214 protein-coding genes, 4 tRNA genes, 4 pseudogenes and 1 riboswitch (2 of these 223 cut by a window edge) are annotated in these 229,495 nt (G+C 57.3%); of the genes and pseudogenes, 96 read left to right on the top strand and 126 right to left on the bottom strand.

What is annotated here, in order from left to right; genetic code table 11:
- From aspT to ACXAET_RS19220, 4 genes are all read right to left on the bottom strand, one after another.
- On the bottom strand, positions 1-299 hold the 5' portion of the coding sequence (gene aspT / locus ACXAET_RS19205) for an aspartate-alanine antiporter (protein WP_475189003.1). Its footprint begins 1,375 nt before the window's first position; the window shows 299 of its 1,674 coding nt (coding positions 1-299); the start codon lies at positions 297-299; its stop codon lies off the left edge, out of view.
- 28 nt (positions 300-327) lie between these two features.
- Positions 328-1,959, bottom strand: a complete 1,632-nt coding sequence (locus ACXAET_RS19210; RefSeq protein ID WP_475189006.1) for a bifunctional aspartate transaminase/aspartate 4-decarboxylase — start codon at positions 1,957-1,959, stop codon at positions 328-330.
- A 118-nt stretch (positions 1,960-2,077) separates the two neighbouring features.
- Positions 2,078-2,584, bottom strand: coding sequence for a hypothetical protein (locus ACXAET_RS19215; protein WP_475189008.1), 507 nt, complete (start codon positions 2,582-2,584; stop codon positions 2,078-2,080).
- 408 nt (positions 2,585-2,992) lie between these two features.
- Entirely contained in the window at positions 2,993-3,943 is a 951-nt protein-coding gene (locus ACXAET_RS19220; RefSeq protein ID WP_475189010.1) for a GlxA family transcriptional regulator, read from the bottom strand.
- A 132-nt stretch (positions 3,944-4,075) separates the two neighbouring features.
- Between ACXAET_RS19220 and ACXAET_RS19225 the strand changes: the two genes are divergently transcribed.
- The 4 genes from ACXAET_RS19225 to ACXAET_RS19240 are packed head-to-tail and all read left to right on the top strand — an operon-like array spanning position 4,076 to position 8,548.
- Positions 4,076-4,786, top strand: a complete 711-nt coding sequence (locus ACXAET_RS19225; RefSeq protein ID WP_475189012.1) for a GntR family transcriptional regulator — start codon at positions 4,076-4,078, stop codon at positions 4,784-4,786.
- Between the two features lie 7 nt (positions 4,787-4,793).
- Positions 4,794-5,711 (top strand): dihydrodipicolinate synthase family protein, encoded by a 918-nt coding sequence (locus ACXAET_RS19230; RefSeq protein WP_475189013.1) that lies wholly within the window; start codon positions 4,794-4,796, stop codon positions 5,709-5,711.
- Between the two features lie 3 nt (positions 5,712-5,714).
- Entirely contained in the window at positions 5,715-7,211 is a 1,497-nt protein-coding gene (locus ACXAET_RS19235; RefSeq protein ID WP_475189016.1) for an aldehyde dehydrogenase, read from the top strand.
- Positions 7,208-8,548, top strand: coding sequence for an NAD(P)/FAD-dependent oxidoreductase (locus ACXAET_RS19240; protein ID WP_475189019.1), 1,341 nt, complete (start codon positions 7,208-7,210; stop codon positions 8,546-8,548). The genes ACXAET_RS19235 and ACXAET_RS19240 overlap by 4 nt, the downstream gene beginning before the upstream one ends.
- 86 nt (positions 8,549-8,634) lie before the next feature.
- On the opposite strand, the gene ACXAET_RS19245 is transcribed toward ACXAET_RS19240, so the two are convergent.
- Positions 8,635-10,182: a trimethylamine methyltransferase family protein gene (locus ACXAET_RS19245; protein ID WP_475189021.1), complete on the bottom strand. Its 1,548-nt coding sequence runs from the start codon at positions 10,180-10,182 to the stop codon at positions 8,635-8,637.
- A gap of 212 nt (positions 10,183-10,394) precedes the next feature.
- Here ACXAET_RS19245 and ACXAET_RS19250 point away from each other — a divergent pair, with 212 nt between their 5' ends.
- From ACXAET_RS19250 to ACXAET_RS19275, 6 genes are all read left to right on the top strand, one after another.
- Complete coding sequence (locus ACXAET_RS19250) at positions 10,395-11,300, top strand: LysR substrate-binding domain-containing protein (RefSeq protein ID WP_475189023.1); 906 nt, start codon at positions 10,395-10,397, stop codon at positions 11,298-11,300.
- 99 nt (positions 11,301-11,399) lie between these two features.
- A complete protein-coding gene (locus ACXAET_RS19255) occupies positions 11,400-12,575 on the top strand; it encodes an aromatic ring-hydroxylating oxygenase subunit alpha (RefSeq protein ID WP_475189026.1) in 1,176 nt (391 codons plus the stop codon).
- 8 nt (positions 12,576-12,583) lie between these two features.
- A complete protein-coding gene (locus ACXAET_RS19260; protein ID WP_475189028.1) occupies positions 12,584-12,823 on the top strand; it encodes a hypothetical protein in 240 nt (79 codons plus the stop codon).
- A 245-nt stretch (positions 12,824-13,068) separates the two neighbouring features.
- Positions 13,069-14,541, top strand: coding sequence for a flavin-containing monooxygenase (locus ACXAET_RS19265; protein WP_475189030.1), 1,473 nt, complete (start codon positions 13,069-13,071; stop codon positions 14,539-14,541).
- Between the two features lies 1 nt (position 14,542).
- Positions 14,543-15,517 (top strand): alpha/beta fold hydrolase, encoded by a 975-nt coding sequence (locus tag ACXAET_RS19270; RefSeq protein WP_475189031.1) that lies wholly within the window; start codon positions 14,543-14,545, stop codon positions 15,515-15,517.
- An 82-nt stretch (positions 15,518-15,599) separates the two neighbouring features.
- Positions 15,600-15,676, top strand: a tRNA-Met gene (locus ACXAET_RS19275).
- A gap of 200 nt (positions 15,677-15,876) precedes the next feature.
- On the opposite strand, the gene ACXAET_RS19280 is transcribed toward ACXAET_RS19275, so the two are convergent.
- Entirely contained in the window at positions 15,877-17,535 is a 1,659-nt protein-coding gene (locus tag ACXAET_RS19280; protein WP_475189034.1) for an adenylate/guanylate cyclase domain-containing protein, read from the bottom strand.
- Between the two features lie 173 nt (positions 17,536-17,708).
- Positions 17,709-19,469 (bottom strand): adenylate/guanylate cyclase domain-containing protein, encoded by a 1,761-nt coding sequence (locus ACXAET_RS19285; RefSeq protein ID WP_475189036.1) that lies wholly within the window; start codon positions 19,467-19,469, stop codon positions 17,709-17,711.
- Between the two features lie 334 nt (positions 19,470-19,803).
- Between ACXAET_RS19285 and ACXAET_RS19290 the strand changes: the two genes are divergently transcribed.
- Positions 19,804-20,508 carry an SDR family NAD(P)-dependent oxidoreductase gene (locus tag ACXAET_RS19290; protein ID WP_475189039.1) on the top strand — a complete coding sequence of 235 codons (705 nt, stop codon included), beginning with the start codon at positions 19,804-19,806 and terminating at the stop codon, positions 20,506-20,508.
- Positions 20,509-21,106: 598 nt separating this feature from the next.
- On the opposite strand, the gene ACXAET_RS19295 is transcribed toward ACXAET_RS19290, so the two are convergent.
- The gene (locus tag ACXAET_RS19295; RefSeq protein WP_475189041.1) at positions 21,107-21,979 is read right to left on the bottom strand and encodes a LysR substrate-binding domain-containing protein; all 873 of its coding nucleotides are present in this window, start codon (positions 21,977-21,979) and stop codon (positions 21,107-21,109) included.
- A 105-nt stretch (positions 21,980-22,084) separates the two neighbouring features.
- Between ACXAET_RS19295 and ACXAET_RS19300 the strand changes: the two genes are divergently transcribed.
- The 6 genes from ACXAET_RS19300 (at position 22,085) to ACXAET_RS19325 (ending at position 27,811) form a co-directional block, all read left to right on the top strand.
- A complete protein-coding gene (locus tag ACXAET_RS19300) occupies positions 22,085-23,200 on the top strand; it encodes a polyamine ABC transporter substrate-binding protein (protein WP_475189047.1) in 1,116 nt (371 codons plus the stop codon).
- A 56-nt stretch (positions 23,201-23,256) separates the two neighbouring features.
- Positions 23,257-24,144, top strand: a complete 888-nt coding sequence (locus ACXAET_RS19305) for an ABC transporter permease (RefSeq protein WP_475189052.1) — start codon at positions 23,257-23,259, stop codon at positions 24,142-24,144.
- Positions 24,145-24,147: 3 nt separating this feature from the next.
- On the top strand, positions 24,148-24,966 hold the full coding sequence (locus ACXAET_RS19310; protein WP_475189058.1) for an ABC transporter permease: 819 nt from the start codon (positions 24,148-24,150) through the stop codon (positions 24,964-24,966).
- Positions 24,966-26,084: an ABC transporter ATP-binding protein gene (locus ACXAET_RS19315; RefSeq protein ID WP_475189062.1), complete on the top strand. Its 1,119-nt coding sequence runs from the start codon at positions 24,966-24,968 to the stop codon at positions 26,082-26,084. Before ACXAET_RS19310 ends, ACXAET_RS19315 begins: the two co-directional genes overlap by 1 nt.
- Before the next feature lie 129 nt (positions 26,085-26,213).
- Positions 26,214-27,110, top strand: coding sequence for a polysaccharide deacetylase family protein (locus tag ACXAET_RS19320; RefSeq protein WP_475189068.1), 897 nt, complete (start codon positions 26,214-26,216; stop codon positions 27,108-27,110).
- On the top strand, positions 27,110-27,811 hold the full coding sequence (locus ACXAET_RS19325; RefSeq protein ID WP_475189073.1) for a DUF1989 domain-containing protein: 702 nt from the start codon (positions 27,110-27,112) through the stop codon (positions 27,809-27,811). The genes ACXAET_RS19320 and ACXAET_RS19325 overlap by 1 nt, the downstream gene beginning before the upstream one ends.
- A gap of 74 nt (positions 27,812-27,885) precedes the next feature.
- On the opposite strand, the gene ACXAET_RS19330 is transcribed toward ACXAET_RS19325, so the two are convergent.
- Positions 27,886-28,554 carry an FMN-dependent NADH-azoreductase gene (locus ACXAET_RS19330; RefSeq protein WP_475189078.1) on the bottom strand — a complete coding sequence of 223 codons (669 nt, stop codon included), beginning with the start codon at positions 28,552-28,554 and terminating at the stop codon, positions 27,886-27,888.
- Between the two features lie 133 nt (positions 28,555-28,687).
- Here ACXAET_RS19330 and ACXAET_RS19335 point away from each other — a divergent pair, with 133 nt between their 5' ends.
- From ACXAET_RS19335 to arcC, 6 genes are all read left to right on the top strand, one after another.
- Positions 28,688-29,572, top strand: coding sequence for a LysR family transcriptional regulator (locus ACXAET_RS19335; protein WP_475189080.1), 885 nt, complete (start codon positions 28,688-28,690; stop codon positions 29,570-29,572).
- Positions 29,573-30,155: 583 nt separating this feature from the next.
- Positions 30,156-31,643 (top strand): YfcC family protein, encoded by a 1,488-nt coding sequence (locus ACXAET_RS19340; protein ID WP_475189083.1) that lies wholly within the window; start codon positions 30,156-30,158, stop codon positions 31,641-31,643.
- Positions 31,644-31,652: 9 nt separating this feature from the next.
- Positions 31,653-33,032, top strand: a complete 1,380-nt coding sequence (locus ACXAET_RS19345) for an amino acid permease (protein WP_475189087.1) — start codon at positions 31,653-31,655, stop codon at positions 33,030-33,032.
- Positions 33,029-34,255: an arginine deiminase gene (locus tag ACXAET_RS19350; RefSeq protein ID WP_475189095.1), complete on the top strand. Its 1,227-nt coding sequence runs from the start codon at positions 33,029-33,031 to the stop codon at positions 34,253-34,255. The genes ACXAET_RS19345 and ACXAET_RS19350 overlap by 4 nt, the downstream gene beginning before the upstream one ends.
- Positions 34,256-34,309: 54 nt before the next feature.
- Positions 34,310-35,308, top strand: a complete 999-nt coding sequence (locus ACXAET_RS19355) for an ornithine carbamoyltransferase (RefSeq protein WP_475189102.1) — start codon at positions 34,310-34,312, stop codon at positions 35,306-35,308.
- 3 nt (positions 35,309-35,311) lie between these two features.
- Complete coding sequence (gene arcC, locus ACXAET_RS19360) at positions 35,312-36,259, top strand: carbamate kinase (RefSeq protein WP_475189107.1); 948 nt, start codon at positions 35,312-35,314, stop codon at positions 36,257-36,259.
- 291 nt (positions 36,260-36,550) lie between these two features.
- Here the strand turns inward: arcC and ACXAET_RS19365 are convergent, their stop codons facing one another.
- On the bottom strand, positions 36,551-36,832 hold the full coding sequence (locus ACXAET_RS19365) for an HlyU family transcriptional regulator (RefSeq protein ID WP_475189112.1): 282 nt from the start codon (positions 36,830-36,832) through the stop codon (positions 36,551-36,553).
- A gap of 587 nt (positions 36,833-37,419) precedes the next feature.
- Between ACXAET_RS19365 and ACXAET_RS19370 the strand changes: the two genes are divergently transcribed.
- From ACXAET_RS19370 to ACXAET_RS19380, 3 genes are all read left to right on the top strand, one after another.
- Positions 37,420-37,779, top strand: a complete 360-nt coding sequence (locus ACXAET_RS19370; RefSeq protein WP_475189116.1) for an Arm DNA-binding domain-containing protein — start codon at positions 37,420-37,422, stop codon at positions 37,777-37,779.
- Positions 37,776-38,477, top strand: a complete 702-nt coding sequence (locus ACXAET_RS19375) for a hypothetical protein (protein ID WP_475190197.1) — start codon at positions 37,776-37,778, stop codon at positions 38,475-38,477. The genes ACXAET_RS19370 and ACXAET_RS19375 overlap by 4 nt, the downstream gene beginning before the upstream one ends.
- 84 nt (positions 38,478-38,561) lie before the next feature.
- Positions 38,562-38,759, top strand: coding sequence for a hypothetical protein (locus ACXAET_RS19380; protein WP_475189119.1), 198 nt, complete (start codon positions 38,562-38,564; stop codon positions 38,757-38,759).
- Between the two features lie 629 nt (positions 38,760-39,388).
- Here the strand turns inward: ACXAET_RS19380 and ACXAET_RS19385 are convergent.
- The 9 genes and pseudogenes from ACXAET_RS19385 to ACXAET_RS19425 all read right to left on the bottom strand — a co-directional run bounded on the left by ACXAET_RS19385 (position 39,389) and on the right by ACXAET_RS19425 (position 44,279).
- The gene (locus tag ACXAET_RS19385; RefSeq protein WP_475190203.1) at positions 39,389-39,724 is read right to left on the bottom strand and encodes a hypothetical protein; all 336 of its coding nucleotides are present in this window, start codon (positions 39,722-39,724) and stop codon (positions 39,389-39,391) included.
- 60 nt (positions 39,725-39,784) lie between these two features.
- Complete coding sequence (locus ACXAET_RS19390; RefSeq protein WP_475190206.1) at positions 39,785-39,988, bottom strand: hypothetical protein; 204 nt, start codon at positions 39,986-39,988, stop codon at positions 39,785-39,787.
- 208 nt (positions 39,989-40,196) lie between these two features.
- Positions 40,197-40,541: pseudogene (locus ACXAET_RS19395) on the bottom strand (relaxase/mobilization nuclease domain-containing protein); the annotation flags it as partial.
- Between the two features lie 50 nt (positions 40,542-40,591).
- Positions 40,592-40,855: a plasmid mobilization protein gene (locus tag ACXAET_RS19400; RefSeq protein WP_475189123.1), complete on the bottom strand. Its 264-nt coding sequence runs from the start codon at positions 40,853-40,855 to the stop codon at positions 40,592-40,594.
- Between the two features lie 433 nt (positions 40,856-41,288).
- Positions 41,289-41,447 carry a hypothetical protein gene (locus tag ACXAET_RS19405; RefSeq protein WP_475189126.1) on the bottom strand — a complete coding sequence of 53 codons (159 nt, stop codon included), beginning with the start codon at positions 41,445-41,447 and terminating at the stop codon, positions 41,289-41,291.
- 27 nt (positions 41,448-41,474) lie between these two features.
- A complete protein-coding gene (locus ACXAET_RS19410; protein ID WP_475189132.1) occupies positions 41,475-42,128 on the bottom strand; it encodes an ABC transporter ATP-binding protein in 654 nt (217 codons plus the stop codon).
- Positions 42,129-42,130: 2 nt separating this feature from the next.
- Positions 42,131-42,898 carry an ABC transporter permease gene (locus tag ACXAET_RS19415; RefSeq protein WP_475189137.1) on the bottom strand — a complete coding sequence of 256 codons (768 nt, stop codon included), beginning with the start codon at positions 42,896-42,898 and terminating at the stop codon, positions 42,131-42,133.
- Between the two features lie 10 nt (positions 42,899-42,908).
- On the bottom strand, positions 42,909-43,556 hold the full coding sequence (locus ACXAET_RS19420; protein ID WP_475189143.1) for a KpsE/RkpR family capsule polysaccharide export protein: 648 nt from the start codon (positions 43,554-43,556) through the stop codon (positions 42,909-42,911).
- Positions 43,557-44,090: 534 nt separating this feature from the next.
- On the bottom strand, positions 44,091-44,279 hold the full coding sequence (locus ACXAET_RS19425) for a hypothetical protein (protein WP_475189149.1): 189 nt from the start codon (positions 44,277-44,279) through the stop codon (positions 44,091-44,093).
- Between the two features lie 111 nt (positions 44,280-44,390).
- On the opposite strand from ACXAET_RS19425, the gene ACXAET_RS19430 reads away from it, so the two are divergent.
- From ACXAET_RS19430 to ACXAET_RS19440, 3 genes and pseudogenes are all read left to right on the top strand, one after another.
- Positions 44,391-44,882, top strand: a complete 492-nt coding sequence (locus ACXAET_RS19430; RefSeq protein ID WP_475189155.1) for a hypothetical protein — start codon at positions 44,391-44,393, stop codon at positions 44,880-44,882.
- A gap of 140 nt (positions 44,883-45,022) precedes the next feature.
- Positions 45,023-45,316, top strand: coding sequence for a hypothetical protein (locus ACXAET_RS19435; RefSeq protein WP_475189161.1), 294 nt, complete (start codon positions 45,023-45,025; stop codon positions 45,314-45,316).
- Between the two features lie 261 nt (positions 45,317-45,577).
- Positions 45,578-45,844 (top strand): annotated as a pseudogene (locus ACXAET_RS19440) (transposase); the annotation flags it as partial.
- Between the two features lie 444 nt (positions 45,845-46,288).
- Here ACXAET_RS19440 and ACXAET_RS19445 read toward each other — a convergent pair.
- Entirely contained in the window at positions 46,289-49,210 is a 2,922-nt protein-coding gene (locus tag ACXAET_RS19445) for an NACHT domain-containing protein (protein ID WP_475189167.1), read from the bottom strand.
- Positions 49,211-49,877: 667 nt separating this feature from the next.
- On the opposite strand from ACXAET_RS19445, the gene ACXAET_RS19450 reads away from it, so the two are divergent.
- The 3 genes from ACXAET_RS19450 (at position 49,878) to ACXAET_RS19460 (ending at position 51,602) form a co-directional block, all read left to right on the top strand.
- Positions 49,878-50,489, top strand: coding sequence for a hypothetical protein (locus ACXAET_RS19450; RefSeq protein ID WP_475189169.1), 612 nt, complete (start codon positions 49,878-49,880; stop codon positions 50,487-50,489).
- A 79-nt stretch (positions 50,490-50,568) separates the two neighbouring features.
- Positions 50,569-51,393: a hypothetical protein gene (locus tag ACXAET_RS19455; RefSeq protein WP_475190209.1), complete on the top strand. Its 825-nt coding sequence runs from the start codon at positions 50,569-50,571 to the stop codon at positions 51,391-51,393.
- The gene (locus tag ACXAET_RS19460) at positions 51,282-51,602 is read left to right on the top strand and encodes a hypothetical protein (RefSeq protein WP_475190175.1); all 321 of its coding nucleotides are present in this window, start codon (positions 51,282-51,284) and stop codon (positions 51,600-51,602) included. The genes ACXAET_RS19455 and ACXAET_RS19460 overlap by 112 nt, the downstream gene beginning before the upstream one ends.
- Before the next feature lie 44 nt (positions 51,603-51,646).
- Here the strand turns inward: ACXAET_RS19460 and ACXAET_RS19465 are convergent, their stop codons facing one another.
- Together ACXAET_RS19465 and ACXAET_RS19470 are read right to left on the bottom strand one after the other, a co-directional pair.
- On the bottom strand, positions 51,647-51,865 hold the full coding sequence (locus ACXAET_RS19465) for a GDCCVxC domain-containing (seleno)protein (protein WP_083828990.1): 219 nt from the start codon (positions 51,863-51,865) through the stop codon (positions 51,647-51,649).
- 4 nt (positions 51,866-51,869) lie between these two features.
- Entirely contained in the window at positions 51,870-52,193 is a 324-nt protein-coding gene (locus ACXAET_RS19470) for a hypothetical protein (RefSeq protein ID WP_475189178.1), read from the bottom strand.
- A gap of 89 nt (positions 52,194-52,282) precedes the next feature.
- Between ACXAET_RS19470 and ACXAET_RS19475 the strand changes: the two genes are divergently transcribed.
- Positions 52,283-52,672: a MerR family transcriptional regulator gene (locus ACXAET_RS19475; protein ID WP_475189180.1), complete on the top strand. Its 390-nt coding sequence runs from the start codon at positions 52,283-52,285 to the stop codon at positions 52,670-52,672.
- An 18-nt stretch (positions 52,673-52,690) separates the two neighbouring features.
- On the opposite strand, the gene ACXAET_RS19480 is transcribed toward ACXAET_RS19475, so the two are convergent.
- Positions 52,691-52,879, bottom strand: a complete 189-nt coding sequence (locus ACXAET_RS19480) for a hypothetical protein (protein WP_475189183.1) — start codon at positions 52,877-52,879, stop codon at positions 52,691-52,693.
- Between the two features lie 220 nt (positions 52,880-53,099).
- On the opposite strand from ACXAET_RS19480, the gene ACXAET_RS19485 reads away from it, so the two are divergent.
- The 3 genes from ACXAET_RS19485 to ACXAET_RS19495 all read left to right on the top strand — a co-directional run bounded on the left by ACXAET_RS19485 (position 53,100) and on the right by ACXAET_RS19495 (position 55,767).
- The gene (locus tag ACXAET_RS19485) at positions 53,100-53,423 is read left to right on the top strand and encodes an H-NS histone family protein (RefSeq protein WP_475189185.1); all 324 of its coding nucleotides are present in this window, start codon (positions 53,100-53,102) and stop codon (positions 53,421-53,423) included.
- A 672-nt stretch (positions 53,424-54,095) separates the two neighbouring features.
- A complete protein-coding gene (locus tag ACXAET_RS19490) occupies positions 54,096-54,959 on the top strand; it encodes a hypothetical protein (protein WP_475189188.1) in 864 nt (287 codons plus the stop codon).
- Between the two features lie 274 nt (positions 54,960-55,233).
- Complete coding sequence (locus ACXAET_RS19495) at positions 55,234-55,767, top strand: hypothetical protein (protein ID WP_475189191.1); 534 nt, start codon at positions 55,234-55,236, stop codon at positions 55,765-55,767.
- A gap of 841 nt (positions 55,768-56,608) precedes the next feature.
- On the opposite strand, the gene ACXAET_RS19500 is transcribed toward ACXAET_RS19495, so the two are convergent.
- The 18 genes from ACXAET_RS19500 to ACXAET_RS19585 all read right to left on the bottom strand — a co-directional run bounded on the left by ACXAET_RS19500 (position 56,609) and on the right by ACXAET_RS19585 (position 68,893).
- Positions 56,609-56,977, bottom strand: coding sequence for a hypothetical protein (locus ACXAET_RS19500; protein ID WP_475189193.1), 369 nt, complete (start codon positions 56,975-56,977; stop codon positions 56,609-56,611).
- Positions 56,978-57,161: 184 nt separating this feature from the next.
- On the bottom strand, positions 57,162-57,824 hold the full coding sequence (locus ACXAET_RS19505; RefSeq protein ID WP_475189196.1) for a hypothetical protein: 663 nt from the start codon (positions 57,822-57,824) through the stop codon (positions 57,162-57,164).
- 214 nt (positions 57,825-58,038) lie between these two features.
- A complete protein-coding gene (locus tag ACXAET_RS19510) occupies positions 58,039-59,220 on the bottom strand; it encodes a tyrosine-type recombinase/integrase (RefSeq protein ID WP_475189198.1) in 1,182 nt (393 codons plus the stop codon).
- Positions 59,221-59,319: 99 nt separating this feature from the next.
- Positions 59,320-59,394: transfer RNA gene (locus ACXAET_RS19515), tRNA-Phe, on the bottom strand.
- Positions 59,395-59,472: 78 nt separating this feature from the next.
- On the bottom strand, positions 59,473-59,655 hold the full coding sequence (locus ACXAET_RS19520; protein ID WP_475189201.1) for a DNA gyrase inhibitor YacG: 183 nt from the start codon (positions 59,653-59,655) through the stop codon (positions 59,473-59,475).
- Positions 59,652-60,674, bottom strand: coding sequence for a ribonuclease E/G (locus ACXAET_RS19525; RefSeq protein WP_475189204.1), 1,023 nt, complete (start codon positions 60,672-60,674; stop codon positions 59,652-59,654). The genes ACXAET_RS19520 and ACXAET_RS19525 overlap by 4 nt, the downstream gene beginning before the upstream one ends.
- Positions 60,671-61,249, bottom strand: coding sequence for a Maf family protein (locus tag ACXAET_RS19530; protein WP_475189207.1), 579 nt, complete (start codon positions 61,247-61,249; stop codon positions 60,671-60,673). The genes ACXAET_RS19525 and ACXAET_RS19530 overlap by 4 nt, the downstream gene beginning before the upstream one ends.
- A gap of 11 nt (positions 61,250-61,260) precedes the next feature.
- The gene (infA, locus tag ACXAET_RS19535; protein ID WP_005978431.1) at positions 61,261-61,479 is read right to left on the bottom strand and encodes a translation initiation factor IF-1; all 219 of its coding nucleotides are present in this window, start codon (positions 61,477-61,479) and stop codon (positions 61,261-61,263) included.
- 91 nt (positions 61,480-61,570) lie between these two features.
- Positions 61,571-62,446: a carbon-nitrogen hydrolase family protein gene (locus ACXAET_RS19540; RefSeq protein WP_475189209.1), complete on the bottom strand. Its 876-nt coding sequence runs from the start codon at positions 62,444-62,446 to the stop codon at positions 61,571-61,573.
- Positions 62,447-62,596: 150 nt separating this feature from the next.
- Positions 62,597-63,211 (bottom strand): GNAT family N-acetyltransferase, encoded by a 615-nt coding sequence (locus tag ACXAET_RS19545; RefSeq protein ID WP_475189211.1) that lies wholly within the window; start codon positions 63,209-63,211, stop codon positions 62,597-62,599.
- Positions 63,204-63,602 carry a ketosteroid isomerase-related protein gene (locus tag ACXAET_RS19550; protein ID WP_475189213.1) on the bottom strand — a complete coding sequence of 133 codons (399 nt, stop codon included), beginning with the start codon at positions 63,600-63,602 and terminating at the stop codon, positions 63,204-63,206. The genes ACXAET_RS19545 and ACXAET_RS19550 overlap by 8 nt, the downstream gene beginning before the upstream one ends.
- Positions 63,599-64,057 (bottom strand): arsenate-mycothiol transferase ArsC, encoded by a 459-nt coding sequence (locus ACXAET_RS19555; protein ID WP_475189215.1) that lies wholly within the window; start codon positions 64,055-64,057, stop codon positions 63,599-63,601. The genes ACXAET_RS19550 and ACXAET_RS19555 overlap by 4 nt, the downstream gene beginning before the upstream one ends.
- A 3-nt stretch (positions 64,058-64,060) precedes the next feature.
- On the bottom strand, positions 64,061-64,540 hold the full coding sequence (locus tag ACXAET_RS19560; RefSeq protein WP_475189218.1) for a UPF0262 family protein: 480 nt from the start codon (positions 64,538-64,540) through the stop codon (positions 64,061-64,063).
- A 71-nt stretch (positions 64,541-64,611) separates the two neighbouring features.
- Positions 64,612-65,409, bottom strand: a complete 798-nt coding sequence (locus tag ACXAET_RS19565; RefSeq protein WP_475189221.1) for a glycosyltransferase family 32 protein — start codon at positions 65,407-65,409, stop codon at positions 64,612-64,614.
- Between the two features lie 120 nt (positions 65,410-65,529).
- Positions 65,530-66,831 (bottom strand): histidinol dehydrogenase, encoded by a 1,302-nt coding sequence (gene hisD / locus ACXAET_RS19570; RefSeq protein WP_475189224.1) that lies wholly within the window; start codon positions 66,829-66,831, stop codon positions 65,530-65,532.
- A gap of 158 nt (positions 66,832-66,989) precedes the next feature.
- Positions 66,990-67,466 carry a DUF2948 family protein gene (locus ACXAET_RS19575; protein WP_475189227.1) on the bottom strand — a complete coding sequence of 159 codons (477 nt, stop codon included), beginning with the start codon at positions 67,464-67,466 and terminating at the stop codon, positions 66,990-66,992.
- Positions 67,463-68,731, bottom strand: a complete 1,269-nt coding sequence (gene murA / locus ACXAET_RS19580; RefSeq protein ID WP_475189230.1) for a UDP-N-acetylglucosamine 1-carboxyvinyltransferase — start codon at positions 68,729-68,731, stop codon at positions 67,463-67,465. The genes ACXAET_RS19575 and murA overlap by 4 nt, the downstream gene beginning before the upstream one ends.
- Before the next feature lie 6 nt (positions 68,732-68,737).
- Positions 68,738-68,893: a hypothetical protein gene (locus ACXAET_RS19585; protein WP_475189233.1), complete on the bottom strand. Its 156-nt coding sequence runs from the start codon at positions 68,891-68,893 to the stop codon at positions 68,738-68,740.
- Positions 68,894-68,976: 83 nt separating this feature from the next.
- Between ACXAET_RS19585 and ACXAET_RS19590 the strand changes: the two genes are divergently transcribed.
- Positions 68,977-69,051: transfer RNA gene (locus ACXAET_RS19590), tRNA-Thr, on the top strand.
- Positions 69,052-69,276: 225 nt separating this feature from the next.
- Here the strand turns inward: ACXAET_RS19590 and ACXAET_RS19595 are convergent.
- From ACXAET_RS19595 to ACXAET_RS19605, 3 genes are all read right to left on the bottom strand, one after another.
- Positions 69,277-69,858 carry a hypothetical protein gene (locus ACXAET_RS19595; protein WP_475189237.1) on the bottom strand — a complete coding sequence of 194 codons (582 nt, stop codon included), beginning with the start codon at positions 69,856-69,858 and terminating at the stop codon, positions 69,277-69,279.
- Positions 69,859-69,939: 81 nt separating this feature from the next.
- On the bottom strand, positions 69,940-71,340 hold the full coding sequence (locus ACXAET_RS19600) for a selenium-binding protein SBP56-related protein (protein ID WP_475189240.1): 1,401 nt from the start codon (positions 71,338-71,340) through the stop codon (positions 69,940-69,942).
- A 199-nt stretch (positions 71,341-71,539) separates the two neighbouring features.
- On the bottom strand, positions 71,540-74,041 hold the full coding sequence (locus ACXAET_RS19605; RefSeq protein WP_475189242.1) for a cation:proton antiporter: 2,502 nt from the start codon (positions 74,039-74,041) through the stop codon (positions 71,540-71,542).
- A 388-nt stretch (positions 74,042-74,429) separates the two neighbouring features.
- Between ACXAET_RS19605 and ACXAET_RS19610 the strand changes: the two genes are divergently transcribed.
- Together ACXAET_RS19610 and ACXAET_RS19615 are read left to right on the top strand one after the other, a co-directional pair.
- Positions 74,430-75,263 carry a methyltransferase domain-containing protein gene (locus ACXAET_RS19610; RefSeq protein WP_475189246.1) on the top strand — a complete coding sequence of 278 codons (834 nt, stop codon included), beginning with the start codon at positions 74,430-74,432 and terminating at the stop codon, positions 75,261-75,263.
- Between the two features lie 25 nt (positions 75,264-75,288).
- Positions 75,289-77,340: a serine protease gene (locus tag ACXAET_RS19615; RefSeq protein WP_475189252.1), complete on the top strand. Its 2,052-nt coding sequence runs from the start codon at positions 75,289-75,291 to the stop codon at positions 77,338-77,340.
- On the opposite strand, the gene ACXAET_RS19620 is transcribed toward ACXAET_RS19615, so the two are convergent.
- From ACXAET_RS19620 to ACXAET_RS19655, 8 genes are all read right to left on the bottom strand, one after another.
- On the bottom strand, positions 77,341-78,384 hold the full coding sequence (locus tag ACXAET_RS19620) for a S8/S53 family peptidase (protein ID WP_475189256.1): 1,044 nt from the start codon (positions 78,382-78,384) through the stop codon (positions 77,341-77,343).
- Positions 78,385-78,744: 360 nt separating this feature from the next.
- Entirely contained in the window at positions 78,745-80,484 is a 1,740-nt protein-coding gene (locus tag ACXAET_RS19625) for a SulP family inorganic anion transporter (RefSeq protein WP_475189259.1), read from the bottom strand.
- Between the two features lie 86 nt (positions 80,485-80,570).
- On the bottom strand, positions 80,571-82,250 hold the full coding sequence (locus ACXAET_RS19630; protein WP_475189263.1) for a bifunctional protein tyrosine phosphatase family protein/NAD(P)/FAD-dependent oxidoreductase: 1,680 nt from the start codon (positions 82,248-82,250) through the stop codon (positions 80,571-80,573).
- A gap of 25 nt (positions 82,251-82,275) precedes the next feature.
- Complete coding sequence (locus ACXAET_RS19635; RefSeq protein WP_475189268.1) at positions 82,276-83,160, bottom strand: MBL fold metallo-hydrolase; 885 nt, start codon at positions 83,158-83,160, stop codon at positions 82,276-82,278.
- 22 nt (positions 83,161-83,182) lie between these two features.
- Positions 83,183-83,620 carry a DUF6691 family protein gene (locus ACXAET_RS19640; RefSeq protein ID WP_475189269.1) on the bottom strand — a complete coding sequence of 146 codons (438 nt, stop codon included), beginning with the start codon at positions 83,618-83,620 and terminating at the stop codon, positions 83,183-83,185.
- A gap of 3 nt (positions 83,621-83,623) precedes the next feature.
- Complete coding sequence (locus ACXAET_RS19645) at positions 83,624-84,058, bottom strand: YeeE/YedE family protein (protein ID WP_475189272.1); 435 nt, start codon at positions 84,056-84,058, stop codon at positions 83,624-83,626.
- Positions 84,058-84,267, bottom strand: a complete 210-nt coding sequence (locus ACXAET_RS19650) for a YgaP family membrane protein (RefSeq protein WP_475189276.1) — start codon at positions 84,265-84,267, stop codon at positions 84,058-84,060. The genes ACXAET_RS19645 and ACXAET_RS19650 overlap by 1 nt, the downstream gene beginning before the upstream one ends.
- Before the next feature lie 104 nt (positions 84,268-84,371).
- Entirely contained in the window at positions 84,372-85,046 is a 675-nt protein-coding gene (locus ACXAET_RS19655; protein ID WP_475189281.1) for a Crp/Fnr family transcriptional regulator, read from the bottom strand.
- A gap of 322 nt (positions 85,047-85,368) precedes the next feature.
- Here ACXAET_RS19655 and ACXAET_RS19660 point away from each other — a divergent pair, with 322 nt between their 5' ends.
- The 3 genes from ACXAET_RS19660 to ACXAET_RS19670 all read left to right on the top strand — a co-directional run bounded on the left by ACXAET_RS19660 (position 85,369) and on the right by ACXAET_RS19670 (position 88,585).
- Positions 85,369-86,910: an ankyrin repeat domain-containing protein gene (locus ACXAET_RS19660; protein ID WP_475189287.1), complete on the top strand. Its 1,542-nt coding sequence runs from the start codon at positions 85,369-85,371 to the stop codon at positions 86,908-86,910.
- A 744-nt stretch (positions 86,911-87,654) separates the two neighbouring features.
- A complete protein-coding gene (locus ACXAET_RS19665; RefSeq protein WP_475189292.1) occupies positions 87,655-88,011 on the top strand; it encodes an immunity protein Imm33 domain-containing protein in 357 nt (118 codons plus the stop codon).
- Positions 88,012-88,360: 349 nt separating this feature from the next.
- Positions 88,361-88,585 carry a hypothetical protein gene (locus ACXAET_RS19670; protein ID WP_475189296.1) on the top strand — a complete coding sequence of 75 codons (225 nt, stop codon included), beginning with the start codon at positions 88,361-88,363 and terminating at the stop codon, positions 88,583-88,585.
- A 427-nt stretch (positions 88,586-89,012) separates the two neighbouring features.
- Here the strand turns inward: ACXAET_RS19670 and ACXAET_RS19675 are convergent, their stop codons facing one another.
- The 6 genes from ACXAET_RS19675 to ACXAET_RS19700 are packed head-to-tail and all read right to left on the bottom strand — an operon-like array spanning position 89,013 to position 95,912.
- Positions 89,013-89,384, bottom strand: coding sequence for a RidA family protein (locus ACXAET_RS19675; protein ID WP_475189300.1), 372 nt, complete (start codon positions 89,382-89,384; stop codon positions 89,013-89,015).
- A gap of 18 nt (positions 89,385-89,402) precedes the next feature.
- Positions 89,403-90,131, bottom strand: a complete 729-nt coding sequence (locus ACXAET_RS19680) for a DUF3726 domain-containing protein (RefSeq protein WP_475189305.1) — start codon at positions 90,129-90,131, stop codon at positions 89,403-89,405.
- Positions 90,128-91,807: a hypothetical protein gene (locus ACXAET_RS19685; RefSeq protein WP_475189310.1), complete on the bottom strand. Its 1,680-nt coding sequence runs from the start codon at positions 91,805-91,807 to the stop codon at positions 90,128-90,130. Before ACXAET_RS19685 ends, ACXAET_RS19680 begins: the two co-directional genes overlap by 4 nt.
- A gap of 55 nt (positions 91,808-91,862) precedes the next feature.
- A complete protein-coding gene (locus ACXAET_RS19690) occupies positions 91,863-93,410 on the bottom strand; it encodes a BCCT family transporter (RefSeq protein WP_475189314.1) in 1,548 nt (515 codons plus the stop codon).
- 46 nt (positions 93,411-93,456) lie between these two features.
- Positions 93,457-94,470: a membrane dipeptidase gene (locus ACXAET_RS19695; protein WP_475189320.1), complete on the bottom strand. Its 1,014-nt coding sequence runs from the start codon at positions 94,468-94,470 to the stop codon at positions 93,457-93,459.
- The gene (locus ACXAET_RS19700; protein ID WP_475189323.1) at positions 94,467-95,912 is read right to left on the bottom strand and encodes an aldehyde dehydrogenase family protein; all 1,446 of its coding nucleotides are present in this window, start codon (positions 95,910-95,912) and stop codon (positions 94,467-94,469) included. The genes ACXAET_RS19695 and ACXAET_RS19700 overlap by 4 nt, the downstream gene beginning before the upstream one ends.
- Before the next feature lie 94 nt (positions 95,913-96,006).
- On the opposite strand from ACXAET_RS19700, the gene ACXAET_RS19705 reads away from it, so the two are divergent.
- Positions 96,007-96,867 (top strand): LysR family transcriptional regulator, encoded by an 861-nt coding sequence (locus tag ACXAET_RS19705; RefSeq protein ID WP_475189326.1) that lies wholly within the window; start codon positions 96,007-96,009, stop codon positions 96,865-96,867.
- A 548-nt stretch (positions 96,868-97,415) separates the two neighbouring features.
- Here the strand turns inward: ACXAET_RS19705 and ACXAET_RS19710 are convergent.
- The gene (locus ACXAET_RS19710) at positions 97,416-98,210 is read right to left on the bottom strand and encodes an AraC family transcriptional regulator (RefSeq protein ID WP_475189329.1); all 795 of its coding nucleotides are present in this window, start codon (positions 98,208-98,210) and stop codon (positions 97,416-97,418) included.
- 141 nt (positions 98,211-98,351) lie between these two features.
- On the opposite strand from ACXAET_RS19710, the gene ACXAET_RS19715 reads away from it, so the two are divergent.
- Both ACXAET_RS19715 and ACXAET_RS19720 read left to right on the top strand, forming a co-directional pair.
- Entirely contained in the window at positions 98,352-98,708 is a 357-nt protein-coding gene (locus ACXAET_RS19715) for a cupin domain-containing protein (RefSeq protein ID WP_475189332.1), read from the top strand.
- A gap of 526 nt (positions 98,709-99,234) precedes the next feature.
- Positions 99,235-99,534, top strand: a complete 300-nt coding sequence (locus ACXAET_RS19720) for a sll1863 family stress response protein (protein WP_475189336.1) — start codon at positions 99,235-99,237, stop codon at positions 99,532-99,534.
- Here the strand turns inward: ACXAET_RS19720 and ACXAET_RS19725 are convergent.
- Positions 99,526-99,900 (bottom strand): hypothetical protein, encoded by a 375-nt coding sequence (locus ACXAET_RS19725; protein WP_475189342.1) that lies wholly within the window; start codon positions 99,898-99,900, stop codon positions 99,526-99,528. The genes ACXAET_RS19720 and ACXAET_RS19725 overlap by 9 nt on opposite strands.
- A gap of 84 nt (positions 99,901-99,984) precedes the next feature.
- Between ACXAET_RS19725 and ACXAET_RS19730 the strand changes: the two genes are divergently transcribed.
- From ACXAET_RS19730 to ACXAET_RS19740, 3 genes are all read left to right on the top strand, one after another.
- Complete coding sequence (locus ACXAET_RS19730) at positions 99,985-101,118, top strand: efflux RND transporter periplasmic adaptor subunit (protein WP_475189344.1); 1,134 nt, start codon at positions 99,985-99,987, stop codon at positions 101,116-101,118.
- 1 nt (position 101,119) lies between these two features.
- Complete coding sequence (locus ACXAET_RS19735) at positions 101,120-104,272, top strand: efflux RND transporter permease subunit (protein ID WP_475189346.1); 3,153 nt, start codon at positions 101,120-101,122, stop codon at positions 104,270-104,272.
- A 117-nt stretch (positions 104,273-104,389) separates the two neighbouring features.
- Positions 104,390-105,199, top strand: coding sequence for a Crp/Fnr family transcriptional regulator (locus ACXAET_RS19740; protein ID WP_475189348.1), 810 nt, complete (start codon positions 104,390-104,392; stop codon positions 105,197-105,199).
- Between the two features lie 282 nt (positions 105,200-105,481).
- Here ACXAET_RS19740 and ACXAET_RS19745 read toward each other — a convergent pair whose 3' ends face one another.
- Positions 105,482-105,880 carry a hypothetical protein gene (locus ACXAET_RS19745; protein WP_475189351.1) on the bottom strand — a complete coding sequence of 133 codons (399 nt, stop codon included), beginning with the start codon at positions 105,878-105,880 and terminating at the stop codon, positions 105,482-105,484.
- Positions 105,881-106,031: 151 nt separating this feature from the next.
- On the opposite strand from ACXAET_RS19745, the gene ACXAET_RS19750 reads away from it, so the two are divergent.
- From ACXAET_RS19750 to ACXAET_RS19800, 11 genes are all read left to right on the top strand, one after another.
- On the top strand, positions 106,032-107,549 hold the full coding sequence (locus ACXAET_RS19750) for a recombinase family protein (RefSeq protein WP_475190177.1): 1,518 nt from the start codon (positions 106,032-106,034) through the stop codon (positions 107,547-107,549).
- Positions 107,546-108,460, top strand: a complete 915-nt coding sequence (locus ACXAET_RS19755) for a plasmid partitioning protein RepB C-terminal domain-containing protein (protein WP_475189354.1) — start codon at positions 107,546-107,548, stop codon at positions 108,458-108,460. Before ACXAET_RS19750 ends, ACXAET_RS19755 begins: the two co-directional genes overlap by 4 nt.
- Complete coding sequence (locus ACXAET_RS19760; RefSeq protein WP_475189356.1) at positions 108,457-109,353, top strand: plasmid partitioning protein RepB C-terminal domain-containing protein; 897 nt, start codon at positions 108,457-108,459, stop codon at positions 109,351-109,353. Before ACXAET_RS19755 ends, ACXAET_RS19760 begins: the two co-directional genes overlap by 4 nt.
- A gap of 365 nt (positions 109,354-109,718) precedes the next feature.
- Positions 109,719-110,579, top strand: coding sequence for a BrxR family helix-turn-helix transcriptional regulator (locus tag ACXAET_RS19765; protein WP_475189362.1), 861 nt, complete (start codon positions 109,719-109,721; stop codon positions 110,577-110,579).
- A complete protein-coding gene (locus ACXAET_RS19770; RefSeq protein ID WP_475189364.1) occupies positions 110,572-111,372 on the top strand; it encodes a hypothetical protein in 801 nt (266 codons plus the stop codon). The genes ACXAET_RS19765 and ACXAET_RS19770 overlap by 8 nt, the downstream gene beginning before the upstream one ends.
- Positions 111,369-111,920 carry a BREX protein BrxB domain-containing protein gene (locus ACXAET_RS19775; RefSeq protein WP_475189367.1) on the top strand — a complete coding sequence of 184 codons (552 nt, stop codon included), beginning with the start codon at positions 111,369-111,371 and terminating at the stop codon, positions 111,918-111,920. The genes ACXAET_RS19770 and ACXAET_RS19775 overlap by 4 nt, the downstream gene beginning before the upstream one ends.
- 14 nt (positions 111,921-111,934) lie before the next feature.
- Positions 111,935-115,378: a BREX system P-loop protein BrxC gene (gene brxC / locus ACXAET_RS19780; RefSeq protein ID WP_475189371.1), complete on the top strand. Its 3,444-nt coding sequence runs from the start codon at positions 111,935-111,937 to the stop codon at positions 115,376-115,378.
- 9 nt (positions 115,379-115,387) lie between these two features.
- Positions 115,388-118,777 (top strand): Eco57I restriction-modification methylase domain-containing protein, encoded by a 3,390-nt coding sequence (locus ACXAET_RS19785; protein ID WP_475189374.1) that lies wholly within the window; start codon positions 115,388-115,390, stop codon positions 118,775-118,777.
- The gene (pglZ, locus tag ACXAET_RS19790) at positions 118,774-121,119 is read left to right on the top strand and encodes a BREX-1 system phosphatase PglZ type B (RefSeq protein ID WP_475189376.1); all 2,346 of its coding nucleotides are present in this window, start codon (positions 118,774-118,776) and stop codon (positions 121,117-121,119) included. The genes ACXAET_RS19785 and pglZ overlap by 4 nt, the downstream gene beginning before the upstream one ends.
- The gene (gene brxL / locus ACXAET_RS19795; RefSeq protein WP_475189378.1) at positions 121,116-123,167 is read left to right on the top strand and encodes a protease Lon-related BREX system protein BrxL; all 2,052 of its coding nucleotides are present in this window, start codon (positions 121,116-121,118) and stop codon (positions 123,165-123,167) included. The genes pglZ and brxL overlap by 4 nt, the downstream gene beginning before the upstream one ends.
- 54 nt (positions 123,168-123,221) lie before the next feature.
- Positions 123,222-125,174 (top strand): GmrSD restriction endonuclease domain-containing protein, encoded by a 1,953-nt coding sequence (locus ACXAET_RS19800; RefSeq protein WP_475189380.1) that lies wholly within the window; start codon positions 123,222-123,224, stop codon positions 125,172-125,174.
- Positions 125,175-125,256: 82 nt separating this feature from the next.
- Here the strand turns inward: ACXAET_RS19800 and ACXAET_RS19805 are convergent, their stop codons facing one another.
- From ACXAET_RS19805 to ACXAET_RS19910, 22 genes are all read right to left on the bottom strand, one after another.
- Positions 125,257-125,514 (bottom strand): hypothetical protein, encoded by a 258-nt coding sequence (locus tag ACXAET_RS19805; RefSeq protein WP_475189386.1) that lies wholly within the window; start codon positions 125,512-125,514, stop codon positions 125,257-125,259.
- Between the two features lie 162 nt (positions 125,515-125,676).
- Complete coding sequence (locus ACXAET_RS19810) at positions 125,677-126,351, bottom strand: YcbK family protein (RefSeq protein WP_475189390.1); 675 nt, start codon at positions 126,349-126,351, stop codon at positions 125,677-125,679.
- A 72-nt stretch (positions 126,352-126,423) separates the two neighbouring features.
- Entirely contained in the window at positions 126,424-126,714 is a 291-nt protein-coding gene (locus ACXAET_RS19815) for a DUF6127 family protein (protein ID WP_475189394.1), read from the bottom strand.
- Positions 126,715-126,733: 19 nt separating this feature from the next.
- A complete protein-coding gene (locus tag ACXAET_RS19820; RefSeq protein WP_475189398.1) occupies positions 126,734-127,810 on the bottom strand; it encodes a DUF2793 domain-containing protein in 1,077 nt (358 codons plus the stop codon).
- 7 nt (positions 127,811-127,817) lie between these two features.
- A complete protein-coding gene (locus ACXAET_RS19825; RefSeq protein WP_475189410.1) occupies positions 127,818-131,786 on the bottom strand; it encodes a baseplate multidomain protein megatron in 3,969 nt (1,322 codons plus the stop codon).
- A 9-nt stretch (positions 131,787-131,795) separates the two neighbouring features.
- On the bottom strand, positions 131,796-132,227 hold the full coding sequence (locus ACXAET_RS19830; protein WP_274216414.1) for an NlpC/P60 family protein: 432 nt from the start codon (positions 132,225-132,227) through the stop codon (positions 131,796-131,798).
- Positions 132,224-133,108, bottom strand: a complete 885-nt coding sequence (locus tag ACXAET_RS19835) for a DUF2163 domain-containing protein (protein WP_475189418.1) — start codon at positions 133,106-133,108, stop codon at positions 132,224-132,226. The genes ACXAET_RS19830 and ACXAET_RS19835 overlap by 4 nt, the downstream gene beginning before the upstream one ends.
- On the bottom strand, positions 133,105-133,731 hold the full coding sequence (locus tag ACXAET_RS19840) for a phage distal tail protein, Rcc01695 family (protein ID WP_475189423.1): 627 nt from the start codon (positions 133,729-133,731) through the stop codon (positions 133,105-133,107). The genes ACXAET_RS19835 and ACXAET_RS19840 overlap by 4 nt, the downstream gene beginning before the upstream one ends.
- Positions 133,731-136,148: a phage tail tape measure C-terminal domain-containing protein gene (locus ACXAET_RS19845; RefSeq protein ID WP_475189430.1), complete on the bottom strand. Its 2,418-nt coding sequence runs from the start codon at positions 136,146-136,148 to the stop codon at positions 133,731-133,733. The genes ACXAET_RS19840 and ACXAET_RS19845 overlap by 1 nt, the downstream gene beginning before the upstream one ends.
- Entirely contained in the window at positions 136,141-136,269 is a 129-nt protein-coding gene (locus tag ACXAET_RS19850; protein ID WP_280939144.1) for a DUF7697 family protein, read from the bottom strand. Before ACXAET_RS19850 ends, ACXAET_RS19845 begins: the two co-directional genes overlap by 8 nt.
- Positions 136,270-136,367: 98 nt before the next feature.
- Entirely contained in the window at positions 136,368-136,805 is a 438-nt protein-coding gene (locus tag ACXAET_RS19855; RefSeq protein ID WP_475189435.1) for a hypothetical protein, read from the bottom strand.
- On the bottom strand, positions 136,805-137,743 hold the full coding sequence (locus ACXAET_RS19860; protein ID WP_475189438.1) for a phage tail tube protein: 939 nt from the start codon (positions 137,741-137,743) through the stop codon (positions 136,805-136,807). Before ACXAET_RS19860 ends, ACXAET_RS19855 begins: the two co-directional genes overlap by 1 nt.
- 24 nt (positions 137,744-137,767) lie before the next feature.
- A complete protein-coding gene (locus ACXAET_RS19865) occupies positions 137,768-138,187 on the bottom strand; it encodes an acyl-CoA transferase (protein WP_475189442.1) in 420 nt (139 codons plus the stop codon).
- Positions 138,188-138,248: 61 nt separating this feature from the next.
- Positions 138,249-139,043 carry a pPIWI-associating nuclease domain-containing protein gene (locus ACXAET_RS19870; protein WP_475189447.1) on the bottom strand — a complete coding sequence of 265 codons (795 nt, stop codon included), beginning with the start codon at positions 139,041-139,043 and terminating at the stop codon, positions 138,249-138,251.
- Between the two features lie 55 nt (positions 139,044-139,098).
- Positions 139,099-139,731 carry a DUF6441 family protein gene (locus ACXAET_RS19875; RefSeq protein WP_475189451.1) on the bottom strand — a complete coding sequence of 211 codons (633 nt, stop codon included), beginning with the start codon at positions 139,729-139,731 and terminating at the stop codon, positions 139,099-139,101.
- Positions 139,728-140,039 carry a head-tail joining protein gene (locus ACXAET_RS19880; RefSeq protein WP_475189455.1) on the bottom strand — a complete coding sequence of 104 codons (312 nt, stop codon included), beginning with the start codon at positions 140,037-140,039 and terminating at the stop codon, positions 139,728-139,730. The genes ACXAET_RS19875 and ACXAET_RS19880 overlap by 4 nt, the downstream gene beginning before the upstream one ends.
- Positions 140,039-140,374, bottom strand: a complete 336-nt coding sequence (locus ACXAET_RS19885; protein ID WP_475189459.1) for a DUF2190 family protein — start codon at positions 140,372-140,374, stop codon at positions 140,039-140,041. Before ACXAET_RS19885 ends, ACXAET_RS19880 begins: the two co-directional genes overlap by 1 nt.
- Positions 140,375-140,452: 78 nt before the next feature.
- Positions 140,453-142,516, bottom strand: coding sequence for a prohead protease/major capsid protein fusion protein (locus tag ACXAET_RS19890; protein WP_475189463.1), 2,064 nt, complete (start codon positions 142,514-142,516; stop codon positions 140,453-140,455).
- Between the two features lie 5 nt (positions 142,517-142,521).
- Complete coding sequence (locus tag ACXAET_RS19895) at positions 142,522-144,078, bottom strand: phage portal protein (RefSeq protein WP_475189470.1); 1,557 nt, start codon at positions 144,076-144,078, stop codon at positions 142,522-142,524.
- Positions 144,078-144,287, bottom strand: a complete 210-nt coding sequence (locus ACXAET_RS19900; RefSeq protein WP_475189472.1) for a phage head-tail joining protein — start codon at positions 144,285-144,287, stop codon at positions 144,078-144,080. Before ACXAET_RS19900 ends, ACXAET_RS19895 begins: the two co-directional genes overlap by 1 nt.
- Positions 144,287-146,275, bottom strand: a complete 1,989-nt coding sequence (locus tag ACXAET_RS19905) for a phage terminase large subunit family protein (RefSeq protein ID WP_475189474.1) — start codon at positions 146,273-146,275, stop codon at positions 144,287-144,289. The genes ACXAET_RS19900 and ACXAET_RS19905 overlap by 1 nt, the downstream gene beginning before the upstream one ends.
- Positions 146,223-146,783 carry a hypothetical protein gene (locus tag ACXAET_RS19910; RefSeq protein WP_475189476.1) on the bottom strand — a complete coding sequence of 187 codons (561 nt, stop codon included), beginning with the start codon at positions 146,781-146,783 and terminating at the stop codon, positions 146,223-146,225. Before ACXAET_RS19910 ends, ACXAET_RS19905 begins: the two co-directional genes overlap by 53 nt.
- A gap of 111 nt (positions 146,784-146,894) precedes the next feature.
- Here ACXAET_RS19910 and ACXAET_RS19915 point away from each other — a divergent pair, with 111 nt between their 5' ends.
- The 3 genes from ACXAET_RS19915 to ACXAET_RS19925 all read left to right on the top strand — a co-directional run bounded on the left by ACXAET_RS19915 (position 146,895) and on the right by ACXAET_RS19925 (position 148,056).
- Positions 146,895-147,164: a hypothetical protein gene (locus ACXAET_RS19915; RefSeq protein WP_475189479.1), complete on the top strand. Its 270-nt coding sequence runs from the start codon at positions 146,895-146,897 to the stop codon at positions 147,162-147,164.
- Between the two features lie 5 nt (positions 147,165-147,169).
- Entirely contained in the window at positions 147,170-147,388 is a 219-nt protein-coding gene (locus ACXAET_RS19920) for a hypothetical protein (protein WP_475189481.1), read from the top strand.
- A gap of 95 nt (positions 147,389-147,483) precedes the next feature.
- Complete coding sequence (locus ACXAET_RS19925; protein ID WP_475189483.1) at positions 147,484-148,056, top strand: DUF3489 domain-containing protein; 573 nt, start codon at positions 147,484-147,486, stop codon at positions 148,054-148,056.
- A gap of 53 nt (positions 148,057-148,109) precedes the next feature.
- Here ACXAET_RS19925 and ACXAET_RS19930 read toward each other — a convergent pair whose 3' ends face one another.
- From ACXAET_RS19930 to ACXAET_RS20015, 18 genes and pseudogenes are all read right to left on the bottom strand, one after another.
- A complete protein-coding gene (locus ACXAET_RS19930) occupies positions 148,110-148,334 on the bottom strand; it encodes a DUF7220 family protein (RefSeq protein ID WP_475189488.1) in 225 nt (74 codons plus the stop codon).
- Positions 148,331-148,813 carry a hypothetical protein gene (locus ACXAET_RS19935; protein ID WP_475190212.1) on the bottom strand — a complete coding sequence of 161 codons (483 nt, stop codon included), beginning with the start codon at positions 148,811-148,813 and terminating at the stop codon, positions 148,331-148,333. Before ACXAET_RS19935 ends, ACXAET_RS19930 begins: the two co-directional genes overlap by 4 nt.
- Positions 148,814-149,015: 202 nt before the next feature.
- Positions 149,016-149,627: pseudogene (locus ACXAET_RS19940) on the bottom strand (DNA cytosine methyltransferase); the annotation flags it as partial.
- Positions 149,524-150,777 carry a site-specific DNA-methyltransferase gene (locus ACXAET_RS19945; RefSeq protein WP_475189490.1) on the bottom strand — a complete coding sequence of 418 codons (1,254 nt, stop codon included), beginning with the start codon at positions 150,775-150,777 and terminating at the stop codon, positions 149,524-149,526. The gene ACXAET_RS19945 and the pseudogene ACXAET_RS19940, both read right to left, overlap by 104 nt.
- A gap of 407 nt (positions 150,778-151,184) precedes the next feature.
- Positions 151,185-151,565, bottom strand: a complete 381-nt coding sequence (locus tag ACXAET_RS19950; RefSeq protein WP_475189493.1) for a DUF6362 family protein — start codon at positions 151,563-151,565, stop codon at positions 151,185-151,187.
- Positions 151,558-151,755: a hypothetical protein gene (locus tag ACXAET_RS19955; protein ID WP_137703164.1), complete on the bottom strand. Its 198-nt coding sequence runs from the start codon at positions 151,753-151,755 to the stop codon at positions 151,558-151,560. The genes ACXAET_RS19950 and ACXAET_RS19955 overlap by 8 nt, the downstream gene beginning before the upstream one ends.
- On the bottom strand, positions 151,752-152,237 hold the full coding sequence (locus ACXAET_RS19960; protein WP_475189499.1) for a hypothetical protein: 486 nt from the start codon (positions 152,235-152,237) through the stop codon (positions 151,752-151,754). Before ACXAET_RS19960 ends, ACXAET_RS19955 begins: the two co-directional genes overlap by 4 nt.
- A 394-nt stretch (positions 152,238-152,631) precedes the next feature.
- The gene (locus ACXAET_RS19965) at positions 152,632-154,902 is read right to left on the bottom strand and encodes a PriCT-2 domain-containing protein (RefSeq protein WP_475189502.1); all 2,271 of its coding nucleotides are present in this window, start codon (positions 154,900-154,902) and stop codon (positions 152,632-152,634) included.
- Complete coding sequence (locus tag ACXAET_RS19970; RefSeq protein ID WP_475189504.1) at positions 154,902-155,126, bottom strand: DUF6511 domain-containing protein; 225 nt, start codon at positions 155,124-155,126, stop codon at positions 154,902-154,904. The genes ACXAET_RS19965 and ACXAET_RS19970 overlap by 1 nt, the downstream gene beginning before the upstream one ends.
- Entirely contained in the window at positions 155,123-156,862 is a 1,740-nt protein-coding gene (locus ACXAET_RS19975) for a DEAD/DEAH box helicase (protein ID WP_475189505.1), read from the bottom strand. The genes ACXAET_RS19970 and ACXAET_RS19975 overlap by 4 nt, the downstream gene beginning before the upstream one ends.
- On the bottom strand, positions 156,856-157,800 hold the full coding sequence (locus ACXAET_RS19980) for a PDDEXK family nuclease (RefSeq protein ID WP_475189508.1): 945 nt from the start codon (positions 157,798-157,800) through the stop codon (positions 156,856-156,858). The genes ACXAET_RS19975 and ACXAET_RS19980 overlap by 7 nt, the downstream gene beginning before the upstream one ends.
- Complete coding sequence (locus tag ACXAET_RS19985; RefSeq protein WP_475189510.1) at positions 157,800-158,162, bottom strand: hypothetical protein; 363 nt, start codon at positions 158,160-158,162, stop codon at positions 157,800-157,802. The genes ACXAET_RS19980 and ACXAET_RS19985 overlap by 1 nt, the downstream gene beginning before the upstream one ends.
- A gap of 65 nt (positions 158,163-158,227) precedes the next feature.
- The gene (locus ACXAET_RS19990; RefSeq protein ID WP_475189516.1) at positions 158,228-158,725 is read right to left on the bottom strand and encodes a DUF669 domain-containing protein; all 498 of its coding nucleotides are present in this window, start codon (positions 158,723-158,725) and stop codon (positions 158,228-158,230) included.
- An 18-nt stretch (positions 158,726-158,743) separates the two neighbouring features.
- On the bottom strand, positions 158,744-159,490 hold the full coding sequence (locus tag ACXAET_RS19995) for an ATP-binding protein (protein WP_475189522.1): 747 nt from the start codon (positions 159,488-159,490) through the stop codon (positions 158,744-158,746).
- Positions 159,490-159,975 carry a hypothetical protein gene (locus ACXAET_RS20000; RefSeq protein WP_475189527.1) on the bottom strand — a complete coding sequence of 162 codons (486 nt, stop codon included), beginning with the start codon at positions 159,973-159,975 and terminating at the stop codon, positions 159,490-159,492. Before ACXAET_RS20000 ends, ACXAET_RS19995 begins: the two co-directional genes overlap by 1 nt.
- Before the next feature lie 10 nt (positions 159,976-159,985).
- On the bottom strand, positions 159,986-160,195 hold the full coding sequence (locus ACXAET_RS20005) for a helix-turn-helix transcriptional regulator (protein ID WP_475189530.1): 210 nt from the start codon (positions 160,193-160,195) through the stop codon (positions 159,986-159,988).
- A gap of 160 nt (positions 160,196-160,355) precedes the next feature.
- Positions 160,356-161,285, bottom strand: coding sequence for a hypothetical protein (locus tag ACXAET_RS20010; protein WP_475189535.1), 930 nt, complete (start codon positions 161,283-161,285; stop codon positions 160,356-160,358).
- Positions 161,278-162,504: a hypothetical protein gene (locus tag ACXAET_RS20015; RefSeq protein ID WP_475189540.1), complete on the bottom strand. Its 1,227-nt coding sequence runs from the start codon at positions 162,502-162,504 to the stop codon at positions 161,278-161,280. Before ACXAET_RS20015 ends, ACXAET_RS20010 begins: the two co-directional genes overlap by 8 nt.
- A gap of 168 nt (positions 162,505-162,672) precedes the next feature.
- Here ACXAET_RS20015 and ACXAET_RS20020 point away from each other — a divergent pair, with 168 nt between their 5' ends.
- The 5 genes from ACXAET_RS20020 (at position 162,673) to ACXAET_RS20040 (ending at position 166,509) form a co-directional block, all read left to right on the top strand.
- Positions 162,673-162,993, top strand: coding sequence for a helix-turn-helix domain-containing protein (locus tag ACXAET_RS20020; RefSeq protein ID WP_036175300.1), 321 nt, complete (start codon positions 162,673-162,675; stop codon positions 162,991-162,993).
- On the top strand, positions 162,990-163,907 hold the full coding sequence (locus ACXAET_RS20025; protein WP_475189547.1) for an ImmA/IrrE family metallo-endopeptidase: 918 nt from the start codon (positions 162,990-162,992) through the stop codon (positions 163,905-163,907). Before ACXAET_RS20020 ends, ACXAET_RS20025 begins: the two co-directional genes overlap by 4 nt.
- Positions 163,908-164,303: 396 nt before the next feature.
- Positions 164,304-164,801 carry a DUF2924 domain-containing protein gene (locus tag ACXAET_RS20030; RefSeq protein WP_475189549.1) on the top strand — a complete coding sequence of 166 codons (498 nt, stop codon included), beginning with the start codon at positions 164,304-164,306 and terminating at the stop codon, positions 164,799-164,801.
- Positions 164,802-164,803: 2 nt separating this feature from the next.
- Positions 164,804-166,129 (top strand): recombinase family protein, encoded by a 1,326-nt coding sequence (locus tag ACXAET_RS20035; RefSeq protein WP_475189552.1) that lies wholly within the window; start codon positions 164,804-164,806, stop codon positions 166,127-166,129.
- Positions 166,126-166,509, top strand: coding sequence for a hypothetical protein (locus ACXAET_RS20040; RefSeq protein WP_475189556.1), 384 nt, complete (start codon positions 166,126-166,128; stop codon positions 166,507-166,509). The genes ACXAET_RS20035 and ACXAET_RS20040 overlap by 4 nt, the downstream gene beginning before the upstream one ends.
- 3 nt (positions 166,510-166,512) lie before the next feature.
- Here the strand turns inward: ACXAET_RS20040 and ACXAET_RS20045 are convergent, their stop codons facing one another.
- Entirely contained in the window at positions 166,513-167,349 is an 837-nt protein-coding gene (locus ACXAET_RS20045) for a protein NO VEIN domain-containing protein (protein ID WP_475189562.1), read from the bottom strand.
- A 349-nt stretch (positions 167,350-167,698) separates the two neighbouring features.
- Positions 167,699-167,788: transfer RNA gene (locus ACXAET_RS20050), tRNA-Ser, on the bottom strand.
- 803 nt (positions 167,789-168,591) lie between these two features.
- Between ACXAET_RS20050 and ACXAET_RS20055 the strand changes: the two genes are divergently transcribed.
- The gene (locus ACXAET_RS20055; protein ID WP_475189566.1) at positions 168,592-169,320 is read left to right on the top strand and encodes an SDR family NAD(P)-dependent oxidoreductase; all 729 of its coding nucleotides are present in this window, start codon (positions 168,592-168,594) and stop codon (positions 169,318-169,320) included.
- Positions 169,321-169,372: 52 nt separating this feature from the next.
- Here ACXAET_RS20055 and ACXAET_RS20060 read toward each other — a convergent pair whose 3' ends face one another.
- A complete protein-coding gene (locus tag ACXAET_RS20060; RefSeq protein ID WP_475189568.1) occupies positions 169,373-170,128 on the bottom strand; it encodes an N-acyl homoserine lactonase family protein in 756 nt (251 codons plus the stop codon).
- A 41-nt stretch (positions 170,129-170,169) separates the two neighbouring features.
- Between ACXAET_RS20060 and ACXAET_RS20065 the strand changes: the two genes are divergently transcribed.
- The 4 genes from ACXAET_RS20065 (at position 170,170) to ACXAET_RS20080 (ending at position 176,817) form a co-directional block, all read left to right on the top strand.
- On the top strand, positions 170,170-171,306 hold the full coding sequence (locus ACXAET_RS20065; RefSeq protein ID WP_475189570.1) for a pyridoxal phosphate-dependent aminotransferase: 1,137 nt from the start codon (positions 170,170-170,172) through the stop codon (positions 171,304-171,306).
- Positions 171,307-171,999: 693 nt separating this feature from the next.
- On the top strand, positions 172,000-173,082 hold the full coding sequence (rsgA, locus tag ACXAET_RS20070) for a ribosome small subunit-dependent GTPase A (protein WP_475189573.1): 1,083 nt from the start codon (positions 172,000-172,002) through the stop codon (positions 173,080-173,082).
- Between the two features lie 300 nt (positions 173,083-173,382).
- A complete protein-coding gene (locus tag ACXAET_RS20075) occupies positions 173,383-174,471 on the top strand; it encodes a FecR family protein (protein WP_475189577.1) in 1,089 nt (362 codons plus the stop codon).
- Positions 174,472-174,582: 111 nt separating this feature from the next.
- Positions 174,583-176,817, top strand: a complete 2,235-nt coding sequence (locus tag ACXAET_RS20080) for a CHASE2 domain-containing protein (protein ID WP_475189578.1) — start codon at positions 174,583-174,585, stop codon at positions 176,815-176,817.
- Positions 176,818-176,925: 108 nt separating this feature from the next.
- Here ACXAET_RS20080 and ACXAET_RS20085 read toward each other — a convergent pair whose 3' ends face one another.
- The 15 genes from ACXAET_RS20085 to ACXAET_RS20155 all read right to left on the bottom strand — a co-directional run bounded on the left by ACXAET_RS20085 (position 176,926) and on the right by ACXAET_RS20155 (position 193,179).
- Positions 176,926-177,933 carry a LacI family DNA-binding transcriptional regulator gene (locus ACXAET_RS20085; protein ID WP_475189582.1) on the bottom strand — a complete coding sequence of 336 codons (1,008 nt, stop codon included), beginning with the start codon at positions 177,931-177,933 and terminating at the stop codon, positions 176,926-176,928.
- Positions 177,934-177,938: 5 nt separating this feature from the next.
- A complete protein-coding gene (locus tag ACXAET_RS20090; protein ID WP_475189584.1) occupies positions 177,939-179,108 on the bottom strand; it encodes a dihydrodipicolinate synthase family protein in 1,170 nt (389 codons plus the stop codon).
- A 4-nt stretch (positions 179,109-179,112) separates the two neighbouring features.
- Positions 179,113-179,421 carry a Dabb family protein gene (locus ACXAET_RS20095; protein WP_475189587.1) on the bottom strand — a complete coding sequence of 103 codons (309 nt, stop codon included), beginning with the start codon at positions 179,419-179,421 and terminating at the stop codon, positions 179,113-179,115.
- Positions 179,421-181,010: a GMC family oxidoreductase gene (locus ACXAET_RS20100; protein WP_475189590.1), complete on the bottom strand. Its 1,590-nt coding sequence runs from the start codon at positions 181,008-181,010 to the stop codon at positions 179,421-179,423. The genes ACXAET_RS20095 and ACXAET_RS20100 overlap by 1 nt, the downstream gene beginning before the upstream one ends.
- Positions 181,011-181,032: 22 nt before the next feature.
- Positions 181,033-181,791: a 3-ketoacyl-ACP reductase gene (locus ACXAET_RS20105; RefSeq protein ID WP_475189592.1), complete on the bottom strand. Its 759-nt coding sequence runs from the start codon at positions 181,789-181,791 to the stop codon at positions 181,033-181,035.
- Entirely contained in the window at positions 181,788-183,278 is a 1,491-nt protein-coding gene (locus tag ACXAET_RS20110) for a GMC oxidoreductase (protein WP_475189597.1), read from the bottom strand. The genes ACXAET_RS20105 and ACXAET_RS20110 overlap by 4 nt, the downstream gene beginning before the upstream one ends.
- Positions 183,275-184,387 carry an ABC transporter ATP-binding protein gene (locus ACXAET_RS20115; RefSeq protein ID WP_475189601.1) on the bottom strand — a complete coding sequence of 371 codons (1,113 nt, stop codon included), beginning with the start codon at positions 184,385-184,387 and terminating at the stop codon, positions 183,275-183,277. The genes ACXAET_RS20110 and ACXAET_RS20115 overlap by 4 nt, the downstream gene beginning before the upstream one ends.
- A 6-nt stretch (positions 184,388-184,393) precedes the next feature.
- Entirely contained in the window at positions 184,394-185,275 is an 882-nt protein-coding gene (locus tag ACXAET_RS20120; protein ID WP_068340098.1) for a carbohydrate ABC transporter permease, read from the bottom strand.
- Positions 185,275-186,168 carry a carbohydrate ABC transporter permease gene (locus ACXAET_RS20125; protein ID WP_068340095.1) on the bottom strand — a complete coding sequence of 298 codons (894 nt, stop codon included), beginning with the start codon at positions 186,166-186,168 and terminating at the stop codon, positions 185,275-185,277. Before ACXAET_RS20125 ends, ACXAET_RS20120 begins: the two co-directional genes overlap by 1 nt.
- Positions 186,169-186,260: 92 nt before the next feature.
- Positions 186,261-187,511 carry an ABC transporter substrate-binding protein gene (locus ACXAET_RS20130; protein ID WP_068340092.1) on the bottom strand — a complete coding sequence of 417 codons (1,251 nt, stop codon included), beginning with the start codon at positions 187,509-187,511 and terminating at the stop codon, positions 186,261-186,263.
- 55 nt (positions 187,512-187,566) lie between these two features.
- Complete coding sequence (locus ACXAET_RS20135; RefSeq protein ID WP_475189607.1) at positions 187,567-189,090, bottom strand: aldehyde dehydrogenase family protein; 1,524 nt, start codon at positions 189,088-189,090, stop codon at positions 187,567-187,569.
- A 4-nt stretch (positions 189,091-189,094) separates the two neighbouring features.
- Positions 189,095-189,862 (bottom strand): enoyl-CoA hydratase/isomerase family protein, encoded by a 768-nt coding sequence (locus ACXAET_RS20140; RefSeq protein WP_475189610.1) that lies wholly within the window; start codon positions 189,860-189,862, stop codon positions 189,095-189,097.
- The gene (locus ACXAET_RS20145; protein WP_475189614.1) at positions 189,859-191,430 is read right to left on the bottom strand and encodes an acyl CoA:acetate/3-ketoacid CoA transferase; all 1,572 of its coding nucleotides are present in this window, start codon (positions 191,428-191,430) and stop codon (positions 189,859-189,861) included. The genes ACXAET_RS20140 and ACXAET_RS20145 overlap by 4 nt, the downstream gene beginning before the upstream one ends.
- On the bottom strand, positions 191,430-192,431 hold the full coding sequence (locus ACXAET_RS20150; RefSeq protein ID WP_475189618.1) for a Gfo/Idh/MocA family protein: 1,002 nt from the start codon (positions 192,429-192,431) through the stop codon (positions 191,430-191,432). Before ACXAET_RS20150 ends, ACXAET_RS20145 begins: the two co-directional genes overlap by 1 nt.
- 97 nt (positions 192,432-192,528) lie before the next feature.
- Positions 192,529-193,179 (bottom strand): pyridoxamine 5'-phosphate oxidase family protein, encoded by a 651-nt coding sequence (locus ACXAET_RS20155; RefSeq protein WP_475189623.1) that lies wholly within the window; start codon positions 193,177-193,179, stop codon positions 192,529-192,531.
- Positions 193,180-193,239: 60 nt separating this feature from the next.
- Between ACXAET_RS20155 and pdxR the strand changes: the two genes are divergently transcribed.
- The 8 genes from pdxR to nrdF all read left to right on the top strand — a co-directional run bounded on the left by pdxR (position 193,240) and on the right by nrdF (position 202,844).
- Positions 193,240-194,676, top strand: coding sequence for a MocR-like pyridoxine biosynthesis transcription factor PdxR (pdxR, locus tag ACXAET_RS20160; RefSeq protein ID WP_475189627.1), 1,437 nt, complete (start codon positions 193,240-193,242; stop codon positions 194,674-194,676).
- Between the two features lie 133 nt (positions 194,677-194,809).
- The gene (locus ACXAET_RS20165) at positions 194,810-196,732 is read left to right on the top strand and encodes a DUF3604 domain-containing protein (protein WP_475189630.1); all 1,923 of its coding nucleotides are present in this window, start codon (positions 194,810-194,812) and stop codon (positions 196,730-196,732) included.
- Between the two features lie 161 nt (positions 196,733-196,893).
- Complete coding sequence (locus ACXAET_RS20170; protein WP_475189634.1) at positions 196,894-197,715, top strand: peptidyl-prolyl cis-trans isomerase; 822 nt, start codon at positions 196,894-196,896, stop codon at positions 197,713-197,715.
- A complete protein-coding gene (locus ACXAET_RS20175; RefSeq protein WP_475189637.1) occupies positions 197,712-198,713 on the top strand; it encodes a HupE/UreJ family protein in 1,002 nt (333 codons plus the stop codon). The genes ACXAET_RS20170 and ACXAET_RS20175 overlap by 4 nt, the downstream gene beginning before the upstream one ends.
- Positions 198,714-198,829: 116 nt before the next feature.
- Positions 198,830-199,022: riboswitch (cobalamin riboswitch) on the top strand.
- Positions 199,023-199,105: 83 nt separating this feature from the next.
- On the top strand, positions 199,106-199,327 hold the full coding sequence (nrdH, locus tag ACXAET_RS20180; RefSeq protein WP_170480293.1) for a glutaredoxin-like protein NrdH: 222 nt from the start codon (positions 199,106-199,108) through the stop codon (positions 199,325-199,327).
- Positions 199,328-199,351: 24 nt separating this feature from the next.
- Entirely contained in the window at positions 199,352-199,756 is a 405-nt protein-coding gene (nrdI, locus tag ACXAET_RS20185; protein ID WP_475190179.1) for a class Ib ribonucleoside-diphosphate reductase assembly flavoprotein NrdI, read from the top strand.
- Positions 199,738-201,861, top strand: coding sequence for a class 1b ribonucleoside-diphosphate reductase subunit alpha (nrdE, locus tag ACXAET_RS20190; protein WP_475189646.1), 2,124 nt, complete (start codon positions 199,738-199,740; stop codon positions 201,859-201,861). The genes nrdI and nrdE overlap by 19 nt, the downstream gene beginning before the upstream one ends.
- Before the next feature lie 11 nt (positions 201,862-201,872).
- The gene (gene nrdF / locus ACXAET_RS20195; protein ID WP_475189650.1) at positions 201,873-202,844 is read left to right on the top strand and encodes a class 1b ribonucleoside-diphosphate reductase subunit beta; all 972 of its coding nucleotides are present in this window, start codon (positions 201,873-201,875) and stop codon (positions 202,842-202,844) included.
- 153 nt (positions 202,845-202,997) lie between these two features.
- On the opposite strand, the gene ACXAET_RS20200 is transcribed toward nrdF, so the two are convergent.
- Positions 202,998-203,369: a winged helix-turn-helix transcriptional regulator gene (locus ACXAET_RS20200; protein WP_068340061.1), complete on the bottom strand. Its 372-nt coding sequence runs from the start codon at positions 203,367-203,369 to the stop codon at positions 202,998-203,000.
- Between the two features lie 132 nt (positions 203,370-203,501).
- Here ACXAET_RS20200 and ACXAET_RS20205 point away from each other — a divergent pair, with 132 nt between their 5' ends.
- The 5 genes and pseudogenes from ACXAET_RS20205 to ACXAET_RS20225 form a co-directional block, all read left to right on the top strand.
- On the top strand, positions 203,502-204,110 hold the full coding sequence (locus ACXAET_RS20205) for an NAD(P)H-dependent oxidoreductase (protein WP_475189653.1): 609 nt from the start codon (positions 203,502-203,504) through the stop codon (positions 204,108-204,110).
- The gene (locus tag ACXAET_RS20210) at positions 204,097-204,816 is read left to right on the top strand and encodes a glutathione S-transferase family protein (protein WP_475189655.1); all 720 of its coding nucleotides are present in this window, start codon (positions 204,097-204,099) and stop codon (positions 204,814-204,816) included. Before ACXAET_RS20205 ends, ACXAET_RS20210 begins: the two co-directional genes overlap by 14 nt.
- 184 nt (positions 204,817-205,000) lie before the next feature.
- Complete coding sequence (locus tag ACXAET_RS20215; protein ID WP_475189657.1) at positions 205,001-205,969, top strand: hypothetical protein; 969 nt, start codon at positions 205,001-205,003, stop codon at positions 205,967-205,969.
- A gap of 1,274 nt (positions 205,970-207,243) precedes the next feature.
- Positions 207,244-208,869 carry a thiamine pyrophosphate-binding protein gene (locus ACXAET_RS20220; protein WP_475189658.1) on the top strand — a complete coding sequence of 542 codons (1,626 nt, stop codon included), beginning with the start codon at positions 207,244-207,246 and terminating at the stop codon, positions 208,867-208,869.
- Positions 208,870-209,343: 474 nt separating this feature from the next.
- Positions 209,344-209,448, top strand: a pseudogene (locus tag ACXAET_RS20225) (integrase); the annotation flags it as partial.
- Positions 209,449-209,563: 115 nt separating this feature from the next.
- Here the strand turns inward: ACXAET_RS20225 and ACXAET_RS20230 are convergent.
- The 3 genes from ACXAET_RS20230 to ACXAET_RS20240 all read right to left on the bottom strand — a co-directional run bounded on the left by ACXAET_RS20230 (position 209,564) and on the right by ACXAET_RS20240 (position 213,406).
- Positions 209,564-210,904, bottom strand: a complete 1,341-nt coding sequence (locus tag ACXAET_RS20230; RefSeq protein ID WP_475189661.1) for an adenylate/guanylate cyclase domain-containing protein — start codon at positions 210,902-210,904, stop codon at positions 209,564-209,566.
- 282 nt (positions 210,905-211,186) lie between these two features.
- Positions 211,187-212,023 (bottom strand): SDR family NAD(P)-dependent oxidoreductase, encoded by an 837-nt coding sequence (locus ACXAET_RS20235; RefSeq protein ID WP_475189665.1) that lies wholly within the window; start codon positions 212,021-212,023, stop codon positions 211,187-211,189.
- Between the two features lie 126 nt (positions 212,024-212,149).
- Positions 212,150-213,406, bottom strand: a complete 1,257-nt coding sequence (locus ACXAET_RS20240; protein ID WP_475189672.1) for an adenylate/guanylate cyclase domain-containing protein — start codon at positions 213,404-213,406, stop codon at positions 212,150-212,152.
- 184 nt (positions 213,407-213,590) lie between these two features.
- Here ACXAET_RS20240 and yghX point away from each other — a divergent pair, with 184 nt between their 5' ends.
- The 4 genes from yghX (at position 213,591) to ACXAET_RS20260 (ending at position 218,642) form a co-directional block, all read left to right on the top strand.
- Complete coding sequence (gene yghX / locus ACXAET_RS20245) at positions 213,591-214,505, top strand: YghX family hydrolase (protein WP_475189677.1); 915 nt, start codon at positions 213,591-213,593, stop codon at positions 214,503-214,505.
- A 1,780-nt stretch (positions 214,506-216,285) separates the two neighbouring features.
- Positions 216,286-216,624, top strand: coding sequence for a hypothetical protein (locus ACXAET_RS20250; protein WP_475189681.1), 339 nt, complete (start codon positions 216,286-216,288; stop codon positions 216,622-216,624).
- A gap of 659 nt (positions 216,625-217,283) precedes the next feature.
- A complete protein-coding gene (locus ACXAET_RS20255; protein WP_475190215.1) occupies positions 217,284-217,472 on the top strand; it encodes a hypothetical protein in 189 nt (62 codons plus the stop codon).
- A 201-nt stretch (positions 217,473-217,673) separates the two neighbouring features.
- Positions 217,674-218,642: a DUF3179 domain-containing protein gene (locus ACXAET_RS20260; RefSeq protein ID WP_475189685.1), complete on the top strand. Its 969-nt coding sequence runs from the start codon at positions 217,674-217,676 to the stop codon at positions 218,640-218,642.
- A gap of 384 nt (positions 218,643-219,026) precedes the next feature.
- Here the strand turns inward: ACXAET_RS20260 and ACXAET_RS20265 are convergent, their stop codons facing one another.
- The gene (locus ACXAET_RS20265; RefSeq protein ID WP_475189691.1) at positions 219,027-220,184 is read right to left on the bottom strand and encodes a WD40/YVTN/BNR-like repeat-containing protein; all 1,158 of its coding nucleotides are present in this window, start codon (positions 220,182-220,184) and stop codon (positions 219,027-219,029) included.
- A 39-nt stretch (positions 220,185-220,223) separates the two neighbouring features.
- Positions 220,224-220,577: a DUF1428 domain-containing protein gene (locus tag ACXAET_RS20270; protein ID WP_475189695.1), complete on the bottom strand. Its 354-nt coding sequence runs from the start codon at positions 220,575-220,577 to the stop codon at positions 220,224-220,226.
- A gap of 312 nt (positions 220,578-220,889) precedes the next feature.
- Between ACXAET_RS20270 and ACXAET_RS20275 the strand changes: the two genes are divergently transcribed.
- The 7 genes from ACXAET_RS20275 (at position 220,890) to ACXAET_RS20305 (ending at position 228,429) form a co-directional block, all read left to right on the top strand.
- Positions 220,890-221,915 (top strand): LacI family DNA-binding transcriptional regulator, encoded by a 1,026-nt coding sequence (locus ACXAET_RS20275; protein WP_475189699.1) that lies wholly within the window; start codon positions 220,890-220,892, stop codon positions 221,913-221,915.
- Between the two features lie 94 nt (positions 221,916-222,009).
- Positions 222,010-223,314: an ABC transporter substrate-binding protein gene (locus tag ACXAET_RS20280; RefSeq protein ID WP_475189703.1), complete on the top strand. Its 1,305-nt coding sequence runs from the start codon at positions 222,010-222,012 to the stop codon at positions 223,312-223,314.
- Positions 223,315-223,421: 107 nt separating this feature from the next.
- Positions 223,422-224,288 carry a carbohydrate ABC transporter permease gene (locus tag ACXAET_RS20285; RefSeq protein WP_170375757.1) on the top strand — a complete coding sequence of 289 codons (867 nt, stop codon included), beginning with the start codon at positions 223,422-223,424 and terminating at the stop codon, positions 224,286-224,288.
- A gap of 12 nt (positions 224,289-224,300) precedes the next feature.
- Complete coding sequence (locus ACXAET_RS20290; RefSeq protein ID WP_475189709.1) at positions 224,301-225,131, top strand: carbohydrate ABC transporter permease; 831 nt, start codon at positions 224,301-224,303, stop codon at positions 225,129-225,131.
- Between the two features lie 12 nt (positions 225,132-225,143).
- Positions 225,144-226,148, top strand: a complete 1,005-nt coding sequence (locus ACXAET_RS20295) for an ABC transporter ATP-binding protein (RefSeq protein ID WP_475189714.1) — start codon at positions 225,144-225,146, stop codon at positions 226,146-226,148.
- On the top strand, positions 226,145-226,918 hold the full coding sequence (locus tag ACXAET_RS20300; RefSeq protein ID WP_475189717.1) for an L-iditol 2-dehydrogenase: 774 nt from the start codon (positions 226,145-226,147) through the stop codon (positions 226,916-226,918). Before ACXAET_RS20295 ends, ACXAET_RS20300 begins: the two co-directional genes overlap by 4 nt.
- The gene (locus ACXAET_RS20305; RefSeq protein WP_475189719.1) at positions 226,918-228,429 is read left to right on the top strand and encodes a mannitol dehydrogenase family protein; all 1,512 of its coding nucleotides are present in this window, start codon (positions 226,918-226,920) and stop codon (positions 228,427-228,429) included. Before ACXAET_RS20300 ends, ACXAET_RS20305 begins: the two co-directional genes overlap by 1 nt.
- A gap of 290 nt (positions 228,430-228,719) precedes the next feature.
- Here ACXAET_RS20305 and ACXAET_RS20310 read toward each other — a convergent pair whose 3' ends face one another.
- A protein-coding gene (locus tag ACXAET_RS20310) for an ABC transporter permease (RefSeq protein WP_475189722.1) crosses the window boundary here: on the bottom strand, positions 228,720-229,495 show its 3' portion. Its footprint extends 370 nt past the window's final position; 776 of the gene's 1,146 nt are visible here — the last part of the coding sequence; the start codon falls outside the window, past its right edge; its stop codon occupies positions 228,720-228,722.

Genomic DNA, 229,495 nt, shown 5'->3' on the forward strand with positions numbered 1-229,495 from the left:
AGGCACAGCAGGACCGTAACCGCAATCTGTGGTAATGCCTGCAAGTTCAGAGATCGAAAGAATTGCGGCCCTGTCCGGTATCCGATGGAAAACAAAAACAACAGGAAGAAGGCCTGTTTCAGATCACTCGACACCACGACCCCGGTCTGTCCGACAAGAACCCCGGCCAGAAGGCAACCCGCCACCGAACCCACGGTGAACGAGCCGATTGTGATCTTGCCCAACGCATATCCAATGGCAAGACTGCAAAACAGGGCCAGCGCGGGATGGGGGTCAAAAATCGACCCGAGCAGTTCCATGGCAAGCTCCCCTTCCATACCCGCCGGCCTAGCCGTGCAGAGGCAGCCCTTTCGAGGCGCGATAAGCCTGCACATACCCCACAGCAACCGCCCGAACCGCGCGGCCGATCTGGCGATAGGCGCTGTCATCCAGATTGGCGAAAGACACCCGCGCCGACCAGTTGGGCGCATCAAAACCCGATCCGTTCAACAACACGATCCCATGGTCCTGTGCCAGCTTGAACGAGATATCCAGCGGGTGCACATTCTCTTTGATCCACGCAACCACGTCTTCGCCTACGTATTTGCGCAACCAAAACTCAAAATCGATGATACCGTAATACTTGTCGAACAACGGATTGTCGGCCACTTCGATACCCAACCCATCGACCAGTTCATCGAAACGATGCTTGAGGATGCCCCAGCAGAACTTCTGATAGTCTTTTGCGTCGTCCATCAACTCGACCAGTGAAAACAGCGTCATCATCACCTGCTGTGGCACCGACAGACCTGCGGTGTGGTTCAGCGCTACATCGCGACTATCGGCGACGATCCGGTCGATGAACTTGAACGAGGATGGGTCCGGCGTTAGCGATGTGTACCGCGCATTGACCACAGCTTTGGTTTCATCAGGTGCCTCGGAAATCAACTTGTCGAAGATATTATCCTTGGCCACCAGAATTGCGCCCAAACGCCATCCAGTGCAGCCGAAATACTTGGAGTAGGAATAGACCCCAATCGTGTTCTCAGGCAGATGCCCCATCACCGACTGAAAGTTCGGAACGAAAGTGCCGTAGACATCATCGGTCAGGATGATCAGGTCAGGACGGCGGGTTTTTACGAACTCGACCAGACGGCTCATAACCTCGGGGCTGATCGCGACCGAGGACGGGTTGCCCGGGTTGACAAGGAACAAAGCCTTGACCTTGGGGTCGGCAAGCACTTTGAAATCATCGTCGTTCAACTGGAAATTGTCCTCTTCCGCAGAAGACACATCCACTGTGTTCAGGCCATAGTCTTCGAGTACCGGCATTTCCAAGTAGGGCGTGAAAATCGGCGTACCCAAAGCGATTGTGTCACCTGCATTCAGCAACCGCTGGTTCTTGAGTGCTTTAAAGATGTAACACATCGCGGCGGTTCCGCCCTCTACCGTGTAGATGTCGAAGCTTGCATCGGGCCGGTGGCCCGCGCACATAGCCCACATCACGTATTCATGGACGATGGCTTCGGTGTGTTTCAAACAGCGGTCCGGCATCGGGTAGTGGTCACCGATAACACCGTCGGTCAGTTCAAGGACAAAATCGTCCGGCGTGAACCCGAATTTTTGTACCGCAAAATCTACCACAGCGGCCAAGCTTTCGGCTCCCGGAGGGCCGTTGTTTTCAATCGCGTTGGCGCAATACGCCTTTAACCGGTCATAGCAGCCCGGTCCTTGCGGCATTCCGGCCAAACCAACCCGAGGTTCGTTGCGATGGCGCTGCGCTTCGGTCATTGCGAACTGACCCAAAAGGAAAAACGCCTCACGCGCCTTGGTGGCGATCCAGTTGGGGTTACCGCGACCCGCATTCAGATACGGCAGCGCCATCTGGTGCGATTCTTTCTGCGCCAGCTTGATGAGTTCGTCTTTTATCTGGAAGGGGCTCAGGTGTTCGAATTTATGAAGGTCAAGTGTTTCTGACATGGTATCAAACCCTTGCTTTAAAACAATCTGAATAACTCAAACTGATCGTAAGCAAGGATTTGCATGTGTGTAAACTGTGCGGTTTGTGTCGGATGGAAACAACATCCCTTAAGCGCGATCAATTGATCCGTGTCGACGCCGCCAACGCACCGGTGAGTGCGGTCCGAAGCTCTTGCGGGAAATCCCGGCCCTTTTCGTAAAGCCCGGCAGCTACCCAGCCAACTGCGTGGCCCCGGCTTCCTATATCATTGACCCGGGCAACGGTTGGAGAGGTGCGCTCGGTACTCACCAAAGCCATCGAGCGCTCGATCTCAGTTTCAGTCAGCACCATTTTCACCGCACTGAAGATATCAACGGAAACCTGCAGTGTCTGATGTTCAAGCCGGTGTTTTGCATCCGTCAGCAAGCGGGTGCAAAAGGCGGAAAGGAAATACCAGCGGAAAATGGAGAATACGCGGTCCTGCACCTCACCCTGCACGGTTTCACTGCACTTCGCGTCCTGAGACACTTGTTGGAATGCGGCCTCAGCAGCTTTGGATGCCCGACAGATTTGCTGCTCGCGCTTGGCAATCGAAATCACGCGTGGTGCATACTGCACTGCGGCTTCGTGAGATTCCAAATTCATGTATGTCCTCCAGTGAATACTTCTGATGAGGACATGGAAACTCTTAAAACAATTCGGTTACGAGTTAATGCCATTTTTTGCTGAAATCGTTCCTTTGTTGGCTAAATAAAACTGACACAATCGACGGTTTAACGCAAACATAAGCAGCCCGAAAACCTCAAAATCCGATTGAGCGAGGCTGCGCTACACACCTCGAAATGCGGCACGCGATGCGTTTTCGACCCAAAGATTCTTATATCTGACACGTTGTTGTAATAGTTGTGCCTTTTTCGCTGACTACAAGAGATTAATCCTGCTGATCAGTTTACGAGTTTCAAATTAACGAGGGGGTACGAGCGGGACAAGGGGGTGAGCGCCTGACAGGTCAGACTTGCCTACGGACAGCGCAGCTCCCCCCGCCGCCTTTCATCAGTCTATTTTGCTTTTCTGCCCGTGCGGCGTGACGCCAAAGCTGGATCTGTAAACGCGCGAGAAATGACCGGGGCTTTCAAACCCGCAGGCCATGGCGACTTCGGTCACCGAAGCCTCGGTCTGCAAAAGCAGTTTCTGGGCACGCTCAAGGCGCAACTCCATAAGATACTTTTTAGGCGAGGTGTTTAGGTATTTGCCGAATAACCGTTCCAGTTGCCGCGTCGATATTCCGATGTCTTCGGCAATCTGCGACGGTGAAACGGGCGATTCTATACTGTCTCGCATAATGTAGATCGCCTTGGCCAAGTGGGCATTTCGCATACCGTTTCGCGACTGCAGCGACACCCGCTGCTTGGCGGTGGCATTGCGCACCGCGTTGTAAACCATCTGGTCGGCAACTGCGACGGCCAATTCTTCATCGTGATCCTGCCCGATCAGGTGTAGCATCAGGTCCGCTGTCGCGGTGCCACCCGACGCCGTGATGTGTTTTTCATCGGCCACAAAAACGCTGCGGACCAAATTTACCTCGGGGAAGGCCTCCATAAAAGCGTCATGATATTCCCAATGGATCGCGGCCTGCATCCCGTCCAGAAATCCGGCTTCTGCCAGTATCCAGGCACCGGAACACAATGCGCCAATGGGCGTTCCCCGTGCACGCTCCCGTCGCAGCGCAGCCAGCAACGGGCGCGAGACGTGACTGCGCATGTGGATACCAGACAGCACGAACATCTGGTCGGTTTTGGATAAGTTGCCCAGGCCACCATGAACGAGGGTGACTGACCCGTTCGAACACACAGCCTGTTCGCCATGTTCCGATAGGAACGTCCAGTCATACAGATCTTTGCCGCTGACGAGATTGGCGATCCGCAGCGGCTCAACCGCGCAAGAAAAGGCGAGGTGCGAGAATTCCTCGATCAGGATGAAAGTGATGTGGCGCGGCTTGCGCATGGAATGTCCCATTCAGCTTGGCGTAGTCGACAGCCTATGCTGCACGATTCTTTTTTGTATACAAATTGTATTTTTTTAGAATACAACAAACCGCGATGAGTGCGACTCGAATTTGTGGAAAAGGGATAGAGGATGAAAGATGACACAAAATCCCGCAAAGATGCGCTTCGGGATCACCTGCGAGAGTCGATCCTGACCTTACGTCTACAACCCGGCACCGATCTGGATGAGGTCTATCTTTCGGATGCATTCGGACTGTCGCGAACTCCTTTGCGCGAAGTGTTCCGCCAAATGGCGGGCGAAGGCTATCTGGACTTGCGCACCAATCGCAGCGCGCGGGTGTCGGAGATGTCCCACACTACGCTGCGCGATTTCTTTCTGGCCGCACCTATGATCTATGGCGCAATTTTGCGGCTGGCCACGCAGAACGCCACACGTGCGCAGATCGACGACCTGAAAGATGCGCAACAGGTTTTCAAGGACGCCTTACGCTCGGGGTCGGGTGAGGATCGCGCACTAGCCAACAACAGGTTCCACGATGTGACCGGAGAGATGTCGGGGAATGTCTACCTTTTGCCCTCGTTCAACCGGCTGCTGATCGATCACGCGCGGATCGGGATGACCTTTTACCGGCCCCAAACGGCGAAGATGCCCGATAACTTGTCCGAAGCCAGTCGCCAGCACGACGCCATCATCGCCGCCATCGAGGCGGGCGATGAGGCGGCTGCTGCGCAGCTGGCCGAGGATCACTGGAACCTGTCGCGCGATCAAATCGAATTGTTCGTGATGCCGGCTGCGCTGGACGTCCCGTTGGGCGCCGCACCTAATTTAAAACCTGCATGAGGATCGCATGAACCCGGTTTTCAGATTTGAGGGGATATACACCCCGGTCGTCACACCCTATCACGCAGATGGCAGCGTGAATTGGGACGCTCTGGCTCAGGTGATCGAATACCTGGTCGAAAGTGGCGTGCACGGCCTGATCTCGGGCGGCTCTACCGGCGAGAACTATGCTCAGACCGTTGGCGAACGGCTAGAACTCGCGCGGTTTACGTTCAAGCAACTGAAACGCAGGTTGCCGCTGGTCGTGGGCACCGGCGCTATGCTGACGCAGGACTCGATTACGCTGGCCTCTGGCGCGCGCGAAATTGATGCGGATGCGATTTTGCTGGCCAGCCCACCTTACTCAGTACCAACCGACCGTGAAAACGCCCTGAACGCGCTGGCGATCGACAAAGCCGCCGATCTGCCGGTGATGCTGTACAATTATCCGCACCGTACCGGCACGATGATGGGCACGGAATTTCTGGACCGCGTGGGCCGCAGCCGGAACTTCTGCGGCATCAAGGAAAGTTCGGGGGATATCAACCGGGTGCATCTGCTGGCGCGGGATTATCCACACATCCAGCTGGGCTGCGGCATGGATGACCAGGCGCTCGAGTTCTTTGCCTGGGGCGCGCCGTTCTGGGTTTGTGGCGGGTCGAACTTCCTGCCCGCCGAACACGTGGCGCTATATCAGGCTTGCGTTGTCGAAGGCAATTTCGCCAAGGGCCGGCGGATCATGAGCGCAATGATGCCGCTGATGCGGGTGCTGGAACAGGGTGGCAAGTTCATTCAGACCATCAAGCATGGCGTCACCATGAACGGGATCGACGCAGGGGCAATGCGACCTCCGCTGAAAGGCCTGAACAAGGATGACAAGCGCGCGCTGGAGCAGGTGACCCGCGTGCTGAAGAAGACAATCGCTGACATTGTGGCGGAGGAGTAAGGTATGGAATTGCTGACACGGGACGAATACAAATCCATCGCCACAGATCTGACCCTGCCTACAGGCGCATTTATAGACGGGGCGTTCCGTCCGGCGATTTCGGGTCAGACGTTTGAAACGGTAAACCCTGCGACAGGTGCCAAGCTGGCTGATATCGTGGCCTGCGACGCGACCGATGTGGATTTTGCTGTCGAAAAGGCGCGCGAAGCTTTTGAGGATGGCCGCTGGAGCAAGCTGCATCCCTCTGACCGTAAAGACGTTCTGATCCGGTTGTGCAAACTGATGACCCGCAACGCGCGCGAACTGGCGGTGATTGAGAGCATCGACAGTGGCAAGACCATCTATGACTGCGAAACCGTGGATGTGCCCGAGGCGATTCACTGCCTGAAATGGCATGCCGAGGCGATCGACAAGATCTACGATCAGGTGTCGCCTGCCAGCGACGATCACATCGCCATGGTCGTACGTGAGCCGATTGGTGTTGTTGGTCTGGTGCTGCCTTGGAACTTTCCCTTGTTGATGCTGGCGTGGAAGATCGGGCCCGCGCTGGCCGCTGGCTGTTCAGTGATAGTGAAACCCGCGGCTGAAACCACTTTGACGGCCCTGCGACTGGCCGAGCTGGCGATGGAGGCCGGGTTGCCGCGCGGAGTATTAAACATCGTTCCTGGCAGTGGTGCAGAAGTTGGGGAACCCATTGGGCGGCATATGGATATCGACATGGTGTCCTTTACCGGCTCGACCCTCACCGGCAAGCGTTTCCTGACCTATTCTGCCGAAAGCAACGCAAAGGAAGTGGTGCTTGAAATGGGGGGCAAGAACCCCGCCATTGTCATGGATGATGCCGAAAACCTGGATCGCGTGGCGGCGCATGTGGTTAACGGTGCATTCTGGAACATGGGCGAGAACTGTTCAGCCTCATCCCGTTTGATTGTGCACAAGGATGTGAAGAACGCGCTGCTGAAACGCATCGCGCATCACGCGAAACAATGGAACACCGGCGACCCCCTTGATCCAGCTACGCGTATGGGCGCGCTGGTCAGCGAGGGGCATTTCAACAAGGTCTGCGGCTATCTGGATCAAGCCGAGAACGTGGTTTTTGGCGGCAAGGCAGAGAATGGCTTTGTCGAGGCCACTGTGGTCGAAGTTTCAGACAACGATGCCACCCTGGCGCGGGAAGAGATTTTCGGACCTGTCCTGTCAGTGATCGAGGTCTCGAGCTTTGACGAAGCCATTAAGATAGCCAATGACACCGAATATGGCCTATGTGCGTCGATCTTCACCGCCAATGTCAAACGCGCCATTCGCGGCGCGCGGTCCATCCGGGCGGGCACCGTGACGGTGAACAGCTTTGGCGAAGGGGACATCACCACGCCCTTCGGCGGCTATAAACAGTCCGGCTTTGGCGGGCGGGATAACTCCGTTCACGCCCATGACCAGTACACGCAACTGAAAACAATCTGGATAGATCTGGCTGATGACGCCGATGAGGCCGTCGATTGAGACAACACAAGGCCAGACGTCTGCCTCGGCAGACTGGCCCGGCGGGATGGAATGTAATCCTGCCGCCGCAGATCGCTTTGCCTGAACTGACCGAGGATCACTCCGCTGATGTCACGATTATCGGTGGCGGGTTTGCCGGTCTGTCTGCCGCCAGACGGTTGGCGCAATTGGATGCAAGTCTAAAAATTACACTGTTAGAGGCCGGAAGGTTCGCCGAAGGATCGGCAGGGCGCAATTCGGGCTTCATGATCGACCTGCCTCATGATCTGTCATCCGCCAATTACGCGGGGGCGGGGCTGGATGCTGACCGCGCCGCGATAGCGCTGAACCGACAGGCTATTGCGTTTGCCTCAGGGGTTGCAGCCGATTGCGAGCTGCCGCAAGAGATGTTCGACCCCTGCGGCAAGTTTAATGCAGCCGCAACCAAGTCAGGCGACCAACACAACCGCGATTTCGCCAAACATCTTGAGCGGCTCGGCGAGCCTTTTTCACTTTACGACCAGCAACAGATGCATGAAATCACCGGCAGCCCGCATTATACTTCGGGGCTTTATGCGCCGGGTACTGTGATGATGCAGCCCGCTGCGTATGTCCGGGCGCTTTCGGCGCGGCTCGCAGGAGTTGCGGGCATTTATGAAAACTCACCCGTCACCGGATTTGAGAAACAGGCCGGTGGCTGGATCGTTGAGACGCCCAAAGCCAGGATAGCGACCGGACGCATCATTCTGGCCAATAACGGCCATATTGAAAGTTTTGGGTTTTACCAGCACCGGCTGATCCACATCTGCCTGTACGCTTCAATCACCGAGCCGCTGACACCAAAGCAGATCAAGACGCTGGGCGGCCAGACCCGATGGGCGGTGACGCCTGCCGATCCTATGGGCACATCGGTACGACGGATTTCTGGCAGCTATGGGGACCGCATCCTGATCCGAACATGTTCAAGCTTTCACCCCTCTATCGAGACCAGCCAAACGCGCCTGCGCAAAGCGGGTTTGGTGCATGACCGCAAGTTTCGCGAACGCTTCCCGCATCTGCCGGACGTGCAGGCCCAGCATCGATGGGCAGGTATGTTGTGCCTCAGCCGCAATGGTTCTGCCGCGTTTGGGGAATTGGACACCGGCCTTTACGCCGCTTGCTGCCAGAATGGGCTGGGCATCGCGCGCGGCACTCTGCAGGGTATAGGGATTGCCGAACTGTTGACACAGGGCGGGTCACAGATTGCCGATCACTTTTTGGCGCAACCAATGCCACCTCGGCTTCCGCCCGAGCCCTTTGCGTCACTGGGCGCAAACGCCTATCTGGCCTGGAAAGAGTGGCGCTCGGGCAAAGAATAACTCTGGATTCGAACGGCTATGTTGGCACCGTGGACAGGTTGATTTGACCAATGCGTTCTTGGCAACCTCCGCGGTGGGAAATGCGCTCAGTAGCTCTGGTTCAGCTCATCAGCGGCCGGAATTTCCTGCTCTCGTCGGGCGATATAGTCAAGCAGCGCTTCATTCTTGGCTTCGTCCAGCTTGGGCTCTTCATACTCGGCCAACAGGGTCTTGGCGCGGTTCAAGGCGCGTTCGGTAATCTCGACCTCACCCTCAGCCGTCCATTGTTCGATCGAGTTGTTGTCGAACAGCTCAGGCATGAAAAATGCTTCTTGGAAGTTATCCTGCGTATGCGGATGACCTAAGTAGTGTCCGCCTGGACCAACATCGGATACCGCCGCAATGGCTTGGTCGAAGTCATGCCATTTTGGCCCCTCAGCCATGCGGTAAGCCATGGCGCATTGCTCGGCGTCGACAATGAACTTGGCAACTGAACAGTGCATCCCGGCTTCGTTCCAACCCGCGCTGTGCCAAATATAGTTGGCCCCGGCATGGATCACTGCCTGCAACGTCGTGGCGGATTCATATCCAGCCTGCGCGTCAAAGGTCTTGGCCCCACCCAGCGTGTTCGAGGTACGCCACGGCACGTCATAATACCGTGCCATCTGGCCGATCATAAAGTTCATCAGGCTGATTTCAGGCGTCCCGGCCATCGGCGCACCTGATTTCATCGACACAGTCGAAAGATAGTGACCATAGATCGCCGGTGCGCCCTTGCGGATCACTTGCGTATAGGCCAGTGCGCTCAGCGCCTCGGCATTCAGCTGCGCCACGGTGGCTGGAACGGAGGCCGGTGTATTTGCCCCGCCGAGCACAAAGGGTGAGCACAGCACCGGTTGATTTCGGCGACAGAAGGCACGCATCGCGCCCAGCATGGTTTCATCCCAGACTAGCGGAGAGTTCCCGTTGCAGTTCCCCGTTGTAACGGGATGATCCTCAAGGAACTGCTCTCCGAACAAGATGGCGCACATATCCATCACGTCTTCGGCGTTCTTGGGGCTGGTTGTCATGCCCATGAACGTTTTGTCCGAATGTTTCATGGAAGAATAAGTAATGCGCAGGTGCCGCTGGCTGATCGGGTGATCATAGGGTTCCACGATGTGATGGGCACTGGAATGCAGTGCGGGCATCATGTGGCTGAGCTTGTGGAACATCGCCAGATCGTCCAGCGTCGGGTTCCGGCGCATGTCGTCTAGATCGCGCAGAAAGGGGGCGCCGGTCATTGGCACAAAGATCGAATGCTTGCCGCCCAGCCGGACGTTCTTGTTTGGATCGCGGGCGTGATAGGTGAAATCGGACGGGATCGTGGCGATTAACTCTCGCACAAGATCACGATCAAGATAGACAAGCTCGCCGTCAACTTTTGCACCCGCTCTCTTCCAGTCTTGCAGCGCGATGGGATCGCGGAACTGAACGCCCACGTTTTCGAGTATATGCATTGACGCAGCGTCGATGCGTTCCACTTGCGCGCCGTCCATCACCTCACACAGGGGGATGCCTCTGGTCAGGCCTGGCAGCATCTTGAAGTTCGGCGCAGTTCTCATGGCTCTGCGGGCCGAGCGTCCACCCGCGCGGCTTGGGGTTCGGATGTTCATGGGGCAATTCTCCAATCCTGGTGCCGAGAATGGCGCATTCACGTCCGTTTCACCTGACGGATTGCGATCTCTGCTTGCAGAAAGCGACACGCAGGCAGAATCAGGATGAAAAATGCACCCTTCGCGCAACCGCTTCTGGCATTTGCTCACGAAACCTCTGATAATCGGGTGAAGAGAACTCAACCGAAGTTATACAGCGAGACCAGGCCACCATGTCCAGGCGCCACTATAATCTGCCGCCATTGACGACGTTGGCCGCGTTCGAAGCCGCCGCCCGGCACCTGAGCTTCAAGAACGCCGCCGATGAGCTTTCGGTCACACCCGGCGCGGTCAGTCATCAGATCAAAGCGCTTGAGGGCGATCTGGACACCACGCTGTTTCAACGCAGGCACCGCGGTGTCGATCTGACCGAAGATGGACAGGCACTGTACGAGGCGCTGTCATCCTCATTCGGGCGTATCTCAATAGTGTTGGCCACGATCCGCAACAGGAAATCGGGGGGCAAGGTGACCGTCGGGTCGACTACGGCGGTGGCAGCGCTGTGGCTGTCCCCGGCCGTGATCCGGTTCTGGCGCGAGATGCCGGATGTAAACGTGGATCAGCTGTCACAGGACCGTCCGTTTCGCGATCGACAGGACATGGATTTCTTTATTCGATACGGGCGTGATTCCGATCCAAACCTATCGCATACGCCCCTGTTTCGCGATCACCTTATCCCGGTCGCCAGCCCAGAGGTCGCAAAGCGGCTGGCAGGCGCCAGCCTTGCCGCGCTGGCGGCGGAACGTCTGATCCATCTGGACTCGGAAGACCGCACCTGGACCACATGGCCGGACTGGTTTCGCCAACTGGGCCATGAAGGTACGATTGCGACCGGACCCCGGGTGAACAGCTATTCTGTCGCCCTGCAACTTGCCCGCAAGGGGGCCGGGCTTGCGCTGGGGTGGCAACGGCTGATTCAGCCGATGCTGCACTCCGGCAAGCTGGTGTCGATCGCGCCGCATCAGTTAACCGCGCCGAACCAATTCTACCTGGTTGGCCGCCCGGATGAAGACCTGTCAGACAACGCCCGCGCGTTGAAAAACTGGATCCTTCAAGAGGTCCACGATGGCTCGGTTTAGTTCAACTCATCCGTCGATGAGGATTTCTGATATTGATCGAACACCATCCGATCCGTCAGTAGGAAAAGACTGCATCCAGCAACCGATCAGGAGAGCCCGATGAACAAGCACAGCGCGCTGTCATCCGTTCTGGCCGATGTGACCGTCGCGAACGGTCTCCCGAATGAGCATTACACTGACCCGGCAATCTTCGCCGAAGAAAGGCAATCCGTCCTTTTTGCCAACTGGTCCGGGATCGGCTTTGGCAAGGATGTGCCCGAGGAAGGCGACGCCAAGCCAGTGGATTTTCTTGGTATGCCCCTGTTGATCGTGCGTGACCGGGATGGAGAAATCGGCGTCTTTCAGAACACTTGCCGCCACCGCGGCATGATCCTTGTAGATACACCCCGCAAAATCGGCGGCGCAATCCGCTGCCCCTATCATAGCTGGTGTTACAGCCTGAAAGGTGAGCTGCGCGCCACACCGCATGTCGGCGGCCCCGGTCAGAACAAGCATCCAGACGTGAAGCGCGATGATCTCGGTCTGGTGCGCGTTCGCTCCCATGTCTGGCGCGACGTGATCTTTGTCAACGTGGACGGCACTGCACCCGCGTTTGAAGATGCCCATGGCGCGCTGCTGGAGCGCTGGAAAGAATTCGAACAACCCGTGCATCACGGTGGTGAGACGTCGTCATTCAAGCTGGAGGTTAAAACCAACTGGAAACTGGCGGTCGAGAATTACTGCGAAAGCTACCACTTGCCCTGGGTGCATCCCGGCCTGAACAGCTATTCCCGGCTTGAGGATCACTATAACATTGAGGCGCGCGGGCATTATTCCGGTCAGGGCACGCTGGTCTATCGTCAACTGACCAATCAGGACGGCGCGACCTTTCCTGACTTTGAAGGGCTGAGCGACAAGTGGAACGAAGGCGCGGAATATGTGGCGCTTTACCCCAACGTCCTGCTGGGCGTGCAGCGCGACCACAGCTTTGCCATCGTGCTCGAGCCCGTGGACCAGGAAAACACCTTTGAGCATATCGAGCTCTACTACGCCAAAAGTATCGCGGACACGCCCGAGCATGACGGGCTTCGTGCATCGAACGCGCAGCTGTGGAAGACCGTGTTCGAAGAGGATGTCTTTGTTGTCGAAGGCATGCAGAAAGGCCGCCACGGAGTGCTGTTCGATGGCGGACGCTTTTCTCCGGCGATGGATGGGCCGACGCATAACTTCCATCACTGGGTTGCAACCCAGATCGAAAACGGCCGCGCGGAAAAAGGGGTTGGCCTTTCCCGATGAAAGACCTGATGGACACAGACGAACTGGATCGCCTGTTGATTGAGGCCCATGATCGCAAAGATCACACGGCGTTGATCCGATACTACACTGCGGCGGCGGATGCGCGCGAGGCAGTGCAAGATATCGACGCGGCATGTTTCTATCTGACACATGCCTTTGTTTTTGCACTAGAATCCGGGGGCCCTGAGGCTTGCTCGCTGAACGCCCGGTTGGTCGCCTACGACCGGGCCCATCCGTTACAGTTTTGAACAAGATGCCGTCGTCCACCTGCACAATACAAACTCTTGCCGGTTCCCTGAGACCACACCGACACGGACATACAGCGCGAGACGAGAAGCGATAGGTCTGCGTGCGCGCTGAACGCGGTCCGTTGGTAATCTTTTCCGTGACGCAGGTGCCAAACCGCGCCTGACCCTACGAGACGCTGTTCACGCGCCCGTTCGGCTTTATAGTCTGAGGCGGCACTTGGCGTCACTTTGGGAGGTGCGCGCGCATGGAACATAAAACGGAGATGCTGATCGTCGGCGCCGGGTTCTCGGGCCTCACGATGGCAATCGAGGCCCGCAAACGCGGCATCGGCGAAATCGCCATACTCGAAAAGGCGGGAGACATCGGCGGCACGTGGCGTGAAAATACCTATCCCGGCGTGGCCTGCGATATCCCATCTCATCTGTATTCGATGGCCACCCACCTGAATCCTGACTGGAGCCGCGCTTATGCCGGTGGGTCGGAAATTCAGGCTTATCTGCAAAAGGTCTGTCGGGACGAAGGGCTTTATGACCTCTGCCATTTTCACCAACAACTCAAGTCTGCCCGATGGGACGGCGACCGCTGGCAGGTGGAAACAGAGGACGGGCAACGCTGGTCAGCACGGTTTCTCGTTTCAGCCATTGGCGCGTTGCACTTTCCAAGCATACCGGCGATCCCTGGCGCCGACAGCTTCCCCGGTCCCAAATTCCACTCGGCCGAATGGGATCACGAAACGAACCTTTCGGGCAAACGCGTCGCGGTCGTCGGCACAGGTGCTTCTGCTGTGCAGTTCGTACCCGAAATCGCGAAAACGGCGGCGCATGTCACTATATTCCAACGCTCTGCGCCATATGTTCTGCCGCGTCCGGATGGCCCGATTGCGCCTTGGGTGCGATCGCTTTACCGGCGCATCCCTGCCCTGCCCCGTCTTCGACGCAAACTGATCTACATGATCTTCGAATACCGACATCGCGTTTTCCGCGGTGAAGAGCGGATGGTGAACTTCGCCATGAAGATGTGGCGCAAGGGTCTGGAGAGTGCGATTACCGACCCCGACGAACGCAAGCGCCTTACCCCTGATTACCGGATCGGCTGCAAACGTATCCTCAGTTCGAATGATTGGTATCCGGCCCTTGCGCGGGACAACGTGACAGTGATCCCGCATGGGGTCGCTTCGATCAAAGGCAATCAGATCATAGCGTCTGACGATAGCCGAACAAAGGCGGATGTTTTGATCTGGGGCACTGGCTTTCACGTAACCGACGTGGTCGAGCGATTGAACATCACCGGATCCGATGGCCTGACCCTGCGCGATGCATGGGCTGACGGGATGCAAGCCAACCTGGGCACTGCCATCGCGGGATTTCCAAACTTTTTCATGCTGTTGGGGCCGCATACCGGGCTGGGTCATAACTCGGTCGTGCTGATGATCGAAGCACAGGTTCGACACATTGGTCGCGTACTGGATCAGATGCAGTGCGATGGTTTGCAGGTTATTACGCCCGACCCCACCAAACAGGCCGCCTTCACCCAAGAGATGCAGGACCGGCACGCTGACAGCGTTTGGCAAGCGGGTGGGTGCACCTCCTGGTATCAGGATGCCAAAGGCCGCAACACAACGCTTTGGCCGGGCACCGTATCCGAGTATGAAAAGCGTATGGCCCAAGCCGGGCTGGAACACTATCACCCTGCCCCTTCCCAAGGCGGAGACCGCTGAGATGACCACTTTGCTGATTATCGTCCTGCTGATCGTTGCGTTCTTGGTTGGCATGAACCTATGGACCCGAAAGCTGACCGCCCAAGGATGTACACGCGTACCGCAGCTTGGCGACATCACACCGGTAGAGGGCGGCAGCATCCATTATGTGGAACGCGGCCATCCGTCGAAACAGACTATCGTGATGATCCACGGGTTAACCGGGCAGTTGCAACATTTCACATATGCGCTGGTGGATATGCTAGCAGGTGACTATCACGTCATCGCACTCGACCGGCCGGGCTGTGGCTATTCGACCCGCGACAGGGCAGATCTGGGCCGTCTGCCTGAACAGGCGCGCATGATACAGGAGTTTCTGGATACCAAAGGTGTTAGCGACGCGGTTCTGGTGGGCCATTCCCTTGGTGGTGCAGTGTCTTTGGCCATGGCGTTGGATCACCCGGAAAAGACCAAGGCGCTGGCCCTTCTGGCCCCCCTGACACACAAGCTATCTGCCACCCCGCAGGTGTTCAAACCGATGGAGATGCGTTCCGAATGGCTCAGAAAACTGATCGGTAACACGGTAGCCGTGCCGCTTGCCGCCAAAACCGCGCATCACGCCCTAAGCACGGTTTTCGCCCCTGAACCTGCGCCCGAGGATTTTTTGGATCGCGCGGGTGGCGCGCTTGGTCTGCGGCCGTCGGCCTTTGTCACCGGCTCGCAAGATGTTGTCGGTGTTGATGACAGTATCGCAGCACAAGCGGACCGATATGGTGAGTTATCCGTGCCCGGCGGTATTCTCTACGGTGCGCAGGATGCGATCCTTTCACCGGACACACATGGTGAACCAATGACCCGGTTCGGCCTGACCAACGATCAGATCGACGGAGCTGGCCACATGATCCTGATCACAAAGCCCGACGCCTGCGCCGCCTTTATCCGCCGGATTGCAGACGCCAGTCAAACCGATCAATCAACACCGTCCGGAAACACGTGACCGAGGTGGAAAAGAATCCAACAATGACCATGTTTTCCTCTTGACCCTATCAAGCCCCTCGCTTAAATCGCCTCTCACTCATGGCGGAGTAGCTCAGTTGGTTAGAGCAGCGGAATCATAATCCGCGTGTCGGGGGTTCAAGTCCCTCCTCCGCTACCAAATCCCACCACTTAAGATTTCTGATTCGACAGAAAGACATACGTGCCGGTTAAGCTCGACGGGTGTCGCATTGTACGCAGACTCCCGATGGAAGTCCTAATTTCGAACAAGAAATGAAAAGACTTTTCATCGATCGACACTCATTGCTTGCGCTCCAAAACAACAGAAATGTCAAACCAGGTCGTGTGTTCATTCTTGAACTAACGCCCCGCCGAAATCGGTGCAGTCGGAAGACCGATGGCCTCTCGAACATCATTAGGGAAGTTGACATTCTGTGCGAGGATATCGGCCCGTTCTGGCGTGCATCTTGCCGTTTCCAACACTTTTTTGGCCTCTTGGTTGCGGCTCAATTCGTTTAAAATCCATGCCTGTACAAGCCAGTAATGCCGACAATCAGGACGCAATTCGGTCGCGTCTGAAATAGTTACAAGCGCTGTCTGTGGCTCTCCCGCCATCATTTGCGCGATCGCAAGCAGATAGAGGCGAAATGGCAAAAACGGATCATCTGCGGACCGTTCAACGGCGTCGGTGAGAGATTTCGCAGCGGTTTTCCAGTTGCCCGCAACCAACTCTGTGACGCCACAGGCTTCCATTCCAAGGACATAACCGGGGTTCAGTTGCCTGATGCGATCGATATCTTTCCGCGCTCCCTCAACATCATCACAAAGCCGCGCCCGAACATGTGCCCGGACATACCAGGAATAGTCGGAACGCGGTGAGGCTTGTACGGCCTTGTTCGAAAATCTGACGATCTTTTCGCGCAGGGCCGCGTCGGCTTCGCAAAAGCGCGCTTCCAGAGTGAATAATTGGCCTTCGCTCCACATGGCAAGCGCGGACCCGTTTTGGGGATCAAGGCTAAGCGCACGTTCCAGCAAGTCGAGGGCGTGACGATAGTCGGCAACAGTGGCGCGATAAAACAGCATTGCGGCGCGTGCCCGCAGTTCGCTGGCGCTTAGTTGATCATCCGGAATTTCGGCGAGGCGATCCCCGTCAAACGCATTTATCTGCAAGCGAAGGGCGTCTGACAGTTGCTCGGCGGCCCTGTCCGTCAAAACAAACAGATCGTGAGCCTCGCCTAGAAACACACGCGACCAAACCACCTCCCCGTCACTCAGCCGGGTTAGACTTGCTGTAATTTTCGCCTCGGTATCGCGGCAGCGAAGTCTGCACCTCAGGCTGTAGGTGGCTTCGGTATCGGTCAAGGAATCGGCCGCAAGCACCCGTACACCTGTGCGGCGCGACAAGTTATGGACCAACTGTTCCTGCAAGTCAGCGCTGACTTCCAGCGTTTCCTGCGTTTCAGGCGCACTCGATACCCGCTCAACAGCAATCGCAGGGACGTCGAATTGCCCGAGTTTTGGTTTGATCACCGGTCGCCATTGAAATCCGTTGACGGGATAAGACAGGTTTTTCAGCTCGAAAGTACCGGCGTCGCCAAAATCCTTTGCAAGACGGGTGTCCAACTGCCGCTTGAGATCTTCTGAGATCATTACACCGCCGGGCGGCGCCTCAGTCTGCAAACGTGCGGCAAGGTTGATACCGGCACCGTAGACATCGGCCTCGTCCTCCACAATTTCCCCGAGATGTACGGCCACCCTCAACTGAATCTTTTCATGATCAGCCAATGCTTCTTGTACCGCCTGAGCGGTCTCGACAGCCTCGGTGACTGACTGAAACGAGATGATCCAACCGTCGCCCATCCGCTTGAGGATCCTGCCCCCCCGCCGTTCGGCCTCGGGCTCCAACCAGCGTTCCCGCAGTTCGCGGATCAATGCGATCGTACCGGGCTGGTCCATATCCATGGCAGCTGAATATTCTACCATGTCGGCCATCAGAATTACGGCTAGGCGGCGTTCCATGATTTTGACACTAGGCCAGCCTATACGCGTTGTCATCTTTGGAAAGCAACCGCTCCGGGCTTCGTCAAGACATCTGAGGATTTCGATCAGATGTCTGCAAATCCGCTTGAGCGGTTACATGCGATAAGGACTGATCTTGAAATCCGATCCCCGCAAATGCGCAAAACGGGTCTTCAACACCACCCGGTGATTTTATTGCGCCGAAAACCGGCAAACAAAATGTCATTGCGTTTTTGATCTTCGTATGGCTGCCAATCCCTCTGTCGTTCAACAAAGCCCGGCGAAATTTCGTTACATTTATAAAGATCCGCACGTGCCTCGTCCGCCTTATCAAGAGCAGCAAAGCACAACGCGCGCCGGAACAGGAACACGGGGTTTGAGGGGTATACCGTGACCGCCCGATTACTCCACTCAAGCGCGTCGAGATGTTGACCCGCGATGAGGTTGATGCGTGCAATAGCCCAGAAATAGAACGCACGATCCGGTTCGCGCGGAGATAAGGCCAAGGCGCGACGAAGCTGTTCGGCCGCCTCCAACCCTTTGGAGGGGTCGACAAGTTCGCGCCGGTTGTAAAGAGCAATTTTCGCACGCGTGAAAAAGGGATTCAGCCGAATGGCGTGCTCAAGCTCTTTCAAGCTGGCATCGTTCTCTCCGCGCCAGACATGGGCTGTCGACATGCTATAATGCGCAAACGGTGAAGCGTCGGAATAGGTCACTGCTTTCCTCGCCGCATCGTAACCTTTGCTGAGCAGCGGCGCGGACCTTTGGGATCCACTGAACCCATATTCCTTGAGATAAGCCCAAGCCAGCGCGGCCCATGCCTCGCCATATTCCGGCTCAAGTTCGATCGCTTTGAGGAATTCCCTCTGCGCTTGCTTCAGGTCTTGCCCTTGTACCTTCCTAAAAAACGACATACCGCGAAGGTAGTGCTCCCAGGCACTCAGGTTTTCAGGACGTTTGTCACGTACCCGATTAATTTCCCCCTCGACCAGTTCTGTGTCCAAAGCCGTTACAACGCGTTGCGTGATGTCATCCTGTATCTCGAACACGTCTTCAAAGGCGCGGTCGTATTTTTCCGACCACAGCGAATGCCCCGTCTGTCCTTCCACAAGCTCCACAAGAACCCGCACCCGAGACCCGGCCCGCCGCACACTGCCCTTCACAATGTATCTTGCGCCAAGAAGACGGGATACATTCTCAACACTCAATGTGGGGTCCACGTTCAGACTGGATGCTGCTGCTACGACGGGAAGCCGCGCCATATGTTGCAGGGCCGAAATGACGTCCTCGGCCAAACCCTCAGCAAAAAACGACTGCTCAGGATCTGACGAACGGTTGGTGAAGGGCAGGACCGCAACAGTGGGCAAGATAAACTTTTTTTCCCGCGGCAATTCAATGCCGGCATGCTGAGATCGCCATCGCCAAACGGCAATCGGACGAGCGATATTCTTGACCTTGTGCTGACCATCGTCGGTCAGCACCTGTTGCTGGTCAAACGGTAAGGTTTGCGCAAAGCTCTTTGACAGCGCAATACCGCCCGGTTCAGCAAGGCTCTCTAATCGAGCGGCCAGATTGACGCCATCGCCAAGGATGTCTTCGCCCTCGACAATTACGTCCCCCAGATGAGCACCAATCCGCAATACGATCCTGCGGTTCTTCGGGATATGCAGGGCCGCGTCCAGTGTTTTGTCCTGAATTTCTATAGCAGCACGCAACGCAGGTTCCGCGCTTTCAAATTCCGCAAGGAACCCGTCGCCCATAGTTTTGACCAAGCGGCCGTTGTGCATATCCAATGCCGGACGAACGATTTCATCCCGCACTCGCTGAACAGCCCTTATGGCACCAATTTCATCCTCTTCGACAAGACGGGAATAGCCGACAACGTCCATTGCAAGAATAGACGAGAATCGTCTCTGATCGATTGGATTCTGCATTAGACAGCAAGTTTCCAAGATAGGTCGCCACTAACTTAAATGGTCTGATTATAGCTTTAAACAACCCGTTTATCTATTCGTGTCCTCCGACTGAACGAGGGGCACAATGCTGCCCTTGGCCGTTCAGCGCCGACACGATTCACCATCGACGTCGCGACCTCATTTTCAAAACAGGCTGGGCGCAACCATCTGACTGTTCCGGCTGAACAACCGGGCGCAACAGTTACCTGAACGTCGACGTCCGGATTGTGGATAGTGCTGCTGATGGGCGGTCAGAATGCGCAAACCTGTGGTATGGTAGCAGTTGGGTGAATGAAATCCTGGGGGGCTAGCTATGGGAAACAGACTCTGCGCAATCATCGGTTTTGGTCCTGGTTTGGGTACTGCCTATGCCGAGGTGTTTCGAGATGCAGGTTACAATCTGGCGCTCATAAGCAGGTCGGGTGCCAGCTTGGGTGAGAATGACACATCCGAGTTGAAGATACAGGCCGTCGCCGCCGACGCTGGAAATCCAGAAAGCCTGAAAAAGGCACTGCAGGCTGTCGAGGCCGAACTTGGACCCATCGACCTTGTTATCTACAACGCCGACCTCGCGCAATTCGGGCCTCTCGAAGAGATTTCAGAGCTTCAATTCGAACAAAGCTGGCGGGTTGGTGCGCTTGGGCTCTTCACCACCGCCAAGTATCTCAGTCCCAAAATGGTTGAGCGAGGATCAGGCACAATCATCGTTTCAGGGGCGACAGCAGCGCATCGCGGAAACGTCTGGACCACAGCATTCGCCCCATCAAAGGGGGCTCAACGTATTCTGGCCAATGCGTTGGCCAAGCAACTTGGGCCAAAGGGGATTCACGTATCATACATGGTGATTGATGGCGTGATCGACACCAACGACACGCGCACGAACTTTGCGCCCAATGAACCGGACGAATTCTTCATGAACCCTCAGCGCATTGCCGAAGCGGCGTTGATGCTTGCCCGACAAGACAAATCGGCCTGGACGTTTGAGCTCGACCTAAGGCCATTCGGAGAGAAGTGGTAGACGTGTCGCTGGGATCAGCACAAAGCAACGTTGGGTCACCTCAATCGCTTATCGTTTCGGCCTTCATCCCAAGCCGGGTTAACCATTTCCGATCAAATAAATGGCAAATTGTTTGCCTTTGACAGAGAGTTTATCCGCAAACCGGTCCGTTATGTGTTTTCTCGCCCGGATCAAACGACAGAGCCAACCCGGCAAACGGGATGGCCGGACCACTTGGTAGAACGCCATCAACCTTGTGAAGACGACGCGATAGAAGCTGCTGGTACCGAAACTGGGCAGCTTTTTTTAGGAAGTCTCGTTCTAATCGAGCATCACCAACCAACGGATTAAACTGTCGGCCTGTGGACACCCAACGAACGTAGCGTTCGTCCCAAACCAGCCGGTGCCCGGGGCCCGACCCAATCGCCGCCCTACCCGGCAACAAACGAACATGTTTACCGGGCGACGTTGGCTATCGCGAATAGCAGGCTGTTACGCTCGTCCTTTAAGACGGCCCGCCTTAACAAAAACAAGGTACTGGATGTCCCTGCTACTCTGGTGGAACAACTTGGTCTATGGCGTTCCGAATGAGTCGCTTCCATCCGTCAGACGTTTTGGCTCAGTTCTGTTGGGCGGCTTGCCTGACCCAATCGGCGAAAATCTTAACACCCTTCTTGTTACGCGACAGAGGATTGAGCACGAGGCTGTAGGCAAACCCGCGCAGCTCAGGACCGGGGATTTGCCGATAGCGGCCAGATTGCAGACCTTCATCAACAAGTGCGCTGCTGGACAAAAGCAGCCCCAGCCCCTGATCCAGCGCGTTAAAGGCGGAACTTTCATCGCTAAAGCGGGTTATCTTGTCTGACGGGAAAGGTTCAGCGGCTTCCTTGAACCAATCTTCCCAGGTCGGGCCGCACATTTCCGCATTTCGCCAACGAAATCCCAGCAGACGACAGTCCTGTAAGCAGGTATTCGGGCGATCGGCTAGACCTACAGGAATGAAGCGATCCCAGAACAAGACTTCAGCCTCCTCACTAGCGGTGGCTTGAGGACCGTATCGGATCGCTAGGTCCAGCCGGTCAGCCCGCAAGTCCAGAACGTTATCATCGGTTTCAACTTCGACTCTGACCTCGCCATGCTTGTCGAAAAAATCTGCCAGATGCGGAACGAGCCAGCGTTCAGCAAAGGCATGTGTGGTCGTGACCCGGACCAGCGATTGCTCGACGTCTTTGTCGAGCATTGCGAACGCCTCACCCAAGGTATCAAACGCCATCTGTAGCTTGGGAAACAAATCCTGACCAGCGGGGGTCAGGGCAATCTGACGCGGGCGACGCTCGACCAGTTGGAACCCAAGATAAGCCTCCAGATGCCTGATCTGGTGGCTTATAGCAGTTGCTGTGACGCCGAGTTCTTCTCCTGCGTCAGCAAAGCTAAGCCTGCGCGCCACCGCCTCGAAGGCGCGAATTGCATTGAGTGGCGGTAGTTTACGCATGGTTTCTCCCGCTTGCGCAAAAATATCTCAGCACGGCCTGACGAATGGTCATTTGTTTTTTCGCTTCCGCTTTCTGAGACTTGCGAGATGAAAAGGGAGGACGAAATGACACACGATATTATCACGACACGACGTCGGTTGATCAAGGGGGGGCTTGCTGCCGCGGCAGTGCTGGCCAGCCCGACCGTTCTGCGCGCACAGGGTCGACGCGAGTTGTCGATGCTCACATGGGCGGGCCATGCCGACCCCGATGTGATCGGCGCGTTTGAAGAAGCGCATAATGTTCGCATCCGCGCCAAAGAGTATGTCGGCGGCGACCAGATGCTGGCGCAAATTGCACAGTCTCCGACGGGGACATACGACGTGATCCTGGCGGATGCGGAATATGTGGTGCAATTGCAGCAGGCGGGCTTCATCGAGCCGCTGGCCGCCGAGGACTATCCTTTTGACGACTTCTTTCCGGAGTTCCAGAATTTCCGCGGCCACTGGTTCGACAGCCAACCCTATGCGGTCTTCCTGCGGTTCGGTTTCCTTGGGCTATCCCATAACCGCGCCGCGATGAGCGAAGCAGAAGCCCGCAGTTACCGCAGCATGTGGGATTCTCAGCATGAGGGGCGGATCGGCCATTTCGATTGGCATCTGCCCAACCTGGGCGCGTTGAGCCTTCTCAATGGCAACGCGGCGCCGTTTGACCTTGACGAACAACATTGGGCGGAACTGACCGATACGATGATGTCGCTCCGGCCGCAGGTACGCGGATTCTATGACTATGGCGGAATGCTGTCAGCGCTGCGCTCAGGTGAGGTTGCCGCGATCCCCGGTATCGGCGACTGGATCACCGGCGTCTTGGCCCGCGATGGCGCCGATGTCACCACGACCATCCCCGAAGAAGGCGGCCTGCAATGGACCGAGTCGCTGTCGATCGGCGCAGGCTCTAAAAATCAGGATCTGGCCCGGACCTTCATACAATACATGATGTCCCCAGAAGGACAGGTAAAAACCGCCACGCTCAAGGCCTATCCGGCCATGATTCCCACAAAGGCGGGCTGGACCCGGTTGAACGATGAACAACCAGGTGAGGCACAGCGCCAGAACATGGTGTTGAACGGGCCGAACGCGTTGGATGAAATCCGCGCGGGGCGTATCCGTCTGCGGGAACTTCCGGTGCAGCAATCGCTGGAAACCTGGAATGACGCCTGGACGCGTTACAAGAACGCCTGATGCCGGTTCGGTCCCGGCACCGAAGCCGGGGCCGCTGCCCTATCGGAGATACCGACATGACTTACCCTGCACTCCCGGCCCGTTCTTCGGTGCGCCGGTATCACTCCCTGTTCCAACGCGCTTGGCAGGCCCTGTGGGTGCTGCCGCTACCCGTATGGCTGCTTTTGTTTTTTGCAGTGCCGCTTGGCCTGCTGGTGGCGATTTCCTTCTGGTCGGTGGTAAACTACCGGCTGACACCGGACGCGACATTGTCAGCATGGCGCTACGTTCTGGGTCTCGACTTCCTCTGGGCCAGCTTCTGGCGCAGCTACGGGCTGTCACTGTCCAGCGCGGTCGCGATTTCGCTATTGGCCTTTCCGGCATCCTACGCGATGGCCTTTGTTGCCACTCCGCGCCAGCGACTGATCCTCTTGGGTTTTGCGATTGCACCGTTTTTTACCAGCTATCTTGTCCGTATCTATTCCTGGCAGGTGTTCCTTGCCGAAGGCGGCGTGATCTCTTCCATTGTTCAGGCGTTTGGTGGCACCGGGGAAAGTCTTCTCAACACCTATTTCGCATTGTTTATTGGCCATGCGACGCTGGCCTTGCCTGTCGTGCTCATCCTGCAAACCATTGCCCTTGCCAATGTTGACCGGACCGAAATCTCTGCTGCGGCCAACCTTGGTGCGCGACCGGGCGCGATCCTGTTCCGCGTCATTCTGCCGGCTGCCCGGCCCGGTCTGACACTGGGACTGCTGTTTGCCTTTCTGCTGTCATATGCGGAATTCGTCAGCGCAGCCTACCTTGGCGGCGGCACTTTCCAGACACTGCCGATCCTCGTGACGGACCTTGTTCGGGCCGGTCAGCAATGGCCACGTGCTGCTGTTGTATCGCTGCTGATGATCGCCAGCCTGCTGGCCACCGCCTTCGTAACCGTCCTCTGGGCGTACCGCGAGAAAGGATAAGATATGCCCCCGCATCTGAAACATTCCTTGCCAAAAGCCTTCTGGATCGCCGGGCTCGCAGTGGTCTTCCTGCTGCTTTACGCACCGATCCTTTCGGCGGTCCTGTTCTCATTCAGCGCCGACCGCTTCCCGAGCCTGAATATGTCCGGGTTCAGCACCCAATGGTATACGCAAGTCCTCACCGACCGCACCATGTTGGAGTCCCTTTGGAACAGCCTGACGGTTGCCGGGCTCACAGCGTTGATCGCCACGACATTGGGATTTGCCGCAGCCTATGCGGACTACCGCTTCAGGTTCTTTGGCCAGAAAGCCGTGTTGGCCCTGGCTTTGCTGCCGCCGACGGTACCGCTGGTCATCCTCGGGCTGGCCATGCTGGCCTTTTTCTCTCGGATCGGTATCGCAGGCACGCTGATGGCAGTGGTCGCCGCCCATGTTGTGATTGCCGCACCCTTTGCGATGGCTATATGCCGGTTGCGATTGGCGCAGCTGGATGAGACGCTTGAAATCGCAGCACAAAACCTCGGCGCGCAGCCGTTTTCCGCGCTCATCCGCATTGTGCTGCCGCATACGCTGCCTGCTATTCTTGCCGCCTTCCTCATCACGTTTGCCGTGTCGTTCGACGAGTATGTGATCGCCTGGTTCACAGGCGGGTTGAATCAGACCATTCCCGTCGCGGTTCTTAACACGCTTCAGGGGCAGGTCGACCCGACCATCCACGTTATCGGCACACTGAGTTTTTCCGTGACGCTTACCCTGGTTCTGATCGCACTGGCCGTGGTCCTCAGCCAGAGCGGCGGCGCGATGTCCAAGGAGGAGACATAATGACCAACCCGCATTTGAAACTGGCCGGACTCGCCAAAACCTATGGCAGCTTCGTCGCAGTCGAAGAGTTTTCGCTGGATATATCCGAGGGGGAGTTCATTGCAATCATGGGACCGTCGGGCTGTGGCAAGACGACGACCCTGCGCATGCTAGCCGGGCTTGAAACCGCAAGCCGCGGAGAGATCACGCTTGCGGGTACTCGGATCGACCAGTTGCCCGTGTGGGAGCGGGAAACACCTCTGGTCTGGCAGAGTCTGGCGCTGTTTCCTTTTATGACCGTGCGTGAGAACGTTGAATTCGGACTGAAGATGCGCGGCGTTTCCCGGTCCGAGCGGCGACGTCGCGCTGATGACTGGTTGGAGCGGCTAGGTATTTCCAGCTATGCGGATCGCAATGTCGCGCGCCTTTCAGGCGGTCAGCGCCAACGCGTTGCTCTGGCCCGAAGCCTTGTGCTGAAGCCCAAAGTGCTGCTTTTGGACGAACCGCTCTCGGCCCTCGACGCCCATATGGCAATCAAGATGCAGGGAGAACTGAAAAAGCTGCAACGCGAGCTTGGCATCACCTTTGTCTATGTCACCCACAGCCATTCCGAGGCCTTCTCGCTTGCTGACCGCGTGGTCATCATGAACGCCGGTCGGGTTGAGCAGATCGGAAGCCCCCAGGATATTTTCCTGCGTCCTCGCAGCAAATTCGTTGCGCAATTTGTCGGTGGGATCAGCCTGCTGGAAGGCCGTGTTTCGGGCAAAGAAGACGGCAAGTACTTTCTAAACACACCCGACGGCAAAGTTCGGCTTGCCAACGGCAGCGGGCAGACCGACGGCGCACGCGCAGATCTGGCTGTTCGGGCAGACAGAATCTCTGTGACGGTTGAACCGGGCTGGGGAGAAAACGAAATCGCCTGCACACTGGTCTCTGAGGAATTTGCCGGAGCTGTCGTCAATTTGCATCTGGAAACCGCGTCTGGCCACAGCCTGGTGGCGCAGCTTCAGCAGCGCGACCTTGAGCAGTTGGATGCGAGCATCGGGACGCGGGTTTATGCGTCTTGGCACTCCGACGACGGTTTTCTGCTGGAGAATGCGCGACAGTCGGGATCAAACCCAACCGAGAGGGCGGCATGAGGTCGGTTCTCGACGATACCTTGGGCGCTCTGCACCAAACAGGATCGCAGGCGTCCAACAGGGTGCCAAAGAGCTGCTGGCCACTGCGACAATGGTCGAAACACTGCTGATGCAAAAGGAAACCCTGACATGATCCGAACCCCGATCCAATGGCCGAACGGCGCCCGCTGTGCCTGTGCGATTACGTTCGATGTCGATGCCGACAGCCTGATTCACATTGCCCGTCCGAACGACGGGCACCGCCGTCTTTATCCGATCAGCATGGGCCGCTATGGTCCGAATGCCGGTGTGCCGCGCATTCTTGAAACTTACTGGCGGCTGGGGCTAAAGCAGTCGTTCTTCATGCCCGGCTGGGTGATGGAACAATACCCCGAGACGGTCGAGGCGATCATGGCCGGCGGGCACGAGATCGGCCACCACGGGTATCTGCATGAAGACCCCGCCGAGCAAAGTGCCGATGAACAGACCTATTGGTTCGAGCGGGCGCTTGACGTTCACCGCAAGATGACCGGCACCACCCCGCGCGGCTATCGCGCCCCGGTCTACAATGTGACGCCAGAGGTTCTGTCGCTCGCCGTGAAGCATGGATTGACCTATGAAAGCTCAATGATGGCGGACGATCTGCCTTATCGGATCGACACCTCAAACGGATCTCTCCTCGAATTGCCGGTGCATTGGGGCAGCGATGACTGGCCGCCTTTCGCGCATTTTGACGAGATCGGCTACAAGATGCCGGTGATGTCACCACGACGCGGGTTGGAAGCGTCGTTCGACGAGTTTGAGGCGCAGTACGAGGCCGGAGGGCTCTGGATCGGCATCTGGCATCCATTCCTGACCGGGCGGCTGGCGCGCTGGCGGGTGGTGGAGCAGTGGCTCGAAGATGTGCTTGCGCGCCGTGACGTGTGGTTTGCGCCGCTGGAAGAGATCGCAGCCTATGTTGCAAAGCTCGAAGCAGAAGGGTCATGGCTGCCGCACCGCGAGCCTGCAGCCCCCTACAATCATCCCGTCCTGATGGAGAAAAACTGATGAACACCCCCTACCCCGCCTTTGATGCCGCGCGTCCTGATGGCGAAAACCCGAGCGCGTATCAGACCCTTGCAGAAGATGGTCGCCTCAGCCCTGGTACCACCTACACCATCCCCGCCCGTCAAGGCCGGGCGATGCGCGTGAAAAAGGGTGAACTGCTGTCAGTAATCAACCGCGACGGCAGCCAGATCGGCGATTTCTGGGCCTTTGTCGACGGCGATTGCAACGAATATTTGTCGATGGAACACTTGCGCCCCACGCTGCGTCGCATTTCGCCACGCCCCGGCGATGCGCTCGTGACAAACCGCCGCCGGCCAATCCTGACAATGATTGAAGACACCTCACCCGGCGTTCATGACACGCTTGTCGCGGCCTGCGATATTTACCGGTATACCCAACTTGGACATCAGGGGTATCACGACAATTGCACCGATAATCTACGCATGGCGCTTGGGGCAATTGGCTTGCGTCCAACATCGGTACCTTGTCCACTGAACCTCTGGATGAACACGCCGGTCGTCGAAGATGGAGCGATGGAATGGCGGGCGCCAGTCTCAACCCAAGGGGATCACGTACAGTTTCGCGCTGAAATGGATGCCGTGGTGGTGATTTCCTGCTGCCCGATGGACCTTTTGCCCATCAATGGAGAGGATGCGCAGCCACGGGCGTTAGACGTCGTGCTACGCCGAGAGTCGGCGTGAACCAGACAGAAAAAGTAGCTTGGGGCGCGGGTTTCGATCCGCGCCCCAAGGCTTTCGCGTTTCAAACCTTTGTTTCAGGCTACCAGCGCGGCCGTTCCGGCCAGTTTCACGGCCAGATCGCGAGTACGAGCCTCTGCCGATTGAACCGACGCCTCATGACGATCGTCTTTGAACTCTTGGTATTCGATGGCGATCGTTTCGATATTTTCTTGCGAAACGCCAAAGTAATGCGCACAGGCCGCCAGCGCCGGGTCAAGCGCGTTAAGGTGAGCCCGCACACCGCCCGGGGCAAAACCGAATTCCCCGCGCGACGACAACACCACCAGACGTTTTCCAGACAAGATCGGCTCAATCGGCGTATCGCCGCGGGCAAGGTCAAAGGAAAAGGTCTTGCCGATCCGCGCGATGTGATCAATCCAACCTTTCAAGGCGGTGGGCATCCCGTAATTGTACATCGGCGCACCCAGTACGAGGATATCCGCCGCGGCCACCTCCTCAATCAGGTCGTCGGACAGGGCCAGGCGGTCGTTCATCCACGGCTCACGCTCCTCGGGTGGAGTAAATGCCGCATGGATGAATTCATGATCAATTGCGGGGATGGGGTTCAACCCGACATCGCGGGTGATCACTTTCGTTTCCGGTGCTTCAGCCAAAAAGCTACGGGTGAAAAGCCCGGTCAGATGGCGGGTCAGGGAACGTTCCTCAAGCTGGGCGCTTGCGTCGATCCGCAACAAGGTGGTCATGGTCACTCTCCTGAGTTGATACTTTGCGCGTCTTGCGTACCAAGTCGCCAAACCTTTGGCGAAAGCGAATATCTCATTGCGTGGATGAATGAGATTCATCCATGCTTTGACCTGCACGGAAAGGACAGAACTGATGCGACGCCTGCCGCCGCTCCATGCGCTCCGCGCTTTTGAAGCAGCCGCCCGGCATCTGCATTTTGCCCGTGCCGCTGCCGAGCTTCACCTGACACCAACCGCGATCAGCCACCAGATCCGCCAGTTGGAAGAGATTCTGGACGTAAAGCTATTTCATCGCTATCCGCGCCCGATCCGCCTGTCTGCGGAGGGCGAGGCATTGTACCCGGTCCTGCGCGACAGTTTTGACCGGATGAGCAACGCCATTGCAGAGATTTCGCAGCTTGATACAGACCGCCCATTGACGGTGTCCGTCACTGTGGCTTTCGCCAGCCTCTGGCTCATGCGGCGCTTGCCTGCATTGCGCAGTCAGACCGGATTGAACCTGAAAGTTGAGGCTGACAACAAACCGGTAGACCTGTCCGGCAGCGATGTCGACTTTGCGGTGCGCTACGCAGTTCAAGCGGAACCGGAAGACGAATGGCTGCCACTGTTCGAAGACAGCCTGATCCCGCTTTGCGCGCCGGACCTGCTGCACCGGTCTTCGGTCAATGAGGACGCCGAAATTCTGCGCCTGCCACTGATCCAATACCGGTGGAATTCCGACGCGGAAGCGTCGCCGAGCTGGCAGCGCTGGTCTATTGCAGCTGGGCTTGGGGGTGAGGTGCCCGCCGATGCACAACATTTTTCCGAGGAAATCAATGCTATCGACGCGGCGCTTGCGGGTCAGGGTGTGGTACTGGCCTCAAGCGTTTTGGCTGCCTCTGCTTTAGCAGCCGGACATCTGGTGCGCTTATCTGAAACCGAATTGCCCGGCAGAACCTTTTGGGCAGTAAGCCGCGGTAATCATCCGCGGTTCGAAGAAGTGGAACGTTTCGCTTCATGGGCACGCAACTCCGAGTAGTGCCGCGTTTCGCATGACTTCATTTTAAAGGTTTTTGTAAGCTGCCGAGACCGCCGCATCTCTTGCCAGTCATCCGTGGGTGAAGTTCGGCGGAGACGTAGATTTACCCACGGCGAACCAAGTCGCCCGTTACGTCAGCCGCAATAGCTATCGCCCAATTGAATTGGTGGGCGTGGAACCGTCGATCAGAGCCGCGTTAAAGCCGAAGACGCAAGCCAAGGCATCGGCTACGGTCGTCTCCCATGCCTTTTGTTTAACTTTGATCAGACACTGCTTCGATGGGGTGCAAGCTAGGAACCCTCATATTTTTGCGATTGTGGAGGTATCCCGCCAAAACAGGATCGGTAGTGAAACGACCTGCTACAACGACCGCAGGGCAACCGGCGGCTTTAAGAACGTGCTGCTTCATAGATAGGGAAACAAGGTGTCTGAGGAGGTTCGGGAAAGCGAGTACCCCGCAATCGGGCCACCTTGATCGCGGCTTCCAAAAATGACACGTTGTCATCTAAATATTAGAATGCAAAGATAAACTTTCAGTATTTGACTTTTCCGCACTCTGCTTCCCCTAAAAAGCGAGTTTCAAATGTCCAAGTTCAAATTCCCCACTGCTTTTACTATTCTCTTCATTCTGATTGCCGTTGTGGCCGCGCTTACGTGGGTTATCCCAGCAGGTGAATACGATCGTCAGATGAACGAAGCATTGGGCAGTGAAGCCCCTGTTCCGGGCACCTATCACGAAGTCGAACCAAACCCACAAGGACTGACCTCGGTAATTCTCGCGCCGATTGCTGGAATGTATGATCCCGGGCTTCTGGGAAGCTCCTCAAGTGCCGCAATCGACGTTGCGCTTTTCGTTTTGGTCATCGGTGGCTTCCTTATGGTTGTGACAAAAACAGGCGCCATCGATGCGGGCATTGGTTGGTTGCTGCACAGGCTTGCCGGTCGCGAAATTCTAATGATCCCAATCCTGATGATCGCCTTCGCCTTTGGTGGAACGAGTTACGGCATGGCGGAAGAGTCCCTTGCGTTCTACGCGTTGATCATTCCGGTGTTTATACGCGCAGGATATGACTCACTGACCGGAGTTGCGGTGATCCTGCTCGGTGCGGGCATTGGCACCCTTGGCTCCACTTTCAACGCGTTTGCGACGGTGGTGGCCTCGCAAGGCGCGGGTATTCCGTTCACGAACGGCATCGTTCTGAGGTTTGTTATCCTCGCACTCTGTTTGGCCGCGGGCATAGCTTTCGTCATGCGATATGCAAGGCGCGTAAAGGCTGATCCCTCTTCATCAGTCGTGGCAGATCAGGCCGAAGAAAACCGGGCACATTTCCTGAAAGGGTCTGAAAGCGATAACGCCTTTCCCGAAATGACCCAAACCCGTTCGGTCATTCTGATTTTGTTCGGCCTGACCTTCGCCATCATGATTTACGGTGTAGTGGCGCTGGGTTGGTGGATGGCCGAGATGTCCGGTCTTTTCCTTGTCATGTCAATCATCGTTTGGTGGGTTGGGAAATTCGACGAAGGATCGCGAATGGACGAAGCGACATTTGTCGACACCTTCGTGGATGGTGCCCGCGATTTACTTGGCGTGGCGTTGATAATCGGTGTAGCGCGCGGCGTCGTTGTCATAATGGACGCGGGCAAGATCACAGATACAATCCTTGCCAGTGCCGAAGGTTTCGTTTCGGGCCTCAGCGAGTTCGCATTTATCAATGCAATGTTTGGTATTCAGGTTCTAATGTCATTCTTGGTACCGTCCTCATCAGGGCTGGCGACCCTCTCAATGCCGATCATGGCACCGCTTGCGGACTTTGCCGGTGTCGGGCGGGATTTGGTGGTGACTGCATACCAGTCCGCAAATGGATGGGTAAACCTGTTCAATCCAACCTTTGCGGTAGTGATGGGCGGGCTGGCTATTGGGCGTGTCTCATACGACCGTTGGCTGCGCTTTGTTTTTCCACTTCTGCTGATACTCGCGGTTATCATCTGCGCGGCGCTTACCGTTGGGGCCATGATAGACCCAGGCATTGACGCCCCATCAGCAGAGACCTCTGGCACAACGCCTAACTGAGCCATCGAAATGACCGACCGCGCCCTTTCAGAGACAAAGTCTAAATCGGGTGCCCTTGGGCTGACCGCATGTATTGCGCTGGTTGTCGGCAACATGATCGGATCCGGCGTGTTTCTGCTGCCCGCTTCGCTCGCACCACTTGGTCCGATTGCAATAGGTGGTTGGATTCTGACCTCGGCTGGGGCCCTAGTGCTGGCGATCATATTCGGCAGACTGTCGCGGGTGATCTCCAAACCTGGCGGGCCATATGCTTACTCACAAGAGGCGTTTGGTGACTTTGCGGGATTCATCATCGCCTGGGGTTATTGGATCGCGCTTTGGACCGGAAACGCCGCCGTGGCGGTCGCCCTCGTCGGGTATCTGGGGTTCCTTTTCCCGATCATTACTGAAGTTCCCATGTATGGGCTTGCGACTGCGCTGGTCGCGATATGGTCACTGACATTGATCAATATTCGTGGTGTCGAAGGTGCCGGGGTCGTTCAGATTGTAACCACCGTGCTGAAGCTTGCGCCGTTAATCCTGATCGGAACATTGGGCATTTTCTGGATCGAGCATGAAAACTACGTGCCGGTTAACCAAAGCGGAACCAGTGCGGTCTCGGCTATCTCAGCAGCGGCGGCGCTTACTCTGTGGGCTTACCTCGGGCTTGAGTCCGCAACTGTGCCGTCCGGGGATGTAATCGAGCCGGAAAAGACAATTCCCCGGGCCACGATCATTGGGGTCGTAATCGCGGCAACGGTCTATATTTCGGTGACTGCTGTATCGATGGGCGTAATTCCTGCTGACACTCTCGCGGTTTCCGCTGCCCCTTTGGCCGCGGTCGGAGAGGTCATGTTCGGTACGTTCGGTGGCATACTCGTGGCTTGTGGTGCAGTCATTTCAACGTTTGGCACCCTCAATGGTTTCACGCTGCTGAGTGGCCAGGTGCCCTATGGCGCCGCACTGGATCGGGTTTTCCCTGCAGCACTTGGGCGAAAGTCTAAATTCGGAACGCCGGCCAATGCTCTGATATTGTCGAATGTGCTGGCGTCGGTACTCATTATCCTGAATTTCGCGCAAGGCTTGGTTGCCGCGTTTAACTTCGTCATTTTGCTTGCGGTTGTTGCGAGCCTACTTCCCTACGCTATCTGTTCGGTAGCTGAAATCATGATCCGCCTGAAAGGCGGCCAGGTGTTGCATGGTCCGGAACTGATCAAGGTGGTCATTCTTGGAGCGCTTGGGTTTGTCTATTCAGTTTGGGCCTTCATTGGATCGGGTGCTGAAACCGTACTGATTGGATCGGTACTCCTGCTTGTAGGTGTCCCCATCCATGTCTGGGTCCGCTGGAGCCAGGCCAACGAGAATGAAGACATTCAGAAAACTGCTACTTCGAAAGGAGAGTTGCCATGAAGCTCGGCGTTCATTCCGAGATTGGAAAGCTCAACAAAGTGATCGTTTCGCGCCCTTCGCTGGCGCATGACCGCCTGACACCGCGAAACTGCGAAGAGCTTCTGTTCGATGACGTGATATGGGTTGAACAGGCGCGTAAGGACCACGCCGAATTTTGTTCGCTCATGCGCGAGCGCGGCGTTGAGGTTTATGATATCCAGGACTTGCTGGCACAAGCCATTGACGCGGACCCGGCGGCACGCGCCTTCATGCTTGACCGCTTGATCACGCCCAACATGGTTGGCCTTGGCTTTTCGGTTGAGATGCGTGCTTGGTTGGACGAGATGGACCCCAAGTCGCTGGCGCGTCATATGCTGGGTGGGATCATATTTGCTGACCTGCCGAAGGGTATGATCGACGAGCAGTTTGGCGATTTGGTCTCGCTGGGTGATTTTATCTTGCCAGCAGTGCCAAATGCGCAATTTCAACGCGACCCGTCTTGTTGGATTTTCAACGGTGTCACAACCAACCCGATGTTCTGGCCGGCCCGAAAACCTGAGACCCTGATCATGCGCACCGTGTACAGGCACCACAGGATGTTCAAAGACGCCGAGTTTGAGTTCTGGTGGGGCGATAGTGATGGTGATTTCGGGCTTGCTTCGGTCGAGGGCGGCGACGTTCAACCGGTAGGCAAAGGCACGGTTTTCGTCGGAATGGGTGAACGCACTACGAGGCAAGCCGTAGCGCAGGTTTCGGAAGCACTATTCAAAATGGGCGGAGCTGAACGCGTAGTTGCATGCGCAATGCCAAAAAGCCGCGCGGCGATGCACCTTGATACAGTTTTCACTTGTCTCGACTATGACAAGGTGACTGCTTTCTCTGAGGTCGCGGATCAGATCATCTGCATCTCGATCCGTCCCGGTGACCGCGGCGATCTGGATATCCGCGTTGAAAAAGGTCACCTGTTCGAAGTCTACAAAGAAGCCCTGGGTCTGAATTCACTTGATGTGATATCCACAGGCGGCAACGAGTTCCAGGCCGAGCGCGAACAATGGGATGACGGCAACAATGTCGTGGCGTTGTCACCGGGTGTAGTTGTTGGCTATGCGCGCAATACCTTCACGAACAAGAAGATGCGCGAAGCCGGTGTCGAAGTCATCGAAATCTCGGGTCAGGAACTGGGTCGAGGTCGTGGTGGTGGTCACTGCATGACCTGCCCGATCGACCGCGACCCCGCCTATTGACGTCACCAACGGCGCAGCCCCTGCGCCAAGTGTTTTTTGTTAGGGAGAGACAAAATGGCATTCAATCTCAAAGGCCGCAGCTATCTGAAAATTGCCGATTTCAGCCAGCGTGAAATGTTGTATCTGCTTGACCTTGCCCGCGACCTGAAGCGCGCGAAATACGCCCGTGCCGAACAGCAGTCGCTGAAAGGTAAGAATATCTGTTTGATCTTTGAAAAGACCTCAACCCGGACGCGCTGCGCGTTCGAAGTGGCGGCCTATGATCAGGGTGCAAATATCACCTATCTCGATCCGTCGGGCTCCCAGATCGGCCATAAGGAATCCATGAAGGACACCGCCCGCGTTTTGGGTCGCATGTTCGATGGAATCGAGTTTCGTGGCGCCGGTCAGGATGTGGTTGAAACGCTATCAGAATACGCTGGGGTGCCGGTTTACAACGGCCTGACGGACGATTGGCATCCAACCCAAATGTTGGCCGATATGCAGACCATGATCGAGCACGCCGACAAACCCCGCAAGGACATCGTCTATGCCTATTCGGGCGATTGCCGGTCAAACATGGGCAACTCATTGCTGATGTTGGGTGCGATCATGGGCTGCGACGTCCGGATGATTTCACCGAAAGAAACCCAGCCCCATGACGATGTGCGCGAATTGGCGATGGAGCGGGCTGAAAAGACCGGCGCACGTGTGACCATCACGGACGATACCTCGGCCGTAGAAGGCGCGGACTTCATTCATACTGACGTCTGGGTGTCGATGGGTGAGCCTAAAGAGGTCTGGGCCGAGCGGATCAAGCTGCTGAGTCCTTATCAGGTCAACATAGATCTGATGAAGAAAACCGGCAATCCAGCCGTCAAATTCATGCACTGCTTACCAGCCTTCCACAACCTCGAAACCAAAGTTGGTCAGGATATCCACGAACAGTTCGGCATAACCGAAATGGAAGTGACCGAGGACGTGTTTGAAAGTGACATGAACATTGCTTTTGAACAGGCCGAGAACCGGATGCACACCATTAAGGCGATCTTGGTCGCAACTTTGGGGGCCTGATCGATGGGACGCGTTGTTGTAGCACTCGGCGGCAACGCGCTTCTCAAACGGGGTGAGGAGATGACGGCGAACAATCAGCGCAAGAATGCGAAGACTGCCGCCAAAGCCCTTGCACCACTTTGCGAAGCGCATGAGACCGTAATCACCCACGGCAATGGTCCGCAGGTTGGAATGCTGGCCCTGCAAGAGATCAGTTTTACAGAAGTGGAGGAATATCCGCTCGACGTTCTCGTTGGTGAGACAATGGGCATGATCGGTTACATGATCGAACAGGAGCTTGGGAACATCCTGCCTTTTGAGCACCACATTGCCACGCTACTGACCATGGTCGAAGTTGATCCGAACGACCCAGCCTTTGAGAACCCAACCAAGTTCATCGGTCAGGTCTATTCTGAGGCGGACGCCAAGAAAGAAGCGGCTGACAAAGGATGGACGGTCAAGCCCGACGGCAAATATTGGCGGCGCGTAGTGCCGTCACCCCGCCCAAAACGCATTTTTCAGGTCGAGCCAATTCGCTGGCTACTAGAGAAAGGCGCAACCGTGATTGCAGCCGGCGGAGGTGGTATTCCCACGATGTACGAACAAGGTGCCGAACGTAAACTGGTAGGGGTCGAAGCCGTCATAGACAAGGACTTTGCCTCGTGTCTATTAGCCCAGAACCTTGGGGCGGACGTCTTTGTTATCGCCACTGACGCTGAGGCCGTGTTTCTTGATTGGGGGACACCGGGTCAAAAGGGAATCCGGTCGATCACGCCTGACGGCTTGGACGAATACAATTTCCCCGCGGGATCAATGGGTCCAAAAGTACAGGCAGCCCAAGATTTTGTGCGGTCGACCGGGGGGCGAGCGATCATCTGCGCTCTGGCAGATGTCCCACAAGCGCTGCAAGGGGAAAAAGGCACAACCGTCTCAATGGATGCCGGGAAAATCAAGTTTCATGACGTAGTATGAAGACGCAATCGACTACAGCGGAACCGGTTCACGGAAAATCCGTTGCCATTGCGGACAAGCCAATGGACGTAAAATAGATTTCGTTACGAGACTATTAGATAGCTTTTGCAGCTTTCTCGTCGCCTGCCTGGTAACTCTGTTATCGTCCCGACCGAGTCTGCACGCCGAACATCCTGCAATTGTTGAGACTATAGACAGCAAGGCGCGCGATCAGACGAGATCGTTGCGGCTGGCTCGCGGATGACGGGTCAGAAGTCACATAGCCTACCAAACAAAAGTGCAAACTTCTAACTACCGGGTTCCTGCATTAAAAATGTGCTCTCCCTGCTCATCAATCACCTGCTTCGCCTTGGTGATACTAAAGCTTTCGGCTTGATCCCGGCTGTTGAAAACATCCGCTCGGATAACAGCATAGGCCTTGCGTTCTCCGTCGATGGTCTTTTCAATACGGGCCGATAAACGGAATTTGCCATCTTCAGCGATCAGGTCAGGGAAAATGTCAAATCCTTTGTAAGCGACCGGCTTTGGATCTGACTTTTCACCGCCGCCGAAGAGTTTTGAGAGGATAGACATGGGGCGGTTCCTTTCAGCGTTTTTCGGATCTGAGTTTAGCGTTGCTGAGGGCCACGGGGAAGCTTGACTTGCGAACAATTCACTGTGGCACTTATCTGGAACACCGTGCTTCATCCGAGGTTTACGGCCCAGTTCGCGAGAGTTCGCCGCAGGCAAATGACAGGTTGTGTCAATTCATACTACAGGCGTGAGTTCAAAGTAGTAGATACCGTTCTTCTGGACCGTGAAGGTAATCGATTTGTCAAACGCCAAATCCAGCATCCGCGCAGCTTCCACAACAACCTGATTTTTATCAATGGTTTCAAGTGAGAATGTGGTGCCCGGGGGCGGAATCGAACCACCGACACGAGGATTTTCAATCCTGCTCCCGCATTTGTCCGCGAGAAAGAAACTTCCGGAGAACTCTCGAAGAACGGAGAGTGTTTCGTATTTTTGTTTTGTGAAAACGGAGTGCTAGGGATTTTTCAAGAGGAGGAGGCCACCGCTTCCATCTTGCCTTGTCGAATTTTGTGGAAAACTATCCAGTTCCAATTGCGTCCCCAGTGCGTCCCCAAGATAATACTCTCCGATAGAATAAGGAGTTCCCCATGGCGGCTACGGCGCTGACAGATGCATTTATCCGGAAGATCCAAATCGACCACCGCAAGGACTTTGTCTATGCTCGGCAGCCCGGTCTCACACTTAGGGTTACACCAACCGGAAAGAAGACGTTTTCCGTCAGGGTACGCTCTCTGGATGGTATCGAACAGCGCATCACTATCGGGTCTTACCCCGACATATCGCTAAAGAGCTCGCGCGAGATAGCTGCTGAAAAGCGCGCTGAGGTCCGAAAGACCACAGGGAATCTGAACCACATCCAGCAAAAAATCAGGACGCATTGCGGGCGTCTCCGACGTTACGTGAACTGGTCGACGAGTTCAGGGCCGCGCGTACGGGAGTTCGAGTGACTTGGGCACCCGGACGTGAAGGCGGGAAATCTGAGGCGGAGCGCCGCATTTTTTCGGTCTTCAATCCACTTCTCGACTTACGCGCAACTGAAATTACACCTGACGACCTCGCAGCTGCGATGCAGAGCTATTCTCCGCCTTCGGGAAGTCCAACTGCGAACGGGCAATGCAGCAGGGCGCGCGCCTATCCCATGCCCGTATTCGATTGGGCTGCTGGTCGCGAAGAGTTCCGTGCTTCCGGACTCAAACGCCTGCCGGTGCTGAACGTACCGGACATGCGTGACACCGCCGATCCGGCAAGCGCCGACCCCAACATAACGGGAAAAAGAAATCGGGCATCGAGGCGAGAAGAAATGGATAAGGTGCTTCCGCTACTCATCCACCCCGCTACCGCTTGCCTGGCAATGCGAATGAACCCGGTTATCGACATGCGTCCGATCGCACTGCAATTCATCCTACTCACTGCTGCACGTCTCGATGAAGTAGTGACTATGCGCTGGCGTGACGTTGATTTCCAGCGCAGGGAATGGCTGAAGCCATCAGTAAAGATGACCAAGGGCCCGCCAAGCCCGCAGCTCCTGCCAATCCCCGACGCTGTGATCGGTCTTCTTCAGAGTCTCCCAGGCTATGAGAAGCGCCGCCAACAGCCTGACGCACTTGTATTCCCATCTTCCTGCGATACAGAGCTGCAAAACTAGGATCGGATCACCAAGGCAATCCAGCGTGAAAGCAAAACCACCGACTGGAATCGCCATGATTTGCGTCGGACATCCGCAAGCTTGATGAGATTGATCGGTGTAGACCTCGGTACGATCGACCGCATCTTGGGACACAACATCGATCATGACCGTGAAGGAACAAGCCGCGCACTCGACAACCATCTTGCTGATCTGGACATGGGCTATGTCAAAGACCCTCAACGCACAGCCTTGAGTAAGTTAGCAACCGTTTATGCGAAACTCACGGACAGCCTGAGCTGACGAACACCCAGCGCCGCACACTCATAGACGTGGCACCTGTGCCTGTTGCCTTAAGCGCTGCTCAGGGCGAACGGCACTTCCAAAGCCAGCCCGAAGCGGTCATCCGTGCTGGTGCCGGCTAAGGTCGGCAACGATGAAGGTTTTTCGACGCGGGCCATTGCGCCCGGTCTCTGTTGGGCTTTGGCAACTTAGAAGGCATGAGAGCTAAGGCAATCAAAAACGGCCACAAAGAGGGCGAATGGCAACTAGTTGACGCGGACCCGATGGAATACGTTCAAGGGGGGTTTTCGCGCCTGTCCGTTCTGGGCAAGGTGGTAATAATGCGCCGCTTGATGGAGTCCGGAATTGAGGGCAACACGGCGCATCGGATAATCAACCAAGGGGTCAGAAACCCGGCATCTGACTTTCCGAGGTAGACGATATCTCTTTGCCGCTTAGGGATGCGGAATTCAAAAAATCTTTGGCCTCTCGTCCCGGCTTAACTTCGACTGACTGGGTCGGGGCGCAAAGCACCTCGCTCTGATCGGCAAAGCGTACCCGGATACCTTGTCGGGATACGCGTTGCCACTTCCAGCCACGGAAGTTACGCCTGAGCTCGCGCAGTATACGCCTGAGCCAGTGGCCCCAGCTCAATCTTCCAGCGGTGCCACCAGTAGCCCATGCATTTCGTTGATCAACTTTGTAGTTCTCTGGTTTTCGTCCTGAAGCAAGTGTAGGGTGTTGGACATTGATGCCATGCGAGCCTCCAGGTCCCGGCGTAGGATCTGGAAGGCGTTGAGTTCCGTCTGGATTAGACGCAATGGATTCAAAAGCGCCTCTCCGATTTCTGAGCGCTCGCCCGTCTCGACTTTCAGTAGCGCGAGGAGCGGCAGCAACTGGTCCACTTTGCCATCCATAAGTTGCAGCGCCGAGAGCAGGATTTCCGCCTCCTGCGGTAAGATCAGTGTTTCTTTTTCCATAGTCATCGAGGAGTCTTTTAAGCTCTGCAAAACAGGGTTTGAGGGAAAACAGGAGGTCGTTGAGGTTTAAGGCGCGGCGAGTACGATCGAGTGCCCTGCAAAGCGCCAGTCGGGCTTTGATGTGACGGGGCTCAAATGCGGGTCCAAGCGCGCCGCCGCGCTGCACAAAGTCGCCTCGTTCAAAGAGCCATGACGCGTGGCCATAGCGGTTCGGTCTGACGCGCCGTAGGATTGGCGGCTGGTAGCGTGCAAGCCTTGCATCAAATTCATCTACGTTCCGCGGCCAGTAACGACGAATGACATCGCTCAGATCCTCAGCTAGTTTGGCCGCGCGTGGATCACGTAAGCGCTGCGCCGGCGCAGGTGGTGTGAGTGTCGGTACCTCTCGATCAAAATAGGTCGGTCGCTCCAGTCCCAGACGCGCAGCCATGGTGACATGATTGCGATCTGTTTGCAGCGCCGACAGACGCGGTTCAATCCTCTGACCGTCAAACGCTGTGCGCGATACGGCTATGTGAATGTGATCGTAGTTGCTGCCGAAATGGCGCGCGGCGATCCATGCTGTTCTGAGTGGATCAAGCCCCATGAGATGCAACTGAAAGGCCGCGATCTTTTGCCATGTTGCGGCGTCTGCCTGCAGGCCCTCTGGCAGAGATAGCGTGATATGCAGAAACCCTGCCCCGTTTGCGAGCCGCTCGAAACAATCACACAGGTCGTGACGCCCGCGACCGGGAACGGTCCCACCGACCAACTCAGCGCCGTCGCGCAGGTCATGGCTTTCGATGAAACGGGCGTTTTCATGCAGGACAGTAAAGGCGCGCATCAGGCGTCCCCCCGATCAGACGCGCGCATCAGGGTGATGATCTCCTCAAGCTATCGGGAGATCAGGTCCATGCTTTGCCTTGGTGCGTGATCGAGCCGATTAAGGCTAAGACCCACGCTGCCGATCATCTCGGCGAGCGCGTCATCGACCCCACTTTGAAGGGCTGACTTGCGCAGATAACCTGCCCGCGTGCCGAACCCTGCCGTCCTAGCTCTGTTATCAATCTCACGAGCCTCATCTTCGCTCAGCCGTACTTTGATTGTGATATCGCGACGCCGCGTTGCGCGAGGTGCAGATGTATTCATTTCCGTCATCAGGGTGATCTCTTTTGTTCGCAGAAAAAGCTGTGGTGCAGTCTCGAATGCAGAATGGTTTTTATCGAGCCCTCCGAACGTCGCGCGCGTAAAAACCTAAAATGGAGGGGCAGCTTTCGAGGCGTGATTGATATGGTGAGCGGATTCTGTCAAAGATTGTCATGGGCTGTGGCTTTTCGTGTGCAGTAGTCACACACATAGACTATCACGGCATAATCCATTGATAAGACATATATTCCTCCTGTCCGCGCGATACATGTGGAAAACCCCGAAAGAATTGCGAAACTTTCACTCTCGGAAATATTTTGTGCGCACCGGAAGGACCAAGCAGGGGAATTTGCTTCGCGCGCGTTCCTAGTTTGCATGGAGTGCTCGCGGAAAATCCGGATTGTCTACGGGCGGATTTCGCCTGACTGAAGTCTTTCGAGGCCCCTCAGGGTGCGGGGTCAACGAGGGTCAGGGCAAGCCATTTTTGAAACTCTTCCCCGATAAGCTCGCTTGCGTTCAGCAGCGCGGCGACAAGTTCTACTTTCACTAGCGCGTGTAGCTGAGGGAACTGTGTGGCGTAGCGTTCGACCTTTTCGAGGTACATTCGTGCGCTAGGGGTCGGCAGCCATGGTCATGTCAGGTCGCGATTGTAGTCTGCAATCAGGTGGTCGATGTCATCATAAAAATAAATGCCGTCCCTACGCAGAAACAAGCCGCAATCGCAGTAGGTCTTAATAGCGGAGACCGAATGGGAGATCATAATGATCTGGCTTTGGCCCAGCTTGTCCTTAAAGACCTGTTGGCTCTTTTCCTTGAAATTCTTGTCCCCGACCGCGGTGATCTCGTCGATCAGGTAACAATCGAAGTCGATGGCCATGCTCAGTCCGAAGGCCAGGCGGGCCTTCATGCCGCTGGAATATGTCTTGATCGGCAAATTGAGCGAAGCGCCAAGTTCTGCAAAGGCTTGGACGCTATCAATAACTCTTTCGGTATCCTGTCCGTAGATGCGAGAAACAAATCGTACATTTTCCATTCCCGTCATGGAGCCGTTGAAACCGCCTGCGAAGCCAAGCGGCCAGGACACTTTCACCGATCTGTAAACGCGGCCGCTATCGGGTTGTTCCGTGCCGGCGATGATCCGCATGAGGGTCGATTTCCCGGCACCATTGCGGCCCATGATGGCGACGTTGCGGTCTTTGGGGAACCGATAGCTCAGCCCATAGAGGATTTGCTTGCGCACACCCTTCAGAGTGTATGACTTGGAAACATTGACCAGTTCAATCAAGGCTACACCCGTTTCTTGCGATAGAGACGTTCGCCAGCGAGACCGATCAATATCAAACCGATGGCGAGGCCCAGCGGATAAGTTTTGCTCAGAATGGTACTTTCGTAATTTGGATAGAACCCTTCCCGGAACCACTCGACCAGATGCAGAACCGGATTCCATTTCAGGATAGTGATTGCTTCGGGCGGCAGATTGCTGGGAATGTAAAATATCCCAGACAGAAAGAAGAGCGGTCGGGTAAGGACCCTTTCGATATGCAGCCAAGAGTCCCAGAGCGATACGACGACGGCATTGACCGTGCCGAACCCAAAGCCCAGAAGCGCCGTAACCGCGAAGGCCTGTATGACAACCTCAGGAAAGGCGGGCAGACTCGAGAGCCCGAGCAGGATAAGGCCGCTGTAGAACAACACAAAAACAATCAGATAGGTCGCCGAAATCAGGATTAAACGGGCGAAAATGGCATCGGTTTCCTGGATCAGCGGATAAGTCAGCAATGCCTTATTCGCGTCGAAACTCGCCATCAGCGTGTTGGACAATTTGTTGAAAAACTCCAGCGTCAGAATGCCCGTCGCAAAGAATAGGGCAAGGCTCTGACCAAACGGCGGTTGCCGCCCGATCAACGTGAAAATCGTTACAAGCACACCAACGCTGGCAGCAGGCGTCACGATGGCCCAAAGATAGCCAAACTGCGATGTCCCGAAGCTGGCCCTGGTTTCGCGCAGGACCAACGACCCAATGACCCGAGTTTGCAAGATCAGCAGTGCGCCCATGATCCGTCCGTCACGAAATGTGGTCGCGCACGGAATAGGTGACCAATACGCCTATCCCCCACATGCTGAATACGACCACCGACAAGATGAAGATATTCAACGCTCGGCGTGGATAGATCGCATCCTCAGGGAGCGATGGGTAGCTGTAAACCGCTAGATACCGTTGTTGCCGGTCCGCATCAATGCGCGCCTGTTCCAAGGAGGACAGGGCTGAGGCATAGGCCTGCTCGGCAAATGTCTTTTCAATTTCCAGCGCTTCATAAGTGGCCAGCAGACCGGTGAGCGGAGAGTCCGGGTTCTCTTTGCCCGGTGGCGCAGCGATGCCGACTGTCTGTTCCGCGATCTGTGCCGTCAACGCGTCGGCCTTGCGCTCAAGGTTGATCTTGGCCGGAGAGTCTTCATCGACCTCACCCAGCGCGGCGATGCGTGATCTCAGATCGACAAGCTGCATTTTCAGTGAAGCCAGAAGTTCGATCTGAAGCTGTGCGCTGGCTGCTGGATCGATCGAGAGTTCCTGGTCCCGGAATCTCCGGACCTGCTGTAGTACCTCGCGCAGCCGCGCCTCAGCGCGCTGCACCTCGGTCCGGGCAAAGCGCACCGAATCCTGACGTGCGGTTTCGGACAGCTGGTTTACAAGTGCGCGCGTGTTTTCTAGCACTAGGTTGGCCGTCCTACAAATTGCGTCGACGTAGAGATAGCGGGACTTTTAAACTTGCTAACTACCCGCGGCTTGGTGAATAGACCCGAGAGAAACTGCCAAAGTCGCCAAAAAAATCACCCAAGTCATTAGGGACTGTTGATACTTAATCATGTCCTCAATGATGCTCGTCTTGAACCTGCCGAATAGAGAAGCGGAAATTAGCAGAACGAACGGCTCACGAGCTTTTTCCATAAGGATTAGAAGCCTTGTTGCGACTGCAACAAGGCTGAAAGATAGATGCGGGAAAAAAAAGATGACGGCTTCTGGTAGAGGGCACTTCCGCTTGATACCACTGCTCAAATGTAGTGTTTCCGATAGGATCTGAGAGCTGGTCGTTTTTCCGGCGGCGTCAGTTAGGTCAAGTGTGGTTCAGGAACTCTTCCTTCCAGATTTCTTTACCCTCGTTCGGCTTCTTCGTCACTGTGCGACCCCACTGGTGTTAAGTCATTAATGACCTCGTCGGCTTCCATATGGTTGCCGCTAAAACGATCATTACTCGTCGACCTCAATTCCACGGTCGCGGCACCATTGCTTCAACATACGCCGGATCATGGCTGGCCGTGTCGGAAGATCTTCTTGTTTGCGGCGCTGATTATCAATGACTTCGATCATGTCACGCGCCAATCGGAGGTTGACCGCTTCGGTATCGACTGTCGGGCGTCCTCTCGTCTTTTTTGGCATGTTTGACAATCTCTTATTGATTTTTGGTTTTATGGTATCATATAATTCGGTGTAGCAAGGCTCCTATCCCTTGCCACACCCTGCCACACTGACCTCGACTCGGAGACCAGCATGACTACCACTCCGGTTATCACGCGCCCCGGCGCGGCAAAAGCCCTGTGGCCCGCATCAGCCGCAGATGACAGCCCCACCTTCATCACCTGCACCTTCGACACGCTGACCAAGGCAGTGGATGAAGCCAATAATTTGGAGCGCGATCTTTCTCACTCCCTCTCCTGGGATCCCGCTTGCGCTAATTTCCAAGAAGCCGCCGAAGCCCGCTGGCATGATTGTTTGGCACTCAGCGGCGAGATCCTGACCGCACAGGTGGTCCATGCCGAAGATTTGCCAATGCAGCGCATGAGCATGCTGCTGCACTTCCTCATCGAGTCCACGGGGCCGGAAGAGGCTCTCAGATTTCAGCAGCTGTTCAATGAGAACCAGGAGTTGTTCACCGTCGAAGATGGTGATTGCCAAGCCCTGATGCAGACCGGCGCACGTCAGATGAACGCACTCGCCGAACTCTCTTTAGCGGCTGAAGCGCAGAATTTCCTGCCCATCTAAACCCAAACTCCCAGCATTCTTCTGACCCAGCCCGCGGCGGACACGCCGCAGCGCCCGGCTCAGCCATGCCATTTCTGAAGATTCAGCAAGCGCCAGTCCCGGCGCCTGCCTTGTCCATTTTTCCCTATGCGGAGGCTGCCATGCCCCACTCAACCTACGAACATTTCCCGCAAACGGTCCATCCCCACTGGCGCGCGGCCGCCGAAGCCAAGGGCTTCGGCATCCTGCAGCGGGTCAAGGACCGCTATCACCTGCTCCTGTCCTGCCACACCTGCCGACGGACACATGCCAGCAAGATCTTTGTTCTCATGAACAGCCAGCCGCAGTGCCCGCATTGCATCGAAGCTCGCTGGCAGGCCGCGACCCGCAAAGCCGCCATCACGGCTTCTACATCGCGGACTGCGGACACCGTTTGCGCCGCCAGTTTCAGCTGATCAAGAGAGCTGCCGCCGGGTTCTGCGACGTACGCTGCGAGATTTTGCACGAATATTTTGTGCAAATTCCAGCGGCGCGGACTCCGATCGGTCCAAAATCCGGATAACTCCCTCTTGGAAATAAAATGTCTCACCCCCCGCTAGCCCGTCCCATGCCTTCCTCTCTGCCCGCCTCCCTCCGTAGAGAGAAAGTTCGGCAATTCAAGCAACTTATCGGCGTTGTTGCGGAACTCTGAGTGCTAAGGATCACATCACGAAACCATGCGGTTAAACGGGGCAGATGAGCAAGCCCGCTACCGTACGACGAATTGGTCCAGCTACAACGACGCGCTCAGAAAGCGTGGGTCGCTTCTGATTTGGTTGGACAAAGAGATGACTTGGCTCACGTCGCATGATGGCAGCCCCGGTCGCCCTGCGGTTTTCTCGGATGCGACGATCCAATTCTGCCTGTCGACCAAGGTTCTGTTCAAGCTGCCACTCCGTCAGACCGGAGGGATGGTCACCAGCCTTTTGCACCTGGCTGTTCTGTCCTGAAAGAGGTCTGTCCGGAATAACTCACCCCCCCATACAAGCCAAAAGACACGTGCTGAAAGCGCTCTGCGCCGGATGTCAGGAGAACAAAGCTAAGACAAAACTGTCCCACTTCTTTATGTGATGTGTCCCGGTGGGACAAAATACACAGTCAAGCTTTTGATTTTATTTGACAAAATTTGAGAATGGTGCCCGGGGGCGGAATCGAACCACCGACACGAGGATTTTCAATCAAGTTACCATACGTGATTTCAATGAGTTACAACAAAGTGCATCACTTCCTGTATAACTTTTGAAAATCAGAGGAGAGGCTTGAGCTTAAGATATTGAAATAAAATAGCTTTCAAGGATACAGAGTTCAAAAACCTGCTTGTGACCGCAAGATGTACAGCGGTCACAATGTAACTCAACCAGCCATTTTTGGCCACATTTCCGTGACCATTAGGCCTCCAGAAAATGACGCATTCGTCGATTTACATAGCGCCGACTTACCAAAAGTGTGGCATCACCTGTGATCCATCTAGAATACCAGTTTGCCTTGGCAGATTTAACAACCTCCAAAGCGTCCACTAGGTTGATATATGCCCTCTTAAATTTCTCAAGTTCATTTTTTTGAATTAATTCAGAGTTGGTTTCTAAAAAGAGAGTCAAACAGAAAGCCAATGTTTCCAATGCAACTCTGTCTTCCCTCCAACTCTCGGGGTCTAGAGTAACGTCAACAGTATCAGCAAGCATATCATCATGCCGAAGATGGCCTAGATAATAATTCTCAAGAAAAATCTTCTCATTCGCCTCTTCAACACTTTGGCTCAGCAAAGTAGCCAACTTTAAATACTTATCATTTGAAAAATCAGCATCCGTCAAACTCTTAGATGCAGACAAAAGCATGTGTCGGCTATCCGAAACAAGCTGCATTAAACCCATGGATTTCCCGTTATTCCAAATCCGAAGGCCAAACTTCTCAACAGCTTTCCAGTTTATTGCAGCATCTAAGTCAAATGCCAATTTGCATAAAAATGGTGAACTGGATTGCTTAGAGTAGGACTGGGTCACAATCATGGAGCAAATATCAATCGAATTGCCAGACATACGATTGATGGTTCCTTTGCCATCTCTATGCAACCTGTGCAAAGCTGATGAAAGAACTCTAATATTGTGAACCTTGGACACTCCCTGTAGCGCAGCGAGTGATCCCTCGAGAATAGCCACTCTCATGGGATTGTCGTTGCACAACAATTTTATTGGCCCCATGGGGCTATCCAGCGCAAGCGTAACCGGCGCTAACGCTGAAACAAAATCAGACATCGTTGTGGCGTCTGGCAACAAGTATCCAAGTGCATCCAAAGAAAAGTCAATCAGTTCAGCATTGTGCGGCTCACCCGTTATTGCATCGCCTAAAGCCTTGCATACTGTTGTGGAAGCTCCTCGCTTATCCTTAGTGCGGATTTGCAAGGCCAGGTGAGCCGGTACTGTTCGAGATCCAACAGACACGTGTTGCAGGCATTCTGAAATCAGATCGCTAGTACCTTCGTGAACAGATTCTAAATGGCGAGCATAAAAGAACTCCATAAAGGTTCTGTGAGTAAACTCGAAAACGTTTTCACCCACCTCATGCAGTATCCATGCTCGACCAGTTAAATGATCGACCATGTGCCGAGCGGCCTCAGCGGACTTGCCCTCTCGATTATCTATATAATCTTTACGGAAAAAGTCTCGCGCCTCATCCAAGAGATCATCTTTGTTGATCCGACCGCCGTACTCTTCCCTTTCATAAAGCAAAGCTGAAAGGTGTTTGAATAAGTCAAAGAGCCGGTACCGCTCAGGTAAGTCAGGTATGATATCCCGATATCCGTCCCAACGCTCGAACAGCAGGTCTGCACAGAAGCCATATAGCCCAGCCCGATTATCTGGGATCTCACTTTTCTTACTGTAGATAATAACAATTAGCGTCAGTAACAACGGGCTGCGAATGAGCTCCGCAGCTTTTCGGTGTGCATCTGCCAAAAACACCGAACGGTTTTTCTCCGTTTCAACGTCATCTTTTTTGAGAACCGTGCAAGAAACATTATTGTATATTTTGACAATTGCACCGTCGTCCAAATGGTCGACACCTAGATGACTGAATCCATCCAGAGGTTGGGTTTCATACCCCACATAACGTGATGTCACGAGTAACGAAACAAGCGGAAACTCTTTTGTGAATCGTTCTAACTCGCCAACTACTCTCGCACGATTTGTCGGCGTCAACACTTCGTCCAGACCGTCTGCAACAACAAATGCTGAACCGATTCTCAAATGGTAAAGAACTGTAGCTTCCACTGGTGGCGTGTCAGGGTCGAGCACTGTAGAGCTAATTTGTTCGAGTATATAATGGGCTAAAGTGAGGCGCTCATCATCTGCTGCCCGAGCGATATAAGTTCTGAGTTGAACGAATACAGGAAGTGTCGTTCCACCCGAAAGAAATTGCTTGGCAGTCTCTGAGCAGAGTTTTTTCGACAGAGTACTCTTCCCACCACCTGGGTCACCAAGCAAAACAGTCTTTGAGATAAATTCGAGAGTGTCGTCCCACGAATTCGCAATTTCGGTTCTTGGCAAATGCCTCCGCAAGTCTTGGTACCCTACGAAGTTTCCATTCCTAGGGATGTAGCTTACCGGTACATCAACATAGATTTGGTCCAGTTCAACGCGCACAACATCACCAGACGAACCGTGTACATCCACCGTATTTAGAGACTGGAGAGTTGATTTCGCATAGTTTTGCAAGGGATCGAAGTGCGCACTAATTTGGCCGGCAACTGTGAGCGGATTGAAATCTTTCCCTTCAATCCATCTTCCTTCCTTATCCACAAGAGACGTTACTAGCGACGAAATTATAGTTGCTGATCGTTTGGCTCGATCCGCCAGAATACGCTTCTGCCGACGCTGACCTTCAAAAGTGAGATTTTCTGCGTAACTTTCAGCGGCTTGTTCGCAAGCTGATCGAAGGCAGATAGCCATTTGATTGGCGAACACTTCGGACGCTTCAGAGTCTCGTGCCCCTCTCGATAAATGGATGTAAGACATTAAGAGTTTTGCATCTGTGTCTGGCAGGTCCGAACCAAATATTGAAACCAAGTGATCAAGCAACCCCGAGCTTGATATGTCCAACAGGGCTTGGTTCGAGGCTTGCGTAAGGCCAGAGAAATTTCCAATCGAGCGCTCTAATGCATCATGTATTCTATTTTGCTTTTCCTTCGCACCATCGCGCCTTAGGTCTCGGCGCATCCGCCCGGTCAAAGAATAACGCCTGTGAATTTTCGAAAGAACTTTGCCCGCTAGGGCTGTGATGCCATTTACGGCCACACCTTCTGCAATAGGAGTCATGATCGCTCTTCAAATAATTTGATTAAGCTGCAAACTAAGACAACCTTAAGGCTATCCGCAATAGTTGAAACACAATATATGGAGGGCGTAGCGACTAATTTTTCAAGATAGGCTACTATTCAGCACAACAATGGAAGTGCTGCCTATGAGTTTCCTAGTCGATCTACTCCCACTTGTGCAAATGCTGCGAAAAAAGTTGCTACAGTCAACGACCTCAGCGCGTGGGAATATACTCAAGCGCTCAATGAGTCTCCTTTTTCTCCCGGACGTTACCTGCTACGACTACCTCTGACATGGCAGACGCGGCCATGTTGGGGCTTAGAAACCCCTCTACGACTAGGCCGTTAATACGGCTGAACCTTTGACCCTATGGTCGGGGTGCCTGTGTTATACAACAGGCTCCGGCTAAAGGCACAGGGACCGTGTCGTAGCGGTTTTCTAACACCCCGATCACCAGTCAACGGCGAGGGCGCTCGCAGATCGGGGCACATTGAAACAAGACCACGACAATATCGATGCAGAGCGAAGCACCGGACACCGTTCCCGCCGCTTCGGAAAACAAACCACCTGAACAATCAAAACCCCTGTCGGCCTTCATCGGTGTTGGCCGTATCGGGGCGGTGCGGGCCGACTGCCCTCATCAATCCATGACAACAGGCATTAAGACATGACAGACTCACAAGACACAGACGACAATAAAGACGAAGGCAGCATCTGGGACGTGTTCCGGCTCATCGGCTTTGGCGTCGTCTGCTATTTTATGTACGTGATTTTCTTCACCGATCCCCGAGGAGACCAATTCAACGAACTGGTCGAAACCTCAGCACCCGCCGACCAGAAAGTGTTTCTGGACATCGTCGGGACGGCTATCGAAACGGCAGACAGTGCCAGCAACGATGCAGCAGAGACAGCAGCCTACATCGCAGCCAACGAACAGCTTTGCTCCGGCCAGACCTTCGACCCGTTCAGCATGAAGACCGGATGGGTCGGGATTTTCGATGGCGCTGACCTCACGGACTCAAGCTCGAAAATGTATGTTGAGATCGACATCGGCTACGACAACGAAATCCGGGCCGTGGTGCCTGACGCATTGCGGAACACTGTGTTGAACATCGAGGACGGCAAGTCGGTCACATTCTCAGGGTCGTTTGAACAGGGCAACATGTATGAAAATCAGTGCCTGGACACCATCGGCTCGGTCCTGTTCGGAGCGAAGCCCAAACTGACCAACCGGCAGTTTACCTTCGACCTCAGGCAAATCGCAGAAATCGCCGAATGATCTTTGAGACGCATGGGAAGCCATTGCTGTGCGTCCTTCACTTTGCCCCCCCTTTTCTAATTCAGGTTCACAGGACACCATGAAGACGTTAACCTTTTCCACCCTCCTTGCCTTATCGGTCATGACCTTCGAGACCGTCGCATCCAGCATTGCCCAAGCACAATCCGTCAGCCAATCCCAATCGCAGCTTGAGGTGACGTTCAAGCAACTGCCCGAGCGGGACCGGATCACGATTCAAGCCCAACTATCCGACTTTGGCCTCTATGCTAGCACCTTGGATGGGCTGTGGGGGCGGAACACTGAAAACGCCCTACGCCAAGCTGCTGCGACGATGGAACAGAACATGGGGACAGAACTGGCATTGCATTCGTCACAGCAGGCTCGGGCGTTTCTTAACCAATTCCTCGACGGATCAGCCAGTGCCTTCATGTGGGGTGAAGGTGGCGAATGTGACGGGTGCGGAGAAACTGACCAACAACACTTTGCTAACGCAGAGAACACAGTCGTTCTGCCGGTAGGGTTTCAATGCAATGCGCAACCCCGTGTCTACCAAGCTGGCAGACTAGAATTTGGCGGGTTGGAATGGACCCAAGTATCTGATCAGGTCGAAACTCTATTGGCATCGTTCAAGCATTCGACGGAAAATGGACGCCGCCTTGATCCATCAGAAATGCGTCAGATGGAAGACATCATCTATACCCACGAAATCCCCTATGCAGCGGAGTTTTATGGGTATGCACTGTATCAGGCTGGCGACCTCACCCGAACGTGTCAACGTTCTTCCTGCACCTGCTGGCCTGCTTTGCAGAGGAGGAACGCCGACAGATATCAGAACGCACCAGAGCCGCACTCACAGCGGCAAAGAACCGGGGAACCGTCCTCGGACGGAATGCACATGCGTTAGCGGCCCAACGGCAGTCAGAGAAGCGGACATTCTTTGAGACGATCCGCATCGAATTTGAACGTGCGTTGGTCGAGGCTGGATCATATTCGGGAGCAGCACGACTGCTGAACGAATGGGATGTAACGACGTGCAAGGGCGGTCGCTGGTATCCACAGACTGTGAAGAATTACGCGGTGTTCTTATCGGAGGGCGATTTGCAGCATTCTTGATGGCTTGCGCCAGAATGATGGCTGTGCGGACAAAGCAGACTTTGTCATCCGCAACAACTATCGCCATTCTGGATCGGCGGGCAAGGCACTGTGGCATAGGAGCAGTAGACACAACAGTCCCCTTCCAACGGCTTCAAGACCGCTGCGCAAGACTTGCATTCATAGAACCACTGGCAAGCATCCGTCGGCATTATTTCGGTTTCGCTGTGACCGCATTTCGGGCACGTCAGGGTGCTTTCAAGCACTACAGTTTGCTCTGTCATTGTTTCACATCTGCATTATCAGGTAATCGTTGATCCGGGCCTCGTTAAAGACGACGACCCAAGCCAAGCCTGTGATAGCTGTCGTCCCCGAAAGCCACCATTTCAACTTTGGTAGGGAACCTCGCTGATAAGTTACAAGCCACGATATCGCGACAAGCACCGTCGAAATCGCCAATACGTGGTAGCTTGCCGCCGCGATCTTTCCGAAAATGGCCAGCCAACTGCCCCCTAGTCCCAGCAACATCATTGTCATGGGCAATACACAGCAAGTCGCAACGCCAAGTGCTGACAGTGATCCGAGATAACTAACGCTAAGGTACTTCTGCATTTCATTCCCTTGATCAATTTGAGGTGTCGAAACGACGGCCTTTGGTATAACTTCTGTAGTCGCTACAGGATCAAGACGGAAAAACTCACATGTTTGCGATTGGGGAAGCATCCCGGCAAAGTGGCGTTGGTATTGAAACCATCCGCTACTACGAACGCGAAGGGATCGTGCCTAAACCAGAACGGGCACCGAATAATCGGCGGATGTACTCTGCGCACGATGTTGGAAGGCTTCGCTTCCTAAAAAAATGCCGTGATTTGGGCTTTCCACTAGCCGATACAAAGACGCTTCTCAGCCTGTCCGAAGGCGACGGAGAGGATTGCCGATCAGTAAAAAAGCTGGCTGAGCTTCATATCTTCAATGTGCGTGAAAAGATAAACGAGCTGAAGCGATTGGAAGCGGCGCTGAACGAACTCACAGCTAACTGCGACAGCGGGAATGTCTCTTGCCCCATGCTCTCAAAACTGCGTACCGACTAGTCAAACTTTGGGCTCAAATCAGTCATTGCTGCCCGACCTATTCCACTTCCCGACCAAAGCATCCAGCGCATCTTTCACAGGGTTCCGAGGGTGTAGCGCCATGTCGGCCTCTACCACCGCCAGATCGAACGCAGCTTTCGGCGTCAGGAATTGCTCAACGTCAAGTTCTGGAAACAGCGATTGTATGATGTCCCCCCAAAACAGCAACAGATAGTGCCGTCCGTGGCATCTGATACAGGACGCAGATCGAATGTGTGTGACGGCGCACGAAGGCCTTTGCCGTAGCCCCCGACCAGCGCGTTGAACGACACATTTCATTCCCGAGAATGTAAAACGCAGTCATACATTTCAATTGCATTATGTTTTTCTACTTCCTAATCGTATCCCCAGAACACATTCATGGACCCCAACTAAAAAGGAGACTCGTATGAGCACAACCCTTGAGAGGCTCAAACGTGAGAGAGCCGAAATCGACGCTGCCATCGAACGAGAAAGCGGAAAAGAGGAAGCAAGGAAGAAGCTCAGAGCGCAAGCTGAAAAGTTAGGCTATTCAATTGAAGAGTTATTTTTGTCAACCGACGATGAGCAACAGTCAAAGCAGCGCCGCCCCAAAGCAAAGCCAAAATACCGTGACCCGGAAAACCATCGCAAAAGCTGGGCGGGCGAAGATTCTGGTCGACCGATGCCGGACTGGTTGAGGGAGAAGCTCGATGCTGGCCACAAGCTGAAAGAGTTCCTGATCGAAGACTAACGATACGAAGTCAGTTTCGATACTAGGCGGGGCTTAAGCCCCGCCTTTTTTTTTGTTTTCATGCTGGCGTCTGGGTTCAAAATCTTCAGAGGTCTACAAAACTGAATGCGCTTCAAATATTCCTCTAATGATCGCTCCTTTTCGTGGCATACTCCCAACTAGTTTAGAAATTTTTTCAAAGAATAATTACATTTACCACTTGACATAACGTGCCCTCTTCGATATTAACGTCGTGTTCCAGCAAATGCTCGAACCTCCCCCTGAAAACTTAATACGAAACCTTTGTGAACACCCCTTATGAGGGTTCTAAAGGTATGATCAATCAATGAGGTAATTACTGTATGATGAAAAAACACCAGAAATCCGTTCCAACTTACGCCAAATTCATCGTGGACTCGGTGGAACTAAGGAACAAGGCGACGGATGTTCTGAAAAATATCTACAAAGAACGGGGACTAGATATTCCCTGTGCCAACACAGCAGCCCAGATGAAGAGTGATGTTATCAAACTCGTCGCTCTGGGACTGTGTTAGAACGAGGCCGCCCAACAGGTGGCCTCAGTGAGCAGATCGCTCATCTAACCAAAATCATTGAAAACTTAAATTTACATCTGGCAGCCCCTACAGGGGGCCGCTGGGTGATGCCTGACACTTAAAACAAAGAAAAACCAAAATGAAAAACAATTCCAACTTTACTATTTCAACACCGATGGGTGAGGGCGTCATGCACGGCAATGTGTGTGTTGTAACTCAAACCGGAAATGAGAATTGGTCACTAGAGCTTTGGCACGAAGCGCTCGACGATTGCAGTCGTGAGTTCATTTCTAAGAACATAATGGTCGAGTTTGTTGGCCATAGCGTTGATTGTGATACCGGAGAAGAAGACAAACTGTCACCTGTCTATTTTGCTCTCATTTTATCGAATGGGCTAAGCTATTTTGAAGTTTCCGAGCTAATCAAAAAGCGTGTTTCTCAGCGGCCCTCAGGAACTGCGTGCTTCGTTCGCTGGATGGATCAAAAACAACGAGACAGCGAATTTATCGTAAATCAATTTTATATACATGATGACAAGACGATGTGGTTTGATAAACGAACCGGAAAGCCTCTCAACTACATTGAAGTAGACCATCTTATAGACAGTGACCTTGAAGATGTTCTTCACGGCATTGACCAATCTAGTGTTGTGGATTGGGGGCAGGAATTGCTTGACGACGTCTACTATGATGAAATCCATCGCACGATGGAGATGTATTTTCCATCGCTGAAATGGAGAGAAGAATATCATTATTGCCATCCACGCAATGTTTTTACCACAGGGTTCATCTCTACAGGCGTGGAGCGTGGTCCAATGAGCTGTGACGGGCTATGGATCGACGGGAAGTACTACGAGGATGTTTTTTGTAACAATCTTTCTGTCTGGGGGATTCCAAACGAAGTGATAGGATTCGATGACATGTCACATTTTGACTTGGAGTATGACGAAATCAAACGAGTATTCGACGACCAAGGGCGGTTGGCGAAGTACCTACCAAAATAAGAAACACACCCAAAGGTTATTTCAACGGAATAGGCCGCACTTATGCGGCCTTTCTGCCCCAGCCTTGGTGAGAATGCAAGACGAACGGGCAATGCTGATTAAGTACAGGAAGCTCAAAAACTTCGGAAAAAGTTGCTTTTTTTTCACCGGATCACCCAAAGTTTTGGGCCTCGTCCTTATAAATAGACCGATCAAAAGCCTTGGTGTGTGGATGGGTTGCCTTCAATTGTCCCCACGGGTCCGCACACCAAGCACCCAATCGACGGAGGCTGACATGACCCAGAACAATACCCAATACACCGGAAACGTCGAAGCGCTTGAGCGCTCCGTTTTCACAAAACGCAACTTCCGCAGGCAAGCCGACCGCTGGATGCTGGACAACCACAAACTGGCAATACGTATTGTCGAAGCCTACATTCGTGGTGGACGTCCTGCTGCGGAATATTTCATGCAGGCATTCCAGTTCGGCTACACTGTGGAAGCCGTCGAACGTGCCCTGAAGATCGTCACCCAGAAACAACGGCTGGCATGGATTGCCTCCGGCTGGATTATTAGCCTATCCCCGGAAGACAAAGCCCGCAAACTGGCCAAGGTAGCCGCAACCGTTAAGGGTGTTCGTGAAGCCCTGCGGATCAAGCAGCAGCGTGTGACGAAAGCCATCAAGGTTGGTTACAGCCCAACCACCGTGAAGACTGCATACGTCCGTGTGAAGGGTTATGCGGGCTGCACATACGATGCGGTTCTCAGCTATGTGTGGGCAAAATACAAAGATCAGCAGGAGTTGGCCGGGTATCCGGCAGGTGGGTAGATCAAGAGGCTCGATGCCTCCTGAACCACGAACATCAACCCTCAGCTCCTGACACGGACCCAAAATCTAAACCCCAAACAATCAGCAAAACAATCTCTCGGCTCTGCCGAGTGTTCGCATGCCAGATATTCAGGTTCGGGACGGGTCAGTACGTTGATGCATAAAAGAAACCCAAATGAATTCAAATTATTAAATGTGAATGAGAACAAAATCCAGAACACTGAAAGCTCATGGACGAGCGTAGCGAGGACATGAGTACATGGGGTTCAACTGAATGCCGATGGAACCAAATGATCGATCCATGGCATCTACCGGACAGTAATGAACGTCAACAGGACCAATGAAACCTGAATGAACCCCAACTACAGACCCCTTCGGGGTCAGGTCTTCGACAGTCCTGATTGAATGAAAAATAGAAACAACATTCGTGCAACGAATGTCTTGCGAAGCAAGCGATTGAACCAACATGGCCACCCATCGCAAGCAGTTGGCCAACAGATAGCCACCTGCTTCACTTCGTGAAGTGCTTCGCACGTGCTTGATGGTATTGGATCAACGGTAGCTGGTTGGATAAAAACTATTGGCCCAATTGCCACCATTTTGGAACTGACAGCCGCTAAAAGGACGGACAATTGCCTTCCATCGCTACCAGCCAGCAAACACTTGCCACCCATCGCAATTGTCCAGCTACCGTTTGGCTAGCCAACTTCACTTCGTGAAGTGCTTCGCATGGTTTGGGTTGTGTTGCTCGTGATTTGTCCCAACTGGAATGCAACAGGTCCCATTGCGTTCTATCCGAACCCAACGGGACCAATAAAATGTTCAAAGCAACTGGCAGAGTTCACTTTCCGAACCGGCTGCGGATTGCTGTTGCAGCCGTCTCAAGGACCGCATCCAGCTTGCCGTCACTCGTGAGGGTTTTCAGCTTTTCGAGGTTTTGCACCACGTCTTCTGCATCCGTGCATTTGATCGCCGACAGGCCCGGAGCCAGTTCCAGCGAGGCTTTGCCGTACCTCGGCGAAATGAACCAATCCCCTTTGCTCGACTGCCAAACCCACGTGCTTTTCGCCGGGTTGCTAGCCTCTCCTGCCGTCATTCCGGCCAACTGCTTGTCGATGGCAGCGATGAATTTCTGACGACGCTGATGGGACGGTTGCGTGGTTTTAGGTTTTTCCGCTGCTTCCAGATTGAATTGCTTTTCAAGTGCCATTGGGATCTCCTTTGCTACCCCAACGGCGTCCCTTGGTTCACGATTACAGACAACAATCATCGGACAAAACGACTAGCCACCAGTCTACCCAGTGCCATCCATAATGGCAGCATTGGTGAAGAGATTGACCCGTGACAACTCAGAATTCTAAGTCTTTGCCGTTCAAAAAGGGATAATTACACAATTACGTAGTTTTCCTGCAAAAATAGAGAGCGATGTAGGGCGGCATGTTATAGTGGGCATCTCCTTCACCCGCCGTTCCACTCGTAAATTCATGTCGGACGGAGTAGGGATGCCTCACTCCGCTATTCGCAACGGTCGGGGAATTGCTATTCCCATTAAAAAATTGCGTCTTGTCTATGGTCATGTGAGTATTGCTGGGATCAAATTTATAGTCGTGAGTGTGAACCGGCATCTCTTGCGTCGTTAGCCGTACCATTTCAGTTCCATTGAACTCACCTACTATCCGTTCCGTGAGTGGTTCACCATTCGAACCATTCCTGAATGCAGCCGGGCCGTTGTCCAACTCTTCTTTGGTTGCAGCGCCAATTATGAAGCGCGCTCCTGCTTTCTCAAATCGGTCCCAACCTTCAGGACAGCCTCCATCAAAAATCATAACAGCACTGTCCGGCAGATTAGCCAAATTAAGGCTACGATTTTGATCGGAACTCGAAGCTCGTCCAAACTCTACCCCGGCCAGTTTGAACTCAAACTTGAAGGCGATAGCCAGAATCACAGCTCCAACGAGAGATACGAACGCCAACATCATTGCAATCGTTGACCAAGCGACTAATTTTGGCGGTACGTGACGGGCAATAGTATCGAGTGCAGAACGTTTTTCTGTCATGGCCATCCCCTCAACAAGCCTCCAGATACTGCCCACTTTTTTATTCAGAAACCAGCTTTTGGATGCAAAACCATTCACATATCTCACTCGAGGCAATGTAAGCTCCAAGGCGTCGACCGACTGGCCCAACCATTTCTACATTTGAATATGACACTAAAAACACTTGCTGCCGTGACTCAAAAAAGGTCGATCATCAGAGTTTAATTGCAGCAGATCACTCCCTGTGCTGCAAGTTCTCAATGATCCCTGTCGTGGGAGCCATGTTTCTCAAATAGAACCGCTCCAACTGATCAACGGACGTTCCAGCATTCTTGGCAAGGGTGTGGGTGTTCACCTTCCCATTCGACGACCTCACCCGGGACTGAATAGCATAGTGCCGAAGTGAGTAAGGTGACAGCTTACGGTCCTCATCCAGCAGATCGGCCTTTTCCAATATGTGGTTGAAGATACGCCGAGCCGTGTTGATCGCCGTTGTTCGATTTGGGTATTCTGGCATCCAGACATAGCCGTTCCTGTCTGGCCCCTTCTCATCGAATGGGTTCAGGGTGGCATGGTAAAGAGGCACCGCCAAAGGCATCGTCACACTTACCCGGCCACCTGTCTTGCCGCCCCGCACATTCATTTCCAGATGCGCAGGTTCGCCCTTAGTCTGAATGTCCTTGTGCTTCAGGCCGAACAACTCCCCCTCAGTTGGACGGAGGAAGGTGTGGACCACAAACCTGAACATCTTGGCATGATGGCCGGTGATCTCAACACCACGAACCTTGTCTCTGCGTTTGACACATTCACCGGCAGCTTTCATGAAACGTTTGTATTCGTCATCGGTGAACGTGTGCCGGGGTGTATCAACGGTCTTTTGCTTCGGCATCACCGGCAGCACATCCAGCAAACCATCCTCGACGGCCAGTGTCAGGACCTTGCGGATGATAATGGTGTGTTTGGCCTTAGTTGATTCCGCCAACCGCTTTGGCCGGTTCTCATCCAGATGGATCAGATAATCCCGAACCATCCCCGTGGTGATCTTGCTGACATCGTACTTGCCGAAGTAGCAGATCAGTCCATCTTTGGATCGGTTCAGCAGCTTGTTGTCACCGTCCGACCATTTGGATTTGCCCTTCTGCACAGCCATCAGCTTTTTGGCATAATGTTCAAAACTGGTGGCTTTCTTCTTGGCGTGGTCGCTGTTGGCCTTGCTGCGGAACGTATCGGCAAACTCATAGGCCACTTCAATGGCTTCGAGACGTGATTCTTCCTTGGATGACCGATGAACGTATTTGCCCGCTATCGGGTCTCTGAATCGGATATACCAATAAGGGCTGCGCTCTGTACGATAGATCGCCAGACCCTTTCGGAGGTGTTTCAGCTTGGAGATTTGGTTTTTTGAATCTTCGGCCAAGGTCAGCCCGTCGGAGGAGTGTATAACTGTGTATAACTTTTACGGTTGAAAATTCGAAGGCTCAACAATCAAAATTTATCAAGTGTTTCAGAGAGTTAATGGTGCCCGGGGGCGGAATCGAACCACCGACACGAGGATTTTCAATCCACTGCTCTACCCCTGAGCTACCCGGGCACGGGAACGATTTTGATCGTAGGGTGGGGGCCTTCTATGACTTGCATCAGGCAGTGTCCAGAGGCTTTTTTACATTTTTTAGTGTGGACGCTTTTGCTCTGCTTCGTCTTGTGAGCCGTCGGCGTCAAGGTCTTCTTCGCGCTGCGACGGAACCGCGTATGAGCCGTTTAGCCACTTGGCAAGGTCTATATCCGCACAGCGCTTTGAGCAGAACGGACGAAACTTGATCACAGTGTCGGAACCACAGATCGGGCAGCTCATTTCAGCACCTCCGTCAGAGGAATTCGACCCCTTTTGCGTTGCAGTTCGTAATGACCCAACGGGGTCCATCCGGCCAGGTTGGTTTCGATACCGTCAGCCTTGAACGCGGCGCGCAGGGCGGATTCGAACCCACGTCGATCTTTTTTGGGCATAGGCGCCAAATCCAGAGTAATTTGCCCGCCCAACCCCCTTACGCGTAACGCGCGAGCCAGGGCTTTGGCGCAGGCAAAGTTTGCTTTGGTTCCAGCGGCCAACGACGTGTCGGACCCTGTATTCACGTCTACGGCGACCAACGCGCGCGTGGGCTGTATATACAAATGACCCCCACCTTGCAGCGGTTCGGAGATTCCACGGGCCACGTCCAACGCGTCAAGTACGCCTTGCTCCACGAACCCGCCAGCTTGCGTGACCACCTCAGCCGGATCGGTCCAGTCGCGCCAGGCAAGGACGTGCGGGCCATCGCCTTCCAGCAGGAGGCCTGATTCCGTACCCAAATCGTTCATAACCTGATCGGCATGGGCCAGCATGGCGCTGATGTCCTGCGCAATTTCACCTGCATCCTCGCCTTCACAACAAGACCGCAAGATCAAACCGTAGTCGCTGTTTTCCATGCATTCATGCGCGATCTCAAGCAGACGGTCACGCTCAGCCTCATCGCGAATAGAGCGTGAGATATTCAAGCCCGGCGCATCGGGCGTGACGATCGCATAGCGGCTTTTGAACAGAATGCGATCCGTAACCGGAAGCGCTTTGCCCGGTTCGGCATATCCCGTGACCTGCACCAGCATCAGGGTGCCGGGCTTAATTCCACGACCTTGGCGCAGAAAGGCCGGGCCATCCGGTGTTGTTAGGAACATTCCACCCTGCCCCTTCACCGGACGGTCAGCGCGGGCGCGATAGATTGTGCCGGGCGCAGGGGCGTCTCCGGCAATCAGGAAATCCTCTAACCGGCCATCCACCATCAAGGCGGCAGCTTCGCGGTTGTCGATATGGTCCAGAACGATAGTGCGACCCTTCATGAGCCCTCACGGTACAGGGGATATCCAATGCCTTGCAAAAGAGCAGCCGTTTCCGACAACGGCAAGCCTACGATGCCAGTGAATGACCCGGATATCCATGGAATGAACGCGCCGGCAGGACCTTGAATAGCGTATGCGCCTGCTTTGCCCTGCCAGTCTTTGGTCGCAAGATATGCGTTGATTTCCTGGTCCGACAGCCGTTTGACCTTAACCTGGGAAACCACGTCGCGCTGTAGCACCCGCTCCCCACGCCGCACCGCGACCGAGGTGATCACGCGATGCCGCCGACCGGATAGCGCGTACAGAAACTCCGCCGCTTCCCCTTCGTTTTCGGGCTTGCCCAGAATACGGCGGCCAAGCGCAACCGTGGTATCTGCGCACAAGGTAATGTCGTCGCCATCTGCTTCAACTGCCTGCACCTTTGCGCGCGTGATGCGATTGCAATACGGAACGGGCAACTCGCCCTTTATGGGGGTTTCGTCAATATCCGGGGCGCGAATAAAATCAGGCTGTACGCCAAGCTGCGCCAGCAGGTCCAGCCGCCTTGGGCTGCCCGATCCTAGGATAAACGCCATTTCGGCTGGCGTTACTTGAAGCGATAGTTGATCCGACCCTTGGTCAGATCATATGGGGTCATTTCGACCTGCACTTTGTCGCCGGCCAGAACACGGATGCGGTTCTTGCGCATCTTGCCTGCCGTATGTGCGATGATCTCATGGCCGTTTTCCAGCTCGACCCGAAACGTCGCATTAGGCAGGAGTTCCTTCACGACACCGGGAAATTCGAGCGTATCTTCCTTGGCCATGTTGTCTCCATCATTACGTTGCACTCGCAGAATCTGCGAGGATGTGCGCTTAAATGAGCCTATTTTGGGCTTATTTCAAGGCCAGAATCACTCAAACACGGGATATTGTGATTGAATTGGCGCGGGGGGATTGCTCTGCCCAATGGGTGCGGTTCAGCACGTGCCCATCTGCTCGGACCTCGGCAATGGCCGAAAGATCAATATCCGCATAGGTCCATCCGGGACGGTTCATTGTTCCCTCAGACAGCACACCGGTCGAAGGAAACCCCTTGTCCGGCGGACCAAAAACGCCGCCGGTACCTGTGTTCATGTCCACCGCCTCGGACCAGTCATTATTACCGACCAAGGATGCCATCACCGTAACGCATTGGTTTTCCAGTGCCCGCGACATCGCTCCGATCCGGACGCGCCAATAGCCTGACAGTGCCTCGGTACAGGACGGAACCAAAATCACGTCGGCTTCACGCAGGACGCGGCCAAGCAGGGGAAACTCGCTGTCATAACAAATAAGTACACCGATTTTGCCCAATGAGGTTTCAAAGAGTTTCAGCGGGCCGCCCGGCACAATACCCCAGTCGTCGCGCTCGAACCGGGTCATGATCTGTTTGTCCTGATGGTCTTGCCCGCCACCGGGTGCATAAAGTTCAGCACGGTTCACCGGACGTCCCGACCCATCCGTAATCGGGGCTGACGCACCCAGAATATATACCCCATAGGTCTGCGAAAGGCGTTGATGCAGAGCCTGCGCCGCTTCCATCCGATCTGATACGGCGCGGATCGAATGTTCCAGATTTCCGGCGACCTTAGCCCCGTCCAGCGTTGATAGTTCCATCGCGCCGTATTCAGGAAAGACCAGCAGGTCGGCCCCCTGCCCTGAGGCCTCGGCCACCCATCGGTCCAGCTTGTCTTCGTACTGCGCCCAACTGTCGAGCCAATCAAGATTATAGGCGGCGGTGGCAACTTTCATGACGACTTCTCAGATTTGGGTGCAACACGACCCTAGAACCGGGTCACTGCGCTGTACAGCGATATCACCGCGCACAGTGCCTATGTTTGGACATTGACACTGGGTTATCATTGGCCAGCCGAAGTGAAAGAACGGACGGACGATACGGTATCAAACCTGACGCTCGCTTTTTGGTAAATCCCGTATCCAGAACTGCAGCGGCTTCATTGTTTCCTTCTTGGCGCCAACGTCCTTCCATGAGAAATGCGCAATCGCACCGGGCAGCGGCGTGTAGCCTCGCGAGTGCCAGAAAGCGTCCAGCGGGCGGTAATTTTTCGGCCGCATGGGATGGTCTTCTGGGCGTTGTACACTGCAAAACGCGCATTTGGTGAAGCCAAGCCTGATCGCGTGGGCTTCTCGTAAATCAAAGAACCTATGGCCAGCGCCCTGCCCGCGATAGTCCGGCAGCAGAACAGACTCGGCACAGTAGAAAATCTCAGACACGTCCAGCCCCGAGCTTTGGAATGCAGCGCCGAAGTCGTCGGCATGATCGGCTAGCGGGGCGCCAGTTGACGCTCCGACCAGGCGATCGCCGTCAAAAGCACCGACGAGGATGGCTTTCTCGCTGTCGCGATACGATTGCAGGTATCTGCGTTCGTAATCCAGATCACCATCATAGAGATAGGGCCACGCCCGAAACACCTTCATGCGAAGGCGAGCAACGTCGTCAAGAGCGTCTGACAGGGTTGCCCCGGTCAGCGCGCGAACTGTTGTGATCTCAGCCATCAGTGACCTGCCGCACCCAGTCGGCAAGGTTGTAGAAGGTGGTGACGCGCGAGATCTGACCGTCCTTCAAGTCAAAGAATGAGCCGGCAGGCAACCGATAGGTTTGGCCACGCGCTTCGGGCAGACCTTCATCCGTTTGCAGGTAGGTGCCGTTGACCGTGAACTCAGCCGCGGCCCGGGTGCCGCCTGCGGTCTCGAATATCACAATGTCGGTCAGGGTCTCGCGGTAACAGCGGTTCATGTGGGCGCAAAACGACGCGAATTTCTCTTTGCCAACGCGGATCTGGCCTTCGTTCACATGGTGGGCCACATCATCGGACAGGCAGGCCAGCATGCCATCCACGTCCCCGGCATTGAAGGCGTCGAAATAGGTTTTGACAGTTTGGTTCATGTACACTCCGTAGGTTCGCCCCAGCGATCTTTGAGGTGCTTGATGATCTGATCGCGGGTCTGTCGGTAGTGACTTAGCTTTTCCGCGCGCGTTTCGCCCAGTCCGGTAGGGTCCATTATTGGCCAATAATCGACATCCAGGTGAAAAATCCGGGTCAACTCCAGCGCCCTGCGCTGGCTGGCAGGCGACAGGGCAACCACCAGGTCAAAAGAACTCAGATCGTCGCCCCATTCCTGCATTTCGTCAAATGAGCGCGACCGGTGCCGGGATAGTTCCACGCCGATCTCCTGGCAAACTGCGATGCAAAAGCCGTCAATCTCAAGATCATTGTGCACACCGGCGGATTGCACATAGGTTCCGGTGCCGTAGAATTTCTTCATGATGCCTTCGGCCATTGGGGACCGAACCGAGTTGTGGTCACAACAAAACAGGACCGACTGCGGCAGAGGCGTCACCCGTCACCCCCCGAAATGCAGCACGCAAATAAGCGTGAACAGGCGGCGGGCGGTGTCTGTGTCGATATCCGCTTTGCCTTCCAGCCGCTCTTGCAACACGCGGCTGCCTTCGTTGTGGATACCGCGCCGGGCCATATCAATGGTTTCGATCTGACTGGGCGGCAAGGATTTCACCGCGTCAAAGTAACTTTCGCAGATCTGGAAATAGTCTTTAACCACCTGCCTGAACGGCCCCAGCGAAAGGTGAAATTCGGCAGCTTTTTCTTCGGCTTCGGTCGCGACGTCGAATACCAAGCGTTTGTCGCGGATCGACAGGTGCAAATGGTATGGACCATCCGGGACCACACGACCATCGCGCTGCGGCAGGGTAAAGCTGTTGTCTTCCAACAGATCAAAGATAGCGACCTTACGCTCCTGCTCGATCTCTGGTGTCGGCGGGGGCAGGTTGCGGTCATCAAGTTCGATACGCGAAATGCGGGTCATTTGTTCGATTGGTTCGTTAAGGTCAACGAAGACTTAACGCAACTGAAAAAATTGAACAACGCGTCAAAGGGCTAAATCGGATGATCCGCCGGGTCTATACCATGTTTTTGCAAAAGCGTATCGACCAGTGAACCTTGGTTGATTTTTCGACCGTGGAAAATCTTGCGGAACCATGACCCAAAAAAGTGGACAGACATCTTGTCTTCCCATTCTAAAAACTCAAGCTTTGACAGATCCGGATCATTCCAGAGCGATCTGTAACGCAGAGGTATCGGGTACAGGAGAGTGCGTGGCACCGCCATCTTATGTTCCGGTGTGTTATAGATGTAGTGGAACAACATCGGCGGTCCAAAGCTGAAAAGCGGCAAGCTCCAGTAGGTCGAAATCCCGTACAGCCCGCGATACGTGTTTTTCTGCTGCTCGGACCACCAAGCCGGAATAAGTTCGCTTTCAAAGGCATATTCGCACATTTCTTGCAATGCCGGGCTATCCTGAGGAAGCGCCAGAACACCGTTCATAATCCGCCGTTTCCTGCGGTTGGCCAACGGAAAAAGATAACCCTCGTTCGTCTCAAAGGGGCGCACCGCGTAAGCATCAGAATCAACCCAGATGTAGTCGGTTTGTTGCAGAAGTTTCAGGCGAAACAGGTCTGCGTGGACGGCAACAGAGCGTGTGACAGGGTCACGAAAAATCTCAGGTGAGTCGAAAATCTCGCGGGCATCGCGGGCTTCGACATAGCCCGGAATATCTTCAAGCTCACCATAGTGATAGACGATCGGCTTTTGACCGACATCCGCAAAGGATTTCAGGCACAAATGCTCCAAAAAGCTGAGCCGCCTTCCAATCCAAAGGGTTGCCACACGTTCCATCCAGCCTCCTACACCCCGGGTCATCCTTCAAAACGCCGCATCTCTCAGCGCTGGATCAAAGCAGCCTTCCCTTACTTAGCCTCGACGCGAAATAAACTTTGACCCGCTTGCGTTGAACCATCAACCATTCAGCCGTTTCAAACGTGCCGTGACCGACAGTCCATGCGCCTCAAGGCTTTCAGATTGCGCGAGTTGCTCTGCCGCAGGTCCGATCGCGCGCAGCGCTTCGGGCGTCATCTGGCTGAGTGTTGTGCGCTTTAGAAAGTCCATCACACTCAGACCGGAAGAAAACCGGGCTGATCGGGCCGTGGGCAAAACATGGTTAGGGCCGCCAACATAGTCGCCAATGGCTTCGGGCGTGTACTGACCCAGGAAAATGGCACCTGCATGGATTGTCTTTTCACTCAGCGTGACAGGATCGCTCACACACAGCTCAAGATGTTCTGGTGCAATACGGTTGGACAGGGCTGCGGCCTCGTCCAGATCGCGTACGGTGATCACAGCGCCGAAATCGCGCCAGCTTACCCCGGCGATGGCACGGCGCTGCAAGGTTTCCAGACGCATTTCAACAGCTTTCGAAACGGCTTGCCCAAATGCGGCATCATCCGTGATCAGGACAGATTGGGCGCTCTCGTCATGTTCGGCCTGGCTCAGCAGATCCAATGCGATCCAGTCGGGATCGTTGTCTTTGTCGGCGATGACCAGAATCTCTGACGGTCCTGCGATCATGTCGATGCCGACCTTGCCGAACACCCGGCGTTTAGCGGCGGCAACAAAGGCATTTCCAGGGCCGGTAATCTTATCTACCGGCGCAATGGTCTCGGTGCCATAGGCCAGCGCAGCAACGGCTTGCGCCCCGCCTATACGATAGATTTCATCCACACCAGAGAGCCGCGCCGCCAGTAGGACCAGCGGATTCACCTGCCCGTCCGGCGTAGGAACGGTAATGGCCAGCCGGTCGACCCCTGCTACCTTGGCCGGGATCGCATTCATCAGAACCGAAGACGGGTACGATGCCAAACCGCCGGGCACATACAAACCTGCCGCCGACACTGCCGACCAGCGCCATCCAAGCGTTGCCCCGGTCGCGTCGACCCACTGATGGTTTTGGGGCATCTGTTTTTCGTGATAAGCGCGGATACGCGCGGCAGCCAATTCCAAGGCAACGCGGTCGGCCTCGGAAACCTGTGAAACCGCCGCGTCGATGTCTGCAGCGGAGAATGCCATCGACCCGGGCGTCAACTCCAGCCGGTCAAACTTGGCGGTCAGGTCGATGACAGCGGCATCGCCCCGCGCGCGCACATCTTCGATAATCTGCGCGACCGTGGCATCCACATCGGGGCTGTCTTCGCGCTTGGCTGACAAAAGCGCCTGAAACGCGGGCTCGAAATCGGCTGAGGTCGTGTCAAGAAAAACGGGCATAAGCAAGACTCCGAAAGCGTTTCGCCGGGTCATACCGTCGAGGCGCGACAGCCTCAACCCCGGTGCGGCATTTCCCTTGCATCGCAGCAGAGATCAAACGCCAGAAACGCTTGTTTTTAGATGTTTTGACACCAGTTCGTTCATGATGCAGAGGTCGGTCATTCAGGATGATGCGGCGCGTGCCCGGATGGCGCCTTGTACGGGCGCGTCACATCCTTGAGCGTTACGTCAATCGCCTCAACCTTCAGCCGGATGCCGCCATCACCGGCCAGCGTCAACAGAATCTGACCGGCCCCGTCCTCGCCCGCTTCAAAGTCAACCGATAGCAAGGACAGGATCATATCCTTGTCGCTGCGATCAATCCCCTGACTGGCAACCGACAACACCGAGTCGAATACAAGAACCGATTGCACCCGCTCAAACGGCCGATCACGACGCTTTGCGGCATCTTTGTCTTCCCAGCGAAAGCGGTTCAGCAGCAATCCAAAACGGCGCTGCGACGGCTTCCACGTCATCTCGGTTACCGGGAATACGGCGTCCTGTGTCAGAGTCGAAATCACCTGCAGATCGTCCGCATCTTCGGCACCCAGGTTCAGCGGGGCTTCGCCGCCTTCGTGAAAACTTGCGTCTGTCATTGGCCTTTGACCCGTTCGATTTTGGCACCCACGCCTTCCAGCTTGCGCACAACATGCTCATATCCGCGATCCAGATGATAGACCCGGCTGACCATTGTTTCACCTTCGGCTGCCAATCCGGCCAAAATCAACGAAACCGACGCACGCAGATCCGTCGCCATAACGGGCGCGCCTTTCAGACGTTCAACGCCCGTGACCGTGGCCGTACCGCCATGAACCTCAATGTTCGCGCCCATGCGCACCAGTTCCGGCGCGTGCATGAAACGGTTTTCGAATATGCGTTCCTCAAGAACCGAGGTCCCTTCGGCCGTGCACATCAACGCCATCATCTGCGCCTGAAGGTCGGTTGGGAAGCCCGGGAACGGCTCTGTGACCACATCCACCGATGTTACACGCCCGTTCTTGCGCGCCACTTTCAGGCCGTTCTCGGTTTCTGAGACACTCACACCAGCCGCGTCCAACTTGGCGGCGAAAGACTCAACCAATGACATACGGCCACCCAACAGTTCAACCTCACCGCCGCAGATGGCCGGGGCCAGCATATAGGTGCCCAACTCGATACGGTCGGTGACAACCTGATGCGTTGCCCCGTGCAGCCGGTCGACACCCTGAATTTCGATGGTCGAGGTCCCTTCGCCCGAAATCTGAGCCCCCATCTTGCGCAGACACTCGACCAGATCTACGATCTCAGGCTCACGCGCGGCGTTCTTGAGAACCGTGGTGCCCTTGGCCAGCGTTGCGGCCATAACGATATTCTCGGTTGCCCCCACCGAGGCAAAGCGCATCTCATGCACGGCACCTTTCAGCCCCCCCGGTGCCTTGGCGTGCAGATAGCCATCCTTCAACTCGATCTCAGCGCCCAGCGCTTCAAGACCCTCGACGTGCAGATCCATCGGGCGCGCGCCAATCGCGCAGCCCCCCGGTAATGACACAACCGCCTGACCCAGCCGCGCCAGCATCGGGCCCAGAACGAGGTTGGACGCCCGCATCTTGCGCACAATCTCGTAATCCGCCGTATGGCTGGTCAGGTCATGGCTCGACATCGCCAGAACCTGCCCGTCCTGCAACGCGGACACCTCAGCCCCCAGCGATTGCAAAAGCAGGGTCATGGTTTTGATATCGCTCAGCCGCGGGGCGTTGGTCAGCGTCAGCGGTTCTTCGCTGAGAAGCGTCGCGGGCATCAGCGTCAGACAGGCATTCTTAGCCCCCGCGATCGGTATTTTACCGTTCAGCGGCCCATTGCCCGTCACCAAAATCGAATCCATCTGCTCTTATCCCTCGTCCTTTGCGGAATTATCCTCGGATGCCGCCCGCGCCTTGGCCTGCGCCTTGCGCCGCGCCATGTTCGCCTTGAGCGCCTCTTTCAGACGCTGTTCGCGCGCATCCCCGGATTTGCCCTGTTTTTTGGGTGTCGTTCTGTCTGCCATAGTCTTTCTCTACAGGAGGCGAAAAAAACCGTCCAGAGACCCTTGCGCCGCGTTTCGTTTGAGTCTAATCACCCGCCCACAGCGCTGCTGTAGCTCAGAGGTAGAGCACTCCCTTGGTAAGGGAGAGGTCGAGAGTTCAATTCTCTCCAGCAGCACCATCAACATCCTGAAAATAAAAAGTAATCGAAGTCTCCAAAAAAGTGATTTCGTTGACTGAGTCCTGCGATGCCGGATAAACGCTGGTTGTATGGCAAGTTTCTTTTGACGCCCGCGGAACACAAAATTCTAGTTTGTCCTTGCAGCTTCTAAACCCAAGATGCCCCGCGCAGCGTGTAGCATTTGTTGGCAACTCTTCAAAAAGCTCACCCAAGGGATCGATCAACTTAGTGCACAAACATCAGCGACAGAACTCCTACAAGGATCAGGCTCAGCGCCCACACCAGGTCCAGGTTAAACCAGCTCTTGGAAAGAAACCTCAGCCCCAGCCAACGGTACACACCAAAGGCGAGCAGACCGCCAGAGGCCGTCATCGCCACGGTGTGAGCCAAGGCAACTAACACAGCAACTCCTGCGTTACCGGTCATCAGGTCGGAGGCCGCTGCGTGACCCGGGTCGGTTGCGATCGTGCGGCAGATGCCAAGATAGATTGGCACCAACATCAATCCCGCGCCATGCGCCATTGCCGCCAGAAATGACCACAGTGCAAGCCGAGACGGCGGCACACGCGCAAGAAAGCGCGGGTGGCGGCGGTTGAACAAAAGATAGACGCCAAGCCCGATCACAAGACATGCCGCGCCAATCTGTATTTCCCGTTGCCGTTCAGCCAGAAACAGCAGCGCTGTGAAAGGAAAAAGAATGGCAGCCATCGCAACAAGATGTCCGGCGGCCAAAGCGATCAATGCGTTGAAGAAACTGTTGCGGCTCTTGTCCATCAATGCGGCGGAAACCGCCAGCGGCCACCCCATCCCGGGATTAATCCCATGGTATATGCCCGAGGCGACAACAGCCCACCAAAGAGCTGTTGTCGTTTCCAATCCGCCCACGCGTCAGACGGATGGGTAGCAGAAACTATCGGTTGAACAGTCGCCGCCTTCGAGGCGTATCTGGTGGCTGCGATAACCTTTTGGGAACTCAACATAGAAATCCTTGTCCAGTTCCAAGCCACCGTTTTCACCGACATTGGCCATCACCATTTGCCCGCCCTCATCGTCGGGGTAGAATTGATCATCCCACGTTGAATACAACGAGTTGGTCCAATAGACCCGCTTGCCATCCCGGCTGATCTCGACCATTTGCGGACCGTAGGCAAAGCCTTTACCATTCGGATGCTTCGCGCCGCGCGCAATCCCGCCAAGCTCTACCTTCCCGGTCAGCTTGGGGTTCATCGGGTCGGAAACGTTATACTGGTGCATTTCACCCTGACCCCAGCACGCGACGTACAGATACTTGTCGTCCAGGCTCAGGTCGATGTCGGTGACCAATGGCGGTACGGCCTCGAACCCTTGCAACAGGGGCGGAAGGTTTTCAGCCTTCTCTGGCCGGGGATCAATCGTGATGGTCTTTTTCGCCTCAAACGTGCCGTCGTCTTTTTGCCACCACGTGAAAATACAACCCTGCAGGTTCGTCGTGTCGACCACGACACCACAGAATCCATAATCTTTTGCAGGGTCGTGAGCGGGCCGGATTTCCAAAGCCATTTGATGGTTTTCGCCCAGGTCGATGGTCTGGACATTCCGGCGTTCACGCAGGTTCCAGAAGTGAATCTTGTGGCCATATTTGTTGGACAGCAAGTCCTCGGCCACGATCCCGTTTTCGAACTGCGGCGGCAAACCCCACTCGGAACTCACCATGTAATCACGCGGAAGGTTCCACCAGAAATCATAGTGTTTGTCTTGCTCACCCCGGTCCATTTCGTAGCGCCCGAGGATATCAAATGTTTCGCAATCCATGATAAAAATGCCCGGAGGTCCATCAGTTCCATCCGGCCCGCCACCACCGAGTGTTGAAACGTAGATGCCTTCGGGGCCGCAATGGATCGTATGAGGGCGCGAATAACCGGTTTTGGCGAAGACTTCTTCTGGCTCGATAATCTTGTGAATTTTTGCCTTCAGCGGCTCCTTCACGTCGATTACATAAATGCGAGAGGACCGGATACCCGGTACAATCAGATATCTCCGCTCTAGAAACGCATGTCCGGTCAATGGAGACAGCGCCGAGGAGCAGGCATTCCAGCCAAAATGATGAAATTCATCCCCCTTGTAGGGCATCATAAGCCTATGAACGATCTGGCTGTACGTCTTGGAATTCGGATCAACATCTATAACGGCCAGCCCATCAGGTTCCGAACCATCCGGGCTGAGCATCAATGTGAAGGCAAGCGTTTCCGCAGGCGCTTCCATGGCAAGTTTTGGGGTTGCGTGAAATGTAGGGTCAGGTCTCAGGTTCATAGCGGGCTCCTCCCAGGCCATAAGCGGCGGATCGCTGCGCAAGACGGATCTGATCTCGCCTGGCGGGAAGAGTGCCATAAATTTCAGATTCGTTAAAATGTCGCGTTTCCGGTGCAATGGGCCAGCGAGCCTAAGCCAATTCGACAGCTCATGACCGCAGGACCGGACGCCACTCAGTTCGATAATGTAACAAAGAAATTCACTCTGTTTCGATGAGCTTACGCAGTTCAACGCCCTGGTTTGCAGCGCTCGCGACTATTGCCTCACGCAGGGACTTGCTGCGCTGGACAAGTCTGCGGAATTTTTCCTCGTCCAACATCAAAAGCGTTGTGGGCACAATCGCACGGACGGTTGCCCGGCGTTTTTGGCGCAGCAATAATTCAGTCTGACCAAATATTTCGCCTCGACCCAAGCGCCAGCTTTGTCCAGCCATTTCTAGTTCAACCGCGCCTGAGACGATGAAGTAGACCCTGCGCGCCGGGGCGTTTTTCTGGATGATGATCTCGCCTGCTTCTACGTGGCGGGTCTTTAATGCGCGCACAAGGCGGCGAAGCCCGGACGGGCTTACGTCCGACAAAACCGGTATTCGTTTTATAAGCTCTGCCGCCCGTGGCGCGATATCAATCATTGGGCGCTCTTCAGCTTCCGTGCGCTTTTCGGAAACGTCATGCAAAAGCACCGAATACAGTTCTGCCCCTATCAAACCCTCGTCGAACATCTCGGTGTATTCCCGTTCTTCCAGCCGCAAGGCGATCCGGCGGATGAAGCGGCGCTGAACTTCTTCGGCAAAGCCGGGATACTGAAGTTGAAGGCCGTCAAGGGCGGTATCTACATACTCGGCTCTGCGGTCAATAAGCTCTCTGAGGATGCCCGCGACGCGACGCCCGTGTATCCGGCGAATGCGTTGATCCACAAAGCGGTAGACATCGCGAAGAACCAGACGTTGGGCAAGCAAAACTTCAAAACGATGCGCGGTTACACGGGCCAGCGGAGCCCGCAAACGCAGTCTTTCATTCAGAAAAACGGCGACGCGAAACAATCTGCCATAATCGATGGTTCGGCGCGCCGCCCGCAGATACCCCGTGCGCCCTTGCAGGCGCGTTGCTTCAATCAAACGATCAATGTCCAAAAGTGCCCGTTCGGCCAACCGGGTCGAAAGCGATCGGTCGCGCATGTGACCCAGAACAAAATTCCTCTCGGCACCGGCCAGTGCGATGAGGCCCAGGGTTACGCGATCTCGGTCCAGAATATCTTTGCGTTCCTCTGCGGACCGCACCGCGGCCTCAAGCCTTTGACCAAATTGAACGGCCTCTGATCGGATGATATCGGGTGTCAGCTCATAACTTGATGTCGTCTTCTCCACGTCTTCGCGGACCGTCTGTAATGAAACGGCGATGACCTGTCGGGACAGGGCTTCATCCACTGCTGAAAGCCTATCAAGCCCAAGGCGGCGTATGAATGGCCGAAGGGTTGGCCCCTGAACGATAAGGGTGAACAGAGTGAATCCCGTCGCAAGGATACCAACGGCCCTTTTTGTCTCGGCCGCGACTTGGGGATTCTCTGTCACGGCCAATGCCAGCGCAAGAGTTACTGCACCGCGCATACCGCCCCAGAGAATTGCAAAGCGGAACGGGCGATCCACTGGCGGTGAAACACGTAGCAGGGTCAAAAACGGCAGAAAGCCAAACAGAATGAAAACGCGGGCAGCAACGGCTGCAACAATTACCACAAGGATCAGCCCAAAATCAGACCACTGAAAGCCGCTCAGCAACCTTGGGATCAGCAGTGCGGCCAGAATAAAGATCAGCGCCCCGGCCCAATGCGCAAGCACACCCCAAACATCCGACAAGCGTGTCCATGCCTGCGGGGTCAAACGCCCAGGCGCAGACAGGTTCAGAGTGATACCGGACACAACAACTGCAATAACGCCCGACGCACCGACACTCTGCTCGGCGACGACATATGCTAGGTATGGCAAAGCGATCGAGATTGAGATTTGCGCCAGCTCAAAGCCCTCGATCAACGACATCAACCACAGGCTGGCGCGGGCCAGGATCCAACCAGTCACGGCACCCCCAACCAAAAGCAAGGGAAACTGTATAAGAGCGTCACTTGGCTTTGGGTCCGGTGCGCCAACCATCACAAAACCGATGAACAGGCCGAACAACGCAATCGCGGCTGCATCATTCAGCAGGCTCTCGCCTTCGATTATCCGGGACAGTCTTTGCGGTGCCGCAATTGACCGAAAAATACTCACAACAGCCGATGGGTCGGTCGTGGAAATGATCGCGCCCAGCAAAAGACACGCGACAACAGAAAGCGAACTTACAGCTGCCAGGGCAAAGCCAACCGTGAAGGTGGCGACAAAAACCGCGACGATTGCCAGGACGAGTATGGGAACCCAGTCATCCATCATGCGCCGCAAGTTCATTCCAAGCGTCGCTTGAAAAAGCAGCGTCGGCAGGAACAAATACAGGAAAACATTTGCACTGATCGGTAGCCCAAGGATGGCTTCAGCAACCGGATTCATCACTTCGGTCAGGTCAGTTTGAAGAAAAAAGACCGCAGCCACGCCGATAATCGTGCCCAAAACGGCAAGGACAACACTATACGGTATGCGTAGACGCGTCGCGGCAGGCTCAGCCAAACCGATCACGACAAAAAGCGATGCAACCACTGTTGTTACAAGAACAATATCCATTACTCGTCTCTGATCTGGCCTAAGCTACACCACAATTCTATTCTTGCGGATTGCCTTCCAAATGGCCCCCAAATGCATTGTGCGGCGAACTCGAAATCTGATGAAAGGCGCAGTATTCCGAAATTTTTAAAGTCAGGCGAATGGCTTACTCTTTCGCCTTTTTAAGCTCATTGGGACTGCGATACCAACAGATTTCAACTATCTGCTTCGCATGTATTCCCAGACCCGCGGCAGTCGGAAACACCAGCCTTGCACGCAACGCCGCCTATGCCCTTTTTCGAAAGCGTTCAAATCGCACCTCAACCAGTGGCCGGTCCGGGTTCGCGGCCGCCATTCGCTTTGAACCGCTTTGATATGTTAACATCCGCTAGCTGCGATGGAGGTCAGGGTGCAGGACACAAGTTCCTTTGAAAAGATGGAGGCCGAGGGGTGGAAGGACCCAGCAATCGCCAAGGGTTACGCTGATGGGTTTGCCGTTGCGACCACTGTGGTAGCCCAAAAACTGTCAGAGGCAGTTCTGGCAGGACCCGAAACACTGGTTCTTGACCTGTGCACGGGGCACGGCGTTGTCGCCGCAGAACTTGTGAAACGCGGGGCTGATGTCACAGGGCTGGACTTTTCGGCTGCAATGATTTCTCTCGCCCGATCAGCGGTCCCCCAGGCAACGTTTGTTATTGGCGACGCCATGGCAACCGGATTTGCCGATGCGCGTTTCGATGCCGTCACAATCGGGTTTGGCGTGCCACATTTTCCCGATCCGGAACGCGGTCTCGCCGAAGTGGCAAGGGTCGTCAAACCCGGAGGTAGACTTGCGTTTTCGATCTGGCAGGGCAAAGGATCCGACGGATCCTTTGGCTGGCTCTTTGATGCTGTCGGGCGTCTGGGCGATGCCACCGTAACCTTGCCCGACGGTCCCGATGCCCACTTTCTTGCGGATGCGCGGAATGCCGAACCGATGGTCGCCGCCGCTGGATTCAAGGATGTGAGGTGCACCACGTTGCCAACAAGAATCTTCGTCCCAAGCCCCGACGCGCTCTTTGATGTATTCGATCGGGGTGCGGTTCGCGCCGCAGCTTTGTTGAAAGGCCAACCCGAAGATCGGCGCGAAGCCATCCGGGCCGATCTGGCCACACGGGTTCAATCTGAAGGCTTCAGGTCCGACGGCGGTTATTTCGTCCCTGCCCCTTCGGTGATAGTGTCCGGAGTAAGGCGGCGGATTTGAAATTTTTCGAACGGGGACATCAATCGTGATCGGCTGCTCAACCGCTCTCAAGACCCTCGCGGCGCTTGCGATGGCGACAATGCTGCCTTCGGGATCATCTGGCGAGACAACGCACGGCTTTCCCGCTGATACGATCAAGTTGGTTGTATCCGTACTTCCCGTGTGGCCGGATCATGCGCAGGGCGGTGCCGGGACACGACCGGGGGTTGCACCGGAAGGCAGTGGTGTCGTGCTGCCCTCTGGACATATTGCAACCGCATGGCATGTGATCGAGCCAGCCAACCGCATAGATGTGCGCATGTGGGATGGGCGTGTTTTGCCCGCAACCCTGATCGCGTCAGATGCCGCCAGCGATATCGCGCTGCTGCGCGTGGACATAGAGCTTCCGGGATTTGAGATTGCCCCGCCGCCTGCGCTGGCGACACCAGCCTGCGCGATGGGCAATGCTTGGGGCTTGGGTATTTCCGTCACCTGCGGGGTGGTCTCGGCGCTCGACATTTCGGACGCTGGTTTCAATCCGGTTGAACACTTTGTTCAAACCGATGCTGCAGCAAACCCCGGAGTATCGGGCGGCGCGCTTGTCGATACAAACGGGCGCCTTCTTGGCATGATGTCGGCCATATTTGCGTCGAGCGGAGATACAAACATTGGGGTTAATTTCGCGGTCTCGACTGACCTGCTGATCCGTGTTGCGGATGCGTTGGTCGAAGACGGCAGTGTTTCTTATCCCGATCCGGGATGGAGCCTTGCAAACCCGGGCCGAAAGCAACTTGCCGAAAAAGCCGCGCCCATTATCTCCGCGATACAACCGGGTGGCGCGGCTGAGTTTGCCGGGCTTTTGCCAGACGACCTTGTCACGCATGTTGACGGACGCCGTGTGCTGAAACCGCGCGACGCTGTCGCGGCCCTGTCCCTCTTGCCGGAAAATGCCGCGCAGGTCGACGTGAGGGTCGAGCGCGCAGGGCGACAGATCACAGCAGTGCTGTTGCTGAACGGGAAACCAATGGATGAACCAAGCGCTGAGGCTCTTGACGACTGCCCGCACCCCGCGCCGGTTTGCCGGTTGCGACAGGCGGTCTTCCCGATATCCAGTTTCGATCCGGTTGCCAGCGCCACGCGCATTGGGCCGACCCTGCTTGTGACCAACCGCCATGTGGTCGCCAATCGGTCGGATGTCGTTGTTTTTACACCGGACGGTCCACGCGACGGTCGTGTGGTGCCATCTGCATATGCCGGAGATCTTGCACTTATTGAAGTGGATGGGTTGCCGAGTACCGGTGTCATCGCTGAACTGGATTACGAGAATGAAGCGTTTGATGAGACCTATGCGATCGGTGCGGATGTTGGCAGGCAGGAAGTACGCGTGTTCGACCCCGGCGGTCTTATCGCGGCACCTGCACCCGACGCGGACCTTGGGCGCATTCATGTGTCATCCTACATGCAACCCGGCGTCAGCGGTGGTGCGCTCGTCACTGTGGACGGAACGCTTGTGGGTATCAATGCCGGTGGCGGCGAAGGCCGCTATGAAGCTATTCCAGTCGCTGACATTCTTGCCCTTCTTTTGCTTAGAGATGATCCGCGCGCGGCCAAGATAACAGCCAGCCTTGGGTCAGCTTTGGCGGATTGCGTTGACGCGATGGATGCCTTGGACGTCACCGCTGCGCAGGACAAGGATTTGGCAGCACTGGCCGACACCTGTTCAGCGACCCAAAATCAAGGACAGCTTTTGGAAGCAGGCCGCATTTTGGCGCGTGCGGGCGACTTTGACGCGGCGATTGCCCTTCATGGGCAGGCAGTCGATCAAGTCCCCAATTCTCTCAACGCACGCATTTCGCTGTTGGTATCCTTGCAACTGGCGGGCAGGTTCAGTGAGATGACGCACTACGCACGCCGCGCGATGGAACTGTCCCAAGATGACCCTCAGGTCCTGCGGTTCGCGATTCAATCAGGCGTGTGGGGCGACGCGCCGGAACTTGCTGAAGACGCATATATGGCCTTGCTTGAAGCTGATCCCACGCAAGCGCAAGCTGCACGACGATTTATCGACAGTGCACCACCCGCCCCGACACGACAGTAGCTACGGATCTAACGGATTGGGAATCCATCCTGTTGAAAGCACACCGTCTCGCTCGAACGGAGAAGGCTTAGCCAGTCTCAAAATGCTGTTTTTTAGCTTTATGGCGGTAAGCTCTGGCCTTTCCGCCAGAAGACGCGCAGCCAACGCCGCAACGCGCGGAACAGCATAGCTCGAACCTGACGCGACACCCGACGCACCTCGAAAATCCACGATCTGCACGTTTTCAGCCGGAACCATCACATCCACATGGGTTTGGCCCCAGTTCGAGCCTTCAGCCAGACGTCCAAACTCATCCGCCGAAGTTACTGTTAGAATTCGATCCGAGGACAGCGCCGCCGGGTAAACCGGGTCCTTATCGATATCCCGTCCGTTGTTTCCGGCAGAGACAATCGCAAGCACATCGAATGCGTCCAAGGCGGCCTCGAACGCGGCCCATTCCGACTTTTTGTTGCTGCCCAGCGGCATAGCCAAAATCCGCACGCCATCGCCTGCGGCCCGCGCGACGATATCGCCCAGACGCGTCATGTCCGGCCGCGGATACCCGTAGGGCACAATCGCGGCATCGGGCGCTTCACGAACAAAGATGGACGCGACGGCCGTCCCGTGCCGGATGGGCAAGAACCGTCCGCGTGACACGTCGCCATCATAGGGCCACGGATCCATATCCCAATAGTCGAACCCAAGCGGTTGGTTGTCCGCCCCACGCGCCAATTGATCGCGAAAAACCTGCAGGTCGTAAGCAAGCCCGGAGTCGATAAGCCCGACCCGCACACCGCCGTTGTCTACGCCATCAGGCCATGGGGCTTGCAGCGTTTCGGTCCACCGCAGTGTTGTGAGGTCTCCATCAAGCTGATCAAGATATTGCCAGGCGACACCTGCGGACCGAATTTCACGACCGGATAGAACATTGCAACCCCCATCCGCGATCGCCAGAAGGTAAGGTTCCGGGCCGTTGCCATGGTCAAGCCGCAGCGACGCTCGAAACTGCCTCAGCTGTCCGTTATGCTGGCGGCGTTCAATCTCCAGCTCACTGAAGTCAGTCATCAAAAGCCGAATGGATATCACACGAGGTCTTGCGCGGTTGGGACGATGTTTTTCGCTGATCAGCCAACTGCCAGGAATAGCGGTCTGAGCAGCAAGACCAGTAAGTTCCGGCAGGCCGCAGACGGCATCAACAGCGTCAAGAACAGTTCGAACATGTTGCTCCCGCACGTCCCGTGCGACCGCGAAACCCGGCAAAACGAGGCACCCGAGAACACATGCTTGCACAAACACAACCATAGGCTTTAATGCCCAAACATGTATCGTCGCGCGCATGATTTACGTGGGCTCCTGTGAAACCACCCTGCCTGCCACCGACAAGGCCAACACCCGGCAGAGGAATTTGTTGCGGCTTCTACCTGTTTACTCCGCTGCCGCCGCTTGTCCACTCTGTTTGGAAAGTGCTTTCCACGCGTCGTGTTGTGCCAAGAATACCCGCCCATTCAGGTCGTCTATAAAATGCGACCGCTTCAACCGGTCCATCACCGGCCCTTTCACTTCTGAAAGATGAAGACCGACCCCCATATCCTTCAGGCGATGGTTTATGGCCTCTAGGCTTTCAAGGGCCGAATAGTCCACTTCGTTCACCGCGGAAAACATCAGGATGACATTCCGGATTCCGCACCCATTTGTGACACGTTTTTGCACAAGGTCTTCAAGGAACCGCGCATTCACGAAATACAGGCTCTCGTCCACTCGCAGGGTCACCAGTGCCGGGTCTGTTTCTACCTTGTGACGCAGGATATTTCGGAAATGCTGGGTTCCGGGGACAAGTCCGACTTCGGCCACATGCGGGCGCGATGTCTTGTAAAGATGCAGCAGGACAGAGATCGTGACGCCCGAGGCGACACCGACCTCAACACCCAGGCCAAGGGTCAGTAGGATCGTCGCCGCCACAGCCGTGAAATCGGCCCTCGAATAACGCCATGTCTTTTGCAGGATCGAAAGGTCAACAAGGCTCAGCACGGCGACGATAATTGTTGCAGCCAGCGTTGCGTTCGGCAAAAAGTAGACCAGCGGCGTCAGCGCGACAGCAGCAATCGCCAACCCGACAGCCGTAAAGGCACCAGCGGCTGGTGTTTCAGCCCCTGCATCGAAATTCACGACCGAGCGCGCAAAACCGCCTGTCACCGGGTAGCCACCTGTGAACGCAGCGCCAAGGTTGGCAGCCCCCAAGCCAATCAGTTCCTGATCCGGGTCGATCCGCTGACGCTTTTTCGCCGCCAGGGTCTGCGCCACGGAAACGCTTTCGACAAAGCCAATGATCGAAATCAGGATTGCCGGAATAAGCAGCGCGCTCAAAAGGTCGGGTGCAAAACCCGGAAGCGTCAAAGGCGGCAGGCTTTGCGGCACCTCACCCACGATTTTCACGCCCTGGTCGTTCAGCCCCAACGCCCAGACGGACAAAGTCGTGGCGACAACAGCGACCACAGGTCCGGCCTTGGCCAGAATGTCTGAAATCAGCGGCGACGCGCCCAGTTTGCGCAACGCGGGTTTGAGGTTGCCACGCACCCAGAAAAGGAAGCCAGTGGCAGAAACGCCGATCGTAAGCGTGATCCAGTTGACCTCGTTCAGATGCGCGAAGATTGAACCCAGCATTTCGGGCAGCGTGTGCCCATAGGCGCTGATCCCGAGGATATGCTTGAGCTGGCTGGTCGCGATCAGGATACCCGAGGCCGTGATGAACCCGGCGATGACGGGGTGGCTGAGGAAATTGGCAAAAAAGCCCAGACGGAACACCCCCATCAGAACAAGAAATCCGCCCGACAGGAATGCCAGCGTCAACGCGGCAACGGCATAGCCTGCGGTTCCCTGCTCGGCGACTTGCCCCACGGCTGAGGCGGTCAGCAGTGACACAACGGCGACCGGCCCCACCGCAAGCGCGCGGCTGGTGCCGAAAATTGCATAAAGGATTATCGGCGCGATCGAGGCGTATATGCCCGCTTCCGGCGGCAAACCCGCCAAAAGGGCGTATGCCAAGGATTGCGGTATCAACATAATTGTGACGATAACCGCCGCGATCATGTCATTCGAAAATGCCTTTCGGTCATAGGTGCGACCCCAGTCCAGAATCGGCATATAGCGGCGAAGATGGTCAATCATCGTGTTCATCCATAATAATGGGCGGATCTGATCCGCCCGTTATTCATCGCGCATGATGGAAGGAAATGCGCAATTGCGTCAGTAGCTTACTCAACCAAAACCTTCAGCTTTTCTGGTTTGGCCATCCATTCCTTGCCCCGAAGCATGGCTTTCCAGTAGATCGGCGGCAGTACCGTCTCTTTGAGGAACCATGCCGTGCGTGTTGGCTTTGTTCCATCCAGAATGAATTTTGGGAACGAGGGCTTTAAAGCGCCGCCATATCCGAATTCTGCCAGAACGATCTTACCGCGCTCTACCGTTAGAGGACAGGAACCGTACCCGTCATACTGAGCCACGGCAGAACGCCCGGCGATGTCGGCAACGATGTTGTCGGCCACGGTTGGCGCTTGTTTGCGTGCTGCGGCCGCGGTCTTGGCATTGGGCGCATTCATCACATCACCCAGCGACCAGATGTTGTCGAATTCCTTGTGGCGCAAAGTGGCCTGATCCACGTCAACCCAGCCAGCGGCATCCGCCAAGGGCGAGACACGGATAAAATCCGGTGCAGTTTGCGGCGGGCAGACATGCATCATGTCGAACTCAACCGTGACCTCAGTGGGATCAGTATCGGGTTTTTCGACCCTAAAGGTCGCTTTCTTGGCCGGACCGTCCACCGAGACGAGATTATGGAAGAAATTCAGCCCCGCGTCGTATTTCTTGACGTATTGCATCAGGGCGGGAACGTAATCCTTGACGCCGAACAGCACGCCGCCTGCGTTCATGAATTGAATGTCGATGTCTTTAAGGACACCGCGGCGGAACCAGGCATCGCCAGAGAGATACATGGCCTTTTGCGGTGCGCCCGCGCATTTGATTGGCATCGGCGGCTGGGTAAAGATTGCCCGACCTTCCTTCATCTGCTCTACCAACTGCCATGTATAGGGTGCCAGATCGTACCGGTAATTCGACGTGACGCCATTGCGCCCAAGCGTTTCCTCAAGCCCCTCGACCTTGCCCCAGTCGAGTTTCAGACCGGGACACACGACCAGGCGATCATACTTCACGACCCGGCACCCATCGAGGATGACAGCATTGTTCTTCGGCTCAAACGCCGCGACGGCGGACTTGATCCAGTGCACCCCCTTCGGGATCAGGCTGCCCATGGTCTTTGCCGTGCTCTGCGCGTCGAAAATACCGCCGCCAACCATGGTCCAGCCGGGCTGATAATAGTGTATGTCGGCCGGATCAATGACAGCGATGTTTAAACCGGGCTTGCGGGATTTGAGGCTGGCGGCAACCGAAATGCCACCCGCGCCCGCACCGATGATGACGACTTCGAAATGCGCATCACCCGTATCTGTCGGGGTCTTACCCCCGTTGGCGATACGACGGGCCACGCCGTTCATGTCATAACCTGCCGCCTTGGTCGCGGCGAGGATCTCGGACATCGGGCGTTTCTTGGCCTCGTGGAACGACCAAAGCGTCGCTGACCGCGTACCCGTACGGCAATACGCCAGAAGAGGGCGTTGCAAGTCATCCAGAGCGTCACCAAACGCCTTGACGTCTTCGTCCTTTACCATGCCGGACTGAACGGGAACATAGCGCGCCTGGAGGCCAGCGGCCTTGGCGGCCGCCTCGATTTCCTCGAAAGAGGGCTGATCGGCCCCTTCACCATCCGGCCGGTTGCAGATGATCGCCTGGAAGCCTTCTGCAGCAATTGCAGGGATGTCTTCCACCGAGATTTGCGGACTTACCGTGAATTTCGGCGAGATTTTCCTGAGTTCCATTTTTCCCTCCTCCAAACCTTTTTCTTCAAAGACCGTTAACCGGCACCTTGAGCATCGGGTTTCCGTCTTTGTCGGTCGGCAACTCGCCAGCGCGCATGTTGACCTGCAATGACGGGATGATCAGCTTGGGCATATCCAACTGCGCGTCGCGCTCGGTGCGGAACTTGACGAACTCTTCTTTTGACTTGCCACCGCCAACATGGATGTTGTGGGCTTTCTCGTCGCCGACTGTCGTCTCCCATTGAATGTCGCGGCCGTTGGGGCCGTAATCGTGACACATGAACAGCCGTATTGCATCCGGCAGCGCCAGAACCTTTTGAATGCTGTCATAAAGAACACCCGCATCCCCGCCTGGAAAATCAGCGCGCGCTGACCCGCCATCCGGCATAAAGAGCGTGTCGCCGACAAAAGCCGCGTCGCCCATAACGTGCACCATGCAAGCCGGGGTATGGCCCGGCGTATACATGGCAAACGCCTGCATATTGCCGACCATATAGGTATCGCCATCTTCGAAAAGCCGGTCGAACTGGGACCCGTCGCGCTGAAACTCTGTCCCTTCATTAAAGACTTTGCCGAACGTGTCCTGCACGACCATGATCTTCGAACCGATACCGATCTTGCCGCCCAGTTTTTGCTGGATGTACGGCGCGGCGCTTAGGTGATCGGCATGGACATGGGTCTCAATGATCCATTCCAGCTTCAAGCTTTGCGTCTCGATCTGCCGGATAATCTCGTCCGCGTGATCATAGGTGATGCGGCCTGCCGCATAGTCGATATCCATTACGCTGTCGACAATCGCGCAGGCGTTCGATGTCGGGTCCTTCACAATGTAGCTGATCGTGTTTGTGGCCTCGTCGAAAAAGGCCTGAACCTGGGGTTTGATATCCATGTTGACAGGATAGTCGGTCATGTTTGTCTCCTCCTGAAACGGGTCACGCCGCGTTGGTGCGGCGCGGCGCCGAAAGTGATTGAATGAACTTGGCAAGAAGTATTCCTGCCACCAGGGCTGCAGTGAAGGCTGCGACCTCCCACCGGCCCGTACCTAGCGCCGGCAGCGCGCCGCCCGGACAGAAACCCGCGATGCCCCAGCCGATTCCAAAGATGGCAGAGCCGCCGATCAGGCGAGCGTCGATTGCGCGAGTGACGGGCACTTGGAAGTCAGGTTCGAAGATCGGTGCGCTTCGTCCGAAGACAAGCTTATAGCCGATGAACGTCGTTACCAGCGCCCCGCCCATCACGAAGATCAGCGACGGATCCCACGTGCCTGCGATATCAAAGAAGTTCAAAACCTTGGCCGGGTTTGCCATGCCTGATATCGAGATGCCGACACCAAAGATCAGGCCGATCAGATATGTTGCGATCAGTTTCATAGGCTACCCTCCGATCACGTGGCGGATGATATAGACCGTTAGGCCGGTGAAGATCATGAATGTGATCGTGGCTGCGATGGACCGCGGGCTCAGGCGCGCCATGCCACACACCCCGTGCCCGGATGTGCAGCCCGAGCCGTAGGTTACACCGACGCCCACGATGAGACCGCCCAAAACCAAGGCGAGGGTTGAAACCGGAACCTCAACAGCGGGCATTTGGCCGGTCATCAGCCAGACGACAGCCGGACCCGAAACCATCCCGGCAACAAGGGCCGCACGCCACGAGAAATCCTGACCAGAGGCCGGTTGAAACAAGCCTGCCAAGATACCGGTTGCGCCAAAAACACGCCCGAGCATCAGCATAAGAAGCGTCGAGGATACGCCGATCAGGACACCGCCAGCAAGCGACGCCCAAGGAGTGAAAGCCGTCTCAATCATCAGCAGTCTCGACAGGTCTTGAGGCCGATAATGCTGTAAATCGGGCAATTTCCGACAAAGGCTGTCAGTGTAAACACGCCCGCCACGACGAGCGCGAGCCAGAACAGGAGCCCTGCCCCCAAAGCACTCGTCCCGAATGCCAAAACAAGTAATACCACAGCAATCGCCAAGCGGCCGCCGCGGTCAAAATTTCCCATGTTGATGGTCATGTTCCTACTCCATCGAGAATCGATGGATGTACCATGGCATACACCTGACCGGCCCTTTGGTGACCAAGTCACCAAACGCCAACCTGACCTCAAATACGCCCGGCTCAGATACCCGCGCCAGAAGACCTGACCAGCCGTTCTATCCCTGCCCGGCCGGTAAGCCGTACCTCGCCACGCGATTGTTCGACCCAGCCACGGCGGTTGAACTCTGATAGCGTCCGCGAGATCACTTCACGCGCCGTGCCAAGCTCGGTCGCCAGAAAGGCATGGGTTGCGTGTACCACACCGCTCTCGTCCGCCAGTTCCAATAGCCGCGAGGCAAGGCGCACATCCATGCGTTGGAACACGATGTCATCTATAAGCGTGAAAAGATCGGTGATGCGTTTTGAATACGCGGTAAATACAAACTCGCGAAAGACGGGCGACGTCGCGACCAGTCGATCGAAAGTCGTACGTGGTATGGCGACGGCGCGCACATCTGTCTCAGCAATCCCATCCGCTGAATACTCTTCGAATGCCAACATGCACGCCGTCGTCAGGACACAGCTTTCACCGGCATGCACACGGTAGAGAAAAACCTCGCGCCCCGTTTCTGACTTTTGCTGAACCCGAACAGTACCATCCAGCAGGAGCAGCAGGTTGTCAGCGGATTGCCCCGGCGCGAACACCTGCGTGCCAGCCGGAACCGAGACGATCTGGCTTCCGGCCTCAAGATCAGCACGAATGTTGTCCGGCAGGCGACTTAGTCCCTTGAACTTGTCGATCCATGTCCCTTCCATTCTGTATGCCCCCTGATCTCGATCGCCTTGAAAAGTATACGCGTTCCGGTTTGTCCGCGACAGCGATTGTCGTGTATTCAAAGTGTCCCCGTCAGGAAATACCAGACTTTCGTTGCGATTTTTTTGGGCCCAAGTGCAACCAATGTCTGCGACCCGTTCGGCTTGCGTGATATCCTTGTGAGCGGTACACTTAACTCAGGTCGTTTGAGGCGGCCGCCCGGTCCGCGGAAAGCTGTCATCGGCCCCTCGCAGAGAGTATACGAAAACCACATCGGTTTCTCAGCCCGGTTTAGCGGACCCTCGGGCAGCGGAGGGAACACCGATGACAAAATCAATCGATCAATTGCGACGTGATGCCAAGGCTCTGGGCAAAGCGCTGACTGCTGGCGACCAGGCCGCGATGCTGCGCATTCACGGTATTATTCCAAGACCCAAAAACGGTGTCTACAAGCACGCCGATTGCCTGCACGTCATCGCGCGTGAAACGGGATATGCGTCCTGGCCTGCTCTGAAATTGGCTGTCGAAACGCAGGGTATGGATCGCGCGCAGAAACAGGGTCGGCTGCGTTGGGCGCTTTATAACGGCTCGCCCGAGACGGTCGCGCACCTGCTTGCAGATGAGCCAGATCTTGCGGCGGGGCAGGTTCCCCTTCTTGTCGCAATGTACGAAATCGACGCCATGCGCAAGATTTTGACTGAGGACCCAGGGGCCGCCACGCGCAACTATCCACCAAGACGCCCGATGTGCCATCTTGCGTTTTCCAGACACATCAAGTCAGCGCCTGAAAAAGAAAGTGACATGCTGGCGATGGCGGAACTGCTATTGGCGAACGGCGCAGATGTGAATGAAAGTTTCGCTTTCAACCCATCAGACGAACACCGGTTGTCCGCGCTCTACGGTGCGATTGGGCATGCAGACAATATGCCATTGGCAAAGTGGCTGCTGTCGAAAGGCGCAGATCCAAACGACAACGAGTCGCTCTACCATTCGACCGAGCTTGGCCATACCGTTGGTCTTCGTTTGTTGCTGGAGCATGGCGCAGACCCCGAAGGCACGAATGCACTTCCCCGCGCCATTGATTTCAACAGCGCCGAGGCCGTTCGCCTGCTGCTTGAACACGGCGCGGACCCCAATGAAGGCATTGCCCCGCATCCGTCTGGCGAACCCTCACTGGTAATCCCCGCCCTGCATCAAGCGGCGCGGCGCCTGGCTTCGGGTGAAGTCGCCCAACTGTTGCTGGATCACGGTGCAGACCCAAACGCCATCAGTCGCGGTCATACGCCCTATGCCTTTGCCCGAATCTTCGCAAACCGTGACGTGGTGGAGGTATTGGAGCACGCGGGTGCGATGACCCAGCTTTCGCAGACAGAAGAACAGCTTGCGCGGGCAGCGGACGGCACGCCCAAACCCGGTGACATGATAGACATGAATGCGCTGTCGGATGAGATGAAATGCCTTCTGTGCCGCCTTGTCTGGCGCGAAGGAACCCTGCCTCATATGCAGCGTTTGGTCGAGATGGGCTTTGACCCCAATCATCCGGACGAGATGGGAATGCCACCGCTCCACCTGGCTGGCTGGGAGGGCATGGTCGAAGTCATGTCTTATTTTCTGGACCAACACCCCGATCTTGAACACACCAACGCTTACGGAGGCACGTTGTTGTCAACCATCATCCACGGGTCGGAGAACTGCCCGCAAAGAGCGCACCGCGACCACATTGAATGCGCGCGAATGGCGTTGGCAAAGGGTGTGGCGTTGCCCCGAAAAGCAGCACGGTTTGCGACGGTGCCCGGGATGTCCGCTTTTCTGGCGGACTGGGCAGAGGCCCATCCCGAACAAGTCGTCGAACATGGCGTTGTCTAAAACGAAAAATGCGCGGCCCAACAAAGGCCAAGACAGATTTCGCGCGCGACCATCGCGCGTGAACGGCCTTGTGACCTACCGAAATCCAAAGCATCATTCACCATTCCTGACGTCCTTGGCATTGCGGACTGATCGCGGCAGCCCCAGCCTCATGCCTTCCAAGTAATGACGCCCTGTTCATCACATTTCTTGCAACCTGCGATAGCCACGTTGATGTCCCCATCAACACAGTCCTAACGGTCTGCCGAGAAGCCAATCACGCAGACTGTACGACTCGCAATCCATCACCGGATGAGAATGTGCCAGTGCGAAGGCGCGCAAACCCGCTTTATCCTGCTCTCCACGCCTGCCACAGAGGCGAAACCTTGGTCGAGAGGGGTATCAAACGCGCTTTAGGTGTTAGGGAATTATGGGAAAGTCACGCAATAAGTGAGGCGACTTCTGCCTACCGGTAAGATTAGTAATTATGTTCAAGCAAAATAGCATGGACGAAGACAATAAAACTGAACGCACAAGACACTCTAAAATACACTTAAAACTGAAATATTCAGGAATGATGCCACAATGCACACCGCTCTGCGCTCGATTGAAGGCGAAGCATAGCCTTCAGTGCTGATTAGACGGATGGCCCATCAGGAAGAATACAACAGACACTGATGCAGGGCATAACGGATGTCGGCTCTGAGCCCAAAGTTGCTTCAAATCTGAAAGTGGATAGTGTCGCGGGACAACGGGAGTGCAATCTTGAAGCAGAGTATTCGACAATTGCAAAAACAGGTTTGTGCGGACCTTGAACTCAATACTTGCGAAGCGTTCGATGGCGACAAAGTAGGTGTTTCACAATCAGCACTAGAAGGGATGATGCCACTCAACGGGCTTCGTCATCCGCCAACATCAGGTGTAAGTGGTTGGTACCTTTGGGGAGGAGTTGAGCTTTCAGATGCTGCTGATTTCTTTAAGCCGATTCATCTAGCTCACCTTGAAACCAGTTGCGAACTCAGTCTCAAGTTTCTGATGCTTCCGCCCGGCTGGCGCTTCCTCACAGACGGAACTTACGAGGATGTCTGGTTCGATCCGGCCTTGCTTGAAATCGAAGACTAAAAGCCTCCTGAGGCTCGAACGGCAACTTTGTCCGCGACCCGGAACTTCGCCGGAAATTTTTACAAACGGCATTTGCTGACGAATACAACCTTTGATTGCCGCTGGTCCGCACCTTTTCAAATAAAGGCCGGTATAGAAGCATAAGAAGACCTTCCCCAAAAGGCTCCAATTCTGTCTTGCGTGTCAGCCCACTCACCAGCGCGATCTGCACCGCATCACCGCGGAACTCGACGGTCCGTTTCAGTCCCTGAGTTCATTTCCTTTTCTGCAATAAATGCTATCAAAAGAGCGGCATCAAACCGTGACACGTCTATCGGTGAAAGCCAAATGGTATGAATGAGTGAGAACCATGATTTCGGTAGAAGATATCGAAGGCATGTCCGCGCTCAAGCGGGTAGAGATTGATGCGCTCGCTGAACGCGAGCTTTTAACAACACACGATGCCGCGCTGATGGGGAATAACCTGATGCAGGTTCATTACGGTCCACAAAAAGTGCATGAAATGATCTGTGACCATACCGGGACCACCACAACTCTTGACCCTGCGCAGCCAAACTCGGCTGTGTCCACATAGCAGACCGGTGTTTTTCGACAAAGTCTGCCCAAAGCGAACATACTGGATATCGTTTTCCACGCAATATCGCGTTGCTGAGGACCAGCGTTTAACCTATGCGCGCAAGCTGGCCTCCTACACGCCTAGGAAATGGGATTGGAAGTCTAAACCGGTACTGGGATGTGGAGTCGCAAACGCCTCCATTCCGCTTTTGGCGACGACAGTTCCACCCGCATGGCAATGTCTCGTGGCTGACGTCGATGCCCTGTTCATTCAGCAGTCGCCCGTGTATCGACGCAACATAGGAAACTGAACGTACGGTAGGTAGAAAGATCTCTGGATTTGTTTTGAAGTACCTGAACAGAGGTCGTTTGGTTATGGAACGACGCTACGAAAGCCACCCGCCCACCTCAGCCAGCGTTCCTCTGCCAAAATCTGTGAACCAATGTCAGCGGGCCAAGTCTTTCGACTTCGGGGCTCGGGCAATTACAATCATCTCGACGCGCATGCCAGGCCGGGCGAGCGGTACGCCACCAGTGGCGCGGGCGGGCGGGTGGTTCGGATCAACCCATGAATCCCAGACAGCGTTCATGCCCTGGAAATCGGCCATGTCGGACAACCAGACCTGAACCGAGGCAATGTCGGCCTTGCTGCCACCCAACTCGGCCATCACCGCGTCGATCTTGTCCAGCACTTCGCGGGTCTGCGCAGTAATATCGCCGGCCAGGTCATTTGGAACTTGCCCAGCGAGAAAGGCGGTATCGCCTACACACACCGCTTGGCTCATGCGCGGGCCCGGGTTCAGTCGTTGAAGGCTCATGTAGTCTTCCTTTTCGTGTCAATCGTTGTCGCCCACCGCGCCCGCTCCGGCGCGTGAGACATCAGAAGCAGGGACGGTAATACGCATTGCAAGAGTATTGAGCGCGCCAATAGTTTCGGCGGCCACCACCATCGGTGCCATCAGCGCCGGGTCCGGCTGGCGCGTTGCGAACTCTGATCCGACCAGAAGCTCGGCGACCACTGGCAATGCCGTTGCCAGTGCTCCGACATCGCCAGCTACCCGGCCATCGGGGCTTGCCACGACCGCGCCGCCGGGCCATTCGATCCGGATCGGCTGTTGCCGTGCCCGAGCCATGTCGGACAGGAACGGCAAGAGCAGGATTGGCTGCGTGACCGGACCGATCCGCAGGCTGTCACATTGCATCAAGGGCAACGCCACATGATCGCACAGCGCTGATCCCAATGCGATGGGGCAGAGAAGGCCACCATCAGATGCTCGGAAAGCGCCAGCTTCAACCACGGGGCAGATGTCGTTCCAGGCGCGGTCATGCGCGGCCTGCAATTGCGCAAGAAGTGCGCCCGGACCGTCCAGCCCCTGCCGCGCCAGCCAAGTTGCGGCGAAACCAGCCTCTTCTGCCTGTCCCCAGCTCATGCCCGCTCCGCGTGCAGCCTTAAAGCAAAGCTGTTCGATCTCGTTCAGAGACAGGCTGGCACTCTTGCCGGTCGGCATTGGAGAGCCCGAGCGGGTTGGATCCATTGCTTCGATGTCGTCATGCAGAACGGTCATGTCCAGCCTCCCGGGCAGAGATCCGAGGGATAGGGCATATCCTGAAACAGGCTGATGCGAACCCATTTGTCGGATCTGGGATCAAAACGGCTGGCACCGAAGAACGCCAGCTTGCAGCGCATCAGGTCGATCGGCAGCATGTCTTCAGCGATCAAGTTGTCGCGCACTTCGCCAAACGGGTGTTTGGCGGCGATCTGCGCCCGGCGGGCCATGAACCGATGATCGGGATGCGCCAGTAGAAAGGCAGCGAGCGGCTCGTCATAGGGGCGGTCGGCAAGGGCGGCGTGTAATTCATTGGCCAAGCGTGCGATGCATAGCGGTTGCTCTAGCGCGGAACCATCCTCGGCGAAGCGGTTGCCGAGCCGGGGTTCCAGCTTTTCCTCCGAGACATACCAGAACCGGGCGATGTTTTCCGGGGCGTCGAAATCGATATCCAGCGCCCAATCGTAGTGATCAGCCAGTATGCAGGTCAGGGCTCCGGTCGTCATCGCGCCGTCGAGCCGGAAGGTTTCGGACTCATCAGCCGTCATCTGTTCGGCAAGGTCGTCGATCAGCGCGCCGTGCGGCTCCAGCATCAGCGCCACCAAGGCCTCTTGCCCTTCGAGCGACAACTCGGCCTCGGCACGGCGCCAGAGCGCGTCCCAGGGGTATAGTGCGTCTGGTGCGGGCCAGTCGCCAAGCCAGCTAGCCAGCAGGTCGAGGTCTTTGCGAAGGGCCTCGAGCTTGGCGATCTGCAAAGGATGGGTTGAAGTCCATTTTGCGGCATTGACCTGCGCAGCCCTGAGCGCCGTGCGCAGCTCGTCAGCTACCTGCGGTGTCACGTACTTCTGGGCCCGCACCCGCGCCAAGGCCTCTTCACGCGCCATCATCCAGTTGTTCAGCAACACCGGGTGCCGCACGAGGAACGGCGCCATGCCGAGGCCTGTTGAATTCCCCACGCCGAGCATTCTGCGGATGGCCGGGTCCAACCGCACGGCTTTTGCGCCACCTTGAACCGCGGCGAGATGTTCTGCGATGTCGACAGTGAACTGCCGGGTCAGCCAGACCGAGAGCATCTCGATCTGGAACGGCGCGTTGAGTTCCGGGCGATCGGCAATGGCCACCCGATCAGCAGCACCGAATTTGCCCGAGCCGTAGACCGCAGTGGTGCGCATCAGGTAGCCGACGCTTTCGACCTCGGCGATGTCGGGCTGCTGTCCCTGCGCCAGATGGTCGATGACATGGGCGAACAGCCGGACAGAGCGGTTGGCGCGGCTGAGCGAAAGCTCGCGCGGAGAGATGCGGCCTGCTTCCTGAAGGGGTACGTTGGCCTGAAGGCGGTCAAGATCGGCCTCGGTCGGTTCACCGTCGAAAAGGGTAAAGGTCGCGTCCCAGGCCGTTGCGATGACCCGGTCCGAGCGCATCTCGTCGGGCAGGTCATGGGCAAAGCCGACAAGGCAATAGGTCCGCTCGGGGCCCTTGGCGCGATAGACGGCGCGGCCTACGCCCAGCGCGTCGATCTCCCACACCGGGCGGTCGAAGACCCAGCCTTCGCGCTCGATCCGGCGCAGCAGGGTGCGCAGAAAGGACAGGCGGGTGGGATGCGCGCAACCCATCCGGTCGAGGCGCATGACCTGCGACGGCGCGCGGCGGAACGGTGCGGTTTCGGGGGGCAGGCAGGTATGCGCACGGTCCATGATGTCCTCCTCGGGGTATTGGGTGTTGGCGCGGACGACCTGCCCGCGCCCCTTTTCAGGTCTTCTTGCCCAGCATCAATGTGATCCGCAGCGCATCCCAAAGCGATGGCAAGAGCACCAGCGACACCGGCACGGCCGTGACCACGATAAAGCTCTGCAACTTGCCGATGCCCCCTGATCCGGTCGAGATCAGGATAAGTGCCATGACCCCCATTGCAATCCCCCAGAAAGCACGCAGCACGGGTGACGGATTGTCGTTTGACATCGACGTAGCGATGACAAAGCTCATCGAGTCACTGGTCGTGGCAACAAAGATCATCGTCAGAACCAGGAACAGAACAGAAAGCAGGAAACCCATCGGCAGCGCCTGCGTGGTGGCGAGCAGACCGGCAGGCAGGTTGAACCCTTCGAACGGGCCAGAAATCGCACCCGGAACAGCCTGCTCCAGCGCGATCCCTGTGCCGCCGATGATGGTAAACCAGAAGTTTGTCACGATAGGTGCCAGGACAGATAGCATCAGGATGATCGACCGGATCGACCGGCCCCGGCTGACGCGGGCAATGAAGATCGCCATGAGCGGCCCGTAGCCCAGAAACCAGCCCCAGAAGAACACTGTCCACCAGCCTAGCCAGCCCGGCGCGCCAACGATGCCAGCTTCGCCGCGATACATCGCCATGTCGAAGAAGTTCGACAGATATACGCCCATCCCGCCGGCAAAACCGTCGAAGATGAAAAAGGTCGGGCCGGCGACAAGCATGAAGGCCAGAAGCACGAAGGCAAGGATGACGTTGACCCGGGACAAGAGCTGGATGCCTTTCGAAAGGCCCGAGATCGCCGACACGGTGTAGACGCTTGCAAGCGCCAGGATCACCACCGTCTGGGTGGCAAAGGTGTCAGGAATGCCAAAAAGCGCATTCAACCCGTATGACATCTGAAGCCCGAGAAAGCCGATAGGTCCGACCGTTCCTGCGACCACCGCGATGATACAGGATGCGTCGGCGATCAGGCCGATAGGTCCGTTGAGCGCGCGGTCTCCAAACAGCGGATAGAGCAGCGTGCGCGGTGCCAGCGGCAGGCCCTTGTCATAGTGGTAGTGCATCAGCATCACCGTTGTCAGCGACCCCAGGATCGCCCAGGCAAGAAAGCCCCAGTGCAGAAAGCTTTGCGCCAAAGCGGCATAAGCTTGTGCCGTGGGGTCAGCGCTCAGGTCTCCGAACAGCGGTGGCGTGGACAAATAATGCGCAATAGGTTCACCGGCAGCCCAAAAGACACCGCCGCCCGCCAATAGAGTGCACATGATCATCGAGCCCCACTGGAACATCGTGAATTCCGGTGTTGTCAGCGCGCCCATGCGGGTTTTTGCGCCGGGCAGCACGCAAAGCCCAAGGCCGATCACGAATGTGGCCAGCAGCAGCACCTGCCAATAAAGGCCGAAATAAGTTGCGGAGAAGTTGAAACCCCAGTCGACCATGCGCGACAGAAGGTCAATGTCGATCAGCGCCAGTACACAGAACAGTGCGATGAACCCGCCGGTGATGGCGAAAAGTGGTTTGTCCACTCTGCCCAGGCTGGCCGGCTGGCTGCCGGTTGTCGTTGTATCCATCAATTTGTTGTCCTCCCAGACAAAGCCCCGCCTCCCGCGGGGATGATCATTCCGCTGCGCGAGCCCTGGTGTTTTTCACCGGCCTCTTCGCGCCAAAGCTCTGTTCGAAAAATCGCAGCCAGTTGCCGCCCATGACGGCATCGACCTCTGCGTCGTCCATCCCGGTAGTGCGCAGACCAGCCCGGATGTTCCCGAAATCCCGGTTGTCGGCGAACCAGCTAGGCATTTCAGGAAAGCCCGGCTCTGCTGCACTGCCTTCTCCATAGTCAATTCGCTTGGTCCACCGGCCAACGCGCATCCATTCGACGATGCTGTCGGGTTGGTCCTGGCACAGGTCGGTGCCAATTCCGATGTTGTGGACGCCCATCATGTCGGCAGTGCGGGCCACCATGTCGCAGTAATCCTGCAACGTGCAGGCGCTGCCGTCCTTAAGGTGGTGTGGGTAAACCGAAAACCCCAGCATCCCGCCGCTCTCTCCAAGCGCTTTCAGCACGGTGTCCGACTTATTGCGGAGCGCCTTGTGCCAGCTAGATGGATTGGCGTGGCTGATGGTGATCGGACGCGACGAATGTTCGATGGCCTCAAGCGTCGAGCGTTCTCCGGAATGGCTCATATCTACGACAAGCCCGACGCGGTTCATTTCAGCCACGACCTCGCGACCCATGCGGGTGAGTCCCGTGTCGTCATCTTCGTAGCACCCCGAAGCCAGCAGCGACTGGTTGTTGTAGGTCAGTTGCATGAAGCGCAGGCCAAGTGTGTGCAGAATCTCAATCAGCCCGATATCGTCTTCCATGCAGGACGGATTCTGCGAACCGAAGAAGATCGCGGTGCGCCCGGTTTCCTGCGCAAGCCGGACATCAGCGGCGGTGCGACCCTGAAAGATCAGGTCGGGAAACTGTTCGAACCAGCGGTTCCAGTGTTCGATTTGCAGGACCGTTTCGCGAAAGGTCTCGTGGTAAGTGATGGTGACATGCACCGCATCCACCCGGCCCTCGCGCATCTGGCGGAAAATCTTCTCGGACCAGTTGGCGTATTGCAGCCCGTCAATCAGGACGCTCATGCCGGTTCTCCCGCCGCGACATAAGCGGTTTTGACCGTAGTATAGAACTCGGCGGCGTATCTGCCCTGTTCGCGCGGGCCGTAAGATGATGCACCGCGCCCGCCAAAGGGGACGTGATAATCGGTGCCTGCAGTCGGCAGGTTCACCATGACGCAGCCTGCCTGCATGTTGGCGCGGAAATGGCTGGCGCGGGCAAGGCTTCTGGTCATGATCCCAGCGGTGAGGCCGAAGTCGCTGTCATTGGCGATAGCAAGCGCTTCGTCATAGCCCTCGGCCTTGATCACGCAGGTAATCGGCGCGAACATTTCCTCACGGTTAATACGCATTTCATTGGTTGTGCCCGCAAAGACGGCAGGGGCCATATAGTACCCCTCGGTCGCACGCTCTAGCCTTTCCCCTCCTGTCAGAAGTTCGGCGCCTTCGTCCCTGCCAATCTGGATGTAATTCAGGTTCTGTTCCAGCTGTCCCTCGCTGACCACGGGGCCGAGCTGTGTGCCGTCTTCCAGCGCATGGCCGACCTTGAAGGCCTCGGTGACCTTGACGAGCCTTGCGACGAATTCGTCATGGATCGCAGCGTGCACGATCAGGCGCGAGGCGGCGGTGCATTTCTGACCCGTGGCGCCAAAAGCCGCGCCAGCAGCATGCATCACGGCGAGATCGAGATCTGCATCGTCCATAATGAGCATGGGGTTTTTCGACCCCATCTCCATCTGCACCTTGGTCATGTTTCCGATCGCCGAGGCCGCGATGCCGCGGCCAACCGGAACCGACCCAGTAAAACTGATCGCCGCCACGTCACGGCTTTCTACCAGCCGCTGGCCGACATCACGGCCCGGTCCTGCGACAAGATTGAAGAGACCGGCGGGAATGTCCTGTTTGGCGATAATCTCGGTCAGTGCAACGGCGCTGGCGGGCGTCAGGTTTGCGGGCTTCCAGACCACCGCGTTGCCAAAGGCAAGGGCCGGGGCGATCTTCCATGCGGGCGTCGCCACGGGGAAATTCCAGGGCGATATGATCGCAACCACGCCCACAGGTTCGCGGCGCACGTCAATCTCAACACCGGGACGGACGCTTTCGGCCAGGTCGCCGTGACCGCGCAGACATTCAGCGGCGAAATAAGTGAAGAACTGCCCGGCGCGGTAAACCTCGCCCTTTCCCTCGGCCAGCGGCTTGCCTTCTTCGCGCGACACGAGGCGTCCGATCTCATCAGCCCGCGCCATCAACTCGGTTCCGATTGCCATCAAAACGTCATGGCGTTTCTGTATGCCCGCTGCCCACCAGATCTTTTGCGCACGTTTCGCGGCATCGAGCGCGGTGTCCAACTGATCCGCGCTGGCCTGGGCAAAGGTGCCGATCAGGTCCGATACGTCCGACGGGTTACGGTTTTCGATCTCACCTGCGCCGTTTTGCCAACGACCATCGATATAGAGTCCGGTTTGCATGGAACATCCTCGTCTTTGCTTGAGGTCGCTCCTAGACGAAGAATATGATTTCAGGCAATCTGGAAGTATTGAAGATAATTTCAGGAAAACTGAAATGGCGATCAAGCTTGAGATGCTGCGCACCTTTCGAACCGTTGCCGAGAAGGGATCGCTTGGGTCTGCGGCCGAACAGTTGGGGCGAACACCATCGGCGGTGTCAATGACGCTGGCATTGCTGGAGGACCATATCGGCGCGCCGCTGTTCGAGACAGACCGCAAGAACAGACTCACACCGCTGGGTCAGCTTGTTCTTCAGGAAAGCAATCGCGCAACGGAAGCATTTTCACGAAGTGTCGATGCGATTGGGCGGCACGCTATTTCCACCGCCGGCACCGTAAGGCTTGCTGTCGTCCCTTCGGCGACCGTGACCTTCCTGCCCGGCATCATCGCCTCTTTTCAGCAGCAGCGTCCGGACGTACGGCTGGAAATCAGCGATGTAGACAGCGCGACGGTTCGACAGCGGGTCAAACTTGATGATGCCGATATCGGGATCCTGTCCGAGCCCGTTGAGGACGCAGCCGAAGACACTGTGATCTACGAAGACGATCTTGGCATCGTCTGCCGCAGGGATGGACCCATTTCCAGTGCGATGGAAAACGGCGAAGCCTGTTCGTGGCAGTTGCTGCTTCGCGAGCCGTTCATCGCCAATCCGCTCTGCCATTTGGTCGCGCATGATTGCCTTGCGCCGCTGCTGGCCACCTGCAACCTCGAATCCCGGAACACCACCGCTCTGCTATCTTTCGTCCGGGCCGGCCTTGGGGCAACCGTTTTGCCACGAAGTGCTGTGCAGCACCAACTCGACGAAGTGTCCTTCCTTCGGCCCGATGACCCGCCGACCCGTCGACAACTTCGCAAAATCCGGGAAAAGTCACACCACCTCAGCCCGGCGGCAGAAGCATTCTGGTTGTCGCTGTAAGAAAGTGGACCATACCGCGGACGGCTTGAAGAGTGTGTTGCCACGATCAGTTCAATCGGCAACTTAAGGCGTTCACGAAAGCACTTATGCCAGCTGTTTACTTAGTGGCGGATAGCAGTCAGAGCGCTCCGAGACGTCAAGACTGGCTACGTGGCCTTTATTGCCGTTTTGGCTGGCAGGGGCAAAAGTCTGCGTCGCCTTGCAGTGTCGGCCTTCAGTTTTGGTCGCACCCAGCGGTGCGCAAGCAAAACGCGTGAGTTCGCCGGTTACCCAACTATGCCTCGAACTTCATATGCCGGTGCGGCAGACCGTCGCCATCGCGGGAATGCTTAGAAAAAGGCAGCCTTTGAACTAATTCGACTTGCAAGATGTTGAGACGCAACCAAACCGCATAGCCACTCCGTTTCGTCAGGTTTTGAACTGCTCTGTAAAACCGAGACTCCGGACTCTTAAAGTTTGAAAGGAACAATCACTAGGGCAAACTGCTCCCCAACAACAAAAGCCGACCTTAGATACGATTGTGCTCATGTACGCTTTGTCGAAAACACTTAAGTCTGGTGCACAAGACGTTTCCAATGACCCGGAGAAACTCCGTAGCCAGCTTTGAAACTTCGCGTCATGTGAGACTGATCGCTGAAGCCAGCTCTTGTAGCCGCGTCAACCAATGATGCCCCAGCAGCAATGTCACCACGCACCTGATCCAGACGTCGCATTGTCAGGTACCGATATGGGCTGGTTCCAAACGCTTTCCTAAACTGGCGCGCCAGCGAATATCGGTCCAAACCAGTGACCTGTTCCAGTTGGTCTGAGTGAACAACTTTATCGAGATTACTGTCCAGATATTCTCTCGCACGGTTCGTCGCCCTCAGATCAATCAACGAACCTGTTGTTTGCTGAGCAGATGTGTCGTTTGCCAACAACCCATCCGCCAGCAACGCGGCGAGTTCGTCCATCGCCACCGGTTCAAGGATATTATTCATGTCAGAAAAAGCCGCATAGATCGCGTGCATCAGGCGGGGGTCCGAAAGAACAGCATCACGCAAAAAAGGAAGTGTCCTTGATGCTGGTCCAAGCGCCTCGCGCACCAACGATGGTTCTACATAAAGCATCCGATAGTGAAACCCGGCTTCCGTTCCGGCTTCGCCTGTATGGATTTCATCGGGGTGCAGTACGATCACTTGACCGGCCACACTGTCAGAGCGTGCGCCTCGATAGTCAAAGCTTTGCACGCCATTTATTGTATATCCTATCGAATAAGTATCATGCCGGTGTGGGGCGTAGGCTTCGCCAGAAAAGTAGGCCTCAATCCTTTGGATACCGGTCTGCCAAGGTGCAGCGATCACCCAATCATTCGCGCACGATCGTTCAAGACCCGGGGTGAGGTCGTGTGATCTTACGTCACTGGATCGTCGTTCGTTGTGAATCGGAAAGCTCCTGACGGCTTCGAAACCAGACCAACACCATGAATCAAAGGGAAATCATACATGAAATCGATTAATCTCGACGAAAAGCTGTCCAGATTCTCAACGCATTGGGATCCGCATGTCGTCGCCGATTACAATGACAATGAGGTCATGGTGGTCAAGTTTGTTGGTGAATATCCATTCCATAAACACGACACAACGGATGATTTTTTCTATGTTTTGGAAGGTGAGATGCAGATGGACATTGAAGGTGAGCCATCCCGGACCGTCAAGGCAGGCGAACTGTTCATCGTTCCAAAGGGTGTCGTCCATCGGCCGAGGGCAGAGCGTGAAGTGAAAGTGCTGTTGATTGAACCGAAAGGTGAGCCCAATTCGGGTGACTCAGATCGCAAAGCCGCACCGAAAGCTCGCATTTAGAAGTTAGTGCGGCGGGAATGCTGACATTCGTGCCCGCCGCAGTATCTTTCACTTTGGGCTCGAAGCCGTCATGCAACGGCGCGGCTGGCCTTCCACTTCCGCTCGACCCCGTTGGCATTTTTCCCGGCCCAATTCTGCCATTTACCCAACTATGCACTCGCAGCGCTGCATTTAGAGGAGGCGTTCACTGCTTACACGAAATCAGTGTTTGCCCTGGGCTGGTTAGGTGACAAAAACAACTCCAAACTGGGGTTGAGAGATGTCCACTTCACAAGTTCTGACTAGGCTTTTCCAAATAGGAAAAAGCAACCAGCCTTGATGAATGCGGTCGACTTCATACTAGGCGGTAGTGTTTGTTTCGGTATTGGCGCCGCAGTCCCGATCGCAAATGCGAACCACGGATAGACAGGTACTATGCCGATGAAGGGGCGCAAATGAGTTCAAACGGTCCAATCAACAAGTTACTATCAACAAAGCAAAGATGGCGAATCTCGTCTGTTGTGTTCGCATAGTAGTAGGAGCACCCATGGCTACGCGAGTTGGATATGAGCGAAGGGCAATACTTCGTCAGGATTCCTGGAACGCCCAGATCGAAATCCTAGAGAAGAGAAGTGCTCAAGCTCGCTCGGATGAGAAAGGAAAATACCAGCAGATTTTGTCTGAGTTGCTCACCAAGAAAAGTGAAAGCAACAGAAGACTGACCGAGTTGCTTGACGCCCACGGTGAGGACGGTGATGTCTGGAACGAACTGCGTAACCTCTACGAGCAAGCTTGTGAGGAAATGCAAGTGTCCTTGAAGAAGGCTGGCACCCAAATTTCAAATTAAGATGCTTGGGGTTGCGCCAAAACTGACCTCGACTTCCCCCTTCTCTGCGCCCGTTGAAACTTCATAATGCATGTGATCAAGCGATTGCTCCTGAGTGCTACCACCATGCATTATCCCACCGTAAAGCGCACCAAACCAGGCAAACCGACAGAACCCGCTTTGAGTGTTTTGCTTTTCCTGCTTGGAATCGCTGGTCTTTGCTGTTTGCGCCTCGTAGGATTTGACCAAGGTCGAAGCAACAGTTTGAACCAACTCAAGACCAAGACGTAGAGATGCTGCTAAATTGTGCAATCTGACGAGTATAGCTGCAATCTGTCGCCGTTTTCCTCTATAATGCTCGTCATCCGGATTGTTGGTATTGGACACTGAACTATCTGGCGTGGTCCACTAGCGGAGCTAAAATCTCTCTACGCCGGTTTTGCCTATAATTGGACTTGAATCTTTAGGGTCATGGAATTGCGAAACAGGATTTATCTAGTCGTCGTAACGCTTGGGATTTGTGTAGCCACTGGCCTTTTTGCACAGCAAGCCCCACCACTGGTCACTGTAGCCAAGCCCGTGGTCAAATCCATTGTCGAAGACGACGAGTTTGTCGGTCGCTTTGGCGCAGCAGCAGACGTCGATATACGTGCGCGTGTTTCAGGGTTCTTGGATGAAGTGCATTTCAGGGACGGAAGTCTTGTCGAAGAAGGACAGTTGCTGTTCACAATCGACCAACGACAGTTCCGCACAGCGTTGCGACAGGCGAGAGCACAAATCAACATAGCAGAGGCCACAAGTGAGTTCACAACCGACCAACTGGATCGAGCAGAAGCGCTTGTCAGAAACGGAAACATTGCCGAAAGCGTGGTCGACCAACGTCGGGAGGCGTTTTTAGCCGCGCAAGGCGCACTCGAACAGGCAAGAGCTGCACTCGAACTTGCCGAGCTCGATCTGGAGTATTCCGAAATCCGTGCTCCCATGTCGGGACGCATAGACCAAGCGCGGATCGATCCGGGAAACCTTATCACTGCTCAAGAGACGTTGATGACCTCCATTGTCTCCACTGATCCGATCTATTTTTACTTCGACATTGATGAAAGGTATTTTCTCGCCTACGCCCGTGACGCACGCGCGCGTGGCTCGGTCTTGCAAGAAGGTGCGGCCGGCCTCGAAGTCCGGGTCAGAGTGGCCGATAGCTCAATTCCACCTCAAGTCGGAACGCTCGATTTCTCCGAAAACCGGATCGACAACGAGACCGGCACAATGCGTGTACGGGCGGTCCTGGAAAACCCGGATGAGCTTTTGACCCCCGGCTTGTTCGGGCGTGTTAATGTGCCTGGATCCCTTCCATATGAGGGGATACTGATTCCGGACGCCGCAATAGCGTCGGATCAGAACCGACGGCTCGTGATGACAGTAGACGCCCAAGGAAACGTTACGCCAAAGCAAATAAGACCTGGACCAAGAATCGACGGCTATCGCGTTGTAAGAGATGGATTGGATGGAACAGAAACAATTGTAGTCGAAGGTTTGGTACGGGCTCGACCTGGTAGCGTGGTCACGACCGAGGTGGTCGAGCTCCCACTGATTGCAGAAAACTAGAATGGGACGTTTCTTTGTCTCCCGCCCGATTTTTGCGGTCGTGGTCGCAATCGTCACGACAATTGTTGGGCTGATCGCATACTTCGAACTGCCCGTCGAGCAATATCCAGAAATCGCGCCTCCTTCCATCGTCGTACGCGCCAGCTATCCCGGAGCCGACGCCGAGACTATCGCCGCGACGGTCGCCACGCCACTTGAGCAGGAAATCAACGGTGTTGAGGGCATGCTCTATATGTCATCTTACTCCACGGCTGACGGGTCGATGTCGTTGACGATCACGTTTGAGCTGGGGACCAATCTGGACGCGGCGCAGGTCTTGGTTCAGAACAGAGTAGCGACCGCAGAACCAAGGCTACCGCAAGAAGTCAGAGCGTTGGGGGTAACGACGAACAAGTCCTCACCTGACCTGATGATGGTGATACATATGCTGTCGCCGGACGAAACGTTCGATCAACTCTATGTATCGAATTACGCTCGGTCGCGGGTACGCGACCGACTGGTTCGTCTCGATGGAGTTGGCGATCTCATCATTTTCGGCGAGCGCGAATTCTCGGCACGCGTTTGGCTGGACCCAGATCGGATTGGCTCCCTCGGCCTGACCTCAGGCGATGTCATAGACGCGTTGCGCGAACAAAATGTTCAAGTCTCGGGAGGCTTGCTTGGATCACCGCCAAACGAGACGGACAGCGCCTTTCAGGTTACGCTCACAACACAGGGCCGACTTGAAAGCCCACGCGAATTTGGGCGGGTAATTGTAAAGTCGACCGATGATGGGCGTGTTGTTCGGGTTCGAGACGTTGCGAGAGTAGAAATCGGCGCGCGATCCTACGTTACTAACTCGTACCTAAACAATAAACCGGCCGTGGCGCTTGGAATCTTCCAGCGACCAGGTTCCAACGCGCTGGCTTCGGCAGACGAGATACTGACTGTTGTCGAAGAATTGTCCCAAGACTTCCCACCCGGTCTTGAATATCAGGTCGTTTATAACCCCACTGAGTTTATAGAGGCGTCGGTCAATGCGGTTTACCGCACTTTGTTCGAAGCGGTCTTACTTGTCGTTATAGTTATCATCGTTTTCCTGCAAAGCTGGCGAACAGCGATCATTCCTTTGCTGGCGATACCGGTTTCGCTGATAGGAACCTTCGCGGTGATGCTCGCTCTGGGGTATTCGTTGAACCTGCTGACGCTCTTCGGCTTGATCCTTGCGATCGGTATCGTTGTCGATGACGCCATCGTGGTCGTCGAAAACGTTGAGCGAAACATCAAAAACGGGATGCCCCCAAAGCAGGCTGCTGCGCGCACGATGGACGAAGTGCAAAACGCGATAATCGGGACAACATTGGTTTTGATCGCGGTCTTTGTTCCGGCGGCACTGGTGCCCGGAATTACAGGTCAATTCTATCGGCAATTCGCTGTGACGATCTCGGTAGCAACGGTGATATCAACGATCAACTCGCTCAGCCTATCGCCGGCTTTGGCCGCTGTGGTTCTAAAGTCAAAATCCACCTCGCCATCCAGAAATCCACTACGGGTCGTTACCGATCCACTGTCAAACGGTTTCAACAGGGGTTTTGATGCGATGGCCGCCGCTTACGGTCGTGCGGTGCGCGGGCTAGCAGGGACGTCGGGCATGCGCGGTATCGCCGTTTTAGTCTTTGCGGGGCTGATCGGTACGACCTACTGGATCACCACTAAAGTACCAACCGGGTTTATACCTGAAGCGGATCAGGGATACGCCATTGTAGTGGTGCAATTGCCGGACGGTGCGGCACTGGACCGAACCGACGACATCATCAGGCAGGCAACCGAAATCGCATTGCAAACGCCGGGCGTTACAAATGCTGTCGCGTTCGCCGGATTTTCAGGAGCGACCTTTACCAACGCCAGCAATCAGGGCGTGATATTCACAACCTTTGAGAGTTTTGACCGCCGCCAGGAGAGTGGCCTTACAGCAGGCGCGATTGTCGGCCAGCTTTTTGGTCGCATGCAGGCGTTGCGTGAAGCCTTTATAATTGCAATCGCACCGCCGGCAGTGCGCGGCGTAGGGACGGGTGGAGGATTCAAACTCCAGCTGCAGGAACTAGAAAGTTCTGATATGTCTCGCGTACTTGGGGCCGCCTACGCTGTAATGGGCAGCGCCAGTCAATCAGACAAAGTGCAAGGCGTTTTCACGACGTTTTCAGCAGGGTCGCCTCAGCTCTATCTCGAGATTGATCGCGTAAGAGCCCAAATGCTGAATGTGCCAATCGGAGAAATCTTCGAAGCACTGTCCATCAATTTGGGTTCTGCTTATGTAAATGACTTCAACGCGTTCGGTCGCCTTTTTCAGGTGCGGGCACAGGCGGACGAGGAGTTCCGCTTGGATCGAGAAGATATCAGAAGCTTAAGAGTGCGTTCTGTCACGGGCGATCTTGTTCCGTTGGGCACTTTGGTTACAGTCAGAGAAACCGCCGGACCTGCCTTGGTACAACGCTATAACCAACAAGTGTCTGTCCCGGTTCAAGGATCACCCACGCCAGGGACATCGACCGGACAGGCCTTGCTGGAAATGGAAGCGCTCGCAGAAGCGGTTATGCCACCTGGTCTGGATTACGAATGGACCGAGCTTGCGTTGCAGGAACGGAATCAAGGAAACACCGCCGCGTATATCTTTGCCTTTTCGGTGCTGTTTGCTTTCCTGTTTCTTGCCGCGCTTTACGAGAGTTGGACGCTACCACTTGTTATTATACTGATCGTCCCACTCGCCGTGCTTGGCGCGATGCTCGGCGTCATGTTTCGCGGGATGGACAACAATATACTTACACAAGTGGGTTTGATCGTTTTGGTAGGCCTCGCCGCCAAGAATGCGATCCTTATAGTTGAGTTCGCCAAACAAGCACAGGAAGAGCGCGGGTTGTCCGCAATTGATGCTGCTGTAGAAGCAAGCCAGCTACGACTACGGCCGATTTTGATGACCGCGTTTGCCTTCATCTTGGGCGTTTTGCCATTGATGATTGCGGTCGGACCAGGTTCGGAGATGAGACAGGCACTCGGAACAGCTGTATTCTTTGGAATGTCAGGCGTTACACTGCTCGGCCTATTCTTTACACCGGTATTTTTTGTGGCTTTGCGGACAATATTTCCCGGCTCGGTTGAAATGACTGAGCGTCAATAGCGGGTGCCTCCTCGATGGCTTGCAGTGTGTCACTCGAAAGGAACGAGGGGAAAAGATGACGTTCTTGATCTGTCTGCTACGTCCTAGTTCGGGTCCGAAACTTGAGGGAAGCTTTACGTGGAAAGTCTAGCAGCCAATCTTCGCGAAATGGCCCGAACGCCCTTACATCAAAGCCATGTTGAGCTTCTGAAGTCTATTGGCACGGAAGTAAGCTTTAAATCAGGCGAAATGATTGCAGAGGTCGGCGATCCAATGGACCGGTTTCTCTACATTTTAGAAGGTCGGGCCGAAGTTATTGATCCTCAGACCCGTGAAGCTTACTTGCCGTTCTCATTGGGACCAACGCAGTTTCTCGGTGAAATAGCATTTCTTAGCGGCGGCGTTTATTCCCTGCCGATGAGAGCTCGGGAAAACACGCGCGCTATATCGGTTCCACGGAAGGAAATGCTGGACGCCATGTCTCGTCTGCCCGAAATGTCGGATATCATCATCAGCGTTTTTTCGGCACGCAGACGGCGCCAAATTGAGGAAAACGACAGTTCACTCAAGCTTATTGGTGCCGATTTAAGCCGTGACATCCGTCAAATCGAAGAGTTTGCGACCCGAAACAAGATACCGTTCCGGACAATGGATATCGGATCACAGGATGCCCGCGCACTCGCAGAAGACTGCTGTATCGAGGCCCTGCAACCGGCCGTGGTTTTCGGTGAAAACCTTGTGATCGACAATCCCACTCCTGCAAAAATCGCCAGGCTCCTTGGGCTGGAGCAATCGTTCGAGTGTCGAGAGGTTATTGACGTTTTGATCGTTGGCGGTGGTCCTGCCGGTGTGGCGGCAGCGGTCTACGCGGGTGCCGAAGGACTGTCTGCAGTTGTTGTCGAGGATTGGGCGGCAATGGTTTTAGGAAAGGTGCGGCAATCGCATTAGAATACGCAATTTAGATACGATGTACGAAGCGGCCAATGGGTTGCAGTTGGGCATAGCTGATTCACCCGTTGCATGAGGTGGCAACCAAGCGCATTTGGGATGGCGGGTTTTTTGGCGGGTATCACAACTAGCGCCCAAAAATATCATTTAAATTCAATGATATATGGCGGTGGAAACGAACCCGGCGACCAACTCTCTCCCGTGCAGGTTTCCACCGTGCGGGATCGCTTCGAAATCCTGCGCGCTGTTGAGGGACAAAACCCTCGACCGCCTGACGACTGATCAAATGACGGTATCGCCAGGTTCCTCGCGGCTCAGCTGCCGTACCGCTTCGAGAAGTTCCTCGACCGCTTCCTCGGCAGCGGCAAGCTTGATGGCAACCATCAGATCTTCGCGCCCCGCCATGGCCAAGAACGTGGAGAGCACCTCATCGGAGTGGCGCGCCAGCGCGATCAAGTGCGCACCGCTCGGACCGTAAGTGCCCGAGAACCAGTTCTTCACTGTTTTCTCGTTGGCCCCCGTCCAGGCCGCCACGGTCTTTACGCCCGCCCGACTATCTCCAAGCGACCGTTTCAAAGCAGCCGCGATTTCTTCAACGAAGCCGCCATTCGTGGGCTGCTCAGCTTTTCCATTATATCCGTTTTCCCTTGGAAAGAACTTGCCCTTTTTCGGAAACGACATTCCACCCTCCTTCGCTTTACATGGACGCGAAGAATTCAGCCGTTGATTCCGACGGGAGCGATGGATTTGCCTGGAATAATGAGGAGATACGGATGTGAGCGGTCGTTGGACGACCCCTTCGGACACGAGCGACGCGCCGCCTGAGAAGGATGTGCCGGCCGTCGCCTACGTGCGAATGTCGACCGATCACCAGAAGTACTCCACCGAGAACCAACTCGATGTCATTCGCAGCTATGCCGAGGCTCGTGGCCTGACGATTCTGCGCACGTTTGAGGACTCCGGCCGGTCGGGACTACGGCTCGACGGCCGCGAGGCACTGCAAAACCTGATGGCCGAAGTCCAATCCGGTCACGCCGATTTCAAGGCGATCCTTGTCTATGACGTCAGCCGCTGGGGCCGGTTTCAGGATGCGGACGAAGGCGCATATCACGAACATGTCTGCTCCCGTGCGGGGATCCGGGTCCACTATTGCGGCGAGCAGTTCGAGAATGACGGCAGTATCGGCTCCAACCTGCTGAAGACCGTCAAACGCGTGATGGCCGGCGAATACAGCCGCGAGCTGTCGGTGAAGGTCTTTGCCGGGCAATGTCGCCTCGTAGAGCTGGGCTATCGCCAAGGCGGCGCGGCCGGATACGGGCTGCGGCGCGTGTTGATCGATGAGCACGGAAACCCCAAGGGCGAACTGTGCCGCGGCGAGCAGAAGAGCCTGCAGACCGACCGCGTGATCCTCGTCCCCGGCCCCGAGGAGGAACAGCGCGTCGTTCAGCGCATGTACGAGATGTTCGTGAATGAGGGGCGTCCCGAACGCGAGATTGCCGAGGTTCTAAACGCTGAAGGGCACCGCACCGATCTCAACCGGCTGTGGACTCGGGCGACTGTCCATCAGGTCCTGACCAACGAAAAATACATCGGGAACAACGTCTTCAACAAGGTGTCGTTCAAGCTGAAGCAGCGTCGTGTCGTGAACCCGCGGGATATGTGGATCCGAGCCGAAGGCGCCTATCCGGCCATCGTCGGCAAGGCGCTGTTCCTGCGCGCCCGAGAGATCGTGGATGCCCGCAGTCGTCATTTCTCGGACGAGGAACTCCTCGACGCCCTGCGCGCGATCCTGAAACGACAAGGTCAGCTGTCCGGCCTAATCATCGACGAAGAGAACGACCTGCCCTCGTCCAGCGCCTATCGCAGTCGGTTTGGCAGCCTGCTGCGCGCGTACCGCCTCATCGGCTATGAACCCGAGCGGGACTACCGCTACATCGAGATCAACAAGGCGCTGCGCGCGGCCCACCCCCAGGTCGTTGATGAGATCATCGAGGGCGTGGCTGCCCGGGGCGGTCGCGTGGTGCAGGCCCCCGACACGCAGCTGCTGCGCGTGAATGATGAATTCACGGTGTCTGTAGTTCTGGCCCGCTGCCAGGCGACGGCAGCTGGCACCTTGCGCTGGCACATCCGGCTCGACACCGGCCTCGTTCCGGACATCACGATTGCGGTGCGGATGAACGAGACCAACGACGCGGCGCGCGATTTCTACCTTCTGCCCAGCATCGACATGACCGACGCACGGCTGAAGATGGCCGAGCAGAACGGCCTGTGGCTCGATGCCTATCGAACAGAGACGCTTGAAGATTTCTACGCCCTCGCCGGGCGGGCGAAGGTGACGGAGGTGGCATGATGGCCAAAAGCGCGGAAAAAACTCACCAGACGGAAGTCACCTTGGTCCCGACCGACCGCATTCGGGTTCTCAATCCGCGGGTCCGAAACCCCAGGACGTTTGCGGACATGGTGGAAAACATCGCCAAGATCGGTTTGAAGCGCCCAATCACCGTGACCCGTCGCGCCGACACAGATCCGCAGGAGTATGATCTCGTCTGCGGCCAAGGGCGGCTCGAGGCCTTCATCGAGCTGAAGCAGAAAGCAATCCCGGCCATTGTCATCGATGCCGATGAGTCCGACTGCCTGGTGATGAGCCTCGTCGAGAATTGCGCGCGTCGTCAGCATCGCCCAATCGATCTGATGCGGGAGATCGGCACGCTTCGCGAGCGCGGCTACAACGACCGGCAGATTGGCGACAAGATCGGCGTCTCACCGGATTATGTCGGAATGATTGCTGGCCTCTTGGAGCGCGGCGAAGAGCGACTGGTCACGGCCGTCGAAACCGGCCTGCTCCCCCTGAACCTCGCCATCGACATATCAAAGACCGATGCCGAAGGCGCGCAGCGTGCGCTGATGGACGCCTACACGCAGAAAAAGCTGCGAGGGAAGAAGCTCGCTGCTGCCCGGCGCTTGATCGAACAGCGCGAGGCACGTGGGAAGAAAATCCATCCCAAACAGTACGGGCGCGACGGCCGTAACCGGCGACCGCTGACGAGCGAAGCGTTGGTGCGTGCCTACCAGAAGGAAGCCGACCGTCAGAAGCTTCTGATCAAGAAAGCGGAACTAGCCCAAGGGCGGCTGCTGTTCATCTGCCAAGCATTCCGGACCCTCCTTGAGGATGACCATTTCGTGACGCTGCTGCGCGCCGAAGGCCTGGAAACCATGCCCAGCTACCTGCAGGACTCCCTCACCGAGGGAGCTTCGCCATGAGCAAGAAGGTTCAGCTCGGCTTCGAGAACGATTGCGTCACGATCACGGTTGCGGACATCCTGCCCGTCAGGGTTCTCAGCAAGTCGATCAAGTCCAGCCGGAAATACACCCAGATCACAGCGTCGATCCGGGAGATCGGATTGGTCGAGCCGCCGGTGGTTGCGCGAAACGGGGATGCCAGCGGCAGCTGGTTGCTACTAGACGGACATGTCCGGATCGAAGTCCTCAAGGATCTGGGTCAGGAACAGGTCGAATGCCTCGTGTCGACGGACGATGAGGCCTTCACCTACAACAAGCGCGTCAGCCGGATCGCGCCCATTCAGGAGCACCGGATGATCCTGAAAGCTATAGAGCGCGGTGTTCCGGAGGAAAAAATCGCGGCGGCGTTGGACCTCAATCCGCGCAGCATCCAGCGCAAGGTCAAGCTGCTCGACGGCATTTGCCCGGAAGCCGTGGCGATCCTGAAGGACAAGGCCTGCACTGCGGCCGTGTTTACCACGCTGCGCAAGATGATCCCCTTGCGCCAGATCGAAGCCGCCGAGCTCATGGTGAACGCCAACAACTACTCCGTCGCCTATATCTCGGCGATCCTTGCCGGGACTCCGCAAACGCAGCTGGTCGAGGCGAACAAGCCCAAACGCATCAAAGGCGTGACGCCTCAGGCAGTCGCTCGAATGGAGAAGGAGCTTGCCCGGCTTCAGGAAGGGATCACCCAGATTCAGGACACCTATGGCCAGGACCACCTCCAACTGACCGTGCTCCGTGGCTACGTCGGCAAGCTCCTCGGGAACGCGCGCGTGGTTAGGTATCTGATGCAGACGCGTCCGGAGTTCCTGTCCGAGTTTCAGACCATTGCCGAGATGGAATCGGTCATACCGGCCGAGGCAGAATAACCAGCCGGCCGATCCAATGGGGACCCGGACCCGATAAGCGCGGGGACCGCAGGAGACGCCGGACTGTGGGCCGGATCAAGCGCGGCGGTGGGGATGGCGGCGAACCCGCATGGAGCCCACCAGGCCGGCTCGAGTTTTCGCCGGCCGCGCGGCCGCACAGCGGCGGCGATATTCGCAGGCGTGCCGAGGAAGCGCGCGAGTCGGCACGCCTGCTTCGCCGCTAGCGGTCCGGTTCTATTCATTCGAGCAAACCCCCGAAACATCGCAGGATTTCGATTGAACCCGACACGACTCCCCGCTAGCGTGCGGTTAGCACAAAAAATGGGCGCGTACATAAATCATGCGCGCCGAGTCGGGAGTGCGAAGTGGATAGCAGCAAGTCGGAGCTTCGTTGGGGGGTCGCGCAGCGCCTCGAGTTCATCGAGTTCCGATTGTATTGGGAGGGGCACGTGAACCGCAGCGATTTGATGGAGCAGTTTGGGCTATCGGTGAACCAAGCGTCCGCCGACCTGAACCGCTATATCGGTCTGGCTCCGGACAACATGGTCTACGACAAGAGTGCGCGGACGTATGTCCGAGGTCCCAATTATGCTGCACAGTTCCTGAAACCAGATGCTAGCCGCTACCTCGCACAGCTTCGATCTCTGGCTGACGGTCTCATGGACAGCGACGACGCATGGATTGCTGAACTACCAGCCTATGACGCCGCGCCGACTCCGGCCCGTGGTGTTAACCCCGTGACACTGCGATCGGTTGTCGGTGCAATCCGCCGCTCGGAAGCGATCGAGGTGAAGTATCAGTCCCTGTCGCGCCCGGAGCCGAGCTGGCGGTGGATCGCGCCCCACGCCATTGGGTTCGATGGCTTTCGATGGCACACTCGGGCGTTCTGCAAGACTGACGAGGCCTTCAAGGACTTTTTGCTTTCGCGCATCCTCCAGACACGCGGTGTAGAAGCCAACGGAACCACGTATGCGGCCGATGCCGATTGGCAAGAGCACGTCACGCTTGAGATTGCCCCCCACCCCGAACTCTCCGAGAACCAAAAGAAGGTGATCGCGCTCGACTACGGGATGCGCGACGGCAGGGCGAAGATCAAGGTTCGGCGCGCTCTGCTCTATTATGCTCTGAAACGACTGGGACTCGATACCGATCCAGGCGCCCGAACACCGCAAGATCAACAGATCGTTTTACTCAACCCATACGCCACGGGCATTCACAATGAATAACGGGTCTGATGCACACAACGAGGAGGCGAACCTCCAAGTCTACGGATTTAGTGGCGAAACAGGCGGTGCGCACACCTCTCGCACAATCATGGTCGACGAACTCCAAAGGCTTTTTGAAGTGGTTCAAGACCCTTTTGCTGCACGTAATCAATACCGAATGGCGATTATTGAACAAAATGCACTAGGAAAGAGATCTGCCAAAACACGGATGCTGACATATCGGCACCTTTCTGACCTTTATGGACTTGATTCCAGCTTGTTTGTGTTTCGCGGTCTGAGGTTTTTTTGGGAGAGAGAAGTCGACGGTCAAGCTCTGCTTGCACTTCAGTGTGCGTACGCGAGGGATGCCCTTTTAAGATCGTCAGCCCCTTATATTCTCTCGACTCCCGAAGGAACCACTATTTCACGCGAGGCAATGGAAAAGCACATTGATACTATTTTTCCAAACCGTTTCAGCGCAGCGACGCTAAAATCAACGGCACAAAATCTAAACTCATCTTGGACCAAAGCTGGGCACCTTTCCGGTCGTGCCGTGAAAACCCGCCGCCGGGCAAATCCAACACCGGGAAATGCCGCGTATGCTGTTTTTCTGGGATACCTAGCGGGATTAAGGGGGCTCTCACTTTTTGGCAGCCCCTACGCTAAGCTTCTAGACTGCAGTGCGGAGCGGTCGCTTGAGTTAGCACAACAAGCTGCACAAAAAGGATGGATTAGCGTCAACCATATCGGCGATGTTTTCGAAGTTTCATTCCCGAATCTTCAGCAACATGTTGATAGGGAGTGGCAGCGATGAGCCGAGTGAAACGCCTTATCAAGTCCTACTCTCAGTTCATCTCAGTACCCTGGCGAGACGACGCTGCTGCGGCACAGCGAGTGGTATTTTGTGTTTATCATGAGACTGAGGAGCGCGCCCTCAGGACCAAAATTGATGAGTTCGAACTCGCTTCCCGACAAGCTGGCCACGATTGGTACCTTCACGATCTTACGGACACATTCCCAGAGTGGTTGACGTCACAGCGGTATGCAAAATCATATTTCGAAAAACCAGACTTGCTGGCGACAATATACCCAAGGTACTTAGATCACCTTGCGAAAGATTTTGAGCGCCGAATATCAGAACTAAAGCCTCCTCAGAACTTTGTTATTGCGATTTCTGGTGTTGGCAGTTTGTTTGGACTTGTGAAAGTCAAAGATGTCGTGGACCGCTTGGCCCCGATGGTTGCTGGCAGGCTCGTAATATTCTTCCCCGGAAGCTACGAAGACAATAACTACCGGCTTCTCGACGGCTACGACGGCTGGAATTACCTCGCCGTGCCCATAACAGCTGACAAAATTTTCTGAGAAAGAGACCCTGAATGCAACTCCGCTCGCTCTATCGGCAAGACCCATCCGCCCGTAAACTCGTCAACGAGGGCGTCGCCAACGTCAATGATGGCACATCGTCTCTTGCTAGAGATGTTCTGCGTTATGAGCTCGAGACCTTTGTGTGCGACGGGCAATATGGCTCCGGTATGGCCCATATTCTGGATACTTATCTGAAAAATATTGATCAGGCGCAGCAACCTGCTGTTTGGGTCAGCGGCTTCTACGGATCTGGTAAATCCCACATGGTGAAGATGCTGCGCGCACTTTGGATGGACACCACTTTTGACGACGGCGCGACAGCGCGAGGCATAGCCGACCTACCTCAAGAGGTTCGCGATCACCTTAAGGAATTGACGGTCCAGTCTCGTCGCTATGGCGGTCTTCATGCAGCTTCCGGAACGCTAGGGGCTGGTGCCAGCGGCAGCGTACGCCTCGCTCTTCTTGGAATTGTGTTCAGATCAGTCGGTTTGCCGGAGCAGTATCCTCTCGCTCGGTTCGTAATGTGGTTGAGGAAAGAGGGAATAGAAGAGCGGGTTCGCGCACACATAGAGGCAGGTGGCTTTGACTGGGAGGAGGAGCTGGCAAATTTCTACGTCGCAGAAGGTCTTCATGCGGCACTTGTCGAAGCCAAACCGCAACTTTTTGCCTCATCCAATTCTATGGTTGATGCTCTTCAAAATACCTATCCGAATGTTCAGGACGTTTCCAACCAGGAAATGATCTCCGCCATACGGGCCGCAATTTCACGCGAGAACAAACTTCCTCTTACCCTGGTTGTACTCGACGAAGTGCAGCAGTTTATCGGCACCAGCGGTGACCGAGCGATCGAAGTGCAAGAAATGGTCGAAGCAGTCGTCAAAGACGAAAGCCTTGGCGGCAAACTCACCTTTGTCGGAACCGGTCAGACCGCGGTCACTGGTACGCCCACACTCGCAAAGCTGCAGGGTCGCTTCACTATCCGCATTGAGCTTTCAGACACGGACGTCGATGCTGTGGTGAGGCAAGTTATTCTTGCCAAAACGACTGAGGCCTCACCCAAAATTGAAGCCATGATGCAGGAGAACCTAGGTGAGATATCAAGGCATCTGAGTGGAACTAGCATTGGCCATCGGCAAGATGACGTTGCTTTCTTTGCGCAGGACTATCCAATCCTTCCAGTCCGTCGGCGCTTCTGGGAAGCGGCCAATCGAGTTCTGGACGCATCAGGCACCGATAGTCAACTTCGCAACCAACTAAGCCTTATTCATAAGGCGATCAGAGAAAGTGCTGATAAAGATGTCGGGTTTTCGGTCCCTGCGGATTTCCTATATTTTGATGGGGCAGATAAGCTTTTGCAGGCGAGGATCCTGCCGCGAAAGCTGCACGAAAAGACCATGTCTTGGATACATGGTAGCGAGGATGAAAAATTAACCGCTCGCGCCTGTGGCGTTGTGTTTTTGATCAACAAAATCAGTAGCAGTAACTCTGAAATTGGGATCAAAGCGACGATTGACACAATCGCAGACCTGCTAGTCGAAGATCTTCCAACGGGCTCTTCGGGACTACGAAGCAAACTTCCCAAGCTGCTCGACGTATGTGACCTTATCATGCGCGTTGGCGATGAGTATAGAATTCAGACAGAAGAAAGCTCGGCTTGGAACGACGAATTCCTCAGTCAGAAAGCTACGCTGGCGAACCAATCCCATCGCATCGAAGCAGAACGCGATGACCTTATCCGGAAAAAATTTGGCGCTCTCGTCGGGCGTGTGTCGCTGCTTCATGGCAACTCAAAAGTCACACGGGATGTGAGCGCGATCTTCGATCCAACGCTTCCGCCCGATGCCAACAAGAGGATCTATGTATGGATACGTGACGGCTGGGCAACTGATGACAATTCCGTTCGCGCGGACGCTCGTCAGGCCGGCAATCAATCCCCCACTGTATTTGTCTTTATTCCCCGACGCTCTGCAGATGATCTGCGGAACAATATTCTCGAGTTCAAGGCGGCTAGTGCAACTCTTGATAAGCGTGGCGCTCCAGATACCCCAGAAGGCAAAGAAGCGCGCGGCGCAATGGAGACCATACGTCAGGTTGCCGAAGCGAAAATCAACGAATTGGTCTTGGAGGCCATGTCCGGCGCCCGCGTATTCCAAGGAGGAGGCAATGAGCTGACCGGGGATGGGCTACAGGCAACAGTTACTGAAGCCGCTGAGAACTCGCTCACTCGGCTCTACCCCCAGTTTGCAGTTGCAGACAATACCGGCTGGTCCAAGGTGTATGATAATGCCCACAAGGGAGCACCGGACGCCCTGAAAGCAGTCGGTCATGAAGGGGAACCTGAAAAAAATGCAGTCTGTAAAGCCGTCCTATCGTTCATCGCTGGAGGAAAGAAAGGGACGGACATTCGTGATCATTTTGAGAGTCCGCCGTTTGGCTGGTCACGGGATGCGGTCGATGGCGCACTGCTTGCCCTTCTTGTTTCCGGGTTGATCAGAGCAGAGGATGAACAACACCGCGCTTGCGATGCAAAAAAATTGGAGCGCAAATCGATTGGCAAGGCGTCATTCATTGTCGAAGCCACGACCATCTCCACACCTCAGCGCATTCAAATTCGCAAGATACTACAGAAGGCAGGCTTGACCGCTAAACAAGGTGAGGAACTTTCCTCAGTTCCCCAGTTTGTTCAAAACGTCACAGACCTCGCCAATCGTGCTGGCGGCGACGCTCCAAAACCGAAGACGCCTGACCTATCGTTGATAGATGATATCAGACGCGCCTCCGGCAACGAGCAGCTCTTGTCCATCTATAACAGCAGAGACGCGCTCACATCCTCAATCGATGCCTGGACTCACCAGGCCCAAGAAATCGACACCCGCTGGCCCAGCTGGGAGACCCTGCGACGATTGGCAGAAAGGGCCAATGGTCTGACTGATGCTGCTGTTCTGCGAACACAAGTTCAGGCAATCGAAGGTCAGCGTCAACTGTTGGCTGATCCGGATCCCATGAAACCGCTGATCGCGAGTTTCACGCAGATGCTGCGTGACGAACTTAATCGTCTCGTGGAGGCTTACAAACAGCAGCATGATGCTGGAATGGCCAAGCTAAAGGCCGACGACAACTGGCAGAAACTTCAGCCGGAACAACGCAACCGTCTTCTCGCAGAACAGAAACTCACCAACAGTGACATGCCGGAAGTGAAAGTCGGCAGCTCTGCTGAAGTTCTTCAGACGCTGCAGACTTTGACTTTGTCCGCGTTCGAAGATCGCGTGAAGTCGCTCTCATCCCGCTTCAATGAGGTTCAGACCCAAGCGGCTGAGATGATGGAGCCAACGGCCAAGACCATCCACCTGCCCAGCCGCACGCTGAAGTCCGAGGCGGACCTCGAAGCCTGGCTCGACGAAGCCCGCAAAGACCTTGCCGCAGCCCTTGCTCAGGGCCCCGTGATTATTCGATAGGACGCCCTAATGCAGCCGCTTGAAAAGACCCTCAGAAACCAACTGGAGCGCACTATAAAAGCGGCGCGGACGGTGGCAGAAGACGCTGCCGAGGCGGCGCTGCAGCAGTTGGGCGTGGGTGAAGCAACCGCTTTCCCGCACCTCTCGGAAAACGAACGCGACCTTCGGCGGCGCCTGCGCATTCACGGGCGTCAGCTGGGCGACAGACGCCATTCCGAACGCCAGACGCAAGAGCTGGATCGGCTGATCGAAGAAGTCGGGTACGAGCACTGGCACCGTATGCTCTTTGCCCGCTTCCTGGCCGAGAACAATTTGCTCATGTACCCAGACCCCAGTGGTCCGGTCCCCGTTTCGCTCGAGGAATGTGAAGACCTTGCGCCAGATGAGGGCGCGGCCAACGGGTGGGAACTGGCGGCTCAGTACGCGGCCCGGATGCTGCCGCAGATCTTCCGGCTGGACTCCCCTGTGTTCCAGTTGTCCCTGCCGCCGGAGTATCAGCAGCGGTTGGAGAAGCATGTCGAAAGCCTGCCGACCGAAGTCTTCACGGCGTCGGACTCGCTCGGATGGGTCTACCAGTTCTGGCAGGCGGACAACAAAGAGCGGATCAACAAATCCGAGGTGAAGATCGGCGCGCGGGAACTGCCCGCCGTGACACAGCTGTTCACCGAGCCCTATATGGTCAGCTTCCTGCTGGACAACGCTTTGGGGGCCTGGTGGGCCGCCCGTCGGTTGACAGAGCAGGACCTGAAAACCGCAACCAGCGAAGAGGAATTGCGGCGCAAGGCATCGATCCCCGGTGTGCCGCTCGATTACCTGCGCTTTGTCCAGGACGAGGACGGCACCTGGGCCCCGGCAGCCGGAACCTTTGATGGGTGGCCGGAGCAGCTGAAGGACCTCACCACGCTCGACCCTTGCTGCGGATCGGGGCACTTTCTTGTGTCGATCTTCCTGATGCTGGTGCCGATGCGCATGGAGCGGGATGGCCTGAGCGCGCGGGACGCGGTGGATGCCGTACTGCGCGAGAACATTCACGGGTTGGAGATCGATCAGCGCTGTGTGGAACTGGCGGCTTTTGCGCTGGCTCTGACGGCGTGGAAATATCCCGGCGCGGGCGGCTACCGGGCTCTGCCGGAACTGAACCTCGCCTGCTCCGGCCTGTCGGTGAGTGTGGCCAAGGAGGAATGGAAGCAACTTGGCCTTGGTAAGCGCAACCTGACCATCGCGCTGGATTGGATGCACGACACGTTCCGCGATGCGCCGGTGCTTGGAAGTTTGTTGAATCCTGCAAAATCCGCTGCATCCAAGATTGTGGATTGGGAAGATCTGTCTGCAACGCTCGATAAAGCGCTTAATCAAGAGACCCAAGCTGAAAGACAGGAGGCAGCAGTCGCCGCGCATGGCATTGCAAAAGCGGCAACGCTTTTGTCCGGCCGGTTTGATCTAGTAATGACCAACGTTCCATATCTGAAGGGCGGCGATCACTCCGAAAAGCTGAAAACGTTCTGTGAAAGAGAGTACCCAAAATCCAAGTATGACCTGGCAACCGTTTTCATCGAACGATGCCAAGACTTTCTATCATCATCAGGCACACTTGCTGTCGTTACTCAACAGTACTGGCTCTTCCTTAAGTACTATGAGGGATTGCGCTCTAAGCTATTAGCTCAAAGACAAATTTCATTTATCGCACGACTGGGGCCAGGTGCGTTTGAAACAATTTCGGGAGAAGTGGTGAATGTTTGCCTTCAAATCACGCACGCCCAAAAGCCAAACGATGAATGCAATATATTTGGCTTTGAATTGGACGGGGTCAAAAGCTTAAACGATAAGATCGAACATATATTGGTTTCGCCCCCACTCCAAACCTCACAGAAATCACAGTTAAAGAACCCGGACGCTAGAATTTCCTTTGAGTTGAAGGAGGATTTTGGCAGCCGACTTTCCGAGTTTGCAGATTTCGGGAAGGGCAGTGTTTCCGGTGATGGACCCCACTACCTTAGAAAATTTTGGGAATTTTCAAAGCTGACCAACGGGCATCAGTTCTGGCTAAATAGTCCAGATTTATCGTCGAAATGGACCGGGAGGCAGGAAGTCATCCTTTGGGGAGCTGGAGGCCATAACCCTGAGGTAGAGATTGGCTTTAGACATCATGGGCAACGAGTATATGGAAAAAGAGGCGTTGCGATTGGCAAAGCCGGAACTCTTCGCTTCACGCCTTACAGCGGTGAACTTTTCGACGACAATGTAGCGGTTGTAAGGCCTTATGCGGAATCTGATTTGGATGCTATTTGGCAATTTTGCGTATCGGGGAACTTACAGACCCTCCTAAAAATGCTTGACAAAAAAATGTCTGTTACTGCCGGGACGTTTACGAAAGTACCCTTCGATCCCGTGAATGCTACATCGGTCAGCTTTGGCAATAGCCTCACAAAGGCAGCGACTAATGAGCCCAACCAGTGGATATTCCACGGCCACCCTTGTGGCTCCGTGATTTTGGATGACGATAGCAATTGGACAGTCGAAGGCCCGCTTCGCACCGATGACACAGTGCTCCATGTCGCCGTCGCCCGCCTGCTTGGCTATCGCTGGCCGGCAGAACTCGATCCAGGCATGGAACTGGCAGACGAGCAACGCGCCTGGGTGGACCGCTGTGACGCCCTACTGCCCCACGCCGATGACGACGGCATTGTCTGTATCCCGCCAATCCGTGGCGAAGCCAAGGCCGAAGACCGTCTGCTGAACCTGCTCGCCGCCGCCTATGGCGACGCCTGGACGACCAGCACGCTGCCTCAGCTGCTGGCCAGCGCCGGCCACGCGGGCAAATCGCTCGACAGCTGGTTGCGCGACAAGTTCTTTGCGCAGCACTGCAAGCTGTTCCAGCATCGTCCCTTCATCTGGCACATCTGGGACGGCCTAAAGGATGGCTTTGCCGCGCTGGTCAATTATCACAAGCTGGATGGCAAGACGCTCGAGACGCTGATCTACACCTATCTCGGCGACTGGATGAAAACCCAACGTGACGACATCGCCCGCGGTGTTGACGGAGCACAGGAAAAGCTCGCCGCCGCCGAAGCGCTGAAAAAGAAACTGGAGCTGATCCTGGAGGGTGAAGCCCCCCACGACATCTTCGTGCGTTGGAAGCCGCTGGAGGAACAGCCGATCGGCTGGGACCCCGATCTGAACGATGGCGTGCGCCTGAACATCCGTCCCTTCATGACCGTCGGCGATGTGTCCAAGCGTGATGCAGGCGTCTTGCGCGACAAGCCCAACATCAAATGGACCAAGGATCGCGGCAAGGATGTCGCCTCTGCCCCATGGTTCGATACGTTCAATGGCGACCGCATCAACGATCATCATCTGAGTCTGGCCGAGAAGAAGGCTGCGCGGGAGGCTGCCAAGTGAAGGTGATCGACCGCTTGCAGAACGCTGTCCGTGGTGCGGCGGCCTATAACCCGGAGGTGCAGGTCAAACCCGCCTGCATCCTCTGGCCCGATCCCGATCGGCAGTGGCAAGCGGTTGTTCCGCAGCTTCAGGATGCCCTGCCGGAAATGGTGGTGCTGGGCGACTACGCCCCAGATCGGCGGACCGGCCCTGCGATTTGGTTGCGCTGTGCCATCGCGGGAACCCTGGACGGTATCGACTTCCCGGTTGGCAGCGTCCCGATCCTGTACCTGCCTGGCGTAGCTCGAACCGACCTGCGTGCCGTGAACGAATGCCCCGACGCCCTCAAACCGCTCGCCGAACTGCAATATCGCGGCACGATCTGGTCACAGGTCAGCGCCAAGGACTGGACTGTTCTGGCCTTTCTGAAGTCTGCGCAGGGAGGCCTTGGCCTCGAAGTGACTGCGGACAGCGATACCCGCGCTGCCATGATCACCGCGTTGAACGAAGTTCTGGAGCAGGATTTGTCCAAGCTAGAAGGCAAAAGGCTGGACCGGGATTTCTTCAACGGCCTGTTGACCAGCGGGGATCTGACGCGTGATGTGCTGACTTGGATCGATCAGGGCGATGCCTACGCGGAACGCATCGGTCCGGCGGCCTGGGGAGCGTTCAGCGATATCTGCGTCTCACAGCTCGGCCTCGACCCCAGGACCGCTGGCGTTCTTACAGGTGCTGAAAAGCTTGCGGGTCGCGAGGGTCAGTGGGGCGCTGTCTGGGAGCGGTTCTGCGAAGCACCGCAGCGATACCCAAACATCCCCGATACGCTTCGAAAATGCCAAATGCCTTCATTCGATCTTTTGAGTGACATTTCGACAAAGGGTGCATGGCCGCAATGGAACGATGCGGAAGAAGAGGCGCTACGTCAGAAGCTGCTGGAGCTCGAGACGGTAACGGATGCACACGCCCGAACAACCGTTATGGAACTCGAAGCAGCACATGCGGACAGACGGGCTCTGGTCTGGGCAGAAATGGGCCAAGCGCCGCTTGCCAAGGCGCTCAAATATCTTGCCGATCTTGCTGAGGTTACGAAACAATCCTTGGCTGGGGGGACGCTGGATGACGTTCAAGGCGCCTACACAGAAAATGGCTGGAAGGCTGATGACGCGGTATTGTCCGCTCTGCAGGAGACGAATACGGACGCCTCAGCGACGTCAGCGATTGCCGCTCTACGGTCGATCTACTTGCCTTGGGCAGAAGCTTCCGCACGCCATGTTCAGACGCTTGTCGAAAGTGAAGGCTACCCCGGTGGGACGATTGCATCAAAGCCCAAAGCCAGCCAGACGGACTCCGAATGCATCCTGTTCGTCGATGGTCTGAGGTTTGACCTTGGGAAACGGCTGTCAGCTTTACTGGAATACGCCGGACTGGAAGTGACCGCGACCCCTGCGTGGTCAGCTTTGCCAAGCGTTACCTCAACAGCGAAACCTGCGGTCTCACCGGTGTTGCATGAGATCGAAGGACGCGACCAGAGCGAAGAATTCGACCCTTCAGTCGCCGCGTCTGGCCAGTCTCTAAGGGGCGGCCACCATTTGAAGAAGTTGATGGCAAATGCAGGATACCAGGTGTTGCCTCGAAATGAAGTCGGCAACCCTGCTGGAATGGCCTGGACGGAATTGGATGACATCGACCACGAAGGCCATCAACGCGGTTGGAAACTGGCCCGTTATCTCGACGTTCTGATTACGGAAGTAAAAAATCGTGTCGACCAACTTCTCGAAGCTGGCTGGAAAAGTGTGCGCATTGTCACTGATCACGGATGGCTGTTGATGCCAGGAGGATTGCCTAAAACGGAGTTGCCGAGCGCATTATCTGTGAACAAGTGGGGACGATGCGCAGCGATCAAACCCGGCGCCAAAATAGACACTCCGCTCTTTCCTTGGTTCTGGAACCCCTCACATCATTTTGCTCTTGCCAATGGCGTTGGCTGTTTCCGCCTGGGTCAGGAGTACACCCATGGAGGATTGAGCCTCCAAGAGTGTCTGACCCTTCACTTGCAAGTGAAGCCTTCATCGAACGCTAAAGAGACAAACATCGAAATCTCAGACGTTGTTTGGAAGGGACTGCGCTGCACAGTTGTGCTCGCTGTTCCCAATGAGACTCTGACGCTCGATATTCGCCAAAAACCAGCTGACCCGGGCAGCACTGTTGTCGTAAGACCAAAGCCTTTTGCAGTCTCGGGGTCAGCATCCGTCGTCGTCGAAAACGAGGACCTTGAAGGGGCCAAAGCGACACTGGTCATTGTTGACGGATTAGGCGCAACTGTCGGCCAAGTAACGATAGTTATTGGCGGAGAAGGTAAATGATCGAACTTGATGACATTGACCGAAAAGCGGCAGCAAGCCTCGATGGATACCTCGTTCGAAAGGACCTAGTCCGAACCTTCAGCCGACAGTACCCGGTGCCGACTTATGTGGTGGAGTTCTTGCTTGGCAGATATTGTGCCAGCATTGATCCAGAAGAAATCGAAGAAGGCTTGGAAATTGTTGAACGGCAATTGAAATCACGAACGGTACGCGCCGGTGAAGAGGAGCTCTTTAAGGCTCGGGCCCGTGAAGAGGGTAGCGTCAAGATAATTGATATAATTACTGCTAGGCTGGACGCCAAAACAGACTCCTACGTTGCTTCACTTCCAAGCTTGAGGCTGACAGACGTGCGGATCAATCCTGAGCAGATTCAGGAACATGAGCGCATGCTGACGGGAGGGTTCTACGCCGAGGTGACGCTGAACTATGACGCGTCGATCGCACAAGAAAGTAAGGGACGTCCCTTCGGAATTACGGCCCTACGGGAAATTCAACTCTCTAAGCGGGACGTGCTCGGCGATCTTGCGAAAGCGCGACAAACGTTCAGCACTTCTGAGTGGCAAGACTTCCTGCTGCGCTCAATAGGCTTGGAACCTCGAGACCTAACAGCGCGCCAAAAGGATGCAGTTATGCTGCGCATGGTGCCATTCGTTGAGCGCAACTATAACATGGTCGAGCTTGGCCCAAGAGGAACCGGCAAAAGCCACCTGTTTCAACAAGTTTCACCCTACGCACATTTGATTTCGGGCGGAAAAGCCACTGTAGCCAAAATGTTCGTTAACAATTCAAATGGGCAACGCGGTCTTGTCTGCCAGTATGATGTTGTTTGTTTTGATGAAGTCTCAGGCGTGTCTTTCGATCAGAAAGACGGCGTCAACATCATGAAAGGCTACATGGAGTCAGGAGAGTTCAGCCGAGGGAAAGAAAGCATTCGCGCCGACGGAAGCATCGTTCTGGTTGGAAATTTCGATGTCGATGTCGAGCACCAACAGCGCGTCGGGCACCTTTTCGGCCCTCTGCCTCCAGAGATGAAGGACGACACCGCTTTCATGGATCGGATCCATGCCTTCTTGCCCGGTTGGGATGTGCCAAAAATCAATAAGGAACTTCTAACTTCACATTTTGGCCTAGTGAGTGACTTTCTCTCGGAATGTTGGAGCCAGCTGCGCAACGAAAGCCGCGTTGGTTCGCTTCAGGGAAAAGTATATTTTGGAGGGGCATTGTCTGGACGAGACACAAATGCCGTGAATAAGACGGCAAGTGGGCTCCTTAAGCTTCTTTACCCGACGGCGAATGGCGTAAGTGACGAGGATATCGAGTGGGCAGTTAGGATTGCGCTTGAAGCGCGTCGCCGAGTGAAAGAACAACAGAAGCGTGTCGGTGCAGCGGAGTTCCGAAACACTCATTTCAGCTATACAATGGGAGACGATGGGGTCGAAAAATTTGTTTCAACGCCTGAGTTACAGAATGACAACAGTATCGCAGGTGATCCACTCGAACCCGGCCAAGTTTGGACAGTTGGGCCAGGAGGCGAAGCGGAACATCCGGGATTGTTCCGAATTGAAGTCAATGAAGGCCCCGGCTCTGGAGTGCGGATACTAAACAAACCCGTTCCTGCGGCTTTCAAAGAGAGCATCGGGTATGCCGAACAAAACCTCTATGCGCGAGCTCCTCAGTTAGTAGGAGACAAAGATCCACGTCATCACGAATTTTCAGTTCAACTTAGGGCCTTTGATGCTGCGAAGACTGGCTCAAAGACTGGCGTTGCGGCGCTCGTCGCTCTTTGTACCGCTCTATTGAAGAAGACTACGCGCGGCGGCCTTGTAATTGTCGGTGAGGTCAATCTCGGGGGGTCGATCGAAATGCTTCACAACCCCGTGGAGATGGTGGAGATCGCAGTCGAAAAGGGAGCGACAGCGGTCTTAATGCCGGTTGCATGTAGGCGTCAGCTGTTCGACTTGTCCGATGATATGGCAACTAGGGTGGATATTCAGTTCTATTCAGACGCTCGTGACGCACTTCTGAAGGCAATTTCTGATGTCCCATGAACAAGGACACTTGCCCAGCCAGCGCATGCGTAACTGATTTCTTGGAGAAGCCCCGTGAAAATTTCGACCATACTCGACCACATTGACAGCGGGCACATGGCGCTGCCGGAGTTCCAGCGCGGCTACGTGTGGAACCGTGACCAGGTCCGAGGCCTCTTTGATTCAATGTACCGGCGCCACCCCGTTGGCGGACTGCTTGTTTGGGCGACCGAGGCGAAGACTGCGGCACATCGCGGTGATGGTCCGATCGCTACGGGTATCGTCAAATTGCTGTTGGATGGCCAGCAGAGGATGACATCGCTTTATGGGGTTGTGAGAGGGCACCCGCCCAAGTTCTTCGATGGAAACCCTCAGGCCTTTTCGGGTCTTCGTTTCCACCTCGGGACGGAAACCTTCGCCTTCTATCAGCCGATCAAGATGCAGGATGATCCTCTGTGGATCGACGTTACCGCCTTGATGAAGGCCGGAAGCGCGGGCCTCGGCAGCTTTGTTGCGCAGCTCTCAGCTGACCCTGAACACGTCTCCAACGTCGGCGACTTCGTGGGTCGACTGAGCAAGCTGCTCAGCATCACCGACATCGACTTGCATGTCGAAGAAGTCACAGGTGCTGACAAGACGCTCGACGTCGTCGTCGACATATTCAACCGCGTAAACAGCGGTGGCACTAAGCTGTCAAAGGGCGATCTCGCCCTTGCCAAGATCTGCGCCGAATGGCCCGAGGCTCGCGATACCATGAAGGCAAAAATCAAGGATTGGTCGGATGCAGGGTACCATTTCAATATCGATTGGTTGTTGCGGTCGGTGAACACCATCCTCACCGGAGAGGCGAAATTTAGCTATCTCCATGACAAGGATGCCATCGATATTCAGGATGGCCTGAAAAGGGCCTCAAAGCATATCGACACCTCATTGAACTTGATTGCCGGAAGGCTCGGCCTTGACCACGACCAAGTGTTCTTCGGCCGTTTCGGGGTTCCGGTCATGGTCCGATATATGGACAAAAAGAACGGCGGCCTTGATGCTAAGGAGCGCGACAAGCTGCTGTTTTGGTTCGCACAAGCTGGAATGTGGGGCCGCTTCTCGGGCTCGACAGAAACGGTAATTGACCAGGATCTGGCCGCTCTCGAAGGACCTAATGGCGGCCTGGATGCGCTCATAGAACAGTTGCGCCTCTGGCACGGAGGCCTGAGAGTCGAACCGGGCCACTTTACCGGATGGAGCCTTGGCGCTCGGTTCTATCCCGTTCTTTATATGCTTACCCGTATGGGCGAAGCTTCCGACTGGGGAACAGGTCTGCCGCTCAAGGCAAACATGCTTGGCAAAATGAGCCGTCTGGAAGTTCACCACATCTTCCCAAAAGCGCAGCTGTACAAACGGGAATACCGCCGCGCCGAAGTGAACGCGTTGTCGAATTTCTGCTTCCTCACCAAGGACACAAACCTGAACATCAGCGACCGGCTACCCGAAGATTATTTTGCTGAGGTGGAAACTAAACACCCCGGCGCATTGGCGTCACAATGGATCCCAATGGACCCGGCGCTTTGGAAGATCGAACGCTATCTCGACTTCCTGGAAGCACGGAAGAACCTACTGGCCGCCGAAGCAAACAAGCGCTTCGAAGAGCTTCTGCATGGCGACACGCAATGGCTGTCCGCCGGGACTACCCCGCCCGCCGCGACGACTTCCGGACCAATCGGTGGGATTACCAGCGAAGCTGAAGAGCATGAGCTGGAAACCCTAAATCAGTGGGTGGAAGACCAAGGCCTGCCGCGCGGGCTGGTCGCTTTCGACTACGCGGACCGCGAAACTGGTGCGCAAAAGGCTGTCTTCGACCTAGCCTGGCCAGAAGGCTTGCAACCCGGGTTGACGGGACCAGTTGCCGTACTGCTGAACGAGACTGCGGAAGTTCTGGCTTTGGCTAGCTCGGCTGGGTTCCGATGCTTCACCGCAGCCGATGAGTTCCAAGCATACATCAAGGCCGAGATCCTAAACTCAGAGGCTGCATGACCGGAATTACATCGGAGGCGAGGTGTCCGGTCCCAACATGAGGATTGCCCGAAAGCAGGTAGGCCACTGAGCCTCTTTCGATCTACACTTGCGCACACGTACGCGCCTGCTCCCGCATTACTGCGTAGTCACCCATCATTTCGACGACTGCCGATCCGTCCGGCAGCATCTCCAATTCTTCGGCCGCCCGAGCCTGAAACTCCCTGCTGTATTCCACGACCGGCGGACACGCTGCCACGCCGCCAGCTTCAAAATCCGCCGTCGCGCAGCCGGTTAACCAGCTCGCCCCGATCACAACGACGGCGAGCCGCGGCCTCCAGCATCCTTCGCTGAACTTCATTGGCTTTCTCCCTGGTTTCAAGGCGTTCCGCCAGGCGACCTACACGCTCGCCGGAGCGGCGCAGGGCAAGCAGGAACAGAAGGATCGCGAAGGCTGTGACGCCGTAGCGGAGCGCTGCGCGTGCCCATGCTGGTCCAGCGAGTGTGGCGAGGAGCCCGGAGATCATCGCCGCCCCCGCTTCCAGTCGTCGAGCCGAGCGTAGATCGTGACCGCGATACCGCCGAGCGCGACGGCGATGAACACCCAGCGCAACGTGTCGAGATACGGCACGAGCGGCAGGATGGCAGTCTGGGTCTCTGCCAGGACGCCTTGCGCCACCTCAACCCCGGCTGCGCCCAGCGTCGCCGCACCCGCTGCGCCGCCGCCTTTCATGGTGCGGCTCTGCGCTAGAACCTCGCGCGCTGGTGGCGTTTCTTCGGCGAAGGCAGTCGCCCGGACCGGGAACCGCTCGCCCCACTGCCGTGCAGGGCCGAGATCGACGTGCATGAAGCCCGAGCGCGGGTAGAAGCCGAAACCGAGGAATTCGACCTCCCGCGCCGCCGCCTCGAAGGCCACCGGGTCGTGGTTCGTCATGGCGATGTCGAAGGCGGCGCCGTCGAGGTGCTTGGAGCGGGTGGCGCCGCCCACGGCGCGGTTGTGCTCGGGGCTGCGATAGGCCGAGCGAACAATCAGCGGCTTGCCCAGCCGGTCGCGCAGCGCCTGCAGCCTGTCGAGCGCGGGCTCGTTGATGAGCAGCTTGCCGGTGCCCCGGCAGGCGATTTCGGCCGGGCTGAAATTCGGCCAGCGCCAGCCGCTCTCGGGCACGTTGCGCCAATGGCGGTGGAAGGTCGTGGTCATGGGGTCCTCCGAAAACGAAAAACCCGCCTCGAGGGCGGGTCATTGCGGGCCGATGAATGGAATGGTGAGCGGCTACGGGCTGCCGCCGAAGATCTTGAGCTTGATGGCGATGCCCGCCAGCAGCGCCAGCATGACGCCGGTGGTGATCATGCGGACGGCCGTCTGCATCGCGGTGCGGCGCACCAGCCGGACGCAGTCGAGCAATGATCGCAGATCCCGTATATCGAGCGCCGCTTCTTCACCGTCGAGACCAACATCGGCGAGCGCGCGCTTGGCGCCTTTCTCGGCGGCCCGTGCCAGCATCGCCTCGAACTCGGCGTCGGGCATGCGCACGAAACCCTGATCGGATCGGGGTGGTGTCATGAGGTAATCCTCTCTCCGATCAGCCGATCTTGCAGCCCCAAAGGGACGTGTGATCGGCCGCGAAATACCCATCCTGCGCGCGGAAATACCCATGGAGCTCAATGGTATCGCCCGCCACCAGCGGCACCATCGTCTGCAGCCAGAGGGCCGTGGCTTCCGAGACATGCGCGCCACTGATCTCGCCATAAGACCCTCGGATTTCGGTCCCGCCGTTTAGCACGAGCCGCCCGCGCATCCGGGCCGAGGTGCTGGAATTGACCTTGTAGAGCAGCGTCGCGCCGAAGAGGTAGGTGCCGTCCACGGGCGCTGTGAACAGGTTGGTCCCGGCATCAAAGGCACCCTGATCGTTATAGTCGGTGTTGTTGAGGCCGATCTTCGTCCAGCTCCCGACGCCGACATAGTTGTCGTAGTTGGTGTACGCCTTGAAGCGCGGCAATTGCGGCTGATCGACGATGCCGTTCGCGTTGTCGACGCTGAGCCCGTCGAAGAAGGTGCTGCCGTCGGCGGAGACCGCAAGCCGGAACCTGTCGGAGCCGAACAGCCCGACCAGCGCCTTCGTGACGAAGCCGGTCTGCAGCGTGAGCCCGAGATCGTCGCCTGCGGCCTCCTTATTCATGGTGTAGAACAGATCGCCGCTGCCGCCCTCGGCGACGGTCTTCGCCGTCCAGAGCGCAGCATTCAGCTTGGCCGAGAATGGGTTCGAAGCGTCCGCCGTGGTGCCAAGTCCCAGCAGCGCGAGGTTCTGCAGAGCGTCTGGGGTCGAGCCGACCCAGCCTGCACCGTCGTAGACCAACAGCAGACCTTCGTCCTGGACCCATACGCGCCAGCCAGTCCGCGGTGTCAGGCGCAGCCAGGCTCCGTCGGTCCAGAGCGCGACGTTCAGGTCCCAGCCCGCCCAGTCCCCGGTCGCGCCGGAGCCCACGATATAGCGGTCGCCATCGGTGGGGCTGGCGGGCGGCGCTGTCAGGTCCCGGTCGAGGACGGAAAGCTGGACAAGCCCGTCGAGCAGCCGCAGCGCCTCGTTGTGGGTGACATGTTTCTGGGCCTGCGCCGCGAGGATGTACGGGAGCAGCAGATGCGTAGTGGTGTCGGACATGAGGCCCTCAGAATGTGAGCGTGACGGTTTTCGGCGCGCCCCGCCCCACGAGGGCGGAGAGCTGGAAGAGGCGGATATCGAGCGTGTCGCCGGGCCCGAGCATCGCACCCCAGTCGGCGATTTGATCAGCGGAGCTGTAGACCGCACTGGTTGTGGAGTTGGTCAGCACCCGTTTCACGGAAACGCCATCAAGGATCTCGATCTCGTAGGCCTCGGTCTCCTCGACAAGCGGCACGTCGACCGCGCCCCAGTTGTCGGCCGCGAGTGCGCGGGACCGGCGAGTCCAGCGGATGGTCAGGTCGCCCGTCGCACGTGGTTTGCGCCATGGCTGCTCGACATGGGCGACTGAAAACGGCCGCAGACCCACGCCAACCGGGTTGAAGGAGGCCGCGACATATGTCTCGTCGCTGACAGACCGGCTTGCAGGACCGATGCGCCAGTTCCACGGCAGCCCGAGATCGGCCTCGGCGATCGGGAGGGACGCAAGAGCCTCGTCGAGCACTACCACCCGAGCGCCTGCAAGAGCCGGATTAGCCATGGCCGTTTCCGTGCCGCGCTGGCCACGAAGCAGGCGCATCATTCGATAACGGCCCGGCGCAATCAGGTCTGCCACGCCGGCCTGCACGATTTCCCACGTGCCGGGTGCGCTCTCGATGGCCAGCGCATTGCCCCCGCCGAAGAGCGCCAGATCGGTGACGCTCTCCAGCGTGCCATTCAGCAGATCGATCACCAGCGCATTGCCGAGGTCGAAGCGCGAGGTCGGGCCCGCGAAAAAATCCGAGACCAGCGTTCCGATCCGGGCACGGCCGCCAAATGTCGTCAGCAGCTCGAAGCCATCGGTAGAGGGACTGCGGAACACCGCCATTTCGCCCGGCCAGGGAACGGCGTGCGCTGCGGCGAAGGGCCGATGCGCGGGTTGATCCTCTGTCAGTTGCGGCAGGTCCAGCAGCGCCACCTCGGGTGCGCCGAACACCACGGTTTGCGAAAGCGATGAGGGCCGTGGCGATCCTGGCGGCAGGTCGTGGGCCTCGCGATCCTGGCGGACCGCTTCGATCCCGCGTGCCTCTGCGTCGGCGATGGAGACCAGCCGCAGCGGAAGGTGCCTCCCGTCATGTGCCAGCGTCACGACGTCTGCTGGATCCAATGCCAGCCGCGAGGGCGGCAGGCGGAACACGGCACTCTCGCGGCCGGTCCAGGCTTCCATCAGCGCGCGGCGGCAGCGCCGTTCAGCTTCCTCGGGCGGGACCGCCATCGGAAAGCTCTCCGAGGCAATCCGCGTCGTATCCACCGTGATCCGTTGCGCCTCTACAAGAGCGGCGTCGTAATCTTCGTCCGCACGCGCCACCTGCCATTTGAGCGCCTGCGGCAGTTCGGTTTCCTGCGCACGCGTAAGTTCCAGTAGGTCGCCCTCGCGGGCTGCGACAAGATCGTCGTGCGTCAGGCTGGTGATCGACGCCCGCCCACGCATGACAAAACGGATCATGCCCTCGGTCTCGACAGCGTCGAAGCCAAAGTGCCGCGACAGTGTGGTGATCGAGGCGCGCGGGCTTTCCAGTGCGCCAATGGCGTAGCCCTCGACCGCGCCCCAGAGGCCGGTGACGTCGATGCGATCCTCGGGCAGGTCCGCGCGCAGGCAAAGATCGCGAACGAGCGCTGCCAGCGACACGGCCCCGAGCCGCCCGGTCAGCCAGTGGCCGAGCCGCCAGTTCGCGCCGTCCGTCCAGACGTCGGTCAACGCCGGGAAGAACGGATAGGGTCGCGCATCCCAGGTCCATGCGGCGCATTCGGGCACATGCACCATGCGGCCCCCGTAGACGGACGAGATAGGATTGTTCGCGGCCTCGCCCCAGAACAGGTAGGTCGCCTCGAGATAGGCGCGCTGGATCGCGTCGTCCCGCCAGCCGCGAGAGAAGTACGGCACGAAGCTCTCGGAGGATTTCGGATCGAAGAAGACGTTGGGCTGGTTCGTGCCGCGGTCGATGGCCGGGCATCCGAGCTCGGTGAACCAGATCGGCTTGGATTGCGGCACCCATGCTGTCGGCGCCCCGCTCTCTACCCCGCCCGGACGGTCGTAATGCGGGTTCGACCACCAGGCCCGCAGATCCTTGTAGCGGAAGACCCATGGCTTGGCCGCCGAACCGTCTGTGATCGGCGTGCGGACCTGCGCGCTTCGGTCAGCTGCGCTGGCATAGAACCAGTCGAAGCCTTCGCCGCCCGCGATGTTGGCCTGCAGGTAGGCCCGGTCGTAGATCGCGGGCCAGCCCTCGGCCGCGTCGGCGTGCTCGAACCCGTCCCGCCAGTCAGAGAGCGGCATGTAGTTGTCGATGCCGACGAAATCGATCTCCGGATCCGCCCAGAGTGGATCGAGGTGGAAGAACACATCGCCGCTGCCGTCGCCCGGCTGGTGCCCGAAATATTCTGACCAATCGGCGGCGTAGCCGATCTTCGTCCCGGCCCCGAGAATGGACCGCACATCCGCGAGCAGATCCCGATAGGCCTGCACCGCCGGATAGGTTGATGCGCCGGAGCGGATCGTCGTCAGCCCTGGCATCTCGGTCCCGATCAGGAAGGCATCAACCCCACCCGCCGCCGCGCAGAGATGAGCGTAGTGCAGCACCATGCGGCGCAAACCCCAGTCGCCGGACGTGCCGATCCAAGAAACCGACTGACCCGAGACATTGAAGTTCGCGGGCGTGGCAGCGCCGAACAGCGCGGCAACCTGGCTTGCGGCTGCGGCGGTCTTGTCTACCGTCCCGGCATACCCCGCCGCCGGAGAGCAAGTGATCCGCCCCCGCCAGGGGAACGCGGGCTGACCCGTAAGGGCGGCGTTGTCCGAATATGGGTTCGGCAGGGTGTTGTCCGGCGGCACGTCCATCAGGATGAAGGGATAGAAGGTCACGCGCAGGCCACGCGCCTTCATCTCCTGGATCGCCTGCACGACAGCGAAGTCGGCGGGCGTGCCGCCATAGACGGGGCGATCCTGATCGTCGCGGCTGACCAGAAAGGCATTGGCCCGGCTGACGCCATTCACCGACCAGGTCGATGGCGTGGTCGCTTTCGCGGTGACCTCGACGCCGGGCCGCACCTTGCAGTTCCCAGCACGCAGATCGTTGCCGAACCAGGCCACCACCAGCGACACGCTTTCGACCTTCGGAGCCATGGCCTGTAGCCGGTCCAGCGCCACCACCATGTCGGCGGTATCGGTCAGCGCGTTGAGGTTTTCGGGAGTTTGGGACCCGCTGCCACCCTTTCGGATGCCGGTCGTGGCGTAGGTGAACTCGCCGGATGCCGGGATCATGGTGACGGCCTGCGTAAGCCCCTCGGCCGTGTCCGGATCGGCCAGCGGACGGAAAACTTCGAAACTCAGCTGCGGGATGCGGTTGCCGTAATTGCCGAGCGGCAAGTCCTCGAAAACGACATAGGCCGTGCCGCGATATGCTGGCGTGTTGGCTGCCCCCATCTTCGCCGAAATAAGCGGATCGGCCGTCTGGCCTTCGTCGCCCGGATACCAGCGCCAGGTGATCCCGGCGGTGTCCAGCAGCTTGCCGTCGGCCCAGATGCGGCCAATGCCCGTGATCGGCCCCTCGCAGAGCGCAACGGCGAACGAGGCATAGTAGAAGTATTCGGTGGTCTTGACCTTGCCGCCACCCCCACCACCCTTGCCGCCGCCCTGTGTGGTGGTCTTTGTCTCCTCGCGGAAATCCGTCGCCCAGATGATGTTGCCTCCGATCCGCATCCGGCCATAGAGCCGCGGGATCACCGCCCCTTCGGTGGCAGAGGTGATGCGCAGATTGTCCATCCGCGCACCTTCGATCCGCTGGGTCGGCGCCAGAGACGAGATGATCCAACTGTCGACAACCGAGCCAATGGTGGAGCCGATGAAGCCACCGATTGTGGCGGCGCTGACGCCAAGGATTGCACCGCCGATCGAACCGCCAATGGCGGCGCCAGCGGCACCGAGAATGAGGGTGGCCATGTCGGGGTCTCAGCGTTGCGGGAACAAGAAAGCGAAGGCGATACGTCGCCGCCAGGATCGGGTGAGCGGTTCCTCGATCACGCCGAGCCGCTCGTAGGCGTGAAGGAAGGTGGCGGGCCCGGTCAGGATCCCGACATGCTTGGCGATGGCGCGGGGCGTCATCCGGAACAGGAGCAGCGCGCCGGGACCGGCCTCGGCGGGCGACACCTCGATCATCATGGAGCGCGCGCCTTCCGCCAGAACCTCGCGCAGCCCGGTTTCGCCCCAGTCGCGGCTATAGGGCGGGATCGGGAACGGCTCTGGCCCCACCACCTCGCGCCAGACGCCCCGGGCGAGGCCGAGGCAGTCACAACCCACGCCCCGAAGGCTGGCCTGATCGTGATACGGCGTGCCGAGCCAGGAGCGCGCGATGGCGATGACGCGCTCGGAATCGGCGCTCACAGTACGGCCCCCTCGTGGCCGCCATCCTTCGTGGCGTAGCGCAGCACCGCATCTTGGCCGGGGATATGCGGGAAGCCCCGGAAATTGACGGTGTTGGCGAACTTCGCGCCGCAGGTCTCGATACGTTTGTCGCAGCCTGCACGAATGGTGAAAGCATCACCGGCCGCGATGGACCGGACCGGCGCTTCCAGAAGCGTCAGCAGCGCAATACCGTCAGTCAGGTCATGTGCGATGATCTCAGACCGCCGTCCCGCGTTTGCGCCGCCGGTCCATTCGACCGTGCCGAAGGTGAACCAGCCGGCCTCGAAGTCGCGGAGACCCGAGGCCGTAAAGGCCCGGTCGCGCAGGAGATCGATGACGGTGCCCGTCCCCTTGTAGCCGGGGTCCTCCAGATCGACCCCACAGCGCGCATCCCCTAGCGCGGCATCACAGGTCGCCTGGAAGGTCCGCCCGACCGTCTGCCCCAGCACATGGGCGAGCGAGCGGACCTCGGCGACGAAGGCCAACCGCCCACGCCGGATCTGGCCAATGGCACCGCGCCGCATCAATACGCGCTGGCCGGTGTCGGCCCAGTTTACCCGCCAGACTTCGACCTCGGCGTTGTCCCAGCGGCCATCGAGTATGTCGGTTTCGGTGATCCGGTCCGAGGTCAGCACGCCCTCGGCGTCCTGCGCATCGACCGACAGGTCCGAGCCCGACCGCACCTCCGACGCCGTGAGCCCGCTCTCGGGCTCGAAGTCGGTGCCATCGAAGCTCAGCGTCCGGTCGTGATCAGTGAAGCCGAAAGTCACGCCATCGGACCGCGTGATCCGCCAGCACCAGGCGAGCGTCGTCGTGCCCTCGTCGAGATGGGCCTGCAGGGCGGGGTCGAGGGTCTTCATCGGCGGATCTCCAGAAGCGGAATGGAGGTGATCGAGCCCAGCCGCTCGAGGTCGAGCGTCACGTCGAGGGCGTCGGTGTCGAAGCGGACGGGCACGTCGAACTCAAAGCCCGCGGTGATGGCGACCCCGGAGCCCGGGGCGATGCCGAAGGTGATAACGCCGGTCATGGTGTCGAGGGACCATCCGGAGGGCTGCTCCACGCCGCCAATTGCGATGCGCACGCTGCCTGCCACTGGTTTGGCGACGGCGCGCGTCCAGGATTGCGCGCCCGAGGCATAGTGCTTCACCAGTTGGAAGGCGGTCGTCGCGCCGTCGCCGGTGCCAACCGCCTGGTCGGTCGGCCCTGGCACCTGTGACGGCAGGCAGGACTTGTGGTCACCCCAGTCCTTGAAGCGAAAGCCATGAAGGCGACCGTTCCGCGCCTCGAAGAAGGCGACGACGGCGGCGAGATCGTCCGCCCGGCGTATGCCGTACGCGACATCGTAGCGGCGGCGCGAGTTGGCCCAAGTGGCGTTGCGTTCTTCGTCGCCGGAGGCGAGTTCGACGATCTGGGTGCGCCGCTCGGGTCCGCCGCGCGCGCCGCGGCTGATGTTGTCGGGAAACCGGACCTCGTGAAACGCCATTACATCCCCCTCCGGCCGAGCGAGACCGCACGGGCAATGTCGGCCGCGACCTGGGTGCGGGATTGCCGGAAGCTCTCGGCGTCACGGGCCACTATGGTGACGTTGACCCCACCGCCTCCGCCATACGATTGCGCCTCACGCCGCGACAGCACGCGTTCGCCGCGTTGCAGGATCGCGGGCACCTCGTCGTGGCGAAGTCCGGCCATGCCGCCTGAATGCATGCGAGGCGCGGCGGCGAAGGCCATGGCCGGGACCATGCGCGAAGGCCCGCCCGATCCAACCATGCCGCCCGCGTGCAGGATGTTCGCGAAGATACCACCCGCGCCGCTAAGCGCTCCGGAAAGCGCATTGGCGATCGGCCCCAGGATGAACCGACGCGCCGCCAGCTTGGCGAGATCGGCCAGCAGCGAGGTGACGAGGTCGCGGAAATCCAGCTTGCCCGTTTTCACGAACGTAGCCACTGCATTCTCGGCCGACTGGAACGCGCTGACGAGGCTTTGACCAATATCACCGCCGATGTCGCGGGCCTTGTTGGCATAGTCGCTGAGCGCTGCGGTGACGGCCTGCCAGCCGGAAACTGCGGCTTCGGTATTTGGTTCAGCGGCCGCCGCTGCAGCCCCGGCCGCTGCGCCCGCACCCGTGGCCGCCTGTCCGGCATCGCCAAGCGCCGTCTCCAGCCGCTCGGCCGCGCCTGTGGCCTCGGTCAGCGCGTCTGCGCCACCCTCATTGCTGCCCTGCACCGCGTCATGCAGGGCGTGCCAGCTATCGAGTGGCGCACGCGCGCCTTCCGCCAAATCCCGCGCGGCACCGCGATACGTGTTGGCCGTGGCCAGTGCAGCATTGGCCGCCTGGGTGAGCCCAAGATCGGGCGCGGTGAGCGGATTGTCCTCGAAGGCCCGGTCGAAGGCCGTCTGCGCGGCGGTGGTCGCGGCAGTTGCTGCGCCCTCAAACCGGTTCTCAATCTGGCCCAGCTCAAGATCCGGGATAATCGAGATACGTCGCTCCGACCCGAGCGCTTCCAGCCCCTGATTGATCCCGCCGATGAATGTGTTGATGCGAGAGACAACGCCGTTCAGCATTGCTTCGACGCCATCGATCAGGCTGTTGGCAGCCTGAAACGCCAGATCGCCGATGGCGGCGGGTAGCCGACCCCAGATCGCCTTGATCGCCTCGTAGGCGCCCTCGAAGGTATTCGCCGCCGTGTTGCCGAAGCCTACCACGCTCTCGATGGCGCTCTGCATGCCCGATGCGGCGTCTGCCTTCAGGTCGAAGAACATCGCCGTGGCGGCCGCTCCCGCCGCTGCCGCGCCCATCCTGATCCGACCCCAGACCTCGACGGCGACGTCCTTCAGGAGGGACATCGCCTCGCCGAAGCCGCCAGCCCCCGAGACGAGCCGGGTGAACTGGTAGACGAGCTCGCCCGCACCGACGATCAGCGCGCCAATACCCGTGCGGATCAGCGCCCCCCGCAGGACGACCAGCGCGGTGGCAAGGCCGCGAACAGAGAGCGCCGCGGCAGCCATCCCGGCGACCCAGCGTCCTGCGAGAAAGGCGGCAAAGGTGGTGGCATAGGTGGTCAGGCGGCCGATGTTGTCGAAAAGGCCGCTGATCGCGATGCCGAGCGGCCCCGTGCGGCTGGCGACTGCCGCCATGGAGTTAGCGACCGCTTCCAACGCAGGCGCGGCAGCAACCGCCAGCTGGTTCGACAGCCCGCGCCAGATCAGTCCGAGCCGGGATATGGCGTCGTTCGTCCGCTCGATCTGGTCGGCATCCTGCTCCGAGACGACCACTCCGAAGGCGAGAACATCCTCGGTCGCCTGACGCAGCGTCGCGGTGTCGATCCGCGACATGGCGATGGAGCCTTCCTCGCCGAAAAGCTGGCCCGCGACAGCGGCGCGTTCGGCCACGGGCACGAAATCCTCGATGGCGGCGTTAATCGCGCCAACGCGTTCGTCAAGTGGCAGGGTCAGCAGATCGGACACAGAGAGCCCCAGTCGCTCGAGCGCATCAGCGGCGGGGCCGGTCCCGGCGGCCGCCTGGCTGAGCCGACGCGTCAGATCCTTGGTGGCCTGTTCGATGCCGGACATCGACACGCCCGCCAGCTCGCCCGCGCGCTCCAGCGTCTGGATCGAAGCAACTGTAGTGCCAAGCGATTGCGCCAGCTTCGCCTGCGCATCCACCGTTTGAAGCCCCGAGCGGACCATGGCCACGCCAGCAGCCGCAGCGGCAGCAACCGCAGCAGCTGCCGCAACTCGCACCCGCCGTGCGAAACCTGCGAGCCGGGCGTTGGCCGCCTCCATCTCGCGACTGAGACGGCCGAAACCGCGCGCTCCGGCTTCACCCACGCCTTCCAGCTCGGCGCGCACCTGTCGGCCGCCAACCGCCGCAAGGCGGACGCTGACCCTCTTCTCAGCCATGGGAGTGATCCATCTGTTCGTTGAGCTTGGCGACCATCACCGCTTCGATGACCGGCAGCAGTTCAGCCATGGCGAGCGGCGGCACGCCGAGGGCGTTACCGAGCGCCAGTGCCGCCGACATGTCCCAGCCGACGACGGCGCCGGGCAGGACACGGAGCTGACCGCCGAGACGTCCGACAAGGTCCCATACCAGCCAACCCTCATGCGTAAGGGGCCGGTTCAGCCTTGCCGGGCAGTCCGGGCAGGCTTGCGTACAGGCTTGGCAGTATCGCTCGCCCCCGCCGAAGGACCAGTCGGCGAGAGCGCGGAGGCGTTTTTTTCCTGTTCCAGCAGCAGCCCCTTCGAGACGTAGGTCAGCTGGAACGCCTCGAAGATCGGCCAGACATCAAGCAGCGCGTCGATGGCCTCGGGGCTCGGCTCGATGGGATTGCCCTCCGCATCGCCGATGCCCTCCCAGGCGAGAACCGCGCGGCGCGCGAGCGCCTTGGCGAAGGCGACGGCGCGCTCTTCGTCGGAGGCGTCGTCCGGCACCGCCTCCACCGCCGGATCGCTGCGCGTCGCCACCATCAGCGCGGTGGTCAGAGGGCGCAGCTGCACCCGGACGCCGGGGGCGAGGTCATGCCAGCGCGGGTCATCGGTCAGGTCGAGCGTGAGCATCAGTATACCTCGATGTCGTTGATCAGGGTGGCGGTGCACATCCGCCCGACAATGCTGTCGCGGGCGGACTGCCAGTCGAAGGTCGCCTGCACGCCCTGCGGACCAGAGATCTCGATCCGCGGGCGCGGCAGGTAGACGGCGTGCACGGTGAAGGTGAAGCTCCCGCCCGAGGGCAGGACGTAGGCGAATTCCATCTCACAGGCCTCGCCGTTGATCGCCTGCGTCACCAGCGTCTGGTCGGCAAAGCGCACCTCGATCCGGCCGGTCAGCGCCGCGATGGACGGGTCGGCGCCATCGATGCGGCCGTCCGAGCGGATCGTCTCGATCCGGTCGAGGTTGTTGGCATAGGTGATCTCGGCGGAGACAACATTGCCGAGGGCGGTGCCGTTGCGTGTGATAGACCCGTTGAAATGGCCGAAGCGTTTCAGCTCCAGCGCGGCGGGTGTCCCAGCGCTGGTGGTCGTGCCGACCGTCTCGCCCTGCGCCACCAGCTGCGCCGTCGCGGTCAGCAGCCCCGAGCGCTGCATCTGCCAGGTGATCTGGTCGAGCACGCAGCCGGAGTACATCGCATAGCGCGGCACCTCCGGCATGCCGGTCTCGATCGACATGCTGGGCAGCGTCCAGCCCCCCGACTGGAACTCGTGCGTCCAGGGGCCAGTGCCGGTCGTAATTGGGCCGCCAAAGGCTGCCTTCAGCCAGAACCCGAAGGCTTCCGCATCGAGCGGCACCACAACATCGCCGTCAGCCGTCACTGCGTCCTTGATCGGGGCCAGCGGGTCGCGGCCGTAGCCCAGCAACTCCGAGTTCAGCAGTGGCTGCTCCGCGCCCAGCGAGGTGCTGGCGAAGGGCATCTTCGTGAAACCGCCCACGGGGGGCGTTCCATAGGTCGTCTCGAACGCAAGCGCCATCTGCGCCCGCGCCCCTTGGGCCCGTGCCATTGTGTTCTCCTTAAACTTTGGGGATCAGCCGAGCGGATCGACCGTTGAATAGTGCAGCACCACCGGGATCACGGCGGCCTTCAGGCTAGCCGCACCCTCGACCGGCAGATCGACTGGGCGTGGTGCTTCTCCCTCGACCCAGTCGCAGAGGCCGCCAAGTGTTCGGTCGGCGGCAAGCGCCTCGCCGATGCTGACGCAGAGCGTATCGAAGGCGACGTCGCGATCATTGCCCTGAACCACCGCTTCGATCTCTGCGCGGTGCTGGTAGTGATAGGCGAACGGCGACAAAGTCACTTCCGGCTCCGCCGGCTCGCCATCGCGCAGGATCAGCAGCCCCTCGGCCGGCACGCGCTCGGGCAGCACCTCACCGCGCAGGGCGGTGGCGGCCAGCGCCGAGAGCCGCGCGTGCAGCGCGTTTAGGATGGTTTCGCGAGTGGTGGGCATATCAGTTGCAGCTTTGGGTCCATGTTTTCAGCATAATGGTCAACCGCAGGGGGAGACGCTCCTACTCGAACCAGCCACTGTCATCAAAGAAGTGATCTACCAATTTCAATTTCGTCGGAGTCTCTACCTTTGCCTCGAAAACCATCCAAAATGGAAAGTCATGAGATATTTCCGCTGCATCGTTCTTTGGGCCATAATGCAGCGTTACAGGAGCAATGCCCGAGAACCGCACGAGCACATTCTCAGCGGAGATCAAAACTATTTCGACATCGTCATCATCTATCCAAAGATCGACTTCATAACCGCGCCCGGAGAGCGAGCTTATGGTGTCAAAGTTTTCTGTAACAAGCGCGTTCATCATGGTCTCGTACACGCTTTTCTCCAGGGCGTTTTGAACTGAACTGCGGCACTCAGAGAACGAGATCAAAAGCCCTTCCAACGCGCCGAGCGCTTCTGCGATGAAGGCATCAATCGCTTCTGGATCTTGTTGTAGAGTTTCCGGACGAACATGCGTCGCTTTGTTCAGTTCGTTGATCGCATGAATGGCTTCTTTGTGAAGCTCGTCGACATCTACCCCTAAAGACGTGATGAATTCGTCCGAGAACCCTCCCTGCGTCGCATACGTCGCGCGCTGACGCCGAGTAACCGTTGGCGTGTCTTCTGCTTGCAGGAACCACCTGCATTTTCGGACTTCTTCGTCTGGAGCCAGCGTGTGCAGAAGGTGACCGAAGAGTTCACGCAAGCCTGCAGCAGACAGGTGCATCCGGACGGGATTTTCCATGTCTCGCGCTACCCGTAGGCTTCCAGCCAACAAGTCCCGAGAGAAATCATCCGGTAGAAGATCTTGTAGGTCCATTGCCGGGCAGCTCCGATCGATTCAGGAAAAAGTGTTTTTGAAGCAATAGCCTGTTTCATATCTTGGTCTCTAGCCAGTTTGCCACAATCAACCCCGGCACGACCTCATGCACCCGCGCCGCATCGCGCGCCAAATCCAGCCGCTTCGGCAACTTGACCTGCGGGACCAGGAGGAAGATCGGCGCGGTGACCTGGTTGCGGCCGGTTTTCGAGCGCGATGCCACCGCCTGACCGCGGTTGTTGATGCGGGCACGGTCTGCCACCAGCAGGCTCGGACCACGGCGGCGATAGACGAACCGCAAGCGCAAACCGCGCCGCCGTTCCCATTCGCCCGGGGTGATCCGGCGACCACGCAGGCCTCGACCTGCTGCTTCCGTGGGGATCGCGAGGTAGAACCCCTCTTTCGAGCGGATCAGCGGCCCGGTGTCATGCGCGCCAACGATGACCGGGGCTTTGGACCAGACCAGCGCCGCTGCATCAAGGCTTTCGCCTGCACGGGGGAAGGTCTGGTTGCGGATCGAGTTGGCGAGCCGTCGCCCGAGCCCTGCGCCAGTGATCTGCATGCGCCACGAAGACTTCAGACCAGTCCCTGCCTCGCGCATGGCGGCGGTGACGGCTTTCTCGCCGGCGGTCACCTCGGCGGCCATGGCGGCAACGATGTCAGGTGTGATGTCGAGTTTCAACTTCATGTCGGGCGCAGATCAACGGTCCAGACCAACCGCTCACGGTCACGGACAGGCTCGCCCTGAATGAGAAAGGCTTCCCCGTCGATCTCCACGCGGTCGCCGGGGCGTGGGTTCGCCACCTCGGCGACGCGCAGGTCGATCCGAGTGGTCTCGGACCAGAGCCGGGCATCGCCGAAGTCAGTGATCGCATCCGCCTGCCGGGAGACGACACGTACCAGCACAGGCGCGCCGCCATCGGAGGTGTAGACCGCTTCCCGCCCGATGTTGGAATCTGAGAACAGTGCATCAACGATGGCGGCAAACGCCGTCATCAGAAGCTCGCGTTCAGCCGCACCCGGCCGATGGTGTCACCGGCTCCGCCAGCAACAGCTTCGGTAGCCACGCCGATCAATGTGTTCGATGTGGCCACGCTCGTGGTGCGCTTGTTGGTGTCGTCCCAATAGACCTTTGCGCCCGCGGTCCAGGCTTGTGAGCCGGCCTTGGTGAGGTCGAACACGCCGGTAAGGGCGGCTTCGACAGGATCGTTCAGAGCGGCGTCCGCGGATGCGATGCCGAAGATGGAGCCGACGAGCAGGCCATCGCCGGAGGTCACGGCGTAGGGCGCGGTCAGGGTGATGGTGTTGCCGGGCTGGACGTAGTTTTTCATGGCGGGATCCTTTGCAAACGGGAACGGGCGGCCCGATTGGACCGCCCGTCAGAGGTGAGATGTCAGCGATGGCCCGGTTTATGCGCCCGGATTTTTGTAGAGGCCGCGCCAGTCGATGGCCTTGGCGCCGAAGTCGAGGCGGCATTTGATCTCGACCCCGTCGACGTCGAAACCGTTGCGCGTCTCGATGTAGGCGCCCTGCTGGCCCTCGAGATAGGCGTACTCGATGGTGTCGATCTGGTTCGGGCTGGCCGCCAGATACCAGGCGGTCTCGCTGGCGGCGTCGAGGCGCGGCTCGCTGATCGGCGCGAGGGTGCGGATCGACTGCGGCACCACGCTGGAGGTCGCGGCGGGCACCAGGTTCTGCGCGACCAGCTGCTCGGCCTTCAGTTCCAGCGAGGCGGGCACGATCAAAAAGGCGGGCCGGACATTGAGCACCGTCTTCTTGTCGAGGCCGGTCTGCTTGGCCATCGCCGCCCGTGCCGCGCCGACGCTGCTTACGTCGAGCGCCGCGCCGGTGCCGGCGAGGTTCTTGTGGCTGGTGTGGAAGAGCGCGTTACCATCCGCCATTGCCGGGTTGGCGGTGATGATGCCCCAGACTACGTCCGATTCCAGCTGGGCGATGGAGTTGCCGTACATTGCCGGGATCCGGGTGAACGCGTCGAGATCGTCGTTGATCAGCGTCTGGCGGGTGATCGCGACCACCCGGCCATAGGTCTTGACCTTGTAGCTCTCCTTGCTCTCGCCGAGCGTGCCGCGTTTGAACTCGCCACTTTCGCTCACTTCCAGCAGCTGCGGCGCTTCCCCGAGCTGGACCCGGTGCATCGCCTTGAAGTCGGTGGCGAGGACCTGGCGGCAGAACAGCATGAAGGTCCGGGGATAGGCCTCGTAGGCTTGCCGGAGGGTCTTGTTGGTGACGGCGGAGAGGATCTCGGGGAAGTCTGAGGTCGAGTGCAGCGCCCGCGTGGCCACCTCGTCGCGCGACAGGCCCCGCGTGCTGACCCCGGCATTGCCGAGGCTTTCCCGAGCCAGTTCCATGAGCGTCATGCCGCGATACTGGCGGGCAGCATCCTCCAGCTGGAAGAGTGTCGGGCTGTAGCGATGCAGCAGCGCATTGGCCACGGCGTCGCGGCGGGTGACCTGCTCATCGCGGCCACCGAGCGGGATCGATACCTGGCTGAAGGTGCGGGCTTCTTCGGATTTGGCGGACACCTGATCGAGGATCAAGCGCCGGGCCTCATCGACGTCGGTGCCGCGTTTCACCAGATCCTCGGCAAAGCTGCGCTCGAGGTTCAGGCGGCCTGCCAGATCATAGATTGTGGAGACGCGGTCGCGCTCGCCCTCGCGTGCGCGGGTTGCGACAGCTTCGGCATCAGGCGCTGCGGGGGCGTCGGGCGTTTGCGGCTTCGGCTGCGCGCGGGTCTGGGTGGCAGCATCCTTCGGCTCTGCCACAGGTGTCTTCGGTTCGGTCACGGTGGTGTCCTCGGTTTTTACCGGCTCGGTCGGCTGGTTGGCGTGGATTTCGGCGTCGCTCGCCGGATCATTGGTTTTCTCCGTCATCGGGATGGCTCCTGTGGTTGGGGTTGGGACGTCCCGGCGATGGAGGACGCAGTCATGAAGGGGGGATTGCGCGCGAAACCCCGCGGCAGGGTCCGCGCCAACGGGCACGGCGGACACCTCAAAGGGTGTCCAGTCCACCGCGCGCCAGAGCTCACGGGCCGCTTCGGGCTTCGAGACCTCGAAGCGGTGCACCTGATAGCCGATGGAGACCGCGCGGATGTGTCCGGCCTGGATGTCGCGCCAGATCGGCTCGACATCGGCGCGTTCAGAAATCCGGACCTGCGCAATGCCGCGACCGTTTTCGATACGCGCCGAGCCTGGGACGACCGAGCCGATCACGGCATCGAGCGTGTCGACCTCGTGCACTTTCAGGAACGGCGCGCCCGCATTCAGCCGATCCAGCCGCACATGGTCCGGATCGAGGCTCAGTTCCTCATCATAGGGCTCTCCGAACAGGGTCGACCGGCGGACCCGAGCGCCTGCCGACCAGATCACCTCGACGGTGCGGGCGTCGGTATCGGCTGAGTTCGGCGCAAGCTCCGCCATCCGACGCAAGGCCGGGATTTCGATCATCGTGTCCATATTGCTCAATCCTGTTGGTCGGCCTGCGCCGGGTCGTTTTCCGGATCGGCGGCGGGCTCGTCGGCATCCGGATCATCGGCGGCAGGATCGCCGACCCCGTTATTGGATTGGGCGCTGCCGGTCTTGGTGACGCGGCGCGGGTCGCTGTCGAGCACCAGCCCAAGATCATCGAGCTTGGCGTTGGTGGCAGCGATCTCCGCCAGCACCGCGTCTGGGTTGCGCCCCTGCCGTGCGATCACCTCCGCCAGGGTCATGGTGCCAGAGCGGATCGACAACAGGTTCGCCATCGCGTCCTTCTGTGGATCGACCGCCTCGAACTTCGGCGGCGACCATTCGACCGGCACGTCCGGTGTCGGGATCTGGCCTGCCGCCCACGCGGCTTCCGTGAACCAGCGCCAGACCGGCGCACAGAACATCGGAATGAACAACTGCCATTGCACGGCGTCGATCAACCGGCGGAACTCCACGAGCCCGGCCCGGATGGACGAGTAGTTCACCTGGCTGAGATCGCCGGTCAGCAACTCGTAGGGAACGCGGAACCCGGCCGAGATCGTGTGCAGGCTGGCCCGCTTGTATTCTGCGTAGCCGCCAGTCGCCGAGGGCTGATTGAACCGGATGTCCTTGCCGCCGCGGGCATAGGCGATCAACCCCGGCTCGAACTGCTCGACCCGGTTGCCGTCGGCATCGACCACGGAAGGCGCGATGCCTTGCTGGGCCTCATCATCGCCGAAGACTATGGCGGTGACGCAGGCCTCGGTCTTCTTGCGGACCAGCTCGGCCACCTCGTAGTCGTCGAGATCGCGCAAGGACCGGATCACTGGCGCGCCCCAAGGAACACCGCGCGCCTGCGTGCGCTGCTTCTCGTAGACATGGGCGATCTCGGTCGCCGGGACCGGACGGCTCTGCAACCCGTTCTGCAGCGCGCCATAGGCGTCGCCCGGATGCTCGGCATGCAGCCAATAGGCCCGGCGCTTGCCGACCGGGTCGAACTCAATCCCTTGAACCAGCCGTCCTGCGCCGAGTGCGCCGGACTTGGTGGCGTCGAGGAAGTCGGCCTCCAGCACCTGCACTTGCAGCGGGACGGGCAGACCGTCGCTTGCACGGCGCAGACGCCGGCGCACCAGCACCTCGCCCGCCTCGACCATCTCGCGGCAGATCAGCGTCTGCAGGCCATAGAAGTCGAGCTGGCCGTCAGCATCGGCCGTGTCCGACCATTGCGCAAAGAGCGCATCGACCTTGCGGTCCAGTTTGTCATTGCCGCTGGCGGCGCGCGGCATGATGCCCGCGCCGACGATGTTGTTCACCAGAACCGCGACGGCCTTGGCCGCATGCGGATTGTTCCGCACCAGATCGCGCATCCGGTCACGCAAGAGCGCCCCCGCCACGCCAACCTCGGTGTCGGCCGAGGTGCCGGGCGCGCGCCAACCTTCGGTGCGGCGTCCCTTCGCCGCGCCATCATAGCCACGCGTCAAGGCTTCAAACGCATGGCGAGCCATGATGCGCCGTGCCGCAGCGCGTGGTGCCACCGAGGCAATCGCGTGGTCGAACCAGTTCGCCGACATCAGCGATCCCCGCGCGAGAAGCCCGCGAGCCCGGCGATTGGCAACGGTTGCGTGGTGCCCGCAATGGCCCGCTCGATGGTGCGAATGCGCCCGAGCAGATCCTCTGCCGAGCCGTAGTCGACGGATTTGCCATCATAGCTGACCCGGGTCGTGCCGCTGGCATAGGCCCGCCGCAGCGCGGACAATTCGGATTCCGTCCAATCGGTCATCAAAACCATCCTCCGCGCCGTCCAAGCCAGTCGGATTGGCGTTTGCCTTGCGACGTCTGCGCTTGCCTGTTGATCTGCCCCGCGGGATCCGCAGAGGCGTCGGCGACCCCAAGCTGATCCTCGAGGTCGCGCCATTTCTCGTCAGTCCAACGATCCGCGCCCGCGATCCAGGCGGCGGCGCGGGCATAGACGCGGCAGTCCAGCGCTTCGTTGCGCTCGCGCAGCTTCTGCCATTCCAGCCGGGCGAAGCCGCGCTTTGTGCGCACCGTCACCAGTTGTTCGGCCACGAACTGCTTCAGCCATTCGTTCTCGACCCAATGCGGCAGGTGGACCGTTCCCGGTGAGAACGCCGCACCATTGGACATGTCCTCCTCGGTCGGCCGTTCGAGCCGCAGGAAGCGATATGTCTCGGCCTTGAAGGTCGACACCGCAACGGTCCAGAGCCGTGCGCCGCGACGCAGACGTTTGCCGCCCTCGGTCGCATCCACATAAGTTGGCCCCGACACCGGGCTTGCCCGATTGAACCCTTCGACGCCCTTCACGGGCGCAACCTGCGTAAACCCTTGAGCGCGTGCCCAACCGTAGACCGCTGGGGCCTCGTAGCCAGTATCGATGGCAAGCCGCGCGATCTTCAGATGCGCGCCGCGCTCATGCGGCCACGTTCGACCGAGCAGGTCTGTCAGGTCGCCCCATGCCTCATGCCGGTCGGGGCCGCCTTCGATGACAATGTGATCAACCAGCCAGCTTTCCAGCCCACGGCCCCAGGCCCAGACATCGACCTCAATCCGGTCTTTTTGGACGTCGGCCCCGGCGGTCAGGAACAGCCCGCCCGCCGGGACAATGCCCGGTTTCCAGCGTTCTCGCTGGTCGTAGAGCCGCTGCCAGTCCGGCGCTTCCCCGGTTTCAACCCATGTCTCGCCGAGGATCGTGTTGCGGAATGCCTTGATCGCCTCGTCCGATCCTTGGGCGGCGTCCCAGGCCCTCACGATCCGCTCCCAGCTTAGCCAGCCGATGGGCGAATAGAGCGCCGAGAGGTGGTAGCCGACGGTGTTGGGATCCGCCGCCTCGGCCGTCGCCCGCCATTCACCAGCCTCCAGCATCGCCGTCTTGTGATGCTCCGCGATGGGCGCGTCGCAGCCCTCGCAGTGATATTCCGCTGTTTCCGGTTGTCCTTTTTCCCAGCGCAGCCGTTCGAATTTCAGCCACTGCATCTGCTGACAATGCGGACAGGGCACGAAGAACCGGCGTTGGTCGCTGGCCTCATAGTCCCGTTCGATCCGGCTCATCCCTCGAATGGTCGGCGTCGAGACCAGAAACACCTTGCGCCGGTGCGCGAAGGTCAGCGACCGGGCCTCGGCCAACGTGACCGGATCGCCTTCCTCGTCGGCAGACGCGGGATAGGCGTCAACCTCATCGAGGAAGATGTACCGCGCCGGGGTCGAGCGGAGCCCGACCGCCGAGTTCGCGCCCGTCATGATGAGGATGCCGCCTGCGAATTCCTTGGACAACATGGTATTGCCCGCGTCGCGGGAACGGGCCGGTTTGACGCGCTCCCGCAGCTCCGGGCTTTCGTCGATCAGCGGGTCGATCCGCTGCCGCGAGTTCCGTTTCGCCAGTTCCACAGTGGGCTGGACGGCGAGCATCGGCCCTGGTGCCTGGTGGATCGCGAAGCCGATCCAGTTGTTACCCGCTTCGGTCGCCCCGACCTGAGCGGCCTTCATGAACACAATCCGCTGCGTCGGATCTCCCGGTGACAGCCGGTCCATTATCTCGCCCATGTAGGGTGTGCGCGCCGTGCGATACCGCCCCGGCTCTGCCGATGCCCGTCCTGAGAGCATCCGGTGGCGATCCGCCCATTGCGAAACTGTCAGGTCCGGATCCGGGGTGAGACCTTCACTCCAGGCGCGCAGAATTTCGGTTGCGCCATCGAAACCCTCATCTGAGATCGGGTTTGACCTCGGCAAGGTCGTCGAGCTGGGCACGGACATGTTTCTCCAGAACCTTTTGCATCGCGGCGGGCTCGACACCCAGATCAGCCGCCATCAAAGCCGCCGCCCGTGCGGGCCAGTTGACCCAGACATCCCGTTCCTGCCGCGCCAGCCGGAAGACCAGCGACAGCGCGCGAGCCCGGTCGATCAGTTCGCCTTTCAACTTCTGCAGTCTCAGACGGCGTTCCTGCGCTTTCAGAACCTCATTGGCCGTCTTTGCCTGCAGGAACGTGGTGCCGCTGCCGACTTGCGGTGCGGCCATTCCCTGCTCGCGCAGCGTTTCGCCCACGGCCGAGACTGCGGCCTCCGACACGGGTTTGAGCTTCGCCTTCGGCGCTTTTCGGGTTTTCGACGGGTCGGTCGCCTGCGCACGCAACGCATCGCTGGCCTCCGCGTCGATGCTGCCATCGGAATGCAGAACCACGCGTCCCGTTGCCTTGGCCTTCTGGATGGCTCCGCGTGAGAGACCGACGCGGGCGGCGTATTGGCGCTCGCTCAGACCTTCCATGGAACGCTCCGATTATCATTCAAAATCATGTGCTTATGTAGTTGATAGCCCTCCACACTAGAGCGAACGTGGTCCTACGAAAACGATGCAACTCACCACGGAGCCGCCACGATGACCCGCCTTAACCCACAGACAACGCCCCGCCATGAGCTTCGCGCCGAGAAAGCGCGTCGCAACAAAGAGGCGGCTATGAACGCCTTCATCGGCAAGAAGGCCGAGATCGATGAGATGCTCGCCCGGCTCCAGAGCCTCAGCGACGACCATTTCAATGCCCACCCCGACGAGATCAACTGGGGCCATGTCGGCACCCTTGAGCACTACGCCAGCCTCCTGAAGCGCATCACCGACAGCGCCTTCAGCGAAGGCGAGCACGCGGAGTAAGCACCATGGAAACCAGCACCATTCGCATTGCCATTCGCAAGCTGCCCGATCATTTCGACCCCAGCCGCATCACCACCGTCCTCGACGAAATCGAAAGCGCCCTGATGGACGACGGCGGCGTTTATGTCCGCGCCTACGCCGACAGCATGACGATCACCATCGAGGTGCCGACCATTCAGCTGATTGATGCGGCCGCCTGTCTGAAGGACCTCGCCTTGATCTGACATCGGGAAACCACCCCGAACTCCGGCCGCGCCGTTGCGCGGCTTGGGGTCGTAGAAGACCGCGACGGTCGCGGTCCGAACACGGAGACGACCCCATGACCAAGCTTTCCGACACCCAGACAATCATCCTGTCCCGCGCGGCCCAAAACGAGGACCGCATTGCCCTGCCGCTGCCTGACAACCTGCGCGGCGGGGCCGCCGCCAAAGTGGTCAGCGCGATGCTCGCAAAAGGCTTCCTCGAAGAGGTCGATGCCGACATGCGCAAGGGCGATCTCGTCTGGCGCGAGACCGGCGACGGGCATGGCGTCAGGCTGGTCGCCACCGACACAGGGCTCGCCGCCATTGCAATTGAGCCCGAAGACGCGAACACCGAGCCTGCGGGCGCGACGGACGCTCCGACAGAGGAGCCCGTGCAAAACGCCCCCACCGGACCCGAAGCCTCGCACAAGACGCGCACGCCGCGCGAGGGCACCAAGCAAGCCACCCTGATCGCGATGCTGCGCGCACAGGACGGCGCGACCATCGAGGAAATCATGGTTGCGACTGGCTGGCAGTCGCATACGGTCCGAGGCGCGATGTCCGGCGCACTGACGAAGAGGCTTGGCCTCGACGTCACCTCGGAGAAAATCGAGGATCGCGGGCGGGTCTACAAACTGCCCGCCGCCTGACGCACCGGACACCAACAACTTGCTGGCCGCCGTCCCTCTGGGGCGGCGGTTCCTCATTTGATGCGCCGCATCCGGATCGCCTCGAAAACCCGCCGCAGGGCGAAGGATCGGGCGATACTCACTACGGTGAAAATCGCGCCCATCTTCAGGTTCTGCGCCAATGTCGTCTGCAGCCCAAAGATCGGAAAGATCAGGATCTGCGTGATGACCGCGACGCCGTAGCCGACAAGCACATTGGCGATGGCCTCGACCAGCGACATGAGGCGCGACTGCTTCATGCTAACGCCTCATCCATCGGCCAGCAGTTCAGCTGCGAGAGTTCGCAGCGCATGCGCCGCAACCAGGGGGACCACGCCGTTGCCACAGAGCCGAAGGCGGTCCACCCGGTGGGCAAGCCCATCAGCGCCTCGACGAATGCTGGGTTCAGCGTCCGGCGCGGTTCGGAGGTATCGCTCCCAGCCGTCGGCGTCACCAGGACCTGGCGGCCAAGCAGGCCGTTCACCGGCGTGTTCGCCAGTGTGGTCGCGCCGTCCTTGTGATCGCGCGCCGTCGGCGTCATCCACATCTGGCTGGCGCTGGTCAGGTCGGCCGATTTGCGATTGCCCGCGCTCGGCTTGTTGCCGTCCGTCGCCATCGGCGTCGGCCAGTCCCGGGCCATTCCATCGAGGCCCTTCTCGTGTTTCCGGGCGCCGCCCCGGCTGCGGAAGCTGTCGGTCTGAGGCGTCGGCCACATCGCAGCCGAGGTCGCCAGGTTCATCCCGTGCTTGCCCGCCGATTGTGATGGCGTCGGTTTCGTCTGCCGGTTTTCGTTGGCGCTCGCCCGTGGCGTCGGCCAGAGCCGCAGCATCTCGGTCCGGTTCCCGCCACTCGACCGGGTGCCAGAGCAGGCGCGCGGGGTCGGCCAATTCGTCCCCCTCGCGGACGGCGAGGATGAAGAGCCGTTCGCGTTTGTGGGGCGCACCGACTTCCGCCGCCGTGAAGAGGCCTGTCGCAAGGCGGTAGCCCATGCCGACCAGTCCGCTGGCGACTTCGGGGAAGCCGAGGCGGAGATGATGGGCGACGTTTTCGAGGAAGACGAAGGGCGGCTCGACCTCGCCAATGATGCGCGCGACATGGGGCCAGAGGTGGCGTGGATCGTCCGCGCCCCGGCGTTTGCCCGCGACGGAGAACGGCTGGCACGGATAGCCCGCAGTGACGATGTCCACCGCGCCGCGCCATGGGCGGCCGTCGAAGGTTCCAACGTCGTCCCAGACAGGTGCCGGATCCAGGGCCGCCTCTTCCATCCGTGCCACGAGAATGGCCGCGGCGTAGGTTTCCCGTTCGACATGGCCCACAGTTCGATATCCGGGCATGGCGATGGTGAGCCCGAGGTCGAGCCCGCCTGCGCCGGAGCAGAGCGAGAGGCCGAACAGGTCTCCGGCTCCGGCAGCGAGGCCGGAGGAATGTAAAGCCAGGTCATGCATCGCCTCAGCGCGGGTTGGCCGTGAGATCGGCGAAGCTCTCGCCGGTCCCGTCCAGCACGGCCTCTTGGCCGGTGAATTGCTGCCACCGCTGCACGGCGACATCGACATAGGCCGGGTTGAGTTCGATCCCGAGGCTCACGCGGCCCGTGGTTTCCGCCGCGATCAGCGTGGTGCCGGACCCCATGAAGGGCTCATAGACCGCTTGCCCCGGGCTGGAATTGTTCAGGATGGGCCGACGCATGCATTCGACGGGCTTCTGGGTCCCGTGCACGGTTTCCGTGTCCTGATCCTTGTTTGCGATCTGCCAGAGCGTCGTCTGCTTGCGGTCACCGGCCCAATGGCCCTTGCCGGTTTTCTTTACGGCATAGAGGCAGGGTTCGTGCTGCCAGTGATAATCACCGCGGCTCAGCACCAGGCGATCCTTGGCCCAGATGATTTGGGAGCGGATGTTGAAGCCGGAGGCCTCGAGGCTTTCCGCAACCGTCGTCGCATGCAGCGCGCCGTGCCAGACATAGGCGACGTCACCCGGGAACAGTGCCCAGGCCTCGCGCCAATCAGCACGGTCATCATTCAGCACCTTGCCAGTGCGCTTGGTCGCAGCCGCGCCTGCCTTATTGCGCCAGCCGGGGTCGTACTCAACGCCATAGGGCGGATCGGTCACCATCAGCAGCGGTGTCACATCGCCGAGCAGACGCTCGACGTCTGTTGCCACCGTCGCGTCCCCGCAGAGCAACCGATGCTTGCCCAGCACCCAGAGATCGCCGGGACGGCTGATCGGATTTTCGGGGGCCTCCAGAACATCGTCCTCACCCTCTCGGGTGGCAGTTTCAGCATCGACCTCGCCGGCCAACAGCGCTTCGAGCTCGGCATCATCGAAACCAATGAGCGACAGATCGTAGTCCTCGGCCAGCAGATCGTTCAACTCGGTCGACAGCAGCGCCTCATCCCAGGTCCCGAGTTCCGTCAGCTTGTTATCCGCGATACGGTACGCCCGGCGTTGCGCCTCGGTCAGATGGCCCAGCACAATCACCGGGGCCTCGGTCAGCCCCAGTTGCGTGGCGGCCAGCACCCGGCCATGGCCCGCGATCAATTCTCCGTCGTCGGCGACGAGGCAAGGCACCGTCCAGCCGAACTCCGCCATGCTCGCAGCGATTTTCGCGACCTGATCCGCGCCATGCGCCTTTGCGTTCTTCGCATAGGGCTGGAGCCTGGACAGCGGCCACATCTCGATCGCATCCGGGGCAAAGCTCAGGGTCATGCGGTTCGGTTCGCCTCAATCTGGTGGACTCCGGACACCCGCGGCCAGCCTGAACTCCGCAAAGGGTCCAGCGGCAACCGGGTGTGTCCGATGCCAAAGGTTTGTTTTGTTGTGGTTTTCAGCAGATCGCGGGTGGATGCCTGCTAGGGGTGGCTTCCCAAAAAACCGGCCCTGTCGCTAGCGATATTGCGCGCTTCGCCCGCCCGTATACGTTTACGGGCAGGAAGGACCCGCGAAGTCAGTGGGTTAGCGGTTTGGACCCGAACTGGACTCCGGACGCCGCGAGGGTATCCACCACAAAAACGGGGAGAGCTGTCTTCCAACGCACTCTCCCCATCATGCCCTACGGGTAGCATGGAAATGTTGCATGTGTCGAACACAAAAGTGTTGCAACATATTGGATTCGCTCAGACATTCAGCCGCGACGCGATCTTGGTCAAGGCCAGCTTGTGCTTGCGCCATGCCGTTGTGCGGTCGACGCCAAGCTCGCCGCTGATCTGTTTCCAAGGCACGCGGGCGGCGCGAGACCAGATCAGCTTGCGCTCCTCTTCCTCGATCCAGAGCACCCAGTCGAAGGTCTGCTCGAGCCGGGTGATGGCGACGGCCGACGGCCAGACCCGCATCGGCTGCGGATCCATTGCCGCGATCTCTCGCGCCGAGCGCACGATGTCGGGCCAGGCGTTGAAATACCCGCGCGCCTTGACCGGTGGCAGCTTGCGCAGCGTGCGAAATGCTTCCTCGAAATGATCGGCGACATCGTCGGCGGTCCATGTCTTTTTCTCACCCATGGCGGACCTCCCCCACGGGGCGTGGCCCATAAAGTTTGGTGCCCAGTTGTTCGACGAGTTCGCGTTCCGGCCAGGTCAGGCGATGGTCATCGACTGAGACCGCCAGCACGCCTTGCTCGCGCCAGCCGTCACGCTTGACCTCTTCTGGTGACCGGCGCTGGCCGCCGTAGCCTTTGGGGAAATAACTCATGCCACACCTCCCTGCGTCTCGATCGCCCAATGCAGGATCGCGATGGCATCGGCCTCGTTATCGTCCGCAGGGCTGAAACCACGGGCGTTGGCGGCCGCGATCATGGCGGCCTTATTGGCATTGCCCTTGCCAGTGGCGTGGCACTTGATGGTTCCGACGGGCACACCCTCGTAGGGAATACCCCTCAGCTCTGCCCAGCTGGTCAGCGACGCCATAAGCCCGCCGTAGACATGGGCTGCGTCGGTGCCGGCGTGACGGCGCACCTCTTCAAACCAGATCGTGCCGACCGGACCGCTCAGCCGATCCAGTTCGGTAAGCCAATTGGTGAAGCGCAGATAGCGCATGCCACCACCATCGTAGCGGCCGGGTTTGAACGACGCGGTACCTGTGGTGACCAGCCCGTCAAAGCCACGAAGCGCCCAGCCCGTGGTAGTGCCAAGATCGAGCGCCAGGATGGGGCGCAGTTTTTGTGATTGGGTCATGACGACCTCCTCTTCGATGTGCTGGACGCGGCGAGAGGGCTGGCCGGTGAAGGCTGCGGTCTCGCCAGGCCCCGAAGGGTGGTCTGGTCATGTCAGGTGCTGGGCGCATGATCCGCCCGACACTTCTTTCAGTTTCTTCAGGCGGGCGGCTTGAAAGAAGTCTCGCCCTAAGCCTCTGGTCTGTATGGGTAATATACCTTCTTTCAATATTTCAATTATTTCATGGAGTGTGTCATCCTATTTCCAGCCGCGCGCGAGGACACATACATACATACAAGGCTCCTCTTGAAAGATTGAAAGAAGTGAAGGAAGGCAAAACCGTTCATGTTTTCAGGCGCTTGACCCTTCACTTCCTTCAATTGAAGAAAGCTCGCATTTGAAAGAAGCTCACCCGCTAGCCGGATAGCCGATACACCATGGCCCGGCGCCCCCCGGTGTCCCGCATGCCTGTGGTGATGTCGCCGCTTTCGATCAGCGTCAGCAAGATCTCATCCCGATCCCGCGCCTTCAGCCATTGGGAGGCCCGGGTGATCTCAGACTTGGTGATGCCCTTGGAACCGGCCGCGCGGATGATCTCTTTCAGCCGCTTCAAGTGCGCCTCCGTTTCGGTATCGGCCACGTGCCGTTCGATAGCATCCATGGTTTTGGCCGCGAAGTGCCGCACGAAAGCGATGGCCCATTCCGCCGCGCTGAGATCGATCATGGGTCGGGCGGGATCGCGACCGACAGCCACGATAAGCGACAGCTTCAGGGCATTTTCTCCGATCCGTGCAAGGATCGCTGTAAAGGCCGTGCCCCGCGCCGCCCGTAATTCCTCTGTCAGCATGCCACTCAATTCCTTGAAACGGGCTCTGGCCTCGTCTGACATTGGCACCGTGGTGGGGTTCACCGCTGTTGTCTGGCCCGAAGTCATTCCGGTGAGATTGCCGCTTTGCAGACCGCCCCCGGCCGCCAGAGTCTTGAGCCCGTGGATCAGCGCGGTAGGTGACTGCCTAATACCAGCAGCGAGGTTCTCATCAGGGTAATCCTCATCGCTGTGCAGGATGAGAAACCGGGCGAGCGATCCATCCACGACATTCGCGCGCTGCAGCGCGCCCCAGAAATGAAGGGGTGTCGTCGTGCCATAGACACAGAGACAGGGTTGATTGATGTCGCGCCGGTCATTCGAGCCGTCCCGGTTGGCGTATTCGGCCCCCAGGAACACCCCGCCAGCCGCTGTGTATAGCTCGGTCATGTTGTCGAGGATCTCGGTGATGTGGCGGGGGCTGCGCTTGCGATCCGCCGCGGCCGACAGGAACATGCCGAACTCGTCGATCTGAAACAAGATCGCCGGCTGGCGGTGCAACGCCGTCAGGAGGCCTGCCCCTGAAGCGATCTTGTTGCCGCCGAGGTGATGGGCGAGCCCGGCTTCAAAAAACACTTCGTTGATGATTTCCCGCGCATGGTTCTTGCCCGACCCGCTATCGGCGATGCCGACGATATAGAGGTTTGAGCGCAGATTGCTTTCGGTCCGGTAATTCCGTCCCATCAGCGCGCCGATGGCACAGAGGCTTGCCCCGAGTGACAGAAGAGGCTGCGGCCGCCGCGCGGTCGACAGCATGTAGGCGGTCAGATCCCCGACCAGCCCGTCCGGCATGCTTAGCGCGTAGGCTGTGTGATCTTTCGTTTCCTTGCTGGGTTTCGATGTGCCGCCCAACTGTGACAACAACCCTGCGGCGGGGTGCGCTTTCGCGCAGTCCATGGATCCATCGAGGCGCAGCGAGGCGTCGGGCTTCCAGCCGCGCTCCAAGGCGAGATGGTAGATCGACCCCGCGCCGATCCGGTCCGGTTTGAAGCTTGTCCAGGCCTTGAGCGTGGTTGCCGGTACGTCCTTTGCGGCCTGTGCCGACCATTGCGCGAAGACATCCTGACCGTCTTCACCAAGCGCGCCTTTGAGCGCCATGCCGATCCGCATCCAACTGTCGTAATCAAGCTCGGCATTCGGCAGCCATTCGAGAGCCGCTTGAATCGCCGGCAGCGTGCCTGTCTGGCTGTGCCCGGTGAGATGTGGGTGCGCTGAGGGCGTCACCGCGAACCCGCGGTGGCGAACCGCGTCTGGAAGCATTGCCTGAGCCGCCTCCAGAAATGCCAACGCCTCATCGACCGTGATTGCCGGGAGGTCGGAGATATCGAGGTCAGCCAGACCTTCCTCGGGCCAAGCATAGGGTGCGCCCGTGTCGGGATGGTTGGCGTAGGCCAGAAACTGTTGTCCGAGACAGAGCACCTCGAGCGGATGGCGTTTGATGCCACGAAACGGCTCTGCCGCGCGATAGACCAGCAAACGCTTGGGGGCGCGTCCGATGCGCAGCGCCGGTGTGTCCCCAAGGCGATCACGTGCCAGCTTTTCGATCTTCAAGGCGAGCTCTGCATCCTCGGCGATGTCGATGTCGATGGCGGCAACCGCACCACCGACGAGCCCGACACCGCAATCAGGCCAGGAAGACCATGTCGCGACTTCAACCTCGGTCGTGGAGCGCGCGGCATGGCGATTCCATTCTGGGTAATCTACCCAAGCACCGCGTTGGAAGCGGCCAGGCTTTTTTGTTCCCGGCGCAATGGGCAGAATGGCGTAGCCATTGGTGACAAGCCGCGCGCCGTAGCGCGCCATGTGAGAGGAGCTCTGCATCAGAAAGGCACCTCCTGCACCATGCCGTCGAGCCGGGTGCGATCCCGCACGGCAAGCTCGCGCAGGTGATCGCAATAGCCGGTGACCACGACATCAATGAACTGATCCCATTCGGTCGCGCTCAAGGTCGCGAGATCGGATTTGCCGATGCTCTCCAGAAAGGCACCACCTTCCTGACCGCCAACGGTCATCGCCTCGGTCTCGTTGGGAGTAGGATCGATCATGCCCTTCCTCCCGTGGCAGATGTTTTGACACGTCTGGCTGCAGAGGGACTTGCGGCTTTGGTCGCGCCGAGGGTCCGAAACGGGGAAGACAGGGTCGAACCAGCCAAACCCGCGAGGTTGCCGGTGGCAGACGGCGCAGAGGCCGTTGTGGAATGCGTGCATGGGTCAAACCTGTAGCCGGTGATCTCGAAATAGCGGCCCGATGGACGGACCGAGATGTGGCTGGGACGTGCCAAGCTGCGGGATAGCGTCAGGGCCTCGTTCACACTGCGCGGCACGGGCTGACCGGGCGCACGCTTGCGCCACCAGTCTTCTGCCTTTCGCCGCGCGTAGCCCTCATGCTCGAAGCAGATCCACTCCTGATAGGTCGTGAGCCCGCAGCTATAGGTCACTTTCAGCGAGGGCCGACCGCCCCGCTTGTCATGACGGCTGTAGGACAGGTTGCTCACGGCGACCCATTGCGGTGCCTTGGGCGACAGGACGGGCAAAGTGGCTGCGGTCGGCGCGATCTTCACCTCACGCGGTGGGAACACATAGCCGCAATCCGGGCATTCCGTTGCCGAGAGCGCGATGATGCTGTCGCAATCCGGGCAGACCTTCGTCGGCGCCTCGCCCCCGCCGCCATCACCGGGGCGTTTGGGTCGCACCAGATCAATCGGCCCGTGGCGGCGGACATTGCCCGCGAAGTCCAGCACCAGGCAGTTCTCCTTGCCCGGCGCGAGGCGGGTACCGCGCCCGACCATCTGCACATAGAGCCCGGCCGATTGCGTGGGGCGCAGGAGCGCGATCAGGTCGACCCCCGGCGCGTTGAAACCGGTGGTCAGCACGCCCATCGAGGCGAGCGCCCGGATTTCGCCGCGCTTGAAGGCGGCAAGGATCGCATCGCGTTCGTCCTTCGGCGTGTCGCCAAAGATCGTGCGGCAGCTGATGCCCTGGCGGCCGAATTCCTCGGCCACATGGTGCGCGTGCTCGACGCCCGAGCAGAATGCCAGCCAGGATTTCCGGTCGCGGCCATGCTCGATGATTTCGGTCACGGCCGCGCGGGTGATGGCGTCCTGGTCGACCGCCGCCGCCAGATCGCGCGCAATGAAGTCGCCCGCGAGGGTGCCCACCTTCGAGACGTCGAGCCGGGTGGCGGGCTGCTTCGAGACCAGAGGGCTCAGATACCCCGCGTCGATCAGCTCGCGGACCGGGGCCTCATAGGCGATGTCGGTGAAGAGCGCGTTCTGCCCCTCGTGCAGCATTCCGCAATCGAGCCGGAACGGCGTGGCGGTCAGCCCGATCACCTTGAGCGCTGGGTTGATCGCCTTCAGCGCGTCGAGGAAGCGCCGATACATCGTGCTCGATTTGCCGGGGATCAGATGCGCCTCGTCGATCAGCACCAGATCGGCATGGCCGATCTCGGCCGCGCGGCGGTGGATCGACTGGATGCCGGCGAAGAGGATCCGCGCCTGAGCTTCGCGCTTGCCGAGGCCCGCCGAATAGATGCCAGCCGGGGCGTCAGGCCAGAGGCCGATCATCTCGGCATGGTTCTGGGCGATCAATTCCCGGACATGGGTCACGATCAGGATGCGCTGACCGGGCCAGGCCTTCAGCACGCCCTCGATGAAGGACGCCATGACGAGCGACTTGCCGCCCGCGGTCGGAATGACCACCAGCGGATTGCCGGTGTGGGTCCGGAAATAGCCGTAGATCGCGGTGATCGCGGCTTCTTGATACGGGCGCAGGGTCAGCATGTGGCACCCTCCATGTTGCGGGCGTCGTTTGCCCAGGTGGAGCCATCGGCCATGCGGTAGGTGACGAGATCGTCGCCCGCATCGATAACCTCGCCCGGGATGAGATCGGGGATGAAGAGATGGCGTCCGCAGGCCGCGCGTTGCTCCGCCGGGGCCAGCATCCGGTCATGCCGCGCACAGTGCCAACCGCCATCAACTGGCGTCGCATGCAGGCAGGACCGGCAGGTCACCGCCGCGCCACCGCCTTCATGGCAGGCCGCATGGTGATCGCAGAACCGGCACTCGAACCAGGCCGGGTCCACGCTGATCGGCGCGGGCGGATGCTGGGCGAAGATGATGCGCCCGGCCTTTTCCAACAGGCGCTCGGCCATAGCGTGGTCCGCCTCGATACGCTCGATATGCAGCGCGTCGGTGTCTTTGCAGACCGCGACGTAGAGGGCGCGCTTGATGCCCGTCAGGTGCATGTAGATTTGCATCTGCGCCGCGTGCTGGGGCTTGGCCAGAACGACACCCTTGGCGACCAACTCGTTGAAGCTCTTGACCGAATGGGTCTTGAACTCCAGCACATGCCAGGTCTTGGGCGCTTCCAAGAGTCCGAGGGCCACGCCATCGAGTGAGCCACCGAAATGCCCGCCATGGGCCTCGACCCGGAACTGGCGGCCGGTCTCGGGATCGACCTCGAGCACGGTCGCCCCGGTGGCACGCAGGTTGCGCACGAGCCGGTCCTCCTCCAGCTGACCCGTCTCGAAAAGGCGCAGCAGGCGGCCGGAGTGGCGTGCGGGCGTGATCCAGCGGAAATCGTACCAGAGCGCCCGGGCGCAGGATTTGCCGATGATCGACGCCCCGAGGTGGTCACGGAAACCATCGCCCTGGCGGGCCTCATAATCGGCATAGATCGCCGTCAGCGTCGGCGTGGGGGCTTCGGGAAGCTCAGCCATCACAGACCCTCCCGTTCGGCTCTCGCCTGAGCCTCTGCCAGAATGCCGTCCCAAGCCTCGGGGTCATGGCGTTCCCGCAGGATGCCGATCAGCGCGTCTTTCAGCTTTTCACGGCGGCGGCGACCGGAGCCGTGGGCCATCAGTTCGGCCCGCTCGCGGCAGAGGTGGCGCAGGGCCGTGCGGGCCCGGTGGAACCAGTCCGGGTCGATTGGCTTCTGACCGCGTTGCCGCGCAAGGTCGGCTGTCGCGATCTGGGTGCGGATCTTTGCGATATCGTCGTCGAGTTCGATAAGACGCCGTTGATGTTCAGGCACGCCGGGGCTGTTCACAGCCGCAGGGGCTGCGTTGGTCATGTCAGTCATTGGAAATATCCTCAGGTGGGGTTGCGCGCTGCCCCGTCAGTCAGGGCCCAAGGCAGCGCGAAGACTCAGCCCTTCTTGTTCCAAGGCGCGGAGGCCATTTTTGCAGGCGGCGTGGAGGCGTTTCCGCCATTTGGCGGTGTCGCAACTTGCTGGGCCGCCGCTCCGGGCTCGGGCAGCAAGTAGCGAATGCCGTTGCTCTCGCTGTAGCCGTTCTTGGGCGGTTTGACCGTCACCTGGATGGTCATCGGGATCAGATGCAGCTCCTCGCTGTCGCTGACCTGCATCTTGCCGGTGGCGTGACAGATCGCCGACAACGTCCGCTGCGCGATTTCCACCGTGGTCGGGTTCGGGTTCACCAGATTCAGCTGGTCAAAGATCTTCCGACCCTTGTGCTCGCCCTCCAGGATATCGAGCATCAACCACAGAAACTGGCCCATGCCATTGCGGGTCACGCGCATCTCGCTCTCGACGATCTGTGCGCGGTACTTGCCTGCGGGAAGGACCTCGTAGGCGGTGGTGGGCTCGACGCCGGTTGCGTCGAAGGACGTATCGAAACGTGCCATGGTATTGTCCTTTCTGGATTATTCAGGCTGCGGCATGGCTGCGAGGAACTCCGACCACGCAAGCGGCATGGTGTCCGGCAGGCCGTAACGGTTCTTGGCGAGGAAGGCGGGGCGCTCTTCGGTGTGCATGACACGCGCACCGGACCCGAGCGCCCGGGTCACCTTCTTGTTGAAGCCGACATCGGATTTCGCGACCGAGATCTGATAGTTGGCGAAGAGCACCACGTCCGAATGCTCCTGCAGCAGCGCCGAGGCACGGGTCTGCAGCTTGATCACATAGCGGTCGTAGGGCTCGTGCTCGGGGCTGTCGAAGCGCTTGATGTCGGTGTGGGCGATCTGGATGACCACCATGCCCTTGCGGTCCCGCAGCACGTTGAGCTTGTCGAGATATTCACGCCAGATGGTCAGTGCCTCGGCATAACCCTTGCCGAAGCCCGGCGTCTCGATAGAGGCCCAGCCGTTGCGTTTGCAGGACTCGGCCCAGATCAGCGGCTCCAACCAGTCGACGCTGTCCACGACGACTGTGCCATAGCTGTGATCTTCCTCCAGCAAGGCATCGAGCGCTTGTGCAACTTCGGCATAGCTGGTCGCCAACGGAAAATGCGGGACCTGCAATTTGCCGAGCCCATCCTCGGTCATGATGAACACCGGCGCGCCCGCGTCGGCGGCGAAGGTTGATTTGCCGACCCCGGCCACACCGTGGATCAGGATGCGCGGCGGCTGAAGCACCGAAGCTGTGCGCAGGGAAGCGAGCGAAATGGCCATCAGCGCACCTCCTTGTTCAGCACGAGGCGGAACTTGGGCTTTCCGGTGCGGACCGTGCGCGCGGGCTCGAAGCCCTTACGCCAACTCTCCGGGAGCGCGGCGTATTTGCGTTCCGACACCTTCAGCGTGGTCTCGATGAACTCGGCAGGGTTTTCGCCCGATGCGGCGATGGTTTCGGCCAGTTCTACCAGCGCGCGCTGATCCCAATCGATGCGTTTTGGCAGGTCAGCGATCACGGTGACGCCGTCATCCTCGAACCGGATCGTGCCGGTGTGCTTGCCCGCCTCCCGGCGGGTGTCATGGGCGCGGTCAGCGTATTTCAGCGCGATCGCACCTTCGAGCCAGTCGGACACCGTCTTGGCCCGCTGGAGGTTCTGCTGCGCGGCTTCTTGCAGCAATGCCAGTTGATCAGCGGGAAGCGCAGCGATTTCGCCAATAGGCATTGCGTGAATATCCGCGAGGGTGATGTGGTTAGGGATCGTCATTGCAGCCCCCTTACGCCGACATCGGGCGATGGGGTTCGCCGTCTGCGCCACGGATCTGCTCGACCTCGAATGCCTCGACGTCTTCAAGCCGGTAGATCACACGGCCGCCGAGCTTGATGAATTTCGGGCCTTCGCCCGTCCACCGCCAACGCTCCAGCGTCCGGTGCGAAATGTTCCAGCGAGCCGCCAGCTCGATCTGGGAAAGGTGCCTTGTCGCCATGTGAACCTCCTTGGGGATTGTGCGAACAGTTGCGGGACCAACATCGCGGAGGGGGCGGTAGGGCTGAGGGAGGGCACCGGTAGGGAAGCCGGTAGGAAGGTGACAAAAAGCAAAAGGCCGCCCTTTCGGACGGCCTTTGAAACGGCGATGTCTGGTCACGTCAGGGCTCGATCCAACAATTCCCGTCGGCGTATTTGATGAAGGAGCGCCAGTCGTCGCGACCGCTGAAAACCTTGGAGAACGCGTTCGTGCTGTCCCCGTAGCCCGCCTCGAAAAGGACGGCCGCCGTTCGGCATTCGGGAGAACCCGACCAGTAGGCGTCGAACAAAAGCCCCAGGAGCTGGCGCTGCTTGTCGCTGCCGAAGGTGAGGGTTTCGCCGCGTAGCCAGACCATGCCGTAGTCATCCGAATGATCGATCGGGAAACGACGTTGCGCCTGCCCGGGGAAGACCCTCGCCCCGAGGACCTGCGGCGAGATCGATAGCTTGGTCGGATCACTCGCGACATCCGCAACACTGATGATGTGATTTCGCTTCTGGGAGGTCTCCGGGATACGCCCACCGGCCGTCGATGTCAGGATGATGCGGATTTCGTGCGGCAGCTTGCGTGCGATCTGCGCCTCAAGCTGCGCCCAGACACGCGGATCAATGAGTCGCCGGGCGAACCAGACGGGCACCGGGGCCTTGGCGCCGGCAAGCTTGATGGTGCCCACATCCCAGATGAGATCGGCAATCAAAGGTGTCGGACGGGAGGGCCCGGCACGCTCGAACGCCACCAGCATCTTGGCAATAGCCTGGCCATAGTCGACCTTGCACGCCGCGATGTCCTGATTGGCGACCTTGACCCAACGGCCGGTGCTGTCGTGATAGCCGAATGACTTCAGCTCGGCCGACCAGGTGGCCTCAATGGGTTCATCCTCATAGTCATCCATCCCGGCGACGACCGGGACATGCCCGCTCGGCACCAGCAGCTTGGCCGTGATCAATGCTTCGGTCGCAGCGCGCGAGACCTGGTGCAGCGCCGATACCTGTAGAGACGCGCTGCGGGCTTCCATTGCCCGCAGCAGAAGGTCGATCGCGCGCTTACTCAAGGACGTCGCCTTCGTCGTTGTCATCTTTCAGGATGCCCCAGAGCCGCAGGTACTTCTCGCCGATCAGGCGCTCTTGCGGCGTCATGTCCTTCAGGTTGCAGCCATGCGGCATGGTCACGGTCAGAGACAGAGACTTGCCGCGCCCGCCGGATGGACCGGGGTGGAACTTGATCGTGAAACGAGCCCGGGTGATCACCCATTCCGGCACCTCACCGGTAATCCCGTGGACGAAGGAACCGCCGCCGATGTCCAGACCAATGCGATGCTCTGCCATCTGCCAGATCGTCCGGTCCGCGCCGGACATGGACTCCAGCGTGATGCGTTCCTTAGCATCGCCGAGATCCATCAACCGCAGTTCCTTGACGGTCACGCCGGCGATCCCGTCCGCCGGATCGGTCGGAAAATCGAACGGCTGCGCGAGCATGCTGAGATCATATTCCCGCAGCGGCAGCTGTTGCTTTTCGTCAATGGCAATGCCGAGCAGATCACGCGCCATGAAACGCGTCAAATCCATGCGATCCTCGCGCGTCTTGGCCACGACCTCGATCACGCCGGTCGCCGCCTCATAGGTCAATGCTGCTTCGAACACCGGTTTGACGATCCGCCGCGCCAACGTGCTGTTGGCATCGAAACCCAACATGTCCTCGGGGCGGCCTTCGCGGTAGACGGCCACCTGAACGAGTTCGCATTCTTCACCGTCGAGGATCACCCGGTGGCGATCGAAGATGTCGACATGCACATTGGGTGTTTCGAACCGTTCACGGATCGCGGAAGTGAAGGCAGCAATCGAGATCGGGTCATTCTTTACATCCAGACCTTCATCGACACCGAAGCCGCTCCAGGACCGACCGCGCCGACGCTCGTCATTGTAGCGGACCTCTTCGGCCAGCCGGAACCGGTCTGCCTCGTTCAAGAACACCCAGAGTGACCGATTGTTGGGGCCCTCGAGCGTGTCGAACGTCGCGCGATCCAGCACGACATTCTGCAAGGCATTCTGCCCGGGCTCATCTGCGAGGGCCGCAACGCGCCCAGCGTCAAGGATGACGCGCTGCTTTTCTGCCTCGTCCATGTCGTCGACGGCCTTGATCAAAGGCTCCACGACCTCCGGCTCGGGTTTGGTCCAGTCGACCGGAGGAAGGGAGGTGAACCCGCCTGCGGTGAAGTAGTCCTGCAGCCGGGGAATCGGGGTTTTGCGGAGGAAGGAAGCAATCGCTGTCATGACGTGGCCTTTCTAAGCCTGGGAGGGAGGAGGACGACAGAATCGCGAAGATGCGATACGATCATGTTCGATATATACCGAACAAAGTGTCAGGTCTACTTGCGCGGCACATTTTTGTTCGGCATATCGAACAAGCGTCCTCTGACCAAGGAAACCAAGGATGATACGATGACCACGTCCCTCGGCGCCAAGATCAAGCGCCACCGCAAGGAGAAGGGATACTCCCTCGACAAACTCGCGGCGCTGACCGACTCCAGCAAAAGCTATCTTTGGGAACTCGAGAACCGTGATACCCGAAAACCGTCCGGCGAAAAGCTGACCCGCATTGCCCAGGCACTGGAGGTCACGACCGATTACCTACTCGATGACAGCGAGGAGCCCGGCGACGAGGTTCTGAAAGAGGCATTCTTCCGCAAGTTCAGCAAGCTCGATCCCGAAGACCAACAGAAAATCAACCAGATGATCGATATGTGGGGGAAGAAGGATTGAGCCTGCCGACGACGCCTCAGAGCTGGGCCAACCGCCTGACGAAAATCCTGTCCGTGCATCAGGCTGTGCACGGGCTGCCGCGGTTCCCCATCGACGTGGCCGCGCTCGCGCAGGATTTTTCGCGTCAGGTGTTTCCAGACGCGCCGATCACCATCGTGAAGGGGCTTGCGCTGTCCAAGGGCGTCGAAGGCATGCTGATGCCCAATCCTGACGGTTCCGGAGAGTGGGGGATCATCTATAACGAGACCGTCCGCTCGCCGGGGCGGCGCAACTTCACGCTGGCCCATGAGCTGGGCCACTACCTCTTGCATCGGCACGCCAACCCGCGCGGGTTGCAATGTACCAACCGCAACATGGCTGAATGGGATGAGGCCCGGAACAAGATCGAGGGGGAGGCAAACACCTTCGCCTCCTACCTGCTGATGCCGCTGGACGACTTCCGCGAACAGATCAAAGGACGGATCGTCGACATCGACGTGATGACCGAACTCGCAGATCGCTATGCCGTATCGCTTACGGCCGCGATATTGAAATGGATGACGATCACCGACAAGCGCGCGATGATCGTGGTCAGCAAGGAAGGCTTCATTGACTGGGCCTGGTCCAGCGAACCCCTGCTGAAGTCCGGGATCTTCTTCAGAGCACGTCATATCGTGACTGAGTTACCTGCGGCGTCATTGGCGGCACAGGAAGTCGGTTGGGACACTGGTCGCCACGGCGTTGAGCATCCGGCCGGGGTCTGGCTGGGCAACGAACCGGTCCGCGAGATGACGGTGTTCTCCCCGCGCAACGAGATGTCGATCTCATTGCTCCTCTATCCCGACCAAGCGCCCTCGCGTTGGGAAATGGCCGAGCTCGAAGAAGAATCTACCGTCGACACGTTCGAGAAATTCACCGGCCACACCGGACATTGATTCGCGACCATTCCCGATCGCGGCACCAATGTGTTGGCAAAACCAATGCGCAGATTTACGCGGTGCTTCGCGCAGGTCGAAAAATTCCACAAATTATTGATTTACTTGTGTTTTCCTGATTTCGCAATACCATTCGGGCATCAACTCAATCGCGAAAAGTCGCCATGTCATTCGATCCAGAAGACCCGATTTCCGGGCCCAATCCCCTATGCCCTGAGCACATGTCGTCTGAGGCGCGCTTCCATGAAATCGGCCGCATCCTCGCTGGTGGCCTGGTGCGTGTTCTAGTCGAGAAGTCCAGTTCTTTATCTGCCGAAACCGGAGACCGTTTCGTGGACTTACCGCCCCGAAAGAGCGGTGGTCGTCGCAGGAAACGTATCCGCATCGGAGGAATTGATGAAGCATCACAATAAGATAACACCACCCGCGCCGGGTCAGGATGCCAGCCTGGACCAAACGGTCCTGTCGCGCCTGGCCGCGTTGAAGACCTTGTCCGTCAAGGAATTGAAGGCCGAGTGGGAAACCCTGATGGGAAGCTCAGCACCCAACAACAGCCGCGCATTCTTGGAAGGTAGGCTCGCCTATCGCATTCAGGAACTGACCTACGGCGGGCCAGATCGCGAAACGCGGCGGATGCTCGATCTGCTCGCTGACGAGGTCGAAGGGATCGCGCGCCACAAGCATCAGATCACGGATCCTCGCAATCCCGTCCCGGGCACGCAGCTCATCCGCGAATGGAACGGCGTGGAGCATACGGTGACCGTTTTGAAAGACGGCTTCGATTGGGAGGGCCGCAAGTACAAGTCGCTCTCCGGCATTGCTCGCGAGATTACTGGTACGCGCTGGAACGGCTACCGTTTCTTCGGCCTGCAAACTGGTTCGCGGGAGGTTTGACCATGGACAGTAAAACAAGTCCGAACCGCCGCTTGCGTTGCGCGATCTACACCCGCAAGTCCACCGAAGAAGGGCTCGATATGGAGTTCAACAGCCTCGATGCTCAGCGCGAGGCCTGCGAGGCCTACATCGCCAGTCAGCGCTCCGAGGGCTGGGCCTGCCTGCGCGAGCGCTACGACGACGGCGGGTTCTCCGGCGGCACACTGGAACGCCCTGCGTTGAAACAGCTGATCGCCGATGTTGAAGACGGCCTTGTTGATGTGATCGTGGTCTATAAGATCGACCGCCTCAGCCGCGCCCTGATGGATTTTTCGAAGATGGTCGAGCTTTTCGACCGCCACGGCGTGACCTTCGTGTCGGTGACTCAGTCCTTCAACACGACAACGTCCATGGGGCGGCTGACACTGAACATCCTGCTCAGCTTCGCGCAATTCGAGCGTGAGGTCACGGCCGAGCGGATCCGCGACAAGGTCGCCGCAAGCCGGAAAAAGGGCATGTGGATGGGCGGCTACGTCCCCCTCGGATACGATGTCGTCGACCGCAAGCTCATCGTGAACGAGAACGAGGCGGCGCAGATACGGCGGATATTTGAACGCTTCGTCGAACTTGGATCCGCCACGGTTCTGGCGCGAGAGCTCCGCCGCGAAAAGGCCCGCAACAAGCAGGGTACGCTGATTGACAAAGGTTATCTCTACCGGTTGCTCAAGAACCGCGTCTATCGCGGTGAAGCTGTCCATAAGGGTACTGCATATCCCGGCGAGCATGATGCCATCATTGACGCCGACCTCTGGGACCGCGCCCACGCCATCCTGCAAGAGAGCCCCCGGAAACGCGCCAGCAACACCCGCGCGCAGACACCGGCGCTACTCAAGGGGTTAATATTCTCCGAAACCGGCGCGGCCATGACCCCCACCACCACAAAGAAAGGTCCAAAACTCTACCGCTACTACGTGTCCATGGACGTGATCCGGAACCGAGATACCGGCGACGAGACCGCGCCCACGCGGCTGGCCGCCGGGATGGTCGAGGAGGCGGTGGTGACCGAAATCCGACGGATCTTACAAACGCCAGAGGTCGTCACGCAGGTGTTGTCGGCGCTGAGAACCAACACCGCCGATATCTCCGAAGCGGACGCCTTGGGGGCGCTCCACGAGTTCGACACACTCTGGGCCCAACTCTTCCTAGCCGAGCAAGCCCGGATCGTCCAACTCCTCGTTCGGCGCATCACGGTGACGGCCGTCGGGCTCGAGGTCGATATCCGGCGCGAGGGCATCGCCGGGGTCATCCGCGAGATGTTCGCGCCCCGCGAGATGGAGGCCGCCGAATGACCAATTCCAATGACACCATCCGCATTCTGATCCCTCTCAAGGTGCGGAAGAAAAACGGGCGACCGAAGATCTTGCCGCCTGCCGACTATAACACGGTCGCGGAGCAAGCACAGGATCCCCACATCCTGCGTGCCATCGGCCGCGCATGGAGCTGGCGTCGTCGCATGGAAGCGGGCGAGTTCGCCACAATTCAGGAACTGGCCGAAGCCGTCGGTCTGGCCGAGCGACACGTCAGCCGCCAATTACGCCTCGCCTATCTTGCACCCGAGGTTCTTAAACGCCTGACCTGCGGTCGGGAGACGTCGGCGGTCAGCCTCTACGATCTGTGCTTTCTGGCGGGGGATGCTTGGCAAAAACAGGCTGAGCGAACGTTTCGCTGACCTTCAATGAAAACTCGCCTGAAAGGACGTTGCCGTCAGCGAGACATGCGCGTCCAGCGGCGGGTGCAGCTCGAACGCCTTCGGCTCGCGCGCGAAGTTCCAGAGCCGTAACAGGGACCATTCCGCGCGCCGCTCCTCTGCCACAGCCAGTTCGTTCCGGCTGATGTGGAAAGGCGTGCGTTCCCAGCCATTCGTCGTCTTCACCTCGATCAGGCGCGAGCGTCCGTTCGGCGCGAAGCTGGCGATATCGTAGCCAGCACCATCGCCGTCCTCTTCCGACACCCACCGGACCTTACGCGCAAGGTCGTCGCGGCCCGCTGATTTGAGGGCTGCACGTTCGTGCGCCAGGACGCGCTCCTCACCGGCTCGACCGAGCGTGCGGTTTCGCTCGTCTCTCGCTGCCACATCGAACTTTCGTGCGATGTGCAGCATCTGCTCCAGCTCCTGTGGCGGTGGCTGGTTCGACAGCGTCGGCGGTGGTCCGATCCAGATCGGCGCGGCGTCAGCCAGGCCAGTCGGCGGTCGCGCAGCAGGAGGGCGACCAAGCCAAGCCGGGTTCAGCGCCAGCCAGCGCGCTACGGCATCCACCAAGGTCATCTGGAAATTGAACGCTGGCTTGTAGCCCGGGATCCAGTCTTCCCCGAGCCCCTTGAGCACTGCGCTGATGTTTTGATGCTTGAACTCGACCGATCCCTCAGATCTATCGTTCAGCAATGGCAGAAGCGCACGTCGATGCTCGGCCTTGTAATAGCGGTGCCCAGCGATGTCATCGGCCAGCATCGCAAAGTAATCTGCGACGATCAGATCGTTTTCTTCGTCCGTCCAGGGCCCATTTGACATGCCGCCAGGCTATGAGCGGAAAGTCTCTTTGTCATCAGAGACTTCTCGTGGTCGCTCGCGCCAACACGCACAATCACGCCGCCTTCTGGTGTCTCTGTTCGCACCCCTAGCGGTCAAATTCACCGCAACTGCGGCGCAGCCCATTCTCGCCAAGCCTCTGAAAAGACGACCAGTTTCAATGCCGTCTTAATCTGGGTGCGGGGCGGATGGAAAGAGACGCGGGACATTCGGAGACCGATTTTGGCCAAACGACCAGTCGCCGAAAGTCGGATGGCATCGCTAAACCCCTTTGAACCAAAAAGAAAAAAGGCCCCGCTAGGGACCACATCGCGGGTTCGCGAATGGTTGGTGGCGGAGACGAAGGGATTCGAACCCTCGAGACGGTTTCCCGCCTACTCCCTTAGCAGGGGAGCGCCTTCGACCACTCGGCCACGTCTCCGCTGACCCGTATATTTGCCGGAACCTTGAGAAACAAGGCGTTTTTTCAAATTTTTGCCATACCCATAAAACAGAGAGTCTTCCGCGGTTTTCCTGAACTCTTTGGGAACCCCAGAGACCTGTTTGCAAGAGCTATATGGCGCCGAACTCGTGCAAGGTTCACGCAACCGTTCTGACGTTGTTTCTCCAACTCTGGCCGCAATCAGGGTCGCTAAATCACGATGCCGCGTGCCAACAGCCGCGCAGAAAGGCGGGAGCCTGCCCTAAGCCGATTGCAACAATCACGATCATTGGTTCGGGACTTTGACGTAATCGTTTTTTATCGACCTCAAACCTTGCATCATTCGGTTCGTGAAGATTTGTGGTACTTATTGGACGCACCCGCCTGAGCCCGAGTGACGCGGGTGCCGCATGAAAGCCTCTTGCGCCCTTGGCGATCTCAAGATCTTTGTCGGACACGGGAATTGGCATCGCAACCTGGCACGATCTTGTGTCCAAGCAACACTTAATCGAACGCGAGATGCGTTTGGGGCGTTTGATCAGGGCGGACCGAGCAGAATTCCGACACACCCAGATCACTGGCGCACCGTCGCGACTGACCCGGCTTGGGGTATCCTTAGATGACCCTAGCAATGGGTTGCACCAGATAGCACCGCTGACAAGGGTGAAGCTGAAAACCACATTGGCTCAACTGTCTAACCCAATGCCAGTTGATTGGGAAAGCCCCCGTTGCCGAACCGCTGGCCTTGCTTTTTGCGGCTTGACGCAGCACATCTTTACGACGCCAAAGTTGGAGGCAATACCATGAAAACAGCTGTTGTAACCGGGGCTGCGGGGGGTATGGGGCAGGCTATTAGCCGCCATCTGCATGCAGACGGGATGCACGTTATCGGACTGGACCTTGACCCAAAAGGGTTGGGTAAACTGGCGGCTGAGCTGGGTGGGAATTTCACGCCTATCTCTGTTGACCTGACTGATCCTGAGGCCATTTCCCGCACGTTTGCTGACATCAAGACAGAGCATGGCGGTTTGGATGCTTTGGTAAACAACGCGGGAACCTGCCTCATGTCCGATTTCCCGCACATTCCCGCCGAGGAATTAGACAGACAGATGGCGATCAATTTTACCTCTGCGTTCCATTGCTGCCAGCATGCTGTTCAATTGATGCTGGACCGTGACGGCATCAAGAAAATCGTCAATATTTCATCGAACGGAGCCTATAATTTTGATGTTTTTGACCCGCCACACTACCGCGCGTCCAAAGCGGCATTGGACACGCTGACCAAAGACCTTGCCCGACGCTATGCACGAGACAAAATCTGCGTGAATTCTCTGGCTCCGGCCATGACCGAGACACCGCTTTTTGGCGTGCTTACCGAAGATGTTTTGCAGTCAGCCATCGATGCCATGCCGCATGGACAAGCGATGCGGCCTGAGCAAATCGCATCTTGGGTCAGCTTCCTTATCTCGCCAGCGGGCGATGTTTCCAGCGGTAACGTGATTATCCTGAATCAGGGGCGCGACGTCAGGTAAGCCGTTTGCACTAGGCACGCTTACTGAGACAGGAGCGCCTAATTTTATGGGTTCAGCTATAGACCTCTGGTGCTTTTTTCAATTCGGGCCACTGCTTTGGACAATGCCCGTAGATCACAAAAGCATTTCGCTTGGATGCCAGACGCATAAGCCGGTCCGCGCTGGCAATTGCGGCGTCTTCGTCCCAGGATCCGGCAAACTTCTCATCGATTTCTTCCGGTCGTGAGATCGCATCACTGGTTAGCAAAAAGGTGCCAGACGGAAGATCGACCATCACTGCGATTTGGCCTGGCGCGTGGCCAGGAGCCGCCAGGACCGTGAGGCCCGGTCCGATCTCTACATCGCCGTCGATTTCAAGATAGTCCTGATCTGGCCATTCCAGCGGTTGCACGTCACCCCAATATAGAGGGCGCGGCAAAGCGCGTTCCGTGGCCGAGATCAATATGGGTGAGGCAGGAAAAGCACTTAAGGCTCCGACATGGTCAATATGGGTATGCGTACAAATCTGCAATGTGATGTCCGACGGATCCAGACCCAGCTTTGCCAATTGTGATAGCGGCAGATTTTCGGGATCGCAGTGCAAGACCTCACCAAACTCAAACAGACGATCTTCTTGAACCGCAGCTTTGGTGTTGGTTGCGTATTTTTCGGGGAAACCCGTATCGATCAGAATCGCCTCCTTCGCATCGGTGCGGATTAAAAACCCACAAATTCCGATGATGCGACCATTGGAATGGACCTTGAACAGCCCGTAGTCCAGCACGGCCAGATCGCGTGGACGCCCTTTGACAAACCCCTTTGCTTTCACACACTCTCTCCTTGTTTGGTCACAAGGATTTCGAGCGCGGCATGAAAGTCAAGATACACACGCTTTTTCAGTACCTGCTGGATACAACAGAAGCGGACCCCGAAGCCTTCGTCGGGTTTTCTTTATCGGAGTCTCCGCGTCTGGGTGAGTTCATGGATGCGCTGGACCCAGGGCTGCCGCTGGATTGGAACCAAAAGAGCTTTCGCGGGTTACCTGCCCTTAGGAACCACGTATTGGATAGGGCTGGTCTTGCCGGCATATGTCAACCAGACGATGTTCTTATCACGGCAGGCGCGGCTGAGGCCAATTACCTTGCATTCATGCAATTGGTCCAGCCCGGTGACGAAGTGGTGACTGAACGTCCGGGTTGGCCACAAGCGGGTGTGCTGGCTGAAGCAGTCGGTGCAACCCTCAAAGTGGTGGATCGGGATGAGGCCTCGGGCTGGTCCTTGCCGCTAGATGCTGTTGAGGCTGCAGTGACCCAGCGAACGCGTCTTATCTTCCTCACCAACCCCAATAACCCGACCGGACGCCTGATGACCCGCGGCGAACTTGAAAGACTGGTCCAAATCGCGGATCGCGTTGGTGCATGGCTTGTTGTGGACGAGGTGTATGCAGGTTTGGAATGGGAAGGTGCGCGCGCGCCTTCGATTGCCGGCATGTATCCGCGCGGCATCACAACAGGAAGCGTTTCCAAAGCGCTTGGTCTGCAAGGGTTGCGTACTGGTTGGATGATTTGCCGTGACCCGGATTTGATCTGGGATGCAATCATTCTGCGGGAAAACTCCAGCGAGATTATGAATATCCTTGGCGAAGTCATTGCTGAAATCGCGCTGAGGCCCGACAGGTATGATCAGGCTATACAAACGGCGCGCACATCGGGGCTAAGAACGCTTGAGCGACTTGATCAATATGTCTCGGGTCAACCGCGCCTTCAGTGGGTTAAGCCGCAGGCCGGATTGATAGGTCTGGCACGGCTCGACGGGATTGATGGAAACGCATTCGCCAAACGCTTGCTAGCCGATCCCTACCGCACCTTTCTTTTGCCGGGTTCTTCTTACGAAATGCCCAACCATATCCGCTTGGGCGTCGGAGGTGGCGCTGCAGCAAACCTGGATCTCGGGTTGGAACGTATGGGCGCTCTTTTGGCGAACTGGCAGAGCCAACTCAGTCATTGAGATAACACATTGAAAAGAAACCGGAATAGTGCAATCCGAAACTGTTTGATGTAGGGACCACCGTGGACTTCAAGACCCTGACCAACAAGCCATGACATATCGGATCAAGTTCAGAGAACATCCAGTTGCCGTTCAGTTGTACTGCGCGCGGCAACAAGTACCGGCTCGCGCTGTTCCAGCCCGGGGAGAGTAGAGTGCAGGTGAAACGGAACATCGTTTCACTTTCAGAGCGCATGAGGTTGTTAACGTAATGTCTCTGGCGATTGCGCGGTCGCCTTCGCGACCACAGCGCAAGACTTGCGGCGGGGGCGTGGCATATTGCGCTGCTTCGCTGCAGAGTAACCGTTCGTGGGGCAACATTTGCAGCCTTTGATTACAAGCAACCTCCCAACTCATGAAACCCATCGGACTTATGGTCAGGCTGCTGGAAGGATTACCTCGGGGAATTGAGAAAACGCTCAATTTCTGTCGTCAGTGCTTGTGGCGCGGCTTGCCATATCATAGATACGTTATGTCTGAATTGGAGATTTTATGTCCCGGTAAGGAAGGGAGGCAACGCGCCTCCCGGTGTACATCCAACGGCTGAAGACAGCTCCGTCATATTGCAACTGACGGACAGCTTTTTTGTGCCATCGCTTCTTACCAACAGCGCCCAAACCATGCTTCGGGCACAGACATGAAAGCAGATTTTCAATGACACGGGACTACTCCCAATTTCTTCCGTTGTCCCTGACGGACACCGGCTCAAATGCTCAACTCAACCCGCTTCGGGTACTGGGCTGGCAACCCTTTTTCGCCCAGCAGATCAGCGTCGACGATATGGTGGCAAAGCCTCCTGTCCGCGTGGTTGAAGTCCACCGCAACGCGCTGCATGTCGTTGGCGAAAAGATCACCACGACACTGCCCCCAAGGCCGGACGTGACTGTCGGTGACTGGCTGATGTTGGATACGGCGCGACCACGCGCCAGTCAGGTTCTCGCGCGCACCAGCCTTATCAAGCGACGCGCGCCCGGAACGGACCGTCATGAACAACTGATTGCTGCGAATATTGATACAGCTTTTATTGTCACGTCTTGCAATCAAGACTTCAACGTGGCCCGGCTTGAACGCTACGCAGCCTTAGCTCTCGAAGCCCGGATCGTACCGGTCATCATCCTGACCAAGACCGATCTGGTGACGGACCCACAAAGCTATGTCGATGCGGCCAGAGCTGTATCAGACGTGATCGACGTCGTTGCACTTGACGCCCGCGGACGCGCAGTTCAGACAAAACTGTCTCTGTGGTGCAAGCCGGGCAAGACGGTAGCCTTCCTGGGTTCGTCCGGCGTTGGCAAATCGACACTCACAAACTCACTGCTGGAAAATCAATCCATCGAGACGCAAGCCATTCGCGAGGATGACGCCAAGGGGCGGCATACGACGACGCGGCGTCAACTTCACGCCATGACAAATGGCTGCCTGATCCTGGATACCCCCGGAATGCGGGAATTGCAGCTGACCGACGCGGCAGCAGGACTCAAAGACCTCTTCGCCGATATCCAGGACTTGGCGACGCAGTGCCGTTTCAAAGACTGTCAGCACGAGACAGAGCCGGGATGTGCTGTTCTCAAAGCCATAGAGGAAGGTTCGCTCGACGCTATGCGCCTTGGAAGATGGCGCAAGCTTGTGGCCGAAGATGCCTATAACTCCGCAACCCTTGCGGAACGCAGGTCGCGGGACAAAGCGTTCGGCAAGATGGTGCGCGACGTCAAGAAGCTCAAAGGCTTCCGAAGCTAGTTTGGTGAGGCAATAAGGACGGGTTCATTTCTCTGGCGCGACAGCCTTCGGTGCGCCGAAATGCTGATCTCGCGGGAATGGCGACAAGTAGCGTATGCCACTGGCGGCGCAGCGCAGAACTGACCCGTCCACCACGTCAATTGGACCTTTCTGGTGGAAAACCTTGCAAACTACACGGTGTTTAGAACATATTTGTATATATTTATTATTTCTGAATTCAGTATTTGGAAGTCTTTGAGGCACAAACCGAGCGGCGGGCGTACTGCGCCCTGTACCTATCTGTGGGGAAGGACGTTTGGTTTGATCTGGTTAAAAAGTTTACTTGTAGTCTGTTTTATTTCGCTGATGCCTTTAAAGGTTGCAGCCAATATCGGAACAGTGATCGGTGTCGAACAAGGCGCGCAAGTAACGCGCGCCGGGAAATCGCAGCCGTTGCGCGCAGGCATGACCGTTGCGTCCGGGGATTCCATCTCAACCGACGGCAGCGGCTTGGTCCAACTGTTATTTGATGACGAAACCAAGATTGCGATAGGCCCAAATGCGCGCATGCAACTGGATGTGACAATGCTGCGCGGAAACAGAAAGGCCAAGAATTTTGCTATCCAGGCCCTGGGCGGCAGCTTCCGCTTCATTTCAGGTAAAAGCAAGAAACGGGCCTACTCCATTCAGACTCCCACCGCAACTATGGCCGTCAGGGGTACGACATTTGACCTTTGGGTCGTTCCGGGCACGCAAAGTGCCATGATGGTTCTTCAGGGCCGTGTCGAGATGTGCGGGCTGAGCGGAAATTGTCAGGAAACGGGACGGAAATGCAACCTTCTTGCCACCACACAAAGCGGGAACATCGGTCGCCCGGTCGACGAGGAAAGCTATGAAAACGCGGTGAAGACCGGCTTTCCGTTTGTTCAATCGCAACAGCAGTTGCAAGTGCCGCTGCAAGTAGACGTGTCAGGCTGCGGACGGGACGCTGTGCCTCCACTTCGACAAAGATCGGAAACACGCGTCTCTACCCCTGATCGGGGAGACGTTAAGAGCGCCGCTGCATCCGCGCCACAAAACGAGGCGCGGGCGCCGTCAAGTGGCGGCAGCCCTGACAGACCCGACAGCACTGGCAGCGGCAATGGCGGCAGCATTGGCGGAAGCACCGGCAGTGGCAACGGCAACGGCGGAAACATCGGCGGAGCTGGCAGCAGTGACTCTGGTACAGGTGGCAATATCGGGACGGGCAGCGGCGCCGGGAATGGCCGTGGCGGCTCGATCGGTGGCGGATCAGGCAGCGGAGGCGCAGGCAGTGGCGGCACAATCGGCGGCGGTGCGGGTGGTTTTGGTGGCTTTGGTGGTGGCGTTGGCAGCGGTGGCTCCGGTGGGAACGGGGGCAATAGCGGCTAAGGAGCCTCACACACCTAAGTCCTGTCGCCGGTCCAGACATGGCCGAGGCATTTGAAACTCGCAGCGTGGGTGATGGTTCGTTCGGGCTGACCAAGATAATCGGAGGCAAACGTGACCGGAAAGCCCAGGGACCGCGCAGGGCAAAGGCGTGCTTTTCAGCTGGTTGGGCTGGGTCTGATCCTGTTCGGGTGCTTCATCCGGGTCCTAGATCCCTACCCTGTGCGCATGACACGGTTAGTCTACTTCGACATTCTGCAGCGCATGTCACCTCGGGAATACAACCCCGATTTGCCGGTTCGCGTGGTGGACATCGACGAGCAGTCACTTGCAACCTGGGGGCAATGGCCTTGGCCCCGCACCTTGCTGGCGCAGATGGTTCAAAACCTTGGCGAATATGGCGCCGCCGCTATCGCCTTTGACATGTTGTTTATCGAACCAGACAGGTTTTCACCCGCCCGGCTTCTCAACGATCCCGCGCTGACCGGAGTGTTGTCGGTTGAACGTCATGCCAAGTATCTGGACTATGACGTACAGTTTGGGATGGAAATCGCGAACTGGCCTGTGGTTCTGGGCGCGGCTGCCCGGCAATCCACTGAGGGCAGACGCGTGACGCCATTGGCCGGGATAATAGAAATCGGTGAAGCACCAACTTCGGGTCTGATCACTGTCCCGCACTGGACGCCACCTGCCTCTCCTTTGGACCGGACAGCTGCAGGTATCGGAGGGGTCAATGTCTCACCCTTGGGTGGTACAGGCATCGTGCGCCGTGTTCCCGTTTTGTGGGGCGGACCGGACGGTACCCTACCGGGTCTGAGCGTCGAAGCACTGCGAGTCGCCATGGGCGAGCCCGTGATCCTTGTCGAGGGCACACCGGACGAGGCCGGCATCATGCTGGCACTCGAGGTCGGTCAATTTCGCGTGCCAACGACCGAGAATGGGGAGGTCTGGATAAGATACAGACATGACAGTCCTGACCTGTACCTATCCGCGAATGACGTGATGCAGCCACCGGACAACGCTGACCTGCGCGCCGAAATCGAAGGGCGGATCATTCTGGTCGGCACATCGGCGGCAGGGTTATTTGACAGACATCAGACGCCGTTGGGCGAATCCGTTCCGGGTGTATCCATCCACGCGCAAATCCTGGAACAGGTTCTGACCGGCGAAATGCTAAGCCGCTCTGACGTCACTGCGGCCCTTGAAATACTGTCCTTCGTCACCCTGGGCCTTGTGGTGACGGCCGTCATGGCACGGTTCGGCGCAGTGGCGTCGTTTGTCGCAGGCGGGGCATCAGCGGCTGTTGTGCTTGGAATTAGCTGGCTGGCGTTTCAGAATCAGTTGGTCCTGTTCGATGTGACCTTTCCCCTGCTTGGGGGCATGGCCAATTTCGGTCTGCTGGCAGGGTACCTGTTTGTATCGACGGAGCGCGAAAAGCGCGTCATCCGGCAAATCTTTTCTCACTATGTCGCCCCTGAGATCCTGGATGAGATGGAAGGAAGCGGACATCAACTGCAACTGGGTGGCGAAACGCAAGAGATCACAGTTATGTTCTCGGATATTCGGGGCTTTACGCCCTTGTCCGAATCCGTCTCGGCCACTGATCTTGTGACCTTACTGAACCAGTTATTCTCTCAGGTTGGCGACCAGATACTGCGGGAGCGTGGCACTATTGACAAGTTCATCGGTGATGCGGTCATGGCATTCTGGAATGCCCCCTTGCCAGTCGAAGATCACCCGCGCCGCGCGGCTGAAGCCGCGCTGTTGATGCGTCAGGCCTTAGTGAATTTCAATGCGTCAGAGGTGATGCGGGGACGGCCGCCGATTGCATTGGCAACAGGCTGCGCCACCGGACGGGCCTGCGTCGGCAATATCGGATCGAAACGCCGGTTCAACTACACCGTGATCGGGGATGTGGTGAATGTTGCCGCGCGGATCGAACAAAGCTGCCGACATGTTGACTATGACATTCTCGTTTCAACTTCGGTGTATGAAAAAACGAGGGACCACATGGCGATGCTGGAAGCCGGGTTTATCGACCTGAAAGGCAGAACCGACCTTGAGCCCGTGTTCGTGCTGGTTGGCAATCAAGGCATGCTAGAAACCCCCGCCTTCCAAAGATTGGAAACAACCCATCAAAAGCTGATCGAATCCATTCGGGACCGTCACCCGCAGGAATACATCGAAAAGACTTGCGAGGATTGCGTCGCGCAGGCGCGACATGTTGAGCCGGGACTGGTCGGGTTTTACCACGCCCTGTCCGGCAGATTGGCTGATTTTCGGTCAGACATCCAATCCGGGCAATTGATCTTTAGCCATCAAGACCGTGCAGGCAAACCATCTGCCTAAGACGGCGCCCGTACCTGCTGAGCGGGCAATCGCTATCTACACTTCCCGCCCCTCGGCGCATCGCAATTTATTGCGACCGTTGTCACAAAACTCTTTTGAAATGTGCTTTCACATTCCCTGCCTTGTTGTCTGACGCTGAATCAGACGAACCGGGGTGCGGGTTCTGGCCAGTGGCACCGTTGCGTTCTGCAACCACTCCAAGACCGTGTCGGCAACCTGTTTGCCAAATGCGTCCACGCCGCAATGGACTGTGGACAGGGTTGGCCAACACTCGGCGGCTTCCTGAATGTCGTCAAACCCAATGATCTGAAAATCAGTGCCAATATCCTTGCGGGCTTCGTGACAGGCGTTGATCATGCCAAACGCCACCAGATCGTTAAAGCACAAGGCCGCGTCGCACTCCGAATAGTCGCAGAACAATTGTGCGGCGGCACGGTGTCCAAAAGACCGGCTGCTGCGACCGGACAGCACCAAAGGCGAAAACCCGTGTTCGGACATCACCTCCAAATACCCCGAAACCCGTTCCTGCGTCACCTGTCGCCCATCCAGCCCACCCACAAAAGCGATACGGCGCGCGCCTGACTCGATCAGATAACGCGTGGCGACACGTCCGCCTTCTTGATAATTCGGGGATATGAAGGGAAATCGGGCGGTATCGTCGCTGACCTGACGCAGGACCTGCATGACGGGAATCTGGGCGCGCGCTAAAGCGGTCAGGGTTTCGGATACATCCCCGTAAGCAGGTGAGACAATCAGAGCCGAGACACCGTGCTCTAGCATCGCCGCGACGACCTGATCCTGTATGGTTGCATCCTCGTTGGTATTTGCCACCACCACCGCATAGCCACGCGAGCCCAGCGCCATTTGCAGCGACGTGGCAAATTCCGTGAAGAACGGGTTGTTCAGGTCATTGATCACCAGCCCGATCAGTGCCGTCCCGGACGCGCGCAGATTGGCGGCCGACCGGTTATACACATAACCGATCTCTTTCATCGCCGCGTGGACGAGCTTTTTGGTCTCGGGCTTGACCTGCGCGCCGCCCTGCAACACCAGGCTGACCGTCGATTTCGACACGCCTGCCTTGTTGGCCACATCTATGATCGTCGGTCTACGCATTCAGGTTATTGGTCTACTCCGTGCAGGGTCAGCAGTGTGATCATGCGCTCCATTGCCAGATCCGGATCCAAGAGCAAACCCGCCTGATCCGCCAGCCGGAATACCTGTGCATAGTGGCAGATATCGCGGCTGGACTGGAACCCACCGGGCATCACAAAATGCGATTGCGCGCCGTTCAGCCATGCCAAAAAGGCTATGCCTGCTTTGTAGAACTGCGTCGGTGCCCGGAAAATCTCACGGCTCAAAGGGACCGTGGGCGCAAACAGCGCGTGGTAGCGGTCCATGTCCCCGATCGCCAGGGCTTCAAGCGCCTGACTGGCGGCTGGGGCGATTGCGGCAAAAATACCCAGTAGCGCGTGCGAAAAATGCGTCCCATCCCCGGCAATCAGATCAGCATAGTTGAAATCGTCGCCCGTATAGAGGCGTACACCATCTGGCAGGCGCGCGCGAAACAACTCTTCATGTGCCTGATCCAGAAGCGAGATTTTGATGCCGTCCACCTTGCCCGGGTTCTCGGCGATAAGGGACAGAACAAAGTCACTGGCCGCAGCAACGTCAGTGCTGCCCCAATACCCTTTAAGTGCCGGGTCAAACATGTCGCCCAGCCAGTGCAGTATGACAGGCTCTGACGCGCCGTCGATCAGCGTGCGGTAGACGTCGTGATATGTGTCCGGCCCAGCGCTGATCGCAGGGAAAGCACGCGACGCCATCAGGATCAGCTGCCCGCCAGCGGCCTCGATCGCTTCGGCCTGATGTTCGTAGGCGGACAGGATTTCACCTGCCGTGTTCAGCGCGCGAAGCGGCACATGGTCCGTCCCTGCCCCGCATGCCACGCGCGGGGAAAGCGGATGCGCCCGGGCGGCAGCCACGGTGCGTTGGATCAATTCCAGTGCGGTGTCCCAATCCACACCCATGCCGCGCTGCGCCGTATCCATCGCCTCGGCTAAGCCCAGGCCTTGATCCCAAAGCCCCTGCCGAAAGCTGAGCGTCGTGTCCCAATCCACCGCCGGACGGTCTGTCCAGGGGTTGCGCTCAGCCAGCGGGTCTGAGACGACATGCGCCGCAGCAAACGCGGTACGTGTCAATGGCACCTGCGGTGCACGGGGCACCAAGGGGGTTCCGGTCAGCGCATAAGGTTGCAGCGCGCCTTCAGGGGTTGGCAGTATCAGTCTCATCGCCTCAGACCTCCAGATCCAGAACCAGTATGCCGTCGATCCCGCTTATCGCATTCTCAATCAACTGCGCGCCCAGCGCCTTGTGGGTTTTGTTGTTTTGATAGGCTTCCAGCGCCGCCCAATCGTCGAAATCGATCACGAAGCCATGCATGTAGCCGCGCTCAATCTGTTCAGGGCTTTGACTGCGACCGCCAGTGAACCCGCTGGCCCCCTGCAATGTTTCTGCCACATCAGCGAGGCCGGCATAGATGGCCGCAACCGTTTCCTCGGTCACGTCGGGGCGAAACTTGGTCAGCACGATATGGCGGATCATTATGTAAATCCTTGATCTTGTTTGATCATGTCCGCTGCTTTCTCTGCGATCATGATGGTCGGAGCGTTGGTGTTCGATGAATTGACAGTGGGCATGATCGAGGCATCCGCGACGCGCAGCCCCTCAATCCCGTTGAACCGAAGACGTGGGTCAAGTACGGCCTCTTGGTCGCTGCCCATACGGCACGTACCTGCGCAATGGTGCGAGGTTTTGGAATGCACACAGATGAAGTCGAAATAATCCTGATCGGTCCGCACATCCGGCCCCGGCAGACGTTCGGCCAAAACATACGGTTTCAGCGCATCCTGCGCGAGGATGTTTTGCACCAGCTTCAAACCCCGGATCGACATCTCACGGTCATAGGGATCGGCCAGATAGTTCGGGTCGATCAACGGCATCGCCGCCGGGTCCGCGCTTTGCAGTCGAACCGAGCCGCGGGACCGGGGGCGCAGGAAGCATGCGTTTAGGGTGACGCCGCCGTTGGGCATCGCCTCGACCCCGGCTTCGATCCCGGTACCCAACCCCAGATGCATCTGAATATCAGGCGACCGCGCGTCAGGATCGGCGTACCAGAACCCTCCGGTTTCAAACAGGCTCGACGCCACCGGCCCTTTGCGCGTGAGCAGGTATTGCAGCCCGGCGAATGCCGAAAGATGCAACTTGGCGAACCGGTCATAGGTATGCGGTCCCGTCACCTCGCAGATCGCGTAAAGATCAAGGTGATCCTGCAGGTTCGCCCCCACATTCGGCTGATCGTAAACCGGTCTGATCCCCAGAGTTTCCAGGTGATCTGCCGGACCAATCCCCGACAGTTGCAACAGGCGTGGTGATCCGATTGCACCCGAAGACAGGATGACCTCTTGCGCAGCGGTGAGTTTTTCACCGTCCATCATTTCGACACCGGTCGCCCGGCCGCAGCTGATCATGATACGCCAAACTTGCGCGCCGGTGCGGACGGTCAGGTTCGTCCGGCCCCGGTTCGGCGCCAGAAACGCCATCGCGGCCGAGGACCGGCGCGCGTTGCGTTGGGTCAGCTGATAATACCCCGCCCCATCCTGTTTCGCCCCATTCACATCGCGCGTTTCGGGGATGCCGACCTGCCCCGCGGCCTTGATATAGGCATCGCAGATCGGCAAAGGCGCGGCAGGCCTCGAAACGCCCAACGGACCACCTTTGCCGTGGAACTCATTGTCGTAGGTGTCGTTGTCCTCGGACTTCTTGAAATAGGGCAGCACATCATCAAAGCCCCAGCCTTCACACCCCATCTGGCGCCAGTCGTCATAGTCCTGCGCCGCCCCGCGCGTATAAATCTGCGCGTTGATGGCAGACCCGCCTCCGATCACTTTCGCCTGCGTATAGTTGAAAATCTTATCCTGCATGTGCCTCTGCGGCACCGTCGACCAGCCCCAGCTACCAATGCCTTTGGTCATTTTGGCAAACCCGGCGGGCAGGTGAAAAAACGGATGCCGGTCGTTTGAGCCAGCCTCTAACAGCAGAACCCTGGCCGAGGGTTCCTCGGACAGGCGCGAGGCGATGACCGATCCGGCCGAGCCGCCGCCGATCACGATGAAATCATATCCGTCAGACATGTTGATTTGTCCTCAGAGTTTCTCAGAGACGCGCGATCGACAGGCCGCCATCCACAGGGATTGCAGCACCCGTGGCGAACTGCATCTGGCCTTTGACTATGGGCATAATGACCGACCCGATATCTTGGGGTTCACCCCATCGTGCGGCGGGCACAAGGCCACCTTCGATCCGGTCGGTGTATTTGTCGCGCACACCTGCCGTCATCTCGGTTGCGATGATGCCGGGGCGCAGTTCGAACACGCCTATCCCGTGCGGTGCCATACGCACGGCAAAGAGTTGCGCCATCATGGCCGCAGCCGCCTTTGAAACGCAGTATTCAGCCCGTTCGATAGACACCATAGTGGCGCTGACCGAGGTGACGAATGTGATCGAGCGATAAGTGTCCTGAGGTTGCGCCAGCATGCGCCGCGCAACGTCCTGCGCCAGAAAGAAGGCGCCACGCAGGTTGATGTTCTGAACGAAATCCCAGTTCTCGGGCTTTAGCTCCAGCATGTCGCCGCGGACCGGAGCACCCACGCCGGCATTGTTGACCAAAGCGGTGATCGGACCCAAGTAAGCCTCAACCTGATCCAGCAGCGCGGGTACGCGGTCAATATCCGATACATCATGCTGCACATAGATCGCGTTTGGTCCAAGCTCGGCCAAAGCCTCTTGCACCGCTGGTTTGTCCGGGGCCGAGCGCGACGCCAGCGCCACCTTGTATCCCCCGGCAATCAACGCGCGCGAAATGCCAAGGCCAATGCCTTGCTGCCCGCCTGTGACCAACGCAATCCCGGTCATGCTGCAAACTCCGTCTCAATGATGTGGCGGCCTGCGCGCAGGGCCAGCGCCGCGATGGTCAGGGCCGGGTTCACCGCAGCCGAGGTCGGCAGGACCGACGCGTCTACGATGAACAAGTTTCGAAAATCGTGACTGCGGCAGAAGGGATCGACAACGCTGTTTTCAGGGTTGCTTCCCATCCGCGCGGTCCCGCATTGGTGGGATGGCGTTCGGCGATCAAATGCCCGCGACAGGACAATCGGAAAACCCGACCGGCGCAGGTGTGTTTTCAGCCGCTCCACCAGAGCTTCATGCGCCGCCCAATTCGAACGTTTCCAATCCAGCCGGATCTGGTTACCTTCGACAGTCACACGGCTATCGGGGTTCGGAAGGTCCTCTGACATGGCGTAGAAATCATAGCTACGGCCTGCGATCAGACCCGCAACAGGGCCGGGCAACCCGGTCTGAGAGGCAAGGATCGGGCCTGTGATCTTGCCCAGCATCTGAACATTGCCCAGTGGCGGCCCCCCGTTGCCGTCGCTGTTGTAATAATCGTTGAACATCAGCGTCTTTTGATAGATCGACCGATTACGGCGCAAAGGGTGCAGGGCCAGCACGGCCGAGCTGTTGTGGTTCATGAAGTTGCGCCCAACCTGATCGGACCGGTTCGCCAGCCCTTTTGGATAGGCGTCATTCGCAGATTGCAGCAGCAAGGCCGCCGATTGAACAGCACCAGCAGCGAGTACTACCAGCGGTGCCTCCAACGTGCCGTGCCCGTCGACCTTGATCCCCGTGATCTGACCAGTCGCATCCGCGATCAATTCCCGTACCGTCGCCCCCGTCAAAAGCGAGACATTTTTGTGCGCAAGCGCCTTTGCCAAGGCAGAGGTTTCCGCATCCATCTTGCCGCCGCAGGTGTTGGGAAACGCATCCCAGGTCGTTTGACCTGCCGCCAGCCATTTGTCGATATCCACCCCAAGCGGCACCGAAGACGGCGTAAGACCTGCACGGCTGAGCCGCGTTCGCAAATCCGCGATGTCCGGCTCATCCGCCACGGGCGGGTGCGGATAGTTTGCGCTGTGGGGCGGCTCGGTCGGGTCTTCATTCACGACGCCATGCACATCATAAAGATGCTCGGCTGCGGTATAGTCGCGCTCCAATTCCTCATAAGAGATCGGCCAGCCGGGGGAACTGCCGCCCATATGCGCGCGCGGCTGGAAATCCTCACGTCGATACCGGATCAGCGCCGCACCGTAGAATTTGGAGTTCCCGCCCACGCAATAGTAATTGCCGGGGTTAAAAGGCTGGCCTTTGCCGTCCAGCCACGTTTCGTCTGGCCGAAAGCACCCGTCGCCAAAGATCGCCTTCGGATCCCGATCCTGTGGCGAGGGGGTCAGGCGCTTCCCTCGCTCTACGATCAGAATACGGCGTCCGGACGGGGCCAAAGCCGCCGCCAGAGTCGCCCCACCGATGCCAGAGCCGATGATTATGACGTCTGCACGCGTCACGGAGTGATCCGCATCTCGCTTTCGGGGTCAAAGGCCACGGCCTTTTCCATGTTCACCGCGAACATGAAATCCTGCCCAGGAGCCACCTCGGCGTCCGAACGCATCCGAGCAATCACATCCTGCCCTCCGAGGATCATGGAAACAAATGTGTCCGAGCCTGCGGGTTCAGTCACCACGATGCGGTTGGTCATCTGCGCGATGTTTGAAGACTTCCGATCCGCACCATCCATGTCGGTGATGGTTTCCGGCCGGATGCCCAACAGGATTTCACGCCCGTCCCAAGCAGACAGGTTGTCCTGACTAAAGGGAAGCTGCGCCATCGACCCGTCGTGCAAGGCGACCTCCGCATGAGGGCGGCCATTCAGGACGGAAACCTTTGCGGGCACCACATTCATCGCGGGTGATCCCATGAACGTTGCTACGAAGATATTCGCGGGCGTGTCGTAGATTTCCTGCGGCGTACCCAGTTGCTGGACATAGCCGCCGTTCATCACAGCGATGCGGCTGGACAGGGTCATCGCCTCAATCTGGTCGTGGGTGACGTAGACGATAGTGGTGCCGAGGTTTTGATGCAGCTTCTTGATCTCGGTCCGCATGTCCACGCGCAGTTTGGCATCGAGGTTGGACAGAGGCTCATCAAACAGGAACACATCAGGGTTGCGTACCAGCGCCCGCCCCATCGCCACTCGCTGACGCTGCCCCCCCGAAAGCTGGCCGGGTTTGCGATCCAGCAGTTGTTCGATCTGCAACAGCTTGGCGACCTCATTCATGGCCTTTTCACGCTCGGGCTTTGGTACACCGTGCATCTCAAGCCCGAAGGTGATGTTCTGCCCCACGGTCATATTGGGGTAGAGCGCATAGCTTTGGAACACCATGGCGATGTTACGGTTTGACGGGTGAACCCCGTTCATCACCTGATCCTTGATGCGGATTTCCCCGCTGGTAATCTCCTCCAGCCCCGCGATCATGTTCAGCAAGGTGGACTTGCCACAACCCGACGGGCCAACAAGCACAAGGAACTCTCCCTCTTGCACCGAGATATCGACCTTGTGAAGAACTTCGACAGCCCCGTAGGATTTGGTCGCGTTGTCTATGTCCAGAAAACCCATCAGGTCTTATCCTTTCACGGAACCCGCCATCAGGCCGCGGACGAAGTATCGACCGGCCACGATGTAGACGAGCAGAGTTGGCATGGCGGCCAGAATGGCGCCTGCGAAGTGAACGTTGTATTCCTTAACCCCGGTGGATGATTGCACGAGGTTGTTCAGCGCGACCGTCATTGGCTGGCTGTTCGCATCTGCAAAAGACGCACCAAACAGGAAGTCATTCCAGATATTGGTGAACTGCCAGATGATCGACACCACGGCGATTGGCCCTGAACTGGGCAGCAGGATACGCCAGAAGATTTGGAAGAACCCTGCCCCATCAATCTGCGCTGCCCGGATCAACTCGGTCGGGAACACGGCGTAGTAGTTGCGGAAGTACAGCGTGGTGAAGCCGATCCCGTAGACCACGTGAACAAGCGCCAGCCCCCAGGTTGTGCCCGCCAGGCCGATGATGCCCAGCATCCGCGCCATCGGTATCAGAACGATCTGGAACGGGATGAAACAGGCAAACAGCATTAGCCCGAACAGGATGGTATCGTACTTGAACCGCCACTTGGTCAGCACGTAACCGTTCAGCGCGCCAAGGATCGTCGAGACGATCACCGCGGGAACCACCATCTTGATCGAGTTCCAGAAATAGGGCTTCAGACCCGTTGGATCGACACCGATCTGGGCCGAAGACCAAGCCTTGAGCCATGGCTCAATCGTGAACACTTGCGGCAGGTTCATCATGCCGCCGCCGGTGATCTCTTCCAGCGGTTTGACCGAGTTCACCAGCATCACGTAAAGCGGCAGCAGGTAGAACAGACCAAACAGCAGCAGCACCAGATAGATCAGCGTCCGCGTGACTCGGCCCGTGCGGATTGCGGTATCTTGAGTTGCCTGGGACATCAGCGTTTCTCCCGCAGTTCGGCGTAGAGATAGGGGATCATGATCGCTGCGATGGTCATCAGCATAATCGTGGCCGAGGCTGCACCAATCCCCATCTGGTTCCGCGTGAAGGTGTAGGAGTACATGAAGGTCGCAGGCAGTTCGGTAGCGCGACCGGGCCCACCGCCGGTCAGCGCGATCACAAGGTCAAAGGTCTTGATCGCAAGGTGGCTTAGGATCACGAAGGCCGACAGGAATGCGGGGCGCAATTGAGGGATGATGATCCGGCGATAGAGGTTCCAGTTCGACGCACCATCCATCTGCGCCGCGCGCAGGATTTCGTTGTCGATCCCGCGCAACCCAGCCAGGAACATGGCCATGACAAACCCGCTGGTTTGCCAGACCGCCGCCAGAACGACCGTGTAAATCGCGAAATTGCGGTCTTTGATCCAGTCGAACTCGAAGCTTTCCCACCCCCAGGTCTGCATCACGTTTTCCAACCCGATGCCCGGATCAAGAAACCATTTCCACGCGGTGCCAGTCACAATGAAGCTCAGCGCCATTGGGTACAGGTAAATCGGGCGCAGCAGCCCCTCACCACGGATTTTCTGATCGAGAAAGATCGCCAACCCAAGCCCGATACACGTGCAGATCACGATGTAAAGGCTTGCGAAGATGCCCATGTTGATCAGCGAGGTTTCCCAATGACTGAGCCGCCACAGCTTGTCATAGTTTTCCCAACCGACCCATCCAAAGGTTGGCAGGATGCGGCTGTCGGTGAAGGAAAGGTAGACCGAGAACAGAATAAATCCGTAAACGAACACCGTCATCATCGCGATGGATGGGGACAGGACCAGTTTGGGAATCCAGTTCTGAAGGCGAGTCTTGAAATCCGCGTCGGCTGAAACAGCCATGGCGCGCCCTCCTGCAAGTAGTGTTGTAAGGCGTTGAGCGCCCTCTTGTGACAGGGCGGCCCCAAAGCCGCCCCATCGGGAGGATCACCTGATCACTTGGCGATGGACACCGCGTCGACCAGTTCGGTCACAGCTGTTTCGCTGTCATACTCGCCGTTGAAATGGGCCGTGACGACGTCATAGACCGCATTTTTGACCGAGGCTGGTGCCGCGTGGCCATGGGCCATGGACCCGAACAGGTTGCCCGAAGCTGCAGCCGCCGCCAGATCTTTCATGCCTTGCTTGCCGCAATCATCGAAGTCAGCATCGCTGACATCGGTACGTGCAGGGACCGAGCCCTTGACCACGTTGAATGCGGACTGGAACGAGGGCGACAGGATCGCACTGGCCAACGCCGCCTGTTCTTCGGACACCGAACCGCCCTGATCGAACATCATGAACTGGTCGGCATTGAACGTCACCTGTTCAGCCGTACCCGGGAAACGGAAACACAGAAAGTCCTGACCCGGAACCTTGCCCGCGTTCAGGAACTCACCCTTTGCCCAATCGCCCATCATCTGGAAACCGGCCTCGCCATTGATCACCATCGCAGTCGCAAGGTTCCAGTCACGGCCCGAGAAATTCTCGTCAACATTGTCGCGGATAAAGGCCATGCGGTCGAAGGCTTCTTTCATCGCTTCGCCGCCCAGTACTTCTTCGTCCAGATCAATGAACGCGGCCTTGTAGCCGTCGGGGCCCAACGTGGACATAACCACCGCGTCAAATATGGTGGCATCCTGCCAAGCCTGACCACCATGCGCGATCGGAGTAACTCCGGCACCCTTCAACGTTTCGACAGCGGCGACAAACTCATCCCACGAGGTTGGCGGGGCAATTCCGTTTGCGTCCAGCACCGCCTTGTTGGCCCAGACCCAGTTGGTCGAATGCACGTTTACGGGCGCGGAGACCCACTTCCCATCATGCTTGGCAAAAGCCTTTAGCGCATCCGGAACAACCTCGTCCCAGCCTTCTTGGGCAGCAACATCATTCAGGTCGGCCAACGCACCCTGCGCGGCCCAGTCCTGAATGTCGAAACCAAGCGCCTGCACGGCAGTCGGGGCGTTGCCAGCAGTCACACGCGCGCGCAGAACGGTCATAGCCTGCTCGCCGCCGCCACCGGCAACCGGCATGTCTGTCCAACCGATGCCCTGGCCGGACAGGTCATCTTTCAGAACGTTCAGTGCTGCGGCCTCGCCGCCCGAGGTCCACCAGTGCAGAACCTCGACCTCTTCCGCGTGTACGAGGCTGGATGTACAGAGCAGCCCGGCCACAATAACCGATTTTGTTTTCAGCAGTTTGCGCATTTTTTGTTTCCTCCCTAAATGCGTTTTTCTTGTTTTTCGTCGGTCGGCGCTTTTGTCAGTCCTCGGGCACCCATGGGGATCGGCTGTTCCCGATACGCATGACCACCGATTTCACTTCCAAAAACTCCTCGAATCCATAGCGCCCAATTTCCCGTCCCTGTCCGGATTGTTTGAACCCTCCAAAGGCAACTTCTGGGAAGCCGTCCATCCAGGTGTTGGTCCAGACCGTTCCCGTTTCTGCGCGACGTGCGAATTCAAGGCATGTGTGAACATTCGTACTCCAGACACCCGCCGACAAACCGTAGTCGCTATCATTGGTCAGGGCGACAGCCTCGTCCAGTGTTTTGAACGTCATGACCGACAGAACCGGGCCAAAAACCTCGTCTCTTGCAATGGGCATGTCCGGATCAACTTCAGTGATCACGGTAGGTTGGTAGAACTGATCGCCCAGCCCTTCGACCGTCAACCGATCTCCGCCCAGCGCGACGGTCGCGCCCGAAGCCCGGGCCTGTTTGACGTAACTGTCGATCTTAGCGTTGTGCTCGGCTGTGACGATGGCGCCCACCTGCGTGGACGGGTCCAGCGGATCACCGAATTTTACTCTGCGGGACAGGGCGATAATACGGTCGCAAAACTCTTGGACAATATCCTCATGCACGATGATCCGGCTGCTGGAGTTACAGCACTGGCCCACATTGAAATAGACACCAAACACAACGGCATCCGCCGCCGCATCCAGATCGGCGTCAGGAAAGATCACCTGCGGATTCTTGCCGCCAAGCTCCAGCGCGACTTTCTTCAGCGTACCTGATGCAGCCGCGCTGATCGTCTTGCCCACGGCCGTCGATCCCGTGAAGCTGACCATATCCACGGCCTTGTGGCTGGACATAATGGCACCCACCGGAACGCCGTAACCCAGCACGATGTTGCAAACACCTGCGGGCAAGCCCGCCTCGATCAGCAACTCACCCAGCATCAGCGTGGTCGAGGGCGTCATTTCAGACGGCTTGACGACCACCGTACAGCCCGCAGCCAAGGCAAACGGCAGTTTCTGGCTGAGAATCCAGAACGGGAAATTCCACGGCGTGATGATCGAAACCACACCGATGGGTTCTTTCAGCACAACGCCCATCATATCCGCGCCCAGCGTATTGTGGCTGTCGCCATGGGTGCTGCGCGCAAGCGAAGCCGCATAGCGCCACAAATCCGCGGCACCGCCAACCTCACCTTTGGACTGGCTGATCGGCTTGCCGCTTTCCAGCGTTTCGATCAGGGCGATGCGATCGACGTTCTGCTCAATCAAGTCCGCGACTTTCAGCAACACGGTCGCGCGCGCCTTGCCTGATGCACGGCTCCAGACACCGCTGTCGAATGCCGTACGGGCGGCTGCAATCGCGGCTTCGGCCTCGGCCTCTTGCCCCAGAGCAGAGCGGCTTACAATGTGCCCATGAGAGGGCGAGCGCCGTTCGAATGTCTCTCCCGAAGCGCTATCCACCCATGCGCCATTGATCAGGTGCCGACCTTCGAACAGCGCGGGCAGTTCAAACGGGATCGCGGGGTTTATGGTCATGTCATTCATGTGGTCAAAGGCCCGAGAACTGAGGGTTTCGTTTTTCCATGAAGGCTGCAACGCCTTCGTCCCGATCCGCTGAGGCCGCTGCCGCTGCACTTCCCAGCGCTTCGACAATCGCGTGGGCATCTTCGCCCACGGCTGTATGGATCATGTTCTTGGATATCTCGGTCGCGCGTGGGGACAGGGACTGCAATTCAGCAGTGATCTCAAGCGCGCGGGCCAGAACGTCGTCGGCCACCTCAGCGGCATAGCCCAGCGCAACGGCTCGGTCCGCACCGATGCGGCGGCCGAACAACGCCATCTCTTTCACCGCACCTTCCGCGATCAGCCGGGTCAGACGCTGCGTGCCCGACCACCCCGGCACAATGCCAATGCGGGCTTCGGGCAGGGCCAGCGTCGCGCGCGGAGCCATCAAACGCAAATCGCAGCAACTGGCCAATTCCAGCCCTCCACCAAAAGCGTGACCGTTTATGGCAGCAATGGTGGGTTTACCCAAACGAGCCAACCGGTCGAAAATGCGATGCCCATCGCGCACCCAATGGCGTGCGAATTCGGCAGGGCTAAGACCACCCCAAGCGCCAATATCTGCCCCGCAGCAGAAAGCCTTTTCCCCTGCCCCGGTTATGATTACCGCGCGGATTTCCGGTCTGCGCTCGACCTCCTGCACTCTTGCCTCCAGCGCGTCGAGCATGTCGGTGGTCAGTGCGTTCAGCTTAGCCTCATTTTCCAAGGTCAGAACCGCCACCGCACCCTCGATATGAAAGCCGATCCCGGTCATAGCTGTAGTCCCATTGGTCCGGCGGTGAGCAATGATTTTGAGATCAGGCTTGCATTCTCCGCGATTTTGACGCGCCCGCCAGACACGGCTACGATATCGCGTTGTGCATCGATGCCGGGCATGATCTCAGTGGCGACCAGACCTTCGTCCATCAGCCGGATCACGCAGCGTTCGGTCACGTAGATCACGTCCTGCCCAGTTTCACGCGCACGACGTCCCGAGAAGGTGACATGCTCAACCTGATCCACCATCTTGGTGAATTTTCCGGGGGCGTTGACGCGTATCCCGTCATCCGTCAGCTCAATCTTAGCCCCGGCCTCGAACCAGCCTGAGAAGACGATCTTTTTAGCCCGCGCAGTGATATCGACAAAGCCGCCGCAACCTGCCGTCAGATAGGGCTTCTTACCCAGCTTTGAGACGTTCACATTGCCTTCGACATCCACTTCGAGGAATGAAAGGAACGACATGTCGAACCCGCCCCCCTGAAAATAGATGAATTGCTGGGGTGATGGCACATAGGCATGCGCGTTCGAGGCACAGCCAAAGGCAAACCCCGTCAGCGGAACACCTCCCACGGCACCTTGTTCGATCGCCCATGTGATGGCGTTGGGATGCCCTTCCTCTAGCAGAATACGCGGGACCATGGCACTGATGCCAAAGCCGAGATTAGCACTCATACCTGCGCGCAGTTCCATCGCGGCCCGGCGGGCGATGACCTTTTCAACACCATTTTCGGCCAGCGCGAAGCTTGCCCACGGGCGCATGATCTGGCCGGAAATCGCCGGGTCATAGAGCGTCTCAGTCGTTTGTTTCTGATCAGGATCCTCAACCACCAGATCGATCAAGTGGCCGGGCACCCGCACATCATGCGGACGCAGGCTGCCTTCGGCAGTGACACGTTGAACTTGCGCGATCACCAGCCCACCGTGATTGCGCACGCAGATCGCTTGTTCCAGCCCGCCCAGATAGGCACCTTCGTGCTCATAGGTCAGGTTGCCAAATTCGTCCGCCGTTGTCGCCCGCAGGATGCAGACACTCGGGACGATATTCGGGAAATGTAGCCAGGTTTGGCCTGCAAACTCAGCCCGCGCGACAATGGGGTCCGCCGCCCCACGGGCGTTCATGGCGCAGCCTTCGCGCACCGGGTCGACAAAAGTATCCAACCCAACTTGCGTCAACACGCCGGGTCGATGGGCGGCGGCCTCACGATGCATGTCAAATATGATGCCTGATGGGACGTTATAGGCGGCGACCCGATCTTCAACGATCATCTTCCAGATTTCGGGCATCTCAAGGCTGGACGGACCCGAGGGGTAGGACCCGGCCAAGACCCGAGCCAACAGCCCATCTTGCGCCAGATACTCCATCCCCTTCACGCCGTACATGTCCCCGGCGGCAATGGGGTGCAGAGTGGTGATGTTGCGCGGGTGCCCTTCTTCCTTGTACCGTTCACCCAAAGCGCGCAGGACCAGATCAGGACATCCCAGCGCGGATGAAGAGGACACTGTCACAACGGCTTGGTCAGGAATGCGCGCGACCGCCGCTGCGGCTGAAACCAGTTTGGTCATTAGAAACCACCGTAGTTGATGTTGACGCGCTGACCCGTGGCCGCAGCTTCACGCACGCTCAGGGCAACAGACAGAGATTTTATACCGTCCGGCCCATCTGCCGCCGGTCGCCCCTGTCCCGACGCAGCAGCGACAAAGTCCGAAACTCCTTGAACGTAGAGATCGTGGTTCGAGAACGGGACATCTTCTGACCCGACCTCTGTCACAAGGGTAATTTCGCCAACCGGGCGCTGCGTCATGACGCCTTTTGCAAAGATCGACCCTTCGGTTCCGTGCACCTCCAGACCCGATCCGGCAAAGGGATGAGTAAAGCTTTCATGGGTCATGACCATCGCGCCCGAGGGCATGGTCCAGACTGACATACAGGAATCTTCAACGCCCTGCCCCATTCCCGAACTGGTCATCTGAGCGACCACCGATGCAGGGTCTTCTTGCAGAAGGAACCGCGTGACATCGGCGTCGTGTACAACGATATCCGGAATCACTCCGCCACCGGCATCGGCAGAATTGATGCGCCAGCCCTGCAAGTTGCCGGGCAGATGCACCGCATGATGAATACGCAGCGACAGAACCTTGCCGATCCGGCCAGATGCGATCAGCTCGCGCACGGCGCGATGACTGCCGGAGCAGCGCAAATGATGATTTGTACCAAAAGCGACGCCCGCATCCTGCGCGGCGCGCACCATTTCAACTGCTTCGTCCTGCGTCATACCCAAAGGTTTTTCACACAAGACATGCTTGCCAACCGCAATGGCCGCCATCGCCTGCGCGTGGTGCTTTTCATTCGTCGAAGAGATGTAGACGGCACCTACGGAGGGATCGGTCAGAGCTTGCTGCAACTCAGTCGTGGCATTTGGAATGCCGTGTTCAGCGGCCCAGGTTTGAACCCGGTCGGGTGAATTGCTGACAATCCAAGTCACGCTGTTGCCGGGCTGTCGACGCACTGCATTCAGCATGTGCTGCGCCGCGATTGTGCTTGCCCCAACAAATGCCCAGTGCATTAATCCCCCCCCGATTCTGGAACGTTCCAAACATTTAGTGGAACGTTCCAAGTATGGCAAGAGAAAGTTTGAAAGAGTGTTGGCTCAGCCCTCGACCCTACAGCCGAAAGGACCGGACATGGTCAGGGATCGGCACATCCTTGATGTTTCGCGGGTCAGGGATCGGCTTGCCGACCGATGTATGTACCGGGATGACACCGGCCCAGATGGGCAGGTCATAATCCTCTTCTTCGTCGACGGGGCCACCTGTCCGCATTTTGGCGCTGCCTTCCGAGATTTCCATGCCCAGCACCATGGTCGCCTTCAGGTCCTGCGCGTGATCGGGCCGCAACCCTTCATAGCGCCCCGGAAAAAGGCCATTGACGAAACGACCCAGCTTATCCAGCTTTTCCGCCGGGTCTTCGACCTTGCTTGCGGTGCCGAACAGCGTGACCGACCGCGAGTTGACCGAATGATGCATGCCGGAACGAGCCAGGACAAATCCGTCAAGGATAGCAACCGACAAACAAACCTGTGCGTCACGGGAATTGCGCAAGGCGCGGCTGGCCGAAGAACCATGCCAATAGACATGATTTCCCTCGCGCCATTGCAGCGTTGGCGTCACAAATGGCTTGCCATCGATGATGTATCCTACGCTGCACATAGGCTGCGCATCCAGAATACTGTTGATCGTCGTGCGGTCAAAATACCCCCGCTCATGCAAGCGGCGCAGGCGGCTTCGGTCTGTGACTGGCAGTGTCTCGGTCATCTTCGGAACTCGTGGTTGTTCTTGCTACAGCAGTCATGCCCGGATATTGGATATTAATAAATGTCCAATTCTGAAACTTTTTCTAAGTCCAATTTAAATCGTGACCTGTTTGCGATTTCCTTGGATACGTCGCTAACGACGTCATTACAGACGCAGTTGCGTGGGGCGTTGCACGACATCATTTCCGCGTCTCCGGATTTGGTGGGTGCGCGACTGCCTTCCAGTCGCACACTTGCATCCGAATTGTCGATTTCCAGAACAACCGTCCAAGCCGTCTATGACCAGATGATCAGCGAGGGGTATCTGGTCACGCGCCAAGGCAGCGGTACCTATGTTGCGAGTGACATCACCCACCTGTCTCAACCCCAGCCCATCTCTCGCCCGGCCGGCCCCAAAACTAAGCCGTGGCTGCCGTTTCAAACCGGCCTGCCGGATCAGTCGTTGCTGCCGAACAGGCAGTGGGCCCGCCATCTTGAACGTGCATGGCGCGCGCCCACGACCGAGCTTTTGGCGCGCCCTGATCCTCAGGGGTGGTATCCGCTGCGCGAGGCGATCTCGGATCACCTTGCTGCGTGGCGTCACCTGAACTGCGATCCGGGTCAGGTTGTAATCACCTCTGGCGCGCGCGAAGCCTTCGAAGTGATTTTCCACGGGTTGCTTGGTACAGAAAAAACCGTTGCAATCGAAGACCCGTGCTGGCCCAAGTTGCACACTATCCTAACTGATACCGGAAATCGCGCCCTGCCAGTCCGCATCGACAAAGAGGGGTTTGCCGTGGACCGGCTTCCAAACGAAGCCCACGCCGCAATCGTCACTCCATCCCGGCATTATCCGACAGGAGTCAGCCTGCCTTTGTCTCGCCGGATTGCCTTGCTGGATTGGGCGAGGCAGACCGGTGCCACAGTGATTGAAGACGATTATGACAGCGAGTTCCGCTATCGGGGGCAACCCTTGCCGTCCCTGTCCGGGTTGGATGGCCTGAACAACTCGATCTACCTTGGCAGCTTCTCAAAACTGGTCAGTCCGGCGCTTAGGATCGGATATATGGTTGTGCCAGAACGCCTGTTACAAAGAACCTTGGGCTATCTTGGACAGACCGGACCGCGCGCCTCGCTGATCCCGCAACCCGCCCTCGGAACCTTTATGAATAGCGGTGAGTTCGCAATGCATCTGCGGCGCATGCGGCGCGTATACGCGCGACGGCAGATTCATTTACTGAATGCGCTTTCCCCAGCATCCGATCTTTTGGATCTTCAGGCCGACTCATCAGGGATGCATCTGTGCGTTGGCCTTCAGGAACGTCTACTGGATCAGGCTTCCGATTTGGACGTCTGCAAGCTGGCCCACAAACACGGATTGCAGATCGGCGCAGTGTCTGAACACTGCGTCTTGCCAAACAAAATACAGGGGCTTTTGCTTGGTTATGCAGCCTTTGAGGAAAAGACACTTTCGGACGCTGCAAACCGGCTTGTTTCCGTGCTTCGGTCGGTCTGCTGACAGTGTTCAGGCGGTGCCAAGAACCGCCAAAGTTTTTTACCATCCATCAAAATACAGTGTTATTGTGATGTTAAGATTTATACACACAGCATTTTTGAGTTGAACACGCAAAAACTGCAAAAGGGGGTTTCACATGCTTCGGTTGACAGTCTGTTTTCTCACGCTTTCCTTGGGTCCCGCCTATGCAAATACGGATGCCGTCCCCAGCGAGGAAGCCGCCGAAGGACTGTTTACCGAAACCCCTTATTCACCCTACGCCAACCGTGCTTTCCCCGAACGTCCATTGTGGGGAGACACCCATTTGCACACCGGCCTGTCGCTGGATGCCGGGGCTTTTGGCAATACGCTGCTGCCGGACGAGGCATGGCGTTTCGCAAAAGGTGAACAAGTTATCTCTTCAACTGGTCAACCGGTGCGACTGGCCAGACCGCTGGACTGGATGGTGCTGACCGATCACACCGACCTGATGGGCTTTGCGCCCGACTTGCAGGCAGGCAAGCCCGGAGTACTGGCCGAACCTAAAGGGTTGGAGTGGTATGAGGGCTACACAGCCGGTGGCGAAGATGCAGCGAAAGCGGCGTTCGATATCATCACCAACTTTTCGCAGATGACCTTGCCAGAGCTTCTCTTGGAATCCTACAGTCCGGGTGCGGATGCGTTTGCTTTCACGTGGGAACAGATTGTACTGGCCGCCGAACGCCATAATGATCCCGGCAATTTCACCGCTTTCATAGGGTTTGAATGGACCTCGGTCCCGAAAGGGTTCAACCTGCACCGCAATGTCATGTTACGCGATGGTCCGATCCGGGCACTACAGATGGTGCCGCCCGTGACACAACCCCCATATGGGGATACCGATCCGAAGGCGCTCTATGCCTGGCTTGAGGAATATCAGTCAGAAACCGGTGGTCGTGCCATCGCGTTTGCGCATAACGGAAACCTGTCAAACGGTTGGATGTTCCCGACCGAAGACACCTATCACGGCGGAAAGGTTGATGAGGAATACGTAAGCAACCGCGCCAAGTGGGAACCGCATTACGAGGTCACGCAAATCAAGGGCGATGGTGAGGCGCACCCTTTCCTCAGCCCGGACGATCCCTTCGCCGACTATGAAAACTGGGATGTCGGCAACCTCGACATAAGCGAATTGAAGACAGATGACATGCTGGCCGGCGAATATGCCCGCGAAGCCCTGAAACGGGGCTTGGCGCTGGAAGAGAAGTTCGGCGTGAACCCCTATAAGTTCGGAATGGGCGGCGCCACTGACAGCCACACATCCCTTACCACCGCGGAAGAAGAGAACTATTTCGGCAAATCCGTCAGCGCCGAACCGTCGGCCACACGGGTACTGCATCCGTTTGTCGAAAGCGATAAAGGCGTTATCGAAGGCCACACGCTGGTTGCATCCGGATACACTGCGGTGTGGGCCACCGACAACACGCGCGCCGCAATCTTCGATGCGTTCAAGCGGCGCGAGACCTATGCAACGACTGGCCCTCGGATAGGCCTGCGGTTCTTTGGCGGCTGGGAGTTTGATGACAGCGATCTTGAAACCAGATTCATTGCTAAAGTCGGCTATACCAAGGGCGTGCCCATGGGCAGTGATCTGCGCCCCCGCGAAGGGGATGGTGCCCCGACTTTTCTGATCGGTGCGTTGCGTGACCCGATCGGGGCCAATCTGGATCGGGTTCAGGTCGTCAAAGGCTGGTTGGATACTGACGGTATGCTGCAAGAACAGGTGTATAATGTGGCCTGGTCTGATGATCGCGCCATTGATGCTGATGGCAACCTGCCCGAGGTCGGCAACACCGTGGATCTGGATACCGCAAGCTGGACAAACAGGATCGGCACATCCGAATTGATCACGGTATGGACCGACCCCGATTTCAACCCGGATGAGCGCGCCTTTTACTATGCGCGGGTTCTTGAAATTCCAACCCCGCGCTGGGTTTTGTATGACAAGCTGCGCTTTGGCGTCGACCTGCCTGCGGAGGCCCAGCTGATCCATCAGGAACGCGCCTACTCCTCGCCGATCTGGTACACGCCAGGCGAATGAAACAGCCAGGACGCACACCCGCGTCGAGGCGTTCCGAGAAACGTCTCGACACTGGGTCACAGCATTGGTTTTCATGAAGAACCCGCCCATCAGCCATTTGACTTGCGTCACAACGCGACCCTACGATTGACGCAAGTAACGACTTGGTTTCAGGACTGTTCATGCGCATTTTGAAAGAGCCCCTGCTTCACTTCGTTCTGATTGGAGCAGCCATATTTGGCTGGTTTTCTCTGGTCGGCCAAACGGGCGAAACACCTGAGCGGCCCGATACAATAGTGATCGACAATGGCGAAATTGACCTTTTGGCGGCCCGTTTTGAAACCACTTGGAAACGCGCACCACGCAGTGATGAATTGCAAGCTCTGATCGATGCAAGGATACGTGAAGAGGTTCTCGTGCGCGCAGCGCGCAAGCTGGGGCTGGATCGCGGAGATCAGATTGTCCGGGCGCGGCTGGCGCAAAAGATGAACTTTCTGTTCGATGGGATTGCGTCATCCGTGGTCCCCGAGGACGATACGCTTAACACATATCTCGCGGAAAATGCCGGGCGGTTTACAGTGCCGGCGCAGCTTGCATTCGATCAGATTTTTCTTGGCGTTCAACCAGTATCGGATGAAATCGACCGGGCGTTTTCCGAACTGCAAGCAGGTAAGGATTGGTCTGAGATCGGCCTGGGATCTTTGATGCCAAGCTCTCTACCTCTGTCAGCTTCCAGTGCCATCGATGGCACGTTTGGTCAGGGGTTTTCAAGCTCGCTGTTTGTGGTGGAGCCGCGCGAGTGGATAGGTCCGATCCAATCTGGTTATGGGCAGCACCTTGTCAGGATTACCGAAACACGGCCAGAAGTCCTGCCGCCTTTGAATGAGATTCGGGAAGAAGTTTTGGCGGCATGGCGCCGGGACAAAGCGCGGGAACTGGCTGAGGCGCAGTATGAAAACCTTGCCGCGCAATACCGCATTCAAACACCGGACCCTCAGGAATGAAGGGGCTGCTTGGTTTTATGCTGGCGATATGGCTGGTCTGTGTGCCTGGAACCGGCCATGCGCATGCCCTTGACCCCGGATATCTGGACCTGAAACAGCTTGCCCCCAATACATGGCAGGTGCTTTGGCGCATACCGGATGTAAATGGTCAACCGATGCAGATCGACGCCGTTCTGCCTGCGTCCTGCACTCCGGCGCAGGGGCCGCAGCCCTTTTTCGACAAGGCCGCCTGGGTTTCTTCCTGGATCGCCGAATGCAATACCCAAATCGCCGGTCAGGCTGTTACCATTCAGGGCCTGGAACGGCAGCGCAACGACGTTTTGCTGCGGTATCAACCCTTGGACGCCTCGGCTGTGACACTTCGACTCACACCCGAGACGGCTGTTCTGAACCTGCCTGAGAATCCATCCACTTCATCCGTTTTCGTAAGTTACTTCTGGCTCGGCTTCGAGCATATCCTGGAAGGTTTGGACCACCTTTTGTTCGTTTTCGCCCTGTTTGTTCTGGTGCGTGATCCATGGAGCTTAATCGGGGCTGTGACAGCTTTTACCGTGGCGCATTCGATCACGCTGGCGCTGGCCACACTTGGTGTGTTGCACGTTCCGTCGGCCCCGGTCGAGGCCGTGATCGCCCTTTCAATCGTGTTTATGGCGCTGGAAATCCTCAAACACAAAGACGGTAAAGTCAGGTTGTCCGAGCAATTTCCCTGGATTGTCTGCTTTTGTTTCGGCCTTTTGCACGGGCTTGGCTTTGCCGGTGCCCTGTCCGAGATTGGCCTGCCCCCCGAGGATATTCCAACCGCTCTTTTGGCCTTTAATGTGGGGGTCGAAGCGGGGCAGCTTGTTTTCGTCGCGGGTCTTTCACTTGGGCTATTCCTATGGCGCCATGTGATACGACCGTTTCCATTAGGGTCCGAGACAATTGCAAGGTCGATCACTGGCTATGCTATCGGGTGTGTGTCGATTTTCTGGCTTGTCCAGCGTGTGAATGGTTTTTAAAGATGGCTCTCTGGACGGTGGGAGATGCGAGGCGGCGCCGTGTTTGATAGTGCAACCCCAACGAAGAAATTAACACGAAGCGCATACTACATATTGACAACGACTTACTTCCAAACCCAATATGAAGTTGCTTCGGTGATTTCGATTCCGATCGAAAACTAAGAGGGAAACCGGTGAAATTCCGGCGCTGCCCCCGCAACTGTAAGCGGAAAGTTCGGCTGAACACGCCACTGAAACAGTGTTTTTGGGAAGGCCAGCCTGAACGTTGATCCGCGAGCCAGGAGACCTGCCGCAAGCAAGAACGATAACCACGAACGGAGGGTTCGGGGGCGTGCGCAGGGAAGGTCTGCGCGATGGCGTCCTCGGCTTTTGACGAAAAGGACAGAGGACAGATGAGCATTACCGTGTATTCCAAACCCGCATGCGTGCAATGTACCGCCACCACCCGCGCGCTGGATGCAAAAGGTATCACCTATGACGTGGTTGACCTGACGCAGGATGACAGCGCCATGACCCACGTGACTGAGCTGGGATATCGTCAAGCTCCTGTTGTTGTCGCCGGAAGCGATCACTGGTCCGGGTTTCGGCCTGACATGATCGCTCAGCTGGTCTGATCCGTGGCGGCGCCGAGCCCGGCGCTGGTCTATTTTTCATCGAAATCGGGAAATACCCATCGCTTTGTTACGCGACTGGGCCTGCCTGCTTTGCGCATTCCGATGCAGATAGACCAGATGCCACGCCCCTCGCACCCGTATGTTCTGATCTGCCCGACCTACGCAGATGGCCAAGGGCGCGGCGCTGTGCCGAAACAGGTCATTGGGTTCCTGAACGATCCGGACAGGCGCGCCGGGATCGCTGGGGTTATCGGCGCCGGGAACCGAAATTTCGGTGCGACCTATGCCCTTGCCGGTCGCATCATTGCCCAAAAATGCAACGTGCCACTGCTGTATTCCTTTGAGCTGGCCGGCACCGAAACCGATATCGCCCGCGTGCGCGCAGGCCTTGAGAAACTAGGGAGACACCTATGCTCGACAGCAGCCTAAACGAGCAGGACTATCACGCGCTGAACGCGATGCTTAACCTCTATGATGGCGAGGGGAAGATCCGGTTCGACGCGGACCGCATGGCCGCGCGGCAGTATTTCCTGCAGCATGTGAATCAGAACACCGTGTTCTTCCACTCGCTGGATGAAAAGCTGGGGTATCTGGTTTCCGAGGGCTATTATGAAGAAGCCGTTCTGGATCAGTATTCCAAGAATTTTATGCGCAAAATCTGGGATGCGGCTTACGCTAAAAAGTTCCGCTTTCCGACCTTCCTAGGCGCGTTCAAGTATTACACGTCATACACGCTAAAAACCCGTGACGGGCAGCGCTTTCTGGAGCGTTACGAAGACCGTGTTGTGATGACCGCACTGGCACTGGCCCGAGGGGATGAGGCGCTGGCCATGTCCTTCATGGAAGAGATTCTGGATGGCCGGTTCCAGCCCGCGACCCCAACTTTTCTGAATGCGGGCAAAGCCTCACGCGGGGAGTTGATCTCGTGCTTCCTGCTGCGGTTGGAAGACAACATGGAAAGCATTGGTCGCGGCATCAATTCGGCCCTTCAGCTGTCCAAACGCGGCGGCGGGGTCGCGTTATTGCTGACCAATATCCGCGAACACGGGGCTCCGATCAAAGGCATCGAAAACCAGTCCTCAGGCGTGATCCCGGTGATGAAGCTACTGGAGGACAGCTTTTCTTATGCCAATCAGCTGGGCGCACGGCAAGGCGCTGGTGCGGTCTATCTGAACGCGCACCACCCCGACATCATGCGGTTCCTCGATACCAAGCGCGAAAACGCGGATGAGAAAATCCGTATCAAAACGCTTTCTCTGGGCGTAGTGATCCCCGATATCACCTTCGAACTGGCGAAGAAAAACGCCGATATGTATCTGTTCTCACCGCATGATGTGGAAAAGGTCTATGGCGTTCCGTTCTCGGAAATCTCGGTCTCCGAGAAGTATCACGAGATGGTAGATGACAAGCGTATCCGCAAATCCAAAGTAAACGCACGTGAATTCTTCCAGACTATTGCAGAGATCCAGTTCGAATCCGGCTACCCCTATGTGATGTTCGAAGACACGGTGAACCGGATGAACCCCATTGCGGGCCGGATCAACATGTCGAACCTGTGTTCCGAGATTTTGCAGGTGAACGAGGCGTCCGAGTTCAACGATGACCTCAGCTATTCGCATCTGGGCACGGATATCTCCTGCAACCTCGGTTCGCTGAACATCGCCAAGGCCATGGATGGTGGTGATCTTGGGCGCACCGTTGGGGCCGCGATCCGGGCGCTGACCGCAGTGTCCGAGATGTCGGCGATTGACTCGGTGCCCTCGGTGCGCCGGGGCAATGACGAAAGCCACGCGATTGGTCTGGGTCAGATGAACCTGCACGGGTTTCTTGCGCGCGAACATATTCACTATGGCAGTGCGGAAGGCGTTGAATTTACGTCCGTTTACTTTGCCGCTGTAGCCTATCACGCGATCCGTACCTCCTGCGATCTGGCGCAAGAGCGGGGCGCGCCGTTCAAAGGGTTCGAGGAGTCAGATTATGCCTCGGGTGTTTTCTTCGACAAATACACGACTCGTGACTGGTTGCCGGAAAGCGACAGGGTGAAAGGTCTGTTCGATGGCATGACCCTGCCCACACGCGACGATTGGACCAAGTTGAAAACCGATGTGATGAAACACGGGCTTTATAATCGCAACCTGCAGGCGGTGCCGCCCACCGGGTCAATCAGCTATATCAACAACTCGACCTCTTCCATCCACCCCATCGTCTCAAAGATCGAAATCCGGAAAGAGGGCAAGATCGGCCGCGTCTACTACCCGGCGGCTTTCATGAACAATGATAACCTAGAATACTACCGCGATGCCTATGAGATTGGCCCCGAGGCGCTGATCGACACATACGCGGCGGCCACCGAACATGTCGATCAGGGCCTGTCTCTGACCCTGTTCTTCCCGGCCGAGGCCACGACCCGCGATATCAACCGCGCGCAGATCTATGCGTGGAAGAAAGGCATCAAAACCATCTACTACGTACGTCTGCGCCAGGAGGCCCTTGAAGGGACCGAGGTGCAAGGCTGCGTATCCTGCTCGTTGTAAGGGGAAGTGAAATGAAAGACATGATTCAAACCAAGATCCCCCGCGCCATCAACTGGAACCGGCTGGAGGATGACAAGGACCTTGAGGTCTGGAACCGCCTGACGGTCAATTTCTGGCTGCCCGAGAAAGTGCCGCTGTCCAACGATATCCAAAGCTGGGCGACGCTAACGGACCACGAAAAGCAACTGACCATCCGCGTCTTCACTGGCCTGACCCTGCTGGACACGATTCAGAATACGGTTGGTGCACCTGCTCTGATGCCCGATGCCGTCACTCCGCATGAAGAGGCCGTGCTGACCAACATCGCCTTTATGGAGGCCGTGCACGCGCGCAGCTACTCTTCGATCTTCTCGACGCTCTGTTCGACCAAAGAGATCGACGAAGCCTTCCGCTGGTCCGAAGAAAACCCTCATCTGCAGGCCAAGGCTGAGGCAATCCTGAACACGTATGCCCCTGGTAACGACCCACTGAAGCGCAAGATCGCTTCGGTGTTTCTGGAAAGCTTCATGTTTTATTCCGGCTTCTACCTGCCAATGTACTGGTCCAGCCGCGCCAAGCTGACGAACACCGCCGACCTGATCCGCCTGATTATTCGGGATGAAGCCGTGCATGGCTATTACATCGGCTATAAATTCCAACGTGGCTATGAAAAGCTTCCGGAAGATGAGCAACAGGAACTTAAGGACTACGCCTTCTCGCTGATGTTTGAGCTTTACGACATCGAAAATCAGTACACTGAAGAACTGTATGACGAGATCGGTCTGACCGAAGACGTAAAGGTGTTCCTGCACTACAATGCCAACAAGGCGTTGCAAAACCTTGGCTTCGAGGCGCTGTTTCCACCAGAGGTTGCTGAGGTGAACCCGGCTATCCTGGCCGCGCTCAGCCCCGACAGTGAGAACCACGACTTTTTCTCGGGTTCGGGATCATCCTATGTCATCGGCAAGGCTGTCGCGACCGAAGACGAAGACTGGGATTTCTAAACCTTGGTTTCAAACGAGAAGCGCGGGCTGGCGCTTCTCGCTTTTGCAGCGTTTGTCCTGTCATCACATGATTGGCGCACGACGCGTCCGGGTGATTAAATCCTGAATAAAGGGCAATGCGCCTTAGGGTCTTCTGCCCCCAACGCACGTGGGTCAGGCATCGGAGTTATGCTGCGGCAGACTCTCACTCCACTCACGCAATGCGTCCAAAAACCCAAGCGCGGTGCGTCCCCTCTTGGTTATCTCGTAGTGGACTGAGATTGGTGCAGTATCCATCACCTCACGCCGAACCAACCCTTGCGCCTCAAGCTGGCGCAGACGTTCGGCAATCATCTTTTTACTGGCACCGCCCACCATTCGGGACAAATCGTTAAAACGTACAGGACCGTCCTTGAGGTGCCACAGGATTGATCCCGTCCATTTTCCGCCGATGATCCGCATGCCGCGCTCAATCGCACAAGGCTCTGTACAGGCTTCATAAACCTGTCTTCGTCCCTTGGTATCATCTTCGACCCGAGCCCGCATTGCGCACCTCCGTAGGTATAAAGGTAGGTTACAAAAAGTATACTGGTTGCTTTTCCATCTCAGGAAACACAACTTTCCCTTCAAGCCGCTTTAAGTCAAGCGTCAATCAGTCAATTGAACGAGGTTTCAGACATGAGCAACATTCTGATCATCAACGGTACGCAGCCCTATGAATTTGCCCCGGGCAGGCTAAACGCAAGCTTTGCGCAAAGGGCGCAAGAGGCCATGGCCGCAAAAGGAAACGAAGTGCGACTGACGACCATTGCAGATGGGTATGACGTCGAAGCCGAGGTTGCGTCGCATGTTTGGGCCGATGTGATCATCATGCAATTTCCGGTGAATTGGATGGGAACACCCTGGGTGTTCAAAAAGTACATGGACGATGTCTATACCGCCGGAATGGATGGGCGTTTATGTGCTGGCGATGGCCGTACGACAGAGGCTCCAAAAGCAAACTATGGGATGGGCGGAACACTCAAGGGAACCAAGTACATGTTGTCCGTGACATTCAACGCACCAAAAGAAGCGTTCAATGACCCGTCAGAACCCTTCTTTCAAGGCGGTAGCGTCGATGACCTGCTGCGCCCGGTTCATCTGAACGCCAAGTTCTTTGCTTTGGAGCAGTTACCAACCTTCGCCGCGTTTGATGTCATGAAAAACCCCGAGATAGAGGCGGATTTCAAACGGTTTGATGCGCACCTGAACTCTGTTTTCCCGGAGATCGCATATGTCCCAGCCTGATATCCACCTATATACTGCGGCCACCATGAACGGATACAAGCCGGTTATCTTCCTTGAGGAGGCTGGCATTCCCTACGACCTGACCTCCATCAATTTTTCAAAACAGGAACAGAAAGCGCCGGACTATCTGAAACTCAACCCAAACGGCAAAATCCCGGTGATTGAGGACCGGGCCGAGGGGCGTGCAATTTTTGAAAGCGGTGCAATCCTTTGGCACCTGGCTGAGAAATACGGGGCGTTCCTTCCCGCAGACCCAGTCAAACGGTCCGAGGTGATGCAGTGGATGTTTTTTCAGGTTGGCCATGTCGGTCCGATGATGGGTCAGGCCATGTATTTTCAGCACATCGCAGCCCCAAACGGACATGAAGAACCGTTCTCAATCAAACGCTATGTCGACGAATCGCGACGCCTGCTTGAGGTTCTGAACACACATCTGGAAGGCCGCGAATGGCTGGCCGCCGGGGAATACACGATCGCGGATATGATGGTTTATCCGTGGGCACGCGCCTATGTCTGGGCACGCGCAAATGTTGATGGCTTACCTCACCTTCAGGCCTGGTTCGACCGTATTGACGTGCGCCCATCCGTGCAAAAGGCATTGACCATTCCCAAGGCAAATCCGCATTTTTGGGACGCAAATGCCGATGCCAGCGCCTTTGCAAGGGAAAACGCTGAGCGGTTTGCCGGTGATGTCAAAAAGGACTGACCAATTCCCACAAAATCAGTCGTCGGCCTAATTGGTCTGGCAGGTAAACACTGACTGGTTTCGCGGGACGACTATGACCAAAGTCAAATCAGATCTGTACTGTGCACCGTGGCCGAACAATTTGATCACGTCTGGCCACGGAAGCATGCTAAGATGATCCCGCTGATTTCCTGGGTGCGATCTGATGATAAGGTCCTGTATTGCATTTGTACTGTTGACCAGCACGTTGACATTCCTGCCTGTTGCGGCGGTGTCATGCGGGTTTCACACGGTGACGGCGCGTGAAAGCATAGTCAGTTCCCTGATGGAGGGAACGGTGGTGGTGATGGCCACAACCGATCCTGACATGCCCTTTCAGTACAAAGCGTCCGAAGCAATCAAAGGAGATTTGACGGCAGCAGAGATACCCTTTCTTGTGGACAGTACAACACGCAGAAAGCTCGGCACCAATGCGGACGGCAGGGTTTTGTTCGCAAAGAATGCCAAGACCGGAAAATGGGCGCGGTTGGCCTATATCGACGCATCGAACAGGCAGGTTTTCCAGCATATCCTTTCAAATCTTGAGGCGTGGTCAACTCAGCGCGCCAGCCGCTACCAGTTCTTCGGATCGCTTCTCAGCCACAAAGAGCCTTCAATACGGAACATGGCCCTGACCGAGCTTGACCAGGCTCCGTATAATATTCTGCAAACCCTGGACACCAGTTCAGACACAGACACGCTGATGAGCAACTTTTCAAACCCTCGCGAGTTGTACCTGAAACCTGTCAAAATCCTTGCCCTTGGTTTCAGCAAGTCTGAGGTTGCTGGGCAGTTTCTGCATCAAGGGTTTAACCGTTCGCTCGTCCATTCACAGGACAGACTGCTTGGTGCCTACGCGACTGCGATTATTGAAAGGGACGGATTACAAGGCGTGAAAAAACTGAGCACAGCAATTTCTACCGTGCCTCACCTAAGCGCCGACAGCAAGGATGCAGTCTTCCAGGCGATGATGATTCATTATCTGCACGGACAACGCCAAACACGAGGTGTCATTGCAAGAACTCTGCGCGATTGGATCGTGAACGATCCGGGTTTTTCAGAAATCGCTCGAAACACCGGTGCCACGCGCCCGGATAGCTTGGTTACGTCCCAGCGCCGGGGAATTCGATTCTGAGGGTCAGGCGCGTTGCGGGTTTTGCAGACCCTGCGTCGTACTGGTGCAGGACTGAACAAGTTCATCACTTTCTTCGAAGTCTTAATGATACCTCACAAGGAATACCCTTTTCCAATGACAAAGGGACAAACTGCCAGCAGAACCTTTAACTTCCTCGCGTCTCTCAGGTGGTTTTGCAGCAAACCACCCGGCGACAAAAATAACTTTGACCGATAAAGGTGTGACTTGAGCAAGATTCGTTTCAGCGATGTCTAATATCGCCAAAGAAATATGCCACTACCGTCCCATGGACATAAAGCAGCATTGCGACTTTAATAAACTGATCGCCAAGCTCGCAGGTTAAGGCTTTCTTGCCCGTGATGCCTGAGAAGCCCCGAAAAACACCGTATTGACTTGAGCACTCGGCATAGGAGCGATGGATTCAACGTAGGGCTGGCGCTCTGAGCGGCCTTGGTCGGCGGTCCCGAGGAACTGAGTTGCAACGAGAGTTAGACCACGCGCCAGAACATGCCAATCTGAACACGCTGATCTCTTTGAACGTGGCCCCGGCAGGATTTGGCCGCGAGGCTATTGCGCGGCAGAGGGCGGAGACTCTTCCTTAACATCGTCTGCTCTTCTTGGTTCAGCGGGATTTGGAAAAGCCGAACGCCCTTGGCCATCAGGATGAGGGCGCGGCCCTTCCCCACGGGCAAATCTACTGTTCAGGGCCGTGTCTTCGGCTGTGCCTGAGGACTTGTACCACTCTTGTCGAATAGCGTTGCTTCGCCCCCATCCGCGTTCGCCACGTGGCTGATCAACAGGTACAGGCGCCTTCGGTGTCTGATCTGCAAATCAGCCCTGATTTTCCAGAAAGGTAAGTCAGGATCATTGAAATCGGTCTAGGCGCCGATTGAAGAAACTGAGGCGAAAATGGCAAGATTCTGTCGCTAGTGGCAGAACCATGTATAGTTTTGCAAGGAAATGTGGAGCGTCACGAAACTTTGACTCTTTTCGTACCTAAAACCTCAAGAAACAGTAAAACAAAGTCCTTTAATGCTGACTCAAACTGCGAAGCAGCCGTGCATTCGCCACGCAGCTAAGGTCTGAAAAGAGCCCTTGGATGAGTTTGGGACGCGGAGACGCTTGCGCTAAAACTACAATACGCGGAGACCGCGCGTCTTTCCAGCGAATCGTGCGCAACTTACGCATAAACCCGTTTGTGAGCTGGCAGATTGCGTACTCTACGCATCAGGGGTCCGATAAAAATGCCGGAATTCCACCCCAAGAAACCGTCGATGAGCTGCAGCATGTACGTTTACCAATCCATTGCCCAATCCCTCTCCGACCATGGCTACGACACAATGTTCGGGCTGATGGGCGACGCTAATCTCTTCATGGTGGATCATTTCGTGCGAGAAAGCAGCGCAACCTTTGTACCCGTGGCCTTCGAAGGCAGCGCGGTCCTGATGGCAATGGCGTACGGTCGCGTTTCCGGCAAGGTCGGCATCGCCACCGTGACCCATGGTCCGGCTCTTACCAACTGTGTCACCGCCCTGACCGAGGGCGCACGTGGCAACGTGCCGATGGTGCTGTTGGCAGGCGATACCGCCGTCTCGAACCCTCATAACCTGCAAAACATCGATCAGCGCGAAACGGTCAAGATCACGGGCGCCGGTTTCGAACAGATGCGATCGCCAGAGACTGCCTCTTACGATGTCGCGCACGCCATCTACCGGGCACAGGTGGAAAACAGGCCCATCGTGCTGAACATGCCCGCCGATTTCATGTGGCAGGAGGTGGAGCACAGGCGTCACGTCTTCCCCACCTTCAACGCGCCTTCATACGTACCCGCGGGCGATGACCTCGACGAAGCCGTGGGCATGATCGCAAGCGCAAAACGTCCAATCATCCTGGCCGGGATCGGCGCTAAGGACTCGGTCGAGCAGATCAAGAAACTGGCCGACCGTCTGGAGGCACCGCTCGCCACTACACTTAAGGCCAAGGGAATGTTCAACGACCATCCCTATAACATCGACATATTCGGCACGCTGTCGACGCCCGCGGCTTATGACGCGATTGCCAAAGCCGATTGCGTGGTCGCGTTTGGAACGTCGCTGCACCATTTCACCACCGACAAGGGCGCGCTAATGAAGGGCAAGCGCGTGGTGCAGATCAACGATACAGTTACCGAGGTCGCCAAGAACTACCACCCGGACGCGGCGCTTGTAGCAGATGCGGGTTTGACGGCGGACAATATCGTTTGGTGGCTGGATGAGGCTGAGATTCCCGGTAGCGGTTTTACCGCTGAACTGGACATGGAAGAGCTAACTGCCCATCCCAAAGGCAATCCTGACAAGGCCAAACCCGGATTCGTGAATTTCGAGTATGTGCTGGACCGGCTGGAAGAGACACTGCCGAAGGACCGTTTCCTTACCACCGATGGGGGACGGTTCATGACTGAGGTCTGGTGCCGTGTCTCCTGCCCCAATGCCGAAAGCTTCATCGCCACGACCAATTTTGGTTCCATCGGCTTGGGGCTGCAGGTCGCCATCGGTGCGGGCTATGCCGTGCCGAACCGACCCGTGCTGCTTTTCACTGGCGATGGCGGCTTTATGATGGGCGGCATCAACGAGTTCAACACCGCTGTCCGTATGAACCAGGATCTGATCGTCATCGTGGCAAATGACTCCGCCTATGGCGCCGAGCATATCCAGTTCCTCGACCGCAAAATGGACCCGGGTCTTTCGATGTTCGACTGGCCTTCCTTCGCGCAGATCGCGGTCGCATTGGGCGGTCATGGCGTTTTGGTGGACTCTTCTGAGGGTCTTGAAACCGCGATCAAGGCCATTGAGACGCGTGATAAACCTCTGCTGATCGAGCTGCGCCTGGACCCGAATGACGTACCGCGCATGCGGATCTAATCCTCTCAGAATACAAGTTCCAGATGGTGCTGTCAGATGAATTCGGACTCGTCTTTACAAATACAGTAAAGCTGGGGTGACCCCTTTCTCGCATTCAAAGGCAACTGCAGTGTGGCGCAAAACAGCACCGATGGAGCGGGAGCCATCCACCCCATCTACAAAGCGGTCACGGGTCGAATCCACCCGCGCCATCCCTTGCCCGAAAAGCACCTCAACTTGCCGCGGCTTCGTGGCAATCTTACCGTGCTCGTGCTCGTGCTGTTTCAACGCCAGCACATTTTTTGAGCGAACCGTTGCCGCACAATAATGGCGCGTTCTCCAGAAGTGTGTCCATAGTGCCAAAAACGAAAAGGCCTTGGGGGCTCGTAACGCTGTCAATGCTACCAATGACGGCCCTTTTGTGCGGTTCGAGGTTTCCGACGGCACGCGCGACCCGATCCTGGCCGGGTGAACTACCCGGAGACGCTCGTCTGCGCGGTCCAGCTTCTGCTGGGTCACAGCAGGGTCGACACCGCAGTCCGATACCTCGGAGGTAAGCTTGAAGACGCGCTCAGCATTGCTGAGAAAATCGATATCTGAACGGAGGTGGCGAACGGTCCATGCTGCTCATCGTCCAAATTCGGACCTACTCGAACCAACGTGCCAGCGGCTTGATAATGCCCAAATCGACCCAAGAAGCAGCATTAATATCTGATTATTCATATATCTTATACAAAGGCCACTTACCCGGAACCCCTTTTAACTGCTGTTCTACGAGCGCCTCAAACTGCAATCGGGACCCAACGACGAGGCTTTTTACGACACCGGACACCCAAGCCTCACCACCTGGCACCAGCTCAAGAATTCGCGCAGCGATTGTAACTGCCAAACCAGAGACATCCTTACCCCGCCGCAAACACTCACCTGTATGGATGCCCGCGCGTATGGTCAGACCAATGTCAGACGCTTGGGACTTTATATCCTTCGCGCATGCGATAGCACGGCTAGGACCGGCGAAGGTAGCGAGTACTCCGTCGCCCATTGTCTTGATCAATGTTCCTTCATGATAGGCGATTGCACGCGCGGCTAGAGCGTCATGTTTTTCGATGGTACGTTTCCATTCCTCGTCTCCAACGCGGGTCGCGATTGCGGTCGACCCTTCAATATCGGTCATGAGGATCGTAGAAAGCACCCGGGTTTCTTCCTTCTGCGGTGCTTCGCTGCAAACGAAATCAGTTATCTGCTTTACAATAGCGCGCGTATCGCCAATCCAAGGCAAATGATCTGAGTTCTTTACAAACTCAAAACGGGCATTGCGAATGTTCTCCGCAAGGTACCGCCCGTCTTCTACCGAAACGGAAATATCTTTCTCGGGATGCAAAATCAGAGCCGGAGCTTCGATTGCTGGCAGAATTGACCTGTAGTCGGTTTCATAATTCAGGCGCGTGATGGCAATTGCCGAACGGGGGCTGGCAGACAAAGTAAGCAGTTTGTTAAAGAATGCCTGTTCGTCCGGATCATCCTTAACGGAAGGGGCCGCCCACTCCAACTCGCAACCAAGATCTCCCCAGTTGGCTTCGAGGCGTTTGAGCCCCTCCTCGAATTCTGCACGACGCCTGCCTCTCGGCCAGTCTGGTTTCCATGCGTCGCAGGGGCGGCTACCAATCATTACGATGGATTTGACTTTTTCCGGATAGCAAGCTGCAAACACTGCTGTCATCGCGCCCCCTTCGCTGATCCCGAAAATTGCTGCCTTTTCACTGCCGACGGCAGCCATAACCGCATGAATATCTTCCGCGCGTTCTTCCAGAGTAGGTGCTCCGACATCACGATCCGACATCCCTGTTCCGCGTTTGTCGAACATGATCACCCGGCACTTTTCTGCCAGTCCACGAAGGAAGTCCCGGTATCCCGGATGCTCCCAGACGACATCAATGTTGTGGAGCCAGCCAGAGATATAAATTAGATCGACGGGCCCCTCGCCGACGACTTGATACGCGATTGCAACATCGCCCGCGCGTGTGAATTGAGTGGGGGGTTTTGTAAATACGGCCATAGCGCGTCCCGACGACATTTCTCTGCCGAATATGACTCACACACGGCAAAAGCCAAAACCATTCGTTCAAGTGGATTTTTTTGCGGCTAAGTTCAGTGGCGGCCAAGCCCGCGGTCGGAACTTTGAAAATTACGCTGTGAACGTCGGCAAAGCGCATCTTTTTAGTCACCTGAAAAAAACGTTTAGACGACCGCGTTGAGCCCGAAGCAGCTATCGCAAGAATGAAGTAGGCAATTTGGCTCAAACTTTTGCGCGATTTACAACTCCTCTAAGGTTCCAGAGTTAGTCTTTCGACATATGATCCGCGAACTCCTTTTCGAAATCTGGATGCCAGCGGCTGAGCGCGGGGCGATTGTTGATAATGTCCCCAGCCGCCCAGGAAATACGTTTTTCGTCAATATCCCGCGACACGTCGTTGTCCGGACAAATCACATAGAAGTCACCGCGGTTCACACTGTCGATAAAGAAATCTGCGGTTTGTTCAGCGGTCCAGGCGGAAGGAGGCTTGTCTTTGGCACCGATCATGCTCGTGTGGACGAACCCCGGCACCAGCAGATGGGCCGTGAGATTTGCGCCCGCAGTGTTGCGAAGTTCATGTGAAAGAGCCTCGGTAAAGGCTTTCAGCGCTGCTTTTGACACGTTGTAACCCGGATTGCCGGGAGGAGTGGTAATACCCTGTTTTGAACCTGTATTTATGACGGCGCCGGGACGTTCTCGTGAAATCATTCCCGGCAAGAATGCTTGGCAACCGTTAATTGCGCCCCAAAGGTTTACATTCAGCATTTTTTCCCACGCATCTCGTGGCCCCAAGCAGGACGAGCGAATACCAACGCCGGCATTGTTCATAAGAATGTCAGTACCTCCGAAACGGGTCGCGACTTCTGCTTCTAACGCTAGAACTTGTTCAAGTTCAGACACGTCGGTAACAGAAGTCATAATTTCAGGTGATCCGACTTCACGCAGCGCACCTGCAGCTTCTTCCAGCTTACCTTCGTCCAAATCAACAATGACAACGCGCATGCCCATTTGAGCGAACTTGGCGGCAGATGCGTACCCAATTCCGGATGCACCACCGGTTACGACTGCAACAGAGTCAGATTTCAGTGCTGGATGAGCCATGTTGGGTCCTCTTGATCAAGTAGTTTAACGCTTTTCGTTGCCCGGATGGTACGTCGGGAAAATGGTTTTAGACGTATCCATAAAGAGTAGTTTTAGAGTTACAAAAGACGCTTTTCTGTTTGCCGATTAATCCAGTGTAAACAGCTCTTGCCGTTCAGCAACACCCCGCAGCCTGTATTGCCCAAGTGAAACCAGACACGGCACCTCTTCGACCAGTTCACCGGCAACTTTACTGGAAAGCAGGATGTTTTGATCAAGTGCGCTGCACATACCCAGAATACGAGACGTTGTGTTAACTGCCGGCCCGACAACTGTGAAGTCGAGGCGTGATCTGCCGCCAATATTGCCGTAGAGAACGTCTCCTGCATGCAGTGACAGTGTAAAACCGGTAGTTGGTAAACCTTCTGCAACTCTGCGTTGGTTCTGATCCAAAAATGCGGCACGAATTTCAATGGCTGCCTCAATTGCGACGCGATGCGCGTCAGGGATCTGGTTAATGTCAAAAATGGCGAGCATGCCATCGCCCATAAACTTCAGAACGTTGCCGCCATGGCGCTCAACAATTTCAACGACCTCCGCAAAGTAGGCGTTCAGCAATTCGATAATTGAATGACCAGGCAGCGCTTCAGACAGCTTGGTGAAATTTTGCAGGTCAAAATACCAAATGACGGCTGAAATGGTTTCAGACGAACCGCGGGTGATGTCTCCGGACAGAACACGCTTGCTGGCGTCTCGGCCTAGATATGCGGCAGTGATATCCTCTGCCATCAACCTGTTTGCCCCGCATTTGAGCGTCAGGCAAAGAGGCGGTATCAACTGCCTCAGACCGTTCAATTGTTGGTCCGTAAAGCCGCCATCTGCGTCAGTCGCCAAAGAGATGATAGCCCCTTCTTCGGCATGCATGGGGTCAACCGGCGCTGCGTGATTTTGGCGAAGGAAGAACCGTTTTACCGCGAAGTAGTCTGTGGCGCCGCGCTCGCGAAGTTCATCAAAAATCGGAAAGTTGAGTTCTGGATCGTCCACAGTCAGGTTTTGCCTGATCTCTTCAACATTGTTTGCTAAGAGATAGTAAATCGGGCTCAGAATGTACTCTTCGGGGGCGCTTGTTCGCCGGACGAAGTCTTGGCGCTCGTTTCCGCCTCCTCGGTGCCATCGAAACGCAACTGTCCCGATCTCAGGGTGATGAGCGCGCAGAGTAATGTTCGCTCTTTGAATGGGAATGCCTGCGGTGAGAAGTCGATTGCAGAATTCTTCAAGCCAGATTTCAACCGGGGCATTCTCCAAGCCCTGCTGAACCAGCCAATCGGCCAAGTCCTTCAAAGCTGCGGTCATCTCAAAGTTCTGGATCGAAGGAGCTGCCATCGTGTCCTCGCTCAAGCTCATTTAATGAAGTCGGCGAAACTCTTCTGCCGGTGCACTCGTCGAAAAAAGTCGCGGTTCCGTTGGTTCATGCCACAGCGGGTGGATTGCGAATGTAGCTTTTAGAAAATCGCAGTCAAACCCGCGCTTATGTGCCACTATCGAGGGATACTATACGACATGTCACGGATTTTTTGAGGAATACGCAATGAATGATCAGACCCCTTCACGTCGTCTGACAGCGGCAGACTTCGATCAAGAACTTTTGGATCTTTATGACTATTATGCGCACGGAAGGATTTCTAAGCGTGAGTTCCTGGAACGTGCCGGCAAATGGGCGGTAGGCGGATTAACCGCAGCGGCAATCCTCAACTCACTCGCCCCTAATTACGCTCTCGCACAGCAAGTCGCTGCAAATGATCCGGGAATTCAAGCTGAAGAAATCACCTATAGCAGTCCAAATGGAACCGGAGATATTTCGTCGTACCTCGTCCGGCCGACAGAAATTGATCCAGATCGTCCGCCAGCAGCCATTTTGGTGATCCATGAGAATCGTGGACTCAATCCATACATCCGCGACGTCGTACGACGTCTTGCTAAAGCCGGGTTCATTGCCATGGGGCCAGACGGGTTGTCTTCGTTGGGCGGATATCCAGGAAAGGATGATGAAGGTCGCGAGATGCAGAGAAGCCTGGACCGCGACCTCCTCTTAAATGACTTTTTTGCTGGGTTTGAATATCTTCAGGCGCTTGAGGGTACGAACGGCAAGGTCGGAGCGACAGGTTTTTGCTATGGCGGTGGAGTCGTGAACAAGCTGGCAGTCGCCTATCCCGAAATGGCGGCAGGAGTTCCATTCTATGGAGCTGCGCCCGACAATTCTAAAGTAAGTCTGATTCAGGCACCATTGATGATACAGCTTGCGGCTCTGGACCAGAGGATAAATGCCATGTGGCCAGAGTTCGAAAAGGCACTGGTTGAAAGCGACAAACGGTATCAAGCCTACATTTATCCGGACGTGAACCATGGCTTTCACAACGATACGACACCGCGCTATGACGAGGCTGCAGCAATGCTTGCAGAAGAGCGGATGATTGCTTGGTTTCGTACCTACCTTGCTGCTTGAAAACACTTGCCGCTAGATGTGCTGAGTCCGGTTTGTCTGTGAAAATTAGGGCTTTACTACAAAACAGTGTATAAGCCAAAAGACGGCTTCACCAGCATGCGAAATATCGAACGCCGGGGCAGCGAGTGGCCAGCATTGATCTTAGGCTGTTTGACGGCTTTGAGCGTCTGGTTTGGGGAATTTGTTCTGCAACGCAGTGGGTTATTCGGGGACAAGATCGGGCAAACCGGGCGAATTTCGCTGCGTCAGCTTCGGCGGGTTTGTCCGCGAAGTAGTCTTAGGCGCGTTTGAGACCAAGTCCCGGTTCTACGGTAAGCCATCACAGAGGCTCCAAAGCTGACGTTGCCGCGATCTAGGCTTTCCCTGATTGGCCGCTGAGCGCCTTTAAACTGTCATCTGACCGAAAGCCTCAGATTAATGCCAGAAGCCCCGATCGGCACTTGATCAAACTTCAGCGCTTTGCAAATGCGGCACCTCGCGAACCCGCGCGTACCGAACATTGTGCGATTGTTAAGAGCAAGGGCAGCGAACTGCCCTTGCTTCGTCAGCTTTTCAGAATGGCACCCGATGGTGCGAAGGCGGCGGGCGCTCAATCTGTGGCGGCAGGCCGACGTCTTCCCTCAGGTAATCGGGCAGTTCAGCTAATTTACGCGAAACAAGCCGTTCTCTGCTGGTTTGCCGGGTAAATACAGCATGCAGCCGCAACAAGAGGCCGCGCGACCGTTTGAGGGGAATGTATAGTGATAAGGTTGGCATTGTACTCTCCATGAATGATGGAAAGCCGCCACGTGAAAAAACACAAAAAAGGCCGCTCACGAGGCGGCCTTCAGATCGGAAACCTGTCAGACCGCTTTAACGGGCTACTGCGCCTGCCGCGCAAAGCATTGAAGTCTGACGATTCAGCATATCTGATCTCTCCTTGGTCAGGGTTTCCGGACCCACGACTTACCAGACGGGTAACTTCGGTTCAATAACCTTTAAATGTATTGGTCGAATTTCGCCAGAATTCGGACTAACGCTTACTTGCGTTGACGAAGCGCCGTATCCGGGTTGCCTCCATTTGCACCTTCCAATGCGGCTCTTTCGCCTACTACGCTATTGAAAGTCCGATCAGAACCCAAATGTGACCGGTGCTGCACTCTTTATGAACGTCAGCTTTGGGTCGGGCTATGATCTTGTTGCATTGAGGCTTCTTCGAGACGCGCTTTGAGACGGTCAACAACACTTTGCGCTGTCGCGATATCATCTTGCGACAGGCCTTTCGAGAGTTCGTTCACCCATGGGGATTGCCTCGCAATCGCAGCTTCGCATAACTCCTGCCCCTTTCGGGTCATGACGACCAAGTGTGCCCGCTTGTGGTGTGGGTTCGGCTGAAACTCAACTATGCCTTCGTGGTTTCTAGCGGGTAAAGCCGCTGCGGGCGAATTTGACAGCACATTTTACACAATTCAGGTGATTGAATTGATAGCCGGGGCCGCAAACCTAACCATGACGGGCTGAATATTCGTAATGGTTTACGAATGACAGGGAAGGTTTAGCGAGCGCGCTGAAAGCTCGGTACTAATCCAAGCGTTGGCGAAACAAACGGGATTCGAGCAAAAGCGCCATTTCCGCTGTTTCTGCCCGCAGCCTTTTATGACCGGCGGATCAACATCGTGACAGGGCTGACCTCGCCTGCGCAACATGCTAGGTGGTGCCATGACGTAATCATTTTCCTAGTTTGCGCGCTCGACATGGAAGCCTCCGGGACTGTCCGAGTGCGCGCATGAAAGGAAAATGCATGAAACCATCAGATTTGCCTCCGATCCAAGGTAAGCGCTTCGATATCGAAACACTTCATCTCAATGCGATCAGTTTAGCGACCCAAGCGGACAAAGGGCCGACCTCCGTTCGGCACCATGGGCGGATCGCCTATGTTGCGATGTCAGAGGAACATTTCGATCAACTTTGGCCCACCCCAGGGCGGGTTTTCAGCGTCGATGAGATACCTCTGCGCGAGAAACACCTCCTGCTGGACACTCTGAATTCCAAGACGGGCAAAAGAGGCTCAGATCAGCCCGATCAAAACTCAATTGGGGTCCGCACGTCGTGCAAAGATGAGGAACGCCCGGGCCCATAGGCAAATGAAATGCTCACTGCCGGTATGAAAAATATTGACGCAATCAGCGTGCTCAGACCGGCGGCATTTTCGGCGTCAAAGCCGAGCACGGCCCAATTCCGACAAACCAACCAATGGAGGGTGCCATGTAGTCCTGAAACTGCATGAAAGGCCAAAGACATGGCCCATTACAAACGCAAACGTCCCCGCACCACGCTTGGGAACGGGTACTGACGCCTGGGTCTGAGCCGTCGTCTCGGAAAAGACCTAGTTGAAGTTCGGTGGCTCAGCAATTGGCTGCGCTGTTACGCTCCTAGTCAGATTTCAGGGTTCCCTACCCACTCTTCAGGACTTCCAACCCAGTCGAGATGGCAGCACGCTCTTGTTCGAAGTCCAAATCCGAACGTCTCACGCCGCGATCCATAGCGATTGTCGTGCCCAATGTCGGAGCCGCCTGATAAGGATATGTCAGGTCCAGTGAGTCCAACCAGTCATCAGCAACCCCAAGCTTAATGCGGCGGCTCAGGTAAGTTTAAAACGAAGATCGCCCGAGCGATGTTGCATCCTGAGTGGCCTCCCAGATCAGATCTTTGTGACACGCCTGCAGTTCAACCGCGTTGTAGTGAGATTTGCATGCATCGCGTTGGAATGCTGAAGCAACGCGTCTGACGTCAGCTCCGATGGGACAGTTTAGTGATTTGATGATAAAGGGTTTCTTGCTCATTGGAACCAAGCAGAACCACGATGAGCAGGTCGTAAAGGATATGCGCCGTGTGACCCGCAAGCAGTATTCAGCAGAAGAGAAGATTAAAGTCGTGCTGGACGGCCTTAAAGGCGAGGACAGCATTGCAGATTTGTTTAGCCGTTAGGGTATTGCCGGTATCGGTTTGCGGTGAACCATGTGGACCAACCCTATCCGGAATCACCGGCCCGCGACTCCACCCTGGTTCGCCAATGCCCCGAGGAAGAACCTGATACCTGAGGCATGAATTTTTTTCACATTTCCGTGCCAGCCCTGTGCAGACAGGTGTCCAGCCGTCAGAATTGCGCATCCACGACCGGAGGTTCCGATGCGCCGTCTTGTCCTGCTCGCCTTTCTCTTCGTCGCCGGTACAGCGCTTGCCAGCCCCGACCGCTGGGAACTTGAGTGGCCGCAGACCAATTTCAGCCTCAGTGCGATCACGGATTGGTCCGAGATTCAGTCCGGGGGTCCGCCCAAGGACGGAATCCCTGCGATCAGCGATCCAAGTTTCTTGCGCGCCTCTGACGAAACGAGGCTGGGCAAACGCGAGCCGGTGATAACCCTTGAGATGGACGGAGTCGCGCCTCGAACCTATCCAATACGCTATCTGATATGGCACGAGATTGTGAACGACTGGGTCGGTGGAATCCCGGTGGCAGTCACCTATTGCCCATTGTGCAATTCCGGCATGAGCTTCGATCGGCGCACCGCTGCGGGCACGCTCACCTTCGGCGTTTCAGGAAAGCTGCGCTATTCTGACATGGTGATGTATGACCGCGAAACTGAAAGCTGGTGGCAGCAGGCCATCGGCCGCGCCATCGTCGGCGATCTGACAGGCACGGAACTGAAGACCCTGCCCACTTGGATGGAAAGCTGGGAGGAGTTCCGCAGCCGAAACCCGGATGGGCTGGTGATGAACGAACCAAACTATAATCGCGACTATGGGCGCAACCCTTATCGCGGCTATGATACCCTGTCGCGGCCCTTTCTCTATTCCGGTGAAAACCCGCCCCATGGCATCAGCCCGCTGGCGCGCTTAGTTCGCGTCGGCGACAAAGCGTGGCCTCTGGAGAGGCTGAGCGCAGAAGGCGAGATCTCTGAGGCCGGGATAACGCTCTCATGGCGCGCGGGGCAGGCCTCGGCCCTCGACACCGGGCGCATCGCCAAGGGGCGCGATGTAGGCTCAGTCCGGGTGCGCAATGCATCGGGTCACGATATCGCCCATGATGTCATGTTCGCCTTTGCATTCCACGCCTTCTGGCCGGAGGGTAAATGGATGTTGGCCGAAGGGAGATGAACGTAGCGGGCCCTCATCGCCAGAGACTTCCTGGACATTCTTTACTGGGAACTTGTTTGATAATTCGATCTGATACCAATTGGGAGGGAGTTTCAGAACCATATGTAGCAATCAGTCGAAGATGAAGACTCAAATCGGTTCTATTTATGTGGGTTTCGCCGCTGCAAGAGTAGAAAATCCGATACGTTCCACACTTTGCGCAGCTAAACGGCCGGGTGATGTCTTTGAGACTTGTGTAGCCGTTGGATCTGGCAAAATAGGTCCATTACGTCCGAGTATATCGTGCCGATCCATCAGCATAATTGGCATTGCAGCGAACGGCAGGAACGCGGGCGGCAACCGCAGAAACCGTGTGAAGTCAGTAACGGAAGTAAAGGGCCATCACTATCGGTCCAGAACCTCAACGCCCAGAATTGTTGGCAAATGCCGGGAAATCTCGCGCCAAGATTCACCTTCGTCGTGGCTGGCAAAAACCGAACCACTATTTGTGCCAAAGTAGATCCCAGTCGGATCATTCGCATCGCCGGCCATCGCCTGACGGAGGACGGTAAAGAAGCAACCCGTCTGGGGAAGCCCTTTTCGCAGTGCCTCCCACGTTTCGCCGCCATCCCGGGACCGCCAGACAGCCGCAGCTGCGTCCGGTGGATACCGGCCCACCGAGTCTCCGTTCAGGGGCAGCGTCCAGATTGTTTTGGGGTCGCGCGGATGAACGCGTATCGGAAAGCCGAACGTCGACGGCAGACCTTCCGTAATGTTGTCCCAACTGCGGCCACCATCCGATGATCGCCAGACACCATGGTGGTTTTGTTGATAAAGCAAATCCTCTGCACCGTTTGCGCGCATCATGTTGTGTACACAGTGACCGGTTTCACCGTTGCGCGGGGCTGCAGGATGATCATGGTGGCCGCAATCCTGTATGTTGGACAACCTGTTGCGCCGTTCCCAGGTTTGGCCACCGTCTTCGGATGCAAAGACACCAGCAGCCGATATACCCACCCAAAGTTTTTGTGGGTTCTTGGGGTCCGAAATGATTGTGTGCAACGTCAGTCCAGCTGCGCCTGGATTCCAGCTATCGACCGATTCATGCTCGCTGAGGCCGCGTAAGTTTCTCCATGTCTTTCCTCCATCTTCGCTTTTCAGAAGGTGCGCAGGCTTGGTTCCGGCATAGAGGGCCCCGTCTGTATAGTGCAGAGACCAGATTTGGGAAAACTCATCTTCAAACGGAAGCGCTTCCTTCGTCCAACCGATCATTTCTGCAAAATCTGGATCATTGGCGGCCCAATTGTCCATCTCGCCCTTGCTGAGCCGCGTGATATCCCACGTTTTGCCGCCATCGGCTGAGCGCCAGATGCCTGCGCCATTCCAATCGCTGCCGCCGCCAGCCCAGATCGTACCTGTTTCCGGATCACTCGCAAAATGATTGATGGGACAGCCATCGCAGTAGGGGCCGTCGGTTGTCCATCGACCATCCGTAAGATCACGCCAGATCAGAAAGGCGCCTTTTGTCGTGCCGACTAGAAGTGTTGTTTCAGAACGCGACACTGTCTTCCCTCCATGTTGTTCGATTGGGACGGTCGCGCCCTAGACCTCGACCAATGACTGGAAGCTCGCAAATATCATGCGTTTACCATCAAACGGCATTGGGTTGTTTTCCATTGAGCCCTGCATGTCGGACATGACTTTTTCCATGTTTGCATCATGCGTTTCCTTGTCCGGCCAAATGACATGCGAGTAGGCGACAGTTTCATCCGGTGCGCATTGTACTGCCATCGGGAACGAGGTGATCTGGCCATCTGGAACGTCGTCGCCCCAGGCGTCCACCGCGGTAAGGGCGCCATGCTTTTTGAACAAAGGCGTCACTACTTTTGAATGTGCGATGAAGGCATCTTTGTTCGCTGTGGGGACGGCATAGGCGGCAACCGTAATATAGGTCATATGAATCTCCTTGAGTTACGACTTTGCAAATGCGGCGCGTGTCACCTGCCACAAAAAGTCTGGGTGTTGCGCGGACCAGGCGGATTGCGGCGAGGAGGTTTCGATATCTACTTTTAATGTCGCCAGCACGCGATCCGTATCCGTACAGACCAGTTTGACTGCCTACATCCGGATATCAACCCCGAGATACATGCAAACCCTTTGCCTGCAGATTAACATGGAACTTGTCTGGCTATTGATTTTTTTGCGCGCGCAAAGAATATGTAAAAGTAAGATAAGATCAAAGCGGCTATGATCCGCAGGCAGACTGGCATGACCAAAATCAAGAATATGGAGGAGTTCGCGACGCTCAGTGGAATCTCGCGGCCCACGGTGTCCAAATACTTCCACGATCCCGATAGCGTTCGCCCAACGACAAGGGCGCGTATCGAAGAGGCGCTGGAGCGGTTTGACTATCGCCCGAACATCTATGCGGTGAATCAAAACCGCAAACTGACAAAGAATATCGGCATTGTTGTGCCCTATCTGGCCGATCCGTTCTTTGCTGAAATCGCTCGGTATCTAGAACAAAGTTGTATCACAGCCGGGTATCGTCCGTTTCTTTTCAGCTCTCACGGCGAGCAAAAATTGGAAAACGAAATCCTGGACGGCTTGCAATCCTTGAAACCCGCGGGCGTGTTGTTGGCGCCATTGGGGCGCATCTCTGATAAATCGGCGATCGAGAAATTCTGCGCCAGCGTGCCGACGGTTCTGTTCGACAGCAATCTCGATGGTTTGGGCGCGGCGTTCATCGGGTCAGACAATTTCAGCTTTGTATCTCAGACCGTGGAGTACATGACCCGCACCGGCGAGCCGCCCTCGTTCTTCGAAATGCGGACACCTGCGAACCCCAATGCCAACAAGCGGCGCAAGGCCTATGTAGACGTCATGGAACGTCTGGGTTTTGAGCCGCATGTGATCAAAATCGAAGGCACAGGGTGGGCCTTTGAAGAGATTGGCCGACAGGGTGCGCTCAAGGTGTTGGGTGACCGCAAGTTGCACACGGATTCGGTTTTGTGCAGCAATGACCGATTGGCGATCGGCTTTCTGGCAGCCTGTTACGAACAGGGGATTCGGGTTGGTCGTAAGAACGATTGCACCTTGCGTGTGGCCTCGAACGACGATCATCCCTTTGCAAAATTCACATGCCCGTCGCTGACAACTGCGGCGCATGACTATGACAATGTAGCGGCCCGAAGTGTCGAAACGCTTTTTGAACTTATTGAAAACGGAGGAAAATTCGAGAAGCGGACAGAAACTCTTTTCCCGGCGAGACTGGTTCTCAGGGAATCCGCGTAGCACTTAAAATTAACGCGCGTAAAGTTTTTATTGACGGCGCGATAAATCCTGAACTAGGCTCTCTGCACAGCATCCAAGCTCAGGGAGGACAGGGATGTACTTGAAACACGCACTTCGTGCGGCGACTGCACTGACGTTCGTCGCAACGGCCGCGGCCCATGCGCAATCCATCACGATCGCCACCGTAAACAACGGCGACATGATCCGAATGCAGGGCTACACCGACAAATTCACCGAAGCGACCGGCATCGACGTCGAGTGGGTAACGCTGGAAGAAAACGTACTGCGCCAGCGCGTGACGACTGACATCACCACCAAAGGTGGCCAATTCGACATCATGACCATTGGTATGTACGAGACTCCGATTTGGGGCGCAAATGGTTGGCTGGTGCCGCTGGACGGGATGTCAGCCGAATATGATGTTGACGATCTTCTGCCTGCGATGGCTGGCGGTCTGAGCCACGAAGGCACGCTTTATGCTGCGCCATTCTATGGCGAAAGCTCGATGATCATGTACCGCACCGACCTGATGGAACAGGCTGGTCTGGAAATGCCCGAAGCCCCCACATGGCAGTTCATTCGCGAAGCGGCAGCGGCGATGACAGACCGGGACAATGACATCAACGGTATCTGCCTGCGCGGCAAGGCTGGTTGGGGTGAAGGCGGCGCCTTTATCACTGTGACCGGAAACTCCTTCGGGGCGCGCTGGTTTGATGAAAACTGGAAGCCCCAGTTCGATCAGCCCGAGTGGAAAGAGGCGCTGACCTTCTTTGTGGACATGATGAATGAATCCGGCCCTGCAGGCTATGCGACCAACGGGTTCAATGAGAACCTGTCTCTGTTCCAGCAAGGCAAATGCGGCATGTGGATCGACGCCACCGTTGCGGCATCTTTCGTGACCAACCCGGATGACTCGACCGTGGCCGACAAGGTCGGCTTTGCTCTGGCTCCGAATTCGGAAGGCGTGGACAAGCGCGCAAACTGGCTTTGGGCTTGGGCGCTGGCGATTCCTGCGGGTACACAACAAGAGGATGCAGCCAAGCAATTCGTCGAATGGGCCACTTCGAAAGACTACATAGAACTGGTGGCTGAGAACGAAGGCTGGGCCAATGTTCCGCCGGGCGCGCGAACCTCGCTCTACGAGAACGACAACTACAAGGATATTCCATTCGCGAAGATGACGCTGGAATCCATCCTTCTGGCCGATCCGCAGAACTGCTGCGCACAACCGACGCCCTATACCGGTATCCAGTTTGTCGCGATCCCCGAATTTGCTGGCATTGCCACTCAGGTGAGCCAGGAATTCTCGGCAGTCTATGCCGGACAACAAACGGTGGATGAGGCGCTGGCCAAAGCACAAGCCTTCACCACTGAGGAAATGGAAGCCGCAGGCTACTAAGGCATCCTCCCACGCGGGCGGGCAGAAAACTGCCCCCCGCTCACCTCTTCCACAACCCACATTTTTCTCGCAGGCTAGGCTACGCCTGAACAGAGAGGGTTTGCGTCATGGCTACTCAACATTCCCGATCCGTCGCGCGCCTGATGATGGCACCCGCAGTGGTCCTGCTGCTTGGCTGGATGCTCGTGCCACTGACGATGACGCTGTATTTTTCCTTCAAGAAATATCTGCCTCTGCGTGGCGGTGATCTGGGCTGGGTTGGGTTCGACAACTACGTTCGGTTCGTGTCGTCCAGCTCTTTCTGGCCCGCGGTTCAAGCAACACTTGTGATCGTCGGAGGGGTTCTGGTCATCACCGTCATCCTGGGCATACTCCTGGCGATGCTGTTGGACCAGCCGATGTGGGGGCAAGGGGTTGTCCGTATCCTCGTGATCGCTCCGTTCTTCGTCATGCCCACCGTGTCTGCTCTGGTTTGGAAGAACATGTTCATGGACCCGGTCAACGGCCTGCTGGCCCATCTGTGGCGCTTCTTCGGGGCTGAGCCGATCTCATGGCTGTCCGAGGCCTCGATGACCTCGATCATCATGATCGTATCTTGGCAGTGGCTGCCATTCGCAACGTTAATACTGCTGACCGCGATCCAATCGCTGGACAGTGAGCAATTGGAAGCGGCTGAGATGGATGGCGCACCGGTCCTGAAGCGCTTTTACCACATCATTCTGCCGCACCTGAGCCGCGCGATTACCATCGTGATCCTGATCCAGACGATCTTTCTGTTGTCGATCTTCGCCGAGATTTTCGTGACCACCGGCGGCGCATTCGGCACCCGCACCCTCACCTACCTGATCTTCCAGCGTGTACTGGAAAGCCAAAATGTTGGCCTTGGATCAGCCGGAGGTGTCTACGCAATCATCTTAGCCAACATCGTTGCGATCTTCCTGATGCGCATCGTCGGCAAGAACCTGGACGCGTGAGGAGGTAAGACCATGGCCCGCGCTGTCACAACCCGCCGCAAATCGCTGAATACCGCCCTCGCCTGGGCCGTTGGTTTGCTGATCTTTTTCCCGATCCTCTGGACCATCCTGACCAGTTTCAAGACCGAGGCACAGGCGATCGCCAGCCCACCGCTGTTCCTTAACTTCAACTGGACGCTTGAGAATTATGCCATCGTGCAGGAACGCTCGGACTACATGCGGTTCCTTTGGAACTCGGTCATCATCGCGGGTGGTTCAACCATTCTGGGTGTGATCATCGCCGTTCCCGCCGCATGGGCCATGGCTTTCGTGCCGTCCAAGCGCACCAAGGACATCCTGCTGTGGATGCTGTCGACCAAGATGCTGCCTGCGGTTGGAGTGCTGTATCCGATCTACCTGCTGTTCATCCGTCTGGGCCTACTGGATACACGCGGAGGGCTTGTCGTCGTCCTGATGCTGATCAACCTGCCGATCATCGTCTGGATGCTCTACACCTATTTCCGCGAAATTCCCGGTGAGATTCTGGAAGCCGCGCGAATGGACGGGGCGACGTTGAAAGACGAAATCCTCTACGTCCTGACCCCCATGGCCATCCCTGGCATCGCCTCGACCGTACTGCTGAACTTCATCCTCGCGTGGAACGAGGCGTTCTGGACCCTCAACCTCACCGCTGTCGACGCGGCCCCTCTGACCGCCTTTATCGCCAGTTATTCCAGCCCGGAAGGCCTGTTCTTTGCCAAGCTCAGCGCGGCCTCGACCATGGCGATTGCACCGATCCTGATCCTTGGCTGGTTCAGCCAGAAACAACTAGTCCGCGGCCTGACCTTCGGCGCTGTGAAATAAGGAAGACTTCGCATGGGACGTATTCAACTCAAGTCCGTGACCAAGAGCTTCGGCGATGTCGAGGTTATTCCCCCGCTAGATCTTACTATCGAAGATGGCGAGTTTACCGTTTTCGTCGGCCCCTCTGGCTGCGGTAAGTCCACCTTGCTGCGTCTGATCGCGGGGTTGGAGGACATCACCTCGGGCTCCATCGACATTGACGGCGCGGACGCCACCGATGTCCCGCCCGCGAAACGAGGGCTGGCGATGGTGTTCCAGTCCTATGCGCTCTACCCGCACATGACGGTACGCAAGAACATCGCCTTTCCCCTGCGTATGGCGAAGTTGGATCAGGCAGAGATCGACAAGCGCGTCGAAGGTGCCGCCAGCGTCCTGAACCTTACCGACTATCTGGACCGCCGCCCAGGCCAGCTGTCTGGCGGCCAACGCCAGCGGGTCGCCATCGGGCGCGCTATCGTGCGCGAACCAGCGGCGTTTCTGTTCGACGAACCTCTGTCGAACCTCGACGCAGCACTGCGCGTTGGCATGCGATTAGAGATCAGCGAATTGCACGAACGCCTCGCCACCACGATGATCTACGTGACCCACGATCAGGTCGAAGCTATGACGATGGCCGACAAGATCGTCGTCCTTCAGGCGGGAGTGATCGAACAAGTCGGCAGCCCGCTGGAGCTGTATCGAACACCGCGCAACCTGTTCGTCGCCGGCTTCATCGGTTCCCCCAAGATGAACTTCATTGAGGGCGAAGAGGCCGCAAAGCATGGCGCTCAGACTATTGGCATCCGCCCGGAACACATTGCTGTTTCCGACACCGAAGGCGAATGGTCCGGCGTCGTAAGCGTTTCGGAGCACTTGGGATCCGACACCTTCTTCCACGTCCACGACACCGGACTGGCCGATACGATCACAGTCCGCGCCGACGGCGAGGTTGGTTTCCGCCACGGGGATCGTATTCACCTGACGCCACGGGCAGACGTCATCCACTGCTTCGACGAAAGAGGACTGCGGATCGAATGACTCGTCTAAATGGCAAAATTGCTCTGATCACCGGAGCCGCGCGCGGCATCGGGCTGGCCTTCGCCAAATCTTATGTCGCGGAAGGCGCACGTGTTGCCATCGCGGATATCGACATCGAACGCGCCCAACAGGCCGCAGCCGAGATCGGCGCGTCCGCGATGGCCGTCGAAATGGACGTGACAAACCAGCAGAGTATCGACGAGGCTGTCGCAACAACCGCCTCCCATTTTGGCCCGATCGACATATTGATCAACAACGCCGCGATCTTCACCGCCGCCCCGATTGTCGAGATTGAGCGCTCCGACTACCATCGCGTCTTTGACATCAACGTTGCCGGTGCCCTGTTCACCATGCAGGCAGTCGCACGCCATATGATCTCGCATGGAACCAAAGGCCGGATCATCAACATGGCGTCGCAAGCTGGGCGGCGTGGTGAGCCTCTGGTCGCCGTGTATTGCGCCAGCAAGGCTGCGATCATTTCCTTGACCCAGTCTGCGGGCCTGAACCTGATCTCGCACGGGATAAATGTGAACGCGATAGCGCCGGGTGTGGTGGATGGGGAACACTGGGATGGCGTCGATGCGTTCTTTGCAAAACACGAAGGCAAACCCCTCGGGCAGAAGAAACGGGAAGTGGCCGCTGCCGTTCCATATGGCCGAATGGGGCGCGCTGAAGACCTGACCGGGATGGCGGTGTTTCTTGCCTCGGATGAGGCCGAGTACATCGTTGCACAAACCTACAATGTCGATGGCGGAAATTGGATGAGCTGATGAACCCTGTGGCACATGCAACCCCTCCGATCCAGCTGCGGCGAGACAAGCTAGCAGACCTGCCATCGACTGTCAGCACACCTTCCTATCAGCGCTCAGAGCTGACGCCGGGTATTGTTCACATCGGCCTTGGAAATTTCCACCGCGCCCATCAGGCTTGGTATATTCATCAGCTTTTGCAGCAGGGCCAAGCCCACGATTGGGCCATCATCGGAGCCGGAGTGCGCAGCTATGACGCCGAGATGCGCCAGAGGCTGCTGGCGCAGGATTGCCTGACCACTCTGATTGAGCTGGATCCAAAAGGAGTATCCGCAGAGGTCATCGGCCCTATGATCGACTATCTGCCGATTGAGGCAGGTAACGCATCACTCATCCGCCGGATGGCTGATCCGTCTATCCGAATCGTGTCCCTGACTGTAACCGAGGGTGGTTATTTTCTGGATGCTAATACAGGCGCATTCGACACGGATCACGAGGATATTCGCCACGATGCGGCAAACCCAAAACACCCACGCACGGCTTTTGGCGCAATTGTTGCAGCGCTCGGGATACGCCGTGCAAACGGCTTGAAACCCTTCGCCGCGCTGAGCTGTGATAACCTTCAGGGCAACGGCACTATCCTGAAAAACTGTATCGTTGGGTTGGCACGCCTGTCGGACCCTGATCTAGCCGAATGGATCGAGCGGAACGGCGCATTTCCCAATTCGATGGTGGATTGCATCGTTCCAGCGACGTCTGATCAGGTGATTTCGCAATGCCATGCGCTTGGTATTGATGACCGCGCTCCGGTCTCACACGAGAATTTTCGCCAATGGGTCATCGAGGATAACTTCTGCGCCGGGCGACCGCCTCTTGAACAGGTTGGGGTCACATTGACCCGCGATGTTCACCGATATGAGGCGATGAAACTGCGCATATTGAACGGAGGCCACCAGTTGCTTGCGAATGTCGGGGAGATTCTGAATGTCCCGACGATTTCTGCCTGCATGCAAGACCCCGACATACTGACGTTTTTTAAAAAGGTACAAAGCGAAGAAATTCTGCCTCATGTCAAAGCTGTTCCGGGAACGACCCCACAAGAGTACCTCGGGCTGGTTGAACGGCGATTTGCAAATACTGCAATTCATGACACAACGCGCCGGGTCGCGTTCGACGGGTCGGCGCGACACCCTGGGTTCGTGCTGCCCTCGGTGCGCGACGCAATAGCTTCAGGCTCGCCAATAGACGGACTAGCTTTAGCGGAAGCTCTGTGGTGCAGAATGTGTGCTGGGATTCGCGAGGACGGCTCAGAAATAACCCCCAATGATCCTGCTTGGGAGGATCTAAGAAAAACGGCGCTGGCAGCCAAAACTGATCCAGGACTTTGGCTTGAGCAGAACTTATATTGTGGCGAATTTGGCCATGGCACACAGTTTGTCGAAGCCTTTGCCCGTTGGTTAATCGAGATTTGGAAATCTGGCAGCAGAGCAGTTCTAGCCGAATATGCCGCTAACAGGTCTTCTTCGCACTAGATTCCCGCAGCTCCAATCCATCGGCCGCGCGTATACATTGATTTCCCGGTCCCATGGAAAGAACCCATTCACGGTTTTTGATGATCTCGCCCTGAATGACGGCTTTGCGTTTCTAAACAACCATCTGAAGAAAGTCTCATATGACCGTGTTCAGTCCAACGCCAACGAAAGCCTTGCTCCACATCAACGACCTCGATGGATGGTAATTCAGATTTTGCCGCTAGAACAAATCAGAAGACCTCGCTTTCAGGAACCGGTGTTCCAGGCCAATGCAAACACTTGGTTCGCTATTATCCCAACCTTTTTTTGAACCTCAAAGTGGCAGCAACCAACCCAAAGACCGCGAATCCTAGCATCCAAAGGAGTCCCCATCGCAATTCATACAGCGACGCGTCGCGTAAGACGACCCCGCGGATCATGTCCATAAAGTGAGTTGCCGGCAGGACTTGGGCGATGACCTGAACCGGCTTTGGCATTCCGTCAAAGGGAAACATAAAACCCGACAACAGGATTGACGGCAAAAGAACAAAGATAGTCATCTGCATCGACTGAAGTTGGTTTTGAGCGAGTGTGGAAATGACCAACCCCAGAGAAAGGCTGGCAATAATGAACAATAACGTCACCACAAGCAGAACGCCCAAACCACCATTTATCGGAACATCAAACAAGATGTGCCCGAGACCAAGGATAATAGTGACCTGTATCAAACCTAAAAAGATGTAAGGGATGATCTTGCCAACCATCAGTTCAATTGACTTGATCGGAGTGTTAATCAGCATCTCCATATTGCCTCGCTCTCGCTCACGCACGATGGCGGCCGAGGTAAACAGGATCATAGTCATGGTAAGGATGACACCGACAAGACCCGGCACAATGTTCACTGCAGATCGCTGTTCCGGGTTGAAATAGAGGGTGACTTCAAACGTCGGCACCTGCCGGTTGGGTGGCTGTTTCAGTAACTCTGTCAGCGGCATCATCCGAAGGGATTTGATTGCACTTGCAACCATCGTGTCAGAACCGTCAACGATCCAATGTGCAACAGGTCGGCTGCTTGTTTGATCGGTTG

Source organism: Ruegeria sp. AWH4_226 (assembly GCF_056159225.1).

Excerpts from the sequence above, each read along its gene's own strand:
- ACXAET_RS20095 (WP_475189587.1), bottom strand. The coding sequence starts at position 179,421 with ATGATCCGCCATATCGTGCTGACCAAGTTTCGCCCCGACGTGACCGAG.
- ACXAET_RS20210 (WP_475189655.1), top strand. The coding sequence starts at position 204,097 with ATGTCCCAGCCTGATATCCACCTATATACTGCGGCCACCATGAACGGA.
- ACXAET_RS19960 (WP_475189499.1), bottom strand. The coding sequence starts at position 152,237 with ATGACCCAATCACAAAAACTGCGCCCCATCCTGGCGCTCGATCTTGGC.
- ACXAET_RS19925 (WP_475189483.1), top strand. The coding sequence starts at position 147,484 with ATGACCAAGCTTTCCGACACCCAGACAATCATCCTGTCCCGCGCGGCC.
- ACXAET_RS19685 (WP_475189310.1), bottom strand. The coding sequence starts at position 91,807 with ATGGACCGTGCGCATACCTGCCTGCCCCCCGAAACCGCACCGTTCCGC.
- ACXAET_RS19785 (WP_475189374.1), top strand. The coding sequence starts at position 115,388 with ATGCAGCCGCTTGAAAAGACCCTCAGAAACCAACTGGAGCGCACTATA.
- ACXAET_RS19405 (WP_475189126.1), bottom strand. The coding sequence starts at position 41,447 with ATGTACCTCGAAAAGGTCGAACGCTACGCCACACAGTTCCCTCAGCTA.
- ACXAET_RS20035 (WP_475189552.1), top strand. The coding sequence starts at position 164,804 with ATGGACAGTAAAACAAGTCCGAACCGCCGCTTGCGTTGCGCGATCTAC.
- ACXAET_RS19775 (WP_475189367.1), top strand. The coding sequence starts at position 111,369 with ATGAGCCGAGTGAAACGCCTTATCAAGTCCTACTCTCAGTTCATCTCA.
- ACXAET_RS19545 (WP_475189211.1), bottom strand. The coding sequence starts at position 63,211 with ATGGCTGAGATCACAACAGTTCGCGCGCTGACCGGGGCAACCCTGTCA.
- ACXAET_RS19585 (WP_475189233.1), bottom strand. The coding sequence starts at position 68,893 with ATGGCAGACAGAACGACACCCAAAAAACAGGGCAAATCCGGGGATGCG.
- ACXAET_RS19355 (WP_475189102.1), top strand. The coding sequence starts at position 34,310 with ATGGCATTCAATCTCAAAGGCCGCAGCTATCTGAAAATTGCCGATTTC.
- ACXAET_RS19485 (WP_475189185.1), top strand. The coding sequence starts at position 53,100 with ATGAGCACAACCCTTGAGAGGCTCAAACGTGAGAGAGCCGAAATCGAC.
- ACXAET_RS20290 (WP_475189709.1), top strand. The coding sequence starts at position 224,301 with ATGGCCCGCGCTGTCACAACCCGCCGCAAATCGCTGAATACCGCCCTC.
- ACXAET_RS19820 (WP_475189398.1), bottom strand. The coding sequence starts at position 127,810 with ATGTCCGACACCACTACGCATCTGCTGCTCCCGTACATCCTCGCGGCG.
- ACXAET_RS20300 (WP_475189717.1), top strand. The coding sequence starts at position 226,145 with ATGACTCGTCTAAATGGCAAAATTGCTCTGATCACCGGAGCCGCGCGC.
- ACXAET_RS20270 (WP_475189695.1), bottom strand. The coding sequence starts at position 220,577 with ATGACCTATATTACGGTTGCCGCCTATGCCGTCCCCACAGCGAACAAA.
- ACXAET_RS19285 (WP_475189036.1), bottom strand. The coding sequence starts at position 19,469 with ATGCAGAATCCAATCGATCAGAGACGATTCTCGTCTATTCTTGCAATG.
- ACXAET_RS19845 (WP_475189430.1), bottom strand. The coding sequence starts at position 136,148 with ATGGCTGAGAAGAGGGTCAGCGTCCGCCTTGCGGCGGTTGGCGGCCGA.
- ACXAET_RS19210 (WP_475189006.1), bottom strand. The coding sequence starts at position 1,959 with ATGTCAGAAACACTTGACCTTCATAAATTCGAACACCTGAGCCCCTTC.
- ACXAET_RS20065 (WP_475189570.1), top strand. The coding sequence starts at position 170,170 with ATGAAAGTCAAGATACACACGCTTTTTCAGTACCTGCTGGATACAACA.
- ACXAET_RS19250 (WP_475189023.1), top strand. The coding sequence starts at position 10,395 with ATGTCCAGGCGCCACTATAATCTGCCGCCATTGACGACGTTGGCCGCG.
- ACXAET_RS19850 (WP_280939144.1), bottom strand. The coding sequence starts at position 136,269 with ATGTCGGCGGCACTGGCGCTCGGTAACGCCCTCGGCGTGCCGCCGCTC.
- ACXAET_RS19425 (WP_475189149.1), bottom strand. The coding sequence starts at position 44,279 with ATGCCAAAAAAGACGAGAGGACGCCCGACAGTCGATACCGAAGCGGTC.
- ACXAET_RS19825 (WP_475189410.1), bottom strand. The coding sequence starts at position 131,786 with ATGGCCACCCTCATTCTCGGTGCCGCTGGCGCCGCCATTGGCGGTTCG.
- ACXAET_RS19455 (WP_475190209.1), top strand. The coding sequence starts at position 50,569 with ATGAAGACGTTAACCTTTTCCACCCTCCTTGCCTTATCGGTCATGACC.
- ACXAET_RS19305 (WP_475189052.1), top strand. The coding sequence starts at position 23,257 with ATGACTTACCCTGCACTCCCGGCCCGTTCTTCGGTGCGCCGGTATCAC.
- ACXAET_RS19735 (WP_475189346.1), top strand. The coding sequence starts at position 101,120 with ATGGGACGTTTCTTTGTCTCCCGCCCGATTTTTGCGGTCGTGGTCGCA.
- ACXAET_RS19595 (WP_475189237.1), bottom strand. The coding sequence starts at position 69,858 with ATGGGGTGGCCGCTGGCGGTTTCCGCCGCATTGATGGACAAGAGCCGC.
- ACXAET_RS19970 (WP_475189504.1), bottom strand. The coding sequence starts at position 155,126 with ATGATCGATCCTACTCCCAACGAGACCGAGGCGATGACCGTTGGCGGT.
- ACXAET_RS19770 (WP_475189364.1), top strand. The coding sequence starts at position 110,572 with ATGAATAACGGGTCTGATGCACACAACGAGGAGGCGAACCTCCAAGTC.
- ACXAET_RS19390 (WP_475190206.1), bottom strand. The coding sequence starts at position 39,988 with ATGAATTTGATGCAAGGCTTGCACGCTACCAGCCGCCAATCCTACGGC.
- ACXAET_RS19745 (WP_475189351.1), bottom strand. The coding sequence starts at position 105,880 with ATGTCGTTTCCGAAAAAGGGCAAGTTCTTTCCAAGGGAAAACGGATAT.
- ACXAET_RS19755 (WP_475189354.1), top strand. The coding sequence starts at position 107,546 with ATGATGGCCAAAAGCGCGGAAAAAACTCACCAGACGGAAGTCACCTTG.
- ACXAET_RS20115 (WP_475189601.1), bottom strand. The coding sequence starts at position 184,387 with ATGGGTTTTCTGGACATAGACAACGCGACCAAATCCTACGGGGCTGTC.
- ACXAET_RS20285 (WP_170375757.1), top strand. The coding sequence starts at position 223,422 with ATGGCTACTCAACATTCCCGATCCGTCGCGCGCCTGATGATGGCACCC.
- ACXAET_RS19620 (WP_475189256.1), bottom strand. The coding sequence starts at position 78,384 with ATGACTGACTTCAGTGAGCTGGAGATTGAACGCCGCCAGCATAACGGA.
- ACXAET_RS20205 (WP_475189653.1), top strand. The coding sequence starts at position 203,502 with ATGAGCAACATTCTGATCATCAACGGTACGCAGCCCTATGAATTTGCC.
- nrdF (WP_475189650.1), top strand. The coding sequence starts at position 201,873 with ATGAAAGACATGATTCAAACCAAGATCCCCCGCGCCATCAACTGGAAC.
- ACXAET_RS19255 (WP_475189026.1), top strand. The coding sequence starts at position 11,400 with ATGAACAAGCACAGCGCGCTGTCATCCGTTCTGGCCGATGTGACCGTC.
- ACXAET_RS19675 (WP_475189300.1), bottom strand. The coding sequence starts at position 89,384 with ATGAGCCTTCAACGACTGAACCCGGGCCCGCGCATGAGCCAAGCGGTG.
- ACXAET_RS19345 (WP_475189087.1), top strand. The coding sequence starts at position 31,653 with ATGACCGACCGCGCCCTTTCAGAGACAAAGTCTAAATCGGGTGCCCTT.
- ACXAET_RS19855 (WP_475189435.1), bottom strand. The coding sequence starts at position 136,805 with ATGCTCACGCTCGACCTGACCGATGACCCGCGCTGGCATGACCTCGCC.
- ACXAET_RS19435 (WP_475189161.1), top strand. The coding sequence starts at position 45,023 with ATGCCCCACTCAACCTACGAACATTTCCCGCAAACGGTCCATCCCCAC.
- ACXAET_RS20275 (WP_475189699.1), top strand. The coding sequence starts at position 220,890 with ATGACCAAAATCAAGAATATGGAGGAGTTCGCGACGCTCAGTGGAATC.
- ACXAET_RS19245 (WP_475189021.1), bottom strand. The coding sequence starts at position 10,182 with ATGAACATCCGAACCCCAAGCCGCGCGGGTGGACGCTCGGCCCGCAGA.
- ACXAET_RS20120 (WP_068340098.1), bottom strand. The coding sequence starts at position 185,275 with ATGTCCCAGGCAACTCAAGATACCGCAATCCGCACGGGCCGAGTCACG.
- ACXAET_RS19280 (WP_475189034.1), bottom strand. The coding sequence starts at position 17,535 with ATGGAACGCCGCCTAGCCGTAATTCTGATGGCCGACATGGTAGAATAT.
- ACXAET_RS19865 (WP_475189442.1), bottom strand. The coding sequence starts at position 138,187 with ATGCCCACCACTCGCGAAACCATCCTAAACGCGCTGCACGCGCGGCTC.
- ACXAET_RS19835 (WP_475189418.1), bottom strand. The coding sequence starts at position 133,108 with ATGAAGACCCTCGACCCCGCCCTGCAGGCCCATCTCGACGAGGGCACG.
- ACXAET_RS19505 (WP_475189196.1), bottom strand. The coding sequence starts at position 57,824 with ATGACAGAAAAACGTTCTGCACTCGATACTATTGCCCGTCACGTACCG.
- ACXAET_RS19320 (WP_475189068.1), top strand. The coding sequence starts at position 26,214 with ATGATCCGAACCCCGATCCAATGGCCGAACGGCGCCCGCTGTGCCTGT.
- ACXAET_RS19995 (WP_475189522.1), bottom strand. The coding sequence starts at position 159,490 with ATGGCCATTTCGCTCGCTTCCCTGCGCACAGCTTCGGTGCTTCAGCCG.
- ACXAET_RS19880 (WP_475189455.1), bottom strand. The coding sequence starts at position 140,039 with ATGACGGCGTTTGCCGCCATCGTTGATGCACTGTTCTCAGATTCCAAC.
- ACXAET_RS19910 (WP_475189476.1), bottom strand. The coding sequence starts at position 146,783 with ATGGAAGGTCTGAGCGAGCGCCAATACGCCGCCCGCGTCGGTCTCTCA.
- ACXAET_RS19645 (WP_475189272.1), bottom strand. The coding sequence starts at position 84,058 with ATGATTGAGACGGCTTTCACTCCTTGGGCGTCGCTTGCTGGCGGTGTC.
- ACXAET_RS20130 (WP_068340092.1), bottom strand. The coding sequence starts at position 187,511 with ATGCGCAAACTGCTGAAAACAAAATCGGTTATTGTGGCCGGGCTGCTC.
- ACXAET_RS19950 (WP_475189493.1), bottom strand. The coding sequence starts at position 151,565 with ATGGGTGAGAAAAAGACATGGACCGCCGACGATGTCGCCGATCATTTC.
- ACXAET_RS19220 (WP_475189010.1), bottom strand. The coding sequence starts at position 3,943 with ATGCGCAAGCCGCGCCACATCACTTTCATCCTGATCGAGGAATTCTCG.
- ACXAET_RS19715 (WP_475189332.1), top strand. The coding sequence starts at position 98,352 with ATGAAATCGATTAATCTCGACGAAAAGCTGTCCAGATTCTCAACGCAT.
- ACXAET_RS19430 (WP_475189155.1), top strand. The coding sequence starts at position 44,391 with ATGACTACCACTCCGGTTATCACGCGCCCCGGCGCGGCAAAAGCCCTG.
- ACXAET_RS19270 (WP_475189031.1), top strand. The coding sequence starts at position 14,543 with ATGACCACTTTGCTGATTATCGTCCTGCTGATCGTTGCGTTCTTGGTT.
- ACXAET_RS19530 (WP_475189207.1), bottom strand. The coding sequence starts at position 61,249 with ATGGCGTTTATCCTAGGATCGGGCAGCCCAAGGCGGCTGGACCTGCTG.
- ACXAET_RS19905 (WP_475189474.1), bottom strand. The coding sequence starts at position 146,275 with ATGTCCGTGCCCAGCTCGACGACCTTGCCGAGGTCAAACCCGATCTCA.
- ACXAET_RS20235 (WP_475189665.1), bottom strand. The coding sequence starts at position 212,023 with ATGGCTCATCCAGCACTGAAATCTGACTCTGTTGCAGTCGTAACCGGT.
- ACXAET_RS20295 (WP_475189714.1), top strand. The coding sequence starts at position 225,144 with ATGGGACGTATTCAACTCAAGTCCGTGACCAAGAGCTTCGGCGATGTC.
- ACXAET_RS20170 (WP_475189634.1), top strand. The coding sequence starts at position 196,894 with ATGCGCATTTTGAAAGAGCCCCTGCTTCACTTCGTTCTGATTGGAGCA.
- ACXAET_RS20250 (WP_475189681.1), top strand. The coding sequence starts at position 216,286 with ATGAAACCATCAGATTTGCCTCCGATCCAAGGTAAGCGCTTCGATATC.
- ACXAET_RS19875 (WP_475189451.1), bottom strand. The coding sequence starts at position 139,731 with ATGAAGTTGAAACTCGACATCACACCTGACATCGTTGCCGCCATGGCC.
- ACXAET_RS19470 (WP_475189178.1), bottom strand. The coding sequence starts at position 52,193 with ATGCAGAAGTACCTTAGCGTTAGTTATCTCGGATCACTGTCAGCACTT.
- ACXAET_RS19955 (WP_137703164.1), bottom strand. The coding sequence starts at position 151,755 with ATGAGTTATTTCCCCAAAGGCTACGGCGGCCAGCGCCGGTCACCAGAA.
- ACXAET_RS19500 (WP_475189193.1), bottom strand. The coding sequence starts at position 56,977 with ATGGCACTTGAAAAGCAATTCAATCTGGAAGCAGCGGAAAAACCTAAA.
- ACXAET_RS20255 (WP_475190215.1), top strand. The coding sequence starts at position 217,284 with ATGGGACAGTTTAGTGATTTGATGATAAAGGGTTTCTTGCTCATTGGA.
- ACXAET_RS19495 (WP_475189191.1), top strand. The coding sequence starts at position 55,234 with ATGACCCAGAACAATACCCAATACACCGGAAACGTCGAAGCGCTTGAG.
- ACXAET_RS19385 (WP_475190203.1), bottom strand. The coding sequence starts at position 39,724 with ATGACTATGGAAAAAGAAACACTGATCTTACCGCAGGAGGCGGAAATC.
- ACXAET_RS19490 (WP_475189188.1), top strand. The coding sequence starts at position 54,096 with ATGAAAAACAATTCCAACTTTACTATTTCAACACCGATGGGTGAGGGC.
- ACXAET_RS19985 (WP_475189510.1), bottom strand. The coding sequence starts at position 158,162 with ATGACTGACATGACCAACGCAGCCCCTGCGGCTGTGAACAGCCCCGGC.
- ACXAET_RS20305 (WP_475189719.1), top strand. The coding sequence starts at position 226,918 with ATGAACCCTGTGGCACATGCAACCCCTCCGATCCAGCTGCGGCGAGAC.
- ACXAET_RS19760 (WP_475189356.1), top strand. The coding sequence starts at position 108,457 with ATGAGCAAGAAGGTTCAGCTCGGCTTCGAGAACGATTGCGTCACGATC.
- ACXAET_RS20175 (WP_475189637.1), top strand. The coding sequence starts at position 197,712 with ATGAAGGGGCTGCTTGGTTTTATGCTGGCGATATGGCTGGTCTGTGTG.
- ACXAET_RS19230 (WP_475189013.1), top strand. The coding sequence starts at position 4,794 with ATGAACCCGGTTTTCAGATTTGAGGGGATATACACCCCGGTCGTCACA.
- ACXAET_RS19265 (WP_475189030.1), top strand. The coding sequence starts at position 13,069 with ATGGAACATAAAACGGAGATGCTGATCGTCGGCGCCGGGTTCTCGGGC.
- ACXAET_RS19350 (WP_475189095.1), top strand. The coding sequence starts at position 33,029 with ATGAAGCTCGGCGTTCATTCCGAGATTGGAAAGCTCAACAAAGTGATC.
- ACXAET_RS19975 (WP_475189505.1), bottom strand. The coding sequence starts at position 156,862 with ATGCTGACCCTGCGCCCGTATCAAGAAGCCGCGATCACCGCGATCTAC.
- ACXAET_RS20150 (WP_475189618.1), bottom strand. The coding sequence starts at position 192,431 with ATGCACTGGGCATTTGTTGGGGCAAGCACAATCGCGGCGCAGCACATG.
- ACXAET_RS19560 (WP_475189218.1), bottom strand. The coding sequence starts at position 64,540 with ATGACCCGCATTTCGCGTATCGAACTTGATGACCGCAACCTGCCCCCG.
- ACXAET_RS19340 (WP_475189083.1), top strand. The coding sequence starts at position 30,156 with ATGTCCAAGTTCAAATTCCCCACTGCTTTTACTATTCTCTTCATTCTG.
- arcC (WP_475189107.1), top strand. The coding sequence starts at position 35,312 with ATGGGACGCGTTGTTGTAGCACTCGGCGGCAACGCGCTTCTCAAACGG.
- ACXAET_RS19660 (WP_475189287.1), top strand. The coding sequence starts at position 85,369 with ATGACAAAATCAATCGATCAATTGCGACGTGATGCCAAGGCTCTGGGC.
- brxC (WP_475189371.1), top strand. The coding sequence starts at position 111,935 with ATGCAACTCCGCTCGCTCTATCGGCAAGACCCATCCGCCCGTAAACTC.
- ACXAET_RS19695 (WP_475189320.1), bottom strand. The coding sequence starts at position 94,470 with ATGAGCGTCCTGATTGACGGGCTGCAATACGCCAACTGGTCCGAGAAG.
- ACXAET_RS19720 (WP_475189336.1), top strand. The coding sequence starts at position 99,235 with ATGGCTACGCGAGTTGGATATGAGCGAAGGGCAATACTTCGTCAGGAT.
- ACXAET_RS19680 (WP_475189305.1), bottom strand. The coding sequence starts at position 90,131 with ATGACCGTTCTGCATGACGACATCGAAGCAATGGATCCAACCCGCTCG.
- ACXAET_RS20140 (WP_475189610.1), bottom strand. The coding sequence starts at position 189,862 with ATGACCGGGATCGGCTTTCATATCGAGGGTGCGGTGGCGGTTCTGACC.
- ACXAET_RS19400 (WP_475189123.1), bottom strand. The coding sequence starts at position 40,855 with ATGACGGAAATGAATACATCTGCACCTCGCGCAACGCGGCGTCGCGAT.
- ACXAET_RS20260 (WP_475189685.1), top strand. The coding sequence starts at position 217,674 with ATGCGCCGTCTTGTCCTGCTCGCCTTTCTCTTCGTCGCCGGTACAGCG.
- ACXAET_RS19870 (WP_475189447.1), bottom strand. The coding sequence starts at position 139,043 with ATGGACCTACAAGATCTTCTACCGGATGATTTCTCTCGGGACTTGTTG.
- ACXAET_RS19600 (WP_475189240.1), bottom strand. The coding sequence starts at position 71,340 with ATGAACCTGAGACCTGACCCTACATTTCACGCAACCCCAAAACTTGCC.
- ACXAET_RS19810 (WP_475189390.1), bottom strand. The coding sequence starts at position 126,351 with ATGACCACGACCTTCCACCGCCATTGGCGCAACGTGCCCGAGAGCGGC.
- ACXAET_RS19945 (WP_475189490.1), bottom strand. The coding sequence starts at position 150,777 with ATGACCCTGAGCTTTGCCCCGGATGCGATCGAGATGTGGCCGCTGTCC.
- ACXAET_RS19890 (WP_475189463.1), bottom strand. The coding sequence starts at position 142,516 with ATGGACACGATGATCGAAATCCCGGCCTTGCGTCGGATGGCGGAGCTT.
- ACXAET_RS19895 (WP_475189470.1), bottom strand. The coding sequence starts at position 144,078 with ATGTCGGCGAACTGGTTCGACCACGCGATTGCCTCGGTGGCACCACGC.
- ACXAET_RS20085 (WP_475189582.1), bottom strand. The coding sequence starts at position 177,933 with ATGCGTAGACCGACGATCATAGATGTGGCCAACAAGGCAGGCGTGTCG.
- ACXAET_RS20220 (WP_475189658.1), top strand. The coding sequence starts at position 207,244 with ATGAGCTGCAGCATGTACGTTTACCAATCCATTGCCCAATCCCTCTCC.
- ACXAET_RS20200 (WP_068340061.1), bottom strand. The coding sequence starts at position 203,369 with ATGCGGGCTCGGGTCGAAGATGATACCAAGGGACGAAGACAGGTTTAT.
- ACXAET_RS19690 (WP_475189314.1), bottom strand. The coding sequence starts at position 93,410 with ATGGATACAACGACAACCGGCAGCCAGCCGGCCAGCCTGGGCAGAGTG.
- ACXAET_RS20015 (WP_475189540.1), bottom strand. The coding sequence starts at position 162,504 with ATGACAGCGATTGCTTCCTTCCTCCGCAAAACCCCGATTCCCCGGCTG.
- ACXAET_RS20020 (WP_036175300.1), top strand. The coding sequence starts at position 162,673 with ATGACCACGTCCCTCGGCGCCAAGATCAAGCGCCACCGCAAGGAGAAG.
- ACXAET_RS19805 (WP_475189386.1), bottom strand. The coding sequence starts at position 125,514 with ATGAAGTTCAGCGAAGGATGCTGGAGGCCGCGGCTCGCCGTCGTTGTG.
- ACXAET_RS19705 (WP_475189326.1), top strand. The coding sequence starts at position 96,007 with ATGGCGATCAAGCTTGAGATGCTGCGCACCTTTCGAACCGTTGCCGAG.
- ACXAET_RS19565 (WP_475189221.1), bottom strand. The coding sequence starts at position 65,409 with ATGGAACGTGTGGCAACCCTTTGGATTGGAAGGCGGCTCAGCTTTTTG.
- ACXAET_RS19990 (WP_475189516.1), bottom strand. The coding sequence starts at position 158,725 with ATGGCACGTTTCGATACGTCCTTCGACGCAACCGGCGTCGAGCCCACC.
- ACXAET_RS20240 (WP_475189672.1), bottom strand. The coding sequence starts at position 213,406 with ATGAGCTTGAGCGAGGACACGATGGCAGCTCCTTCGATCCAGAACTTT.
- ACXAET_RS20055 (WP_475189566.1), top strand. The coding sequence starts at position 168,592 with ATGAAAACAGCTGTTGTAACCGGGGCTGCGGGGGGTATGGGGCAGGCT.
- ACXAET_RS19335 (WP_475189080.1), top strand. The coding sequence starts at position 28,688 with ATGCGACGCCTGCCGCCGCTCCATGCGCTCCGCGCTTTTGAAGCAGCC.
- ACXAET_RS19235 (WP_475189016.1), top strand. The coding sequence starts at position 5,715 with ATGGAATTGCTGACACGGGACGAATACAAATCCATCGCCACAGATCTG.
- ACXAET_RS19325 (WP_475189073.1), top strand. The coding sequence starts at position 27,110 with ATGAACACCCCCTACCCCGCCTTTGATGCCGCGCGTCCTGATGGCGAA.
- ACXAET_RS19445 (WP_475189167.1), bottom strand. The coding sequence starts at position 49,210 with ATGACTCCTATTGCAGAAGGTGTGGCCGTAAATGGCATCACAGCCCTA.
- ACXAET_RS19935 (WP_475190212.1), bottom strand. The coding sequence starts at position 148,813 with ATGAACCTGGCGACCTCGGCTGCGATGTGGCCGACGCCTCAGACCGAC.
- ACXAET_RS19295 (WP_475189041.1), bottom strand. The coding sequence starts at position 21,979 with ATGCGTAAACTACCGCCACTCAATGCAATTCGCGCCTTCGAGGCGGTG.
- ACXAET_RS19965 (WP_475189502.1), bottom strand. The coding sequence starts at position 154,902 with ATGCAGAGCTCCTCTCACATGGCGCGCTACGGCGCGCGGCTTGTCACC.
- ACXAET_RS20230 (WP_475189661.1), bottom strand. The coding sequence starts at position 210,904 with ATGGCCGTATTTACAAAACCCCCCACTCAATTCACACGCGCGGGCGAT.
- hisD (WP_475189224.1), bottom strand. The coding sequence starts at position 66,831 with ATGCCCGTTTTTCTTGACACGACCTCAGCCGATTTCGAGCCCGCGTTT.
- ACXAET_RS19475 (WP_475189180.1), top strand. The coding sequence starts at position 52,283 with ATGTTTGCGATTGGGGAAGCATCCCGGCAAAGTGGCGTTGGTATTGAA.
- ACXAET_RS19650 (WP_475189276.1), bottom strand. The coding sequence starts at position 84,267 with ATGACCATCAACATGGGAAATTTTGACCGCGGCGGCCGCTTGGCGATT.
- ACXAET_RS19365 (WP_475189112.1), bottom strand. The coding sequence starts at position 36,832 with ATGTCTATCCTCTCAAAACTCTTCGGCGGCGGTGAAAAGTCAGATCCA.
- ACXAET_RS19575 (WP_475189227.1), bottom strand. The coding sequence starts at position 67,466 with ATGACAGACGCAAGTTTTCACGAAGGCGGCGAAGCCCCGCTGAACCTG.
- ACXAET_RS19380 (WP_475189119.1), top strand. The coding sequence starts at position 38,562 with ATGAGATTGATCGGTGTAGACCTCGGTACGATCGACCGCATCTTGGGA.
- ACXAET_RS20125 (WP_068340095.1), bottom strand. The coding sequence starts at position 186,168 with ATGGCTGTTTCAGCCGACGCGGATTTCAAGACTCGCCTTCAGAACTGG.
- pdxR (WP_475189627.1), top strand. The coding sequence starts at position 193,240 with ATGTCCAATTCTGAAACTTTTTCTAAGTCCAATTTAAATCGTGACCTG.
- ACXAET_RS19225 (WP_475189012.1), top strand. The coding sequence starts at position 4,076 with ATGAAAGATGACACAAAATCCCGCAAAGATGCGCTTCGGGATCACCTG.
- ACXAET_RS19330 (WP_475189078.1), bottom strand. The coding sequence starts at position 28,554 with ATGACCACCTTGTTGCGGATCGACGCAAGCGCCCAGCTTGAGGAACGT.
- ACXAET_RS20135 (WP_475189607.1), bottom strand. The coding sequence starts at position 189,090 with ATGAATGACATGACCATAAACCCCGCGATCCCGTTTGAACTGCCCGCG.
- ACXAET_RS19670 (WP_475189296.1), top strand. The coding sequence starts at position 88,361 with ATGATTTCGGTAGAAGATATCGAAGGCATGTCCGCGCTCAAGCGGGTA.
- ACXAET_RS19700 (WP_475189323.1), bottom strand. The coding sequence starts at position 95,912 with ATGCAAACCGGACTCTATATCGATGGTCGTTGGCAAAACGGCGCAGGT.
- ACXAET_RS19630 (WP_475189263.1), bottom strand. The coding sequence starts at position 82,250 with ATGGAACTCAGGAAAATCTCGCCGAAATTCACGGTAAGTCCGCAAATC.
- ACXAET_RS20005 (WP_475189530.1), bottom strand. The coding sequence starts at position 160,195 with ATGGCGACAAGGCACCTTTCCCAGATCGAGCTGGCGGCTCGCTGGAAC.
- ACXAET_RS19300 (WP_475189047.1), top strand. The coding sequence starts at position 22,085 with ATGACACACGATATTATCACGACACGACGTCGGTTGATCAAGGGGGGG.
- ACXAET_RS19290 (WP_475189039.1), top strand. The coding sequence starts at position 19,804 with ATGGGAAACAGACTCTGCGCAATCATCGGTTTTGGTCCTGGTTTGGGT.
- ACXAET_RS19625 (WP_475189259.1), bottom strand. The coding sequence starts at position 80,484 with ATGATTGACCATCTTCGCCGCTATATGCCGATTCTGGACTGGGGTCGC.
- ACXAET_RS20155 (WP_475189623.1), bottom strand. The coding sequence starts at position 193,179 with ATGACCGAGACACTGCCAGTCACAGACCGAAGCCGCCTGCGCCGCTTG.
- ACXAET_RS19465 (WP_083828990.1), bottom strand. The coding sequence starts at position 51,865 with ATGACAGAGCAAACTGTAGTGCTTGAAAGCACCCTGACGTGCCCGAAA.
- ACXAET_RS19215 (WP_475189008.1), bottom strand. The coding sequence starts at position 2,584 with ATGAATTTGGAATCTCACGAAGCCGCAGTGCAGTATGCACCACGCGTG.
- ACXAET_RS19840 (WP_475189423.1), bottom strand. The coding sequence starts at position 133,731 with ATGGCGTTTCACGAGGTCCGGTTTCCCGACAACATCAGCCGCGGCGCG.
- ACXAET_RS19815 (WP_475189394.1), bottom strand. The coding sequence starts at position 126,714 with ATGACACCACCCCGATCCGATCAGGGTTTCGTGCGCATGCCCGACGCC.
- ACXAET_RS20045 (WP_475189562.1), bottom strand. The coding sequence starts at position 167,349 with ATGTCAAATGGGCCCTGGACGGACGAAGAAAACGATCTGATCGTCGCA.
- ACXAET_RS19540 (WP_475189209.1), bottom strand. The coding sequence starts at position 62,446 with ATGAAAGTTGCCACCGCCGCCTATAATCTTGATTGGCTCGACAGTTGG.
- ACXAET_RS19980 (WP_475189508.1), bottom strand. The coding sequence starts at position 157,800 with ATGGCTGAGCTTCCCGAAGCCCCCACGCCGACGCTGACGGCGATCTAT.
- ACXAET_RS19450 (WP_475189169.1), top strand. The coding sequence starts at position 49,878 with ATGACAGACTCACAAGACACAGACGACAATAAAGACGAAGGCAGCATC.
- ACXAET_RS19605 (WP_475189242.1), bottom strand. The coding sequence starts at position 74,041 with ATGGATATTGTTCTTGTAACAACAGTGGTTGCATCGCTTTTTGTCGTG.
- ACXAET_RS20215 (WP_475189657.1), top strand. The coding sequence starts at position 205,001 with ATGATAAGGTCCTGTATTGCATTTGTACTGTTGACCAGCACGTTGACA.
- ACXAET_RS19550 (WP_475189213.1), bottom strand. The coding sequence starts at position 63,602 with ATGAACCAAACTGTCAAAACCTATTTCGACGCCTTCAATGCCGGGGAC.
- nrdH (WP_170480293.1), top strand. The coding sequence starts at position 199,106 with ATGAGCATTACCGTGTATTCCAAACCCGCATGCGTGCAATGTACCGCC.
- infA (WP_005978431.1), bottom strand. The coding sequence starts at position 61,479 with ATGGCCAAGGAAGATACGCTCGAATTTCCCGGTGTCGTGAAGGAACTC.
- ACXAET_RS19520 (WP_475189201.1), bottom strand. The coding sequence starts at position 59,655 with ATGAGCTGCCCGATCTGTGGTTCCGACACTGTGATCAAGTTTCGTCCG.
- ACXAET_RS20145 (WP_475189614.1), bottom strand. The coding sequence starts at position 191,430 with ATGACCAAACTGGTTTCAGCCGCAGCGGCGGTCGCGCGCATTCCTGAC.
- rsgA (WP_475189573.1), top strand. The coding sequence starts at position 172,000 with ATGACACGGGACTACTCCCAATTTCTTCCGTTGTCCCTGACGGACACC.
- ACXAET_RS20040 (WP_475189556.1), top strand. The coding sequence starts at position 166,126 with ATGACCAATTCCAATGACACCATCCGCATTCTGATCCCTCTCAAGGTG.
- ACXAET_RS19885 (WP_475189459.1), bottom strand. The coding sequence starts at position 140,374 with ATGAAAAACTACGTCCAGCCCGGCAACACCATCACCCTGACCGCGCCC.
- ACXAET_RS19635 (WP_475189268.1), bottom strand. The coding sequence starts at position 83,160 with ATGACCGACTATCCTGTCAACATGGATATCAAACCCCAGGTTCAGGCC.
- ACXAET_RS19655 (WP_475189281.1), bottom strand. The coding sequence starts at position 85,046 with ATGGAAGGGACATGGATCGACAAGTTCAAGGGACTAAGTCGCCTGCCG.
- murA (WP_475189230.1), bottom strand. The coding sequence starts at position 68,731 with ATGGATTCGATTTTGGTGACGGGCAATGGGCCGCTGAACGGTAAAATA.
- ACXAET_RS19525 (WP_475189204.1), bottom strand. The coding sequence starts at position 60,674 with ATGAAGGGTCGCACTATCGTTCTGGACCATATCGACAACCGCGAAGCT.
- ACXAET_RS20165 (WP_475189630.1), top strand. The coding sequence starts at position 194,810 with ATGCTTCGGTTGACAGTCTGTTTTCTCACGCTTTCCTTGGGTCCCGCC.
- ACXAET_RS19415 (WP_475189137.1), bottom strand. The coding sequence starts at position 42,898 with ATGGGCGCACTGCTGATCTTGCAAACTCGGGTCATTGGGTCGTTGGTC.
- ACXAET_RS20030 (WP_475189549.1), top strand. The coding sequence starts at position 164,304 with ATGAAGCATCACAATAAGATAACACCACCCGCGCCGGGTCAGGATGCC.
- ACXAET_RS19915 (WP_475189479.1), top strand. The coding sequence starts at position 146,895 with ATGACCCGCCTTAACCCACAGACAACGCCCCGCCATGAGCTTCGCGCC.
- ACXAET_RS19310 (WP_475189058.1), top strand. The coding sequence starts at position 24,148 with ATGCCCCCGCATCTGAAACATTCCTTGCCAAAAGCCTTCTGGATCGCC.
- nrdE (WP_475189646.1), top strand. The coding sequence starts at position 199,738 with ATGCTCGACAGCAGCCTAAACGAGCAGGACTATCACGCGCTGAACGCG.
- ACXAET_RS20100 (WP_475189590.1), bottom strand. The coding sequence starts at position 181,010 with ATGTCTGACGGATATGATTTCATCGTGATCGGCGGCGGCTCGGCCGGA.
- ACXAET_RS19930 (WP_475189488.1), bottom strand. The coding sequence starts at position 148,334 with ATGAAGCAGTCGCGCCTCATGTCGCTGGTCGAGGCCATCGCCAATGTG.
- yghX (WP_475189677.1), top strand. The coding sequence starts at position 213,591 with ATGAATGATCAGACCCCTTCACGTCGTCTGACAGCGGCAGACTTCGAT.
- ACXAET_RS20000 (WP_475189527.1), bottom strand. The coding sequence starts at position 159,975 with ATGACGATCCCTAACCACATCACCCTCGCGGATATTCACGCAATGCCT.
- ACXAET_RS20280 (WP_475189703.1), top strand. The coding sequence starts at position 222,010 with ATGTACTTGAAACACGCACTTCGTGCGGCGACTGCACTGACGTTCGTC.
- brxL (WP_475189378.1), top strand. The coding sequence starts at position 121,116 with ATGATCGAACTTGATGACATTGACCGAAAAGCGGCAGCAAGCCTCGAT.
- ACXAET_RS19920 (WP_475189481.1), top strand. The coding sequence starts at position 147,170 with ATGGAAACCAGCACCATTCGCATTGCCATTCGCAAGCTGCCCGATCAT.
- ACXAET_RS19860 (WP_475189438.1), bottom strand. The coding sequence starts at position 137,743 with ATGGCACGGGCCCAAGGGGCGCGGGCGCAGATGGCGCTTGCGTTCGAG.
- ACXAET_RS19315 (WP_475189062.1), top strand. The coding sequence starts at position 24,966 with ATGACCAACCCGCATTTGAAACTGGCCGGACTCGCCAAAACCTATGGC.
- ACXAET_RS19730 (WP_475189344.1), top strand. The coding sequence starts at position 99,985 with ATGGAATTGCGAAACAGGATTTATCTAGTCGTCGTAACGCTTGGGATT.
- ACXAET_RS19900 (WP_475189472.1), bottom strand. The coding sequence starts at position 144,287 with ATGACCGATTGGACGGAATCCGAATTGTCCGCGCTGCGGCGGGCCTAT.
- ACXAET_RS20105 (WP_475189592.1), bottom strand. The coding sequence starts at position 181,791 with ATGACCGGGATTGCGTTGGTCACAGGCGGGCAGCAAGGCATTGGCCTT.
- ACXAET_RS19260 (WP_475189028.1), top strand. The coding sequence starts at position 12,584 with ATGGACACAGACGAACTGGATCGCCTGTTGATTGAGGCCCATGATCGC.
- ACXAET_RS19370 (WP_475189116.1), top strand. The coding sequence starts at position 37,420 with ATGGCGGCTACGGCGCTGACAGATGCATTTATCCGGAAGATCCAAATC.
- ACXAET_RS19640 (WP_475189269.1), bottom strand. The coding sequence starts at position 83,620 with ATGAAACTGATCGCAACATATCTGATCGGCCTGATCTTTGGTGTCGGC.
- ACXAET_RS20090 (WP_475189584.1), bottom strand. The coding sequence starts at position 179,108 with ATGAGACTGATACTGCCAACCCCTGAAGGCGCGCTGCAACCTTATGCG.